This window comes from Pseudomonas sp. Irchel 3F3 (genome assembly GCF_900187545.1).
GTDB classification, from domain to species: Bacteria; Pseudomonadota; Gammaproteobacteria; order Pseudomonadales; family Pseudomonadaceae; genus Aquipseudomonas; species Aquipseudomonas fortuita.
In genome coordinates, this window is record NZ_FYDS01000012.1 from 3,214 (window position 1) to 168,978 (window position 165,765).

Here is a 165,765-nt window from a genome sequence, read left to right on the forward strand (position 1 = left end):
AAAGTTTGATCGTTCCCTTCCCCACGTTAACGTCGGCACTATCGGCCACGTTGACCACGGTAAGACCACTCTGACCGCAGCTCTGACTCGCGTCTGCTCCGAAGTTTTCGGTTCGGCAGTCGTTGAGTTCGACAAGATCGACTCGGCTCCGGAAGAAAAAGCGCGCGGTATCACCATCAACACCGCTCACGTCGAGTACAACTCGAACATTCGTCACTACGCTCACGTTGACTGCCCAGGTCACGCTGACTACGTGAAGAACATGATCACCGGTGCTGCCCAGATGGACGGCGCGATCCTGGTTTGCTCGGCCGCCGATGGTCCGATGCCACAAACCCGTGAGCACATCCTGCTGTCCCGTCAGGTTGGCGTTCCGTACATCGTGGTCTTCCTGAACAAGGCTGACCTGGTAGACGACGCTGAGCTGCTGGAACTGGTCGAGATGGAAGTTCGCGACCTGCTGTCCACCTATGACTTCCCAGGCGACGACACCCCGATCATCATCGGTTCGGCTCGTATGGCGCTGGAAGGCAAAGACGACAACGAGATGGGCACCTCCGCCGTCAAGAAGCTGGTTGAAACTCTGGACAGCTACATCCCAGAGCCAGAGCGTGCTATCGACAAGCCGTTCCTGATGCCAATCGAAGACGTATTCTCGATCTCGGGTCGTGGTACCGTTGTTACCGGTCGTATCGAGCGTGGTATCGTCCGCGTTCAGGATCCGCTGGAAATCGTTGGTCTGCGTGACACCACCACCACCACCTGCACCGGTGTTGAGATGTTCCGCAAGCTGCTGGACGAAGGTCGTGCTGGCGAGAACTGCGGCGTTCTGCTGCGTGGTACCAAGCGTGACGACGTTGAGCGTGGCCAGGTTCTGGTCAAGCCAGGTTCGGTCAAGCCGCACACCAAGTTCACCGCAGAAGTCTACGTCCTGTCGAAGGAAGAAGGCGGTCGTCACACTCCGTTCTTCAAAGGCTACCGTCCTCAGTTCTACTTCCGTACCACTGACGTGACCGGTAACTGCGAACTGCCGGAAGGCGTTGAAATGGTAATGCCAGGTGACAACATTCAGATGACTGTTACCCTGATCAAGACCATCGCAATGGAAGACGGTCTGCGCTTCGCTATCCGTGAAGGCGGTCGTACCGTCGGCGCCGGCGTCGTAGCAAAAATTATTGAATAAGTAGTTGATTTACTTGATCAGGCCGGTATAATGGCCGGCCTGATACAGCGTTACAGGTCAGTAGCTCAATTGGCAGAGCGACGGTCTCCAAAACCGTAGGTTGGGGGTTCGATTCCCTCCTGACCTGCCATTTCACTTCGGTGTGATGGCTTTCTTCTCACAGGATCCTCCTTGATGACTCCCAAAACTGAAGCCCAAGAATCGCGTTTTGATCTGTTCAAGTGGCTGGCTGTAGTTGCTTTGGTGGTTGTAGCTGTTGTGGGTAATCAATATTACTCCGCCTCTCCGATCCTGTATCGCGTTCTCGCACTTCTCGTCCTGGCTGCTGTCGCAGGCTTTGTAGCTCTGCAGACTGCGAAGGGCAAGTCGTTCTTTGCGTTGGCGAAGGAAGCTCGTACCGAAATCCGTAAAGTCGTGTGGCCGACCCGCCAGGAAACCACCCAGACCACGCTGATTGTCGTGGCTGTCGTGCTGGTTATGGCACTGCTGCTGTGGGGTCTTGATTCCCTGCTCGGCTGGGCGGTCTCCCTGATCGTTGGCTAAAGGTGTCCCGTGGCTAAGCGTTGGTATGTTGTGCATGCTTACTCGGGTTACGAGAAGCATGTAATGCGCTCCCTGATTGAGCGCGTCAAGCTGGCTGGCATGGAAGACGGTTTCGGCGAGATCTTGGTTCCGACCGAAGAAGTCGTCGAAATGCGCAACGGCCAGAAGCGCAAGAGTGAGCGTAAATTCTTCCCTGGCTATGTACTGGTCCAGATGGAGATGAACGAAGGGACTTGGCACTTGGTCAAGGACACCCCTCGTGTGATGGGCTTTATTGGCGGTACCGCAGACAAGCCTGCACCGATCACCGATAAAGAAGCTGAAGCTATCCTGCGTCGCGTTGCTGACGGTAGCGACAAGCCGAAGCCGAAGACACTGTTCGAGCCAGGTGAAGTGGTTCGTGTCATTGACGGTCCGTTCGCTGACTTCAATGGTAGTGTCGAAGAGGTTAACTACGAAAAGAGTCGCCTCCAGGTGGCGGTGCTCATTTTCGGTCGCTCTACTCCGGTGGAGCTCGAGTTCAGCCAGGTCGAAAAGGTCTAGGCGGACGAAGCATCCCAAACCCCGCAGCCCTGTGTGTTGCGGGGTTTTGTCGTCACTGGGATAAAACGCAAGTCATCCGGGGAGCCATCAGGCGTTCGTACCCGATTTTGGAGTAGCTCATGGCTAAGAAGATTCAGGCTTACATCAAGCTGCAAGTTAAGGCCGGCCAGGCCAACCCAAGCCCACCCGTTGGTCCAGCACTGGGCCAACACGGTGTGAACATCATGGAATTCTGCAAGGCCTTCAACGCCCGTACCCAGGGTCAAGAAGCCGGCCTGCCGACTCCTGTGATCATCACTGTCTACAGCGACCGTAGCTTCACCTTCGAGACCAAGAGCACCCCTGCCTCGGTTCTGCTGAAGAAAGCTGCTGGCCTGACCAGTGGTTCGGCTCGTCCGAACACCGTTAAAGTCGGTACCGTTACCCGTGCTCAGCTGGAAGATATCGCCAAGGCAAAACAGGCTGATCTGACCGCTGCTGACCTGGACGCTGCTGTACGCACCATCGCTGGCTCTGCCCGCAGCATGGGCCTGAACGTGGAGGGTGTGTAATGGCTAAGCTGACCAAACGCCAAAAGGCAATCGCCGAAAAAATCGAAGCAGGCAAGGCCTACAACTTCGAAGAAGCGGCAACTCTGCTGGCCTCGCTGCCTGCTGCCAAGTTCGTCGAGTCCTACGACATCGCCGTTAACCTCGGTGTTGACCCGCGTAAATCCGACCAGGTCGTTCGTAGCGCTACTGTGCTGCCACACGGCACTGGCAAGACCGTTCGCGTTGCTGTCTTCACCCAGGGTCCAGCTGCTGAAGCCGCTCTGGCTGCCGGCGCTGACCGCGTAGGTATGGACGATCTGGCTGCCGAAATGAAAGCCGGCGATCTGAACTATGACGTCGTCATCGCATCGCCTGATGCCATGCGCGTTGTAGGTCAGCTGGGTCAGGTTCTGGGTCCTCGCGGCCTGATGCCTAACCCGAAAGTTGGTACCGTTAGCCCAGACGTAGCCACTGCCGTGAAAAACGCCAAGGCTGGTCAGGTTCGCTACCGTACCGACAAAAACGGTATTATCCACACCTCCGTTGGCAAGGTCGGCTTTGAAGCTGGCAAGCTGAAGGAAAACGTTGAAGCCCTGATCGCTGATCTGAAGCGTATCAAACCAGCTTCGTCGAAAGGTATCTACGTCAAGCGCGTTACCCTGAGCACCACCATGGGCCCAGGTCTGGTCATCGATCAGAGCTCGCTGAACGTGTAAGAACATGGCGGTGCGATTCGTCTCGCCGCCAGCAAAAATTGGGGTCCCTGCCTGGCGGGGGCTATCCAAGACCGTAGGTGGCGCAAGCCTTAAAACACCAGCCCACGCAGATGGTGCTCCCGATTCGTTACCGAATCAGACACCAAAACGACATCCGGCTTCGGCCAGATGAAACGGTAAAAACCAGGAGTAAACCCGTGGCAATTAAACTCGAAGACAAGAAGGCCATCGTCGCTGAAGTCAACGAGGCTGCCAAAGTCGCTCTGTCCGCTGTTGTGGCTGATGCCCGTGGTGTGACTGTAAGCGCAATGACCGGACTCCGTAAAGAGGCCCGCGAGGCTGGCGTTTACGTACGTGTCGTACGTAACACCCTGCTCAAGCGCGCTGTTGAAGGCACCGAGTTTTCGGTCCTCAACGACGCGTTCAAAGGCCCGACCCTGATTGCTTTCTCCAACGAACACCCGGGCGCTGCTGCTCGTCTGTTCAAAGAGTTCGCCAAGGGTCAGGACAAGTTCGAGATCAAGGCAGCTGCGTTTGACGGCAATTTCATTGCAGCGAACCAGATCGACGTGTTGGCTACCCTGCCGACCCGCGACGAAGCTATTGCACGACTGATGAGCGTTATTCAAGGCGCCACCAGCAAGCTGGCTCGTACTCTGGCAGCCATTCGCGACCAGAAAGAAGCTACCGCTGCCTAAGGCACGCGAACTCTTTCAAAATCATTTGTTTAATTTGATGGCTGCGTAGGCCTTCACCCCAATACAGGATTTAAGTCATGTCCCTGACTAACGAGCAAATCATCGAAGCAATCGGCCAGAAAACCGTTCTGGAAGTTGTTGAGCTGATCAAAGCAATGGAAGAAACCTTCGGCGTGACCGCTGCTGTTGCCGCTGCTGGCCCAGCTGCTGCTGCCGCTGTTGTTGAAGAGCAGACCGAGTTCAACGTTGTTCTGGTTGAAGCCGGCGAGAAGAAAGTGAACGTGATTAAAGCCGTTCGCGAGCTGACCGGTCTGGGCCTGAAAGAAGCCAAAGAGAAAGTCGATGGCGCTCCTCAGGTTGTAGCTGAAGGCGTTTCGAAAGAAGCCGCTGAAGACGCTAAGAAGAAGCTGGAAGAAGCAGGCGCTAAAGTCGAGCTGAAGTAATTTCGACTTTGCGATGCCAGCCTGAGCGTTGAGCACAAGGCTGATGGCTGGTGGCTTATGCCACCGGCCTTTTTCCGTTATTGGCGGTCGGTCAAGCCGGCCCCGATAACAAGCTGCAAGACACCCACGTGGGTGGCGCAAACCAAGGGGTTTGCACGATTTTCTGGCTGCTCCCGCCGGGAGAAGCCAAACAAGCAGGTGACCAAGCTGGGGAACGCTGATGGCTTACTCATACACTGAGAAAAAACGTATCCGCAAGGACTTTAGCAAGTTGCCGGACGTCATGGATGTGCCTTACCTCCTGGCCATCCAGCTGGATTCGTATCGCGAATTCCTGCAAGCGGGAGCATCCAAGGATCAGTTCCGCGACGTCGGCCTGCACGCGGCCTTCAAATCGGTATTCCCGATCATCAGCTACTCCGGCAATGCTGCCCTGGAGTATGTAGGCTATCGCCTGGGCGAGCCTGCCTTCGATGTGAAGGAATGTGTCCTGCGTGGCGTGACCTTCGCGGTCCCACTGCGGGTCAAGGTGCGCCTGATCATCTTCGACAAGGAATCGTCGAACAAAGCGATCAAGGACATCAAAGAGCAAGAAGTCTACATGGGTGAAATCCCCCTGATGACTGAGAACGGTACCTTCGTTATCAACGGTACCGAGCGTGTGATCGTTTCCCAGCTGCACCGTTCGCCTGGTGTGTTCTTCGACCACGACCGTGGCAAGACTCACAGCTCCGGCAAGCTGCTGTACTCCGCTCGCATCATCCCTTACCGCGGTTCCTGGCTGGACTTCGAGTTCGACCCGAAAGACTGCGTGTTCGTACGTATCGACCGTCGCCGCAAACTGCCGGCGTCGGTGCTGTTGCGCGCCCTGGGTTACAGCACTGAAGAAGTGCTGAACACCTTCTACACCACCAACGTGTTCCACATTTCCGGCGAAAAACTCAGCCTGGAACTCGTGCCGCAGCGTCTGCGTGGTGAAGTTGCGGTCATGGACATCCATGACGAAACCGGCAAGGTCATTGTCGAGCAGGGCCGCCGTATTACTGCGCGCCACATCAACCAGCTCGAGAAGGCCGGCGTCAAGCAGCTGGACGTTCCAATGGAATACGTCCTGGGTCGCACCACTGCCAAGGCCATCGTGCACCCGGCTACTGGCGAGATCCTGGCTGAGTGCAATACCGAGCTGACCACTGATCTGCTGATCAAAGTCGCCAAGGCACAGGTCGTCCGTATCGAGACCCTGTACACCAACGACATTGATTGCGGTCCGTTCATCTCCGACACCCTGAAGATCGACACCACCAGCAACCAGCTGGAAGCCCTGGTCGAGATCTACCGCATGATGCGTCCAGGCGAGCCGCCGACCAAGGATGCCGCCGAGACCCTGTTCAACAACCTGTTCTTCAGCGCCGAGCGTTACGACCTGTCCGCTGTCGGTCGCATGAAGTTCAACCGTCGTATCGGTCGTACCGAGATCGAAGGTTCAGGCGTGCTGAGCAAGGAAGACATCGTCGAGGTCCTCAAGACCCTGGTCGATATCCGTAACGGCAAAGGCATCGTCGACGACATCGACCACCTGGGTAACCGTCGCGTACGTTGCGTCGGCGAGATGGCCGAGAACCAGTTCCGCGTTGGCCTGGTGCGTGTAGAGCGCGCGGTCAAGGAACGCCTGTCGATGGCGGAAAGCGAAGGCTTGATGCCGCAGGACCTGATCAACGCCAAGCCGGTTGCGGCGGCGGTGAAAGAGTTCTTCGGTTCCAGCCAGCTGTCCCAGTTCATGGACCAGAACAACCCGCTCTCCGAGATCACCCACAAGCGCCGCGTCTCTGCGCTCGGCCCGGGCGGTCTGACCCGTGAGCGTGCTGGCTTCGAAGTCCGTGACGTACACCCGACTCACTACGGCCGTGTGTGCCCGATCGAGACCCCTGAAGGTCCGAACATCGGTCTGATCAACTCCCTGGCGGCCTATGCCCGCACCAACCAGTACGGCTTCCTGGAAAGCCCGTACCGTGTGGTGAAGGAAGGCGTTGTCAGCGACGACATCGTGTTCCTGTCGGCAATCGAAGAAGCGGATCACGTCATCGCCCAGGCTTCGGCCGCGATGAACGACAAGAAGCAACTGATCGATGAGCTGGTAGCTGTTCGTCACCTGAACGAATTCACCGTCAAGGCGCCGGAAGACGTCACCCTGATGGACGTTTCGCCGAAGCAGGTAGTTTCCGTTGCTGCGTCGCTGATTCCGTTCCTCGAGCACGACGACGCCAACCGTGCGTTGATGGGTTCGAACATGCAGCGTCAGGCTGTACCGACCCTGCGTGCTGACAAGCCGCTGGTAGGTACCGGCATGGAGCGCAACGTTGCCCGTGACTCCGGTGTCTGCGTGGTTGCTCGCCGTGGTGGCGTGATCGACTCGGTCGACGCCAGCCGTATCGTTGTTCGCGTCAACGACGACGAGGTGGAAACCGGCGAAGCAGGTGTAGATATCTACAACCTGACCAAGTACACCCGCTCGAACCAGAACACCTGCATCAACCAGCGTCCGCTGGTCAGCAAGGGTGACAAGGTTCAGCGTAGCGACATCATGGCCGACGGCCCGTCCACCGACATGGGTGAGCTGGCACTGGGTCAGAACATGCGCATCGCGTTCATGGCGTGGAACGGCTTCAACTTCGAAGACTCCATCTGCCTGTCCGAGCGTGTGGTCCAGGAAGATCGCTTCACCACCATCCACATTCAGGAACTGACCTGTGTGGCGCGTGACACCAAGCTTGGCCCAGAGGAAATCACTGCGGACATCCCGAACGTGGGTGAAGCTGCACTGAACAAACTGGACGAAGCCGGTATTGTCTACGTGGGTGCTGAAGTCGGCGCTGGTGACATCCTGGTTGGCAAGGTCACGCCAAAAGGCGAAACCCAGCTGACTCCGGAAGAAAAACTGCTGCGCGCAATCTTCGGTGAGAAGGCGAGCGACGTTAAAGACACCTCCCTGCGCGTGCCAACTGGCACCAAGGGCACTGTCATTGACGTACAGGTCTTCACCCGTGATGGCGTCGAGCGCGATAGCCGCGCTCTGGCCATCGAGAAGATGCAGCTGGACGAGATTCGCAAGGACCTCAACGAAGAGTTCCGCATCGTCGAAGGTGCAACCTTCGAGCGTCTGCGTTCTGCCCTGAACGGCCAGGTGGTCGACGGTGGCGCGGGCCTGAAGAAAGGCACCGTGGTCACCGACGAAGTGCTGGACGGTCTGGAGCACGGCCAGTGGTTCAAACTGCGCATGGCTGAAGATGCACTGAATGAGCAGCTGGAAAAGGCTCAACAGTACATCGTCGACCGTCGCCGTCTGCTGGACGACAAGTTCGAAGACAAGAAGCGCAAGCTGCAGCAGGGCGATGACCTGGCTCCGGGCGTACTGAAGATCGTCAAGGTCTACCTGGCAATTCGCCGTCGCATCCAGCCGGGTGACAAGATGGCTGGTCGTCACGGTAACAAGGGTGTTGTCTCGGTCATCATGCCGGTTGAAGACATGCCGCACGATGCCAACGGTACTCCGGTCGACGTCGTACTGAACCCGCTGGGTGTACCTTCGCGTATGAACGTTGGTCAGATCCTTGAAACCCACCTGGGCCTCGCGGCCAAGGGCCTGGGCGAAAAGATCGACCGCATGATCGAAGAGCAACGCAAGGCTGCTGAGCTGCGCGTATTCCTGACCGAGGTCTACAACGAGATCGGCGGTCGTCAGGAAAACCTCGCCGAGTTCACCGACGAAGAGATCCTGGCCCTGGCACACAACCTGAAGAAGGGCGTGCCGATGGCTACTCCGGTCTTCGATGGTGCCAAGGAAAGCGAGATCAAGGCCATGCTGAAGCTGGCTGATCTGCCAGAGAGCGGCCAGATGGTGCTGTTCGATGGCCGCACCGGCAACAAGTTCGAGCGTCCGGTGACCGTTGGTTACATGTACATGCTCAAGCTGAACCACTTGGTGGACGACAAGATGCACGCGCGTTCCACTGGTTCCTACAGCCTGGTTACCCAGCAGCCGCTGGGTGGTAAGGCGCAGTTCGGTGGTCAGCGTTTCGGGGAGATGGAAGTGTGGGCGCTGGAAGCATATGGCGCGGCATACACCCTGCAAGAAATGCTCACAGTGAAGTCGGACGACGTGAACGGCCGTACCAAGATGTACAAGAACATCGTGGATGGCGATCACCGTATGGAGCCGGGCATGCCCGAGTCCTTCAACGTGTTGATCAAAGAGATCCGTTCGCTCGGTATCGATATCGATCTGGAAACCGAATAACACGTGACGCGAAGGGGGGTGGGGCAGGTAATGCCCGCTCCCTGCTCCGCCAGGAGGAAAGGCCTTGAAAGACCTACTGAATTTGCTGAAAAACCAGGGTCAAGTCGAAGAGTTCGACGCCATCCGTATCGGTCTGGCGTCGCCTGAAATGATCCGTTCGTGGTCGTTCGGTGAAGTTAAGAAGCCGGAAACCATCAACTACCGTACGTTCAAACCTGAGCGTGACGGCCTGTTCTGCGCCAAGATCTTTGGCCCAGTCAAGGACTACGAGTGCCTGTGCGGCAAGTACAAGCGCCTCAAGCACCGCGGCGTGATCTGCGAGAAGTGCGGCGTTGAAGTTGCCCTGGCCAAGGTTCGTCGTGAGCGCATGGCGCACATCGAACTGGCCTCGCCGGTCGCCCACATCTGGTTCCTGAAGTCGCTGCCGTCCCGTATCGGCCTGCTGATGGACATGACCCTGCGTGATATCGAACGCGTGCTCTACTTCGAGAGCTATGTCGTTATCGACCCAGGCATGACCACCCTGGAAAAGGGCCAGCTGCTGAACGACGAGCAGTACTTCGAAGCGCTGGAAGAGTTCGGTGACGATTTCGATGCCCGCATGGGTGCCGAAGCTGTCCGCGAACTGCTGCACGCTATCGACCTGGAGCACGAGATCGGTCGCCTGCGCGAAGAGATTCCGCAGACCAACTCGGAAACCAAGATCAAGAAGCTGTCCAAGCGCCTGAAGCTGATGGAAGCTTTCCAGGGCTCGGGCAACCTGCCTGAGTGGATGGTCCTGACCGTCCTGCCAGTACTGCCACCGGACCTGCGTCCGCTGGTCCCGCTGGATGGCGGCCGCTTCGCGACCTCCGACCTGAACGACCTGTATCGTCGGGTGATCAACCGTAACAACCGTCTGAAGCGCCTGCTGGATCTGTCGGCGCCAGACATCATCGTGCGCAACGAAAAGCGCATGCTGCAGGAGGCGGTCGACGCCCTGCTGGACAACGGCCGTCGCGGTCGCGCCATCACTGGCTCGAACAAGCGTCCGCTGAAGTCGCTGGCTGACATGATCAAAGGTAAGCAAGGTCGCTTCCGTCAGAACTTGCTCGGTAAGCGTGTGGACTACTCTGGCCGTTCGGTAATTACCGTAGGCCCGACCCTGCGTCTGCACCAGTGCGGTCTGCCGAAGAAGATGGCCCTCGAGCTGTTCAAACCGTTCATTTTCGGCAAGCTGGAAATGCGTGGTCTGGCGACCACCATCAAGGCTGCCAAGAAGATGGTCGAGCGCGAGCTGCCAGAGGTGTGGGACGTTCTCGCCGAAGTGATTCGCGAACACCCCGTACTGCTCAACCGTGCACCGACCCTGCACCGTCTGGGTATCCAGGCTTTTGAACCGGTTCTGATCGAAGGTAAGGCTATCCAGCTGCACCCGCTGGTCTGTGCCGCGTACAACGCCGACTTCGACGGTGACCAGATGGCCGTTCACGTGCCGCTGACGCTGGAAGCCCAGCTCGAAGCGCGCGCGCTGATGATGTCGACCAACAACATCCTGTCGCCAGCCAACGGTGAGCCAATCATCGTACCGTCGCAGGACGTGGTACTGGGTCTGTATTACATGACCCGTGAAGCCATCAACGCCAAGGGCGAAGGTCGCGTATTTGCCGACCTGCAGGAAGTCGACCGCGTATTCCGCGCCGGCGAAGCTGCGCTGCACGCGAAAATCAAGGTTCGTATCAACGAAACCGTGAAAGATCGCGACGGCAGCGTTACCAAGAACACCCGTATTGTCGACACCACGGTCGGCCGCGCGCTGCTGTTCCAGGTTGTACCGGCAGGCCTGCCGTACGACGTGGTCAACCAGCCGATGAAGAAGAAGGCGATCTCCAAGCTGATCAACCAGTGCTACCGCGTGGTTGGTCTGAAAGAGACCGTTATCTTCGCTGACCAGCTGATGTACACCGGTTTCGCTTACTCCACCATCTCTGGCGTGTCCATTGGTGTGAACGACTTTGTCATCCCTGATGAGAAAGCGCGCATCATCAACAGCGCTACCGATGAAGTGAAGGAAATCGAGAGCCAGTACGCCTCCGGCCTGGTAACCCAGGGCGAGAAGTACAACAAGGTCATCGACTTGTGGTCGAAGGCGAACGACGAAGTGTCCAAGGCGATGATGGCCAACCTCTCGAAAGAGAAGGTCATCGACCGCGAAGGCAAAGAAGTCGAGCAAGAGTCCTTCAACTCGATGTACATGATGGCTGACTCTGGTGCGCGGGGTTCCGCAGCCCAGATCCGTCAGCTGGCCGGTATGCGTGGCCTGATGGCCAAGCCGGACGGCTCGATCATCGAGACGCCGATCACTGCGAACTTCCGTGAAGGTCTGAGCGTACTCCAGTACTTCATCTCGACTCACGGTGCTCGTAAAGGTCTGGCGGATACCGCGTTGAAGACTGCGAACTCCGGTTACCTGACCCGTCGTCTGGTAGACGTTGCGCAAGACCTGGTTGTAACCGAGATCGATTGCGGTACCGACCATGGCTTGCTGATGACTCCGCACATTGAAGGCGGTGACGTTGTAGAGCCGCTGGGTGAGCGTGTACTGGGCCGTGTCATTGCCCGTGACGTGTTCAAGCCAGGCACCGAGGACGTCATCGTTCCGGCCGGTACGCTGGTAGACGAGCAGTGGGTCGAGTTCATCGAGCTGAACAGCATCGACGAAGTTATCGTGCGTTCGCCGATCAACTGCGAAACCCGCTACGGCATCTGCGCCAAGTGCTACGGTCGTGACCTGGCGCGTGGTCACCAGGTGAACATCGGTGAAGCTGTCGGCGTTATCGCTGCTCAGTCGATCGGTGAGCCGGGTACCCAGCTGACCATGCGTACGTTCCACATCGGTGGTGCTGCGAGCCGTACTTCGGCTGCCGACAGCGTCCAGGTGAAGAACGGCGGTATGGTACGTCTGCACAACCTGAAGCAGGTCGTGCGTGCCGATGGCAACCTGGTTGCTGTGTCGCGTTCTGGCGAGCTGGCCATTGCTGACGAATTCGGTCGTGAGCGTGAGCGTTACAAGCTGCCTTACGGTGCGGTAATTTCGGTCAAGGAAGGTGAGAAGGTCGAAGCTGGCGCCATCGTCGCCAAGTGGGACCCGCACACCCACCCGATCGTTACCGAGCTGAAAGGTACCGTGACCTTCGTGGGCATGGAAGAAAACATCACCATCAAGCGCCAGACCGACGAACTGACCGGCCTGACCAACATTGAAGTACTGGACGTCAAGGATCGCCCTGCCGCAGGCAAGGAAATCCGTCCGGCAATCAAGATGGTCGACGCCAATGGCAAGGACCTGTACCTGCCAGGTACCGATGTACCGGCGCAGTACTTCCTGCCAGCCAACGCCTTGGTTGGTGTTGCTGACGGTGCCCAGATTGGTGTTGGTGACGTTATCGCGCGTATCCCGCAAGAAACGTCGAAGACCCGTGACATCACCGGTGGTCTGCCACGCGTAGCTGACTTGTTCGAAGCGCGTCGTCCGAAAGAAGCCTCGATTCTGGCTGAAGTCAGCGGCACCATCGCGTTCGGTAAAGAGACCAAGGGCAAGCGTCGCCTGGTCATCACGCCGACCGACGGCAGCGATCCGTACGAAGAGCTGATTCCGAAGTGGCGCCACCTGAACGTCTTCGAAGGTGAACAGGTAAACCGCGGCGAAGTTATCTCCGACGGCCCGAGCGATCCGCACGACATCCTGCGTCTGCTGGGTGTGAGCGCGCTGGCGAAGTACATCGTCAACGAGATCCAGGACGTTTACCGTCTGCAAGGCGTGAAGATCAACGACAAGCACATCGAGACCATCCTGCGTCAGATGCTGCGCAAGGTCGAGATCTCCGAGTCGGGCGATTCCAGCTTCATCAAGGGCGACCAGATGGAACTGACTCACGTACTGGTCGAGAACGAGCGTCTCGCCAGCGAAGACAAGTTCATCTCGAAGTTCACCCGCGTGTTGTTGGGTATCACCAAGGCGTCGCTGTCGACCGAATCGTTCATCTCCGCGGCTTCCTTCCAGGAAACCACCCGCGTACTGACCGAAGCGGCGGTAACCGGCAAGCGCGATTACCTGCGCGGCCTGAAAGAGAACGTGGTCGTGGGTCGTCTGATCCCGGCCGGTACCGGTCTGGCCTACCACAGCGAGCGCAAGCGTCGCCGTGAAGCCGACAAACCGCTGCGTGTAAGCGCCAGTGAGGTGGAAGCCGCACTGACCGAAGCGCTGAATTCCAGCGGTAACTAAGTACAGGGCAGGGCCCCGGCAAGCTTCGATCGACCATCGGCGACATGAAATGTTGCCGATGATCGGGCGAGGAGGGCCGGGGCCTTGTCTTGACTGGGTGCAAGATCCTCCGTAGACTTTTGTACCCTTAAATTTGGTGAGGCTCCGTCTCGCCAATTTTTGGCTTTCTTGCAAGACAATAGAGTCGCAAGACAATCAGTGGAGCTAGTAGATGGCAACTATCAACCAGCTGGTACGTCAGCCGCGTAAGCGTTCGGTCGAGAAGTCCGACGTTCCTGCGCTGCAGAACTGCCCGCAACGTCGTGGCGTGTGCACCCGTGTGTACACCACCACGCCGAAAAAACCTAACTCGGCACTGCGTAAAGTATGCCGTGTGCGTCTGACCAACGGTTTCGAGGTTTCCTCGTACATCGGCGGTGAAGGCCACAACCTGCAAGAGCACAGCGTCGTCCTGATCCGTGGCGGCCGTGTAAAAGACTTGCCAGGTGTTCGTTACCACACCGTTCGCGGCTCTCTGGATACTTCGGGCGTCAAAGGCCGTAACCAGGGTCGTTCGAAGTACGGTACCAAGCGTCCGAAGTAATCGGCCGTTTGCACATATCCATTTTTTTGAGTCGATAAGAGTAAGGTCGGGCAGGGGTCGAAGACCCACGTCCCGGGCTAACCTGAAGACCGTTTGAGGGCTTATCATGCCAAGACGTCGTGTAGCAGCAAAACGTGAGATTCTGGACGATCCTAAATACGGATCCCAAATCCTCGCCAAGTTCATGAACCACGTGATGGAAAGCGGCAAGAAGGCTGTAGCCGAGCGCATCGTTTACGGTGCCCTGGATACCGTCAAAGCACGCAAGAACAGCGACCCCCTGGAAATCTTCGAGAAAGCTCTCGACGCCATCGCTCCGCTGGTCGAAGTAAAGTCCCGCCGTGTCGGCGGTGCCACTTACCAGGTCCCGGTTGAAGTTCGTCCATCCCGTCGTAATGCTCTGGCAATGCGCTGGCTCGTAGACTACGCCCGCAAGCGTGGCGAGAAGTCGATGGCTCTGCGCCTGGCTGGCGAGCTGCTGGATGCTGCTGAAGGCAAAGGTGCTGCAGTCAAGAAGCGTGAAGACGTTCACCGTATGGCTGAAGCCAACAAAGCGTTCTCGCACTACCGCTTCTAATTCAAGCATCAATCATTTTGCGAGGGCTTTATGGCTCGTACTACAGCAATTAACCGCTATCGTAACATTGGTATCTGTGCCCACGTTGACGCGGGCAAGACCACCACTACCGAGCGGATCCTGTTCTACACAGGTCTGAGCCACAAGATGGGCGAGGTGCATGATGGCGCCGCGACCACCGACTGGATGGTGCAGGAGCAGGAGCGGGGTATCACCATTACCTCCGCTGCCGTTACCACCTTCTGGAAAGGCTCTGTTGGTCAGTATGACAACTACCGTGTAAACGTCATCGATACCCCTGGCCACGTTGACTTCACTATTGAAGTAGAGCGTTCGCTGCGCGTACTCGACGGCGCTGTCGTTGTGTTCTGCGGTACCTCCGGCGTTGAGCCTCAGTCCGAAACCGTATGGCGTCAGGCCAACAAGTACGGCGTTCCACGTGTTGTCTACGTGAACAAGATGGACCGTGCCGGTGCAAACTTCCTGCGCGTCGTAGGTCAGATCAAGAACCGTCTGGGTCACACCCCGGTTCCTGTTCAGCTGGCCATCGGTTCGGAAGATAACTTCCAGGGTCAGGTTGACCTGATCAAGATGAAGGCTATCTACTGGAACGACGACGACAAAGGCACCACTTATCGCGAGGAAGAAATTCCTGCCGATATGCTGGAGCTGGCTCAAGAGTGGCGCTCCAACATGGTTGAAGCGGCTGCCGAGTCCAGCGAAGAGCTGATGAACAAGTACCTGGAAGGCGAAGAGCTGACCGTCGAAGAGATCAAAGCCGGTCTGCGCGCGCGCACCCTGGCCAGCGAAATCGTACCGGCTGTCTGCGGTTCGTCGTTCAAGAACAAGGGTGTTCCCCTGGTTCTCGACGCCGTCATCGACTACCTGCCAGCTCCGACCGAGATTCCTGCGATCCAGGGTATCAACCCGGATGACAAGGAACTGGACAAAGAAGATCCAGCTGTTCGTAAAGACGTGCGTCACGCTGACGACGACGAGCCGTTCTCGGCTCTGGCGTTCAAGATCGCGACTGACCCGTTCGTGGGTACTCTGACCTTCGTTCGCGTCTACTCGGGTGTTCTGACCTCCGGTGACTCCGTCATCAACTCGGTCAAGGGCAAGAAAGAGCGCGTTGGTCGTATGGTGCAGATGCACGCCAACCAGCGTGAAGAAATCAAGGAAGTGCGCGCTGGCGACATCGCTGCACTGATCGGCATGAAGGACGTGACCACGGGCGAAACCCTGTGCAACGCCGACAAGCCAATCATCCTTGAGCGTATGGACTTCCCTGAGCCGGTCATTTCGCTCTCCGTAGAGCCGAAAACCAAGGCTGACCAGGAGAAGATGGGTATTGCACTGGGCAAGCTGGCCCAGGAAGACCCGTCGTTCCGCGTCAAGACCGACGAAGAGACTGGCCAGACCATCATCTCGGGTATGGGTGAGCTGCACCTGGACATCCTCGTTGACCGCATGAAGCGCGAGTTCAACGTCGAAGCCAACATCGGCAAGCCGCAGGTTTCGTACCGCGAGAAGATCACCAAGTCCAACGTCGAGATCGAAGGCAAGTTCGTTCGTCAGTCGGGCGGTCGTGGTCAGTTCGGTCACTGCTGGATCCGTTTCTCGGAGCCGGATCAGGACGAAAAAGGCAACATCACCGAAGGTCTGGTGTTCTCCAACGAAGTCGTTGGTGGTGTGATTCCTAAGGAATTCATCGCCCCGATCCAGAAGGGTATCGAAGAGCAGATGAAGAACGGCGTTGTTGCCGGCTATCCTCTGATCGGCCTGAAGGCCGCGGTATTCGATGGTTCGTATCACGACGTCGACTCCAACGAAATGGCGTTCAAAATCGCCGCTTCGATGGCGACCAAGCAACTGGCCCAGAAGGGCGGTGGCGTGGTTCTCGAGCCGATCATGAAGGTTGAAGTTGTAACCCCGGAAGACTACCTGGGTGACGTGATGGGTGACCTGAACCGTCGTCGTGGTCTGGTCCAGGGTATGGATGAATCGGTCTCTGGCCGTGTCGTCCGCGCTGAAGTACCGCTCGGAGAGATGTTCGGTTACGCAACCGACGTTCGTTCCATGTCTCAGGGTCGCGCAAGCTACTCCATGGAATTCTCCAAATACGCCGAAGCTCCGTCGAACATCGTCGAAGCACTCGTTAAAAAACAAGGCTAATCCCCTTTAGGCAAGAGGTTCACTGTCGTGGCTAAAGAAAAATTTGATCGTTCCCTTCCCCACGTTAACGTCGGCACTATCGGCCACGTTGACCACGGTAAGACCACTCTGACCGCAGCTCTGACTCGCGTCTGCTCCGAAGTTTTCGGTTCGGCAGTCGTTGAGTTCGACAAGATCGACTCGGCTCCGGAAGAAAAAGCGCGCGGTATCACCATCAACACCGCTCACGTCGAGTACAACTCGAACATTCGTCACTACGCTCACGTTGACTGCCCAGGTCACGCTGACTACGTGAAGAACATGATCACCGGTGCTGCCCAGATGGACGGCGCGATCCTGGTTTGCTCGGCCGCCGATGGTCCGATGCCACAAACCCGTGAGCACATCCTGCTGTCCCGTCAGGTTGGCGTTCCGTACATCGTGGTCTTCCTGAACAAGGCTGACCTGGTAGACGACGCTGAGCTGCTGGAACTGGTCGAGATGGAAGTTCGCGACCTGCTGTCCACCTATGACTTCCCAGGCGACGACACCCCGATCATCATCGGTTCGGCTCGTATGGCGCTGGAAGGCAAAGACGACAACGAGATGGGCACCTCCGCCGTCAAGAAGCTGGTTGAAACTCTGGACAGCTACATCCCAGAGCCAGAGCGTGCTATCGACAAGCCGTTCCTGATGCCAATCGAAGACGTATTCTCGATCTCGGGTCGTGGTACCGTTGTTACCGGTCGTATCGAGCGTGGTATCGTCCGCGTTCAGGATCCGCTGGAAATCGTTGGTCTGCGTGACACCACCACCACCACCTGCACCGGTGTTGAGATGTTCCGCAAGCTGCTGGACGAAGGTCGTGCTGGCGAGAACTGCGGCGTTCTGCTGCGTGGTACCAAGCGTGACGACGTTGAGCGTGGCCAGGTTCTGGTCAAGCCAGGTTCGGTCAAGCCGCACACCAAGTTCACCGCAGAAGTCTACGTCCTGTCGAAGGAAGAAGGCGGTCGTCACACTCCGTTCTTCAAAGGCTACCGTCCTCAGTTCTACTTCCGTACCACTGACGTGACCGGTAACTGCGAACTGCCGGAAGGCGTTGAAATGGTAATGCCAGGTGACAACATTCAGATGACTGTTACCCTGATCAAGACCATCGCAATGGAAGACGGTCTGCGCTTCGCTATCCGTGAAGGCGGTCGTACCGTCGGCGCCGGCGTCGTAGCCAAAATCATCGAGTAATCACTCGACCGATTGAAAAAGGCCTCCGCTCAGCGGGGGCTTTTTTTATTGGGTTGACACTAAATTGGGGCGTCTATAGAATCACGCCTCCTTTTAGCGGGCGTAGTGCGTCCGTTGGGAACAGCCTGGAGTCTGAAATCCAATGCAAAATCAGCAAATCCGTATCAGGTTGAAGGCTTTCGACCATCGCCTGATCGACCAATCCACCCAGGAAATCGTGGAAACCGCGAAACGTACTGGTGCACAAGTGCGTGGTCCGATTCCACTGCCTACCCGCAAAGAGCGTTTCACCGTTCTGGTCTCCCCGCACGTCAACAAAGACGCGCGTGACCAGTACGAGATTCGCACTCATAAGCGTGTTCTGGACATCGTCCAGCCAACGGATAAAACCGTTGACGCGCTGATGAAGCTTGATCTGGCGGCAGGTGTGGAAGTTCAGATCAGCCTCGGCTAAGACTTCGGTCTAGTCGTGTAACGCTCTGAAATGGGCGGCCATAGCGGGTGAAAGCCCCGTACACTCATGAGGTTTACAACATGACTATTGGTGTAATCGGTCGCAAATGCGGTATGACCCGCATTTTCACCGAAGAAGGTGTCTCCATTCCGGTCACGGTCATTGAGATCGAGCCGAATCGCGTCACCCAGTTCAAAACTGAGGAAACCGATGGCTACCGTGCAGTGCAAGTCACTGTCGGCGAGCGTCGTGCTTCGCGTGTGACTGCCGCTCAGGCAGGCCACTTCGCCAAAGCTAACGTTGCCGCTGGTCGCGGTGTTTGGGAGTTCCGTCTTGAAGAAGGCGATTTCCAGGCTGGCGATCTGATCAAAGCTGAACTCTTCACTGCAGGCCAGCTGGTAGACGTTACTGGTCAGTCCAAAGGTAAAGGCTTCGCCGGTACCATCAAGCGCTGGAACTTCCGTGGTCAGGACAACACCCACGGTAACTCCGTGTCGCACCGTGTGCCTGGTTCCATCGGCCAGTGCCAGACTCCTGGTCGTGTGTTCAAGGGCAAGAAAATGTCCGGTCACATGGGCGCCGAGCGCGTGACTGTTCAGTCCCTGGAAGTAGTTCGCGTAGACGCTGAACGCAACCTGCTGCTCGTCAAGGGTGCCGTTCCTGGCGCTACTGGCGGCGACGTGGTTGTACGTCCAGCTGTCAAGGCTCGCGGTTAAGGGGAAACTGACATGCAACTCAATGTAAATGACGCTCAGGCGATCGAAGTTTCCGAACTGACTTTCGGTGGCGAATTCAACGAGACGCTGGTACACCAAGCAGTCGTGGCCTACATGGCCGGCGGCCGTCAGGGCACCAAGCAGCAAAAGACCCGTTCCGACGTGGCTGGTGGCGGTAAGCGCCCATGGCGTCAGAAGGGTACTGGCCGTGCTCGTGCTGGTACCACTCGTGGTCCGATCTGGCGTGGCGGTGGTGTAACCTTCGCAGCTCGCCCTCAAGATCACTCGCAAAAGCTCAACAAGAAGATGTATCGCGCAGCTCTGCGCTCCATCCTCGCTGAGCTGGTGCGTAGCGACCGTCTGGTCGTGGTTCAGGACTTCGCTGTTGAAGCACCGAAAACCAAAGATCTGCTGAACAAGCTGAACGGCATGGGTCTGAGCGACGTACTGATCGTTTCCGACGCTGTTGATCAGAACCTGTACCTGGCTGCTCGCAACCTGCCGCACGTCGACGTACGTGACGTACAAGGTTCCGACCCGGTCAGTCTGATCGCATACGAGAAAGTGTTGATCACTGTCTCGGCCGTGAAGAAATTCGAGGAGCTGCTGGGATGAACCAGGAACGCGTATTTAAAGTCCTCCTTGGCCCGCACGTTTCCGAGAAGGCTACCGTTCTGGCTGAGAAAAAAGGCCAGTTCGTATTCAAGGTTGCTACCGATGCAACCAAGCTGGAAATCAAGAAAGCTGTCGAAGGCCTGTTCAACGTAAAAGTTGAAAACGTGTCGACTGTTAACGTTCTGGGTAAAACCAAGCGTACCGCACGTGGTCTGGGCAAGCGTAATGACTGGAAGAAGGCGATCGTCTCCCTTCAGCCAGGCCAAGATCTCGATTTCAGCAGCAGTGCTGAGTAAGGAAGGGGTGCATCATGGCAATCGTTAAATGCAAACCGACTTCCCCTGGCCGCCGTTTCGTGGTCAAGGTGGTCAACAAGGAGCTGCACAAAGGCGCTCCTCACGCACCGCTGCTCGAGAAGAAATCGAAGTCTGGTGGTCGTAACAACAATGGCCGCATTACCACTCGTCACGTTGGTGGTGGTCATAAGCAGCATTACCGTCTGGTTGACTTCCGTCGCAACGACAAAGATGGCATTCCAGCCACTGTCGAGCGTATCGAATACGACCCGAACCGTACTGCTCACATCGCCCTGCTGTGCTACGCAGACGGTGAGCGTCGCTACATCATCGCCCCTAAAGGCGTGAGCGCTGGCGACCAGCTGATCGCAGGTGCCCTGGCCCCAATCAAGGCCGGTAACTCCCTGCAGCTGCGCAACATCCCAGTAGGTAGCACCATTCACGGCGTCGAACTGAAGCCGGGTAAAGGTGCTCAGATCGCTCGTTCCGCTGGTGCTTCGGCTCAGCTGATCGCTCGTGACGGCGTATACGTGACTCTGCGTCTGCGTTCCGGTGAAATGCGTAAAGTACTGGCTGAGTGCCGTGCGACCCTGGGCGAAGTCTCGAACTCCGAGCACAGCCTGCGTTCGCTGGGTAAAGCGGGTGCCAAACGCTGGCGCGGCGTTCGCCCAACCGTTCGTGGTGTTGCCATGAACCCGGTTGACCACCCACATGGTGGTGGTGAAGGTCGTACCTCCGGTGGTCGTCATCCGGTATCGCCATGGGGCTTCCCAACCAAGGGTGCTAAAACCCGTGGTAATAAGCGTACCGACAACATGATCGTCCGTCGTCGCAAGTAACTAGAGGGATACGACAGTGCCACGTTCTCTGAAAAAAGGTCCTTTTATCGATCTTCACCTGTTGAAGAAGGTCGAAGTGGCGGTGGAGAAGAACGATCGCAAGCCAGTTAAAACCTGGTCGCGTCGCTCGATGATCCTGCCACAAATGGTCGGTCTGACCATCGCGGTTCACAACGGTCGCCAGCATGTTCCAGTTCTCGTGAACGAAGACATGGTCGGCCACAAACTGGGCGAGTTCGCCGGTACCCGCACCTATCGCGGGCACGTGGCTGACAAGAAAGCCAAGCGTTAAGGGGTAAGGAAATGGAAGTAGCCGCTAAGTTGTCGGGCGCTCGCATCTCCGCCCAGAAAGCCCGCTTGGTCGCCGACCAGATCCGCGGGAAGAAGGTGGGCGAAGCGCTCAACCTGTTGGCCTTCAGCAGCAAAAAAGCCGCTGAAATCATGAAGAAAGTCCTCGAGTCGGCCGTAGCCAACGCCGAACACAACGAAGGCGCAGACGTTGATGACCTGAAGGTCTCCACCGTCTTCGTCAACGAAGGGCGTTCGCTGAAGCGTATCATGCCACGTGCCAAAGGCCGTGCTGATCGCATCGTCAAGCGGTCTTGCCATATCACTGTCAAGGTTGCGGACAAGTAACGGAGTCGATCAGATGGGTCAGAAAGTACATCCCACTGGCATTCGCCTGGGAATCGTCAAGGAGCACACCTCCGTCTGGTACGCAGACGGTGCTACTTACGCAGATTACCTGTTGAAGGATCTGAAAACGCGTGAGTACCTCCAAGACAAACTAAAAAGCGCGTCCGTAAGCCGTATCGATATTCATCGTCCGGCTCAAACTGCACGCATCACCATCCACACCGCTCGTCCCGGTATCGTTATCGGTAAGAAAGGTGAAGATGTTGAGAAGCTGCGTCAGGACCTGACCAAGCAGATGGGTGTGCCTGTGCACATCAACATCGAAGAGATCCGCAAGCCGGAACTCGACGCTATGCTGGTTGCGCAGAGCGTAGCTCAGCAGCTGGAACGCCGCGTAATGTTCCGTCGCGCCATGAAGCGCGCCGTACAGAACGCCATGCGTATTGGTGCCAAGGGCATCAAGATCCAGGTGAGCGGTCGTCTCGGCGGTGCCGAGATTGCTCGTACCGAGTGGTATCGCGAAGGTCGTGTGCCTCTGCACACCCTGCGTGCCGATATCGACTACAACACCTACGAAGCTCACACCACTTACGGTGTGATCGGTGTGAAGGTTTGGATCTTCAAAGGCGAAGTTATTGGTGGTCGCCAAGAAGAACTGAAACCACAAGCACCAGCGCCTCGTAAAAAAGCTGCTAAGTAAGGGGTACGCCAAATGTTGCAACCAAAGCGTACAAAATTCCGCAAGCAGATGACCGGCCACAACCGTGGTCTGGCACTGCGCGGTAGCAAGGTCAGCTTCGGCGAATTCGCCCTGAAAGCTGTTGCTCGCGGTCGCCTCACCGCTCGCCAGATCGAGTCCGCACGTCGTGCGCTGACCCGTCACGTTAAACGTGGCGGCAAGATCTGGATCCGTGTGTTCCCGGACAAGCCGATCTCCAAGAAGCCTCTCGAGGTTCGTATGGGTAAAGGTAAGGGCTCCGTGGAATACTGGGTTGCCCAGATCCAGCCAGGCAAAGTCCTGTACGAGATCGAGGGTGTTTCTGAAGAGCTGGCGCGCGAAGCTTTCGCCCTGGCTGCTGCAAAGCTGCCTCTCGCCACCTCCTTTGTTAAGCGGACGGTGATGTGATGAAAGCGAATGAACTTCGTGAAAAATCGGCACAGCAGCTGAACGAGCAACTGCTCGGCTTGCTGCGTGACCAGTTCAATCTGCGTATGCAGAAAGCAACTGGCCAGTTGGGGCAGTCGCACCTGCTCTCGCAAGTTAAGCGTGACATTGCTCGCGTGAAAACTGTGCTCAACCAGCAGGCAGGTAAGTGATCATGGCTGAAGCTGAAAAAACCGTCCGTACGCTGACTGGCCGTGTCGTCAGCGACAAAATGGACAAGACCATCACCGTTCTGATCGAGCGTCGCGTAAAGCACCCGATCTACGGTAAATACGTTAAGCGTTCGACTAAGCTGCACGCGCACGACGAAACCAACCAGTGCAAGATCGGCGACAAGGTTTCGATTACCGAAACCCGTCCGCTGGCCAAGACCAAGTCCTGGGCACTGGTTGAAGTCCTCGAACGCGCTGTTGAAGTCTAAGGGCTAGGGGTCGGAGAAATTTTATGATTCAGACTCAATCCATGCTCGATGTGGCCGATAACAGCGGCGCTCGTCGCGTCATGTGCATCAAGGTGCTCGGCGGCTCGCACCGTCGTTACGCCGGCATCGGTGACATCATCAAGGTTACTGTCAAGGAAGCAATTCCGCGCGGTAAGGTCAAAAAAGGCCAAGTGATGACCGCTGTTGTCGTGCGCACCCGTCACGGTGTTCGTCGCGCTGACGGTTCCATCATTCGTTTCGACGGCAACGCTGCTGTTCTGCTGAACAACAAGCAAGAGCCGATCGGCACTCGCATCTTCGGGCCAGTGACCCGTGAACTTCGTACTGAGAAGTTCATGAAGATCGTCTCGCTCGCCCCTGAAGTGCTGTAAGGAGATCCGACATGCAAAAGATTCGTCGTGACGACGAGATCATCGTGATCGCCGGCAAAGACAAAGGTAAGCGCGGTAAGGTGCTGAAGGTTCTGGCTGATGACCGTCTGGTCATCGGTGGCGTGAACCTGGTCAAGCGTCATACCAAGCCTAACCCGATGGCGGGCGTTCAGGGCGGTATCGTCGAGAAAGAAGCGCCTCTGCACGCTTCCAACGTTGCCATCTTCAACGGCGAAACCAACAAGGCTGACCGCGTTGGTTTCAAAGTAGAAGACGGTAAGAAAATTCGTGTCTTCAAGTCGACCCAAAAAGCGGTTGATGCTTGAACACTGCTAGGTAGAAGACCATGGCACGACTGAAAGAGATTTACCGGAACGAAATCGCTCCTAAGCTTAAGGAAGAACTTAAGCTGTCGAACGTGATGGAAGTTCCGCGCGTTACCAAAATCACCCTGAACATGGGTCTGGGCGAAGCGATCGGCGACAAGAAAGTCATCGAGCACGCAGTAGCTGACCTGGAAAAGATCACCGGTCAAAAGCCGGTCGTGACTTTCGCTCGTAAATCCATCGCTGGCTTCAAAGTCCGCGAAGGATGGCCGATCGGTGTCAAGGTGACCCTGCGTAGCGACAAGATGTACGAATTCCTGGACCGCCTGCTGGCGATCTCCCTGCCTCGGGTTCGCGACTTCCGCGGCCTGAATGCCAAGTCCTTCGATGGCCGTGGCAACTACAGCATGGGCGTGAAAGAGCAGATCATCTTCCCGGAAATCGATTACGACAAGATCGATGCTCTGCGCGGTTTGGACATCACCCTGACCACCACTGCTCGTTCGGACGACGAAGGCCGCGCTCTGCTGCGTGCTTTCAAGTTCCCGTTCCGCAACTGATTGGAGTAGGAAAATGGCCAAGAAGAGCATGAAAAACCGTGAGCTGAAGCGTCAGCTGACGGTAGCCAAGTTCGCTAAGAAGCGTGCTGAGCTGAAAGCGACCATCGTCAACGTTAACGCCTCTCCAGAAGAGCGTTTCGCTGCCGTTGTCGCTCTGCAGAAGCAGCCACGCGACGCTAGCGCCTCGCGCCTGCGCAACCGTTGCCGCCTGACCGGTCGTCCTCACGGTGTATACCGTAAGTTCGGCCTGGGCCGTAACATGCTGCGTCAAGCTGCAATGCGCGGCGACGTACCAGGTCTGGTCAAGGCCTCCTGGTAATCGCTGTCGGTGTGATGCCGGCGCAAGGGGAGCAATCTTCCGACCGCCGGTGATCTCGCCAAGAAACAAGCCCCTATATGGGGCTTGTTTCGTTTCTGCCTTGTGTCTAGAATGACCGGCTCACCCGAGCCTGGGTTTTTTACCCAATCCGCTCAGGTGGTTGTCATAGCCGCAAGGCTAATAATTCTTGTATCAGGAGCATCTAGCCCATGAGTATGCAGGACCCGTTAGCGGACATGCTAACTCGCATCCGTAATGCCCAGATGGCTGAAAAGTCCGTCGTAAGCATGCCTTCTTCTACCCTGAAGGTCGCGGTTGCCAAAGTTCTGAAGGACGAAGGTTACATCGCTGGCTACCAGGTAACTGGTGAAGCCAAGCCTTCCCTGTCGATCGAACTGAAGTACTTCGAAGGCCGTCCGGTCATCGAGGAACTGAAGCGCTCCAGCCGTCCAGGCCTGCGCCAGTACAAGGCCGTCACCGATCTGCCGAAAGTACGTGGCGGTCTGGGCGTGTCTATTGTCTCCACCAACAAAGGTGTGATGACTGATCGCGCTGCGCGCGCTGCCGGTGTCGGCGGCGAAGTTCTGTGCACAGTGTTCTAAGGGGGGATAGACATGTCTCGCGTCGCTAAGAACCCCGTTAAGCTGCCGTCCGGTGTCGAAGTCAAATTCGCAGGTCAGCAGCTTTCGGTGAAGGGTGCCAAGGGCACTCTCGAACTGAACGTTCACTCGTCTGTTGAAGTTACCGAAGAGTCTGGTGAGCTGCGTTTCGTTGCTCGCAATGGTGACCAGCAAGCTCGTGCCATGGCCGGTACCACCCGCGCTCTGGTGAACAACATGGTCCAGGGCGTAAGCCAAGGCTTCGAGCGTAAGCTCCAGCTGGTCGGTGTTGGTTACAAGGCACAGGCTAAAGGCACCGTCCTGAACCTGGCCCTGGGCTTCTCGCACCCAGTGGACTACGAACTGCCAGCCGGTATCACCGCTGAAACGCCTAGCCAGACCGACATCCTGATCAAGGGTATCGACAAGCAGCTGGTAGGTCAGGTGGCCGCTGAAATCCGCGACTTCCGTCCGCCAGAGCCTTACAAAGGCAAAGGTGTGCGTTACGCGGACGAAGTAGTCCGTCGTAAAGAAGCCAAGAAGAAGTAGGGCCTAGTAAATGACCGACAAAAAAGTTATTCGACTGCGTCGCGCTCGCAAAGCACGTCTCAAGATGCACGAACTCGAAGTCGTGCGCCTGTGCGTGTTCCGCTCCTCGCAGCACATCTACGCCCAGGTCATTTCGGCCGACGGCAGCAAGGTTCTGGCAAGCGCCTCGACCTTGGACAAAGACCTGCGTGATGGCGCCACTGGCAACATCGACGCGGCCACTAAGGTTGGCAAGCTGGTAGCTGAGCGTGCGAAAGCCGCCGGTGTATCTCAAGTTGCCTTTGACCGTTCCGGCTTCAAGTACCATGGCCGCGTCAAAGCGCTGGCTGATGCTGCTCGTGAAGGCGGGCTGGAGTTCTAAGTTATGGCAAATAACGATCAAAAGCGCGACGAAGGCTACATCGAGAAGCTGGTTCAGGTTAACCGCGTTGCCAAGACCGTAAAAGGCGGCCGTATCTTCACCTTCACCGCGTTGACCGTGGTAGGTGATGGTAAAGGTCGTGTCGGCTTCGGCCGTGGCAAATCGCGCGAAGTACCTGCTGCGATTCAGAAAGCCATGGAAGCTGCTCGCCGCAACATGATCCAGGTTGACCTGAAGGGCACCACCCTGCAGTACGCCACCAAGGCTGCCCACGGCGCCTCGAAGGTTTACATGCAGCCTGCCTCGGAAGGTACCGGTATCATCGCCGGTGGCGCAATGCGTGCTGTCCTGGAAGTTGCTGGCGTTCAGAACGTTCTGGCCAAGTGCTACGGTTCGACCAACCCAGTGAACGTGGTTTACGCCACTTTCAAGGGTCTGAAAGCCATGCAATCTCCTGAATCCATTGCTGCCAAGCGCGGCAAGAGCGTCGAGGAGATCTTCTAATCATGGCAACCGTAAAAGTAACGCTGATCAAGAGCGTCTCGGGCCGTCTGCCTAACCACAAACTGTGTGTTAAGGGCCTGGGTCTGCGTCGCATCGGTCACACTGTAGAAGTCCAGGATACTCCCGAGAATCGCGGGATGATCAACAAGGCTTACTACATGCTGCGCGTCGAGGGTTAATCGATGAAACTCAATGATCTGAGTCCAGCGCCGGGTTCCCGTCGCGAGAAGCATCGTCCGGGTCGTGGTATCGGTAGCGGTCTGGGTAAAACCGGCGGCCGTGGCCACAAAGGTCAGACCTCCCGTTCGGGTGGTTCGATCGCTCCGGGCTTCGAAGGCGGTCAACAGCCGCTGCACCGTCGTCTGCCGAAATTCGGCTTCGTTTCCCTGAAAGCCATGGATCGCGCCGAAGTGCGTCTGTCCGAGCTGGCCAAAGTGGAAGGCGACGTGATCTCCGTGCAATCCTTGAAGGATGCCAACGTGATCAACCAGCACATTCAGCGTGTGAAAATCATGCTGTCTGGCGAAGTTACTCGCGCAGTCACCATCAAGGGCATCGCAGCCACCAAGGGTGCGCGTGCGGCTATCGAAGCAGCTGGCGGCAAATTCGAGGAATAAATGGCTAAGCAAGGTGCTCTCTCTTCGCTCGGTAAGGGCGGGATGTCGGAACTCTGGGCTCGTCTGCGCTTTCTGTTCATGGCGATTATCGTCTATCGGATAGGTGCACATATCCCGGTTCCAGGCATCAATCCGGACCGTCTGGCGGATCTGTTTCGGCAGAATGAGGGGACCATTCTTAGCTTGTTCAACATGTTTTCCGGTGGCGCGCTTGAGCGCATGAGCATCTTTGCACTGGGGATCATGCCGTACATTTCGGCATCGATCATCATGCAGCTGATGACGGCGGTCAGCCCGCAACTGGAGCAGTTGAAGAAGGAAGGTGAAGCTGGCCGTCGCAAGATCAGCCAGTACACCCGCTACGGCACCGTTATCCTGGCACTGGTTCAAGCCATTGGCATGTCCATTGGCCTGGCCAACCAGGGCGTGGCGTTTTCTGTGGGCCTGGGCTTCCATGTCGTTGCCGTCTCCACGTTCGTGGCAGGCGCGATGTTCATGATGTGGCTGGGCGAGCAGATCACCGAGCGCGGTGTGGGCAACGGTATCTCGATGTTGATCTTCGCAGGTATCGTTGCCGGTCTTCCGAGAGCAATCGGGCAGTCTTTCGAGTCTGCACGCACAGGCGATATCAACATTTTCGCCCTGGTCGCTATCGGTTTGCTGGCAGTAGCGATTATCGGTTTTGTGGTGTTCATTGAGCGTGGTCAGCGTCGTATCGCTGTTCACTACGCCAAGCGTCAGCAGGGCCGCAAGGTCTTTGCTGCGCAGACCAGCCACTTGCCGTTGAAGGTGAACATGGCGGGGGTTATCCCGGCCATTTTCGCCAGCAGCATTTTGCTGTTCCCGGCTTCGCTGGGTGCCTGGTTCGGTCAGTCCGAAGGTATGGGCTGGCTGCAGGACATCTCGCAGTCGATCGCTCCTGGTCAGCCGTTGAACATTTTGCTGTTTAGTGCAGGGATCATTTTCTTCTGCTTCTTCTACACAGCGTTGATGTTCAACCCGAAAGACGTAGCGGAAAACCTGAAGAAGTCCGGTGCCTTTATTCCGGGTATCCGTCCTGGTGAGCAGTCTGCGCGCTACATTGATGGCGTTCTGACCCGTTTGACCATGTTCGGTGCTCTTTACATGATGGCCGTCTGCCTTCTGCCCCAGTTCCTGGTGGTGGCAGCAAATGTGCCGTTCTACCTTGGCGGGACCTCGTTGCTGATTGTGGTAGTGGTTGTGATGGACTTCATGTCCCAAGTACAATCGCACCTCGTTTCGCACCAGTACGAATCCCTGATGAAGAAAGCCAACCTGAAAGGCTACGGTGGCAGCGGTCTGCTGCGCTGATACGCCCCTAAGGTTCGAGGAGTCGGTAATGAAAGTTCGTGCATCGGTGAAAAAGCTGTGCCGCAACTGCAAGATCATCCGTCGCGAAGGCGTCGTTCGAGTGATCTGCAGCGCGGAACCGCGTCACAAACAGCGCCAAGGCTGAGTGTGATCTGCGCTTCAAACCCAGCAGCTAGTGTGCTGCTGGGTTGATTATTCGTTTCTACAGCGATATTATCTCGCGCCCTATTTCTTGGCTTCCGGGGCGTAGGTAGCTGTCAATTGGAGTCCCACTGAATGGCCCGTATTGCAGGCGTCAACATTCCAGATAACAAGCATACTGTTATCTCGCTGACCTACATCTATGGTGTCGGTCGCACAACTGCACAGAAGATCTGTGCAGACGCTGGTGTAAACCCAGCCGCTAAGATCAAGGATCTGAGCGACGAGCAAATCGAAACCCTGCGTGGCGAAGTTGCGAAGTTCACCACCGAAGGTGACCTGCGTCGTGACATCAACATGAAGATCAAGCGCTTGATGGACCTGGGTTGCTACCGCGGCCTGCGTCATCGTAAAGGTCTGCCGGTTCGCGGTCAGCGCACCAAGACCAACGCACGCACCCGTAAGGGCCCGCGTAAGCCGATCCGCAAGTAACCGCCCAGGAATATAGACATGGCAAAACCTGCTGCTCGTCCTCGTAAGAAAGTCAAAAAGACAGTGGTTGATGGCATCGCCCACATCCACGCTTCTTTCAACAACACCATCGTGACCATCACCGACCGTCAGGGCAATGCTTTGTCCTGGGCGACCTCCGGTGGTTCGGGTTTCCGTGGTTCGCGCAAATCCACCCCGTTCGCAGCCCAGATTGCTGCTGAACGTGCTGGTCAAGCTGCGCTGGAATACGGCCTGAAGAACCTCGACGTAAACGTCAAGGGTCCAGGTCCGGGTCGTGAATCCGCCGTTCGTGCACTGAACAGCTGCGGCTACAAGATCGCCAGCATCACCGACGTGACGCCAATCCCGCATAACGGGTGCCGTCCGCCGAAGAAGCGTCGCGTGTAATCAGGAGACAGAAGAATGGCACGTTACATTGGTCCAAAATGCAAACTGTCTCGTCGTGAAGGCACCGATCTGTTCCTGAAGAGCGGCGTTCGCGCTCTGGAATCGAAGTGCAACATCGAAGCAGCCCCAGGTATCCACGGCCAGCGCCGTGGCCGTCAGTCCGACTACGGTACCCAGCTGCGCGAGAAACAAAAAGTTCGTCGTATCTACGGTGTTCTGGAGCGTCAGTTCCGCGGTTACTACCAAGCTGCTGCCTCGAAAAAAGGCGCAACCGGTGAGAACCTGCTGCAACTGCTCGAGTGCCGTCTGGATAACGTCGTCTACCGTATGGGCTTCGGTTCGACTCGTTCCGAATCCCGTCAGCTGGTTTCGCACAAAGCGATCAGCGTCAACGGTAAGACTGTAAACATTCCATCCTACCAAGTTCGTCCGGGTGACGTGGTCGCGGTCCGCGAGAAGTCGCTGGCCCAGCTGCGCATTGTTCAAGCCCTTGAACTCTGCGCCCAGCGTGGCCGCGTTGAGTGGGTTGACGTGGATGCTGCTAAAAAGTCGGGCGTTTTCAAGAACGTTCCTGCTCGCAGCGACCTGTCTGCCGACATCAACGAAAACCTGATTGTCGAGCTCTACTCCAAGTAAGGGCTAGAAAATAGGTGCATCCATGCAGATTTCGGTAAATGAGTTCCTGACTCCCCGCCACATTGATGTGCAGGTAGTCAGTCCGACCCGCGCCAAGATTACGCTCGAGCCTCTCGAGCGTGGTTTCGGCCATACCCTGGGCAACGCGCTGCGCCGCATCCTGTTGTCCTCCATGCCTGGCTGTGCAGTAGTCGAGGCCGAGATCGATGGCGTACTCCACGAGTACTCCGCGATCGAAGGTGTACAGGAAGACGTAATTGAAATCCTGTTGAACCTGAAAGGCCTGGCTATCAAACTGCACGGTCGTGACGAAGTTACGCTGACCTTGTCGAAAAAGGGTTCGGGGGTGGTTACCGCTGCCGATATTCAGCTGGATCACGATGTCGAGATCGTCAACCCCGATCACGTAATCGCGAACCTGGCGTCGAACGGCGCCCTGAACATGAAGCTCACTGTAGCTCGTGGTCGCGGTTACGAGCCGGCCGACTCCCGTCAAACCGACGAAGACGAAAGCCGTAGCATTGGCCGTCTGCAGTTGGACGCTTCGTTCAGCCCGGTGCGTCGTATCGCCTATGTGGTCGAAAACGCCCGTGTTGAACAGCGTACCAACCTGGACAAGCTGGTCATTGATCTGGAAACCAACGGCACCCTGGATCCTGAAGAGGCTATCCGCCGCGCTGCGACCATCCTGCAACAGCAGCTGGCCGCGTTCGTCGACCTCAAAGGTGACAGTGAGCCTGTCGTAGTCGAGCAGGAAGACGAGATCGATCCGATCCTGCTGCGTCCGGTTGACGACCTGGAACTGACTGTACGTTCGGCCAACTGCCTCAAGGCGGAGAACATCTACTACATCGGCGACCTGATTCAGCGTACCGAAGTAGAGCTGTTGAAGACTCCTAACCTGGGCAAGAAGTCCCTGACTGAAATCAAGGACGTCCTGGCCTCTCGTGGTCTGTCTCTCGGCATGCGCCTCGACAACTGGCCGCCTGCAAGTCTTAAGAAAGACGACAAGGCGACCGCCTGATCGTCGTAATCACCGAACGTTGTGTTTGGTAAGGAATGAATCATGCGTCATCGTAAAAGTGGACGTCACCTGAGCCGTACCAGCTCTCACCGCAAGGCTATGTTCCAGAACATGGCAGTGTCGTTGATCGAGCACGAGCTGATCAAAACCACCCTGCCGAAAGCCAAGGAACTGCGCCGCGTTGCCGAGCCGCTGATCACCCTGGCCAAGGAAGACAGCGTTGCTAACCGCCGTCTGGCCTTCGACCGTACCCGTTCGAAGTCCGCTGTTGGCAAACTGTTCAACGACCTGGGCAAGCGTTACGCCACCCGTCAGGGCGGCTACCTGCGCATCCTGAAGTGCGGTTTCCGCGCTGGCGACAACGCGCCTATGGCGTACGTCGAGCTGGTTGATCGTCCGGTCGGCGGTGCTGTAGAAGCTGCTGAGTAAGACGTTCTGTCTGCTACAAAGAACCGGGCCTAGTGCCCGGTTTTTTGTGTCTGTTTGTATTGTTAATTTCTATTGATACAAGTCATGTAATGAATTTGTCCCTGTAACCTTGCTCGTCGATACTCTCTCCAAGCCGATTAGCCGGCGCTTGAAGACCGATAAGGAGAGCCCATGAGCAAGATTCTTACCACCGCCAGCGGTGCACCCGTAGCCGACAACCAGAACTCCCGTTCCGCCGGCCCGCGAGGCCCGTTGTTGCTCGACGACTTCCACCTGATCGAGAAGCTCGCCCATTTCAACCGCGAGAACATTCCTGAGCGCCGTGTGCACGCCAAAGGCTCGGGCGCCTACGGCACCTTTACCGTCAATCGCGACATCACCCGCTACACCTGCGCCAAGCTGTTTGAGCAGGTCGGCAAGCAAACAGAAACCTTTCTGCGCTTCTCCACTGTCGGTGGCGAACGTGGCTCTGCAGACACCGAACGCGACCCTCGTGGCTTTGCCGTCAAGTTCTACACCGAAGAAGGCAACTGGGACATTGTGGGTAATAACACGCCAGTGTTCTTTATTCGCGATCCGCTGAAATTCCCCGACTTTATCCACACCCAGAAGCGCCATCCGCAGTCCAACCTGAAGAACGCCCAGATGATGTGGGATTTTTGGTCGCACTCGCCCGAAGCGCTGCACCAGGTCACCATCCTGTTCTCGGACCGTGGTATTCCGGACGGCTATCGGCATATGCACGGCTTCGGCAGCCACACGTACAGTTTGATCAACGCCAAGGGCGAGCGTACCTGGGTCAAATGGCATTTCAAGACCCAGCAAGGCATCAAGAACCTCGCGCCGGCAGATGCTGCACGCCTGGCGGGTACTGACCCGGACTATGCCCAGCGCGACCTGTTCGAAGCCATTGAACGTGGCGACTACCCGCGTTGGACCGTATGCATTCAGGTGATGAGCGAAGCCGAGGCTGCCAGCCGAGACGAGAACCCCTTCGACGTCACCAAGACCTGGTCGCAGAAGGATTATCCGTTGATAGAGGTGGGCGTGCTGGAGCTCAACCGTAACCCGCTCAACTACTTCGCCGAAGTCGAGCAGGCTGCGTTCGGGCCGAGCAACATGGTGCCAGGGGTTGGCCTGTCGCCTGACCGCATGCTGCAGGGCCGTGTATTCGCCTACGCAGACGCGCACCGCTACCGTGTGGGCACCAACCACCAGCACTTGCCTGTGAATGCGCCACGCTGCGCAGTCAACAGCTACCAGCGCGATGGCTCCATGGCCACGGGAAGCTATGGGAGTGCCCCTAACTACGAGCCCAACAGCTACGCTGAGGCGCCGAAGCAGTCACCACGCCATGCCGAGCCACCCCTGGCTCTGAACGGTTCGGCAGACCGTTTCGATCACCGTGAGGACACCGACTACTTCAGCCATGCCGGCGCGCTGTTCCGCCTGATGAGCGAAGGGCAGAAGGCGTTGCTGATCAGCAATATCGCCGGGACCATGGCAGGTGTCAGCGAAGACGTGATCCAGCGCCAGTTGCAGTACTTCTTCAAGGCTGACCCGGCCTATGGCGAAGGCATTGCCAAGGCGTTGGGCATCAACCTGGCCTGACTCTAAGTGATAAGCAGAACCGCCCTCATTTGGGCGGTTTTTCAATGAATATCACTACTGTTTAACCGTTTTTTTGCGTCGGATTGCGCCTTTTTCAGTGACCGCAGGCAAAAGCTGGTTCACACTATGTGGCATAGACGTTTTCACATGGAGAACCATGGCGATGCAAGGCCACCCAGACGTAATCAACTATCTCGTCACGCTGCTGAAGGGCGAACTGGCGGCACGCGACCAGTATTTCATCCATTCGCGCATGTACGAAGACTGGGGCCTTTCCAAGCTCTACGAGCGCATCAATCACGAGATGGAAGAAGAGACGCAGCACGCCGATGCCCTGATGCGTCGCATCCTCATGCTCGAAGGCACCCCTGACATGCGCGCGGACGACCTGGAAGTCGGCAGCACCGTGCCGGAAATGATCGAGGCTGACCTCAAACTTGAATACAAGGTGCGTGGCGCCCTGTGCAAAGGCATTGAGCTGTGCGAGCTGCACAAGGACTACGTCAGCCGTGACATTCTTCGAGCGCAGTTGGCTGACACCGAGGAAGATCACACCTACTGGCTGGAAAAGCAGCAAGGGCTGATCAAGGCCATTGGTCTGGAGAACTACCTGCAATCGCAGATGTAATTAATCCACAGTTTCAACAAAAAAAAGCCCCTGGCACCGACGGTACCAGGGGCTTTTCATTGCATCGGGAACATTCAGGCCCGATCACGTGCCAGCAGCGGCTTCAGGTAATGCCCGGTATACGACTGTTTCATCTCACACAGCTCTTCGGGTGTACCGCAGGCAATGATCTGGCCACCTTTGGAACCACCCTCAGGCCCCAGGTCCACCAGCCAGTCGGCGGTCTTGATCACATCCAGGTTGTGCTCGATCACCACCACGGTGTTGCCGTGGTCGCGCAGGCGATGCAGTACGTCCAGCAACTGCTGGATATCAGCAAAGTGCAGGCCTGTGGTAGGTTCGTCGAGGATGTACAGGGTCTTGCCGGTATCGCGCTTGGACAGCTCGCGTGACAACTTCACCCGCTGCGCTTCACCGCCAGACAGCGTGGTGGCCGACTGGCCCAGTTTGATGTACGACAGGCCCACATCCATCAACGTTTGCAGCTTGCGCGCCAGCGCGGGTACTGCGTCGAAGAACTCGCGGGCATCCTCGATGGTCATTTCCAGCACCTCGTGGATGTTCTTGCCCTTGTACTTGATCTCCAGGGTTTCGCGGTTGTAGCGCTTGCTCTTGCACACGTCGCATGGCACGTAGATGTCCGGCAGGAAGTGCATCTCTACCTTGATCAGGCCGTCGCCCTGGCAAGCCTCGCAGCGGCCGCCCTTGACGTTGAACGAAAAGCGCCCCGGCCCGTAGCCGCGTGAGCGCGATTCCGGCACGCCGGAGAAAAGCTCGCGGATCGGCGTGAAGATGCCGGTGTAGGTCGCCGGGTTCGAGCGCGGGGTGCGGCCGATCGGGCTCTGGTCGATATCCACCACCTTGTCCAGGTGCTGCAAGCCGTCCATGCTGCCGTGCGGGGCCGCTTCCAGGGTGCTTGCACCATTGAGGGCAGTGGCTGCCAGCGGGAACAGGGTGTTGTTGATCAGCGTCGACTTGCCCGAGCCGGATACCCCGGTCACACAGGTCAGCAGGCCGATCGGGATTTCCAGATCGACGTTCTGCAGATTGTTGCCGCGCGCGCCCTTGAGCTTGAGCTGCAGTTTTTTGTTGCGGGGCGTGCGCTTGCCGGGTACGACGATCTTCTTGCGGCCGGACAGGTATTTACCGGTCAATGAGTCGGGGTGGTCCATGACCTGCTGCGGCGTGCCTTCGGCGACGATCTGCCCACCGTGCACACCGGCCCCAGGGCCAATGTCGACCACGTAGTCGGCCAGGCGAATGGCGTCCTCGTCATGCTCCACCACGATCACTGTATTACCCAGGTCTCGCAGATGGTTTAGGGTAGCCAACAGGCGGTCGTTATCGCGCTGATGGAGGCCGATAGACGGTTCATCGAGGATGTACATCACCCCGACCAGGCCGGCGCCGATCTGGCTGGCCAGGCGGATACGCTGCGCTTCGCCCCCGGAGAGGGTATCGGCGCTGCGGTCGAGGGTCAGGTAGTCGAGGCCGACGTTGACCAGGAACTGCAGGCGTTCGCAGATTTCCTTGAGAATCTTCGAAGCAATCTCACCGCGGCGCCCGGTCAGGGTCAGTTCGCCAAAGTAGCTACTGGCCTCACCGATGGGCAGGTTGGTCACTGCCGGCAGGGTTTTTTCGCCTACCCAGACATGGCGTGCCTCACGGCGCAGGCGGGTGCCCCGGCAATCCGGGCAGGGCTGGGTGCCGAGGAATTTGGCCAGTTCCTCGCGCACGGTGGCCGACTCGGTCTCGCGGTAGCGGCGCTCCAGGTTCGGCACGATGCCTTCGAACGGGTGCGAGCGCTTGACGATATCGCCACGGTCGTTGAGGTACTTGAAGTCGACAGTCTGTTTGCCACTGCCTTGCAGGATGACCTTCTGGTGTTCGGCCGACAGCTCGCCGAACGGTTCCTCCAGGCTGAAGCCGTAGTGCGCGGCCAGCGAACCCAGCATCTGGAAGTAGTACACGTTGCGCCGGTCCCAGCCGCGTATGGCGCCTTCGGCCAAGGTGAGTTCGGCATTGACCAGGCGCTTGGTGTCGAAGAACTGCTTGACCCCCAGGCCATCACAGGTCGGGCAGGCGCCAGCCGGGTTGTTGAAGGAGAACAGTTTCGGTTCCAGCTCACTGATGGCATGTCCGCAGACCGGGCAGGCGAAGCGGGCGGAGAAAATCATCTCTTCACCTTGCTCGTCGTCCATTGGCGCCACCAGGGCGATGCCGTCGGCCAGTTTGAGTGCGGTCTCGAACGATTCGGCCAGGCGCTGCTGCAGGTCGGCACGGACTTTGAAGCGGTCCACTACCACATCGATGCTGTGCTTCTTCTGCTTGTCCAGCTTGGGCAGTTCATCAAGTTCGTAGAGCTTGCCGTTTACCCGGGCCCGCACAAAGCCCTGGGCGCGCAGTTCGTCGAACACCGCCAGATGCTCACCTTTGCGCTCGCGCACGACCGGTGCCAGCAGCATCAGCTTGGTGCCTTCCGGGCGCTCCAGCACCAGGTCGACCATCTGGCTGATCGTTTGCGCCTCCAGCGGAATATCGTGATCTGGGCAACGTGGCGTGCCGACGCGGGCATATAGCAGGCGCAGGTAGTCGTAGATTTCGGTGATGGTGCCAACCGTGGAGCGAGGGTTGTGCGAGGTCGACTTCTGCTCGATGGAAATGGCCGGCGACAGGCCTTCGATGGTGTCGACGTCTGGCTTTTCCATCATCGACAGGAACTGCCGGGCATAGGCCGACAACGATTCCACGTAGCGGCGCTGGCCTTCGGCGTACAAGGTGTCGAACGCCAGGGACGACTTGCCGGAACCGGACAGGCCGGTGATCACGATCAGCTTGTCCCGGGGCAGGGTCAGGTCGATGTTCTTCAGGTTGTGGGTACGTGCCCCACGAATCAGGATCTTGTCCACTGCGGCCTCGCTCGGCGGGCATAAACAAAGAAGTATACGGCGCCCTGCCAGTACGCGGCAAAGCGTCGCGTAGATGCCGTCAAGCTGTCGGACTGATAGAATCGCCGCCGGTTCACATGAGGTTAATCCATGCACGACACCCACAACGAGCGCATGAGTGGCGGCGAAACCCGCGCCGCTGGCGGCCTTGCCCTGGTCTTTGCCTTTCGTATGCTGGGCATGTTCATGGTCTTGCCGGTACTGGCCACCTACGGCATGGACCTGGCCGGCGCCACGCCAGCGCTGATCGGCCTGGCCATCGGTGCCTATGGCTTGACCCAGGCGGTACTGCAGATCCCGTTCGGCATGATTTCCGACCGCATCGGCCGTCGGCCGGTGATTTACCTGGGGCTGGTGATCTTTGCCCTGGGCAGCGTGCTGGCGGCACAGGCCGACTCCATCTGGGGGGTGATCGCCGGGCGTATCCTGCAGGGCGCCGGGGCGATTTCTGCCGCAGTCATGGCGCTGCTGTCCGACCTCACCCGCGAGCAACACCGGACCAAGGCCATGGCCATGATCGGCATGAGCATCGGCCTGTCGTTCGCTGTCGCCATGGTCGTCGGCCCATTGCTGACAAGTGCCTTCGGTTTGTCAGGATTATTCCTGGCCACGGCCGGGCTTGCCCTGGTCGGCATCCTGCTGGTCGCTTTTGTCGTGCCCAACACGCACAGCATTTTGCAGCACCGTGAGTCGGGTGTGGCACGCCAGGCCATCGGCCCGACCCTGCGCCATCCGGACCTTCTGCGCCTGGACTTGGGCATCTTCGTGCTGCACGCCATCCTCATGGCCAGCTTCGTCGCATTGCCCCTGGCCTTCGTCGAGCGCGGGGGGCTGCCCAAGGAGGAGCACTGGTGGGTATACCTGACCGCGCTGTTCATCTCATTTTTTGCAATGGTCCCGTTCATCATCTACGGCGAAAAAAAGCGCAAGATGAAACGCGTGTTGGCTGGCGCGGTCAGTGTCCTGCTGCTGACAGAGATATACTTCTGGGAGTGGGCTGACGGTTTGCGCGGACTGGTGATTGGCACCGTGGTATTCTTTACCGCATTCAACCTGCTGGAGGCTTCGCTGCCTTCGCTGGTCAGCAAGGTGTCGCCTGCCGGTGGCAAGGGGACGGCAATGGGGGTTTATTCCACCAGCCAGTTCCTCGGCGCTGCCTTGGGAGGAATCCTCGGTGGCTGGTTATTCCAGCACGGCGGGCTGAACATGGTGTTCCTCGGTTGCGCGGTACTGTGTGCCATCTGGCTGGTCGTCGCGTTGCGCATGAACGAGCCGCCCTATGTGACCAGCCTGCGCATGCCGCTGACGCCAGAGGCAGTCCGGGAAGCCGGCCTGACCGAGCGCCTGATGGCCGTGCCGGGTGTAACCGACGCCGTTGTGGTGGAAGACGAAGCCGCCATCTATATCAAACTGGATACGAAAATTTTGGACCGTACGACCCTCGAGCGCCTGGTTAACCCGGCCTCTTCGGCGTGCGAAGCCTAGGAGAACGTTATGGCCCGTGGGGTTAACAAAGTCATTCTGGTCGGCACCTGTGGCCAGGATCCCGAAGTCCGCTACCTGCCCAACGGTAACGCCGTGACCAACCTGAGCCTGGCCACCAGCGAGCAGTGGACCGACAAGCAGTCGGGCCAGAAGGTCGAGCGTACCGAATGGCACCGTGTGTCGCTGTTCGGCAAGGTTGCCGAAATCGCCGGCGAGTACCTGCGCAAAGGTTCGCAGTGCTACATCGAAGGCAAGCTGCAGACCCGCGAGTGGGAAAAAGACGGCATCAAGCGCTACACCACCGAGATCATCGTCGACATCAACGGCACCATGCAGCTGCTTGGCGGCCGTCCACAGGGTCAGCAGCAGGGCGGCGACCCGTACAACCAGGGTGGCGGCAACTACAACCAGGGTGGCCAGCCCCAGCAATACAACCAGGCACCGCCTCGCCAACAGGCTCAGCGCCCGCAACAGGCCCCTCAGCGCCCGGCGCCGCAACAGCCCGCGCCTCAGCCGGCTGCGGACTTTGACAGCTTTGATGACGATATTCCGTTCTGACACGACCGGTAACGCGTCCGCTACATCGAAAACCCAGGGCATTTCCCTGGGTTTTTTTATGCGCGCCCCCTCCGATACTGAGGGAGCGCCGCGCCCCGCCGCGTAGCCAAGCTGCATGTTGAGGACTCGGCGTTGCGCCACTGATGCCAATGCCGCCGGCGTGTCAGCGGATTCGTGAGCACCCTCCAGCCTCGCTCATTGCTAGTAGAAAAGCCGTGGTTCGGATGAATCCAGCAAGCTGGCGAGTTTGGTCAAGGCAAAGCTGAGTTCGGCACGGCTTGGCGTCATCAGGGCGATACGCACGCCACAGCTGGCGGGTGTGCGCTCAGGCAGAAACTGGCTGCCGCTGACCACGGTGACGCCATTGTTGCGCGCCAGGTTGGCGAATTCATCGCTGGTCCATGGTTCAGGGAGTTCCAGCCAGATATGGAAACTGTTGGGCTGGCTGCGAATCTTGTACCTGCCCAGGAGTTCCTGTGCCATGTGCTGCCGTGCGGCGGCTTCTTCCTGCTGCTCCCGCACCAGCTGATCGGCCATACCGCTGTTGATCAGGTTGCTGGCCAACTGGGCCATCAGCGGGGAGGGCATCCAGACGCTGCTGCGCACCATGGACGACAACCGTGAAAGCGTTTGTGGCGGCGCGTAGAGGTAGCCGATACGCAGGGCCGGCAGCACGCTTTTGGACAGGCTGGTCAGGTACACCGAGCGCTCAGGTGCATAGGCGGCCAAGGGTTTGTAGTCAGGCGCCGGTTCGAGGAAACCGTAGATATCGTCATCCACGATGAACAGGTCGAACTCGCGGGCAATCTGCGCGATAGCCTCGCGACGCGCGTGCGGCATTACCGAATTGGTCGGGTTCTGGTGAGTGGTCACACATACCAGCAGCGACGGCCGGTGCTCCTGGCAGGCGGCCCGCAAGGCCTCCGGAATAAGGCCGTGCTCGTCCATGGCTACCCCGCGCAAACGGCGGCCCATGCTGTGGGCAAGGGAGATGATGCCGGGGTAGCAGAGCGACTCGCAGAGGATCACATCATCGCTTTTCGACAAGCTGCTGATGGCCACCAGCAGCCCATGTTGAGCGCCGGAGGTCAGCACCACCTGTTGCGCGCGAGCGTCGGGCAGCCAGCGCTGAATCCAGCTGGCGCCAGCCTGCTTGTGCGTCGCATGGCCACCGTCAGTAACGTAGTCGAGCACTTGGTCAAGGTCGGGGGATGAGGCCAGCTCGGTAATTGCTCTGCGCAGCCAGTCGGCCATGTGCGCGTCGTTGGGCTTGATGATCGAAAGGTCAATCTGGCCGCTTTCATGTTTGGGCGGTGCTGGCCGCAAAGATGCGGTGGGGGCAGGGGCACGCGCCGGCCGTTGCTGCAGGACGAAAGTCCCCCGACCAACCTCGCCAACCACCAAACCCCTTTTGGCGGCTTCGTCATAGGCGCGTCCGATAGTGCCAGGCGTCACCTGTAATGACTCGGCGAGATCTTTGAGTGTTGGCAGGCGGTCGCCTGGCGCCAGACGGCCATTGCCAATGTCCTGTTCAAGAGCATCGGCAATCATCAGGTAGACCGGCTGCGCCAGGTCGCTGTAGTGAGGAACCCACATGGAAATGGCACCAGAATCTGCAAGAACGCGGAAGCCTAGCACGAAAGCTCTTATCGGGGTAATCGCGTTTCCGATGTGTGAATTAACTCTATTGGTGCGAATCGGCGCGTATCACTGCGGGCTCGCCTTGGCCCGGTGTGCACGCGCGTGATCACGCGTTAAAAGCGCTGCTAAAAGAAATCTTTTGAAATCAATAAGTTGATTGAGTCGATTCAATGATGGTGGCAATCGGCCAATCAAAGTAATTGAATCGAGTTTATTTTTGTAATTACAATGATTGAGTCGATGCAATGTGGTGGTGCCTGGAGCGGCACCTCTCGCTCGTATCGCTCAAGTGTGAACGGTTTCAAAAACCGCCGCGTCTGCCCGGCATAGCAAGACACCGAATGGCCAATGGAATAGCACCTGAAATGGAAAGCGCACACCTGCAACAAGCAGCCGAGCCTCAAACCTCACTGGAAATCCGCCTGCCCTGGGTGGTCTCCAGCGCGTGGCAAACCTTGCTGAGCAATACGCCGCTCGATTTCGAAACCAGCAAAGAGCTTTACCCGCAACTGAAGGAGCAGGCGCAAGAGGTCCTGGGCAAAGCACTGTGCCAGCAAATCCGGGGTTTCGTTGAGGATCCGCAACTGACCAGCATGATTGTGCGTAATTGCCCACGCGATCGCGATGTGCCTCCGACCCCTTACTCTGGTGTGCTCAGCCCGCGCAGCACGCCGATTGCCTGTCTTGTCAGCCTGACCATGCAGCATCTGATGGGCATCAACCCGGTTGTCTACGAGGGTGAAAATGACGGGCGTCTGTTTCGCCATGTAATCCCTGCCCGTACTTCATCCAGCCAAAAGAGTTCACATGGCTCGCGGCTGCGCTTCTCCTATCACGTCGACAATCCGGACCTGCCATTGTCCTCCGAGCCGCTGGGTAGTGTTTCCTGCTGCCCGGAATACCTGTCGTTCTTCGGTATGCGCTGTGACCCGCGTATCAGTACCACCTTGGTCAACCTTGACGCAGTGATCGCGTCGCTGCCCTTGGCCACCGTGCGTGAACTGTGCGAAGCGCAGTTCGAAATCCGCCGCCCTGATTCGTTCACCGGTAACCGCCGTTGCACCGCTGAGTTGCCGGTACTGGTGCGCGGCCATTCAGGCGAGTGGCTGTGCCGCTTCGACAGCGAGAACACCCACGGGCTGAACCTGCGAGCCGAGCAGGCCCTGGCCACCCTGCGCGGTCTGTTGGAAACCCGGCGTTTCGATGAGCCTCACCTGCTGCTGCCAGGCGATTTCATGATCTTCAAGAACCAGCGCGTGCTGCATGCCCGTGATGGTTTCGAGCCGCAGAACGACGGTGCTGACCGTTGGCTGCTACGGGTGTTCGCGGTCAACGACCTGAACCGGGTGCGCTTTGCCCGGGCCGATCACCTTTACGAAGTGCTCTCCTGATTTCTCTTCATTTTTCGACGGAATTACTGCTATGGAACTGTTAGGCGCTTACTGGGCGGAACACTGGCTGCTGGCGATCCTGCTGCTGGGCGCCATTGCCTTTGTCGCGGGCTTTGTGGACAGCATTGCCGGGGGCGGCGGGTTGTTTCTGGTGCCAGGGTTTTTGCTGGTGGGCATGCCGCCTCAGGTAGCGCTGGGGCAGGAAAAACTGGTCAGTACGCTGGGTACGCTGGCCGCGATCCGCAACTTCCTGGCCAACAGCAAGATGGTCTGGCAGGTGGCACTGGTTGGCGTACCTTTCTCACTGCTCGGCGCCTACCTGGGAGCGCACCTGATTGTCTCGATCTCTCAGGAAACCGTGGGCAAGATCATCCTTGCATTGATCCCTTTCGGCATTCTGATTTTCCTCACCCCCAAGGACCGCCCGATAGAGGAGCGAGTGCTGTCGGCGCGGATGCTCTACACCGTCGTGCCTTTGACCTGTCTGGCCATCGGCTTTTACGACGGCTTCTTCGGCCCAGGTACCGGCAGCATGTTCATCATCGCGTTTCACTACCTGCTGCGCATGGACCTGGTTTCCAGCTCGGCCAACTCCAAGACCTTCAACTTCGCCTCCAATATCGGTGCGCTGGTCGCCTTCATCATGGCCGGCAAGGTTGTCTATCTGCTGGCGTTGCCGCTGGTGGCATGCAACATCCTCGGCAATCACATGGGCAGTGCATTAGCACTGCGCAAAGGGAATGACGTGGTACGCAAGGTGTTGGTGTTTTCCATGCTGTGCCTGTTCACCAGCCTGGGCGTGAAGTACCTGGTCTGACAATACCTCTGGGAGACAAACCTGATGAAAACTGCATTCGTGACCGGCGCCTCCTCAGGCTTTGGCCGAGCCATATGCCGCACCTTGGTTGCCAAGGGCTACCGTGTGATCGGTGGTGCCCGCCGCATGGACAAGCTGCAGGCACTGGAGCATGAGCTTGGCGACAACTTCATTCCACTGGCGCTGGATGTGACTGATGGGCAGTCGATCAGCGCAGCAGTGGCGCAGATCAACGAAGCTGCGTCGAGCATCAATGTGCTGGTCAACAACGCAGGCCTGGCGCTGGGTATCGAGCGGGCTCAGGCCTGCAGCGCCGAGAACTGGCAGCGCATGATCGACACAAACATAACCGGCCTGGCCATGGTCACCCATGCGGTGTTGCCACAGATGGTCGAAGCCGACAGTGGGATGATCATCAACATGGGTTCGATTGCCGGCACTTACCCCTACCCGGGTGGCAATGTTTATGGCGCAAGCAAGGCATTCGTGCGTCAGTTCAGCCTGAACCTGCGCGCCGATCTGGCAGGCACCCGCGTGCGGGTCAGCAACATCGAGCCTGGGCTGTGTTCCGGGACCGATTTCTCGGTGGTACGCCTGAACGGCGACCTGAATGCGGTGGATGCGTTGTACCGTGATGTGCAGGCAATCCTGCCCGAGGACATTGCCGCCATGGTTGCCTGGATCGCCGAACAGCCGTCACACGTAAACATCAATACGCTCGAAATCATGCCGGTGGCGCAGAGCAGTGCGGCCTTGAACGTGGCGCGCAATCTGCCGCGGTGCTGACCGGGATCAATCGCACTTTTGCCATTCTTGACTAGTCTTAACGGTTGGCGGCATCACTTTGCCGCCACCGTGATGACCCGAGGTGCCGGCAATGCCCCGAGCGCCCGAAACCTGATCAGGAGTGCACGATGGACCTCAACCGTCGGCAATTCTTCAAGGTCGCCGCAGTCGGCCTTGGAGGCTCGAGCCTGGCAGCGTTGGGCATGGCCCCGACGCCGGCCTTCGCCGAGCAGGTGCGCCACTTCAAGCTGGCGCATACCAAAGAAGCCCGTAACACTTGTCCTTACTGCTCGGTCGGCTGCGGCTTGATCCTGTACAGCCAGGGCGATGCGGGCAAAAACGTTAAACAGAGCATCATCCACATCGAAGGTGACGCCGACCATCCCGTCAACCGTGGCACGCTCTGCCCGAAAGGTGCCGGCCTGCTGGACTTTATCCACAGCCCAAGCCGCCTGCAGTACCCCGAGGTGCGCAAGCCTGGCAGCAAGGAGTGGGTGCGGGTGAGCTGGGATGAGGCGCTCGACCGCGTCGCCGGCCTGATGAAGCAGGACCGCGACGCCAACTTCATCGAGAAGAACGCCCAGGGGCAAACTGTAAACCGCTGGCTTACCACCGGTTTTCTTGCTGCCTCCGCCGCCTCTAGCGAGGCTGGCTACCTGACCCACAAGGTCGTCCGCGCAACAGGCATGCTGGGGTTCGATAACCAGGCACGTGTCTGACATGGCCCGACGGTGGCAAGTCTTGCCCCGACGTACGGCCGTGGCGCCATGACCAACCACTGGTCCGATATCGCCAACGCGAATCTGGTCCTGGTGATGGGTGGCAACGCAGCAGAAGCGCATCCGTGCGGCTTCAAATGGGTGACCGAGGCCAAGGCGCACAACAAGGCGCGGCTGATCGTGGTCGACCCACGCTTTACCCGTACCGCTTCGGTCGCGGATTACTACGCGCCGATCCGTACCGGTACCGACATCGCCTTCATGGGCGGGCTGATCAATTACCTGCTGAGTACTGACAAGATCCAGCACGAGTACGTGCGCAACTACACCGACGTGTCGTTCATCGTCAAAGAGAGCTATGGCTTCGAGGATGGGCTGTTCAGCGGCTACGACGAGACCAAGCGTGTGTATGCCGACAAGTCCGGCTGGGGTTACGAGCTGGGTGAGGACGGTTTTGCCAAAGTCGACCCGACCCTGCAGCACCCTCGCTGTGTGTTCCAGCTGATGAAGCAGCATTACAGCCGCTACACCCCGGAACTGGCCAGCATGATCTGTGGCATGCCGCAGGATGCCATGATGAAGGTCTGGGAAGAGATCGCCACATGCTCGGTACCGGGCAAGACCATGACGATTCTCTATGCGCTGGGCTGGACGCAACACTCGATCGGGGCGCAGATCATTCGCAGCGCGGCCATGGTCCAGCTTCTGTTGGGTAACGTCGGCATGCCGGGTGGCGGGGTCAACGCCTTGCGCGGGCACTCCAACATCCAGGGGCTGACCGACCTCGGCCTGCTGTCCAACTCGCTGCCGGGTTACCTGACCCTGGCTGGCGATGCCGAGCAGGACTACGCCAGCTACATCGACAAGCGCGCTTCCAAGCCATTGCGCCCTGGGCAGCTGTCGTACTGGCAGAACTATGGCAAGTTCCACGTCAGCCTGATGAAGGCCTGGTACGGCGCCAACGCCACGGCAGACAACAACTGGGGGTACGACTGGCTGCCCAAGCTCGACGTGCCTGCCTATGACGTGCTGCGCATGTTCGAGATGATGAGCCAAGGCAAGGTTAACGGCTACGTATGCCAGGGCTTCAACCCGATTGCTGCGCTGCCGGACAAGAACCGCGTGACTGCGGCGTTGGGCAAGCTCAAGTGGCTGGTGATCATGGACCCGCTGGCTACCGAGACCTCGGAGTTCTGGCGCAATGCCGGGCCGTTCAACGACGTCGACACGGCCAGTATCCAGACCGAAGTGATCCGCCTGCCCACCACCTGCTTCGCCGAGGAAGACGGCTCGCTGGTCAACAGCAGCCGTTGGCTGCAGTGGCACTGGAAGGGCGCCGACGGCCCTGGCGAGACCCGCACCGACGTGCAGATCATGAGCGAGCTGTTCCTGCGCCTGCGTCAACGCTACCAGACCGAGGGCGGCGCCTACCCCGACCCGCTGATGAACATCAGCTGGCCGTACAAGATCCCTGAAGAGCCCTCCCCGGAGGAGCTGGCCAAGGAGATGAACGGCTGGGCAGTCACCGACGTTACCGACGCCACCGGCGCCATGCTCAAAGCTGGCCAGCAGCTGTCGGGCTTCGGGCAACTGAAGGACGATGGCAGCACCGCGTCTGGCTGCTGGATCTTCGCCGGCAGCTGGACCGAGCAGGGCAACCAGATGGCCCGTCGCGACAACAGCGACCCCTACGGCATGCATCAGGTGCAGAACTGGGCCTGGGCCTGGCCGGCCAACCGCCGCATCCTCTACAACCGTGCCTCCAGCGACCCGCAAGGCAAGCCGTGGGACCCGGAGAAAAAGCGCCTGGTGTGGTGGAACGGCAAGGCCTGGACCGGCACCGACGTGCCGGACTTCAAGGTCGACTCGCCACCGGAAGCGGGGATGAACCCGTTCATCATGAACCCCGAGGGCGTGGCGCGTTTCTTCGCCATCGACAAAATGGCCGAAGGCCCGTTCCCCGAGCACTACGAGCCATTCGAAACACCGATTGGCATCAACCCGCTGCACCCGCAGAACAAGAAGGTGGTCAGCAACCCGGCCGGGCGCATTTTCGACTCGGTGTGGGACACCCTCGGCACGCACGACGAGTTCCCCTATGCGGCGACCACGTACCGGCTGACCGAGCACTTCCACTTCTGGAGCAAGCATTGCCGGCTCAACGCCATTGCCCAGCCCGAGCAGTTCGTCGAGATAGGCGAGGTGCTGGCCAATGAGAAAGGCATCAAGGCCGGCGACCGGGTGCGGGTGTCGAGCAAGCGCGGGCATATCGATGCGGTGGCGGTAGTGACCAAGCGGATTCGCCCGCTGCAGGTCAACAACCAGACCGTGCACCAGATCGGCATCCCGTTGCATTGGGGCTTCACCGGCGCAACGCGGCATGGCTACCTGACCAATACCCTGGTGCCATTCCTTGGTGACGGCAACACGCAGACGCCGGAGTCCAAGTCGTTCCTCGTCAAAGTGGAGAAACTCTGATGGCCAGCCAAGACATCATCGCCCGCTCGGCCACCACCACCGTACCGTCTTCGGTACGTCAGCAGCAGGAAGTCGCCAAGCTGATCGACACCACCAAGTGCATCGGCTGCAAGGCCTGCCAGGTGGCGTGCTCGGAGTGGAACGAACTGCGTGACGAGGTCGGCCACAACCACGGTACCTACGACAACCCCCAGGACCTCACCGCCGAGACCTGGACCCTGATGCGCTTCACCGAGCACGAGCGCGACGACGGCAACCTGGAGTGGCTCATCCGCAAGGATGGTTGCATGCACTGCGCCGACCCCGGTTGCCTGAAGGCCTGCCCCAGCCCGGGGGCGATCATCAAGCACGCCAACGGTATCGTCGACTTCAACCAGGACCACTGCATTGGTTGCGGTTACTGCATCACCGGCTGCCCGTTCAACATCCCGCGCATCTCGCAAAAGGACCACAAGGCGTACAAGTGCACCCTGTGTTCCGACCGCGTCAGCGTGGGCCTGGAGCCGGCCTGTGTGAAAACCTGCCCGACCGGTGCGATCGTGTTCGGCAGCAAGGACGAGATGAAGGTGCACGCTGCCGAGCGCATCGTCGACCTGAAGTCACGGGGCTACGACAAGGCGGGGTTGTACGACCCGGACGGCGTCGGTGGCACCCACGTGATGTACGTGCTGCATCATGCCGACACACCGAGGCTGTACGCCGGCCTGCCGGACCAGCCGGTGATCAGCCCGCTGGTGGGGCTTTGGAAAGGCTTCACCAAGCCGCTGGCGCTGCTGGCCATGGGCGCAGCGGTGCTGGCGGGGTTCTTCCACTACGTGCGGGTTGGCCCGCAGCGGGTAGAGGAAGACGAACACCCGACGCCGCCCGATGACAGCGTGCACCAAGTGGACCCCGCGGTGCATGTCTACGATCCGAAGCAGCCCGGTGGGCAAGGGGAGCAGCGGCCATGAACGACAACAAACCCATCCTGCGCTACACCGCCAACGAGCGGACCAACCACTGGATCGTCGCCATTCTGTTCTTCATGGCCGGGCTTTCCGGGCTGGCGCTGTTTCACCCGGCGCTGTTCTGGTTAAGCCATCTGTTCGGCGGCGGGCCGTGGACACGCATCCTGCACCCGTTCATGGGCGTGGCGATGTTCGTGTTTTTCCTCGGGTTGGTGGTGCGCTTCTGGCGCGCCAACTTCATCACCGCCAACGACCGCCTGTGGTTGCGCCGCATTGATCGGGTGATGGTCAACCGCGAGGACGGCGTACCCCCCATCGGCAAGTACAACGCAGGGCAGAAGCTGCTGTTCTGGACCCTGTTGTTGTGCATGCTGGTGTTGTTGGTTAGCGGCGTGGTGATCTGGCGGGCGTATTTCAGCCATTTCTTCGACATCGGCGCGATTCGCCTGGCGTCGCTGGCTCACGCGCTGGCGGGCTTCGTGCTGATTCTCAGCATCATCGTGCACATTTACGCCGGCATCTGGATCAAGGGCTCGATCGGCGCCATGCTGCACGGCTGGGTCAGCCGTGCCTGGGCGCGCAAGCACCATGCGTTGTGGTACCGCGAAGTCACCGGTGACAAGACACCGGGCAATCACGGACGAAAAGAAGGATAAGCGCTTGAGCACGATACTCGAACCCGGGCAGATTGAAGCGTCGGCAGTAGCGCCGCCTTTTTTGCACCTGCCCCCCGCCAATCTGTTCGAGCTGCGTGCTGCACGCCTTGAGCAACTGGCCGAAGGCAATGCCCTTGGTGACTACCTGCAGTTGATTGCACGGTTATGCCGCATCCAGCAGCAGCTTGTGGATAACCCCCCCGCCGGCATGCCGGTGGCCGAGGAGCGCCAGCGCCTGTGCATAAGCCATGGTTTGCCGCCGCTGGCGGCCGACAGCCTGGTGCGTGAAGGGCCGTGGCTTGTCTGGTTGCAAGCCCTGCTAGAGCACTTCAGCGGCGCAACAACCGGCCCGATGGGGGAGGCGTTGCAGGCGCTGCGCGGCAGTGATGACCACCAGCGCAAAGGCTGGGGCATTGCCTTGCTGGCTGGCCAGTACGATGCGGTGCCTGCAGCACTGGTGCCGTTCCTGGGGGCTGCGCTGCAGGCAGCCTGGTCCAGTTGGTTGCTGGCGCTGCCGGCGCCTGAACTCAAGCCCGCCGGTAGCCTGGCCCAGTGCCCGGCGTGCGGTTCGCCGGCTATGGCCGGGGTGGTGCGCAACCGTGGCAAGCACAATGGTTTGCGTTATCTGGCCTGTTCGCTGTGCGCCTGTGAGTGGCATGTGGTGCGGGTCAAATGCGTGTACTGCGAGTCGAGCAAGGACTTGCGCTACACCAGCCTGGAGGATGACCGCCACGCGCCGGGCAAGGCGCCGCTGCGCGCCGAATGCTGCCCGGGGTGCAACAGCTACCTGAAGCAGAACTACCTGGAGAACGACGCGGCGGCCGAACCGCTGGCCGATGACCTGGCCAGCCTGGCGCTGGATATGCGCCTGGACGAGGAGGGCTTTCATCGCCTGGCGCCCAACCTGATGCTCGCCCCGGGTGGTGGGTGAGTGTCTACACTGAAACACCGAGTCGCCTTCTTCGCGGGTAAACCCGCTCCCACAGGTACAGTACCTGCTTTGACATCGGTGCAATACCTGTGGGAGCGGGCTTGCCCCGCGAAGAGGCCAGAACAGACAACGGACCAGCTCAAGGTAGTACCTGATGTCTTCAAGCCTCGCCGATAACACCCCACGCCTGCCTTCCATCGACACCCTCCTGCGCCACCCGGCCTGCCTCCCGTTGATCGATCGGCACGGCCGCGAGGGCGTGCTGAATACGCTGCGCCAACTGCTAGACGGCCTGCGCGAACCCGCCCGGCAAGGCCAACTCACCCCCGCCGAACTGGCCCCCGAAATCCTCTTGGGTCGCACCGGCGAGCGCCTGGCCACCCAGCAACGAAGCCAGGTCCGCCGCGTGTTCAACCTCACCGGCACCGTGCTGCACACCAACCTGGGCCGCGCCTTGCTACCGGAAGAAGCCATTGAGGCCATGCAAACCGCCGCCCGCTATCCGCTCAACCTGGAGTTCGACCTGGCCACCGGCAAACGTGGCGACCGCGATGACTTGATCGAAGGCCTGATCCGCGAGCTGACCGGTGCCGAAGCCGTCACCGTGGTCAACAACAATGCTGCCGCTGTGTTGCTGGCGCTCAATAGCTTGGGTGCACGCAAAGAAGGCATCATTTCGCGGGGAGAACTGATCGAGATTGGCGGCGCATTCCGCATCCCCGACATCATGGCCCGTGCTGGCGTAAAGTTGCACGAGATCGGCACCACCAACCGCACCCACGCCCGCGACTACGAGGCTGCCATCGGCCCGCGCACCGGCTTGCTGATGCGCGTGCATTGCAGCAACTACAGCATCCAGGGCTTCACCACCCATGTACCCACGGCCGAGCTGGCGCGCATCGCCCACCAGCATGAACTGCCGCTGCTCGAAGACTTGGGCAGTGGCAGCCTGTTGGACCTCACCCGCTGGGGCTTGCCCGCCGAGCCCACGGTGCGCCAGGCGTTGGCCGACGGTGCCGACATCGTCACCTTCAGCGGCGACAAACTGCTGGGCGGGCCGCAAGCCGGGATTATCGTCGGTCGCAAGGACTTGATTGCCAGGATCAAGAAAAACCCACTCAAGCGTGCGCTGCGCGTCGACAAGATCACCCTCGCTGCACTCGAAGCGGTGCTGGCGCTGTACCGCAACCCTGACCGCCTGGCCGAGCGCCTGCCCAGCCTGCGTCTGTTGACCCGTAGCCAGGCCGATATACAGGCCCAGGCCGAACGCCTGGCCCCTGAGCTCAAGGCTCGCCTCGGTGAGCAATGGGCTGTCAGCGTGGAGCCGGCGCTGGGCATGATCGGCAGTGGCAGCCAGCCGGTGGCGCGCTTGCCCAGTGCAGCCCTGTGCCTGCGCCCGCAGGTATCGAAGAAGTTGCGAGGGCGCAGCCTGCATGTGCTGGAGCGGGCGCTGCGCGGCCTGCCGGTACCGGTGCTCGGCCGTATCGATGACGACGCTCTGTGGCTGGACCTGCGCCAACTGGATGACGAAGCCGAGTGGCTGGCGCAGTTACCCACCCTGCAACTGGGGCCGGTGCAGTGATCGTCGGCACCGCCGGCCATATCGACCATGGCAAGACCGCACTGCTGCAGGCGCTGACCGGGCAGGCCGGCGACCAGCGTCAGGAGGAGCGTGCACGCGGCATGACCATTGACCTGGGCTATCGCTACGCGGCGCTGGTTGAAGGTGCACCGCTGACCGGCTTCATCGATGTGCCGGGTCACGAGCGTTTTATCCACAACATGCTGGCTGGTGCCCAGGGTATCGACCTGGTGTTGCTGGTGGTGGCTGCCGACGACGGGGTCATGCCGCAGACCCGCGAGCATCTGGCGATCATCGAGCTGTTGGGCATTCCCCAGGCTTTGGTGGCGATCAGCAAATGCGACCGCGTCGAGCCCTTGCGCGTGGCCGAAGTTAAGCTGCAAGTCGAAGAGCTGCTGGCGCGCGGGCCCTATGCCGGGGCGCAGCAGTTTCCATTGTCGAGCCTCAGTGGGGAAGGCGTAGCTGCGCTGCGTCAGGCCTTGCTGGAGGCCGAAGCCACGGTGCGGCAGCGCAGCGATAGCGGCGGTTTTCGTCTTGCTGTGGACCGTGCTTTCGCGGTTACCGGTGCCGGCGTGGTGGTAACCGGCACGGCGCTGGCGGGGCGCGTCAGTGCCGGTGACACCTTGTTGCTGGGCAAGGCCGGCAAACCGGTGCGGGTACGAGGCCTGCATGCGCAGAACCAGGCCGCGCTGGTGGCTGAGGCGGGCCAACGGGTGGCGTTGAATATCACGGCCGAACGCCTGGCGCTGGAGCACGTGCATCGGGGTGACTGGCTGGTGCCTGAGTGGCTGCATGCGCCCAGCGCGCGGGTGGATATCGAGCTGAACCTGCTGCCGGGCGAGCCCCGCACGTTTGAGCATTTCAGCGCTGTACACGTGCACCTCGGCACCCAGGATGTAACCGCCCGCGTGGCCTTGCTCGAAGGCGAGTCCCTGGTGGCGGGCCAGCGCATGTTCGCCCAGCTGCTGCTCAACGCGCCGTTGCAGGCCGTGCACGGCGATCGCCTGGTGCTGCGTGACCAGCGTGCCCAGCGTACTTTGGGGGGCGGCAAAGTACTGGACCCGTTCGCGCCAAGCCGGCAGCGCCGCAGCGATGAGCGCCTGCGCCAGTTGCAGGTACTACGAGATACCGAGGACCTGGAGCAGGCCTTGCCAGCACTGCTCGCTACCGCGCCCGGTGGTATTGACCCCCAGCGGCTCGAGCGGCAGTTCAATCGCCCGCGTGCAACATGGCAGCTGCCGGAGGATGTAGGGGTGGTGGCCACGCGGCAGGGGCAACTGCTGTTTGCCAACCGCCAGTGGCTGGCGCTGAAGCAACAGGTGGTGGAGCAGTTGGCGCGGTTCCATGAGCAGGAGCCTGACCAGCTCGGGCCGGACCGAGACCGCCTGCGCCGCTTTGCGGCCTTGCCCCTTGAGCGGCCGGCATTCGTCAGCCTGCTGGATGAACTGCTCGATGACGGCGCCATCGCCAGCAGCGGGCCCTGGATGCACTTGCCCGATCACAAGGTGCAATTGAGCGAAGCCGACAGTGCTTTGTGGGCGCGTTTGCAGCCGAAGTTGCTGGCGGGGCAGTACGATCCGCCTTGGGTCAGGACCCTGGCAAATGAGGAGAACTGCGCCCAAGCCGAAGTGCGCCTGCTGCTGCGCAAGCTGGCTCGGCTCGGTGTGGTGCATCAGGTGGTGCGTGACCTGTTCTACCCTGAGGCAACATTACAGCGCATGGCAGAGCTGTTGCTGGGGCAGGCCAACGAAACGCCGATAGTGCAGGTGGCCGCGTTTCGCGATATGTTGGGCATCGGTCGCAAGCGCAGTGTGCAGATTCTGGAATATTTCGACCGCATCGGCCTGACCCGGAGGGTGGCCGACCAGCGTCACATCCGCGCCGACAGCGCCCTGGCCCAGCAACAGGCCAGGCACTGAGTTCAAGGAAGGCAATCGCGCCCGGTGGCGCGGCCGGGCTTCAAACCCGGTTGGGGACGGCAGCCGTTCCCGGGCAGGTTCGACTCCCGCTGCCTTCCGCCATTTTCATTCGCCTGTCGGGGCTCTACGGGGCGCTTCACAGCTCTTGGGACTTGCACGGTACCTGTGGGAGCGGGTTCACCCGCGAAGAGGCCCTGAAGGGTGAAGCCTAAGCCCGCTCCCCACACAGATCCAGGGCAAACCACTGTTCTGCAGTATCCACATCCAACCCCGCCCCCAGCAGCGCAACCATCTTGCCCAGCGCCGCTTCACGGGTCATGCCACCGCCACTGACCAGCCCGGCCCCACGCAAGCGGTTACCCGCCGCATAGGTATCGAATACCACCGAACCCTCAGGGCACTGGCTGATAGCCGCCAGCATCACGCCGTGCTGGCGTGCTGCGCTCAGCACACTCAGCAGCGCCTGGTCATCTGACGGCCCGGTACCGCTGCCGTAGCACTCCAGCAGCAAGCCCTGCACACCACTGTCGATCAAGGCTTGCAGGTGCGCGGCCTGCAGCCCGGGGAACACCGGCACGATCGCCAGGTTGACCGGCTGACGCGGATGCTTGTAGCCAAGTTCGGCAGGGATAACATGGGCCCGCTCGCCGTCACGATGGCGCGGCAGCGCAGCAAAGGCATCGAACGCCTCGCTGCGCAACTTTGATGCCCGGCAGCCATGCAGCAACTGGCCATGGAAGTACAGCTGCACGCCATCCTCCAGGCCGGATTCGAACTGGTGCAACGCGCCGCACAGGTTGGCCCAGGCATCGCTGTCTGTGGCACCTGCCGGCAGCATCGAGCCGGTCAGCAGCACCGGCACTGGCAAACCCAGCAGCAAGAACGATAACGCCGCAGCGCTGTAAGCCATGCTGTCGGTACCGTGCAGCACCAGCACGCCATCATGGCCTGCCACCTCCACGGCTTCGACGATGGCATCGCGCATCGCCAGCCAGTTGTGCTGGTGCATGTTGGCGCTGTCGAGCAGCGGGTTCAGTTCCTGCAAGGTCCATTGCAGCCGGGGCGCATCGGCCATGTGGGCGAAGTGTTCGCGCATCCGCGCTTCGAAGCCACCGGCCGGCGCCAGGCCTTCCGGGGTTTCGAGCATGCCGATGGTGCCACCGGTGTAGAGAACGAGAAGATTCTTGACTGCACGCATGGAAAACATCCGTAGCGGTGAGCGGAGAAAGAAAAGCCGCCCGCGGAAGGGGCGGCTGGGCAGGGGAGGATATCAGCGCTGCGGCTGAGCCTGGACGGCTGCTTTGTCAGCGGCTGTTTCCACCTGCGGATTGGCAGGCCAGGCATTGCGGTCCAGGTCCAGGTCGGCGAACTTGGACGAATCGAACACAGGCTGGCCGATGCCGGCTTTGCGCTGGTCGTCGTAGTCACGCATGACGCGCAGGCCGACCTTGAACAGCAGGGCCAGGGCCACCAGGTTGACGAAAGCCAGGCAGGTCATGGTGATGTCGGCGAAGGCGAACACGGTCGACAGGTCCTGCATCGAGCCCCACACCACCAGTGCCAGCACCAGGCCACGGAACACCATCAGCACCACACGGTTGCGGGTGAGGAACTGCAGGCTGTTTTCGCCCAGATAGTAGTTGTAGAGAATGCAGGTGAACACGAACAGCGACAGCGCCACGCTGACGAACACACGGCCCCAGTCACCGACCACGGCAGCCAGCGAGTTCTGGGTCAGGACAATGCCGTCACCCTCGAAGCCTGGGGTGTAGAAGCCCGACAGCAGGATCAGCAGCGCAGTGCAGGTGCAGATCACGAAGGTATCGAGGAACACACTGAAGGCCTGGACCACGCCCTGGGCGCCCGGGTGTTTGACGGCGGCCACGGCGGCCACGTTCGGTGCGCTGCCCAGGCCCGCTTCGTTGGCAAACACGCCACGCTTCACGCCCATGACGATGGCGCTGCCGAGCAGGCCGCCGAACGCCGGGTCGAGGCCGAAGGCGCTCTTGAAGATGGTTTCGAGCATGGCCGGCACGTGTTCGATCTGGGTGCCGATCACGTACAGGGTCACGCCGATGTAGGCCAGGGTCTTGATCGGGACCAGCAGGTCCGACACGGCGGCGATGCGCTTGATGCCGCCGATGAAGGTGATGGCCAGCAGCACTGCCAGGACGATGCCGGTCTGGCTTGGGGCAAAGTTGAAGGCGTTCTGCAGCGAATGGGTCACGGTGTACGACTGCAGGCCGATGAAGGCGAAGCCGTAGGTGACCAGCAGCAGGATCGAGAACACGATGGCCATGCTTTTGCGCTTCAGGCCGTGCTGGATGTAGTACGCCGGGCCGCCACGGTACAGGCCGTCGCCGTCTGCACGCTTGTAGACCTGTGCCAGGGTGCACTCGAAGAAGCTGCTGGACATGCCCACCAGTGCGGTGACCCACATCCAGAACACGGCGCCCGGGCCACCCAGGGTCACGGCAATACCGACACCGGCAATGTTACCGGCACCTACGCGGCCGGCCAGGCTGAGCATCAGAGCCTGGAAGGAGCTCAGCTGGCCTGCCTGGCCACGCAGCGATTCCTTGAAAACGGTGAACATGTGGCCGAAATGGCGGAACTGCACGAAACGCGAACGGATAGTGAAGTAGCTACCCAGCCCTACGATCAGCACGATGAGGAGTTTCCCCGAAAGGAAATCGTTGAGTACTTCGAGCATTGGAAAATGACCTCGATTCTTATTCTTCGTGTGGAAAGACCAGCGGACGGCAGGCGCACCGCTATGCGTTGGGGCGAATGGTTGGCCATGACAAGAGTGGTTACAATTTCGCGGGTTGCTCTGAGTTGATGCTACTTGATGCTACAATGGCGCCATTCGCGTCACCTGGGTTCCGCACATGAGTGAGCATTTCGCCACCAACCTCAAACTGGCCTGCAGCCACTACCGCTCTATCTCCGAAGTTTGCCGGCAGCTCTCGATCAACCGCGCTCAGTTCAACAAGTATCTGAGCGGGCAGAGCCGTCCGACGGCTTTCAACCTCAAGCGCATTGGCGATTTCTTCGGGGTCGAGGATTACGAGTTGAACCTGCCGGCCGAGCAGTTCGCCCGGCTGATCGGTGCGCGGGTGTCGACCCCTGCCGAGCAGCCCAGCGACCCGATCAGCGAACTGTTCCGCCCGCTGCATGACCATGCGGGCAACCTGTCGCGCTATTGCGGTTATTACTTCGAGTATTCCAACTGCATGTCGGTGCCGGGCACGATCCTGGTCTCGCTGGTGCACCTGTGGGAGGAGCGCGGCCGTTTCTTGTTCGAGCGCCAGGAGCGCCAGGAGCGTTCCAGTGCCACGGACCAGCATGCCGAGGTGCGCTGCCGCTACCTGGGCGCGGCGTTCCAGCTGCAGGACCGGGTGTTCCTCATCGACTACGAGTCGCTCACCTTCAACGAAATGAGCCAGACCATTCTCATCCCCAGCTTCAAAAGCCGCATCACCCGCCTGAACGGCCTCAAGGCCGGGGTTTCCAGCGGCGACCGGCGCAACCCGGCCTGCACCCGGGTGGTGTGGGAGTACCTGGGCGAGGAGATCAATCGCATCAATGCATATCGGCAGGTGAAACTGTACCGCCCGGATGATCCGCGAATAGATGATGATGTGCGTGAGCGGTTGAGTGTGGGGCCGTTGCGCAACAGCTTGTTTGAGATTGAATAGATTGAGTGCCTGTACGGGTCTTGTTGCCGGGGCCTCACCTGTTGGAAAGGGGCGGTGCTCCCGGCTCAATGACTGTTCAGAAAAGACTAAGTTGCCGCAACCACTCCCCAGCCGGACGCCCCTCATCGAGTAAAAGCTTCAAGGACATCAAGCAGCAAACAGTGATCAGCAGTGGCTTGATTAGCCGTGGTCCGAAGTAGATAGCGCAACGTGCGCCGAGTTGGGCGCCAACAATGGCACAAAGCGCCATTGCCAGGGCTAAAGGCCAGATGATTGCGCCGCTAAAGGCAAAGACTGAAAGGGCGCCTAGGTTGCAGGATGCATTGAGCAATTTGCTGTTGCAGATCGCCTGCATAAGATGCTGACCCAAGAGTAAGGTGAAAGCGACCATGAAAAACGAACCCGTGCCTGGTCCAAAGATCCCGTCGTAGAAACCAATGACTGGCGCAACTGCCAGCGTGAAGCCCAGATACGACATCCTCTGCCGACGATCCTTGGTACCAAGCTTGGGGCTGAACGTAAAATAGCCGGCTACTGTAATTAGCAAGATGGGGACAATTGACTCGAGGAGCGCTTTATCGAGCATGCTGATCGACAACGCGCCTGTAACGCCCCCCGCGAACGACAAAGCGGCCATCGGCCAGCCAGTCCGCCACTGGATCATTCTCTTTCGGGCGAACGCCCACACTGCTGAAACACTTGCTGAAGAGGCCTGAAATTTATTGGTAGCCATTGCAGCCAATGGGTCGACACCTGCAATGAAAAAAGCTGGTAACGTGAGTAATCCTCCGCCTCCTGCTATCGCATCAAAAAAACCGGCGAGCAAGGCGACAGAGGCCAGCGCCAAGAGTATTGAAACTTCAATCTCCACTTTTCTTTTCCCCGCCTTAGCCGCGTACGATCAATGGGTCTTGTTGTAAAATCACAGGCCGGGCATCAGGTGAGTACCCAAATAGTCGAACCAGCAGTCTGCGGTTGTCCTTGATGACGTCGCGGGCGTGAAGTGCCTGGCAATTATTGATCAATAGTGCAGAGTCGGGGCTTGGCAGGAAATCGTAGGGTTGCTCTTTGTCCAGCAAGTCTCGCAATGTTTGATAAGCCTGTCGTGTCGAATGGTTAGCTTCATCATGCAGTGAGTGCCTATAGCTGCTATATCGGAGGGTGAAATCGCCTCTAACATCGAACTGAAGAATCGAATTTGCGATCGTCGCCTGACTCTCATCCTTCACGAAGCAGTCGCTGCGGGTAAAGCAGAATGACTTGGAAGATAGCGCCAGTGCCTCAAGGCCGTTGAGATTTGAGATCGCATTGCGCACGGGTATGAGTTTGGTCGGTTCCTGTAATGGATTCCATCTTGCACTCAGGATCAATGCGCTTGGAGCAGGGGGATGCTCACCCTCGAACTGAACTGAGCAGTTGTAAGGAGGTTCAGTGTGTGGGCCCAGTTGAACGCCTGCATGGGAGCTCAGTTCGGCTTGATGCAGGTTGAGTTCATTCGGTAGCAATCGCACTCCGCCACCTTTGAAATTTCCAACAAGCCGTACTTGCATACCGCCATTGTCGATATCAAAAGCGAATGAGCGGTAGTCGACAAGGCTCAAAAGAATCTGGTTTCGTGAGGCCATATAGACGGTAACCGGATCGATCTTCAAAATATCAATGTCTGCCAGCTCGCTCGGTACAGGGCCCACGTTAGGAACTTTCATTGCAGCGAATTCAAGTGCTGCTGCTTTTCCGGAGGCAAATATTTCTAGCAAAGCAAGCTGTGCGTCATCCAGTGAATTCTTCAAGATTTTTGCCTGACAGGCAGATAGGGCAGCAGCTCCCGCGACATCTGGGCCGCCGACAGCGGCAGTTTGTCGTGAGCCGTGATCAAGTATGCTGGCTTGCATTTTACTAAATGTGAGATGAAGGATCTCGGTTCCGGCCTTAGCGTTTACCCCTTCCATTTTTATTCTCCTTGTATGTAGGTAAAGGTGACTCTTCTTGTTAGGGCGGAGACTATTTAGCCAGAGACCTTTTACCGATGATGTAAGGTGGAGCCCTTGCGAGCTGTAGGGAATGTCTATGGGTGTGGTAGGAATCGTCTTGGGTGGGTAGTGCTGTCAGCCTCAGGGTTGGACTTCCCCGCCCGGAAACCGCAAAATGACCCCTTTCCTTCATCAACCTCTCGGATCTGCTGACTCTATGCGTATGCGCCTAATGCTGTTGGGTGGTGGCAATGCCCTCGGGCAAGCGCTGATTCGTCTTGGGGCCGAGGAGGACATTGCTTTCCTGGCGCCGCGCCCTCCCGAGAATGGCTGGACGCCGGCCAACCTCACTCAGTTGCTCGACGATCACCGCCCCGACGCCTTGGTCAACCTGGCCTATTACTTCGACTGGTTCCAGGCCGAGTCGGTCAGCGAGCAACGCCTGGCTCAACAGGAGCGGGCAGTGGAGCGGCTGGCAGAGCTGTGCCAGCACCACCAGATCACCCTGGTGCAACCTTCCAGCTACCGGGTATTCGATGGTTCGCGGGCAACGGCCTACAGCGAAAAGGACGAGCCCGTGCCGCTGGGCCTGCGTGGCCAGGCCTTGTGGCGCATCGAGCAGAGTGTGCGCGCGACCTGTCCGCAGCACGTACTGCTGCGCTTCGGCTGGTTGCTCGACGAGAGCATCGACGGCTCGCTGGGCCGCTTCCTGACCCGTGCCGAGCAACCGCAGGAGCTGCTGCTGGCCGATGACCGGCGTGGCAACCCGACACCGGTCGACGATGCCGCACGGGTGATTCTGTCGGTGCTCAAGCAACTCGATTGCAGTGCGCCGCTGTGGGGCACTTACCATTACGCCGGCAACGAGGCGACCACGCCGCTGGCGCTGGGCCAGGCGATTCTTACCGAAGCAGGCCAACACCGCCAGCTGGCGGTGCAGGCGCCGACACCGCAGGCCCATGCCGCACGGCCGGATGCCAGCGAAGAGCCGCAGAACGCTGTACTGGCCTGCAAGAAAATCCTTCATACCTTCGGCATCAAGCCGCGCGCCTGGCGCGCCGGCCTGCCGCCTCTACTGGACCGGTTCTACCGCCATGGCTGACGCCCCCATCCTGATCACCGGCGGTGCCGGCTTCATTGGCTCCCACCTGTGCGATGCGTTGTTGGACAAAGGCTACGCCGTACGCATTCTCGACGACTTCTCCACCGGCCGGCGCAGCAACCTGCAGGTTGGCCACCCGCGTCTGGAACTGATCGAAGGCGATGTCGCCGACGCCGGGCTGGTCATGCAGGCCGCGGCAGGCTGCAGTGCCGTGGTGCACCTGGCGGCGGTGGCCTCGGTACAGGCCTCGGTCGAAGACCCGGTGCGTACCCACCAGAGCAACTTCATTGGCACCCTGAACGTGTGCGAAGCCATGCGCGTGCAGGGTCTGCGCCGGGTGTTGTTCGCCTCCAGTGCGGCGGTGTACGGCAACAATGGCGAAGGCGAGTCGATTGCCGAAGACACGCCCAAGGCGCCGCTGACCCCCTATGCCGTGGACAAGCTGGCCAGTGAGCAGTACCTGGACTTCTACCGCCGTCAGCATGGGCTGGAGCCGGTGGTGTTCCGCTTCTTCAACATTTTCGGGCCACGCCAGGACCCGTCCTCACCGTATTCCGGGGTAATCAGCATCTTCTGCGAGCGCGCAGTGCAGGGCTTGCCGATCACCATCTTCGGCGATGGCGAGCAGACCCGCGACTTCCTCTACGTGGGCGACCTGGTGCAGGTGATGGTGCAGGCGCTGGAGCAGCCGCAGGTCGAGGAGGGGGCGGTGAACATCGGCCTCAACCAGGCTACCTCGCTGAACCAGTTGCTGGTGGCGCTTGAGAAGGTGGTGGGCAGCTTGCCGGCGATTACGCATGTGGCGGCGCGTCCCGGTGACATTCGCCATTCGCGGGCGGATAACCAGCGGTTGCTGGCGCGGTTCGAGTTTCCGCAGGCGACGCCGATGGTCGAGGGCCTGGCCAAGCTTCTCGGTAAACACTGAGCCCCTGGGGGCGCTTTGCGCCCCTTTCGCGACGCAAGGCCGCTCCCACAGGGACAGCGTGCAGCCAATTGACTTGCGCTCAGTGTGGGAGCGGCCTTGTGTCGCGATGGGCTGCGCAGCAGCCCCAAAAATCACCCATGCCGCACAACCCTGCGCAGGCAATCCTCGGCCCCGAGTACTCGCCCATCCAAAGCCCGCACCTGCAAAGTCTCAAGCGCCCGCCCCGTAACACCCTCCACCAATTCAGAACGCGCTTCCCCCGCTTCAAATAGGTATCGCTCCCCCCACTGCCTCAAGCCAACCACCACCGGAAACACCGACAGCCCTTTTTCGGTCAGCACATATTCCTTGTAGGCACTGCCATCCGATGCCGGCTGTGTCATCAGCAACCCGCTTTCCACCAGCAGCTTGAGCCGTGAGGCGAGGATGTTCTTCGCCAGCCCCAGGTTCTTCTGAAACTCACTGAACCGCCGCAGGCCGTCAAAGGCATCGCGCAGGATCATCAGTGCCCAGCGATCACCAAGCACCTCCAGAGCACGGGCTACGGGGCACTGCGCATTGTTTTCATCGAGCATGGGTCAAACCTGTGTTGATTATCTGGTTGCAGATTAAAACCACATTTGCTAAATAGCCAGTATGTGGTTTCAAATCGAAACCAGATGGACGAGGCCGGCCTTATGACACCTTCGCTGACACGCTGGATATTCCTGTTGCTTGCCACCACCAGCGCCATGGCGGTGGCGACGATTTACTTCGCCCAGCCTCTGCTCGAGTCGATGGCTGCCGACCTGGGGGTGGCGCAGCAGCAGATTGGCTGGGCGGTCGGCGCGACCCAGGCAGGCTACGCCCTCGGGCTACTGCTGATCGTGCCTCTGGGGGACTTGGTCGATCGCAAGCGCCTGTTGCTCGGGCAGTTGTTGTTCTCGGCGCTGGCGCTGGTCGGCGTGGGCATGGCGCCGAACTGGGCGATGTTACTGCTGGCCTTGGCCATTACCGGGCTGATGGCCGTCATGGTCCAGGTAATGGTGGCGCATGCGGCCAGCCTCGCCTCGCCTGGCGAGCAAGGGCAGGCCGTGGGCACCGTCACCAGTGGCATTGTGCTGGGGATTCTGTTGGCACGGCTGGTGGCGGGCGGGCTAGCCGACCTGGCCGGTTGGCGAAGTGTTTATCTGGTTGCCGCAGGGCTGCTGATGTTACTGGCCGTGGTGCTGTGGCGCAGCCTGCCCAGCAGGCAGCCGTTGATGCACCGGCCTGGCTACCGGGCGATGCTCGTGTCCCAGTTCCGTTTGTATCGGGAAGACACGCTGCTGCGCCAGCGCGGGGTGTTTGGGGTATTGATCTTTGCCGCGTTCAGCGTGCTGTGGAGCGCCATGGTCATGCCCCTCAGTGCTGCGCCATTGGCTATGAGCCATACCGAAATTGGCCTGTTCGGCCTGGCAGGTGTTGCAGGTACTCTGGCGGCAGCGCGCGCCGGTCGCTTGGCCGACAGGGGGCTGGGAGAGCGCACCACCGGGTTGGCGCTGGCGCTGCTGACGCTGTCGTGGTTGCCCACCGCTTTTGTCGGGCAGTCCCTGATAGCCTTTGTGCTAGGCGTGCTGATGCTGGACTTTGCCGTGCAGGCGGTGCATGTCACCAACCAGAGCCTGTTACTGGCAGGGCGCGGCGCGATGGCCAGCCGCTTGATCGGTGCCTACATGTGCTGCTATTCGCTTGGCAGCGGGCTGGGGGCGGTGCTTGCGAGTTGGGTGCATGCCCATTGGGGGTGGGCTGCGGTGTGTGGGCTTGGCATGGCCTTCAGTGCGGCAGCGCTGGGCTACTGGCTCTGGTTGCAACGCGCGAGGGCGGCCGAAGCCGCCCTGCAGTGTTCAGGTCAGAACTTGTAGCCAAGGCCGACCATGTACACCCACGGGTCGACGTCGACGTCGACCTTGGTCTTGCTGTAACCCAGCGCGGTCGGGCCGTTGACGCTGGCCTTGGTGTCGATGTCGACATACCAGACCGAGGCGTTGACCAGCAGGTTGTCGGTCAGCATGTAATCCATACCCAGTTGGCCGGCGATACCTACCGAATCCTGCAGCTTGAGGTTGCTGAAGCCTTGTTGCTTGCGTGCGCTGCTCAGGTCTTCGTCAAAGAACAGGGTGTAGTTGATACCCACGCCGGCGTACGGCTGGAAGCGCGAATTCGGCTCCATTGGGTAGTACTGCAGCGACAGGGTCGGTGGCAGTTGCTTGATGTCGGCCAGTTTGCCGTCCAGCCCGCCGCCCAGGCCTTTTACGCCGACGGTGTGCTTGAACGGGGTGGCTGCCAGCAGTTCCAGGCCGATGTGGTCGGTGAGCATGTAGGCAAAGGTCAGGCCCAGCTGGGTGTCGCTGTCCAGGGTCGCTTTAGTGCCCGACACTTTGTTGCCGTCGAACTTCAGGTCGCCGCTGCTCTCGTTCGGGGCAGTGGTGATTGCGCCTGCGCGCAAGATCATGTCCCCCGCCTGATAGGCGTGGGCGGCAGGGGCGGCGAGCGCAAGGGCCACAAGCGAGGCGCCGAGCAAGGACTTGTTCATGGAAGCTCCCAAAGGACGTTATTAATCGAGTAGTCCAATGGTACGGAGGTGGTTAAACAGAAAGTTTGACCCAGCTCAAAGAAGCGTCTTCACGAATTCGAAACAGTTCTCATCTCAGCTCATAAACATAGATTTTCTCGGCTTCCATCTGATAGCCGGCGTCGGCCAGTTCGCTGCTGGAGGCTCTAACCTGGAGCTTTCCCTCGATCCAGTAGGGCTGGTAGAGGTCTTCGACACGCACGCCCATCTCGCTGAAAATGTGCACGATCTGATTCGACGGTGGCGGCGGCACATGGATGCACGCACCGTAATAAGGGACCAGCAGGAATTCGGTGGTGCGGCCTTCTTCGCTGACCTCCAGTGGCACGATGTAGCCAGGCAGCTTGACCTGTTGGCCGTCGAGGCTTTTCACCACCGGGGCGTCGGGGGCCTGCTGACGCGCGGGCGGGGCAGATTCGGCAGCCAGGGCGTTGCTGAGCTGTGACATGTCGTGCAGCGGCGCCAGTTGTGGCGGGATGACTGGGGCGCCTTCGGGGATCAGGGCGGGCCAGTCCAGCTCCTTGGGTTCGGCGGCCCAAAGAGGCATCGCCACCAGCAACAGCAGGGCCAGCAGCATGCGCATGGCCGGCCTCTTCGCGGGCATGCCTGCTCCCACAGGTCCTCTACAAGGCCTGAGGCTAGTGGAGAACCCTGTGGGAGCGGGCGTGCCCGCGAAGCAGGCGGTGAGGTGTCTGATCATTACGCGCACTCAGAGGTGTATGGACAGGCCATCGGCCAGCGACTGCCGATAAGCCCGCCACGCCGGCACGCTGCCCATCAGCAACGCCGCCCCCAGGATGATAGCCAGCAAGGTCCATTCATGTGCGCTCGGCAAGGCCAGTGGCAGATACAAACCATAGTTGGCCTGCACGTACCCCTGCGCCAGGGCAATCCCCGCATACAGCAAGCCAAGACCGGCCACGATCCCGACCGCTGCCAGTGACAGCGCTTCCAGTACCAGCAGCCCCGCGATATGCCACGGCCTGGCCCCGACCGACCGCAAGATCGCCATCTCCCGGCGGCGCTCGTTGAGGCTGGTGAGAATTGCCGTGAGCATGCCGATCAAGCCGGTCAGCACCACGAACAGCGAGACCACGAACAACGCTTGTTCCGCCGTGCCCATCAGGCTCCATAGCTCCTGTAGGGCCACGCCCGGGAGGATTGCCAGCAACGGCTCGCTGCGGTACTCGTTGATCTCGCGCTGCAGGCTGAAAGTCGCGATCTTGTTGTTAAGGCCCAGCATGAACGCGGTAATGGCTGCGGGTTGCAGGTCCATCGTGCGTGCCTGCTCGGCGCTGATGCGCCCAGCGCCACGGGCGGGTACGCCGTTGTGCCAGTCGATATGGATGGCCTGCATACCGCCCAGGCTGATATGCAGGGTGCGGTCGACCGGTGTGCCGGTGCGCTTGAGCACACCGACCACGGTGAATGGCTTGTCATCATGCTTGACCAGGCTGATGGCGGCCACGCCGTGGGCCAGCACCAGCTTGTCACCCAGCTTGTAGTGCAACGCCTCGGCCACTTCAGCGCCGAGCACCACCTCGAACGGGTCGCTGGCGAACTCACGCCCCTGGCTCAGTTCCAGATGCTGGCGGCGGCCGTACTGGTAATGGCTGAAGTAATCCGTCGTGGTGCCCATCACTCGGTAGCCGCGGTGCGAATCGCCCAGCGAGATCGGGATCGCCCATTTCACTCGCGGGTCCTGCGCATAGTGCTGGAAGCTTTCCCAGCGGATGTTGTTGGTCGCGTTGCCAATGCGAAACACCGAATACAGCAGCAGGTTCACCGAACCGGAACGGGCGCCGACGATCAGGTCGGTGCCGCTGATGGTGCTGGCGAAGCTGGCGCGAGCTTCGGTGCGAACGCGCTCCACGGCCAACAGCAGGCACACCGAAAGGGCGATGGCAAAGGCGGTGAGAAAGGCGGTGAAGCGGCGGTTGGCCAGGCTGGCCAGGGCAAGGCGGAGCAGGTACATCAGGCCTCCCGGGGCTTGGCGGCGCGGTTGAGGTCGGCCAGGGAAAGGTGACGGTCGAACAGGGGCGCCAGGCTCTGGTCGTGGCTGACGAACAGCAAGCTGGTGCCGGCAGCGCGACACTCATCGAACAGCAGGCGGATGAACGCTTCGCGTGTGTCAGCATCCAGCGCCGAGGTCGGTTCGTCGGCAATCACCAGCTCCGGCTGACCGATCAGGGCGCGGGCAGCGGCGACGCGCTGCTGCTGGCCGATCGACAGGCTGTCGGCGCGGCGGGCGAGCAGGGCCGGGTCGTCCAGGCCCAGGTGGGCGAGCAGCGTGCTTGCGGCCTGGTCGACACTGCCGTGGCGCTGCTCGGCGCGTGCCTTGCGGCTGCGCGAGAAGCGGCAGGGCAGCTCGACGTTCTCACGTACCGAGAGGAATGGCAGCAAGTTGAACTGCTGGAAAATGTAGCCCGTGTGATCGACCCGAAAGCGGTCACGGGCACCCTGGCCCAGCTTGCCGAGGTCCTGCCCGAGCAACTGGATGCTGCCCTGCGCCGGCACGTTCACCCCGCCCAACAGGCCCAGCAAAGTGGTTTTGCCACTGCCGCTGGGGCCCTTGAGAAACAGGGCTTCACCCGCGTCCAGGTGGAATGCCGGAATAGCCAGCAGCGGCGGCTGACCTGGCCAGGCGAACACCAGGTCATGCAGTTCGATCAGCGGCTGGTTCATTCAGAAGGCGACCACTGCCTTGGCAGGCGTGGTTTCCACGCCTTTCTGGCCGTTGGGGCCGATCAGTTGCACGTTGATTTTCTGGGTGGCCGGGAAGGCCTTGAACAGGGGCGTCAGGTCGAACTGTGTGAGTTTTTCGGGGTTGGCGCAGGTCAGTTGGTAATGGGCGCCGATGTCGCTGTGCGGGTGGCCATGCGCGTGTTCATCGTCATCGTCGTCAGCTTTCGCGGCGTCACCGAACAACGGGCTTTCCAGTTCCTGCTGTTCTTCCTTGCAGTGTGCTGCTGCAGAAAGGCCGAACAGCTTGAGGGGTTGTTCGAGTTGCTGGTGCACGGCAGCGACCTTGGCCTTGTCGGCATCACTGCTTGCGGCATGCTCGAAGCCCACCAGGTTCATCGCCGGGCTGTCCAGCTCCAGCTCAAGGGTGTTGCCATCGAGCACGACGTTGAGCTTGGCCACGCCATGCTCGTGGGCGCCGAGCGTACCATGGGCGTGATCATGATCATGATCATGGTCATCGTGGGCATGGGCCACGGCCAGTGGCAGCAAGGCGAAGGGCAGGGCGAGCAGCAGGCGACGCATGGACGACTCCGGAGCGGGCTGGAAGATTGAGTTATGTTATAACAACTTTTCTGCGCGCCGCCAGCCTGCGTGGCTAAGGTTTCATGTTGCGGTAGCATGGCTGCATTGACTTGGGCTCAAGGAACGCATCATGAGAATTCGTGGACAGATTGGTGACTGGCCGGTGGACCTGACCATCGAGCTGGCGCCTGAAGAGTGGGCGCAACTGGGTAAGCAAATCGAGGTGCCTGCAGTGGTTCAAGGTGCTGCGACGCCTACAGTGGCGGCACCGCGCCAGGATGACGGGCAATGGACCGCCGCGCGTGATGTGTTGCGCCTTGCCGGGCAGATGAGCGGGCCGGAGTTGCTGGACCGGCTGGAAGGGCTGGCGGGAAGCACGGCGGCAGGCAAACGGCTGCTGGTGCGCTTGCGGCACAGCAGTGAGGTGAAGGTGGAAAGTGGCGTGGATGCGCCGGTCTATCACTGGGTTGGGTGAATTGGTATTGCCTGTTCTGGCCTCTTCGCGGGCGCGCCCGCCCCCACAGGATTTCACCGCACTTGGGAGCTGTGCACACCTGTGGGAGCGGGCATGCCCGCGAACGAGGGCGAAGCCCTCGCAAATGCCATCAGGTCAGAACATCGCCGCCGACAGCTTGCGGCGATAAACGCCAACCAGCGGATGATCCCCCCCCAGCAGCTCGAACACCTGCAGCAACGCCTTCTGCGGCAGCCCGTTCTCGTAGCCACGGTTACGCTGGAACAGCTTCAGCAGCCCATCCAGCGCCGCTTCGTACTGCTGGCGCGCCAGCTGCTGAATGCTCAGCTGATAGGCCGCCTCGTCATCCTGCGGATTCTGCGCCAGGCGGCTTTTCAGGTCTGCCACTTCTGGCAGGCTGGCGGCCTGGCGCAGGAAGGTCAGCTGGGCCTTGGCCCCGGCCAGTGCAGCCTTGTGCTCGTCGGTCTTGACCGCATCCAGCACCACCTGGGCCTCGCCCAGCTCGCCACGTTCGGCCAGGCAGCGGGCGTACAGGATCAGCGCCTCGGCGTTGCTGTTGTCCTCACCCAGCAGTGCCTGCAGCAACGCTTCGGCTTCGGCAAAGCGGCTTTCGGCAAACAGCGCCTTGGCCTGCTCCAGTGGCGAAGCGACGGGTGCAGCGGGCATCTGCACGTGCGGCTCGAGCATGGCGCGAATCGCCGATTCCGGCTGAGCCCCGGCAAAACCGTCCACCGGCTGGCCGTCCTTGAACAGCACGACGGTCGGCAGGCTGCGAATGCCGAACTGGGCAACCACCTGTTGCTCCACGTCGCAGTTGATCTTGGCCAGCAGCAGCTCGCCCTGGTAACCCTCGGCGATCTTGGCCAGCAACGGCATCAGTGCCTTGCAGGGCGCGCACCACTCGGCCCAGAAGTCCACCAGCACCGGCTTGTGGAAGGAGTTCTCGATTACCAGTTGCTGGAAGGTGGCATCGGTAGCGTCGAAAATGTAAGGCGTGTCTTGGGTCATCGCGACTCTCGCAAACTCGTGAATGGCACCACTATAAGGCGTCGCGGCTGGCGTGGTACAGGCTGACCCTGCGGAATTCGTGTGGCTCGGCCAGGTCCGGCAGGGTCAGCGCTTCGAGCACGCCCAGCTGTTGGTACAGCGGGTGGCAGAAGTTGCGTACGCGCGAGTCGGCCACCAGCGCTTGGCGGCCGCGGCCGAGGAAGGCGTCCAGCAGCGGCAGGTTGGCGCGGTCGTACAGCACATCGGCGACCAGGATCAGGTCGAAGCGGTCGTCCTCGGCAAAAAAGTCACTGCTGTAATTAAGCTCGACCCCATTCAGCGCGGCATTGGCGCGGCAGGCATCGAGGGCCAGCGGGTCGAGGTCGCAGGCCACCACTTCCAATGCACCGGCGCGCGCGGCGGCAATACCGGCGATACCTGAGCCGGCACCAAAGTCCAGCACGCGCTTGCCGGCCACCCACTCCGGGCGCTCGGCCAGGTAGCGGGCCATGGCCAGGCCACTGGCCCAGCAAAAACTCCAGTAGGGCGGCTCTTCAAGGATGCGCCGGGTTTCTTCGCTGCTGAAGGCGCGGTCCATGTTCTGGTCGTCGATCAACCACAGCTTCAGGTCACAGCCGGGCAGCTCGCTGACGATCAGGCGCGCTTCGCCGATCAGGCCGCTGAGGGCCTGTTGCAGGGCCACGGGTGCCACTTACGGCGCCTTCTCGAAACGCAGCGGGCCGGTGGCTTGGGTTTGGGCCTGGCTGATACGCACCGGTGGCAGGTGCATGATCAACTGGCCGGAGCTGCTGGCGCGGCCACGCAGCTCGACCCGCGCGCCGGCCGGGAACGCTTCGGGGTTGAAGCGCAGGTGGTAGGGCAGGGCCTGGCCGGTGCCGGTCAGGTTGCTGCTGGCCAGCAGGCGTTGCGGGCGGTCGCGTTCGTCGATGACCAGCAAGGCCAGTTCCACGTCGGCACCTGCCGGGATTTCCAGCAAGGTGCCGCTCAGTTCGCGCTGGTAGGCCGGCAGCGGTCCCAGTACTTCGGCCGGTTTGGCCGAGCGGGTTGGCGTGGGCGCCGGGGGCGTATCGGTTTTCGGCCTGTCGCTGCCGCAGGCAGCGAGCAGGGCGGCGCAGCACAGCACAACGAGCGCTCGGTAGTGCATGGGGTCGTCCTTCACGGGCAGATTTCCCATGGATGTTAACCCCTTTGGCTTGTCTTGCCAGTGCAATGCGCTACCATGGCCCTCCCTTTTTTTGTTGCCTGCCACCATGCACTGTCCCTTTTGCGGTGCCAACGACACCAAGGTCATTGACTCTCGCCTCGTTGCCGAGGGCGAGCAGGTGCGCCGCCGCCGCGAATGCGTGGCCTGTGGCGAGCGCTTCACCACCTTCGAAACCGCCGAACTGGTGCTGCCCCGGCTGATCAAGCAGGACGGCACGCGCCAGCCTTTCGACGAAGAAAAGCTGCGCGCCGGCATGCAGCGGGCGCTGGAAAAGCGCCCGGTCAGCGTCGAGCGCCTGGAAGCGGCGCTGGCGCACATCAAAAGCCGCTTGCGTGCCACTGGCGAGCGCGAAGTCAAATCGCTGGTGGTGGGAGAAATGGTCATGGCCGAGCTGCGCAAGCTCGACGAGGTGGCCTATATCCGCTTTGCCTCGGTGTACCGACGCTTCCAGGACCTCGACGAGTTCCGCGAAGAAATCGACCGCCTGGCCCGTGAGCCGGCTAAAGAGTGAACATGCCCAGCCAAGCCGCCATCCTTGACGCCCACTACATGGCCCGCGCGCTGCAGCTGGCGCGTAAGGGCGTGTACACCACCCACCCCAACCCGCGCGTAGGTTGCGTGATCGTACGCGATGGCGAAGTGGTGGGCGAAGGCTGGCATGTGCGTGCTGGCGAGCCACATGCCGAGGTGCATGCCCTGCGCCAGGCCGGTGAGCGTGCCCGTGGCGCCTGTGCATACGTTACCCTCGAGCCGTGCAGCCACCATGGCCGCACGCCGCCGTGCGCCGAAGCACTGGTGAAGGCTGGCGTAGCGCGGGTGGTGGCAGCCATGCAGGACCCTAACCCGCAAGTGGCGGGGCAGGGCCTGCGGCGCCTGGCCGAGGCTGGCATCGAAGTGGCCAGTGGCGTGCTCGAAGCCGAGGCCCGCGCGCTCAACCCAGGCTTTCTCAAGCGCATGGAACACGGCCTGCCGTTCGTGCGCGCCAAGCTGGCCATGAGCCTGGATGGCCGCACCGCGATGGCCAGCGGCGAAAGCCAGTGGATCACCGGCCCCGCTGCCCGTTCGGCGGTGCAGCGCCTGCGTGCCCGTGCCAGCGTGGTGCTGACCAGCGCTGCCAGTGTGCTGGCCGACAATGCGCGCATGACCGTACGTGGCGCCGAGCTGGGCCTGGACGCCGAAACCACCGCCTTGGCACTCAGCCGCACCCCGCTGCGAGTGCTGGTCGATGGCCGCCTGCGCCTGCCACTGGCTGCGCCGTTCTTCCTGGCCGGCCCGGCACTGGTGGTGACCGCTGTCGCAGATGACCCGCGCTATGCCGCTGCCGGCCACGAACTGCTCAGCTTGCCGGGCGACAATGGCCAGGTCGACCTTGCGGCGCTGTTGCAGGCCCTGGCCGCCCGCGGCGTCAACGAAATCCTGCTGGAAGCCGGTGCCGGCCTGGTCGGCGCCTTTGCCCGCCAAGGCCTGGTCGACGAGTATCAGCTGTTCGTCGCTGGCACCTTCCTCGGCTCCGACGCCCGCCCATTGCTGGAGTGGCCGCTGGACAAGATGAGCGAAGCGCCGCGATTGAAAATTACCGAAATGCGCGCAGTGGGCGATGACTGGCGGGTCACGGCCATCCCCCTGCCGGCGCCCGGCGTATAATGCCGGGCTTGCCCCGTGCAAACCGTTTTTGAGGAAGACCCCATGTTCACCGGCATCATCGAATCCATCGGCACCATCCGCAGCCTCACCCCCAAGGGGGGGGATGTGCGCGTCCACGTCGACACCGGCAAGCTTGACCTGGGCGACGTCAAGCTCGGCGACAGCATCGCCGTCAACGGTGTGTGCCTGACCGCCGTCGAACTGCCGGGCAATGGCTTCTGGGCCGATGTCAGCGTCGAAACCCTCAAACGCACCGCATTCATCGACCTCAAGAGCGGCAGCAAGGTCAACCTGGAAAAGGCCCTGACCCCCACCACCCGTCTGGGCGGGCACCTGGTCAGCGGCCATGTCGACGGCGTCGGCGAAATCATCTCGCGCAGCGATAACGCCCGCGCCATCCAGTTCCGTGTGCGTGCACCCAAGGAGCTGGCCAAGTACATCGCCCACAAGGGTTCGATCACCGTCGACGGCACCAGCCTGACGGTCAATGAGGTCAATGGCGCCGAGTTCGAGCTGACCATTGTCCCGCACACCCTGTCCGAAACCATCATGGCCGACTACCGCGCAGGGCGTCGGGTAAACCTTGAGGTCGACCTGCTGGCCCGTTACCTGGAGCGCTTGCTGCTGGGTGACAAGGCTGCCGAACCGAGCAAGGGCAGTGGCATTACCGAAAGCTTCCTGGCCGCCAACGGCTTCTTGAAATCCTGATTGAGAAGGGGGTGCCGCGTGGCGCTCAACAGCATCGAAGAACTGGTCGAAGACATCCGCCAGGGCAAAATGGTCATCCTCATGGATGACGAAGACCGCGAGAACGAAGGCGATATCATCATGGCGGCCGAATGCTGCCTGCCCGAACATATCAACTTCATGGCCAAGCACGCCCGTGGCCTGATCTGCATGCCGATGACCCGCGAGCGTTGCGAAACGCTGAAGCTGCCGCTGATGGCGCCGCGCAACGGCTCGGGCTTCGGCACCAAGTTCACCGTATCGATCGAAGCCGCCGAAGGCGTCACCACCGGCATTTCCGCCGCCGACCGAGCACGCACCGTGCAGGCCGCCGCTGCCAAGGACGCCAAGGCCGAAGACATCGTCAGCCCTGGCCACATCTTCCCGCTGATGGCCCAGCCCGGCGGTACCCTGGCCCGTGCCGGCCACACCGAAGCCGCCTGCGACCTCGCACGCATGGCCGGTTTCGAGCCAAGCGGCGTGATCTGCGAAGTGATGAACGACGACGGCACCATGTCGCGTCGCGCCGAGCTGGAAGTGTTCGCCGCCGAGCACGGCTTGAAGATCGGCACCATCGCCGACCTGATCCACTACCGCATGATCCACGAGCGCACCGTGCAGCGTGTTTCCGAGCAGCCGGTGGAGAGCGAGCTGGGCGAGTTCAACCTGGTCACCTACCGCGACGCGGTCGAAGGCGACGTGCACATGGCCCTGACCCTGGGCAAGATCTGCGCCGAAGAGCCTACCCTGGTGCGTGTGCACAACATGGACCCGCTGCGCGACCTGTTGCTGGTCAAGCAGCCAGGCCGCTGGAGCCTGCGTGCTGCCATGGCTGCCGTGGCCGAGGCTGGCAGTGGCGTGGTGCTGCTGCTGGGTCACCCGCTGGACGGCGACGTGTTGCTGGCCCACATCCGCGAAAGCGCGGGCGATGCACCCGCCAAGGCACCGACTACCTACAGCACCGTGGGCGCCGGTTCGCAGATCCTGCGCGACCTCGGTGTGCGCAAGATGCGCCTGATGAGTTCGCCGATGAAGTTCAACGCGATATCCGGATTCGATCTGGAAGTTGTAGAATACGTGCCCTCCGAGTGACTTGAGGCGGCATTGACGCCCTCTGCTCGAGTCCAGACCCCTGTCGAGGCCGCTTGTATGCGGCCTCGCTCTTGAAGATGAGAATATCGGAATGACCCTGAAGACCATCGAAGGTACCTTCATCGCCCCCAAAGGTCGCTATGCTTTGGTGGTTGGCCGCTTCAACAGCTTCGTCGTTGAAAGCCTGGTAAGCGGTGCCGTTGATGCCCTGGTACGCCACGGTGTCAGCGAAAGCGACATCACCATCATCCGTGCCCCGGGCGCATTTGAAATCCCGCTGGTAGCACAGAAGGTCGCCCAGCAAGGCGCCTACGACGCGATCATCGCCCTGGGCGCCGTGATCCGTGGCGGTACCCCGCACTTTGAATACGTGGCGGGCGAATGCACCAAGGGCCTGGCCCAGGTGTCCATGGAGTTCGGTGTTCCAGTGGCCTTCGGCGTACTGACCGTCGACTCCATCGAGCAAGCCATCGAGCGTTCCGGCACCAAGGCCGGCAACAAAGGTGCTGAAGCTGCCCTGTCCGCACTGGAAATGGTCAGCCTGCTGGCGCAGTTGGAGGCCAAGTGATTAGCGACGAAAGCGATCGTTTCAACCCGCGCGATCCAAAACCTGCGGATGCCGGCAAGCCCTCGAAGAGCGCCAAGCGCCGCGAAGCCCGCAAGCTCGCGACCCAGGCACTGTACCAGTGGCACATGGCGCAGCATTCGCTGAACGAGATCGAAGCGCAGTTCCGGGTGGATAACGATTTCACCGATGTCGACGGTGCCTATTTCCGTGAAATCCTGCATGGGGTTCCGGCAAGCAAGGGCGAAATCGACAAGGCCCTGGCGCCTTGCATGACCATGACGCTGGAAGAGCTCGACCCGGTCGAGCTGGCCGTGCTGCGTCTGTCCACCTGGGAGTTCATCAAGCGCGTCGACGTACCGTACCGCGTAGTGATCAACGAAGGTGTCGAGCTGGCCAAGGTCTTTGGTGCCACCGACGGCCACAAGTTCGTCAACGGCGTGCTGGACAAGCTGGCACCGTCGCTGCGTGAAGCCGAAGTCAAGGCGAACAAGCGCTGATTCTGGCGCTGCCGAGCCATGGGTGAGTTCGAGCTGATCAACCATTACTTCGCCGCCGCGCCTTGTGCGCAGGGCGGCGAAGGCGTGGCCCTGGGTATCGGCGACGATTGCGCCCTGCTGGCCCTTCCCCCCGGTGAGCAACTGGCGGTGTCGACCGACACCCTGGTCGCCGGGGTGCATTTTCCCGCTGTTTGCGATCCGCTGCTGCTTGGCCAGCGTTCGCTGGCCGTGGCCGCCAGTGACCTGGCCGCCATGGGTGCAACTGCGATCGGCTTCACCCTCGCCCTGACCTTGCCTGATGTTGGCCCTGACTGGCTGGCAGCCTATGCTGACGGCCTCAGCCGCATGGCCCACCGTTGCCGCATGAGCCTGATCGGGGGTGACACTACCCGAGGCCCGCTGAGCATAACCGTTACCGTGTTTGGCCGTGTACCGACAGGCCAGGCGTTGCGCCGTAGCGGTGCACGGCCAGGCGACCTGCTGTGCGTTGGCGGGGTGCTGGGCAAGGCGGCCGGCGCGCTGCCGCTGGTGCTGGGCGAGCGCGAGGCGCCTGCTGAACAGGCCGAGCCGCTGCTGGCCCATTACTGGTCGCCAATGCCGCAGCTCACCCTCGGAACGCTGCTGCGTGGTCGGGCCACGGCGGCGCTGGACATCTCTGACGGCCTGCTCGCTGATTGCGGGCACATCGCCAAGGCGTCCGGCGTTGCGCTGGAGGTGAACCTGGCCCAGGTGCCAGTGTCTCCTGCTGTAGAGGCTTTCCTCGGCCGCGAAGCAGCAGTGCAGGCAGCCCTCGCCGGTGGCGATGATTACGTGCTGGCTTTTACGCTGCCGCCTGAGGCGCTGGCGCCCTTGGCTGATCTTGGCGTGGTCGAGGTGCATACCATTGGTCGTGTGCTCGAAGGGCAGGGCGTCACCTTGCGCGACGTGCAGGGCCGGGACATCACCCCCGTTCAGCGGGGCTATCAACACTTTAGGGAGACACCGTGACCGATCACCCCAATCAGGTGCCTGCGGAGTTTGTTCCGCCTTCGGTCTGGCGCAACCCGTGGCACTTCATCGCTTTTGGCTTCGGTTCGGGTACCTTGCCCAAGGCCCCGGGTACCTGGGGTTCGCTGGTGGCCATACCGTTCATCCCGTTGTGGCAGATGCTGCCTGACTGGGGCTATTGGCTGTTGCTGGGCGTAAGCATGCTGTTTGGCTTCTGGTTGTGCGGCAAAGTCGCCAATGACTTGCGCGTACACGACCATGAAGGCATTGTCTGGGATGAGATTGTCGGCATGTGGATCACCCTCTGGCTGGTGCCGGAGGGCTGGCAGTGGTTGCTGGCAGGGTTCCTGATGTTCCGCTTCTTCGACATCCTCAAGCCATGGCCGATCCGCTGGATCGACCGCCATGTGCACGGGGGTGTCGGCATCATGCTCGACGATATCCTGGCCGGCGTGTTTGCCTGGCTGGGCATGCAGGTTCTGGTGTGGGCGGTTGCCTGAACAGGGAGCGCGTGAATGGCCATAAGGACGTTGCTGTTGGCAGTGCTGCTGAGCGTTGCCCCATGGGTGGCAGCTGCTGAAGGCGTGCCCAAGCAGATCCACCTGGTCAGTGAAGAATGGCTCGATTACACCAACGCTGACGGTACCGGGGTGGCCTGGGACGTACTGCGCAAGGTGTTCGAGCCGGCAGGGGTCCAGGTGGTGACCCAGAGCGCGCCCTACAGCCGTGCAGTCGGGCTGGTCAAACGCGGCGAAGCCGATGCCTGGGTGGGCTCGTACAAGCAAGAGAACGACGACAACCTGTACCCACGCTGGCACTTCGACGTCGACCACATCTACGCATTGGGGCTTGCCAGCAAACCTGTGCCCACTGCGCAGGACGTGGGCAAGTATCGCCTGGCCTGGGTGCGTGGCTACGATTACGGCAGCTACCTGCCAGATGTGCATGAATTCCGTGAAATTCAGCGCCGCGAAGGCATTCTGCCGATGCTCGAGCATGACCGGGTGGACTTCTACATTGATGCGCTGACCGAAGTCAATTACGTCCTCAGCCAGTCATCCCACCCCGAGCGCTTCCGCCTTAACCATGTGGCCGAATTACCGCTGTACCTGGCGTTTGCCCACAATGGCCAGGCCAAGGCCCTGAGTGACCTGTTCGACAAGCGCATGGACGAACTGGTGCGCAGCGGCGAGCTGAAGCCGATTTTCGAGCACTGGAAACAGCCGTACCCGTTCACTGCAGACAGCAAACCCCATTGAAGCAGGGGCGCTTCGCACTCCATCGCCGGCAAGCCAGCGCCCACAGGATCACTGCGGCTTCGGATCCTGTGAAGTACCTGTGGGAGCCGGCTTGCCGGCGATAAGGCCGGGCCTGGTGAACCTAAGCATCGAACTTTTCGATCTTAACCCGCGGTATTCAGCCCGCCCACAGCCTGCAACCGGCTGATACAATCGGCCCACGAGAAATTTCCAACTTATTCCAGGAGCACAACGTGCCCGTCGTCTTTGTTGCCGCCTCTAAACTCCCGACGCCATTCGCGACCTTCACCATGCACGGCTTCCTCGACGAAGCCACTGGCCGCGAGCACGTAGTGCTCAGCCTGGGTGACATTGCGGATGGCCAGCCGGTGCTGGGGCGCCTGCACTCCGAGTGCCTGACCGGCGACGCCCTGTTCAGCCAGCGCTGTGACTGCGGTTCGCAGCTGGAAGCCGCGCTGCAGGCGATCGCCCGTGAAGGCCGTGGGGTACTGCTGTACCTGCGTCAGGAAGGCCGTGGCATCGGCCTGTTGAACAAGATTCGCGCCTACGAGCTGCAGGATGGTGGCGCCGATACCGTCGAAGCCAATGAACGCCTGGGCTTTGCCGCCGACCAGCGCGACTACGCCATCTGCTTGCCGATGCTGGAGCACTTGGGCGTGAAAGCCCTGCGCCTGATGACCAATAACCCGCGCAAGGTCAAAGCCCTGACCGACATGAATATCGTGGTTGCCGAACGTGTGCCGCTGCACACCGGCCACAACCCCCACAACCGTTACTACTTGGCGACCAAGGCCGGCAAACTCGGCCACATGCTGGGCAATGAACACCAGGGCGAGGTGCCCCAGGCGTGACCCGCGCCGAGGTCAAGCGGCGCCTGGCACTGGCCTGGTGGCAGTACCTGGCTGTGGGCCTGGTGCCGCTGCCGGTCATGGCCTGGGCCTTTGGTGGTGGTGACGCGCTGATCCCGGTGCTGGCCATGCCACTGTTCATCGCCGGCGCGGCGACCATGTTCCTCAGCCTGCCGCGCTTCGGCGCTTACAAGCGCGCACTGATCGCCACCTCCAAGGTGCTCGGCACGGGCGAAGAGCCCGCTGCCTGGATCGAACTGGCGCGGGTGCGGCGCATGGCCATGCTGTACGCCTGCTTGCCGGCCTGGGTCGCCGCACTGTCTGTACTGGTCGGCCTGGAGGCGGTGCCGCAGATCCTGCTGGCGTTGTCCACCGTGGTGGTGCTGTACCTCTATCGCATTCCGCGCCAACTGGGCTGATGCGCTTTCTACCTGGCCTGCTGGCGCTGTTCGCCTGTACCGCGCTGGCCGCTGACCCCTTGCGGGTGGTCAGCCTGGCGCCTTCGATGACTGAAATCATGCTTGAACTGCAGGCCGACGACCTGCTGGTCGGCGTGCTCGACGGTGGCGAACGGCCGGCAGCCCTGCGCGACCTGCCCTCGGTAGGGAGCCAAGGTCAACTGGACATGGAGCGCCTGCTCAGCCTGCGCCCTGACTTGCTGCTGCTCTGGCCGGGCAGCGTGCCACCTGCCCAGCGCGACCAGCTCAAGCGCCTGGGCATTGCCACCTTTAGTGCAGAGCCCCGTGACATCGACCAGTTGATCGCGCAGATCGAAGCCATCGCCGAGCGTATCGGCCGTGCCGGGCAAGGCCATCAATATGCCCAGGCCCTGCGGGAACGGCTGCGGCAGCTGCGCCAGCAGTACCGGCGTGACGAGCCCTTGCAGGTGTTCTATCAGGTGTGGGACCAGCCGTTGTACACCCTGGGTGGCCGGCAGGTGGTGAGCGATGCCCTGGCCGTGTGCGGGGCGCGCAATGTGTTCGCCGACCTCAGCCAACCAGCGCCGCAGGTGAATGTGGAGTCTGTGCTGCTGCGAAATCCACAGGTCATCCTGGCGGGTGATCAAGCGCAACTGGCAAGCTGGAAGGCCTGGCCGCAACTGCGTGCGGTTGCCGATGGCGGTTTGCTGGTGATACCCGACAAAGGCATTGAGCGGCCCAGTGGGCAGATGATCGAAGCCACCGCCCGTTTGTGCGCAGTGCTCGCGGCTAAAGCGCCGGCGTCCAGGTAACGCTGAACAGCAGCGTACGGCCTTCTTCACGGTAGGGGTGATAGGCCCCCTCATAACTGTACAGGGCGCGGCTGTAAGAGCGGTCCAGCAGGTTATCCAGCTTCGCTTCCAGTTTCAGTTCATCAGTGGCGGCCCAGCTACCGCGCAGACCGAGCACACCATAGCCGCCGATGCGGTTGCGGTTGGCCTCATCGTCGTAGCTGCCGCTGACCGCTTGCCAGCTTGCCCCCGCGGTGAAACGCCCGAGCTCACGGTCCAGATCCAGGCTTAACGTGCGGCGTGCACGGCGGGCGAGAGTGTGGCCGCTGTCACGGTCACGCGGGTCGATCAGTGCCAGGCCCAGCTGGCTGTGCCAGGCGCCCCACTGTTGCGCCAATGCCATTTCGAAACCGTTGATCTGTGCCGAGGCCACGTTGCGGGGTACCGAGTCCTGGCCAAACACGATCGCATCGCGCAGATCGGTGCGGTATAGCGAGGCTTCCAGGCGGCTGTGCGTCGTCAGTTGGCTGCGCCATTGCAGCTCGTAGCTTCTGGAGTGCTCGGGGTCCAGGTCCGGGTTGCTGAACTGGGGGTAATAGAGGTCGTTGAAGGTTGGCGCCCTAAAGCCCTCGCTGTAGGACAGCAGCACATCATTCTGTGCGTTCAACGGTACGCTCAGGCTGCCGCTCCAGGTGGTCTGGCCGCCGAACTGCTGGTTACGGTCATGGCGCACACCCACTTCGGTGGAAAAGTGCTCGCCCTGGTAGCGGTGCTGGACGAAAACGGCGCGGTTCCAGCGGCTGTCTTCGGTGAAGTCGGTGCTGGCGTGCACGCGGTCTTCGTACCAGTCGCCACCCAGCAGCAGGCTGTTCCGCTCGCCCAGGGCCAGGTCGTTCTGCCAGGTGACTTGATCACGGTAGGTGTTGAACACGAAGCGTTCGGCGCTGAGCTTGTCGCGCTTGTCGTCGCGGTTCTCGCTGTGGGCCAGTTCCAGCCGCGAATGCCAGGCGTCGGTGAGTTGGGCATCGAAGTAGCTGCCCAGGCTGCTGACGCTGAAATCGGTGTACGGCTGTTGGCCGTAGCTTTCGAAGGTGACCGGGTCGAAGCCGCCGAACGGGTTGTCGTATTCGCTGCGGCCACGGCTGTCGAGCAGGTTCAGGCCGGCCTCGAAGCGTTCGCCAAAGGTGTGGCTCAGGCTCAGGTTGAATGCCTTGTTGCGGTAGGCGTCGTGGTCGCCATCGCTGGCGAAGGACGGCCCGGTCGAGTCGATGCCGGCCGTTTCATCCAGGCTGGCGCCAAGGTTGAAGCGGGTCGCGTCGCTGCCGCCAGAAAGCCCCAGGCTGCGCTGGAATGTCTGGTTGCTGCCGGCGGCCGTGCGCAGGCGCGGCTGCAGGCCGGGGCCATTGCTGCGACGGGTGAAGATCTGGATTACCCCGCCAATGGCGTCGCTGCCGTACACCGCCGAGCGCGAGCCGCGCAGCACTTCCACCCGCTCAATCTGGTCGACGTTCAGAAACTGCAGGCCGCTGTCGCCAGAGGTAGCGTTGGCAATGCGCACCCCATCGACCAGCACCAGGCTTTGTGCCGCCTTGGTGCCGCGGATGAAGATGCCAGGCAGGCTGCCCCGGCCACCGGTTGGCGCCACTTGCACGCCGGGCACGCGGCTGAGCAGGTCGGTGACGCTGGCGGGTTGCAGGCGATCGATGTCAGTACGGGTGAAGACGGTGTTGGCAGCGCTGGTGGCGGTGCGCGACTCGACCTGGCGGCTGGCGCTGATCAGCACGTCGGGGAGCTTGAGGGCGTCGTCGCGCTCGGCGGCTAGCAGGAATGTGGGGGCACAGAGTAGTGCGGCACAGGCGGATGGTTTCATGGGCAGCCCCAAAGTATTCGCGGGACAAGCCCGCTCCCACAGGATTGTCAATGTTCTCGAAAAGCGTGATGGACCTGTGGGAGCGGGCTTGCCCCGCGAATGGGCCGCAAAGCGGCCCCAGGGATTACAGGCCGAGCCTGGCCATGCGGGCTTTTACCGAAGCTTCGATCCCGGCCGCATCCAGCCCGCACTCAGCCAGCATCTGCGCAGGCTTGGCATGCTCGACGTAGATGTCGGGCAAGCCCAGGTGCAGCAGCGGCTTGAGCACTGCCTGGCTGGCAAGGAACTCGCCCACCGCTGCACCCGCGCCACCCATGATGGCGTTCTCTTCAATGGTTACCAGCAGCCCGTGGCTGCCAGCCAGTTCAAGCACCAAGGCTTCGTCCAGCGGCTTGACGAAGCGCATGTCGACCACCGTGGCGTTGATCTGCTCGGCCACCTGCATGGCCTCGGTCAGCTGCACGCCGAACACCAGCAGGGCGACTTTCTCGCCTTGGCGGCGAACCACGCCTTTGCCGATTTCCAGTGGGTCCAGATCGCCACTGATCGGCGCATTCGGGCCGGTACCGCGCGGATAGCGCACGGCTGCCGGGCCGTTGTACAGGTGTCCGGTGCTGAGCATCTTGCGCAGCTCGTTCTCGTCGCTCGGGGTCATCACCAGCATGCCCGGGATGCAGCGCAGGTAAGACAGGTCGTAGCTGCCTGCGTGGGTCGGGCCGTCTTCGCCAACCAGGCCGGCGCGGTCGATGGCGAACAGCACGTCGAGGTTCTGCACCGCTACATCGTGGATCAGCTGGTCGTAGGCACGCTGCAGGAAGGTGGAGTAGATCGCCACCACCGGCTTGCTCCCTTCGCAGGCCATGCCGGCTGCCAAGGTCACGGCGTGTTGCTCGGCGATCGCCACGTCGAAGTAGCGCTCCGGGTAACGCTCGCTGAAGTCGACCAGGTCCGAGCCTTCCTTCATCGCCGGGGTAATACCCACAAGGCGGTTGTCGGCAGCGGCCATGTCGCACAGCCACTGGCCGAACACGGCGGAGTATTTCGGGCCGCTGACGGTCTTCGGCGCGGCAGGCTTGTCGGCCGGCTCCAGCTTGGTGATGGCGTGGTAGCCGATCGGATCGACCTCGGCCGGGGCGAAGCCCTTGCCCTTTTTGGTCACCACATGCAGGAACTGCGGGCCCTTCAGGTCACGCATGTTGCGCAGGGTGGCGATCATGGTCGGCAGGTCATGGCCGTCGATCGGGCCGATGTAGTTCCAGCCCAGCTCTTCGAACAGCGTACCCGGCACCAGCATGCCTTTGGCGTATTCCTCGGTGCGGCGGGCGATTTCCCAGGCGCCCGGCAGGCGCGACAGCACTTTCTTGCTGCCTTCGCGCATGCTCGCGTAGGTGCGGCTGGAGAGAATCTTGGCCAGGTAGTTGGACAGGCCGCCGACATTGCGCGAAATCGACATGTCGTTGTCGTTGAGGATCACCAGCATGTCGGCGTTGACTTCCTGGGCGTGGTTCAACGCCTCGAAGGCCATGCCGGCAGTCAGCGCACCGTCGCCGATCACCGCGATCGACTTGCGTGCGCTGTTCTGCAGACGGGCGGCAATGGCCATGCCCAATGCGGCGCTGATCGAGGTGCTGGAGTGGCCGACGCCAAAGGTGTCGTACTCGCTTTCGCTGCGGCGCGGGAAGGCGGCGATGCCGTCCTTCTGGCGCAGGCTGAGCATGCGGTTACGGCGCCCGGTGAGGATTTTGTGCGGGTAGGCCTGGTGGCCCACGTCCCACACCAGCCGGTCGTCCGGGGTGTCGAACACGTAGTGCAGGGCGATGGTCAGCTCGATCACGCCCAGACCGGCACCAAAATGCCCACCGGTCTGACCCACGGTGTAGAGCAGTTCCTGGCGCAGTTCGTCGGCCAGGGTCTCCAGGTCGGCTTCGGCCAACCGGCGCAGGCCGACAGGCGTGTCAGCGCGGTCGAGCAACGGCGTGACCGGGCGTTCGCGGGGGATCTCTTGAAACGTCGTGGGCATCAGGCGAGTCGTTATAGGTGTGTGAAGACGCGGCAGTTTACCCCATTGTAGGAAATACTGCCCATTCAGACGGGTGTCGCACGGGGCTGCTGTGCAGCCCATCGCCGGCAAGCCAGCTCCCACAGGAGCTTCACATATCACAGGCCGCTGAGGTACCTGTGGGAGCTGGCTTGCCGGCGATGGGGCGCGCAGCGGCCCCAATCAATCAGTTACGGCGTTCGACGATGTAGCGGGCCAAGGCCCGCAGCGGCTCGGCCGTTTCCCCGAACCCTTGTAGTGCGACCAGCGCCTGGTCGCGCAGTTCGGTTGCGTAGGCCTTGGCCGCTTCCAGGCCCAGCAGGGCCGGGTAGGTCGGTTTGTCACGTGCTATGTCGGCACCCTGGCGTTTGCCCAGGGTGGCGGTGTCGCTTTCCACATCGAGGATGTCGTCCTGCACCTGGAATGCCAGGCCAATGGCCTGTGCATACACCTGCAAGGCATCCAGCTGCGCCTGTTCGGCACGGGCACTGGCCAGGGCGCCGAGGCGTACGCTGGCCTCGATCAGTGCGCCGGTCTTGTGCCGGTGCATGAACTCCAGTGCCTGCTGGTCCAGCTTCAGGCCTACCGAACCGAGGTCGATGGCCTGGCCGCCGACCATGCCTGCCGGGCCGGCGGCCTTGGCCAGGGCCTGGACCATGGTCAGGCGTACGCTGTCGGCCTGCGGGCTGAGGCCCGGGTCGAGCAGGGCACTGAACGCCAGGCTCTGCAAACCGTCGCCCGCCAGGATGGCGCAGGCTTCGTCGAACGCTTTGTGGGTAGTGGGTTGGCCGCGACGCAGGTCGTCATCGTCCATGGCTGGCAGGTCGTCATGCACCAGCGAGTAGGCGTGGATCAGTTCGACCGCGCAGGCCGCGCCGTTGGCCTGTTCGGCCGGGGCGCCCAAGGCTTCGCAGGCCGCGTAGGCCAGCAGCGGGCGTACGCGCTTGCCGCCGTTCATCACGCTGTAGCGCATGGCGGCGTAAAGGCGTTCCAGCTCTTTGGACGGGGCAACGAACAGCCGTTCGAGGGCAGCGTCGACCCGCGCCTGGCAGCTGGCCTGGTAGGTGCCGATCATGCTTCCGGCTCCGCGTCGAAGGGCTGCGCGGCCAGTTCGCCGTCGCGTTCCAGCAGGATCTGCACCTTCTGTTCGGCCTGGGCCAGTGCACCCTGGCAATCACGGGTCAGGGCGATGCCTTGCTCGAAGGCGGCCAGCGACTCTTCCAGCGACAACTCGCCGTTCTCCAGGCGCTCGACCAGTGCTTGCAGGTCTGCGAGGGATTGCTCGAAATCGAGGGAGGCTTTTTTGCGGGCCATGGCGACTTTCTCGGTGGCATTCAGAACGGCGCGACACTAGCAGAGCGGGGCGGGGGGAGCAAACTTCCCGGGCAATGCGGTTGGATTTGCCGGCCTCTTCGCGGGTAAACCTCCACAGGTATTACACCGGTTCTAAACCCGGCGCGGACCCTGTGGGAGCGGGCAAACCCGCGAATAGCCTCAAGGCGGCCTATCAGGCCGGCTCTGCTTCCCGTTCCAGCATCGCCTCGCGGTACCGCGCCAGCTCCTCGATGGTCAGCACCGGCAAGTTGTACTGCCGCGCATAAACCGCCACCTGCTCGCCACGCGCCATGCTGCCATCGGGGTTCATCAGCTCGCACAGCACCGCCGCCGGGCGCAGGCCGGCCAGGCGCGCCAGGTCCACCGAGCCTTCGGTGTGCCCACGGCGGGTCAGCACCCCGCCATTGCGGGCGCGCAGCGGGAACACATGCCCCGGGCTGACGATATGGCGCTGTTCGGCGCTGGAGCGCAGTGCCGCGCCAATGGTGGTGATGCGGTCCTGGGCAGAAACCCCGGTGGTGATGCCTTCTGCCGCCTCGATGGTAACGGTGAAGCCGGTGCCGTGGCGGGCCTGGTTGTTCTGCACCATTGGCGCCAGTTGCAGTGCGTCGACGGTGGCTTCGTCCAGGCACAGGCAGACGATGCCGCTGCAGTCGCGAATCATCATGGCCATGGTCTGCAGCGTAATGTTTTCGGCAGCGGCAATGATGTCCGCTTCGTCCTCGCGGTCGTCATCGTCGAGCAACAATACAGGGCGCCCGGCCTGGAAGGCGGCGATGGCGGCGGAAACATTGGGGAACTTCGAGTGGTGCTGGGTGGACATGAAACGCTCCTCGTGAGTGATCGATGAACGTCTCGGGGCGAACAAAATGCGCGCGCAGGGGCGCCCGGATGGCCCCTGCCTGACGCCTTCTTTCATCCGGACTATGACCGTCGGCTCTGGAGTTGCACCAGATCTGCTGACCCCCGGCATGGCCGGGGCGCTCGCGGGCTCATCTTTCGATTTACCGCCGGTGGGGACTTGCACCCCGCCCTGAAGACCCGCCAAGCATACAGCACTGTGACGCCTGGCTGGCAACCCGGTGCACCTCGACTTTTGGCGCATGCATGTAGCCATTTACCACATCGTGCCAGTTTCCAGCCCATAGAGTGCAGGCTCTGTCTTACCTCACCCAGGAGCACCCATGACCACACTCTACCCCTACACTGCCGCCGATCTTGACAAGGTATTTGCTTCGCTTGAGCCGCTCTGGTTCGATAAAAAACGCTACGCCTCGGGCCTGGACAGCAACCCCAACCCCAGCATCTTGATCGTGGCCGGGGCCCAAGGCTCCGGCAAGACTTACCTGCTGGACAACCACTTGCTGCCAAGCGGGCGCTATGATGACTTTGTGCGACTGTACTTGCCCTCGTTTCGCGAACTGCATCCGCATTACGCGGCCATGCAGGAAAAGGGCGTGCTGCATGTCTACGAACACACCGAGCCATTCATCTGGGCCTTGTGTGAAAAGGTTTTCAACCATGCCTTTGATAATCGATACAACATCATCATGGAATGCGCGCTCGATGATCTTCGTTTCGCCGATTTCCCCGCGCAAGCCGTAGAGGCTGGTTATCGATTCGAAGTGCACCTGATTGCGTGCCAAAAGGAGTTCAGCCATTGGGCGACCCTCGACCGGGGCATCAAAAGCATCGGCGCAAACGAGCCCGAGCGGTTCATGCCACTGTCGGTGATTGAGGGTTCGCAAGCCAATGCCCGGGCTATCCTGGACGCCTTCGAAAATGCCTGCATAAAAGTGCAAGACTCTGAAATCACGTTGTATCAACGCGGAATCGAGACGGGGATGGACAGCCAGGTGCTATGCTCCAGCCGCTGCGAAGCCGTTGATAACCTGACGCCTCAGCCAGATTTCAAGGGGAAGCCGTTCTTTACCGCTGCGCAGTTGAACCCGTCATTCGAAATTCGCCGAACCCCTGCGGCCAACGCGCCATGTTCCTATCCGCAATATTCCCAGGTTGTGCATACCGGCATGCTTGAGGAGGACACGCGACAGCAGATGGTCCGCTTGTGTTGCAAGACGCTCGATCGGGCACAGACGGAAATGCCGCGCGTGCCCGCAGACGTGTTCCACCAGTTGAGTATGTATGTGCTCAAGTACATCTACCCTTGAGCGGGGCCTAATGCGTCATCTGCTCCAAGACCAGGCGCAGTGAGGCTGGCAGCATGGCGCCATGCCCCAGTCCATTGAACCGTTCAAAGTGCACCTCCATCCCTGGCACTTCGGCCAGGGATGCCGCCAGCTCCCGCGCCGGCCGTTCCACATCGCCTTTCATCGGCCCCCGAGGGCTCGACGGCTCTTCATCGCCGCGCATCAGCAGCAACTGTCGTCGCTTGTTACCCAATCGCTGCTGTAGCCCCTGCGCCTCGCGAACGATCGCGCCGTCATGCCACCACAATGAAGGGCTGGCCGCCGCGTAATCACTGAAGGCTTCAGGCCGAGTGAACAGCGCATGCAACACTGCCAGCCCCCCATATGAATGCCCCCATAGCGTCTGGCGCTGCAGGTTGATAGGTGCCACCTTGGCCACCATCGGCCGCATGTGGCGGGTCAACAGATCGAAAAACACATCCACGCCACCGCTGGGCTGGCCGGTCAGCGGATCGCGCTGTTCTGTCAGCCCAGCAATCGCCGGGGTGTAGTCGTAGGTGCGGCTGGCCCGCTCGATGCGCTGCTCGGATTGGTACCCCACCGCCACCAACAGCGGCGCCTGGCCCTTGGCGAGCTTATTCAGCAGGTCGCTGTCCAGGGCGCCCAGGGCGGCATTGCCGTCGAGCATCCACAGCACCGGGTAGCCTGCGGCAGGTGCCGGGCGGTTCGGCGTGCCGATCCACAAACGGTAATGACGCTGGCCATCGGCCGAGTCAAGGTCGAGCTGGCTGAAGCGGTAGGCCAGGTCTTGACGTTGCAGCAGCGAGGTGTCCATCTTCTGGTTTCGCTCGGGCTGCGCCAGGGCCACGGGGGTTGCAAGGGCCAGTGCCAAAGCCAGCGTCAGGATCATCTTGCTCATCAGGCTTCTCGTCAGGGCGTTGCGAGGACCGCAAGGCTGAAACGCCAAGATGATAATCAGTCCTGATTGAGCGTAAAGCGCATTAACTTTCTAAACAGTCCCGTGCCCTCGGCAACGTCATGTGAAGGCACAGGCCAGGGTGGCCATTGCGGGCCCACAAGCGGCCACCCTGCAGTTCGATGGCGCGGCGAGCGATGGCCAGGCCAAGGCCGAACCCGGCGCCGCTGTCGGCCAGGCGCTGGTAGGGCTTGAAGATACGCTCAAGGTCGGCGTCAGGTACGCCGGGGCCCTGGTCGCTCAGGCGCAAGTGCCAGCAATCACCCTCACGCCAGCCATCCAGGCATACCCGGCCTTGGGCTGGCGAGTGGCGAATGGCATTGCGCATCAGGTTTTCAAGGGCTTGAGCCAGGCTGTCCAGATGGGCGTGCACCACACACTCGGTACCGAGCGAACACGACAGGCGCGCACGGTCCCAGCCACTTTCGAAGCAGACGTCCTGGCACAGTGCTTCCCATACCGAAGCTATCAATACCGGCTCGGTTGGCAAGCTGGGTTGTTCGGTATCCATCCAGGCCAGGTCCAGCGTGTCCTCCAGCAGTTTCTGCATGTCGTTGACTTCGCGGTCCAGGCGCTCGCGCAACTGCGGCGGCGGCAAGTCGCTGTCGTGGGCGATGCGCAACCGCGCCAGGGGCGTGCGCAATTCGTGAGACAGTGTGCGCAACAGCAGGCGCTGTTGCTCAAGGCTCTGGCGCAGGCGCCCGGCCATATGCTCAAAGGCCTGTGCCAGTTCACCCAGCTCGTCGCGGCGTTCCAGCAGGGGCAAGGCGGGGTGGTCAAGGTCGTCGGCACGCAGGGCGTCGGCGCGGTCGCGCAGGCGGTTCAGCGGTACTACCAGATGCCGATACAACGCCAGCCCCAGCAGCAGGGCGAGCAGTGCTGGGGCAACGCCGTGGGTGATCGCATGGGTCCATGGCGTCAGGCCGGTGGGCAACATACGTTCGGGCAGTTGCAGCACCAGGCGGCCGTGCTCGGGGTGTTGCGGGAATTCAATGCTGACGTAGGGCAGTTCATCCTGCAGGCGCCGGCTCATTGGCCAGTCCAGTTTGCGCATGAAGGTCAGGTGGCTGGCTTCCTTGGCGCTCAGCGGCGTGGTGCCGAGGCTTTGCAGGTGCGGCCCGATCACCGCCACCCACGTATCCTCGGCCTGCTCCAGTTGCCTGCGCCAGGCCTCGGCGCCGATTGCGCCGCCTTGGTTCCAGGCGTCCTCAGCTTGTTGCGCATAGCGCGCCAGGTAATCCTGGTCGGCCCGGGACAGAAAATAGGTGCTGCGTTCCACGGACAGGCCCCAGGTCCAGATCAGCCAGGTCAGCAGCAGGCAGAAGCTGACCTGCAGTACGGCCAGTTTCCACAGCAACGGGTGGCGCCGCATCAGGGCTGTTCCGTGTCGACCAGGATGTACCCCTGCCCGCGCACGGCCTGGATCTGCAGGTGCTGGGCACTGATATCGGCCAGTTTGCGGCGCAGGTTGCACACATGTACATCCAGGCCCCGGTCCAGGCGGGTGTAGGCCCGATGCAGCACGGTCTGGTACAGGAACGGTTTGCTCAAGGCTTCATTGGGGTGCGCCCGCAGCGTGACCAGCAAGCGGAATTCGGAAGCGGTGAGGCCAGCGGCGTTGCCGTTGTGGATAACGTCCTGGCGGTCGTGGTCCAGCAGCACTTCGCCGACATCGGTACGCAGCACCATGCCGCGATCGAATGCCACGCGCCGCAGCAAGGCATCCACCCGTGCGTCCAGCTCCGCCAGGCTGAAGGGCTTGGGCAGGTAGTCGTCGGCACCACGGGTAAAGCCACTGATGCGGTCCTGCTCGGCCCCCAGCGCCGACATCAGCATGACCGGCACCGCCTGTTGTCGGCGCAGCTCACCGAGCAGGCTGAGGCCATCGATACCCGGCAGCATGATGTCCAGCAACACCAGGTCGAACGAAGATTGCCGGATTGCGTCCAGGGCCTGCGTGCCCGTGGTGCAGGCGTGCACCCGAAAACCGCGTTTGAGGAAATGGCATTCCAGGTCCTGACGCAGGCTTGCGTCGTCTTCGGCGAGGAGAAGTGAGGTGGGCACGGCGAGCCTTGAATGAGAACCTGTATCAGTTACGAATCATCCCATTGCCAGCAGGAGAGGGCAACGCCTGGGTGTGTTAAGAAGGTTAATCCTGCTGCGCCCCCGTTTACCCTCCGGTATCGTTCGCAAAAAGCAACTTGTTTCGTTTGCGAATTAATATCATTTGGGCGAAGGGTGTGTCATGAACGGTTTCAAAAGTGTGGGGGGCTCGCCATGGGCTCGGGGCTGGCTTGTACTGGGTTTGCTGGCGCCGTTTTCGCTGTCGGCACTGGCGGAAACGGTAGCGACCCAGGCAGCAGCCGAGGATAGCTCGCTCGACCTGCCGGCACTCACCATTGAAGGCAACCGCCTTTATGACATGCTGCCCTCCGAAGCGACCGGTGGCTACAGCGTCGATGCAGCGACCGTGGGCACCAAGACGCCAGCAGCGCTGAAGGACATCCCCCAGTCGATCACCGTGTACACCCAGGACTACGTCAAAGACCGCCAGTTCGTGCACCTGGATGACCTGGCCAAGTACACCGCCGGCCTGCGTACCTTGACCAACGACAGTGGCCGGTCGTCGATATACGCCCGCGGCTACGAGTACAGCGAGTTCAACATTGACGGCCTGCCGGCACCAATGGCCAGCATCTTTGGTACCGTGCCATCGCTGGCGGCGTTCGACCGTGTCGAAATCATGCGCGGCCCGGCCGGGCTGTTCAGCAGCACCAGTGAACTGGGTGGCATCGTCAACATGGTGCGCAAGCGCCCGACCGCCGAATTCCAGGGCCACGTCGAAGGCAGCTATGGCACGTGGGACACCAACCACGAAGAAATCGACCTGAGTGGGCCGCTGGATGACGCTGGCCGCGTGCGCGGGCGTTTCATCGCGTCCCGTGACGACACCAATGGTGAGGTCGACTACAACGCCAACACCAGCAACAGCTACTACGGTGCGCTGGATGTCGACCTTGACGACGCCACCACGCTATCGTTTGGCCTGATGCACGAAGTGAAAAACATCACGCCGCACAATGGCTACCCAGCAACGTTGTCCGGCGAGGTGCCCGACTTCAGCCATTCCCGTTTCCTGGGGGCTGACTGGAACTACTTCGATGGCAAGACCACCGACCTGGTGGCCGAGCTGACCCACCGCTTCGACAACGGCGGCTATGGCCGTGTCGCGGCGCGCGGCTCGCACCGTGACACCCACTACCTTTATGCCTTCACCGCGACCAATGCCAACACTGGTGCCAACTCCGAGCGCGCCAGCGCCCGCGACTTTACCCAGGACACCTACTCGCTGGACGCCAGCTACAGCCAGCCGTTCGAAACCCTCGGCCAGGTCAGCGAGTTTGTGGTCGGCACCGACTACAAGAACTACGACACCGAGTACCTCAACGGCACCACCAACCTGGGCGCCATCAACGTCAACACCTACTCGCCCAAGCAGTTCGCCAAACCGTCGCCCAACTACAGCACCGAGACCGGCATGCAGGAAGAGGAATACGGCCTGTATTCCAAGGTTACCTTCCGCCCGATCGAGCGCCTGGCGCTGATTGCCGGTGGCCGCTTCAGCTGGTACCGCGGTGATTTCTACACCACTACCCTGAGCAGCGGTGCCAGCACCAACGACAGCAAGCGCGTGGACGGCCACTTCACCCCGTATGGCGGCCTGGTCTACGACCTGACCGAGAACCATGCGCTGTACGCCAGTTACTCGCAGGTGTTCAAGCCGCAATCAGACACCGACAGCAACGGCCGGGTGTTGAAGCCACGTGAAGGCGAGCAGTACGAGCTCGGCCTCAAGAGCAGCTATTTTGGCGGCGACCTGAATACCCGTTTCTCGGTATTCCGGCTGACTGACAAGAACCGTGCCACCACCGAATATGACGAGGATGGTGTAGACACCAATTTCTCGATTGCCTCCGGCAAGACCCGCGTCAAAGGCGCGGAAGTGGAAGTGAGCGGCAAGCTGACGCCAAACTGGGAGTTGCTGGCCGGCTACACCTGGATGGAAACCGAAACCCTCAAGGGTGATGCCGAAACCACGTTCTTCATCATGCCGCGCAACCAGGCTTCGCTGTGGAGCAAGTACACCATCAGCCAAGGCCCGCTAACCGGCCTGGCCATTGGCGGCGGTGTATCGGCAATGAGCAGTTTCTACGCCGAGAATGGTGGCGTGCGTATCGATGCACCCGGCTATGCCACGGTGGACGCGATGCTGTCGTACCCGGTTACCTCGAAGCTGACGGCCACTTTCAACGTCAACAACCTGTTTGACCGGGACTACCTGTCGCGGGTGGGATCGACGTCGACGTTCAACTTCTATGGGCCCTCGCGCAGCATGATGGTTGGGGCGCGATACGATTTCTGATCGGCGTGTTTCAGCACGTCTGCGGTCCCTGTTGGAGCGGCCTTGTGCCGCGATGGGCCCAGCAAATGATGAGAAATTGTTGCTACACCACGTGTGCAATTTGTGAAGGCGCACTAGAGTGAACCCCAAGCGGAGCGCTTGCTGCGTAAGCAGAAGGTCTGCAAGGACGCTGGAACGTTGTTGAGATGGACGGCTGGTATTGAGGAGTAAGCCCCATGTAGACAATTCAATCGTTGGCGTCCTGGTATCCCTGTGAGGGGAATATGATTGAAGACCCTTATATTCTGTTTACCCGCATTCCTGTTGTAGTAAATGAGCAAGGTGATTTATTTACGGACCCGTTGTGGGTCAAAGATATAGAACTTCATTTGAGCTACATAGAGAATTTCGGAATGTGCTGCCCTGTTGAGAGAGGCCGTGATGTTGACGGGCTGCAGAGCATCGCTCATCTGGATATAAAATGGCTTTATGAGTTGCGCAAGGATCAGGGGTTCAGGTCGGTATTAAAGAACTTTATTCCGAACTTCCTAACTGTCATCAACGCCTGCAAGAAGGCCCAAATTGTTCATTCTGACGGGGCGGGCTGGGCGTTCCCTTTATCTTTCTACGTGTTGCCGCTCAAGCCGTTCTTCCGCTTTCAGTGGGTGGTTGTCATAGAATCTTCTTTCTGGATGCTGGCCCAAGGACAGCCGCGAACCCTCAGAGCAATCATCGAACACCATGTGCACACCCTTTTGCTGAAGCGCTGCGTAAAGCTGGCAAATGCCAGAATATTTACCCAGTCTTTTTACAAGGACTATTTCCTTGGGCGTGATAACAGCCGCACGTTGATCAACCCTGCCAGCTGGCTCGACAAAAAATTCATGGCAAGCCCCGAGGCAGTCAGAAAACGGTTCGAAGGCAGGCGCAACCGTACACTCAACGTGCTTTACCCCTCACGGCTTGTTCTTGATAAAGGTGTTCTGGTAGTCCTTGAAGCCATTAAGCAACTGCAAGTCGAGCACGTTGATCTCACCGTCACCATCATGGGTGAGGGTGATTTGAAAGCGCACTGTTTACGCGTTGCAGCTGAAAACCGTGGCAGCGTCGAGGTGCGGTTCCAGAGCGCCGTTGATTATGGCAGAGACTTTTTCAGCATCATTGCCCAGCATGACTGGCTTTTGGTGCCGACCTTGAAGCAGGAACAGCCCCGCATCATTTTTGACGCGTTCAGCCAGGGCGTTCCCGTCATCGGTTCTGACACAGCCGGGGTACTGGACATCACGAGCAAGCAAAACGCGCTGACGTTTGAAACCGGGAACCCGTCCAGCCTCGCAGCCTGTATTCGTCATGCTGCCCGGCATCCCGAACTGGCGTTGGAAATGGGGCTTGCGGGGCTGGAGTATGCGACCGGGAAAACACACTTGCAGATGCACCAGGTGCGCGAGGCATTCCTGAAGAGCAGTTTGACGCCCTCTGCAAGGCCGCGCGCCTGACATGGCCAATGATGGGCTATTCGTTCGGGCATTAAAAAGCCGGCTTGTGGCCGGCTTCTCGGGGACGCTTCCGACTAATTTATGGTAAGCCGCAATCGCCTTAACTGTGTGGCCATCAAGGGCCTGAAAGAGATGGCAGATGCCCGTGTGGGATATCGCCGAGCCCTCTGGACCGCGGCTTGCGCCGGTCGGGGCTTAATGTGCGGGGTAGCATACAAGGGCACGCGCAAGATGCCCAGCAAAAAATGGCACAGGTTGTTTCAGCCGGGCCGCTGCTGGCGGAAATGGGACCAGTGGAATACCCACCCGATAATCTCCAGGCCCTGCGCCTGGCGCTGGGCAGGGGTGTAGCGTTCGACGGCGTAATTGCGCCGGTCATGGCTGCGCAGGTACAGGGTGCCCTGTGGGCTGAGGCTGAGGTTGTTTACCCTCAGCGCGCCGTTATGCAGCAGCGCGTAGGTTTCGCCCTCAATGACCCGCGTCATGCCCAGGTCGACTGCCAAAGTGGCCCCCAGCGGCACCTGCGGAACCATGTTGTTTGCCGTCATGGCCAGGCAGATGGCGTTATCGGCGTGCACTCCCAATCTTTTCAGCGCTTTTGCGGGCAGGCGCAGGTGTTTGCTGGGCACCGGCGAAAGCAGGCCATTTTGCAGTTCGAAAAAGGGCACTTTTACCTGCCGGGCACGGTGTGCCGACAGTGGGCTGGGCGGGTTGGCCGGCGCCTGGCGTGGCGGGCAGTTGCGCTGGACCGGGTTTGGGTGTTTTGGCCCTTCGCCCGTGCGCAGCCAACGCCGATGCACACAGAACAGATCGGCCAGTTCGTCCAGGCGGGCCAGGGGCACGCCGCGTTTGAACCAGTTGTTGACGTGCTGCGGTGTGACGCTGCGCTGGGCGGCGAAAGCGGAAGCGGACAGGCCACATTCGTGGAGAAGGGCTTTAAGGCGGTCGCCGGAAGTGTTCATGGGGCGAGTGTAATGACGGGGCCCCCGCAAGGAAATGAACCAGTTGTTGACGAGGCTTGTAAGAAAAGTGCCTCGTTGTAGGGCGTTGGTGTAGGACTGCGTAGGACATTTTACCGATGAAGGCTTGTCGCCGATTCAGGCATAAAAAAACCCGCCGAAGCGGGTTTTTTTACAATCGGTATCAGCCCTTGTAGGCAGCAACCGATTTGGTAATCGCGGCACGGGCGGCGTCAGCGCCATCCCAGCCTTCGATCTTGACCCACTTGCCCTTCTCGAGATCTTTGTAGTTGGCAAAGAAGTGCTCGATCTGCTGAATCAGCAGGGCTGGCAGGTCAGTGTATTCCTTCACGTCGACGTACAGCTGCGACAGCTTGTCGTGAGGCACAGCGATGACCTTGGCGTCACCGCCGCCGTCGTCGGTCATGTTCAGCACGCCAACCGGACGAGCGCGGATAACCGAGCCTGGCGCTACCGGGTAAGGGGTAACCACCAGCACGTCCAGCGGATCACCGTCGTCAGCCAGGGTGTTCGGGATGAAACCGTAGTTGGCTGGGTAGAACATCGGGGTGGCCATGAAACGGTCGACGAACAGGGTGTCGCTGTCCTTGTCGATCTCGTATTTGATCGGCGCGTGGTTGGCCGGGATTTCGATGGCGACGTAGATGTCGTTCGGCAGGTCTTTGCCCGCCGGAATCTTGCTGTAGCTCATTGGGCAGTGCCCCCGTGTTTGACCAAAAAAGTGGCGGCGATTATAGGCACATTCTGCCGGGGCATGCCACGCCTGGCCTGATGTGCGGCCCCGTCAGGCGTGGCTTTCGCCGTATGCGGGGTGTTCGGCCTGCAGCCGGTGCAGCCGCGCCAGCGGGTCTTGCCGGTAGAACTGCGACAACTGGCGGTAGACCAGTGGATAAGCCTGATGCAGCAGGTCGGGGGCACTAAAGAAGTATTCGCTGGTGACGGCAAAGAATTCCGCCGGGTTTTCCGCGGCATACGGGTCGATAGCGGTTTCGGCGTCGGGGTTGTTGTCCAGCTGGCGGTTGAGGTCGTCGTAGGCCTGCTGCATGGCCGTTGCCCATTCATCCACCGGCATGCCGCTGTGCAGCGGGGGCAGGCCGTTGGCATCGCCATTGAGCATGTCGAGCTTGTGCGCCAGCTCATGGATGACCAGGTTGTAGGCCTCCCAGCCACCACCGGCCAGCACGCCGTTCCAGGCCAGAATGATCGGCCCCTGTTGCCAGGCTTCGCCGCTGTGCTCGCCGTCCCACACATGCTCCACGCCACTGGCATCGCGGTGGCGCTGGGGGCTCTTGAAATCGTCGGGGTACAGGATGATTTCGTGGAAGCCCTGGTACCAGTTCAGCTCACCCAGGTGCAGCAGCGGCAACTGTGCCTGGGCGGCCAGCAACAGGCGCTGCTCGTCGTCGGGTTCGACACCTGGCAAGCAGGTGAGGTGCTTGTCGAGCAGGAACAGGATGCAGGCTTCACGCAGCCAGTGGTCTTCCTCGTCGCTGATGCCGTCCAGTATGGGCAGGCGCTCGCGCACGGCCTGCCACTGTTCGGGCTCGATGGGGTAGCGCGCCAGCGCGCGCTTGCGCCGCCAGGCGCTGAACGACCACATGCCTGCTGTTCGCTAAAAGGTCAGTGAGCCTTGGCCGCACGGCCCAGGCGGCTGCGCAACAGGCCGAGGAGCATCGGCACCAGCGACAGGATGATGATGCCCACCACCATCAGCGACAGGTGCTGCTTGATGAATGGCACGTTGCCGAAGAAGTAGCCCAGGGTGACCAGGCCGCCGACCCACAGCAGCGACCCGGCAACGCTGAAGCCAAGGAAACGCGGGTAATGCATGTGGGCGATGCCGGCGACGAACGGTGCGAAGGTACGCAGGATAGGCAGGAAACGCGCCAGGGTCACAGTCTTGCCGCCATGGCGTTCATAGAACTCGTGGGTGCGCTGCAGGTAGTCGCGGCGGAAGATTTTCGAGTTGGGGTTGTTGAACAACCGCTCCCCGGCTGTTCGGCCGATGACGTAGTTGGTGCTGTCGCCCAGGATTGCGGCAGCCATCAACAGGCCAGCCAGCAGCACAGGGTCCATGCCACCACCTGCCGCTACGGCGCCGGCGATGAACAGCAGCGAGTCGCCCGGCAGGAATGGCATGACCACCAGCCCGGTTTCGCAGAAGATCACGGTGAATAGAATGGCGTAGATCCAGGGACCGTAATTGGTGACCAGCAGATCGAGGTAAGCATCGAGATGCAGGATAAGGTCCAACGGGTTGAAATCCATGTACAGCACCTGTGTTCTTGGGTGTAGGCAGGGTTACCTGAGGATGGGTAAATTTTCACACATGACAGGAGGGGCATTATACGGCGAAGTGAGGGGCATGCCCGGAGAGATTGTAGCGGGGGGTTACGGTGCAAGGCTTGGACAGTTGTATTGACTGTACCGGCCTCATCGCCGGCAAGCCAGCCCCCACAGGTCAACGACTGCCCTGAGGTAGTGGCCAACCTGTGGGCGCTGGCTTGCCGGCGATGAGGCCGGTACCGGCATGCGGGTCAATCCTGGCTGATTGGCAGGATGTAGCTTTTGAACTCGGTATCTTCACGAAACCCGATGGATTCGTAGGTCTTGTGCGCTACCTCATTGTCCGCACTGGTCGACACCCGCATGCGCACGGCGTTGGTTTCCTTGGCCATTTTCTTCGCTTCACGCATCAGGTGGTCGGCCACCAGCATGCGCCGCGAGTCTTCGGCCACGTAGATGTCGTTCAGAATCCATACCCGTTTCAACGACAGCGACGAGTAGCTGGGGTAGAGCTGGCAAAAACCCATCAGCTTGCTGTCGTCATCATCGGGAAGTGCCAGGTAGATCACCGATTCATCCCGCTTCAGGCGCTTTTCCAAAAAGCTGCGCGAGCTGTCGGGGTAGGGCAACTGCCCATAGAACTCCCGGTATTTGACGAACAATGGGGTGAGCAGGTCGAGGTGTTCCAGGGTTGCCTTGATGATGCGCATGTGCGGCCCTCAGAGTCCATTTGGGGAAACAGCGGAATGCCAGCAGCTTTCAAGGGCATCCTGCCCAATGCATGTCACAAGTGCAATCCGCCTTTCGTGACAGGTTTTTTACCCTTTACCCAGCAGGAAGTTGCCTTTCTGGCTGGCGCTGCCTTCACTCTCCAGGCTATGGACCTCGGCTTCGTCCTTCAGATTCACTCCTGAAAGCTGCCGCCGGCAGGCTTCACGCATCAAGTACAGCAGGCGGTGCGCCGCCATGCCATAGCTCAACCCCTCCAGGCGGATGTTGGAAATGCAGTTGCGGTAGGCATCGGTCAGGCCCACCTTCGGCGCGTAGGTGAAATACAGGCCAAGGCTGTCGGGTGAGCTCAGCCCCGGGCGCTCGCCGATCAGCATCACCGTCATCCGTGCGCCCAGCAGTTCACCGACCTCGTCGGCCACTGCCACGCGCCCCTGCTGGACCAGCACAACCGGGGCGCTGGTCCAGCCGTCGGCGGCGGCCTGTTCCTCGAAACGGTTCAGAAACGGCAGGGTGTGACGGTGCACGGCCAGCGCTGACAGGCCATCGGCGACCACAATGGCCAGATCGACGCCGCCGGGGTTGGCCTGGGTGTGCTGGCGCAGAGTGGCAATCGACGCATCGTTCAGTCGCCGGCCCAGGTCCGGGCGTTGCAGGTACTGATGGCGGTCACTGGCGGCGCTGTGCAGCACCAGGCTTTCGCGTCCGCGCTCACTCAGCTGGGTAGCCAGGCCGGCATGATCGAACGCCAGGTGCACGGCATCGCGGGCTTGGGCATGGGCGAACTGGAAGTCCAGCTGCGCCCCGGTCGGCAGGCTGGTGCCGGCGCGGCCCAGGGCGATGCGCGCCGGGGTCAGGTTGCGCAGGGCCAGCCAAGGGTTGTCGGGGGTAGGCGTGCGATGGTCCATGGTCATCCCTATGCAAGCTGTGCCAAGGCCTGGCGGAAAGCCAGGGGCAGGTTGTCACCGAAACGCACCCGGCCATCGGCCTGGGTGAAGATGCCGGTGCGGGCCAGCCATGCCTCGAACTCCGGCCCGGGCTTCAGGCCCAAGGTCTGGCGTGCGTACAGCGCGTCGTGGAACGAGGTGGTCTGGTAGTTGAGCATGATGTCGTCGGAGCCAGGGATGCCCATGATGAAGTTGATCCCGGCCACCCCCAGCAGGGTCAGCAGGGTGTCCATGTCGTCCTGGTCGGCTTCGGCGTGGTTGGTGTAGCAGATGTCGCAGCCCATCGGCACACCCAGCAGCTTGCCGCAGAAGTGGTCTTCAAGGCCGGCGCGGATGATCTGCTTGCCGTTGTACAGGTACTCCGGGCCGATGAAACCGACCACGGTGTTGACCAGAAACGGCTTGAAGTGGCGGGCCACGGCATAGGCACGGGTCTCGCAGGTTTGCTGGTCGACGCCATGGTGGGCGTTGGCCGACAGTGCGCTGCCCTGGCCGGTTTCGAAATACATCAGGTTTTGCCCAAGGGTGCCGCGTTTCAGCGACAGGCCCGCTTCGTACCCCTCCTGCAACACGTTCAGGTTGATGCCAAACCCGGCGTTGGCCGCCTCGGTGCCGGCAATGGACTGGAACACCAGGTCCAGCGGCACGCCGCGGTTGATCGCCTCGATCGAGGTGGTGACATGGGTGAGCACGCAGGCCTGGGTGGGGATGTCGTAGCGCTGGATGATGGCGTCGAGCATTTCCAGCAGGGCACAGATCGAGGCAATGCTGTCGGTGGCCGGGTTGATGCCGATCATCGCGTCGCCGTTACCGTACAGCAGCCCGTCGAGAATGCTGGCGGCGATACCGGCCGGCTCGTCGGTCGGGTGGTTGGGCTGCAGCCGGGTAGACAAGCGCCCGCGCAAGCCCATGGTGCCGCGGAACCGGGTGACTACGCGGATCTTCTGCGCCACCAGCACCAAGTCCTGCACGCGCATGATCTTCGACACCGCCGCCGCCATTTCCGGCGTCAGCCCTGGCGCCAGTGCGCGCAGGCTGTCTTCATCGGCCTCTTCGCTCAGCAGCCAGTCGCGCAGGCCGCCCACGGTCAGGTGGCTGACCGGGGCAAAGGCCTGGGCATCGTGGGTGTCGATGATCAGGCGGGTGACTTCATCCGCTTCGTAAGGAATCAGGGCTTCATTGAGAAAGTGGGTCAGCGGGATATTGGCCAGCGCCATCTGCGCAGCAACACGCTCGCCGTCGTTGCTGGCCGCCACGCCTGCCAGGTAGTCCCCCGAGCGTGCCGGGCTGGCCTTGGCCATCACGTCCTTGAGGCTGTCGAAGCGGTAGACCAGGTGGCCTACCGTGTGTACGAAACTTGCCATACAAATCTCCAGAGCCGCGGGCTGCCCCGCGGCGGGTGGCAGCAATCAGTGCAAGGCCTCTTCGGCCTGCTGGATGGCGGCGAATTCCTCTTCCGGCGTGCCAGCGACCAGATGGTGGCGGCTGTAGAAAGCAAAGTAGGCAATCAATACCGCATAGATCACTGCGGCGCCAATCACCACACGCGGGTCAACCAGGAAACCGGCAACCACGGCGAGGCAGGCCAGCACCAGTGCCACGCCTGACGTGAAGATGCCACCTGGGGTGCGGTACGGGCGCTCCATCTTCGGCCGGCGGATGCGCAGGGTGATGTGCGCGGCCATCATCAGCACATAGGACAGCGTAGCGCCGAATACCGCCACCAGGATCAGCAAGTCGCCCTGGCCGGTCAGCGACAGGGCAAAGCCGATGATGCCGGGGATGATCAGGGCCAGTACCGGGGCCTTGCTTTTGTTGGTTTCCGACAGTTTGCGCGGCAGGTAGCCAGCGCGGGACAGGGCGAAGATCTGCCGGGAATAGGCGTAGATGATCGAGAAGAAGCTGGCGATCAGCCCGGCCAGGCCCACCAGGTTGACGAAGCCACCCATCCAGGTGCTGCCGCCGTAAGCCTTGGACAGCGCTTCGACCAGCGGGTTGCCCGATGCTTTCAGCGCTTCGGAGCCTGCACCGCCAGGGCCGACCACCAGGATCAGCAGGGCGAAGGCCAGCAGTACCAGCATGGCGCCGATCAGGCCGCGCGGCAGGTCACGCTTGGGGTTCTTGGTTTCTTCGGCGGCCAGCGGCACGCCTTCGACGGCAAGGAAGAACCAGATGGCGTAAGGGATGGCCGCCCACACGCCGACATAGCCGAACGGCAGGAAGCTGCTGGCGCCTACTGCGTCCGTTTTGGCGATGTCAAACAGGTTGGCTGCATCAAAATGGGGCACCATGCTCACGAGGAACACCGCCAGGGCGATGGCGGCGATGGCGGTGATGATGAACATCAGCTTCAACGCCTCACCCACACCAAAGATGTGGATGCCGATGAACACGATGTAGAACGCCAGGTAGATCATCCAGCCGCCGATGCCGAACAGTGACTGGCAATAGGCGCCGATGAACACGGCGATGGCTGCGGGCGCAATGGCGTATTCGATGAGGATTGCCGTGCCGGTCAGGAAGCCGCCCCACGGGCCGAAGGCGCTGCGGGCAAAGCCGTAGCCGCCGCCTGCGGTGGGGATCATCGACGACAGTTCGGCCAGCGAAAAGCACATGCACAGGTACATGGTGGCCATCAGCAAGGTGGCGAGGAACATGCCGCCCCAGCCACCCTGGGCCAGGCCGAAGTTCCAGCCGGCATAGTCGCCGGAGATGACATAGGCCACGCCCAGGCCGACCAGCAGTACCCAGCCGGCGGCGCCTTTTTTCAGTTCACGTTGCTGGAAATAGTCCGACCCAACTTTTTCGAAGTCGACGGAAGAGCCTGCCGGCGAGCCGGCGGAATGATCGCTTGGCATAGATTCACCTGTTCTTTTTCTTGGTGGCCGGAAGGGTTCGGGCCGATGGTGATGTGTACTGCAGGAAGCGAGCCAGAGCGGTTGGTGCACGGTTGCCGCTCTGGGTTTTGTGTAGATCAGGTCCGGCCTCTTCGCGGGCTTGCCCGCTCCCACAGGTATTGCATCGGTTCTGGACGCAACGGTGAACCTGTGGGAGCGGGCGAGCCTGCGAAGGCCGCGACGCGGTTTAGAAGAAGCCCAGCGGGTTGATGTCGTAGCTCACCAGCAGGTTCTTGGTCTGCTGATAGTGGTCGAGCATCATCTTGTGGGTCTCACGGCCAACGCCGGACTTCTTGTACCCGCCAAACGCCGCATGCGCCGGGTACAGGTGGTAGCAGTTGGTCCACACGCGGCCGGCCTTGATTCCGCGGCCCATGCGGTAGGCACGGTTGATGTCGCGGGTCCACACGCCGGCACCCAGGCCGAACTCCGTGTCGTTGGCAATCGCCAGTGCTTCGGCTTCGTCCTTGAAGGTGGTGACGCTGACCACCGGTCCGAAGATTTCTTCCTGGAACACGCGCATCTTGTTGTTGCCCTTGAGCAGGGTCGGCTGGATGTAATAACCGGTGGCCAGCGAGCCTTCCAGCTTCTCGACCTTGCCACCGGTCAGCAGCTCGGCGCCTTCGTCCTGGGCGATCTGCAGATACGAAAGAATCTTCTCGAACTGCTGCTGCGAGGCCTGGGCGCCGACCATGGTGTCGGTGTCCAGCGGGTCGCCGCGCTTGATCTGCAGCACCTTTTTCATCACCACTTCCATGAACTGCGGGTAGATCGATTCTTGCACCAGGGCACGCGACGGGCAGGTGCAGACCTCGCCCTGGTTGAAGAATGCCAGCACCATGCCTTCGGCAGCCTTTTCGATGAAGCTCGGCTCCGCCTGCATGATGTCTTCGAAGTACACGTTCGGCGACTTGCCGCCCAGCTCGACGGTGGACGGAATGATGTTTTCGGCCGCGCATTTCATGATGTGCGAGCCAACCGGGGTAGAACCGGTGAAGGCGATCTTGGCGATGCGCTTGCTGGTCGCCAGCGCTTCACCCGCTTCGCGGCCATAGCCTTGCACCACGTTGAGCACGCCAGGTGGCAACAGGTCGCCGATCACTTCCAGCAGCACGGTGATGCCCAGTGGGGTCTGCTCGGCAGGCTTGAGCACCACGCAGTTACCGGCGGCCAGCGCAGGCGCCAGCTTCCAGGCCGCCATCAGGATCGGGAAGTTCCACGGAATGATCTGCCCGACGACGCCCAGCGGCTCGTGGATGTGATAGGCCACGGTGCCTTCGTTGATCTCGGCGGCGCCGCCTTCCTGGGCGCGGATGCAGCCTGCGAAGTAGCGGAAGTGGTCGACGGCCAGCGGAATGTCGGCGTTGAGGGTTTCGCGGATGGGCTTGCCGTTGTCCCAGGTTTCGGTAATGGCCAGCAGCTCAAGGTTCTGCTCGATGCGGTCGGCAATCTTCAGCAGCACGTTGGAACGGTCCTGCACCGACGTGCGACCCCAGGCATCGGCAGCGGCGTGGGCGGCGTCGAGCGCCTTGTCGATGTCTTCGGCAGTGGAGCGGGGGAATTCGGCGATCAGTTTGCCATTCACCGGGGACGTGTTCTCGAAATACTGTCCCTTGACCGGAGCTACGAACTCGCCACCGATGTAGTTGCCGTAGCGGCTCTTGAAGGAAACCTTCGCGCCGTCGGTACCGGGATGTGCGTAACGCATGGTGTGTCTCCTGGCTGTTATGTTTGTTGGGGAGTTGAGAAGCGTAGAGCAAAGGTTGGGCCAGCGTTTGGCACGCCAGGCAAATCAATGACTTGGGTCAGTTGCCTGGGCCAGGTTGACGGGCGCTGTACCAGCACCGGTACGCAGTGGGGTGACACTTTGTGCCATTTGCGACACGTTGCCGCAGGGTGCATTGCAAAGCCATCCCGGGTGGAGGATGCTGATCAGACTCTCTATCTGCGGAGAACTACAACAATGCAGAGCAATCCTTTCAGTCGCCATGCCCAGCAAGTCCATACCGTTGCCCACGGTGGGGCCGGGGAGGGGGGCAGTGACCCGTCCATCGCCCGCTCATGGCTGCGCTGCCTCGAGGACTACCACCTTGACCCTGCTGTGATCGAGGCCCCGCTGGTGCTTGAGCACGGGCGCCTGCTGGAAAGCCGCGAGCGCCTGCACCAGGTGCTGCAAATTGCCGACCATGAGATGAACAGCCTTCACCAGCAGCTTTCCGGGGCTGGCCACGCGGTATTGCTGACCGACGCCCGCGGGGTAATCCTCAATTGCGTCAGCGCGCCCGCCGAGCGGCGCAGCTTCGAGCGTGCCGGGCTGTGGCTGGGCGCCGACTGGAGCGAAGCGCGCGAGGGCACCAACGGCATCGGCACCTGCCTGGTCGAGCGCCAGGCCCTGACCATCCACCAGAATGAGCACTTTCGGGGCCGCCATACCGGGCTGACCTGCTCGGCCAGCCCGGTGTTCGACCCCCATGGCGAACTGCTGGCGGTGCTTGATGTGTCGTCGGCCCGGCCTGATGTTTCCCGCCAGAGTCAGTTTCACACCATGGCATTGGTCAACCTCTCGGCGAAGATGATTGAAAGCTGCTATTTCCTACGCCATTTCGAGCAGCAGTGGTTGCTGCGTTTCCACCTGCAGGCCGAATCGGTTGGCCTGTTCAGCGAAGGTTTGCTGGCGTTCGACGGTGACGGGCGCATCTGTGCGGCCAACCAGAGTGCGCTGAACCTCTTGGGGACCGTGCGCGGTGGCGTGCTGGGCAAGCCCATGCAGCGCTTCTTTGCCTGCAGCCACGACGAGTTGTTCAACCGCGCCATGCCCGCTGGCAGTACGGTATGGCCGCTACACACCCGGGACGGCCGCCAGGTGTTCGCCAGCCTGCGCGGCCAGGCACGTACGCCGGTATGGTCAGTGCCCACCGCTTATCGCCAGCCCGTGCGCGAAGTGGAGCCGGCCATCTGCCTGCTCGACCCGGCATTACAAAACGACTTTCGCCGCTGCGTACGGGTGTTTGAGCGTGATGTGCCGTTGTTGCTGCGTGGCGAGACCGGTTGTGGCAAGGAGGCGTTTGCCCAGGCCGTGCACCAGGCCAGTGAGCGGCGCGGCAAGCCGTTTGTCGCCATCAACTGCGCATCGATCCCGGAGAGCCTGATCGAGAGCGAGCTGTTTGGGTACCGAGGTGGCAGCTTTACCGGCGCACGCAAAGAAGGCATGCGCGGCAAGCTGCTGCAGGCTGACGGCGGGACCTTGCTGCTGGACGAGATCGGCGACATGCCGCTGGCCCTGCAAACCCGCCTGCTGCGGGTGCTGGAGGAGCGCCAGGTGGTGCCGATCGGGGGTGAACCGCAGGCGGTTGATGTGCGCATTGTCAGCGCTACCCACCGCGACCTGCTGGAGCGGGTGGCACAGGGCAGTTTCCGCGAGGACCTGTATTACCGCCTGAATGGCCTGGAGGTGGCGTTGCCGGCGGTGCGCGATCGCAGTGACAAGGCGCAGTTGCTGGACTTCCTGCTGCGTCAGGAGGCGCAGGGGCATCGGGTCGAGCTGGAGCCCAGTGCGCGCCAGGCGCTGCTGGACTTCACCTGGCCGGGGAACGTGCGGCAGATGCGCAATGTACTGCGTACATTGGTAGCGCTTTGCGATAGCACCTTCATTGAGCTCTGCGACCTGCCCGCGACCTTCCGCAGCAATGCGGCCTCTGTGGGAGCGGGCTTGCCCCGCGAAGCAGGCAACGCGGTGGATGGCACCGGCCTTGCCGGTGTTCGCGGGGCAAGCCCGCTCCCAAACGGGTTCAGCAATAGCCTTGGAGATCATGAGCAAAACAGTCTCTCCCACAAGAGCACGCCGGTGCGCCTTGAGACCGCTGAGTGCGAAGCTCTCCTGTCAGTACTAGAGGCAAAACACTGGCACCTGACTCGCGTCGCCGAGCACCTGGGCATCAGCCGCAATACCTTGTATCGAAAACTGCGCAAACACGGCATCACCCGGGTTGACTAAGCGAAACAGCGAGTGCGAATTGTCGCGCCCTGGGCTACCCTGCCTCGATGTTTTGCGAGGTCAACCATGCATATTCACATTCTCGGTATTTGCGGCACTTTCATGGGCTCGCTGGCGGTGCTGGCCAAGGAACTTGGCCATCGCGTCACCGGCTCCGACGCCAATGTCTATCCCCCGATGAGCACCCAGCTCGAAGCCCAGGGCATCGAGTTGACCCAAGGCTATGACCCCGCCCAGCTGGACCCGGCGCCAGACCTGGTGGTCATCGGCAATGCCATGTCCCGTGGCAACCCGGCGGTGGAGTACGTGCTGAACAAAGGCCTGCCCTATGTTTCCGGCCCGCAATGGCTGGCAGACCACGTGCTGCAGGGCCGCTGGGTACTGGCCGTTGCCGGCACCCACGGCAAGACCACCACCAGCAGCATGCTGGCCTGGGTGCTGGAACATGCCGGCATGAGCCCGGGCTTCCTGATTGGCGGTGTGCCGCAAAACTTCTCGGTGTCGGCGCGCCTGGGCGATACGCCGTTCTTCGTGGTCGAAGCGGACGAGTACGACAGCGCCTTCTTCGACAAACGCTCGAAATTTGTCCACTACCACCCACGTACCGCGATCCTCAACAACCTTGAGTTCGATCATGCGGATATTTTCCCGGACCTGGCCTCGATCGAGCGGCAGTTCCACCACCTGGTGCGCACCATCCCGGGCGAAGGCCTGATCATTCACCCTACCACCGAGCAAGCGCTGGAGCGGGTGATCGGCATGGGTTGCTGGACCCCGGTGCAGACTACGGGCGAAGGCGGCCAGTGGCAGGCGCGCCTGCTCAGCGCCGACGGCTCGCGTTTCGAGGTACTGTTCGAGGGTGAGGTGCAGGGCGTGGTGGATTGGGCGCTGACTGGCCAGCACAACGTTGCCAACGCCCTGGCTACCTTGGCGGCGGCCCGCCATGTCGGCGTGGTCCCGGCCATGGGCATCGAGGGCCTGAGCGCCTTCAAGAGCGTCAAGCGGCGCATGGAAAAGGTTGCCGAAGTGCAGGGCGTGACCATCTACGATGACTTCGCCCACCACCCGACCGCCATCGCCACCACCCTCGACGGCCTGCGCAAGCGTGTTGGCGAGTCGCCTGTGATTGCCGTGATCGAGCCACGCTCCAACTCGATGAAGCTCGGCGCCCACCGTGACGGATTACCGGAAAGCGTCAACGACGCCGACCAGGTGATCTGGTACGCCCCGGCCAACCTCGGCTGGGACTTGGCGGCCACCGCTGCGAAGTGCAAGGTACCGAGCGTGGTGGCCGACAGCCTCGACGCGATCATCGAGCGGGTCAAAGGCCAGGCACGCCCCGGCACCCACGTGGTGATCATGAGCAACGGCGGCTTCGGTGGCCTGCACGGCAAGCTGGCCGAGGCCCTGAAGTGAGCGGGCCGGAACGCATCACCCTGGCCATGACGGGCGCCTCGGGCGCCCAGTATGGCCTGCGGCTGCTCGATTGCCTGGTGCGCGAGGACCGCGAGGTGCACTTTCTGATCTCCAAGGCCGCGCAGCTGGTGATGGCCACCGAGACCGACGTGGTGCTACCGGCCAAGCCTCAGGCGATGCAGGCATTTCTTACCGAATATACCGGCGCCGCCGACGGGCAGATCCGTGTGTACGGCAAGGAAGACTGGATGTCGCCGGTGGCCTCAGGCTCCGGCGCCCCGGCGGCGATGGTGGTGGTACCTTGCTCTACGGGTACCCTGTCCTCGATCGCCACAGGTGCCTGCAACAATCTGATCGAACGTGCGGCAGACGTTACCCTCAAAGAGCGTCGCCAGCTGATTCTGGTACCCCGCGAAGCACCGTTTTCCACCATCCACCTGGAAAACATGCTCAAGCTGTCGCAAATGGGGGCGGTGATCCTGCCGGCGGCGCCGGGCTTCTATCACCAGCCGCAAACCATCGATGACCTGGTCGACTTTGTCGTGGCGCGCATCCTCAACCTGCTGGCCATTCCCCAGGACATGTTGCCGCGTTGGGGCGAGCATCATTTCGGGGTGGATGATTGAAGCGTGCGTTGCTAGGTGTGGCGGCGCTGGTGATGCTGGGCGGCTGCGCCACTGCGCGCACCCTGGATGCCGCCAAGCCAGGGGCACCGGTGGTGTATGCCGGTACCCGGCTGGATTTGTACGTCATCAATGGCGGGTGCTGCCCGCGGGACCACTACGGGGCTGATGCACCGGCCTATCCAGGCCTGGACCTGCCCGGCAGCATGCTGCTCGATACGCTGTTGTTGCCGTTGTCATTGCTGACTGCGGCCGGGGTGGGCTTTCAGGCAACCGGCGGGCTCTAGCCAGCGCCGTCCACCCTTGTGGGAGCGGCCTTGCGGCCCTATCGCGACACAAGGCCGCTCCTGCAACGGTCCAGTGCAGCTTTCAGGGGGTTTTGCCCAATTTGCGAAGCTCATCCGACTCCACAATCCGCACCCCGTCCTCTTCCTCCAGCGCCAGCCGCCACAAGGCTCGGGCCAGGGTACAAGCCTCGATCCCTCTGTACTTGCCGGGGATCAACCGGGAAAACGGCGAAGCCAGTTGTTCCGCGAGCCGTGGCTCAATCCGCTCGCCCAATAGCAAAGACGGCCGCACGATGGTCAGCTGCGGCCAGTCCTGGGCTTTGAGCGCTTCTTCCATCTCGCCCTTCACCCGGTTGTAGAAAATAGACGATTTCGGGTCGGCGCCCAGCGCACTGACCACCAGCAAATGCCGTGCGCCCATCTCCCGGGCACGCTTGCTGAACGCCACTACCATGTCCAGGTCCACTGCGCGGAAAGCCGATTCGGAGCCGGCCTGCTTCAGCGTGGTGCCCAGGCAGCAGTAGGCGATATCAACACGCCCGGCCAGCTGTGGAAGAAATACCGCCGGGTCGCCGACCGGGTTTTCCAGGTGCGGATGCCCGGCCAGCGGCCGGCGGGTAGGCGCCAGTACGCGGGTGATGGTGGGCTCGTTGAGCAGGCGGTCAAGCAGGTGCTCACCGGTCAGGCCGGTGGCACCGGCAAGCAGGACATGCTGAGGCGTCAAATACATGATGTCTCTCCCTTGTTACACACAAGTCTAGTGGCTGCCAGGCATTTTTGCCTGTCCTCCCACGTTGGCCTGTGCGGCGTTACGCAATGCTTCTTCGGCCTGTTGCCGGCGCAAGTGCTGCCAGTGTTCAAGTACTGCTGGCGGCGCCCACAGCTGGGGCTCCGAAGCCTCGAAGCCTTCCCTTTGTTCTCTTTCGGCAACGCTGGCGCGTGCCAGTTCAAACGCCTGTTTCAGGTCGTCGGTCTGGTTCAGTGCTTCTGCGAACAGGGCGTCACCAAAGTAGGTGAAATCGGCTTCTTCCGAGCATCCGAAGGACACGCGGTCGGCCCGAGCGGCGGTCATTATCACCGTGCGATCATCCTTGAGCGGGGCAATGTAGCCGCCTGAATAGCACGCCGAGATGACGATTACCTTGTCGCGGTTTTTCAGCGGCGCCAGGGCGGTGGCCAGCTCGTCGGCAGTAAGGTCGGCCAGTTGCAGGCGCGGCTGGTCGAGCACCAACTGGTGGTCCTGGCTGCCGTGGCTGGTGAGGTAGATGAACACCAGGTCTTCGGGGCCGCTGCGTTCGGCCAGCGTGATGGCGGCACGGGTGAGGGTCTCGCGGGTGGCCATAGGTCGGGTGGCCATGTGGTCGCGGTGATTGACCAAGGTCACTTGGCCACGGGCGCCAAAGCGCACTTTGAGCATGTTGCTGACATAGTCGGCTTCTCGCAGAAACACGCTTTGCTGGCCATCGCCGGCCACTACCAGGCTGTAAAGCTGAATGGGCGGTGCCGAGCGCGGTACGCGCGCAAGCGCCTCTTCCAGCAGCCGGCCCTGGTTGAGCAGGGCCAGGTCGAGAGGGTCGGGCAGCAGCTTGCCTTTCTGGTCGCGTACGCGAACGCCGTTGGCCCAGGTGCCACTTTCGACCTGGCCACTGGCAAGGGTCAGCCGCCCATGGCCATGGTAGGCATCGTTCAGGAAGCCGCCGACATACGTGCTGCCGTCGGCCAGCTGCAGGCTGCCCTGGCCCGACAGGCGCCAGTCGATGAACTCGCCCTTGTAGTGGCTGCCGTCGCTGCCCAGCAGTTCGCCTTCGCCCACCAGCGAGCCATCCTTGAACTCGCCGATCCACACATCGCCATCGGCGCTTTCATAGCGGCCACGGCCTTCCAGGCGGTTGTCCTTGAACTCACCGATGTACTGCTCGCCGTCGACGCTGTCGTAAGTACCGCTGCCTTGCAGCTGGCCGTTGACGAAGCGCCCGCTGAACTGGTTGCCGCTGGCATCGCTGCGTACGCCGGCGCCGTTGGGCTTGCCCTTGGCGAACAGGCCTTGATAGCGGCTGCCGTCGGCCAGCTCCAGCTCGCCCGCGCCTTCGTACAGGTCGTCCTTGAACTGGCCGCGGTAGGTCTGGTCGGCTTGCTTGAGCGTGCCTTCGCCGTCGCGGCGGCCGTGCTTGAAGGTGCCACTGTAGTGGCTGCCCGGGGTGGTCAGGTCGCCCAGCCCCTCGAACAGCCCCTCGGCAAACTGGCCACGGTAAACCTCGCCGTTCTGGCCATGCCACTCGCCCTGGCCATGCCACTGCCCGTCCTTGAAGCCGCCGGCGTACCAACTGCCGTTGGGGTAGTCGATACGGCCCTCGCCCTGCAACAGGCCGTCGACCACTTGCCCCCGGTAACGCCCCCCGTCAGGCAGGCGTGCGTCCGGCGCAAGCAGCGATTCGCCATCGCCACAGGCGGCGAGCAGCAGGACCAAGGTAATGGGGAGCAGTGGACGCATGGCGAGGACCGGGCAATAGGTTTGCCGAGTATGACGCAGAATAAGGGGCCGAGACAGATAGGGCACAAGTAGATGAGGCAACGGACCGGCGCGGCGAGATGGCTGTGGGGTGAATGTCGGGGGATCGAGGGTGGGCAGACAAGTGCATGCCTTGAGTTGTTCATCGCCTGTGAGATCGAGCGCCGCCCGCGCGGCGCTTCGCGGGGCAAGCCCGCTCCCACATTTGTTTCGGGCCAGTCACTCCTGCACCCTAGGCGCGCGCCCCCTGGATGTATGACATGACATTGATGAAGAGCAGCTGCTTACCCTTCGATATCGAATGGAACAAACAAGGGGCCGCGCGGAAAAGGTTCAGGTAGTACTGGCCCGAAACAGATGTGGGAGCGGGCTTGCCCCGCGAAGCGCCGCGCGGGCGGCGCTCGATCTCACAGGCGATGCACAACTCAAGTCATACCCTTCAATGCCCCCGCAAAAAATCCACCATCCTGCGGTTCACTTCTTCAGCCGCCTCCATCTGCACCATGTGGCCGGCGTCGGCTAGCACCAGCACCTCGGCCTCCAGGCCTTCGGCATGGCTGGCCGGGATGATCGCGTCCTTCCCGCCCCACACCACCAGCGCCGGATGCTGCCCCAGCACCCCACGCAGGTCGTGGCGCTGCCGGTTGCCGTCGGCGATGGCCGATGCCAGCTGGGCCAATGCGGTATCAACACCTTCCAGGCGCTTGAACTTGAGCATGTCCTCCAGCATTTGCCGGGTCACCAGCGCCGGGTCGGCAAACAATTGCACCATCTGCGGTTTAAGGGCGTTGCGGTTGGCGGCGGCGACAAAGCCTTGCAGGTACTGCCCGTTAATCGCTTCGCCCAGGCCGGCGCTGGCCACCAGGCTCAGGCTTGCCACCCGCTGCGGCGCCAGGCGCGCCACGTTGAGGCTTACCGCGCCGCCCATGGAGTGCCCGGCCAGGTGGGCCTTGGCGATGCCCAGGTGGTCGAGCAGCGCCAGCACGGTTTCGCTCAGCTCATCCAGGTCGCCACGTTGCAGTGCTTTGGCGGACTCGCCGTGCCCTGGCAGGTCCAGGGCGATCACGCGGCGTTCGGCGGCCAGCGCCGGATGGTTGAACAGCCAGTTGTTGAGGTCGCCACCAAAACCGTGCACCAGCACCAGCGGCGTGCCGCCTTCCCCCAGCTCGAACCAGCGCACCAGGCGGCCGCCTATTTCAGCCTTTTGTGGGGCCGGCCCCTGTGCCTGATCGCCCCCCCCTTCGGCGACGAACCCGGCCTGAAAGCGCTGCACCACCGCATCGATTTCCGCTTCTTCGGCTTCGCCTTCCACCACCACTGCCAGCAGCGCGCCGACCGGCAGGGTTTCATCCGGCCTGGCCACCTGGCGGCGCAGTACGCCACTGAACGGGGCTTCGACGCTGCTGCTGATTTTGTCAGTCTCGACGTCCAGCACCTCGTCGCCCTTGTTGATTGCGTCACCTTCCTGCTTGAGCCAGGTGTCCACCCGGCCTTCGGTCATCGACAGGCCCCACTTGGGCATGGTCAGGGTATGGATCTGGCTCATGCGGCACTCCTTGCGGCTTCTATCACCTTGCGCACGGCTGCTTCGATCTTCGCCGCGTCAGGGATGTACAGGTCTTCCAAGGCATCGGAGAACGGCACCGGGGTGTGCGGTGCGGTGACCATTTCGATCGGGCCCTTGAGTGCGCCGAAGGCCTTTTGCGCCACCAGCGCGCTGATGTCGGTGGCCATCGAGCAGCGCGGGTTAGCTTCGTCGATCACCACCAGGCGGCCGGTTTTTTCCACGCTTTCAAGAATGCTGTCCTCGTCCAGCGGGCTGGTGGTGCGCAGGTCCAGCACTTCGCAGTCGATGCCCTGGCGGGCCAGGTTGTTGGCTGCTTCAAGTGCCACGTGGACCATGCGGCCATAGGTGACCAGGGTCACGTCGTCACCATCGCGCAGGAAGTTGGCCTCGCCGAACGGCACGGTGTACACCTCTTCCGGCACCTCGCCCTGCATGCTGTACAACAACTTGTGCTCGCAGAAGATCACCGGGTCGTTGTCGCGGATAGCCTGGATCAACAGGCCCTTGGCATCGTAAGGCGAGGACGGGCACACCACTTTCAGGCCGGGGATGTGCGTCCACAGCGAGGTGAGCATCTGCGAGTGCTGGGCGGCCGCACGCAGGCCTGCGCCGTACATGGTGCGCATCACCAGCGGGGTGACCGCCTTGCCGCCGAACATATAGCGGAATTTGGCGGCCTGGTTGAGGATCTGGTCCAGGCAGCAGCCGGCAAAGTCCACGAACATCAGTTCGCACACCGGGCGCAGGCCTTGCGTGGCGGCACCGACGGCAGCGCCGACGTAGCCGATTTCCGACAGCGGTGCGTCCAGCACGCGGCCGGGGAACTGGTGGTACAAGCCCTTGGTCACGCCCAGCACGCCACCCCAGGCGTCATCTTCGCCGGGTGCACCGGCACCGCCGGCAACGTCTTCGCCAATGATGAACACGGTGTTGTCGCGGCGCATTTCCTGGGCCAGGGCTTCGTTGATGGCCTGCTGGTAGCTGATCTTTCTTGCCATGGTGGTTCTCCTGTTGTTCTTGTAATCCGCGGCTCAGGGGTAGCTGACGTAGACGTCGGTGAGCAGGTCGGCGGGCTGTGGCTTGGGATCGGACTTGGCGCGGCGCACGGCGTCTTCGATCAGGTCCTCGATGCGCCCGTCGATGGCGTCCAGTTGCCCGGCAGTGAGCAGGCCAGCGCGGGTGGTCTTGTTACGGAACTGCATCAGGCAGTCGCGGGATTCGCGCAGGTTCTTCACTTCATCCGGGGCGCGGTAGGTTTGCGCATCGCCTTCGAAGTGGCCGTAGTAGCGGCTGAGCTTGACCTCGATCAGTGACGGCCCTTGCCCCGCACGGGCGCGCTCTATGGCGGCCCCGGCGGCCTCGTACACGGCAAAGAAGTCGAAGCCGTCGATGGTGACACCCGGCATGCCGAAGCCGGCGGCGCGGTCGGCAATGTGGTCGCAGGCGACGGACCAATTGGAGGCGGTGGCCTCGGCGTAGCCGTTGTTCTCGGCCACGAAGATGCACGGCAGGTTCATGATCGACGCCATGTTCATGGCTTCGAACACAGCACCCTCGTTGGAAGCGCCATCGCCGAAGAAGGCCACCGACACGTCATCACGGCCCTTGAGTTTGGCCGCCAATGCCGCCCCGGCCACCAGCGGTGCACCGGCGCCGACGATGCCGTTGGCACCGAGCATGCCCTTTTCCAGGTCGGCAATGTGCATCGAGCCGCCCTTGCCGCCGCACACGCCGGTTTTCTTGCCATAGATTTCGGCCATCATGCCGTACACATCCACGCCCTTGGCGATGCAATGGCCATGGCCGCGGTGGGTCGAGGCAATGCAGTCGCTGTCGCGCAGGTGGGCCATGACCCCGGCGGCGGAGGCTTCTTCGCCGGCATACAGGTGGACGAAGCCGGGGATCTCGCCCGTGGCAAACTCCACGTGCAGGCGTTCCTCGAAGGCGCGAATGGTGCGCATCACTTCATAGGCATGCAGCAGTTGTTCGGTACTGAGTTGATTGGACATCTTGTTGTTCTCCAGGGTTGTCTCAACGCGGGGTTGCAGGGTGCAGCCGATGGCCACGCGGCACGGTCAGCAGGTGATGGCGGGCGGCATGCGCCAGGACCGCCTCGACGTCCACGCTCAGCGGCCCTTGGTGGTCGAGCGTGATGGTGGGTGTATCGTGTTCGGCGAATTCGATTTCGCGCTCGCCGTCCAGGGCCAAGGTGCCGCTGGAAAGGCTCAGGCGATGGGCGACGCCAGGCATAAGCGTGCCGCTGGCGGTGATGCCGCAACCTTGCAGCAGGCCGGGCGCCAGGGGCGCGAGCAGCGCCTGTTCGGCACCGGGGTTCAAGCGCACCCAGACGCCATGGGGGGCCTGGCGCGATACCGGGCACCACAGCCCGCACAGGGCTGACAGGCCAATGGCATGGGGCTCGGCGAAGCAGGCAAAAACCTCGCACAGGTCTTCGCTGCGGCTGAGCGCACGGGCGCCGATGAAGCGCTGGGGCGAGACTGCCACCTCCACCAGTGCCCACTCGGCAAGCTGTTGTTCGGGCACTTTGACCAGCAGGCGCTTGTTGCGGCGCAGGCCGACATCGGTCGGTACCCGCCCGCAGGCGAGCAAGCCGCCGGCCAGACCGGCGCTGGTGGCTTCACGCAGTTCGGGGAAAGCATTGTTGGTGCCGGTGGACAAGGTCAGCAGCGGTACGTCACCCGCCTGGGCAGCGACCGCCTTGTGGGTGCCGTCGCCGCCGAGCACGGCGATCATCGCCACACCACGCTCGACCATGCGGCGGGTAGCCAGATGCGTGTCGGCAACGGTCTGGGTCAACGGCAGGTCGAGTATTTCGATGGTTGGCCAATGCTGGTCACGGGCGACCGGACCCTGGCTGGCCTTGAGCACGGCGGCGGCGATGCCCGTCATGTCGCTGGGCAGCAGCACCTGGCCGACGCCGGTAGCACCGAAGGCAGCCAGCAGCCGCTGGATCGCCGAGGCCTTGTCGGTGCTCGAATAGAGCCCGGCATTGGCGGTCAGGCGGCGCAGGTCGCGGCCAGAGGCAGGGTTGGCAATGATCCCGACGATCGGGGCGGGTAGCGGCATGGCGCACCTCGTATTTTTGTTTGCAAGGGCAGGAGCAAGCCCGGTGCCAGCTTTTCATGGCTTGGCTGAAGCGCCCGTGCCAGAGCGGTTTGCTTGCACGGCAGTACGTGCCCCTGGTGGCGTCCACGAGACGCTGGGTGCCAACGGGGGGCGTTGGTTGACGAGACGCTGAGACGCAGCGTCTCAAGCCAGCCGGTAATCACACAGTGCTTGTCGGGGCATGCGTGGAAGCGCTTAATGGCCGGACAACGATAAAAACAGCAACGAGAACCGGAGGGCCTGAATGCTTGCCGCGAACTCCCGAGCCCATGTCGACTGCGTCAGCCGGGTGCTGAAGAATGCCGACCGCCTGCCCCAGGCACCGGTGCCAGCGCTGATCCTCGATTCATGGCGCCGTTCCATGGAGCTGTACCGCCTCGACCCCGGGTCCCAACAGGGGCCGCGCATCCTGTCCCAAAGCCTGCTGAACGAATGCCGCGAACGCGCCGAACTGTTTCTGCGCATCGCTGGCGATGCCGTGGCACGCCTGCACGAGCGGGTGCGCGGCGCCGACTACTGCGTGCTGCTGACCGATGCCCAGGGGCGCACCATTGATTACCGGGTCGAATCGGCCATCCGCAATGACTGCCGCAAGGCCGGGCTGTACCTGGGCACTTGCTGGTCGGAAGGTGAGGAGGGCACCTGCGGTGTGGCGGCGGTGCTGACCAGCAAGGCGCCGGTCACGGTGCACAAGCGCGATCACTTCCGCGCAGCCTTCATCGGCCTGACCTGCACCGCAGCGCCGGTGTTCGACCCGCAGGGCGAGTTGCTGGGCGTGGTGGATGTTTCGGCCCTGCAGTCACCGGATGATCGCCGCAGCCAACACTTGATCCGCCAGTTGGTCGAGCAGACTGCCCGTGAAATCGAAAACGCCTTCTTCATGCACAGTGCACAGGGCCACTGGGTGATGCGTGCCCATGGCACACCGGGTTATGTGGAAAGCCAGCCCGACTACCTGCTGGCCTGGGATGCCGACGGCCGCTTGCAAGCCATCAACAGCCTGGCGCGCAAGCGGCTGGTACAGCACTTGGGGCGCTTGCCTGAGCACATTGGCGAACTGTTCGACATGGGGCAGCTACGGCGCGTCAACACCTCGTCCGCCCAGCGCCTGCCGGGCCTGGGCGGGCTGTATGGCCGTGTCAGCGCCCCGCAGCAGCGCCCGCGCGTGCAGCCCTTGCGTCAGGCTCAGGACCCCCGCATCGAGCAGCACTTGCGGCTGGCCACGCGGGTCAAGGACTGCAACCTGGCGGTGCTGGTACAAGGCGAGACGGGGGTCGGCAAAGAAGTTTTCGCCCGTCAGTTGCACCAGCAGAGCCAGCGCCGCGACGGCCCGTTTGTCACGCTGAACTGCGCCGCCATCCCGGAAAACCTGATTGAGAGCGAGCTGTTTGGCTACGTGGCCGGGGCCTTCACCGGGGCTTCCAGCAAAGGCATGCAGGGGCTGTTGCAGCAGGCTGATGGCGGCACCCTGTTCCTTGACGAAATCGGCGACATGCCGCTGAACCTGCAAACCCGCCTGCTGCGCGTGCTGGCCGAAGGCGAAGTGGCGCCGCTGGGTGCTGCACGGCGCGAACGCGTGGACATTCAGGTGATCTGCGCCACCCACCGTGACCTGGCAACGATGGTGGCGGACGGGCGTTTTCGTGAAGACCTGTACTACCGCCTGGCCAATGCCCGCTTCGAGCTGCCGCCCTTGCGTGAGCGCGAGGACCGCCTGGGGCTGATCCACCAGTTGCTGGCCGAAGAAGCCGAAGCCTGTGGGGTCGACGTGGTGCTGGCCGATGATGCGCTACAGGCGTTGCTGGTTTATCGCTGGCCGGGCAACCTGCGCCAGCTGCGGCAGGTCTTGCGCTATGCCTGCGCGGTGAGTGAAGTCGGGCAGGTTCGCTTGCTGGATTTGCCACAAGCGGTGCGGGGCGAGGCAGTCGTTTCGAGTGACAGCGGTGTATCGTGCCCGGCCCGGCAGTTGCTGCTGGACGCGCTGATCCGCCATCGCTGGAAACCGGCCGATGCGGCGCGGGCGTTGGGGATATCGCGGGCTACCTTGTATCGGCGTGTGCATGAGCACTGCATCGAGATGCCGCGGATGAAGGGGTAGGGCCCCGGCAGGCAATAAAAAACCCCGGAACCAGTCCGGGGTTTTGCGACATCGCACTGCTCGATCAGTCCTGGTTAGCCAGTTTGTGCTCGAGGTAGTGAATGTTCACGCCGCCTTTGCAGAAACCTTCATCACGTACCAGGTCACGGTGCAGCGGGATGTTGGTCTTGATGCCGTCGACGACGATCTCGTCCAGGGCATTGCGCATGCGCGCCATGGCTTCTTCGCGGTCCTTGCCGTAGGTGATCAGCTTGCCGATCAGCGAGTCATAGTTCGGCGGAACCGAATAGCCGCTGTACAGGTGCGAATCGACGCGTACGCCATTGCCGCCCGGGGCGTGGAAGTGTTTTACCTTGCCTGGGCTCGGGATGAACTTCTTCGGGTCTTCGGCGTTGATCCGGCACTCCAGCGAGTGGCCACGGATCACAACGTCTTCCTGGCGGAACGACAGCTTGTTGCCAGCGGCGATGCTCAGCATCTCCTTGACGATGTCGATACCGGTAACCATCTCCGACACCGGGTGCTCAACCTGCACACGGGTGTTCATCTCGATGAAGTAGAAGCTGCCGTTCTCGTACAGGAACTCGAAAGTACCGGCACCACGGTAGCCGATCTCGATGCACGCATCGACGCAACGTTTGAACACTTCCTGACGGGCTTTCTCGTCGATGCCCGGGGCTGGTGCTTCTTCCAGAACCTTCTGGTGACGGCGCTGCAGCGAGCAGTCACGGTCGCCCAGGTGGATGGCGTTGCCTTGGCCGTCGGACAGAACCTGTACTTCCACGTGGCGTGGGTTGGTCAGGAACTTCTCCAGGTAGACCATCGGGTTGCCGAAGGCAGCACCGGCTTCGGTACGGGTGAGCTTGGCCGAGGAAATCAGGTCCTCTTCCTTGTGCACCACGCGCATGCCGCGACCACCACCGCCACCGGCGGCCTTGATGATCACCGGGTAGCCGACGTCACGGGCAATCGCCAGGGCGACTTCTTCGTCTTCTGGCAGCGGGCCATCAGAGCCCGGTACGGTCGGCACGCCCGACTTGATCATCGCGTCCTTGGCCGAAACCTTGTCGCCCATCAGGCGAATGGTATCGGCTTTCGGGCCGATGAAGGCGAAACCGGATTTTTCAACCTGTTCGGCGAAGTCGGCGTTTTCTGCCAGGAAACCGTAGCCCGGGTGAATCGCGGTGGCGCCGGTGACTTCGGCGGCAGCGATGATTGCCGGGATATGCAGGTAGGAATCCTTGGACGATGCAGGACCGATGCAGACCGACTCGTCTGCCAGGCCCAGGTGCATCAGTTCACGGTCGGCGGTGGAGTGCACAGCGACGGTTTTGATGCCCAGCTCTTTGCAGGCACGCAGGATCCGCAGGGCAATTTCCCCACGGTTGGCGATCAGGACTTTTTCGAGCTTCCCAGACATCGTTGGCTCTCCGCGATTCAAACGACGGTGAACAGCGGCTGGTCGAACTCAACCGGCTGGCCGTCTTCTACCAGGATGGCGTCGATGACACCGCCAACATCGGCTTCGATGTGGTTCATCATCTTCATGGCTTCGACGATGCACAGGGTGTCGCCTTTCTTCACGGTCTGGCCAACTTCAGCAAAGTTCGGCGAGGTCGGCGAAGGCTTGCGGTAGAAGGTACCTACCATTGGCGAGCGGATCACGGTGCCTTTCAGGGCCGGGGCTGCGGCAGCGGCTTCGGCGACTGGAGCAGCAGCGGCAACCGGGGCAGCAGCAGGTGCAGCGGCCATCGGTGCTGGTGCGTAGAACTGTTGGGCAGCTGGGGTCTTGCTGTGACGGCTGATACGGACCGACTCTTCGCCTTCCTTGATCTCCAGTTCGTCGATGCCAGACTCTTCCAGCAGCTCGATCAGTTTCTTGACTTTACGGATATCCATTAATCATCAACTCCCAAAGGTTCGGTCAGGGGGCGAAATTTAAAAAACGTATCGATACGTTTCTATCGAACCCTGGCCCACTGAGGCCAGGGTTTTCATCATTTGGGCTGTGCGTTGGCAGCCAGTTGTTCCAGCGCGGACTCCAGGGCCAGGCGATAACCGCTGGCGCCCAGACCGCAGATCACCCCTACGGCAACATCGGAAAAGTAGGAGTGGTGACGGAACGGTTCGCGTTTGTGCACGTTGGACAGGTGCACTTCGATGAATGGGATGCTCACTGCAAGCAATGCGTCACGTAATGCGACGCTTGTGTGGGTGAAAGCAGCCGGATTGATCAGGATGAAGTCCACACCCTCGTTGCGTGCGGCGTGAATGCGGTCGATCAGTTCGTATTCGGCATTGCTCTGCAGGTACTGCAGATGGTGGCCTGCCGCGCGGGCACGTTGCTCCAGGTCCTGGTTGATCTGGGCCAGGGTCACGGCGCCGTAATGGCCTGGCTCGCGAGTACCGAGCAGGTTGAGGTTGGGGCCGTGGAGCACCAGTAGCGTTGCCATCTGCGGATTCCTTGGATTTGTAGGGCAATTCGACACAGCGCGGCGAGTGTGCCGTAAAGCGACGGCAAGTGTCCAGTTCCCGGCAATAGCCAGCACGATGTCCGAGATTCGCGCGAAGTATGTGACCAAATAATTAAATCTGGTCATCTATTTCAGGATTTTTCCCGGCACGCGGGAAGTTATAGACCTACTTTGCCGCGCACGCGGGCCAGAATTTGCGCGAATTCACCGGCGTTTATCTCGCCAATCACCCGATCAGCGGTAATTTCGCTGCCGTTCGCGGCAAAGAACAGCAGGGCAGGTGGGCCGAACAGCTGGTAGCGATCGAGCAGTTTGCGTTGCTCGGCATTGCTCTCGGTGATGTCGAAACGCAACAGCTTGAAGCCGGCCAGCTGCGCCTGCACCTGCGGCGCGTTGAGCACTTCATGCTCGATCACCTTGCAGCTGATGCACCAGTCGGCATACCAGTCCAGCAGCACCGGCTGGCCGGCCGCTTTGGCCTGGGCCAGTGCGGCGTCCAGTGCGGTGGGGGTGGTGATGGTCTGCCAGGCATCCGTCTTTGCCGCCTGGCTGCTGCCGGTGGCCGCAAGTGCTGCAACGGGCAGCGGGCGAAGCGGGTCGCCTTGGCCACTGAGGGCGCCGTACCAGCAGGCCAGGGCGTATACCAGCAAAGCCAGGCCTAGCAGTTGGGCCAGGCGCTGGCGTGCGGTCTTGACGACGAACTCCAGGGCGCCCAGGAAAAGTGCCACGCCGGCTGCGAGGAACCCCACCAGCAGCAAGGTCACAGGGCCCGGCAGCACGCGGCTGAGCAAGCCAATGGACAGCCCCAGCAGCAGCACCCCGATGGCGTTTTTCACCGTGTTCATCCACGGGCCGCTTTTTGGCAGCCAGGCCGCGCCACCGGTGGCCACCAGCAACAAGGGTGCACCCATGCCCAGGCCCAGGGCGAACAGCTTGAGTGCGCCACCCAGGGCATCGCCGCTGGCACTGATATACAGCAGGGCGCCAGCCAGGGGGGCTGATACGCAAGGCGAAACCAGCAGGCTGGAGAGCACGCCCAGCACTGCCGCACCCAGCAGCGAGCCACCCCGGGTGTGATTGGCGACGTTGTTCAGGCGGTTGCTCAGGGCCTGGGGCAGCTTCAGCTCGAACAGGCCGAACATGGCCAAGGCAAATACCACGAAGAACAGGGCGAAGGGCACCAGCACCCAGGCCGACTGCAGGCGCGCCTGCAGGTTCAGGCCCGCGCCGAACAGGCCCATGAGCGCGCCGAGCGCTGCGAAACTGGCCGCCATCGGCAGCACGTACGCCAGCGATAGCGCCAGCCCGCGCAGCCCACCCACCTGGCCGCGCAGCACTACGCCCGACAGGATCGGCAGCATCGGCAGTACACACGGGGTAAAGGTCAGGCCCACCCCGGCGAGAAAGAACAACAGCAGCGATTTCCAGTTCCAGCCGTGTTCGGCCGTTGCGGGGGCGTTGGCACCGCCTTCGCCATCAATACTCAGGCGTGCGGTTTCCGGTGGGTAGCACAGGCCTTTGTCGGCACAGCCTTGGTAGCCCACCAGCAGGGTGAAGGCACGCGGGTCGGTGCGCGGCAGTTCGATGTCGAGCACGCCGTGGTACACCTCGACGTCGCCGAAGAATTCATCGTGCTTGGCCTCGCCCTTGGGGATGTTCGGCGCGCCCAGGGTGATGTCTGCCGGCTCGGTGTGGAACTGGAAGCGGTGGCGGTAGAGGTAGTAGCCCTCGGTGGCGACGAAGCGCAGCTTGAGGGTGTGCGCGTCGGCCTGGACCAGGCTGAGCTTGAAGGCATCGTGAACCGGCAGGAAGTCGGCGTTGTTGGCCAGCGAAGCGGCGCCGAGGGTAGCGCTGGGGCGGTTGTCGAGCAGGCCCGTGGCGAAGGCAGGGCTGGCCAGCAGCAGGAACAGCAGGAAAAACAGGCGGCGCATGGCGGACTCGCGAGGTGGAACGTGCTGGGCATGATAGCGGAGTTGGTGCGGGTTAGGGCCATGCAGGCGGCGGGGGCGACACATGGCCGCTGGATCATGTGTCGCCTGTGCCGGCCTTTAGCGATCACTGTGGGAGCGGGCAAGCCCGCGAAGCAGGCGGCGCGATGGATGGCACCGGCTGCGCCGGTGTTCGAGGGCATGCCCGCTCCCACAGTTATCACGCATGCTTCCTTAAACCCTGAATGCTCGCACCGCCCGGTTCAGCTCACCGCCCAGGCTGAGCAACTGCTCGCCTTGCACGCGCCCTTCACCAATGCGCTGCAGGTTGTCTTCGCCCAGCTCGTGAATCCGCTCGCTGTGGTCACGAATGTCACTCACCGCACCACTCTGCTGCGCCGTGACATCGGCAATGCGCACCGCTGTGTCGGAAATGGTGCGGATGGCACAGACAATCTCGTCCAGCGCGCCATCCGCCGCCTGAGCCTGGCTGGCCGTAGCCTCGGCATGCTCAAGCTGCGCGCGCATCCCTGCCACCGAACCTTTCGCCGCTTGCTGCAGGCGGTCGATCAGTGCCTGAATCTCGCCGGTCGCCCCCGTGGTGCGCTGCGCCAGCGAACGCACTTCATCGGCTACCACAGCAAAGCCACGGCCCATTTCCCCCGCTCGTGCCGCTTCGATCGCAGCGTTCAGCGCCAGCAAATTGGTCTGTTCGGCAATCGAGCGGATCACTGTCAGCACCCCGCCGATGGTCGCCGACTCTTCCGCCAATTGCTCGATCATGCGGGCGTTGCCTTGCACTTCATCAACCAGCTCGCGCAAGCCGGACAGGCTCTGGCCAATGACCGCCTGGCCCTGCTCCACCGCGCGCCCGGCATCGCGGCTGGCATCGGCGGCGGCGCTGGCATCCCCCGCCACTTGCTGGATGGTCGCCTCCAGTTCACCCAAGGCGTCGCGGATCTGCCCGGTATCGCCCGCCTGGCGCTCGGCGCCGTCGTGCAGGGCAGCGCTCATGCCGGCCAGGGCGTGGCTGCTGCCAGCCACCTGCTCGGCGTTGTGGCGGATGGTACCGACCAGCTCCACCAGGTACTGGCGCAGGCGGTTGAGCGACTCCTGGATATCGTGCAGTTCGCGGTTGGTCTTGCCCAGGGAGATGGCTTGGGCAAAGTCGCCCTCGGCCCAACATGACAAGGCTGGGGCAAGGCTGGTGAGGGTGCGGGTCAGGCGCCGCTGCAAGGTGTCGATCAGCAAGGCGATGAGCAGTATCAGGCCGATCATCAGGCCCTGGATGATGCGCACCTCGGCGGCGATCTTTGCATGCTCGCCGCGTACTTCGGGTTCCAGCGCGGCAATGGCTTGCTGCACCGCCTCCAGGCGCTGACTGGTGCTGGCGGCCAGGGCGGCGCGGCGTTCGATCTGTTCGCGGGTGCGTTGCAGTTCGGCCGGGTAGCGGCTTAGCAGGCTTTGCAGTTCACGCTTCAGGCCCACCGCAATGTCTTCCTGCTGGGCGCTGGCCTGGGTTTCCAGGCCCATCATGGCGGCGAAGTCGTCGGCAACGGATTCGGCTGCGCGGGTCACGCCCAACAACGGCAAGCTGTCGATGGCTTGCGCCTGGGTGCGGATCAGTTGCAGTTCACGCTCTACTTCGTCGGCCAGCTCCGGGCGGCCGCTGCTGACCAGCTTGTCCCTTGCCAGCGACAGGCGACCGAGGTGCACGGTGGCGTCGAGCACTGGCAACAGGTAGCGGTTGGCATCGGCGCTGCCGCTGTCGCGGGCGTAGCCGGCCAGTTGTTCGAGGTTGGCCCCCAGCTCCCGCTCGGCCTGCAACAGCAGGGCTTGCGGGTCACCAGCCAGTTTACCGGCGGCCAGCAGCTCGTTGGCGGTGAAGGCCTGCAGGCTGTCGAGGCTGGGGCGCAGTTTGCCAGCCAGCTCAGTGGGCCACTCGGTCAGGGTGGCCTGAAGCTGCTGGTTGGCCTCCATGGCGGCGGCATGGCGCAGGGCATCGCCGCTGCCAAGGTAGACCTGGATATTACGTGCTGCCTGGTTCTGGAACTGCTGAGACAGGCCCAGGTAGCGCTCCATCATCTGGTAGGGGCGCTCCAGGGCACGCTGCGACCACCACAGGGTGGCGCCCAGGGCGAGACACACCGTTACCAGCAACAGGGTGTTGAAATTGGTCAGCCACTTCAGGCGCATCGCCGCGAACTTCCTGCGCAGGGGAGAGGTAGGCGCCTGAAGTTATTGCGATTTTGTGACGGGGTGATGACGACAGGGGCTTGGTGCCAGAAAAAAGTGGCACAGTGCCTTCATTTGTTTCACCTGCTCCGGCCTCTTCGCGGGTAAATCTGTTTCAAGGCTCCACTCGCACTACGCAATTACGCCCCGCATGCTTGGCCCGGTAAAGCGCTTCGTCCGCTGCACTGGCCATGGTCAGCGCGTCCAGCACCTCATCCAGCTGCACCACCCCGGCACTGAAGGTGCACTGCAAATCCCGCGGCTGCGCCGGGTAGATGATCTCTGCAAAGCGCCGGCGAATCTCGTCCAGCACCTTGTGCGCCGCGTCCAGCGCGGTATTGGGCATGACAATGGCGAACTCTTCACCGCCATAGCGGCCAATGAAATCGGTCTTGCGCAAGCGTTGCTTGAGGAACAGCGCCAGGCTCTTGATTACCCGGTCGCCCATGGGGTGGCCGTGGCGATCGTTGATCTTCTTGAAGTGGTCGATGTCGAGCATGGCAAAGCTCAACGGCTGCTGCTCACGGCGGGCGCGGAAGCTGCAGTCTTCCAGCAGTTGCAGGATGTGGGTGTGGTTGTACAGCCCGGTCAGGCTGTCGCGCACCATGCGCGCCTTCAGGTGCCGGGCGCGGGCGGCACGGTTGCGCACGGTGGTGATCAGGTGGCGTGAGCGAAACGGCTTGGTCAAGAAATCATCACCGCCCTCGCTCATGGCATCCAGCTGCTTGTCCAGGTCGTCCTCGGCAGACAGGTAGATGATCGGCACGCTCACATAGCGGTCGCTGTGGCGGATCACCTTGGCCAGTTCCGGGCCGGTGCAGGCTGGCATGTACAGGTCGAGGATGATCAGGTCGGGCTGGAAATCGGCAAGCTCTGCCATGGTGCGGATCGGGTCGGTCAGGCTACGGGTGACCATGCCGGCGCTGGCCAGCACGCGCTCGGTATGCAGGGCCTGGGTGCGCGAATCGTCGATGATCAGCACACGCAGGGGGTCGTGCGGGGCGGCGTTGGTCAGCAACTCGACCTTTTCCAGCAGGCTGGAAGCCTCCAGGCTGCCGGTGAGAAAGTCCTGGCCGCCGGCGCGCACGGCCGCCAGGCGGGTCGGGGTGTCGGCTTCATGGTGGCTGAAGAACAGCAGCGGAACAGGTTGCGCCACGCCCTTCTGCAGCTGGGTGGCCAGCAGCAGGCCTTGGCCGGCACCGGTGAAGTCGACATCCATGATCACGGCCGAGGGCGGGTATTCGCTGATCGAGGCGAGAAACGCCGCAGCGCTGGGCAGCGCTTGCACTAGCAGACCAAAAAATTCCAGTTGTTGAGCCAGGCGCTGGGCACGCTCGTGGTCCTGCAGCAGGATGTACACCGGTTTGCGCAGGGGCGGCTTGAGCACCTGATCGAGTGGGTCATCCTTGCGCAGGCCGCTACGCGTCAGCTGCTGGGCGGGGCACAGCGGGCTCGGCTCGACTGCTTGGCTCATGTCCTGGCTACTTATAGGTTGGGGTGTGCAGGGGCGATGATGGCTCTATGCTAGCAGCTCTTTTCAAAGACGTGACTGCCCTGTATCAACAAAGCGGCCAGAACGAATATTCAGTTGCTGACTGACAGGTCGCTTATGCGTACGGTGGTGTCTGCTTTATAGTGCTGCCATGCGGGCTTGCCGTGGCACCCTGGCGCAGGCCTGTGGTCCAAGCCCTAGAACCGTCGTGACTGATTAAGGACAAAGCCATGCTGGACTGGAAAAACCGCGAGGCCAAAGCCGAGCCCCGTGAGCGTGTCGACGGCCGCGGCGCTGCCGCCCGTAGCTACCTGGGCGGCCTTTGGAGCCGTGCCCTGGGGACCCTGATCGGGTTGTACCTGCTGGTGTGCATCGGCCTGGGCTGGTACTGGAGCCAGGAGCCGGACCTGTTCCCGGTTCAGCAGAATGCCCAGTCTGCCGCTGAGCGCGGTGGCCAGCAGATGGTGGTGGGCTACACCACCATCGAAACCCTCAAGACCGTGGCCGGTACCTTGCTGAACAAGCCTGGTGGCTACATCTCCAACGACCGCTTCCCGCCAGGGCTGTGGATGGACAACATGCCGAGCTGGGAATATGGCGTGCTGGTCCAGGTACGCGACTTGTCCCGCGCCCTGCGCAAGGACTTTGCCCGCTCGCAGTCGCAGTCCACCGAAGATGCCGACCTGGCCAAGGCCGAGCCGCGCTTCAACTTCGACAACAAGAGCTGGATCCTGCCATCGAGCGAGTCGGAGTTCGAAGAGGGCATCAAGTCGCTGTCCCGTTACCAGACGCGTCTGGCTTCTGGCGACAAGGGTGCGATCTTCTACACCCGCGCCGACAACCTGAACAACTGGCTGGGTGACGTGGCCACTCGCCTTGGCTCGCTGTCGCAGCGCCTGTCGGCCAGCGTTGGCCGGGTCAAGCTCAACACCACGTTGAAGACCGAGTCGGTCGTTGCCGGCCAGGCACCGCAGGTGGACGAGGAGGTGGTGGAAACCCCATGGCTGCAGATCGACAACGTGTTCTACGAAGCCCGCGGCCAAGCCTGGGCGCTGTCGCACCTGCTGCGCGCCATTGAGGTGGACTTCGCCGACGTGCTGGCGAAGAAGAATGCCACGGTCAGCGTGCGTCAGATCATCCGTGAACTGGAAGCCTCGCAAGAGCCGCTGTGGAGCCCGATGGTGCTCAATGGCAGTGGCTTTGGCATGTGGGCCAACCACTCGCTGGTCATGGCCAACTACATTTCCCGGGCCAACGCTGCGGTCATCGACCTGCGTCAGTTGCTGTCGCAGGGTTGAGAATGGCCATCAGCCCAAGCGAGGCCGCCCACCGGGCGGCCTCCGACCGCGAGCTGGTTGCCTGGGTGGACGAAGCCGACCAGGTGCTGGGGGCCTTGCCCCGCGCCGAACTGCGTGAGCGACGGCTGATCGGGCGTTGCACGTTCATCCTGCTGTTCAACAGTGCCGGTGAGCTGTGCGTGCATCGGCGTACCCTGAGCAAGGCGCTATACCCCGGTTACTGGGATGTGGCGGCCGGCGGCATGGTGTCGGCAGGGGAGGCTTATGCCGACTCGGCTGCCCGTGAGCTGGCCGAAGAGCTGGGAATCGAAGGTGTCGAGTTGCGTTTTCACGAGCGGTTCTACTTTGACCAGCCCGACAACCGCCTGTGGTGTGCTGTGTATTCGGCGGTGTCGGATGCGCCTTTGCGTTTGCAGCCAGAAGAAGTAATCGAGGCGCGCTTCATCGGGTTGGAGCAGGCAGAGTCAGAAAGCCAGACCCAATCCTACTGTCCGGACTCTTTAGTGGCATTGCAGCGCTACAAGGCCAGTCAGTCGTAGGCAAACTGGTCGACTAGCCCAAGGCGCGGCACGCGGGTACCTGGCAGAAGCAACGCACCCGGCGCGATGACTGCATTCGCGCCAATTTTGCAGCCATCGCCTATCAACGCACCGAACTTGTTTGCGCCAGTGTCGATGACCGCCTGGCCATGGCGAATCCTGATCATTGCCCCGTCCAGTTCATTGCGGTAGTTGGCGATGATTGCCCCGGCTTCGATATTGACGTTTTCGCCGATCAGCGAGTCGCCGACGAAGTTGAAGTGTGCCAACTTGCTTGAGCTGAGCATGAAGCTGCTTTTCACCTCACAGCCTGGTCCGACAATGCAGTTGCTAGCGATGTATACCCCGCCGCGCAGGTAGGCGCCCGCAGCCACGAAAGCCTGCGGGCCAATGATAATCGGCCCTTTCAGTACTGCACCGGGTTCGACGATGGCCGTTTCGTGAATGGCGCAATCGCCTTCGCGCCGATAGCCCCTTTCGAGCTGCTCAATCAGTGACAGGACGTTGCTTTCACATGTCAGGGTTACCTGCCATGGTGTCGCGTGCGCTACGCCCAGCTTGGGCCACTTGGCAATGAATACGCCGATTTCAGGTATCGTCACGGGCCTGTCTCCTGAGGAAGGCGCCCCAGTTTGCACCCGCGCGGGCGACGACAGGCGCTGAAGTCGCAAAACATTCGCAAAATGGCGCATTCCAGTACTTAGCAACAGCCGGATTTATCGTTACACTGCGCGCCCTTTTCGGGCTGTCGCAAGTCTTGCGGCAGTAGCGCCGCCCCTGCCAGAGTGGGGCTTCGCGGTCGGCCTCAACCCCAGGGCACGACCAGTTTTTGTCCTCAGCACAGAGGAACAAAAGTGGCCAAGAAAGCTTCTTCCTTTTCCGCCCTTGGCGGTCTCGTTTACTCCACCGATGCCGGTCGGCACTGCCCCGACTGTGGCCAGCCGGTGGATGCATGCATCTGCAAGCAGCAAATCATCCCCGAAGGTGACGGCATTGCCCGTGTGCGCCGTGAGAGCAAAGGCCGTGGCGGCAAAACCGTGACCACTGTCACCGGCGTGCCGCTGCCGCCCGACCAGCTCAAAGAGCTGGCGACCACGCTCAAGCGCCGCTGCGGTACCGGCGGCGCCCTGAAGGACGGGGTTATCGAGATCCAGGGCGACCATGTCGAGCTGTTGATCGGCGAGCTGACCAAACAGGGTTTCAAGGCGAAAAAGTCCGGCGGCTGAGGCCATCGCGCGATTTTTTGCCCAGCGCTTTCTAAACTCGTTCCCGTGGTCAGGGTCTATGCCTGAGCACGGATGAATCGTCATTTTCAGCTTTTACACTCGCTCCGCTGCCTGCGGGGCAGTGTCTTCGACTTATCTATAGGGGACTTGAATGTCCGTACGACGCACACGCAAAGACGATGGTAGCCAGTGGACCGTGGCCGACAGCCGCAGTGTTTATGGCATCCGCCATTGGGGCGCTGGTTATTTCGCCATCAATGAAGCGGGGCGCGTCGAAGTGCGCCCCAACGGCCCCGACAGCGCGCCGATCGACCTGTACGAGCAGGTTGACGAATTGCGCCAAAGCGGCCTGTCGCTCCCCTTGCTGGTGCGCTTCCCCGACATTCTGCAGGACCGCGTACGCCAGCTGACCGGTGCGTTCGATGCCAATATCGCGCGCCTGGAGTACCAGAGCCAGTACACCGCGCTGTACCCGATCAAGGTCAACCAGCAGGAAGCGGTGGTGGAAAACATCATCGCCACGCAAAACGTCTCCATCGGCCTGGAAGCTGGCTCCAAACCCGAGCTGCTGGCAGTGCTGGCGCTGGCACCGAAGGGCGGTACCATCGTCTGCAACGGCTACAAGGACCGTGAGTTCATCCGCCTGGCGTTGATGGGCCAGAAGCTTGGCCACAACGTGTTCATCGTCATCGAGAAAGAGTCGGAAGTGGCCCTGGTGATCGACGAGGCCGCCGAGCTCAAGGTGAAACCCCAGGTCGGCCTGCGCGTGCGCCTGTCGTCGCTGGCCTCCAGCAAATGGGCCGACACCGGTGGCGAGAAGTCCAAGTTCGGGTTGTCGGCTGCCCAGTTGATCTCGGTTGTGCAGCGCTTCCGCGATGCCGGCCTGGACCAGGGCATCCGCCTGCTGCACTTCCACATGGGCTCGCAGATCGCCAACCTGGCCGACTACCAGCACGGTTTCAAGGAAGCCATCCGTTACTACGGCGAGCTGCGTGCGCTGGGCCTGCCGGTCGACCACATCGACGTTGGCGGTGGCCTGGGCGTGGACTATGACGGTACCCACTCGCGCAATGCCAGCTCCATCAACTACGACATGGACGACTATGCTGGCGTGGTGGTGGGCATGCTCAAGGAGTTCTGCGACGCGCAGGGCCTGCCGCACCCGCACATCTTCTCCGAGAGTGGCCGCTCGCTGACCGCGCACCATGCCATGCTGGTGATCCAGGTCACCGACGTCGAGAAACACAACGACGACGTACCCACCATCGAGAACAAAGAAGCCCTGCCCGAGACCGTGCAGTGGCTGGCCGACCTGCTTGGCCCGACTGACATCGAGATGGTGACCGAGACTTACTGGCGCGCCACCCACTACATGGGTGACGTGGCGGCACAGTACGCCGATGGCAAGATCAGCCTGAGCGAGAAAGCCTTGGCCGAGCAGTGCTACTTTGCCGTGTGCCGCCGCCTGCATAATTCGCTCAAAGCCCGCCAGCGCTCGCACCGCCAGGTGCTCGACGAGCTGAACGACAAGCTGGCCGACAAGTACATCTGCAACTTCTCGGTGTTCCAGAGCCTGCCGGACACCTGGGCCATTGGCCAGGTGCTGCCGATCATCCCGCTGCACCGCCTGGACGAAGAGCCGCTGCGCCGCGCCGTACTGCAGGACCTGACCTGCGACTCGGACGGCAAGATCAACCAGTACGTCGACGAGCAGAGCATCGAGACCAGCATGCCGGTGCATGCGTTGAAGGAGGGCGAGGACTACCTGCTGGGCGTGTTCCTGGTCGGTGCCTACCAGGAAATCCTGGGCGACATGCACAACCTGTTCGGTGACACCGACTCGGTGAACATCTACCAGAACGCTGACGGCAGCGTGTACCACGCCGGTATCGAGACCCACGACACCATCGAAGACATGCTGCGCTACGTGCACCTGTCGCCGGAGGAGTTGATGACTCACTACCGCGACAAGGTGGCCAGCGCCAAAATCACTGCGCGCGAGCGCACGCAGTACCTGGATGCCTTGCGCCTTGGGCTGACCCGGTCTTCGTACCTGTCGTCGTAATTGCTGGGGCCGCTCCTGCAAAAGCCTGTGCTGCCTTTTGTGGGAGCGGCCTTGCGTCGCGATATGAGGGCGAAGCCCTCACCAGCGTCACAACCGGTAAATATCCGGCCCTGGTCCATCGCACCAATGCCGCTACCTTTGAATGCAATGTTCAAAGGAGGACGACATGCAACGTCCAGGCTCCCATCGTTTACGTGGCGGTCGAGTGTCTGAATCCGGGCGCCTTTATCTGCTCACCACAACCACTCGTAACCGAACGCCGTTGTTCAAGAATTTTCGATTCGCCAGGACCGTGGTCCAGCAATTGCGGTTCAGTGAAGAGAGCAAGGCTTGTCGATCTCTGGCCTGGGTCTTGATGCCTGATCATCTTCACTGGCTTATCGAGCTTGGCCCGACGAACCTGGGGACGCTGATGTGTGGGTTCAAGTCCAGAAGCAGTTGTGCTTTGTACAAGGTGGGCGCTGACAGGCGACATATCTGGCAGACCAGCTTTCATGACCGGGCTCTGAGACGTGAGGAGGATGTCCGGGCGGTTGCCCGCTACATCATCGCCAATCCCATTCGGGCTGGCCTGGTCCGGCGAGCGGGCGAGTATCCGCATTGGGATTGTGTGTGGCTGTGAAACCGCAGGTGAGGGCTTCGCCCTCATTTCGCGACACAAGGCCGCTCCCACATTGACCGGCGTATGCAGGCCTTTTGTGGGAGCGGCCTTGTGTCGCGATGGGCCGCAAAGCGGCCCCAACATCACCGAATCCACTCACCCTTCTGCTGCAACCGCCACCCCACCCAGCCCAACGTCACCGCCCGCAACCCCATGAACCCGAGAAACGCCAACCACAACCCATGGTTGCCGAACCCGCTCATGGCCACCGCCACCGGCAGTGCAATCAGCACCGACACCAACATCGCATTGCGCATCTCCCGTGCCCGGGTCGCGCCGATGAACAGGCCGTCCAGCAAGTAACTCCACACCGCAATCAGCGGCAGCAACGCCAGGTACGGCAGGTACGGATAAGCCGCCGCCCTTACACTGTCGATGTCGGTCTGCAAGTCGATGAACAGGTGCCCACCCAGCAGGAACAACCCGGCAAACCCCAGACTGGTGATCAGCGACCAGCCGCAGGCCACCACCAGCGAACGGCGCAGGGTGTCGCGGTCGCGGGCGCCAATGGCATGGCCGCACAGCGCTTCCACAGCATGCGCCAAGCCGTCGAGTGCGTAGGCCGTCAGCAACAGGCCGTTGAGCAGCAGGGCGTTAGCCGCTACCGTGGCTTCACCCAGGCGCGCACCCTGCACGGTAATCAGCAGAAACACCAGTTGTAACGCCAGGCTACGCAGGAAAATATCGCGGTTTACCGCCAGCAGCGGGCGCCAGGCCTGCCAGCGTTTGAGCGCCGCCCATACGACTTGCCCCGGGTAGGCCCGCAGGGCCGGGCGGGTCAGGGCCAGGCCCAGCAGGGCTGCACTCCACTCGGCGATCACCGATGCCCGCGCCGAACCCAGTACACCCCAATCCAGCCCCAGGACGAACCACAGGTTCAAGACAATGTTCAGCAGGTTGGTCGTCAGCAGGATGGCCAGCGGTGCCCGGGCGTTCTGGGTCCCCAGAAACCAGCCAACCAGCGCGTAACTGGCCAACGCTGCAGGCAGCCCAAGCAGGCGCGTGTGGAAGAAGTCTTCGGTGGATTGCTGCAAGGCTGCGCTGGGTTGCATCGCATGAAGTGCAAGCTGGCTGAACGGCAGGGCCAGCAGGCCGATCACAACGGCAAAACCGACCGCCAGCAGCAACCCTTGCACCAGCACCTGGCGCAACGCTGCACCGTCACCACGGCCAGCGGCCTGAGCGGCGAAGCCGGTGGAGCCCATGCGCAGGAAGCCCATCAGGCCGACCATGAAGGTGAACAGCGTGGCGCCCACCGCCACGGCACCCAGCTGGTGGGCGTGGGGCAGGTGGCCGATGACCGTGCTGTCGACCAGCGCCACCAGCGGCACAGAGATGTTGGACAGGATCATCGGCGCAGCCAGCGCCCAGACCTTGTGATGGGTGGGGCGGTGGCGCCAGTCGGCAGCGAGTTGGGGCATTTGCATTCCATGAGACCTGGGGCCGTTGTGCGCCCCTCCGCGGGCTTGCCCGCTCCCACAGGAAAGTGTTGCTCTTGCGGCCGGCGCCAAACCTGTGGGAGCGGGCAGGCCCGCGAAGGGGCGCACAGCGGCCCCCTTTAACGAATGCCACAGTTTAACGACCGGCAACCATTTAGCGCGACCATGGTCTCACTTGCCGCGCAACGCCCGGGTGCTACACCTGACGTTGAGCTATAGTTGCTGCCCTCACGTACACGCTGCCTAAGAGTTCCTACTCCATGTTCAACAAAGGATTGTTGCTGGCCTGCGCGCTGGCTTTGCTCAGTGCCTGTGACTCTTCGACGCCGGACAAACCGGCGCCGGTCGAGAAACCCGTAGCTACAGCGCCCGTCGAAACCCAAGCGCCCAAGCGCGAAGACCCTGCTGTGCTCGCCAAGCGCTACGAGGGCCGCGAGCTTGCGGTGCTGGATGTTTCTGAAGTGCAGCTCGATGGCGCGGCAACGCTGTCGATCAGCTTCTCCGCACCGCTGGATGCCAAGCAGGACTTCGCCACCAAGGTGCACCTGGTCGACACCGTCAAGGGTAAGCTCGACGGCGCCTGGGAACTCTCCGACAACCAGATGGAGCTGCGCCTGCGCCACCTGGAGCCGCAGCGCAAGCTGGTGCTGACCGTCGACAAGGGCTTGCTCGCGGTCAACGGCAAGCAACTGGATAGCGAGTCGGTCACCCGCCTGGAAACCCGCGACATGCAGCCGACCATCGGCTTTGCCAGCCGCGGTTCGCTGCTGCCCACGCGCCTGGCCGAAGGCCTGCCGGTGATTGCCCTGAACGTCGACAAAGTCGATGTCGAGTTCTTCCGCGTCAAGCCGCAGATGCTCTCGACCTTCCTCGCCAGTTGGGGGCGCAACAGCAGCCTGTACTACTACCAGTCCAAGGAAACCCTGGACATGGCCGAGCTGGTCTATAGCGGCCGCTTCGACCTCAACCCCGCCCGTAACACCCGCGAAACCGTGCTGCTGCCCATCGCCGGCATCAAGCCGCTGCAGGACCCGGGCGTGTACCTGGCGGTGATGCGTGCCTCGGGCACCTATGACTACTCGCAGCCAGCGACCCTGTTCACCCTCAGCGACATCGGTGTGTCGGCGCACCGTTACCGCGACCGCCTCGACGTGTTCGCCCAGGCGCTGGAAGGCGGCAAGGCGCTGAACGGCGTCAACCTCGAAATCCATGACGAGAAGGGCAAGTTGCTGGCCCAGGCAAGCACTGACGGCAAAGGCCACGCTCAGCTGCCGATCACGCCCAAAGCCGATACCCTGATCGCCACCCAAGGTGTGCACACCACGCTGTTGCGCCTGAACACCGCCGCCCTGGACCTGGCCGAGTTCGACATCACTGGGCCCCAGGCCAACCCGCTGCAGTTTTTCATCTTCGGCCCGCGTGACCTGTACCGCCCAGGCGAAACAGTACTGCTCAACGGCCTGCTGCGTGACCAGGACGGCAAGCCTGTCAAAGCCCAGCCGGTGAGCGTGGAAGTGCGTCGCCCGGATGAGCAGGTAAGCCGCAAATTTGTCTGGGAAGCCGACAGCAATGGCTTGTACCAATACCAGTTGCAACTGGCCACCGAGGCACCCACTGGCCGTTGGCAACTGCTGCTGGACCTGGGGGGCGGGCGCAAGCAGGTGTATGAGTTTCTTGTCGAAGACTTCCTGCCCGAGCGCCTGGCGCTGGAACTGAAGGGCAGCAGCACGCCGCTATCGCCCGAGGAGGATGCGCGCATCCAGGTCAATGGCCGTTACCTCTATGGCGCCCCGGCTGCCGGTAATCGCCTGAGTGGCCAGGCCTATGTGCGCCCCCTTCGCGAGGCGGTGCCGGCGCTGCCTGGCTACCAGTTTGGCTCGGTCACCGAAACCGAGCTGAACCAGGACCTTGAGCTGGACGAAGTAACGCTCGATCAGGCCGGCAAGGCGGTGATCGACATCGAAAGCCGCTGGGCCGAAGCCCGCTCGCCGCTGCAACTGACCGTGCAGGCCAGCCTGCAGGAGTCGGGTGGCCGGCCAATCACCCGGCGTCTGGAGCAACCTGTCTGGCCAGCCGAGCGCCTGCCGGGCCTGCGTGGCCTGTTCGATGGCGAGGAAACCAATAGCGACGGGCCGGTGGAATTCGAGTTCCTGGTGGCCGACCGCGATGGCAACAAACTGGCGGCCAACGACCTCAAGGTGCGGCTGATCCGCGAGCGCCGTGACTACTACTGGAACTACTCGCAGAGCGACGGCTGGAGCTACGCCTACAACGAGAAGTTCCTGACCCAGAACGAAGAGACAGTCAGCGTCAAGGCGGGCTCCACGGCCAAGCTGAGCTTCCAGGTTGAATGGGGGCCGTACCGCGTCGAAGTGGAAGACCCGCAGACCGGCCTTGTGTCCAGCGAGCGGTTCTGGGCCGGCTATCGCGCCCAGGACAACGCTGAAGGCGGCGCCGTGCGCCCGGATCAGGTCAAGCTGGCCCTGGATAAGCCGTCATACGCCGACGGTGCCACGGCCAAGGTCACCGTCACCCCACCCGCCGCTGGCAGCGGCTACCTGATGATCGAGTCCAGCGATGGCCCGTTGTGGTGGCAGGAAATCGAAGTGCCCGCCGAGGGTAAGGCTTTTGATGTGCAACTGGACAAAGCCTGGGCACGCCACGACCTGTACATCAGCGCGCTGGTGATCCGCCCGGGTGAGCGCAAGGCCAACGCCACCCCCAAACGTTCAGTAGGCGTGCTGCACCTGCCACTGGACCGCGCCGAGCGCAAGCTGGCGGTGAGCCTGCAGGCACCGGAGAAAATGCGTCCGAAACAGCCGCTGACCGTGAAGGTCAAGGCCGCGAATGCTGATGGCAGCGTACCCAAGCAGGTGCATGTGCTGTTGTCGGCGGTGGATGTGGGCATCCTCAACATCACCGATTTCAAAACCCCCGACCCGTTTGCCAGCCTGTTCGGGCGCAAGGCGTACGGTGCCGACCAACTGGACATCTACGGCCAGCTGATCGAAGCCGGGCAGGGCCGCCTTGCCAGCCTGGCGTTTGGTGGTGATGCGGCGATGGCCAAGGGCGGCAAGCGGCCTAACACCACGGTCACCATCGTCGCCCAGCAGAGCCTGCCGGTGACGCTGGACGACAAGGGTGAGGGCCAGGCCACGGTCGATATCCCTGACTTCAACGGCGAGCTGCGCTTGATGGCCCAGGCTTGGACCGAAGAGCACTTCGGCATGGCCGAAGGCAAGACCGTGGTCGCTGCGCCGCTGATTGCCGAGCTTTCGGCCCCTCGCTTCCTGGCCGGTGGCGACCGCACCAGCCTGGCACTGGACCTGGCCAACCTGTCGGGCCGTGCCCAGCAACTGAACGTCGAAATCACCACCGAAGGGCAACTGAGCCTGGCCACCAATGCCGTGCAGACCGTCGCCCTGGCCGAGGGGCAGCGTTCGACCCTGATGATTCCGGTGCAGGCCCAGGGTGGTCTGGGGCAGGGCAAGGTGCATGTGCGGGTCACTGGCCTGCAACTGCCGAACGAGCCGACCACCGCGTTCGAACGTGAGTGGACGCTGGGCGTGCGCCCGGCCTACCCGGCAATGCTCAAGCACTACCGCGTGGCCTTGAAGGATCAGCCATGGACACTGCCCGAAGCAGACCTGGCTGCGTTCGAGCCCGCTGGCCTGGAGGCCAGCCTGGCCTTGTCGAGCCGGCCGCCGTTGAACCTGGCCGAGCAGATCCGTGCGCTGGAGGCGTACCCTTACGGTTGCCTGGAGCAAACCACCAGCGGCTTGTATCCGTCGCTGTACGCGGACGCCGACAGCCTCAAGCGCCTGGGTATCAAGGGCGAGCCGGCGGATGTGCGCAAGCGCAAGATTGAAATGGGTATCGAGCACCTGCTGGGCATGCAGCGCTACAACGGCAGCTTTGGCCTGTGGAGTTCGGACAGCGAAGAGGAGTACTGGCTGACCGCCTACGTTACCGACTTCCTCTTGCGTGCACGTGACCAGGGTTATGGCGTGCCGGCCGAAGCGCTGAAGAAAGCCAGCGAGCGCCTGTTGCGCTACCTGCAGGAGCGCAACCTGATCGAAGTCGACTACAGCGAAAACGCCGACCATACCCGCTTTGCCGTGCAGGCCTACGCGGCGCTGGTGCTGTCGCGCAGCCAGCAAGCGCCGTTGGGTGCGCTGCGTGGCCTGTTCGAGCGCCGTGCCGATGCCCGCTCGGGCTTGCCGCTGGTGCAACTGGCGGTGGCGCTGGACAAGATGGGCGACAAACCGCGCGCCGAGCAAGCTTTGCAGGCGGGCCTGGGCATCAGCCGTGGCAAAGGCTGGATGGCCGATTACGGCAGCGCCCTGCGTGACCAGGCGCTGATATTGGCATTGCTGCAGGAGAGCAACCTGGCCAGCAGCCAGGTCGACCAGCGCCTGTTCGCCTTGTCGGATGAACTGGCGGCCAACCGCTGGCTGTCGACCCAGGAGCGCAATGCACTGTTCCTGGCCGGCCGTGGCCTGCTGGGCAAGCCGGAAGGCAAGTGGCAGGCACGCCTGGACAGTGCGGGCGAGGTCCGCGCGCTCAACAACGCCGAGGCCGGCATGAAGCTGGAAGGCCCGTTGCTGGCCTCGCCACTGAGCGTACAGAACGAAGGCAGCGGGACGCTGTACCAGCAACTGACCTTGTCCGGTTACCCACGCCAGGCACCTGCGGCCGGCGGCAATGGTATGCAGATTCGTCGTGAGTACCTGGGCATGAACGGCCAGGCGCTGGACCTGCACAACCTGCGCAGTGGCGACCTGGTGTTGGTACACCTGGCGCTCAAGGCCGAAGACCGAGTGCCAGATGCACTGGTGGTCGACCTGCTGCCGGCCGGCCTGGAGCTGGAAAACCAGAACCTGGCGCAAAGCGCCGCCAGCCTGGACAATGCCAGCAGCGCTGTGAAGGAATGGCGCGAGTCGATGCAGAACGCCAGCGTGGTGCATCAGGAGTACCGTGATGACCGTTATGTTGCAGCGCTCAAGCTCGATCGCTACGGCACCACCCACCTGCTGTACCTGGCGCGGGCAGTAACCCCGGGCACTTACCGTGTGCCGCCGCCGCAGGTCGAGTCGATGTACCGGCCGAACCTGCAGGCCGTGGGGGATGGGCAGGGTGAAATGACCGTAAAAGCCCGCTAGAGACCCGCTCTACACGGACCATGTGGGAGCGGCCTTGCGTCGCGAAAGGGCCGCAAAGCGGCCCCGGCAATTCAAGCGGCGAAGCTGAAAGCCTGGGGCTGCTGTGCAGCCCTTTCGCGACGCAAGGCCGCTCCCACAAACACCGCGCAGATCAGCTGAGTCATTCAGTGAATCACCCAGCTCATCACCCACAGCCCCAGCACCAGCCAGATAATCCCGAGGATGATCGAGGCGCGCATGAACGCGCGGATTGCCGAGTACAGCAGCATCAGGCCGATGATCAGGGCCAGGATGCTGACCAGCGAGGTATCCATGCCCAGCGTGCGCGCCAGGCCGTCAATGAAATTGCCACCGGCATTGGCCAGCAGGTTGAACAGCCCGCTCAATGCGTCGACGATGACGCGGATCAACGACCCCAGTGCCTGGCCCAGCCACTCGAAAAAACCTTCTACATGCATAGTTGCTTCCTGATGAACGAATTGGCGAGGTTGCCGTTCCCAAGCCTTTGGCCATTACCTGGCCAGGTCGGTTCCCGATGCCAAGCTTAGCGCGTGCGGGCAGGCTGTTGCGCGCCACGCTGTTTGGCCTGTTGGTGTTGTGCGGCCTGTTGTGGCTGGCTGACCGCCTTTGGCCGCTGCCGTTGCCGGGCGACGATCTGGCCCGGGTAGTGCTGGCCGAAGACGGCACGCCCTTGTGGCGGTTTGCCGATGCCGAGGGGGTGTGGCGCTACCCGGTCAGCCCCGACCAGGTATCGCCGTTGTACCTGCAGGCCTTGCTGACTTACGAAGACCGCTGGTTCTACCGTCACCCTGGGGTCAACCCGTTGGCCTTGGCACGTGCGGCCTGGCTGAACCTGCGGGGTGGGCGTGTGGTGTCGGGTGGCAGTACGCTGTCGATGCAGGTGGCACGGCTGCTTGATCCGCATGACCGTACCCTGGCCGGCAAACTGCGCCAGCTGTGGCGTACGCTGCAACTGGAGTGGCACCTGTCCAAGCGCGAGATCCTGCAGATTTACCTGGACCGCGCGCCTTTCGGCGGCACCTTGCAGGGTGTGGCCGCAGCCAGCTGGGCGTACCTGGGCAAGTCACCCATGCACTTGACCCCGGCCGAGGCGGCGCTGCTGGCGGTGCTGCCCCAGGCACCCAGCCGGCTGCGCCCGGATCGCCACCCCGAGCGTGCCCAGCGTGCCCGGGACAAGGTGCTGCAGCGCCTGGCCGAATACCAGGTGTGGCCTGCGCAGCAAATCCGCGAGGCAGCCGAAGAGCCGCTGGTGCTGGCGCCACGCCAGGAGCCAGCCCTGGCACCCTTGCTTGCCCGGCGCCTGAACAGCGCCGACAGCCCGCCGCTGATCCGCACCACGCTCGATGCAGCGTTACAGCGGCGCCTGGAAGACTTGCTGCTGGGCTGGCGCGCGCGGCTGCCGGAGCGCACCTCTGCCGCCATCCTGGTGGTCGAGGCGCAGACCATGGCGGTGCGTGCCTACCTGGGTTCGATCGAGCTGGCCGACGAGCGCCGTTTCGGGCACGTCGACATGGTGCGCTCGCTACGCTCGCCCGGTTCCACGCTCAAACCGTTTCTTTACGGTATGGCGCTGGACGATGGCCTGATCCATTCCGAATCGTTGTTGCAGGATGTGCCACGCCGTTATGGCGACTATCGCCCCGGCAACTTCTCGATGGGCTTTAGCGGGCCCGTGTCGGCCAGCTCGGCGCTGGCCCTGTCCCTCAACCTGCCGGCAGTGCAATTGCTGGAGGCCTATGGCCCGAAACGCTTTGCCGCGCAGCTGCGCATGGCGGGCATGCCACTGGCATTGCCGCCCTTGGCCGAGCCTAACCTGTCGCTGATCCTGGGCGGTGCGGGCAGCCGCCTGGAGGACCTGGTGGGTGGCTACGCGGCGCTGGCGCGGGGTGGCAACAGTGCACGGGTGCGCTTGCAGCCACAGGAGCCACTGGTGGAACGCCGGCTGCTGTCCCCGGGGGCGGCGTGGATCATCCGGCGCATCCTCAGTGGCCAGGCGCGCCCCGACCGCGACCCGCATGCCGAGCTGGTACAGCGCCCGCAACTGGCCTGGAAAACGGGCACCAGCTATGGCTTTCGCGATGCCTGGTCGATTGGCGTGGGCCCGCGCTATCTGATCGGCGTGTGGATCGGCCGCCCCGATGGCACGCCGGTACCCGGCCAGTTCGGCCTGGCGTCGGCGGCGCCGTTGATGCTGCAGGTGCATGACCTGCTGAGCAACCGCGACAGCCAGCGCGGCATCAGCACACCGGTGGAGCGGGTGCCGGCGAATGTCGGTGTGGCGGCGATCTGCTGGCCGCTGGGCCAGCCGATGAGCAAACAGGACCCCAACTGCCGGCGTCAGCGTTTTGCCTGGACCCTGGACGGCACCACGCCCCCGACGCTGCAAGCCGCCGACCAGCCGCTTGGCCTGGGCTTGCGTGAAAGCGTGTGGGTCAACGAACAGGGGTTGCGCGTCGATGGCGGCTGCCCAGGCGCCAAGGCTCGCGACATCGCCTTGTGGCCGGCACCGCTGGAACCTTGGCTGCCCCGCATCGAGCGGCGCGCGGCGCGGCTGCCGGCCATCGACCCGACCTGCCCACCGCAGGTGCCGGCCAGCGCGCCGCCGCTGTCGATCGTCGGCGTGCGCCCGGGTGACAACCTGCGCCAACCGGTTACCAGTAGCGAGCCGTTGCAACTGCATGTGTCGGCCTTGGGCGGTGGCGGCCGACGCTGGTGGTTCCTCAATGGTCAGCCACTGGGCGAGACCCAGGGGCAGGACAGCCTGCTGGTGCGCTTGCCGCAGGCCGGGCAGGCCGAGCTCAGTGCGCTGGATGAAAGCGGCGAGACGGCGAGGGTGGCGTTCCAGGTCAGCGAGTAGGCGTTCGACGGCAGCCGGGCCAGCACCTACGCTTGCAAATGACGGGTGTGACCGGCTGGTGCCCCGCAACCCGTGGGAACGTGGAGCGCCCTATGCGTCCTCTGGCCGTGCCCTTGTTGTTGCTGCCTTGGGCGCTTGCGGCCCAAGCCGGGTCGTTGCCGGGTTTTCTCGACAGCCATGAGTACGAACGGCGCCTGCCCGACACTGATCTGCCGGTGGACACCTACTGGCCCGTCAGCCCCAACCTGCGATTGCCTGGGCCCAGTGCCGATAGCCTGGCCTGGGCGCCTGCGGATACGCGCGTGATGCTGCACAAGGTGCGTTTCGAAGGCGGTACGGTGTTCCCCCTGAGCGACTTGCGCGAGCACTACCAGCCGCTGATCGGGCACCTCATCACGCTTGGTGAGTTGCAGCAGTACACCGAGCGCCTGACCGAGCGCTATCGGCAGGAGGGGTACCTGCTTTCCTACGCCTACCTGCCCCCTCAGGACTTGGCCGATGGCCGGGTCAATGTCGTGTTGGTCGAAGGTTACATTCGGGACTATCACGTGGCCGGCGATATCGGCCCGGCCAGTGACTATTTGCAGCAGCTGCTGGCGCGGCTGAAAGCCGAGCGCCCGCTGACCCAGGAAACGCTGGAGCGCTACCTGGGGCTCGCCGAACGCCTGCCAGGTGTCTCCATAGAGGCTGAGCTGGCCGTGGCGCAAACCGCTGACGGTGCAGCCCGCCTGAACGTGCAGGCGCGGCGCAAGGCGTTCAACGCCGCCGTTATCGTGACCGACACCAGTCGCGACGATCCGCAGGCGCTGCTGACGGCAAGCAGCAATGCCCAGACCCGCTTGGCCGAACAGTTCAAGGCCAGCCTGTTGCTGCCGCCGGGGGATGACCAGGTCCATTACCAGCGGCTGGACTACAGCCAGTACCTTGACGCTGCCGGTAGCCAACTGCTGCTGTCGGCTTCGCGCTACCGCAGTGATCCGGGCACGCGTATTCGCCTGGACGATGGCCGTGACATTACCCGCAAGCGCGACAGTGAACGCTATGCGGTGGGCCTGCGCCAGCCAGTGATTGTCAGGGCGGATGAATGGATGGCCGTGCAGGGGCACTTGTATGCGGTCAGTGAGCACGTCGAAGACGCACTGGGTGGGCAGCCTTCGGTACGGGACTACGACACCGGTGTGCGCGCCGTTTCCTTTGAGGGTGACTGGCGCACAGTGGACGGCAGGCGCCTGCGTATTGTCAGTGCCGGGGTCTATCAGGGGCTGGATTACCTGGGCGCGCGCAGCGACGCCGGCTACGACATGGACTTTCTGCGGCTCAGGTTGTCGGGGCTGCAAAGTGACCCGCTGTCGCCGCGTTGGCAGGGCGTAGTGTCGGGGGCGTTGTACTGGAGTGACGACCGGCTGCCCGACAGCGAACGGGCTGGCTTTGGTGGGCAGCATTTCGGCCGTGGCTACCCGCGTGACCAGGCAGAGGGCGACAAGGGTTGGGGCGTATCTTACGAGCTGAACTACAGCCTGCGAGATCACGGGCTGGGGTTGGTTCAGCCCTATGCGGCAGTGGATATGGCGCAGGCCTGGCATAACCGGGGCGCGGTGGAGGATGCGCACTTGGCTTCGGCGGCACTTGGCGCACGGTTGGGGGATGGACGCTACTTCAACGTTGCGCTGGAGGTGGCGAAGCCTTTGGCGGATGTGGCGTTGGACAGCCTGGACCGCGGCCCCCGGCTGACCCTGAGTTTGGCTTTTCAAATGTAGGGGGGCGCTTTGCGCCCCTTTCGCGACACAAGGCCGCTCCCACAGGTCCACCGCTATCCTGAGGGTTGCGCGGTGCCTGTGGGAGCGGCCTTGTGTCGCGATGGGCTGCAAAGCAGCCCCGGCAATCTCCAAGCAAACCCCTCAATGGGTAGTAAACCTCAGATGTACCGGCGATGAGCTGGGCGTCAGCGCCAATGCCAGCTGGGTACGGTTGTGCATGTGGGTCAGGCGCAAGACCTGCGACACATACAGCTTGACGGTGTTTTCGGTAATGCCCAGTTCGCAGGCGATCTGGTAATTGGTCTTGCCCTTGCTTACCAGGCGCGCAACCTCCAGCTGGCGTGGTGACAGTTTCTCGAACGCCGCTGGCAGCTCACTTTCGCTTTCTTCAGCATCAGTGGCACGCCGGTGCGTCCCTTGACCACGGGCTTTTTCCAGGTCCTGATACAGCTCGTCTACCGACTCGGCCAGCTCCTGCAAACGCTGGTTCAATCCCCCAAGGTCACGGAGGTTGCGCTGGCGCTCCAGCAAGGCCTCTTCCTGCCGGCGTACGCCTTCCAGCAGTTCATCAAGGTCCATCGGTTTCTGGTAGTAGTCGGCAAAGCCTTCGCGTAGCGCCCGGATCACGTCCTGTTTATCGGCACGACCCGTCAACATGATGGCCTCGAACATGCGCTGGCTGCCGTTGAGCTCCTTCAAGGCGCGCACCAGCTCGATGCCATCGCGATCCGGCATGTGCAGGTCACAGATGAGCAGGCCTATAGCCGGGTCTGACACATAGTGCTCGATGGCTTCGTCGGTTGAGTGGGCTGCTACGCAGACATAGCCCTTGGTTTCGAGGAATTCACTCAGCTGTTCGACAATGACCGGTTGGTCATCAACCACCAATACCTTCACTTCACTCACTGGTCTGGACACAATCAACTCCCTGTTCTTATACGGCCCTGCTCCCGTGCCAGACACGCTGGCAGTTTAAAAATAGTCGCACTTTGCGTTTATGTACAAGTTATGTACAAGGCATGGGACCACGGGAGGGATTATTGGATCCACACAGCCGTTAGAAGAAAACCTGCTAACACATAGGGTACAAATGCCTGTTTGTCGCCCATTTCTTCGGTCAGGGCCTGTAATCGCTTTTTCACCTTAGGGTTGAGCAGCGTCCACAGGCGCCGACGGGTGAGCAGCCAGACCAGCACGCTGACACCGGCACCGATGAAGGTACCGAGCACGTATTGCGGGCTGGTGGCCAGCGCCAGGGCGCCCATCAGCTTGACGTCGTCGGCACCGAACCGGCCGAGCATGTAGCCGGGCAAGGTCAGCAGCATGACGATGGCCAGCGCCCAGCCGGCATCGCTGGGCTCGGCACCGATCCAGCTGTGGCCGGTGGCGAACAGCCAGACCAGGGCGCCGGCAGCCACGCCCAGGGTCAGCAGGTTGGATATCTGGCGTTGACGCACATCCTGTTCGGAGCACAAGGCAAGCCACAGCAGGAGAACAATGCTTTGCATTGGCAGGTCGCCTTTCCCAAATGTTGAACACATCTACCCGGTCAGTCAGGTTTCCTTATGTGAAGATAGACAAGAACCTGCGCACGAGTGGCGTTGGAAAGGCAAAAAAGGCGGGGTCAAAATGGATTTTGTCGCTCATGACACCGTTCCGGTGGGTGCTACTGCCTTGTTCGACATTCAAAAGCTGGCGCGGTCACAGTGGGAGCGGGCGCGCCCGCGAAAACGGGCGAAGCCCGTGCCATGCACCGCGGTGTCTGCTTCGCGGGCATGCCCGCTCCCACAGGCGTTGCGGTGCATGCTAAAGCCGCGTTTGAATGTTACTTCTTGCTACCCGGCGGGTAGTTGGCCAGCACCTTGCTCACAGTGTTTTGAATGGCGCTGTTGCGTTCTTCCGGGCTTGGCGGGTAGTTGTTCATGATTTGCTCGGCACTGCCCCGCCACACCAGCTTGCCGTCACGCCCGTCGAACATGTCGACCTGAATGGTGGCGACCTTGTAGTCGACACTGCGGGTTTCGTTGTACATCGGGCCGCCCCAGTAGCCGCCCCAGTAGCCCCCCCAGCCACCGCCGTAGTTGGTGGTGATCTGTTGCTGGCGCTGCTCCACGATCAGGTATGTGCGTACGGTCAGGTCAGGCCGTGCTCCCCCTTGTACCGGGCGCAGGCCGCGCTGGTCGAGCTGGCCAGCCACCGCCTGGCGGATGCGCTGTTCGGTGAGGTCGCTTTTTATGCGTGGGTCGTCCGGGCGGTACTGCAGGCCCGGCTCCTGCCATGCCCAGCTGCGGTAGGCGGCAAAATCGCGGCTGGCATCGAAGTCCTGCTGGACATTATTGCTGGAGCAGGCGGCAAGCAATAACGCGAATGACAGTAGAAGGAGACGGCGCAACATGATGGTTCTCCGTTAGCGATTAACTGGGAGGATAGCCGCTGAGCGCCTTGTGCACAGAATCGCGCAAGGCGCTTTCGCGTTCACGGGGCGAGTCCTTGTCGCTGCTGCTTTCGGCACTGGCGCTCCACACCGGCTGGCCGCTGCGGGCGTCGTACAGGTCGATGCGCACCACCATCACCTCGACCTCATAGGTGCGCACGATGGGCACGCTGGCATAGCCGCCGTAGCCATGGCGATAGCCGCCATAGCCGACACCACCGTAGGGGTAGGGGCCGTAGTAGGGGTCGTAGGTGTCGTAGTCACGCACCTGGCGCAAGCGTTTTTCCAGGCGCATGTTGGCGCTGACCAGCAAATCGCCGGAGGCCCCTCGGGCAGGGCGCAGGCCATGCTGGTCGAGTGCGCCACTGACGGCATCGGCCAGTTGCGCCGGGTCGGCATTGGCCGAGCCGCTGGGCAGCTGGCCGTTGCGCCAGCTCCAGCTGCGGTAGTGCCCGTAATCCCGGGCGGGCGCCGGGTAGGCGCTGGCGTCGAAGGTGGTCGCCGCCTGGGCGGGGGCGGGGGGCAACGGGCGGCTGCTGGCCACATAGGGGTTGCTGCCCTGGCAGGCAGCCAAGGCAAGCGGCAGCAGGGCCAGGCACAGCAGACGGTACGGCATGTATCCTCCCGGCGGGCGGGTCAACGGGGGCGGCAGACCCAGTGCAGGTAACGGCCAAGCCCGGCGAAGCCGGGGTGGCGGCGGTAAGCCAGTTCCATTTCCAGCAGGTCGAGCAGCTCGGCCTTGCCCTGGAAGTCTTTGGGCATGTAATCGTGGAACACCCGCACGCCGCTCTCACTTTCAACCTGCCACATAGAATCAAGTTGCGCCTTGAGCTCGCGTGGATCAAGGGGTTTTTGCGGGGTCAGGCTCTGCTTTTCACCTTCCAGCCGGTTGCTGCGCAATTTGCGGAAATGGCCCTTGAGCAGGTTGCGATAAACCAGCGCGTCGCGGTTGTAGAAGGCCAGTGACAGCCACCCCGAAGGGGCCGTGAGCTGGTGCAGCACGGGCAGGATGCTTTCGGGCTCTGCCAGCCATTCGAGCACAGCATGGCACAGCACCAGGTCGTAGGGCTCGGTCAGTTGGCCGAGCAGGTCTTGCCAAGGGGCCTGGATGAACGTGGCGCTTTGGCCGGCCTCGGCAAAGCGCGCCCGGGCGCTGTCGAGCATAGGGGCGGCGGGTTCGGCCAGGGTCAGGTGGTGGCCGCGCTGGGCAAGCCACAAGGCCATGTGGCCCAGCCCTGCGCCGATATCGAGGATGCGCAGCGGGCGATCGGGCAGCGCCTCGGCCAGGTCGGCCTGCAGCACGGCCAGACGAATCGCGCCCTTGGCGCCGCCGTAGATCTTCTCGGCAAAGCGGGTGGCCAGCTCATCGAAGTGACGGTCGTTCATCGGGCGAAGCGCCTCTCGCTGTCGGCCAGCTTGGCCCGCACCACCTGGTCCATGTCCAGGCCCAGCTCGCTGCACAGCAGCAACAGGTAGAGCACAACATCACCGACTTCCTGGCCGGCGTGGGCGAGTTTGTCGGCAGGCAGCTGGCGCGATTGGTCTTCGCTCAGCCACTGGAAGATTTCCACCAGCTCGGCCATTTCGACGCTGGCCGCCATGGCCAGGTTCTTTGGGCTGTGGAAGCCGCGCCAGTCATTCTCGTCGCGGATCTTGTGCAGGCGTTGGGTGAGTTCTTGCAGGTTCATCGGGGGTCTCCTAATGCTGCATAGCTTCGGCCCAGGCCCGATGCAAAGCAAGCGCAGACCGCTTCTAGAGGGGAGCCCAGCGCCCGACCATATGCAGCACCCCGGCATGCCCATCCAGCCGCAACGCCCCCACAGGCCCTGCCTCACTGGCACTGAGCACCACCTCCGAAGGCAGCCTCACCGGTTTGCGAAAATCCACTTCAAAGGCATAGCCGCTGTGCGGCAGGTGCCCGCGCAGTGCCGCCAGGGCCATGGCCTTGCTCCACATGCCATGGGCAATGGCCGTAGGAAAGCCGAACAGTCGCGCACTGGCGGCACTGAGGTGGATAGGGTTGTAGTCCCCGCACACCTTGGCATAACGCCGGCCTATGTCACTGTCGGCGTACCAGCGGGTGGCCTCGGGCAATGGCTCAGGTTCAACGTCGGCAGGCTCGCCTGCTTCGCCCTCCAGCTTCAAGCCGCGCACCAGCATGCGGCTGGTCTCGCGCCAGAGCAGGCCAATGCCGTCGTTTGCCTCGGTAACCAGGTCGAAGGTGCCGCCCTTGGCATGTGCCTGCAGGTTGTGTGCATACACGGCAAAGCGCAGCCCTTCGATACCACCAAGCGGGCGCAGCACCTCTATGCGGTTGTGCAGATGCACCAGGCCGAGCAGCGGGAAAGGGAAGCCTGGGGCGGTCATCAACTGCAGCTGGAGCGTGAATGCCATGATATGGGGATACGTGCCCGGCAAGCGGCCATCGTCGGTAAAGTGGCAAAGCCGTCGATAAGCTGCCAGGTTGCCCGGCTGAACCGGAATGAAACAGCGCAGGCCATCGTCCGGCAAGCGGTCACCGCTGATGCCGCGCTTGCTGGCTGCACGCAGGTACAGGCTGGCGCGGGTAGCCGGGCTTTGCAGGTCGTGCCAGCTTGTGCTCATGTTCACGCCCCCATCAAGGCTTGGCCGCATACGCGCAGCACTTGGCCGTTGACCGCCCCGGAGCCTGGCTGGCTAAGCCAGGCAATGGCCTCGGCGACGTCCTGCGCCCGCCCGCCCTGGCCCAGCGAGCTCAAGCGCCGCCCGGCCTCGCGCAGGCCCATGGGCATGGCCGCAGTCATGTGGGTTTCGATGAAACCGGGGGCGACCGCGTTGATGCTGCCGCCGTGCGCGGCTAGCAGTGGCGCCCAGGCTTGGGCCAGGCCGATCAGCCCGGCCTTGCTTGCGGCATAGTTGGCCTGCCCACGGTTGCCAGCGATGCCACTGACCGAGGCCAGCAGGGTGATGCGCGCGTTTTCCCCCAGTGCGCCGTTGTCGTACAGCGCCTGGGTCAGTATTTGCGGTGCCTTGAGGTTGACGGCCATGACCGCGTCCCAGTATTCCGGGGTCATGTTGGCCAAGGTCTTGTCGCGGGTGATGCCGGCGTTGTGCACCACGATGTCGATGCCGTCCGGCAGGGCCGCGAGCAGTTGCGTTGCCGCATCGCTGGCGCAGATGTCCAGTGACAACGCCTTGCCACCGAGGCGTGCTGCGAGGGCGTCGAGGTCCTGGCTGGCCTGCGGCACATCGAGCAGCAGCACATCGGCGCCGTCCCGCGCCAGGGTTTCGGCAATGGCCGCGCCGATGCCGCGCGCTGCACCCGTGACTAGGGCGCGACGGCCACCCAGCGGGCGGGTCCAGTCGCCTACCTGGCGGGTACAGGCTTCCAGGCGCAGTACCTGGCCTGAAACAAAGGCACTCTTGGGCGAGAGGAAGAAGCGCAAGGCGCCTTCCAGCTGGTCTTCGGCACCGGGCCCGACATACAGCAGCTGGGCGGTCGCACCGTTGAGCAGTTCCTTGGCCAGCGAGCGGCTGAAGCCTTCGAGGGCCCGTTGGGCCACGCTGGCCAACGGGTTGGCGAGGCTTTCCGGAGCGCGCCCCAGCACCACGATATGGGCGGATGGGGCCAGGCTGCGTAGCAGTGGCTGGAAAAACTCGCGCAACTGCTTCAGCGCATCGCTGTCGGACAGATGACTGGCATCGAACACCACGGCTTTGATTTTCGGCCCCAGGCCGGCTACCCAGGGTTCGGCCTGCAGGTGCTCGGCGTTAAAGCTGTAAAGCGCGTCGGTCAGGCGCGGGGCAATGGCTTCGACCTGGCCGGCCAACGGCCCGCCACCCAGTACCAGGGCCCCTTCAACCGGGCGCAGGCGGCCGGCCTGCCAGCGCTCCAGCGGCGCCGGGCGTGGCAGGCCAAGGGCATCCACGAGGCGGCGGCCGAGGTTGGAGTTGGCAAAACCGAGGTAGCGATCGCTCATGACTGGGTCTCCGCAAAGGCAAGCATGAAAGTGTGGACCAACTTTGTGGCAAGGTCGTTCGAATGCGGTAAAAACACCTAGGCTGTACGGATCAAATTGTTACAGGAGGAACATGTACATGCGTTCACCTCGCCGGGTCGCGATCCTGGGCGGCAATCGAATTCCCTTTGCCCGCTCCAATGGCATCTATGCCACCGCCAGCAACCAGGCAATGCTCACTGTCGCCCTCGAAGGGCTGATCGAGCGTTATCGCCTGCATGGGCTGCGGCTGGGCGAGGTGGTGGCTGGCGCGGTGCTCAAGCATTCCCGTGACATGAACCTGACCCGGGAATGTGTGCTGGGTTCGCGCCTGTCGCCGCAGACCCCGGCCTATGACATCCAGCAAGCCTGCGGCACCGGGCTTGAGGCTGCGCTGCTGGTGGCCAACAAGATTGCCCTGGGGCAGATCGACTGCGGTATTGCCGGCGGCGTAGACAGCACCTCTGATGCACCGATTGCCGTCAACGAAGGCCTGCGCCACATCCTGCTGCAGGCCAATCGTGGCAAAAGCCTGGGCGAGCGACTCAAGCCTTTCCTCAAGCTGCGGCCTCACCATCTGAAACCCGAGTTACCACGCAATGGCGAACCGCGCACAGGGTTATCCATGGGCGAGCATTGCGAGCGCATGGCGCAGGCCTGGCGCATTGGCCGTGCAGAGCAGGACGAGCTTGCATTGCTCAGCCACCAGCAGCTGGCCGCCGCATATGCCGAGGGTTGGCAGGATGACTTGCTGACGCCGTTTCTGTCGCTGACACGGGACAACAACTTGCGTCCCGACTTGACCCTTGAACAGTTGGCCAGGCTCAAGCCCGCCTTCGATCGCAGTGGCCAAGGCACGCTGACGGCGGGTAATTCCACGCCGCTGACCGACGGCGCCTCGGTGGTGTTGCTGGGCACGGAGCAATGGGCTGCGCAGCAAGGGCTTGAGGTGTTGGCTTACCTGGTCGATGGTGAAACTGCGGCAGTGGATTTCGTCACGGGTCGAGAAGGGCTGTTGATGGCGCCGGTGTATGCCGTGCCACGCTTGCTGGCGCGTAATGGCCTGACCCTGCAGGACTTCGATTACTACGAGATCCATGAAGCCTTTGCCGCCCAGGTGCTGTGCACGCTCAAGGCCTGGGAGGATGCCGACTACTGCCGCGAGCGGTTGGGGCTGGATGCGCCGCTTGGGGCGATTGACCGCAGCAAGCTCAACGTCAAGGGCAGCTCGCTGGCGGCTGGGCACCCGTTCGCCGCGACCGGTGGGCGGATATTGGCCAACCTGGCCAAGGTGCTGGCGACGGCGGGGAAGGGGCGCGGGCTGATTTCGATTTGTGCGGCAGGTGGGCAGGGGGTGACTGTTATCGTAGAGCGGTGAGTACCAGAGAAATTGCATTGACCGCTTCGCGGGCAAGCCCGCGAAGAAGGCAGCGCAGGTGCCACAGTCATATCCCCGAGCTGTTAGGCTTGTCTGCTCAGAACGATAAGAAACCGCCATGCCGATCATCGGACGCCCCCGCGCTCTCCCGGCGCTGGACCACTTGCCCAGGCCTCTTTACGCCCGTGCCGAAAGCCTCGGCGCCGGCTCCTGGACCACCCGCCACCAGCACGACTGGGTACAGTTTTCCTACGCCATCAGCGGCGTACTCGGCGTGTACACGCGCGACGGCAGCTACTTTGCGCCGCCCCAGTGGGGGGTGTGGATCCCTGCCGATGCCGAGCACGAGGTGGTCACCTCGATGCAGGCGGAGATGCGCAGCCTGTATGTGCGCCGCGATGCCTGCCCATGGGCACCGGAGCAATGCCGGGTGCTGGAGGTGACACCACTGGCGCGCGAGCTGATCAAGCAGTTCTGCCTGTTCCCGGCTGACTACCCGGAGGGCGATAGCGCCGAGGCGCGTCTGGTGGCAGTGCTGCTGGACCAGCTGCGTACCTTGCCGGAAGTCGGGTTTTCGCTGCCGTTGCCACGCCACCCGGGCTTGCTGGCGCTGTGCAATGGCTTGATCGCCGCACCGGACCAATCGCAGACCTTGCAGCAATGGGCGCGGGAGCTGGCGTGTTCGGAGAAGACGCTGATGCGGCTTTTCCAGCGGGAGACGGGGTTGAGCTTTCGCAACTGGCGGCAGCGCATGCGGCTGTTGTCGTCGCTGGCGTTGCTGGAGGCGGGGGAGAATGTGACCGAGGCGGCGTTGGGGTGTGGGTATGACTCCACCTCGGCTTACATTGCGGCGTTCAAGCAGCTGTTTGGGGCTACCCCTGGCGAGTTGAAACTCTAGGCATGGTCTGCCTGTACCGGCCCTCTCGCCGGCAAGCCAGCTGCCACTGGGATTGCAAAGCCCCTGAGGGCAGCGGGGTCCAGTGGGCGCTGGCTTGCCGGCGACAGGGCCGGTACAGGCAATGCATCAATCAGGTGCGGAACCTGCGCACCAGCGAGTCCAGTTCATTGGACAGCCCAGCCAGGCTCTCGGAGTCCTGTCGCGCCGCCTGGGCCAGTTCGGCCACCAGTTGCGCATCCCCGTGGATCTGGCTGATGTGCCGGTTGATGTCTTCGGCCACCTGGTGTTGTTCCTCGGCCGCCGTGGCGATCTGCGTGTTCATGTCACGAATCACATCCACCGACTCACGGATTTGCCCGAAGCTGTCGCGGGCCAGGCCGATACGGCTCACCGACTGCTGCGACACTTCCAGGCTGGCATGCATCTGCTCGGCCACTTCGGCCGTGCGGCTGGCCAGGTTGCCCAACAGGCCGTCGATTTCGGCAGTGGAGTCGGCAGTGCGCTTGGCCAGGGCCCGCACTTCGTCGGCCACCACGGCAAAGCCACGGCCCTGTTCACCGGCACGGGCGGCTTCGATGGCAGCATTGAGGGCCAGCAGGTTGGTCTGTTCGGCAATCGAGCGGATGGTACCGAGGATCGACTGGATGGCGTTGCTGTCACGCTCCAGTTGCTGGATCGACTGCGCAGATTGTTCGATTTCCTGGCTCAGGCGGTCGACGCTTTGCACCGCGGCATCGATCTGCTGCTGGCCTTCGCGGGCTTGCTGCTGACCGCTGTCGGCCGACTGCGCCGCCTGGCTGCAGGAGCGCGCCACTTCGTTGGCGGTGGCGACCATTTCGTGAAAGGCGGTTGACACCATGTCCACGGCTTCGCGCTGGCGGCCTGCGGCTTCGGCCATGTCGCTGGAAACACGGGTGGAGCTGCTGGAGGTGCTGAGGATCTTGCCGGCAGCAGCGCCGATGTGCTGGATCAGGCTGCGAATGGCGCCGAGGAACTGGTTGAACCAGCTGGCCAGTTGCGCGGTTTCGTCGCGGCCACGGATTTCCAGGTTGCGGGTCAGGTCGCCTTCACCTTGGGCAATGTCTTCCAGGCCATTGGTGACGCTGTTGATCGGGCGCACGATCAGTTTGGCGAAAGCCGCACCGACCACGGCGAACAGCACGGCCAGCACCAAGGCGATGACGCCGATCAGCCAGGTCAGCCGGGTGGTGTTCTGCATCACTTCGCTTTGTTCGATCAGGCCGATGAAGGTCCAGCCCAGTTGTTCGTCGGGGTAGACGTTAGCCATGTAGCGCACGCCATTGAGCTCTACCTCCACCAGGCCTTTGCCGGCCTTGGCCAGTGCGGCATAACCGTCGCCGAAGCTGGCCAGCTGCTTGAAATTGTGAGCGGCGTCGCGAGGGTCGACCATGACGTTGCCGTTGCTTTCAACCAGCATCAGGTAGCCGCTTTCACCCAGCTTGATCTGTTTGACGATCTCGGTCAGGCCCTTGAGCGATACGTCGATGTTGACCACGCCGCCGGGGTTGCCCAGCTGGTTCGCCACGGCCCGCACGGTGCTGACCAGCACCGCGTCGTCGGCGGCCCAGTAGTAGGCACCGGTACGCACGGTCTTGCCCGGGTTGGCCATGGCCAATTGGTACCAAGGGCGGGTGCGTGGGTCGTAATTGACGAACTTTTGCCCGGCTGGCCAGCCGGTGTAGCCGCCATCGTTCACCCCGTAAGAGAGGTAGGCATAGGAGGGGTGTGCGTTGGCCAGACGGGTCATGAAATCAAGGAGCTTGCTGGCTTGCTCGCCCAGTTCGTAGGACGGGGCGGCGCTCATGTACTTGTTCAGCTCGCTGCCGGTGGCGGCGACCATTGGCTGGGAAGCCATGTACTCGACGTTCTGGTTGATGCCCTGGAAGAAGATGTTCATCGCGTTGCTGACCTGGCGGATTTCCCGGCTGCTACCGTCGAGGAATCCGTCGCGGGCTTCACCACGCAGGTTGAGGACCACCAGCGTGGCCACGAGGACAATGGGCAAGCCGGCGATGACCGCGAATGCCCAGGTCAATTTCTGTTTGATGCTCATCGACGCTCCCGGAATTTTTATTGTCGACCCACGAGGCAGGTAGCCAATACATCGGCAGCATCCCGGTTTTATGAAGCAAAACCCCCGTATTTATTGGATAAAGTCGCAGTTGGTGACTATTCGGTCGTGTTTGGACACTTTTGGCATACCAAACGCGGGTGAACGATCAGCGACAGCAGCTTTCAGCAGCTCCATTGGCCAAGTCTTTGAGGATAGGGCAGTCCGGGCGGTCGTCCCCCTGGCAATGCGAAACCAGCTCGCCGAGGGTATCGCGCAGGCTCACCAGCTCTTCGATGCGCCGGTTCAGCTCATTGATGTGCTGCATGGCCAGCGCTTTCACATCGGCGCTGGCACGTTGGCGGTCCTGCCACAGGGTCAGCAGCTTGCCGACCTCTTCCAGGGAAAAGCCCAAGTCGCGTGACCGCTTGATGAAGGCCAGGCTGTGCAAGTCTTCTGCCTGGTACAGGCGGTAGCCGCTGTCGCTGCGCGTGGCAGGCTTGAGCAGGCCGATGGATTCGTAATAACGGATCATCTTGGTGCTAAGCCCGCTGCGGCGGGCGGCCTGGCCGATGTTCATGGCGCCTCCTCGGTGGTGCTGGTGGGTTTCCATGCCTTGAGCCACAGCGCGTTGCTGACCACGCTGACGCTGGACAAGGCCATGGCGGCGCCGGCCAGTACCGGGTTGAGGTAACCCAGCGCCGCCAGCGGGATGCCGACCAGGTTATAGATGAACGCCCAGAACAGGTTCTGGCGGATCTTGGCGTAGGTCTTGCGGCTGATTTCCAGGGCTGCAGGCACCAGGCGCGGGTCACCTCGCATCAGGGTGATGCCGGCGGCCTGCATGGCCACGTCGGTACCGCCACCCATGGCAATGCCGATATCGGCGGCGGCCAGGGCCGGGGCGTCGTTGATGCCATCGCCGACCATGGCGACCACGCCATTTTGCTTGAGCGCAGCCACGGTGGCGGCCTTGTCTGCGGGCAGCACTTCGGCATGGACATCATCGATGCCCAGGGCGTCAGCCACCACGTTGGCGCTGCCGCGGTTGTCGCCGGTCAGCAGGTGGCTGCTGATGTGCTGTGCGCGCAGGGTGTCGATAGCCTGCGCGGCGCCGGGCTTGAGGCTGTCACCAAAGGCGAACAGGCCCAGCACACGAGGTTGAGTGCCGCGTTCAATCAACCACGACAGGGTGCGCCCTTCTGCTTCCCAGGCCTGGGCCTTGGCGGCCAGGTCACCGGGCTGCAGAGCGCTTTCGTCGAGCAGGCGGCGGTTGCCCAGGGCGAGCTCGCGGTCCTCTACACGCCCGGCGATGCCGCGACCGGTCAGCGACTGGCTGCCGGTGACAATTGGCACCTCCAACCCCTGATCGGCGCAGGCATCCAGCACCGCCTTGGCCAGTGGATGCTCGCTGCCGCGCTGCAGGGCACCGGCCAGACGGTGCAGGTTGGCACTGCTGCCTACTTGCGCCTGGCTGTGGACCACCCGTGGGCTGCCGGAGGTAAGCGTGCCGGTCTTGTCGAAGACCACGCAGTTGACCGCATGGGCACGCTCCAGGGCTTCGGCGTCCTTGATCAGGATGCCATGGCGGGCGGCAACCCCGGTGCCGGCCATGATTGCTGCAGGCGTGGCCAGGCCAAGGGCGCAGGGGCAGGCGATGACCAGCACCGCTACGGCGTTGATCAGCGCGGTTTCCAGCGGTGCGCCGGCCAGCCACCAGCCGATCAGGGTGATCAGTGCCAGCACCAGCACAGCCGGGACGAACACTTGGCTGACCCGGTCGACCAGCTTCTGGATCGGCGCCTTGGCGGCCTGGGCGTCTTCGACCAGGCGGATGATACGGGCCAGCACGGTTTCGGTGCCCAGCGCCTGGGTGCGCACGAGCAACCGGCCTTCGCCATTGATGGCACCACCGGTGACACTGTCGCCGGGTTGCTTGGGCACCGGCAGGCTCTCGCCGCTGATCAGGGCTTCATCGGCATGGCTGCTGCCGTCCTCGACCACACCATCGACCGGGAACCGCTCGCCGGGCTTGACCAGTACCAGGTCGCCCAGGCGCAGCTGGGCGATGGCCACATCTTGCTCCTGGCCGTCGACGATACGCACGGCGCGTTCCGGTCGCAGCGCTTCAAGAGCGCGGATGGCACTCGCGGTCTGGCGTTTGGCACGGCTCTCCAGGTACTTGCCCAGCAGCACCAGGGCAATCACCACGGCCGAGGCCTCAAAGTACAGGTGTGGGACCATGCCGGCAGGCGCCTGCGCCCACTGGTACAGGCTCAAGCCGTAGCCTGCGCTGGTGCCCAGGGCCACCAGCAGGTCCATGTTGCCGGCACCGGCGCGCACGGCCTTCCAGGCCGCTACGTAGAAGCGTGCGCCGAGTATGAACTGCACGGGTGTGGCCAGCAGGAACTGCGCCCACGCGGGCAACATCCAGTGCAGGCCGAACGGCTGCACCAGCATTGGCAGTACCAGTGGCAGGGCCAACAGCAAGGCTGCGCCGACCGCCAGGCGCTCATTGCGCAATTTGCGCTGGGCAGCGTTTTGTTCGTCTTTGACCGTTTGCGGCAGGCTGGCGCTATAGCCGGCCTTTTGCACCGCGTCGATCAGCAGGCTGTCGTCGAGGGCCTCGAGCACCTTGAGGTGCGCGCGTTCGCTGGCGAGGTTGACGCTGACCTGCTCGACCCCGGGCAGCTTGCCCAGGGCGCGCTCCACGCGGCCGACGCAGCTGGCGCAGGTCATGCCGCCAATTTGCAATTCGACAGTACGGCTGGGCACGCTGTAGCCGGCTTCGCGCACGGCGTCGACCAGGGCGGGCAGGCTGTTGGCCGGGGCCTGGACCCGGGCCTGTTCGGTGGCGAGGTTGACGCTGACCTGTTCAGCGCCGGTGACCTTGCGCAGGGCGCGCTCGACCCGGCCGGCACAGCTGGCGCAGGTCATGCCGGCGATCGGCAGGTCATACGTGGTGGATGCGGGCATGGCTCTCCTCCTTGGACAGGCCTCCAGCATCAACCTTGCCATGCAGGTAAGGTCAATAGCCCAGGCCGGCTCGCTTCAACTCCAACCCATATTGCCCCATGGCGATGCGGTATTTGTTGATCTGGCCCGACTGCAAGTTCAAACGTGTGCTGCGTTGATCTTCGATACCCTGTGCACAGCCTGGCACCTGCCCTGGTAGCAGGCGCAGGCGCACATCCACCGGGCCGGGCGGCAGGTTGAAGGAGGTGGACTGCTCCTGGAACACGCGCCCGGAAAGCTGATCGTTGAGGTAGACGCCGATTTCGCAGTTGGTGGCCACTTCCAGGCGTTCCCGGGAGATGATCAGTACGCTGTAGTCCGAGTTGCCCTCGGCGCTGGCCGGTGGCACCACAGCCAGAGTGCTCAATAGCCCGACCACGCCCAATGCTGCCCTGAACATGAAGAATCTCCTGCTTGCCTGATCGTCAAACGCGAAGCTTGGCCGACGCGGGCGCGGATTTCCAGCCCAGGTGTTGCTGGCAGGGCTTGACCTTGCCCCGATGGCAAGCTTGAGACTCGTTGAAAACCTGAAGGAGGCAACCCCCATGCAAGTGTTCAATGTACAAGGCATGACCTGTGGCCATTGCGTGAAAGCCGTGACCCGCGCGGTGCAGGAGCAGGATGCAGCGGCCAAGGTCGAGATCGACCTGGCAGCCAAGCAGGTACGAGTGCAGAGTGAACTGGGGCAGGAGCAGATCCTTACCGCCATTCGTGATGAAGGTTATCAGGCCGAACTCGCCTGAAGACTTGCCAGTGGGAGACTCACCTGTGGGAGCGGGCGTGCCCGCGAACACCGGCGTAGCCGGTGCCATCCACCGCGTTGCCTGATTCGCAGGCACGCCCGGTCCCACAGGGACTACGGCAGTTTTCAGGTTCCGAGCGAGGCAGTTGTCCTCGCAACGCGCAGGTTTGTTGCAAATGTTTTCAGCCTGGTAGGCCCCACAGCAGGTAGAATTGTGCACTTGCTTAGCCTGCTATGGATTCCTGATGAACCTGCGAATGGTGCTCATCCTGGGTGCACTCAGTGCGTTCGGGCCCTTGGCGATCGACTTTTACCTGCCCGCCTTCCCGGCCATGGCGCAGGCGTTCGCCACCGATGAAAAACACATCCAGGCCACTTTGGCCGCCTACTTCCTCGGCCTGTCTATCGGCCAGTTGGCCTATGGCCCGGTAGCCGACCGCTTTGGCCGGCGCATACCGCTGATGTTCGGGGTAACCCTGTTCACCCTGGCGTCGCTGGCCTGTGCCTATGCCCCCAACCTCGACACCCTGGTGCTGGCACGCTTCGTCCAGGCTTTGGGTGGTTGTGCCGGCATGGTGCTGTCGCGGGCCATCGTCAGCGACAAGTGCGACCCGGTGGCCTCGGCCAAGGTGTTTTCGCAACTGATGCTGGTCATGGGGCTGGCGCCGATCCTGGCACCGATGCTGGGCGGGGTGCTGGTGAACCTCGCGGGCTGGCAGTCGATTTTCCTGGCCTTGAGCCTGTTCAGTGCCGGCTGCCTGCTGGCGGTCAGCCTGGGCCTGCCGGAAAGCCTGCCTGCGCACATGCCGCGTCAGCCGCTGTCTGGCGCTTTGCGCCAATACCTGCGGTTGCTGGCTGACCGGTTGTTCCTTGGCCATGCGTTGACCGGCGGCATCGCCATTGCCGGCATGTTTGCCTACATCGCTGGTTCGCCTTTCGTGTTCATCAAGCTGTATGACGTGCCGGCCGAGCACTACGGCTGGCTGTTCGGCACCAACGCTGCCGGCTTTATCCTGGTGGCGCAGGTGAATGCACGTTTGTTGGCCAAGCGTGGGCCGGCGTTTCTGTTGGCGCGCGGGGTGTGGGTGTACCTGGCGGCAGGCTTGGCGCTGTTGGGTGTGGCTGCCTTGCAGCCGACACAGTTGTGGCCGCTGCTGGTACCGCTATTCATCTGCATCGCCAGCCTGGGCTGCATCATCCCTAACGCCTCTGCATGCGCGATGAGCGGGCAGGGTGCGCGGGCTGGCAGCGCCTCGGCACTGATGGGCTGCTTGCAGTTCAGCGTCGCCGCAGGCGCGGCGGCACTGGTCGGTGTGCTGCATGATGGCAGTGCGGTACCGATGGCGATGGTGATCAGCGTGTGCGGTGCACTGGCGGTCAGTGTCTCGCTGCTGACCCGGCGCTTGCAGGCCAGGCGTCCCGCATAAGCGGGTGAGGTGCCTGCAGGCGGGTTTCCAGCGTGGCGACAAAGGCCCGCGCCTCAGCCTCGCTGCGGAAACTGACCACGTGTTGATCGAGCTGGACCTGCCAGGGGCAGGCAGGGTTTCGGCTCGATGCGCTGACGACAATTTTCATCGCGGCATACCTCCAGAAGGGGGGAGCCGCTCAAGTGTAGCGCTGCCCCTCTAGCCTGCCACGAGCTGTATCCGTGTCCTGACTGACGGTCGACAGGCGCATTTTCCACACCACGTTTCCTGCTTTGGGCGTAATGCCCGCAAATCTGCAGAACCTTCGCTTCGTTTCGCGCTATTTGTGGAACATCGCTGTAGGCCGTATCTGAAATTGCAGGGCGTCTGTTTTTATCAAGATATTTCAGCCCCACTGCGAGCGTATGTGAGAGCGTTGACTGACCGGGCTTCGGGCAGTTTTGCAAGGCCGTTTCACTGGTTGCCATGGGTAGGCATACCCAGTGGCTTTACGCCGTAGGTGCGTCGGTACCTGGTCGCCTGAACGGCGTTTTCTGCGGCCTATACTGGCGACCCGGGCCAGTGACAGCGAGAGGCGCTGCCCTGCCAGAGTTGGCCATCGCATCCACACAGTGAACTTGCAGGGAGTTACAGGGATATGAACGCAGCCAGCAGTATCAGCCAGATTGCCAGCCTGATGGCCGACCCCAAGCGTAGTGCCATGTTGTGGGCACTGATCGATGGTACGCCGCGGCTGGCCAATGAGCTCGCCATAATGACCGGCCTGACCTCGTCATCGGCGTGCGCGCACCTTTCGTTACTGTCGTCGGCCGGTTTGCTCAGGCATGAAGCGCGGGGCCGCAAGCGATATTTTCGCCTGGCGACACCGCAGGTGGGGGCAGCCGTGGAGGCCCTGGCCAGCGTTCAGTTGGAGAGCGCCAGAGGGGCGCGTGCCAAGGCGCCGGTCTCACCGCTGCCCATGTCGATGCGCCGGGCGCGCCGTTGTGGCGATCACCTTGGCGGGGAACTGGCCAGCGAGCTGTACCATCGACTGGTGGTGGCCGGCTGGCTGGAAGGTAGCGGTCGACAGTTGATGGTCAGTGACGAGGGGCGTTTACAGTTGGCCTCGGTCGGGGTCTACATCGATGCCTTGGCGCCCCACCAGCAACGTGGTTGCGTGATTTGCCGTTGCACCGAGTGGGACGACCAGGCCCCGCACTTGGGCGGTGTGCTGGGCCAGGCACTGTTCAGGCTATTCCTGCAATCGGGCTGGATGCGTGAGGCCGAGGACACGCGGGCATTGCATATCTCGGCGCTGGGCATCCAGCAGATCAATCGCATAGCCCGCGTGGCAACGTTGCAGGTTGGGTAAGCGCAACGCCGTCGTGCAATCAGACCAGCCGGGCATCCAGGCTGTTCTGCGCCAGGCGACGGGCCTGGTCTTCAGTCATGCCCAGATGGGTGTGCAGGGCGTGGAAGTTTTCCGTCACGTAGCCGCCGAAGTAGGCCGGGTCGTCCGAGTTCACCGTGACCTTCACGCCGCGCTCCAGCATGTCCAGGATGTTGTGCTGGCTCATATGGTCGAACACGCAAAGCTTGGTGTTGGACAGCGGGCACACTGTGAGCGGGATCTGCTCATCGATGATGCGTTGCATCAGGCGCTCGTCTTCGATGGCGCGTACGCCGTGGTCGATACGCTTGATTTGCAGCAGGTCCAGCGCTTCCCAGATGTACTCGGGCGGGCCTTCTTCGCCGGCATGGGCAACGGCAACAAAGCCTTCGTTGCGGGCACGGTCGAAAACGCGCTGGAATTTGCTCGGCGGGTGGCCCATTTCCGAGCTGTCCAGGCCAACGGCAATGAACGCTTCGCGGAACGGCAGGGCCTGGTCGAGGGTTTTTTGCGCTTCCTCTTCACTGAGGTGGCGCAGGAAACTGAGGATCAGGCCACTGCTGATGCCCAGCTGCTTGCGGCCATCCTTCAGCGCCTGGTTGATGCCATTGAGCACCACCTCGAAGGGGATGCCGCGGTCGGTGTGTGTTTGCGGGTCGAAGAACGGTTCGGTGTGGATCACGTTCTGGGCTTTGCAGCGTTGCAGGTAGGCCCAGGTCAGGTCGTAAAAGTCCTGCTCGGTACGCAGCACATCTGCGCCCTGGTAATACAGGTCGAGGAACTCCTGCAGGTTGTTGAAGGCATAGGCACCGCGCAAGGTCTCCACATCGGCCCAGGGCAGGGCAATCTTGTTGCGCTCGGCCAGGGCGAACAGCAACTCAGGCTCCAGCGAGCCCTCCAGGTGCAGGTGCAGTTCGGCCTTGGGCAGGGCGTTCAACCAGTCATACATAGTGGATCATCTCAATCAGGTACGGTTGCCGCCATTCTACAGGGCCTGGCCGGGCATTGCGCCCGGCCAGGCTGCGACCCGGTGAATCACCAGACCAAGGGTTCGCCCTTGTAGTTGATGAAGCGCAGGCCGCCGGTGCCGCTTTGTGCATTGATCTGGTCGAGCATGCCGCGGGTGCTGGTGAACACGTCAATTTCGGCGTTTTCGCCACCCATGTCGGTTTTCACCCAGCCCGGATGCATGGCCAGTACGCACAGGTCGGGGCGCTGTTGCTCGACCACGAAGCTGTTGATCATTGAGTTCAGCGCTGCCTTGCTGGCCTTGTACAGGCAGATTTCACCACCGTCGGGGATGGTCACGCTGCCCAGGATCGAACTCATGAAGGCCAGCACGCCGCTGCCTTCGCGTAACTGGCCCACCAGGCGACGGGCCACGCGGATCGGGGCCACGGCATTGGTCATGAACAAGTCGCCGATGTCGCTGCGCTGTACCGTTTCCAGGTTTTGCGGCAGGGGCCCCATGACGCCCGCGTTAACGAACACCAGATCGAACACTTGGCCATGCAGGCGTTGTTGCAAGCCATCGAGCTGGGCGGTGTCGTTCATTTCCAGCTGTTCGATGCGCACGCCAGGCACGTCTGCCAGGGCGCGGGGTTGCTGCGGGTTGCGCACGGTGGCGGTGATGTTCCAGCCGTCTTCGTTCAGGCGCTGCACCAGGCCAAGGCCAAGCCCGCGCGAAGCGCCAATGATAAGTGCGGTTTTTGCGTTAGCCATGTGAACGCGCTCCATGGTCGGTGGTAGGGAAAGGTATTGAGGATAATGCACAGCGGCAGTCACTGCCTTGCCAATGGCTGTATAAAAAGTGATCAGCTGCCCCCGGGCCTTGCCTGGCCGGGCGTTGCGCCTGTTGGCGCACGGGTTATCCACAAGCTGGTCCACAGTTATTGTGTGCAAGCTCAGGGCGGTGCAGGCCCGCCCGTCGGGTTGCGTACTGGGGATAACTCTTGGGCTTTCAGCACTTTGCGGCTGTCATCAAACGGTGATCAAAATATGATCAAAGCTCTGCAGGCTGTGAAAACTGAAGCCTGCAAGCGATTGCCCCAAGCTTATCCACAGGCGGGCCCACAGTTGTTGTGGGCAATGTTCAGCGTGCTTCGAGCAGGATGCGCCCGCGGCTCAGGTCAGCCAGTTGCTGCTGCAGCGGCGCCAGGTGGGCGTCACCGAGTGCAATCAGCAGGTCGACGCCATTGGCAGTGAACTGTTCATCCAGTACCAGGCCGTCGACCTCCGCCAGCCGAAGTTTTACCAGCGCAAGTTCGCTGAAACTGCAGCTGCAGGTGAATTCGCTGCGCTGCACCAGCAGCCGCTTGGGCGCCTGTTGCAGGCACTTGTTGGCGCCGCCGCCATAGGCCCTGGCCAGGCCACCAGTGCCCAGCTGGATGCCGCCGTACCAGCGGATCACCAGCACCACGACCTGGTCGCAGTCCTGCGCTTCGATAGCGGCCAGGATCGGCCTGCCTGCGGTCCCGCCGGGTTCGCCGTCATCGCTGCTGCGGTACTGCGCGCCGAGCTTCCAGGCCCAGCAGTTGTGAGTGGCAGCCAGGTCGCTGTGGCGTTCGATGAAACTCATCGCATCGGCAGCACTGCTGATCGGCCCGGCAAGGGTGATGAAGCGGCTTTTGCGTATTTCCTCGCGGTATTCGCAGAGGTCGAGCAGGGTAGAAGGCATAAATGATGGTTACACAGCCGGCTTGATGCCGCAGCCCTTCAGAATGATGTGGATAAGGTTGTTGCTCGCCTCTTCCATGTCCTGCTTGGTCAGGCGGCTGCGGCCGGTGACCTGGCAGATCTGGGTGGCGAAGTCGGCGTAGTGCTGGGTACTGCCCCACAGCAGGAAGATCAGGTGCACCGGATCGACCGGGTCCATCTTGCCCGCATCGATCCACGCCTGGAACACGGCAGCCCGGCCACGGAACCACTCGCGGTAGTCGGCACTGAAGTATTCGGTCAGGCAGGTGCCGCCGCTGATCACTTCCATGGCGAAAATCCGCGAAGCCTGTGGGTTGCGCCGGGAGAACTCCATCTTGGTGCGGATGTACTGGCTCAGGGCTTCCCCCGGGTCGTCATCGACGCTCAAGGCGTTGAAGGTGCTGTCCCACAATTCGATGATGTTGCTGAGCACGGCAATGTACAGGCCCAGCTTGTTGGTGAAGTAGTAGTGCAGGTTGGCCTTGGGCAGTTCCGCCTTGAGGGCGATGGTGTTCATGCTGGTGCCCTTGAACCCATGGCGAGCGAACTCGTCTTCGGCTGCCTGGATAATGGCCTGTTCGTTTTTCTGGCGGATTCGGCCCGCGGGCTTGCCCGAGGCGGAGAGGCGGTGCGCAGGGACTTCTAGGGTCATGGACGATTCCGTACGGGTCAGTGGCTGCGGCTGTCGGACAAGATTACCTGCCTGCGCCGAAGTGACAAGCGTTTGCGGCAGAGACTGGCATCAACGTGTCGCAGCCAGGCTCTCCAGGAAGCTTTCCAGGACCAGGTTCGGCCGCCGGCCCTTGCGGGTTACCCAGCTCAGGCTCAGGTCATAGAAGCGCTGTTGGGGTTTGAGGGCACGCAAGCGGCCTTGCTGCACCCAGAACGTGGCGTAGTGGTCGGGCAGGTAGCCGATGTAGCGCCCGGTGAGGATCAGAAACGCCATGCCTTCGCGGTCCGAAGCACTGGCCGTGCAGTTCAACGCCTGGTAATGGGCCTGGATGTCGGCTGGCAGGCGGAAGGTGGGGGTAATGGCTTCCTGGCTGTTGAGGCGGTCGTCGTCGACCTGCTGGTCATCGGCATAGAACAGCGGGTGCCCAACGGCGCAGTACAACAGCGAGCGTTCGCTGTACAACGGTTGGTACTCAAGGCCCGACAGCGGGCTGGTCTGGGGTACCACACCGACATGCAGGCTGCCGTCGAGCACGCCATGTTCGACCTGGCTGGGGGCGATCATGCGGATCTGGATACGCACCTCGGGCCCACGGTCCTTGAGTTCGGCCAGGGCATGAGTGATGCGCATGTGCGGCAGGGTGACCAGGTTATCGGTAAGGCCAATGTTCAATTCGCCACGCAAGTGCTGGTGCAGGCCGTTTACCTCGGTGCGAAAGCTTTCCAGGGCGCTTAGCAGTTGCAGTGCCGAATGGTAGACCTCGCGGCCTTCCTCGGTCAGCGAGAAACCGGCGCGGCCGCGCTGGCACAGGCGCAACCCCAGGCGTTGCTCAAGGTCGTTCATTTGCTGGCTGATGGCCGAGCGGCCAATGCCCAGCACGTTTTCGGCGGCCGAGAAGCCGCCGCATTCGACCACGCTGCGGTAGATCTTCAGCAGGCGGATGTCGAAATCGCTGACTTGGGCGAGTGGATCGGGGCGTCGGCTCATCAGTTTAGTCACGGCCTGTCTGAAGATTAGAAATGTTGGCTTTTTCGGACTTTATCGCCGTGCCAATTTAGCTGCAACAACATCCATCGTTGCCTAATCGTCTTTCGAGGAACCGCCGATGAACATGCCCGAAACCGCTACCGTCGGTATCGCCAGCCAGCTCAAGCTGGATGCCCACTGGATGCCCTACACCGCCAACCGCAACTTCCACCGTGACCCACGGTTGATCGTGGCGGCCGAAGGCAACTATTTGGTCGATGACCAAGGGCGCAAGATCTTTGATGCCCTGTCGGGTCTGTGGACTTGCGGCGCCGGGCACACCCGCAAGGAAATCACCGACGCGGTGACCCGCCAGCTGAGTACTCTGGATTACTCTCCGGCGTTTCAGTTTGGCCACCCGCTGTCGTTCCAGCTGGCCGAGAAGATCACCCAGCTGACCCCTGGTGAACTGAATCACGTCTTTTATACCAACTCCGGTTCCGAGTGCGCCGATACCGCGCTGAAGATGGTCCGTGCCTACTGGCGCCTGAAAGGCCAGGCGACCAAGACCAAGATCATTGGCCGTGCCCGTGGCTATCACGGCGTGAACATCGCTGGTACCAGCCTGGGTGGCGTCAACGGTAACCGCAAGATGTTCGGCCAGTTGCTTGATGTCGACCACCTGCCTCACACCGTACTGCCGGTGAACGCCTTCTCCAAGGGGCTGCCAGAAGAGGGCGGTATTGCCCTGGCGGACGAAATGCTCAAGCTGATCGAGCTGCACGATGCCTCCAACATCGCTGCGGTGATCGTTGAGCCGCTGGCCGGCTCGGCCGGTGTACTGCCGCCGCCGAAGGGTTACCTGAAGCGCCTGCGTGAAATCTGCACCCAGCACAACATCCTGCTGATCTTCGACGAAGTGATCACCGGCTTCGGCCGCATGGGGGCGATGACCGGCGCCGAAGCGTTCGGCGTGACCCCGGACCTGATGTGCATCGCCAAGCAGGTAACCAACGGCGCCATCCCGATGGGCGCGGTGATTGCCAGCAGCGAGATCTATCAGACTTTCATGAACCAGCCGACCCCTGAATACGCCGTAGAATTCCCGCACGGCTACACCTATTCGGCTCACCCGGTAGCCTGCGCCGCCGGTATCGCCGCGCTGGACCTGTTGCAGAAGGAAAACCTGGTGCAGTCCGCCGCCGAGCTGGCGCCGCACTTCGAGAAGCTGCTGCACGGCGTGAAAGGCACCAAAAACGTCGTTGATATCCGTAACTACGGCTTGGCCGGCGCCATTCAGATCGCCGCCCGTGACGGTGATGCCATTGTCCGCCCTTACGAAGTGGCGATGAAGTTGTGGAAGGCAGGCTTCTATGTACGCTTCGGTGGCGACACCCTGCAGTTCGGCCCAACATTCAACACCACGCCGCAGCAACTGGATCGCCTGTTCGACGCCGTTGGCGAAAACCTGAACCTGATCGACTGATCTTTCCGATTTTGATGCCAGGCGCGTGCACGTGTCCCGCGCCTGCATTTACCTTCTTTATCTGGAGTTTTGCATGAGCATTGTTCAGCACCTGATCCATGGCGAGCTGGTTTCCAAGGGTGAGCGCACCGCCGATGTCTTCAACCCGTCCACCGGCCAGGCTGTGCGCAAGGTCGAATTGGCCAGCCGCGCGACCGTGCAAGAAGCGATCGACTCCGCCAAAGCGGCCTTCCCGGCCTGGCGCAACACCCCGCCGGCCAAGCGCGCCCAGGTGATGTTCCGCTTCAAGCAATTGCTGGAGCAGAACGAAGCCAAGATTTCGCAGATGATCAGCGAAGAGCATGGCAAGACCCTGGAAGACGCAGCCGGCGAACTGAAGCGCGGTATCGAGAACGTTGAGTTCGCCTGCGCAGCACCAGAAGTGTTGAAGGGCGAGTACAGCCGCAACGTCGGCCCGAACATCGATGCCTGGTCCGACTTCCAGCCGTTGGGCGTGGTCGCTGGCATCACCCCGTTCAACTTCCCGGCCATGGTGCCGCTGTGGATGTACCCCCTGGCTATCGCCTGCGGCAACGCTTTCATCCTCAAGCCTTCCGAGCGTGACCCGAGCTCGACCCTGTACATCGCCCAGCTGCTGCTGGAAGCCGGCCTGCCGAAGGGCATCCTGAACGTGGTGCACGGCGACAAGGAAGCGGTGGATGCGCTGATCGAAGCGCCTGAAGTAAAAGCACTGAGCTTCGTCGGTTCAACGCCGATCGCCGAATACATCTATGCCGAAGGCACCAAGCGCGGCAAGCGCGTACAAGCCTTGGGTGGCGCGAAGAACCACGCAGTACTGATGCCGGATGCCGACCTGGACAACGCCGTCAGCGCACTGATGGGTGCCGCCTACGGTTCGTGCGGCGAGCGTTGCATGGCTATTTCGGTGGCGGTCTGCGTGGGCGATCAGGTGGCCGATGCCCTGATTGCCAAACTGGAGCCGCAGATCAAGGCACTGAAGATTGGTGCCGGCACTTCGTGTGGCCTGGACATGGGCCCTCTGGTGACTGCTGCTGCCCGTGACAAGGTAGTGGGTTATATCGATGACGGTGTTGCTGCTGGTGCCAAGCTGGTGGTAGATGGCCGTGGTTTGCGTGTGGCCGGCAATGAAGATGGCTACTTCGTGGGTGGCACCCTGTTCGACAAGGTGACCCCGCAGATGCGCATCTATAAAGAAGAGATCTTTGGCCCGGTGCTGTGTGTAGTGCGTGTGAACAGCCTGGAGCAGGCCATGCAGCTGATCAATGATCACGAGTATGGCAACGGTACCTGCATCTTTACCCGTGACGGTGAAGCGGCGCGCCTGTTCTGCGACGAGATCGAAGTGGGCATGGTCGGTGTAAACGTGCCGCTGCCGGTCCCGGTGGCCTATCACAGCTTTGGCGGCTGGAAGCGTTCGCTGTTCGGTGATCTGCATGCTTATGGGCCGGATGGGGTGCGCTTCTATACCCGTCGCAAAGCGATTACCCAGCGCTGGCCGCAGCGTTCCAGCCATGAAGCGTCGCAGTTTGCATTCCCTAGCCTTTAAGGTAGGTCAATAACGCGGGGAGGCCGAAAGGCCTCCCCGCTTTGTTTTTCAGCAATATCAGGGTTTCTTGAAATTAAAGGTTGACGCCCTTCTGAATCCCCTTATAATGCGCCCCACTTCCAGCGACATCGGAACGACAAACTCCTTGAGATTCAATGAGTTAAGTAGTTAAGGTGGCGTTGAAAGGGCTACGATCGAAAGATCGCAAGCGGTTGAAATGGTGGTTGACAGCGCTTCTAAACGCTGTATGATTCACCTCCCGCTACGAGAGATCGCAGCGAGTTAAGTGTTTGAAGCTAAACGAGTTTCTCGCAAAAAACTTCAAAATAAACGCTTGACAGGCTCTGAGGAAAGCGTAGAATGCGCGCCTCGGTTGAGACGAAAAGCTCTTAACCAAACGCTCTTTAACAA

159 protein-coding genes, 2 tRNA genes, 1 pseudogene and 1 riboswitch are annotated in these 165,765 nt (G+C 61.9%); of the genes and pseudogenes, 96 read left to right on the plus strand and 66 right to left on the minus strand.

The genetic code is table 11. From position 1 onward, the window contains the following. From tuf (CKW35_RS22950) to bfr, 44 genes are all read left to right on the plus strand, one after another. On the plus strand, nucleotides 1-1,183 hold a 1,183-nt coding region (gene tuf, locus CKW35_RS22950; RefSeq protein WP_095117017.1), incomplete at its 5' end, for an elongation factor Tu. Between the two features lie 54 nt (nucleotides 1,184-1,237). Beyond that, nucleotides 1,238-1,313: transfer RNA gene (locus tag CKW35_RS22955), tRNA-Trp, on the plus strand. Nucleotides 1,314-1,357: 44 nt separating this feature from the next. Beyond that, a complete protein-coding gene (gene secE / locus CKW35_RS22960; protein WP_016484648.1) occupies nucleotides 1,358-1,726 on the plus strand; it encodes a preprotein translocase subunit SecE in 369 nt (122 codons plus the stop codon). Between the two features lie 9 nt (nucleotides 1,727-1,735). Next, nucleotides 1,736-2,269: a transcription termination/antitermination protein NusG gene (nusG, locus tag CKW35_RS22965; protein WP_003255501.1), complete on the plus strand. Its 534-nt coding sequence runs from the start codon at nucleotides 1,736-1,738 to the stop codon at nucleotides 2,267-2,269. A gap of 119 nt (nucleotides 2,270-2,388) precedes the next feature. After that, nucleotides 2,389-2,820 carry a 50S ribosomal protein L11 gene (rplK, locus tag CKW35_RS22970; protein WP_003255500.1) on the plus strand — a complete coding sequence of 144 codons (432 nt, stop codon included), beginning with the start codon at nucleotides 2,389-2,391 and terminating at the stop codon, nucleotides 2,818-2,820. After that, on the plus strand, nucleotides 2,820-3,515 hold the full coding sequence (gene rplA / locus CKW35_RS22975) for a 50S ribosomal protein L1 (RefSeq protein ID WP_016392127.1): 696 nt from the start codon (nucleotides 2,820-2,822) through the stop codon (nucleotides 3,513-3,515). Before rplK ends, rplA begins: the two co-directional genes overlap by 1 nt. Before the next feature lie 197 nt (nucleotides 3,516-3,712). Then, complete coding sequence (gene rplJ / locus CKW35_RS22980) at nucleotides 3,713-4,213, plus strand: 50S ribosomal protein L10 (RefSeq protein WP_016484649.1); 501 nt, start codon at nucleotides 3,713-3,715, stop codon at nucleotides 4,211-4,213. Between the two features lie 77 nt (nucleotides 4,214-4,290). Then, on the plus strand, nucleotides 4,291-4,656 hold the full coding sequence (rplL, locus tag CKW35_RS22985; protein ID WP_007957596.1) for a 50S ribosomal protein L7/L12: 366 nt from the start codon (nucleotides 4,291-4,293) through the stop codon (nucleotides 4,654-4,656). 220 nt (nucleotides 4,657-4,876) lie between these two features. Beyond that, nucleotides 4,877-8,950 carry a DNA-directed RNA polymerase subunit beta gene (gene rpoB, locus CKW35_RS22990; protein ID WP_016484650.1) on the plus strand — a complete coding sequence of 1,358 codons (4,074 nt, stop codon included), beginning with the start codon at nucleotides 4,877-4,879 and terminating at the stop codon, nucleotides 8,948-8,950. Between the two features lie 64 nt (nucleotides 8,951-9,014). Further along, nucleotides 9,015-13,214, plus strand: coding sequence for a DNA-directed RNA polymerase subunit beta' (gene rpoC, locus CKW35_RS22995; protein ID WP_016484651.1), 4,200 nt, complete (start codon nucleotides 9,015-9,017; stop codon nucleotides 13,212-13,214). Nucleotides 13,215-13,425: 211 nt separating this feature from the next. Further along, complete coding sequence (gene rpsL, locus CKW35_RS23000) at nucleotides 13,426-13,797, plus strand: 30S ribosomal protein S12 (protein WP_003255492.1); 372 nt, start codon at nucleotides 13,426-13,428, stop codon at nucleotides 13,795-13,797. 106 nt (nucleotides 13,798-13,903) lie between these two features. Beyond that, nucleotides 13,904-14,374 carry a 30S ribosomal protein S7 gene (gene rpsG, locus CKW35_RS23005; RefSeq protein ID WP_003246741.1) on the plus strand — a complete coding sequence of 157 codons (471 nt, stop codon included), beginning with the start codon at nucleotides 13,904-13,906 and terminating at the stop codon, nucleotides 14,372-14,374. Nucleotides 14,375-14,404: 30 nt separating this feature from the next. Then, nucleotides 14,405-16,549 carry an elongation factor G gene (gene fusA, locus CKW35_RS23010; RefSeq protein WP_016484652.1) on the plus strand — a complete coding sequence of 715 codons (2,145 nt, stop codon included), beginning with the start codon at nucleotides 14,405-14,407 and terminating at the stop codon, nucleotides 16,547-16,549. 27 nt (nucleotides 16,550-16,576) lie between these two features. Next, on the plus strand, nucleotides 16,577-17,770 hold the full coding sequence (tuf, locus tag CKW35_RS23015) for an elongation factor Tu (protein ID WP_016484647.1): 1,194 nt from the start codon (nucleotides 16,577-16,579) through the stop codon (nucleotides 17,768-17,770). Between the two features lie 142 nt (nucleotides 17,771-17,912). Continuing rightward, nucleotides 17,913-18,224, plus strand: coding sequence for a 30S ribosomal protein S10 (gene rpsJ / locus CKW35_RS23020; protein ID WP_003186070.1), 312 nt, complete (start codon nucleotides 17,913-17,915; stop codon nucleotides 18,222-18,224). An 80-nt stretch (nucleotides 18,225-18,304) separates the two neighbouring features. Further along, entirely contained in the window at nucleotides 18,305-18,940 is a 636-nt protein-coding gene (gene rplC, locus CKW35_RS23025; protein WP_003257089.1) for a 50S ribosomal protein L3, read from the plus strand. Nucleotides 18,941-18,952: 12 nt separating this feature from the next. Beyond that, on the plus strand, nucleotides 18,953-19,555 hold the full coding sequence (rplD, locus tag CKW35_RS23030; RefSeq protein ID WP_003255485.1) for a 50S ribosomal protein L4: 603 nt from the start codon (nucleotides 18,953-18,955) through the stop codon (nucleotides 19,553-19,555). Then, complete coding sequence (gene rplW, locus CKW35_RS23035; RefSeq protein ID WP_003255484.1) at nucleotides 19,552-19,851, plus strand: 50S ribosomal protein L23; 300 nt, start codon at nucleotides 19,552-19,554, stop codon at nucleotides 19,849-19,851. Before rplD ends, rplW begins: the two co-directional genes overlap by 4 nt. 14 nt (nucleotides 19,852-19,865) lie before the next feature. Beyond that, nucleotides 19,866-20,690: a 50S ribosomal protein L2 gene (rplB, locus tag CKW35_RS23040; RefSeq protein WP_008089816.1), complete on the plus strand. Its 825-nt coding sequence runs from the start codon at nucleotides 19,866-19,868 to the stop codon at nucleotides 20,688-20,690. A gap of 16 nt (nucleotides 20,691-20,706) precedes the next feature. Continuing rightward, nucleotides 20,707-20,982: a 30S ribosomal protein S19 gene (gene rpsS, locus CKW35_RS23045; protein ID WP_003255482.1), complete on the plus strand. Its 276-nt coding sequence runs from the start codon at nucleotides 20,707-20,709 to the stop codon at nucleotides 20,980-20,982. Between the two features lie 11 nt (nucleotides 20,983-20,993). Continuing rightward, nucleotides 20,994-21,326 (plus strand): 50S ribosomal protein L22, encoded by a 333-nt coding sequence (gene rplV / locus CKW35_RS23050; protein ID WP_003103908.1) that lies wholly within the window; start codon nucleotides 20,994-20,996, stop codon nucleotides 21,324-21,326. 13 nt (nucleotides 21,327-21,339) lie between these two features. After that, on the plus strand, nucleotides 21,340-22,026 hold the full coding sequence (rpsC, locus tag CKW35_RS23055) for a 30S ribosomal protein S3 (protein ID WP_003255481.1): 687 nt from the start codon (nucleotides 21,340-21,342) through the stop codon (nucleotides 22,024-22,026). A gap of 12 nt (nucleotides 22,027-22,038) precedes the next feature. Further along, a complete protein-coding gene (gene rplP / locus CKW35_RS23060; protein WP_003255479.1) occupies nucleotides 22,039-22,452 on the plus strand; it encodes a 50S ribosomal protein L16 in 414 nt (137 codons plus the stop codon). Continuing rightward, nucleotides 22,452-22,643 carry a 50S ribosomal protein L29 gene (gene rpmC, locus CKW35_RS23065; protein ID WP_002555481.1) on the plus strand — a complete coding sequence of 64 codons (192 nt, stop codon included), beginning with the start codon at nucleotides 22,452-22,454 and terminating at the stop codon, nucleotides 22,641-22,643. The genes rplP and rpmC overlap by 1 nt, the downstream gene beginning before the upstream one ends. A 2-nt stretch (nucleotides 22,644-22,645) precedes the next feature. Next, the gene (gene rpsQ, locus CKW35_RS23070; protein ID WP_023534981.1) at nucleotides 22,646-22,912 is read left to right on the plus strand and encodes a 30S ribosomal protein S17; all 267 of its coding nucleotides are present in this window, start codon (nucleotides 22,646-22,648) and stop codon (nucleotides 22,910-22,912) included. Nucleotides 22,913-22,935: 23 nt separating this feature from the next. Continuing rightward, the gene (gene rplN, locus CKW35_RS23075) at nucleotides 22,936-23,304 is read left to right on the plus strand and encodes a 50S ribosomal protein L14 (protein ID WP_002555479.1); all 369 of its coding nucleotides are present in this window, start codon (nucleotides 22,936-22,938) and stop codon (nucleotides 23,302-23,304) included. 11 nt (nucleotides 23,305-23,315) lie between these two features. Continuing rightward, nucleotides 23,316-23,630, plus strand: a complete 315-nt coding sequence (rplX, locus tag CKW35_RS23080; RefSeq protein ID WP_003255476.1) for a 50S ribosomal protein L24 — start codon at nucleotides 23,316-23,318, stop codon at nucleotides 23,628-23,630. 20 nt (nucleotides 23,631-23,650) lie between these two features. Beyond that, nucleotides 23,651-24,190 carry a 50S ribosomal protein L5 gene (rplE, locus tag CKW35_RS23085; protein WP_003255474.1) on the plus strand — a complete coding sequence of 180 codons (540 nt, stop codon included), beginning with the start codon at nucleotides 23,651-23,653 and terminating at the stop codon, nucleotides 24,188-24,190. 13 nt (nucleotides 24,191-24,203) lie between these two features. Then, the gene (gene rpsN / locus CKW35_RS23090) at nucleotides 24,204-24,509 is read left to right on the plus strand and encodes a 30S ribosomal protein S14 (protein ID WP_009681970.1); all 306 of its coding nucleotides are present in this window, start codon (nucleotides 24,204-24,206) and stop codon (nucleotides 24,507-24,509) included. Between the two features lie 209 nt (nucleotides 24,510-24,718). After that, entirely contained in the window at nucleotides 24,719-25,111 is a 393-nt protein-coding gene (gene rpsH / locus CKW35_RS23095) for a 30S ribosomal protein S8 (protein WP_003255471.1), read from the plus strand. Nucleotides 25,112-25,123: 12 nt separating this feature from the next. Next, entirely contained in the window at nucleotides 25,124-25,657 is a 534-nt protein-coding gene (gene rplF / locus CKW35_RS23100; RefSeq protein WP_003255469.1) for a 50S ribosomal protein L6, read from the plus strand. Between the two features lie 10 nt (nucleotides 25,658-25,667). Next, the gene (gene rplR, locus CKW35_RS23105) at nucleotides 25,668-26,018 is read left to right on the plus strand and encodes a 50S ribosomal protein L18 (RefSeq protein ID WP_003255467.1); all 351 of its coding nucleotides are present in this window, start codon (nucleotides 25,668-25,670) and stop codon (nucleotides 26,016-26,018) included. Between the two features lie 3 nt (nucleotides 26,019-26,021). Next, complete coding sequence (gene rpsE / locus CKW35_RS23110) at nucleotides 26,022-26,522, plus strand: 30S ribosomal protein S5 (protein ID WP_003255465.1); 501 nt, start codon at nucleotides 26,022-26,024, stop codon at nucleotides 26,520-26,522. Between the two features lie 2 nt (nucleotides 26,523-26,524). Further along, nucleotides 26,525-26,701 (plus strand): 50S ribosomal protein L30, encoded by a 177-nt coding sequence (gene rpmD, locus CKW35_RS23115; RefSeq protein WP_016393393.1) that lies wholly within the window; start codon nucleotides 26,525-26,527, stop codon nucleotides 26,699-26,701. A 3-nt stretch (nucleotides 26,702-26,704) separates the two neighbouring features. Then, entirely contained in the window at nucleotides 26,705-27,139 is a 435-nt protein-coding gene (gene rplO, locus CKW35_RS23120) for a 50S ribosomal protein L15 (protein WP_003255461.1), read from the plus strand. Beyond that, the gene (gene secY, locus CKW35_RS23125) at nucleotides 27,140-28,471 is read left to right on the plus strand and encodes a preprotein translocase subunit SecY (protein WP_003257108.1); all 1,332 of its coding nucleotides are present in this window, start codon (nucleotides 27,140-27,142) and stop codon (nucleotides 28,469-28,471) included. Nucleotides 28,472-28,499: 28 nt separating this feature from the next. After that, nucleotides 28,500-28,616, plus strand: a complete 117-nt coding sequence (gene rpmJ / locus CKW35_RS23130; RefSeq protein ID WP_002555468.1) for a 50S ribosomal protein L36 — start codon at nucleotides 28,500-28,502, stop codon at nucleotides 28,614-28,616. A 131-nt stretch (nucleotides 28,617-28,747) separates the two neighbouring features. Next, nucleotides 28,748-29,104 (plus strand): 30S ribosomal protein S13, encoded by a 357-nt coding sequence (rpsM, locus tag CKW35_RS23135; RefSeq protein WP_003255457.1) that lies wholly within the window; start codon nucleotides 28,748-28,750, stop codon nucleotides 29,102-29,104. 18 nt (nucleotides 29,105-29,122) lie between these two features. Then, nucleotides 29,123-29,512: a 30S ribosomal protein S11 gene (rpsK, locus tag CKW35_RS23140; protein ID WP_003255454.1), complete on the plus strand. Its 390-nt coding sequence runs from the start codon at nucleotides 29,123-29,125 to the stop codon at nucleotides 29,510-29,512. A 15-nt stretch (nucleotides 29,513-29,527) separates the two neighbouring features. Continuing rightward, entirely contained in the window at nucleotides 29,528-30,148 is a 621-nt protein-coding gene (rpsD, locus tag CKW35_RS23145) for a 30S ribosomal protein S4 (protein ID WP_012270238.1), read from the plus strand. A 22-nt stretch (nucleotides 30,149-30,170) separates the two neighbouring features. Beyond that, on the plus strand, nucleotides 30,171-31,172 hold the full coding sequence (gene rpoA, locus CKW35_RS23150; protein WP_003255452.1) for a DNA-directed RNA polymerase subunit alpha: 1,002 nt from the start codon (nucleotides 30,171-30,173) through the stop codon (nucleotides 31,170-31,172). Between the two features lie 42 nt (nucleotides 31,173-31,214). Next, nucleotides 31,215-31,601 (plus strand): 50S ribosomal protein L17, encoded by a 387-nt coding sequence (gene rplQ, locus CKW35_RS23155; protein WP_003255451.1) that lies wholly within the window; start codon nucleotides 31,215-31,217, stop codon nucleotides 31,599-31,601. Nucleotides 31,602-31,772: 171 nt separating this feature from the next. Then, nucleotides 31,773-33,212 carry a catalase gene (locus CKW35_RS23160; protein WP_095116969.1) on the plus strand — a complete coding sequence of 480 codons (1,440 nt, stop codon included), beginning with the start codon at nucleotides 31,773-31,775 and terminating at the stop codon, nucleotides 33,210-33,212. Between the two features lie 163 nt (nucleotides 33,213-33,375). Beyond that, nucleotides 33,376-33,840, plus strand: coding sequence for a bacterioferritin (bfr, locus tag CKW35_RS23165; RefSeq protein ID WP_003255449.1), 465 nt, complete (start codon nucleotides 33,376-33,378; stop codon nucleotides 33,838-33,840). Between the two features lie 74 nt (nucleotides 33,841-33,914). Here the strand turns inward: bfr and uvrA are convergent, their stop codons facing one another. Further along, a complete protein-coding gene (uvrA, locus tag CKW35_RS23170; protein ID WP_023048326.1) occupies nucleotides 33,915-36,749 on the minus strand; it encodes an excinuclease ABC subunit UvrA in 2,835 nt (944 codons plus the stop codon). Nucleotides 36,750-36,878: 129 nt separating this feature from the next. Here uvrA and CKW35_RS23175 point away from each other — a divergent pair, with 129 nt between their 5' ends. Both CKW35_RS23175 and CKW35_RS23180 read left to right on the plus strand, forming a co-directional pair. Next, nucleotides 36,879-38,273 (plus strand): MFS transporter, encoded by a 1,395-nt coding sequence (locus CKW35_RS23175; RefSeq protein WP_016484655.1) that lies wholly within the window; start codon nucleotides 36,879-36,881, stop codon nucleotides 38,271-38,273. A 9-nt stretch (nucleotides 38,274-38,282) separates the two neighbouring features. Beyond that, entirely contained in the window at nucleotides 38,283-38,831 is a 549-nt protein-coding gene (locus CKW35_RS23180) for a single-stranded DNA-binding protein (protein ID WP_016484656.1), read from the plus strand. Nucleotides 38,832-39,032: 201 nt separating this feature from the next. On the opposite strand, the gene CKW35_RS23185 is transcribed toward CKW35_RS23180, so the two are convergent. After that, on the minus strand, nucleotides 39,033-40,427 hold the full coding sequence (locus tag CKW35_RS23185) for a PLP-dependent aminotransferase family protein (RefSeq protein WP_095116971.1): 1,395 nt from the start codon (nucleotides 40,425-40,427) through the stop codon (nucleotides 39,033-39,035). A 410-nt stretch (nucleotides 40,428-40,837) separates the two neighbouring features. On the opposite strand from CKW35_RS23185, the gene CKW35_RS23190 reads away from it, so the two are divergent. From CKW35_RS23190 to CKW35_RS23240, 10 genes are all read left to right on the plus strand, one after another. Next, nucleotides 40,838-41,863 carry a TauD/TfdA family dioxygenase gene (locus CKW35_RS23190; protein ID WP_060519291.1) on the plus strand — a complete coding sequence of 342 codons (1,026 nt, stop codon included), beginning with the start codon at nucleotides 40,838-40,840 and terminating at the stop codon, nucleotides 41,861-41,863. Between the two features lie 31 nt (nucleotides 41,864-41,894). Next, nucleotides 41,895-42,680 carry a TSUP family transporter gene (locus CKW35_RS23195; RefSeq protein WP_016484669.1) on the plus strand — a complete coding sequence of 262 codons (786 nt, stop codon included), beginning with the start codon at nucleotides 41,895-41,897 and terminating at the stop codon, nucleotides 42,678-42,680. Nucleotides 42,681-42,704: 24 nt separating this feature from the next. Next, the gene (locus CKW35_RS23200; protein WP_095116973.1) at nucleotides 42,705-43,466 is read left to right on the plus strand and encodes an SDR family NAD(P)-dependent oxidoreductase; all 762 of its coding nucleotides are present in this window, start codon (nucleotides 42,705-42,707) and stop codon (nucleotides 43,464-43,466) included. Between the two features lie 128 nt (nucleotides 43,467-43,594). Further along, the gene (fdnG, locus tag CKW35_RS23210; RefSeq protein ID WP_139138803.1) at nucleotides 43,595-46,663 is read left to right on the plus strand and encodes a formate dehydrogenase-N subunit alpha; all 3,069 of its coding nucleotides are present in this window, start codon (nucleotides 43,595-43,597) and stop codon (nucleotides 46,661-46,663) included. Continuing rightward, entirely contained in the window at nucleotides 46,663-47,613 is a 951-nt protein-coding gene (gene fdxH, locus CKW35_RS23215; protein ID WP_016484673.1) for a formate dehydrogenase subunit beta, read from the plus strand. Before fdnG ends, fdxH begins: the two co-directional genes overlap by 1 nt. Continuing rightward, nucleotides 47,610-48,266: a formate dehydrogenase subunit gamma gene (locus tag CKW35_RS23220; RefSeq protein WP_016484674.1), complete on the plus strand. Its 657-nt coding sequence runs from the start codon at nucleotides 47,610-47,612 to the stop codon at nucleotides 48,264-48,266. The genes fdxH and CKW35_RS23220 overlap by 4 nt, the downstream gene beginning before the upstream one ends. A 4-nt stretch (nucleotides 48,267-48,270) precedes the next feature. Further along, entirely contained in the window at nucleotides 48,271-49,197 is a 927-nt protein-coding gene (gene fdhE, locus CKW35_RS23225) for a formate dehydrogenase accessory protein FdhE (RefSeq protein ID WP_023048323.1), read from the plus strand. Between the two features lie 154 nt (nucleotides 49,198-49,351). After that, nucleotides 49,352-50,779, plus strand: coding sequence for an L-seryl-tRNA(Sec) selenium transferase (gene selA, locus CKW35_RS23230; RefSeq protein WP_095116975.1), 1,428 nt, complete (start codon nucleotides 49,352-49,354; stop codon nucleotides 50,777-50,779). Continuing rightward, nucleotides 50,776-52,698, plus strand: a complete 1,923-nt coding sequence (gene selB, locus CKW35_RS23235; protein ID WP_095116977.1) for a selenocysteine-specific translation elongation factor — start codon at nucleotides 50,776-50,778, stop codon at nucleotides 52,696-52,698. The genes selA and selB overlap by 4 nt, the downstream gene beginning before the upstream one ends. 6 nt (nucleotides 52,699-52,704) lie before the next feature. Continuing rightward, nucleotides 52,705-52,800, plus strand: a tRNA-Sec gene (locus tag CKW35_RS23240). Nucleotides 52,801-52,906: 106 nt separating this feature from the next. On the opposite strand, the gene CKW35_RS23245 is transcribed toward CKW35_RS23240, so the two are convergent. Together CKW35_RS23245 and CKW35_RS23250 are read right to left on the minus strand one after the other, a co-directional pair. Further along, nucleotides 52,907-53,905, minus strand: coding sequence for an asparaginase (locus CKW35_RS23245; protein ID WP_016484678.1), 999 nt, complete (start codon nucleotides 53,903-53,905; stop codon nucleotides 52,907-52,909). A 63-nt stretch (nucleotides 53,906-53,968) separates the two neighbouring features. Further along, nucleotides 53,969-55,411 carry a sodium:alanine symporter family protein gene (locus CKW35_RS23250; protein WP_060519285.1) on the minus strand — a complete coding sequence of 481 codons (1,443 nt, stop codon included), beginning with the start codon at nucleotides 55,409-55,411 and terminating at the stop codon, nucleotides 53,969-53,971. A 178-nt stretch (nucleotides 55,412-55,589) separates the two neighbouring features. On the opposite strand from CKW35_RS23250, the gene CKW35_RS23255 reads away from it, so the two are divergent. Continuing rightward, nucleotides 55,590-56,399 carry a helix-turn-helix transcriptional regulator gene (locus CKW35_RS23255; RefSeq protein WP_016484680.1) on the plus strand — a complete coding sequence of 270 codons (810 nt, stop codon included), beginning with the start codon at nucleotides 55,590-55,592 and terminating at the stop codon, nucleotides 56,397-56,399. Nucleotides 56,400-56,475: 76 nt separating this feature from the next. Here the strand turns inward: CKW35_RS23255 and CKW35_RS23260 are convergent, their stop codons facing one another. After that, complete coding sequence (locus CKW35_RS23260; protein WP_024717609.1) at nucleotides 56,476-57,270, minus strand: TSUP family transporter; 795 nt, start codon at nucleotides 57,268-57,270, stop codon at nucleotides 56,476-56,478. 16 nt (nucleotides 57,271-57,286) lie between these two features. Next, entirely contained in the window at nucleotides 57,287-58,348 is a 1,062-nt protein-coding gene (locus tag CKW35_RS23265) for a hypothetical protein (protein WP_095116979.1), read from the minus strand. 238 nt (nucleotides 58,349-58,586) lie between these two features. On the opposite strand from CKW35_RS23265, the gene CKW35_RS23270 reads away from it, so the two are divergent. Both CKW35_RS23270 and CKW35_RS23275 read left to right on the plus strand, forming a co-directional pair. Next, on the plus strand, nucleotides 58,587-59,471 hold the full coding sequence (locus tag CKW35_RS23270; RefSeq protein WP_024717608.1) for a sugar nucleotide-binding protein: 885 nt from the start codon (nucleotides 58,587-58,589) through the stop codon (nucleotides 59,469-59,471). Continuing rightward, nucleotides 59,464-60,396: an NAD-dependent epimerase/dehydratase family protein gene (locus CKW35_RS23275; RefSeq protein ID WP_060519281.1), complete on the plus strand. Its 933-nt coding sequence runs from the start codon at nucleotides 59,464-59,466 to the stop codon at nucleotides 60,394-60,396. Before CKW35_RS23270 ends, CKW35_RS23275 begins: the two co-directional genes overlap by 8 nt. A gap of 131 nt (nucleotides 60,397-60,527) precedes the next feature. On the opposite strand, the gene CKW35_RS23280 is transcribed toward CKW35_RS23275, so the two are convergent. Further along, nucleotides 60,528-60,971 carry a helix-turn-helix domain-containing protein gene (locus CKW35_RS23280; RefSeq protein ID WP_060519279.1) on the minus strand — a complete coding sequence of 148 codons (444 nt, stop codon included), beginning with the start codon at nucleotides 60,969-60,971 and terminating at the stop codon, nucleotides 60,528-60,530. Between the two features lie 102 nt (nucleotides 60,972-61,073). Between CKW35_RS23280 and CKW35_RS23285 the strand changes: the two genes are divergently transcribed. Continuing rightward, nucleotides 61,074-62,279, plus strand: coding sequence for an MFS transporter (locus CKW35_RS23285; RefSeq protein WP_095117021.1), 1,206 nt, complete (start codon nucleotides 61,074-61,076; stop codon nucleotides 62,277-62,279). On the opposite strand, the gene CKW35_RS23290 is transcribed toward CKW35_RS23285, so the two are convergent. From CKW35_RS23290 to CKW35_RS23310, 5 genes are all read right to left on the minus strand, one after another. Beyond that, entirely contained in the window at nucleotides 62,267-62,950 is a 684-nt protein-coding gene (locus CKW35_RS23290; RefSeq protein ID WP_014589498.1) for an OmpW family protein, read from the minus strand. The two genes, CKW35_RS23285 and CKW35_RS23290, sit on opposite strands and share 13 nt — an antisense overlap. Before the next feature lie 109 nt (nucleotides 62,951-63,059). Further along, a complete protein-coding gene (locus CKW35_RS23295) occupies nucleotides 63,060-63,572 on the minus strand; it encodes a DUF3299 domain-containing protein (protein ID WP_095116981.1) in 513 nt (170 codons plus the stop codon). Between the two features lie 126 nt (nucleotides 63,573-63,698). Beyond that, nucleotides 63,699-64,964, minus strand: a complete 1,266-nt coding sequence (locus CKW35_RS23300) for an ABC transporter permease (protein ID WP_023047570.1) — start codon at nucleotides 64,962-64,964, stop codon at nucleotides 63,699-63,701. Further along, on the minus strand, nucleotides 64,964-65,674 hold the full coding sequence (locus CKW35_RS23305; RefSeq protein WP_016484689.1) for an ABC transporter ATP-binding protein: 711 nt from the start codon (nucleotides 65,672-65,674) through the stop codon (nucleotides 64,964-64,966). Before CKW35_RS23305 ends, CKW35_RS23300 begins: the two co-directional genes overlap by 1 nt. Continuing rightward, nucleotides 65,675-66,256 carry a DUF2796 domain-containing protein gene (locus tag CKW35_RS23310; RefSeq protein ID WP_016484690.1) on the minus strand — a complete coding sequence of 194 codons (582 nt, stop codon included), beginning with the start codon at nucleotides 66,254-66,256 and terminating at the stop codon, nucleotides 65,675-65,677. 130 nt (nucleotides 66,257-66,386) lie between these two features. Here CKW35_RS23310 and CKW35_RS23315 point away from each other — a divergent pair, with 130 nt between their 5' ends. Next, complete coding sequence (locus CKW35_RS23315; protein ID WP_016484691.1) at nucleotides 66,387-66,731, plus strand: hypothetical protein; 345 nt, start codon at nucleotides 66,387-66,389, stop codon at nucleotides 66,729-66,731. 135 nt (nucleotides 66,732-66,866) lie between these two features. Here CKW35_RS23315 and trxA read toward each other — a convergent pair whose 3' ends face one another. Genes trxA through CKW35_RS23330 form a run of 3 tightly spaced genes read right to left on the minus strand, consistent with a single transcriptional unit; the run spans nucleotide 66,867 to nucleotide 68,883 of the window. Continuing rightward, a complete protein-coding gene (gene trxA, locus CKW35_RS23320) occupies nucleotides 66,867-67,739 on the minus strand; it encodes a thioredoxin (protein WP_016484692.1) in 873 nt (290 codons plus the stop codon). A 31-nt stretch (nucleotides 67,740-67,770) separates the two neighbouring features. Further along, nucleotides 67,771-68,430, minus strand: a complete 660-nt coding sequence (locus tag CKW35_RS23325) for a methyltransferase (RefSeq protein WP_016484693.1) — start codon at nucleotides 68,428-68,430, stop codon at nucleotides 67,771-67,773. Next, nucleotides 68,431-68,883, minus strand: coding sequence for a YbaY family lipoprotein (locus tag CKW35_RS23330; RefSeq protein WP_016484694.1), 453 nt, complete (start codon nucleotides 68,881-68,883; stop codon nucleotides 68,431-68,433). It abuts the gene before it with no gap. 106 nt (nucleotides 68,884-68,989) lie between these two features. Between CKW35_RS23330 and nrdR the strand changes: the two genes are divergently transcribed. The 12 genes from nrdR (at nucleotide 68,990) to CKW35_RS23390 (ending at nucleotide 77,795) form a co-directional block, all read left to right on the plus strand. Beyond that, a complete protein-coding gene (nrdR, locus tag CKW35_RS23335; RefSeq protein ID WP_003255402.1) occupies nucleotides 68,990-69,454 on the plus strand; it encodes a transcriptional regulator NrdR in 465 nt (154 codons plus the stop codon). A gap of 2 nt (nucleotides 69,455-69,456) precedes the next feature. After that, nucleotides 69,457-70,587 (plus strand): bifunctional diaminohydroxyphosphoribosylaminopyrimidine deaminase/5-amino-6-(5-phosphoribosylamino)uracil reductase RibD, encoded by a 1,131-nt coding sequence (gene ribD / locus CKW35_RS23340; protein ID WP_016484695.1) that lies wholly within the window; start codon nucleotides 69,457-69,459, stop codon nucleotides 70,585-70,587. A gap of 42 nt (nucleotides 70,588-70,629) precedes the next feature. Then, nucleotides 70,630-71,295 carry a riboflavin synthase gene (locus CKW35_RS23345; protein WP_016484696.1) on the plus strand — a complete coding sequence of 222 codons (666 nt, stop codon included), beginning with the start codon at nucleotides 70,630-70,632 and terminating at the stop codon, nucleotides 71,293-71,295. A gap of 18 nt (nucleotides 71,296-71,313) precedes the next feature. Further along, the gene (gene ribBA / locus CKW35_RS23350) at nucleotides 71,314-72,405 is read left to right on the plus strand and encodes a bifunctional 3,4-dihydroxy-2-butanone-4-phosphate synthase/GTP cyclohydrolase II (protein WP_016484697.1); all 1,092 of its coding nucleotides are present in this window, start codon (nucleotides 71,314-71,316) and stop codon (nucleotides 72,403-72,405) included. Nucleotides 72,406-72,496: 91 nt separating this feature from the next. Continuing rightward, nucleotides 72,497-72,973 carry a 6,7-dimethyl-8-ribityllumazine synthase gene (gene ribE / locus CKW35_RS23355; RefSeq protein ID WP_003255395.1) on the plus strand — a complete coding sequence of 159 codons (477 nt, stop codon included), beginning with the start codon at nucleotides 72,497-72,499 and terminating at the stop codon, nucleotides 72,971-72,973. After that, nucleotides 72,970-73,470: a transcription antitermination factor NusB gene (nusB, locus tag CKW35_RS23360; protein WP_016484698.1), complete on the plus strand. Its 501-nt coding sequence runs from the start codon at nucleotides 72,970-72,972 to the stop codon at nucleotides 73,468-73,470. The genes ribE and nusB overlap by 4 nt, the downstream gene beginning before the upstream one ends. Before the next feature lie 18 nt (nucleotides 73,471-73,488). Then, complete coding sequence (gene thiL, locus CKW35_RS23365; protein ID WP_016484699.1) at nucleotides 73,489-74,457, plus strand: thiamine-phosphate kinase; 969 nt, start codon at nucleotides 73,489-73,491, stop codon at nucleotides 74,455-74,457. Continuing rightward, nucleotides 74,454-74,957: a phosphatidylglycerophosphatase A gene (locus CKW35_RS23370; protein ID WP_003255391.1), complete on the plus strand. Its 504-nt coding sequence runs from the start codon at nucleotides 74,454-74,456 to the stop codon at nucleotides 74,955-74,957. Before thiL ends, CKW35_RS23370 begins: the two co-directional genes overlap by 4 nt. 15 nt (nucleotides 74,958-74,972) lie before the next feature. After that, the gene (locus CKW35_RS23375) at nucleotides 74,973-75,716 is read left to right on the plus strand and encodes an ABC transporter substrate-binding protein (RefSeq protein WP_016484700.1); all 744 of its coding nucleotides are present in this window, start codon (nucleotides 74,973-74,975) and stop codon (nucleotides 75,714-75,716) included. A 233-nt stretch (nucleotides 75,717-75,949) separates the two neighbouring features. Next, the gene (gene ribA, locus CKW35_RS23380; protein WP_016484701.1) at nucleotides 75,950-76,567 is read left to right on the plus strand and encodes a GTP cyclohydrolase II; all 618 of its coding nucleotides are present in this window, start codon (nucleotides 75,950-75,952) and stop codon (nucleotides 76,565-76,567) included. Beyond that, nucleotides 76,564-76,983, plus strand: a complete 420-nt coding sequence (locus CKW35_RS23385) for a hypothetical protein (RefSeq protein ID WP_016484702.1) — start codon at nucleotides 76,564-76,566, stop codon at nucleotides 76,981-76,983. The genes ribA and CKW35_RS23385 overlap by 4 nt, the downstream gene beginning before the upstream one ends. Continuing rightward, nucleotides 76,983-77,795: a cobalamin-binding protein gene (locus CKW35_RS23390; RefSeq protein WP_095116983.1), complete on the plus strand. Its 813-nt coding sequence runs from the start codon at nucleotides 76,983-76,985 to the stop codon at nucleotides 77,793-77,795. The genes CKW35_RS23385 and CKW35_RS23390 overlap by 1 nt, the downstream gene beginning before the upstream one ends. On the opposite strand, the gene CKW35_RS23395 is transcribed toward CKW35_RS23390, so the two are convergent. The 5 genes from CKW35_RS23395 to ribB all read right to left on the minus strand — a co-directional run bounded on the left by CKW35_RS23395 (nucleotide 77,773) and on the right by ribB (nucleotide 83,840). Next, nucleotides 77,773-79,644, minus strand: coding sequence for a TonB-dependent receptor domain-containing protein (locus tag CKW35_RS23395; protein WP_095116985.1), 1,872 nt, complete (start codon nucleotides 79,642-79,644; stop codon nucleotides 77,773-77,775). The genes CKW35_RS23390 and CKW35_RS23395 overlap by 23 nt on opposite strands. A gap of 124 nt (nucleotides 79,645-79,768) precedes the next feature. Next, a complete protein-coding gene (gene dxs / locus CKW35_RS23400; RefSeq protein ID WP_016484705.1) occupies nucleotides 79,769-81,664 on the minus strand; it encodes a 1-deoxy-D-xylulose-5-phosphate synthase in 1,896 nt (631 codons plus the stop codon). A 205-nt stretch (nucleotides 81,665-81,869) separates the two neighbouring features. Beyond that, nucleotides 81,870-82,757, minus strand: a complete 888-nt coding sequence (ispA, locus tag CKW35_RS23405) for a (2E,6E)-farnesyl diphosphate synthase (RefSeq protein ID WP_016484706.1) — start codon at nucleotides 82,755-82,757, stop codon at nucleotides 81,870-81,872. Continuing rightward, nucleotides 82,754-82,996, minus strand: coding sequence for an exodeoxyribonuclease VII small subunit (locus CKW35_RS23410; RefSeq protein ID WP_003255380.1), 243 nt, complete (start codon nucleotides 82,994-82,996; stop codon nucleotides 82,754-82,756). The genes ispA and CKW35_RS23410 overlap by 4 nt, the downstream gene beginning before the upstream one ends. Nucleotides 82,997-83,189: 193 nt before the next feature. Next, nucleotides 83,190-83,840: a 3,4-dihydroxy-2-butanone-4-phosphate synthase gene (gene ribB / locus CKW35_RS23415; RefSeq protein WP_016484707.1), complete on the minus strand. Its 651-nt coding sequence runs from the start codon at nucleotides 83,838-83,840 to the stop codon at nucleotides 83,190-83,192. An 80-nt stretch (nucleotides 83,841-83,920) separates the two neighbouring features. Further along, a riboswitch (FMN riboswitch) is annotated at nucleotides 83,921-84,062 on the minus strand. Between the two features lie 139 nt (nucleotides 84,063-84,201). Between ribB and CKW35_RS23420 the strand changes: the two genes are divergently transcribed. Then, nucleotides 84,202-85,188: a zeta toxin family protein gene (locus CKW35_RS23420; RefSeq protein WP_016484708.1), complete on the plus strand. Its 987-nt coding sequence runs from the start codon at nucleotides 84,202-84,204 to the stop codon at nucleotides 85,186-85,188. 7 nt (nucleotides 85,189-85,195) lie between these two features. On the opposite strand, the gene CKW35_RS23425 is transcribed toward CKW35_RS23420, so the two are convergent. The 3 genes from CKW35_RS23425 to CKW35_RS23435 all read right to left on the minus strand — a co-directional run bounded on the left by CKW35_RS23425 (nucleotide 85,196) and on the right by CKW35_RS23435 (nucleotide 88,207). Continuing rightward, entirely contained in the window at nucleotides 85,196-86,086 is an 891-nt protein-coding gene (locus tag CKW35_RS23425; RefSeq protein ID WP_070086742.1) for an alpha/beta hydrolase, read from the minus strand. 82 nt (nucleotides 86,087-86,168) lie between these two features. Then, nucleotides 86,169-87,515 carry a sensor histidine kinase gene (locus CKW35_RS23430; protein ID WP_095116987.1) on the minus strand — a complete coding sequence of 449 codons (1,347 nt, stop codon included), beginning with the start codon at nucleotides 87,513-87,515 and terminating at the stop codon, nucleotides 86,169-86,171. Then, nucleotides 87,515-88,207 (minus strand): response regulator transcription factor, encoded by a 693-nt coding sequence (locus tag CKW35_RS23435; RefSeq protein ID WP_060519257.1) that lies wholly within the window; start codon nucleotides 88,205-88,207, stop codon nucleotides 87,515-87,517. Before CKW35_RS23435 ends, CKW35_RS23430 begins: the two co-directional genes overlap by 1 nt. A 181-nt stretch (nucleotides 88,208-88,388) precedes the next feature. On the opposite strand from CKW35_RS23435, the gene CKW35_RS23440 reads away from it, so the two are divergent. Further along, complete coding sequence (locus tag CKW35_RS23440) at nucleotides 88,389-90,566, plus strand: TonB-dependent siderophore receptor (protein ID WP_016484712.1); 2,178 nt, start codon at nucleotides 88,389-88,391, stop codon at nucleotides 90,564-90,566. Between the two features lie 263 nt (nucleotides 90,567-90,829). Beyond that, the gene (locus CKW35_RS23445; RefSeq protein ID WP_095116989.1) at nucleotides 90,830-92,041 is read left to right on the plus strand and encodes a glycosyltransferase family 4 protein; all 1,212 of its coding nucleotides are present in this window, start codon (nucleotides 90,830-90,832) and stop codon (nucleotides 92,039-92,041) included. A 260-nt stretch (nucleotides 92,042-92,301) separates the two neighbouring features. On the opposite strand, the gene CKW35_RS23450 is transcribed toward CKW35_RS23445, so the two are convergent. The 9 genes from CKW35_RS23450 to CKW35_RS23490 all read right to left on the minus strand — a co-directional run bounded on the left by CKW35_RS23450 (nucleotide 92,302) and on the right by CKW35_RS23490 (nucleotide 101,588). Then, a complete protein-coding gene (locus CKW35_RS23450; RefSeq protein ID WP_016484714.1) occupies nucleotides 92,302-93,003 on the minus strand; it encodes an XRE family transcriptional regulator in 702 nt (233 codons plus the stop codon). Between the two features lie 181 nt (nucleotides 93,004-93,184). Continuing rightward, nucleotides 93,185-93,712, minus strand: coding sequence for an inorganic diphosphatase (gene ppa / locus CKW35_RS23455; protein ID WP_016484715.1), 528 nt, complete (start codon nucleotides 93,710-93,712; stop codon nucleotides 93,185-93,187). A gap of 93 nt (nucleotides 93,713-93,805) precedes the next feature. After that, nucleotides 93,806-94,621, minus strand: a complete 816-nt coding sequence (locus tag CKW35_RS23460) for a zinc-dependent peptidase (RefSeq protein WP_023048657.1) — start codon at nucleotides 94,619-94,621, stop codon at nucleotides 93,806-93,808. A gap of 20 nt (nucleotides 94,622-94,641) precedes the next feature. After that, on the minus strand, nucleotides 94,642-95,289 hold the full coding sequence (locus tag CKW35_RS23465; protein ID WP_016484717.1) for a DedA family protein: 648 nt from the start codon (nucleotides 95,287-95,289) through the stop codon (nucleotides 94,642-94,644). 269 nt (nucleotides 95,290-95,558) lie between these two features. Continuing rightward, entirely contained in the window at nucleotides 95,559-96,017 is a 459-nt protein-coding gene (locus CKW35_RS23470) for a GNAT family N-acetyltransferase (RefSeq protein WP_016484718.1), read from the minus strand. A gap of 108 nt (nucleotides 96,018-96,125) precedes the next feature. After that, nucleotides 96,126-96,944, minus strand: coding sequence for an ethanolamine ammonia-lyase subunit EutC (gene eutC / locus CKW35_RS23475; RefSeq protein ID WP_095117023.1), 819 nt, complete (start codon nucleotides 96,942-96,944; stop codon nucleotides 96,126-96,128). An 8-nt stretch (nucleotides 96,945-96,952) separates the two neighbouring features. Next, nucleotides 96,953-98,347 carry an ethanolamine ammonia-lyase subunit EutB gene (locus tag CKW35_RS23480; RefSeq protein ID WP_016484720.1) on the minus strand — a complete coding sequence of 465 codons (1,395 nt, stop codon included), beginning with the start codon at nucleotides 98,345-98,347 and terminating at the stop codon, nucleotides 96,953-96,955. Nucleotides 98,348-98,392: 45 nt separating this feature from the next. Continuing rightward, nucleotides 98,393-99,841 (minus strand): ethanolamine permease, encoded by a 1,449-nt coding sequence (gene eat, locus CKW35_RS23485; RefSeq protein ID WP_023047371.1) that lies wholly within the window; start codon nucleotides 99,839-99,841, stop codon nucleotides 98,393-98,395. 226 nt (nucleotides 99,842-100,067) lie between these two features. Continuing rightward, nucleotides 100,068-101,588: an aldehyde dehydrogenase family protein gene (locus CKW35_RS23490; RefSeq protein ID WP_016484722.1), complete on the minus strand. Its 1,521-nt coding sequence runs from the start codon at nucleotides 101,586-101,588 to the stop codon at nucleotides 100,068-100,070. A gap of 255 nt (nucleotides 101,589-101,843) precedes the next feature. Here CKW35_RS23490 and CKW35_RS23495 point away from each other — a divergent pair, with 255 nt between their 5' ends. The 4 genes from CKW35_RS23495 (at nucleotide 101,844) to CKW35_RS23510 (ending at nucleotide 106,200) form a co-directional block, all read left to right on the plus strand. Continuing rightward, nucleotides 101,844-103,874: a sigma-54-dependent Fis family transcriptional regulator gene (locus CKW35_RS23495; RefSeq protein WP_016484723.1), complete on the plus strand. Its 2,031-nt coding sequence runs from the start codon at nucleotides 101,844-101,846 to the stop codon at nucleotides 103,872-103,874. Between the two features lie 66 nt (nucleotides 103,875-103,940). Continuing rightward, nucleotides 103,941-105,290 carry a UDP-N-acetylmuramate:L-alanyl-gamma-D-glutamyl-meso-diaminopimelate ligase gene (gene mpl / locus CKW35_RS23500; protein WP_095116991.1) on the plus strand — a complete coding sequence of 450 codons (1,350 nt, stop codon included), beginning with the start codon at nucleotides 103,941-103,943 and terminating at the stop codon, nucleotides 105,288-105,290. Then, nucleotides 105,287-105,916, plus strand: coding sequence for a flavin prenyltransferase UbiX (ubiX, locus tag CKW35_RS23505; RefSeq protein WP_016484725.1), 630 nt, complete (start codon nucleotides 105,287-105,289; stop codon nucleotides 105,914-105,916). Before mpl ends, ubiX begins: the two co-directional genes overlap by 4 nt. Further along, on the plus strand, nucleotides 105,913-106,200 hold the full coding sequence (locus tag CKW35_RS23510; protein ID WP_016484726.1) for a YceK/YidQ family lipoprotein: 288 nt from the start codon (nucleotides 105,913-105,915) through the stop codon (nucleotides 106,198-106,200). Before ubiX ends, CKW35_RS23510 begins: the two co-directional genes overlap by 4 nt. Before the next feature lie 82 nt (nucleotides 106,201-106,282). Here CKW35_RS23510 and CKW35_RS23515 read toward each other — a convergent pair whose 3' ends face one another. The 6 genes from CKW35_RS23515 to CKW35_RS23540 form a co-directional block, all read right to left on the minus strand. Beyond that, on the minus strand, nucleotides 106,283-106,930 hold the full coding sequence (locus CKW35_RS23515) for an oxidoreductase (protein WP_016484727.1): 648 nt from the start codon (nucleotides 106,928-106,930) through the stop codon (nucleotides 106,283-106,285). A gap of 27 nt (nucleotides 106,931-106,957) precedes the next feature. Then, nucleotides 106,958-108,691, minus strand: coding sequence for a C13 family peptidase (locus CKW35_RS23520; protein ID WP_095116993.1), 1,734 nt, complete (start codon nucleotides 108,689-108,691; stop codon nucleotides 106,958-106,960). 457 nt (nucleotides 108,692-109,148) lie between these two features. After that, nucleotides 109,149-110,255: an acetoin dehydrogenase dihydrolipoyllysine-residue acetyltransferase subunit gene (locus CKW35_RS23525; protein ID WP_095116995.1), complete on the minus strand. Its 1,107-nt coding sequence runs from the start codon at nucleotides 110,253-110,255 to the stop codon at nucleotides 109,149-109,151. Then, entirely contained in the window at nucleotides 110,252-111,274 is a 1,023-nt protein-coding gene (locus CKW35_RS23530; RefSeq protein WP_013970705.1) for an alpha-ketoacid dehydrogenase subunit beta, read from the minus strand. The genes CKW35_RS23525 and CKW35_RS23530 overlap by 4 nt, the downstream gene beginning before the upstream one ends. Before the next feature lie 33 nt (nucleotides 111,275-111,307). After that, the gene (locus tag CKW35_RS23535; RefSeq protein ID WP_060519248.1) at nucleotides 111,308-112,285 is read right to left on the minus strand and encodes a thiamine pyrophosphate-dependent dehydrogenase E1 component subunit alpha; all 978 of its coding nucleotides are present in this window, start codon (nucleotides 112,283-112,285) and stop codon (nucleotides 111,308-111,310) included. Between the two features lie 22 nt (nucleotides 112,286-112,307). Next, entirely contained in the window at nucleotides 112,308-113,363 is a 1,056-nt protein-coding gene (locus CKW35_RS23540) for an ATP-NAD kinase family protein (RefSeq protein WP_023049488.1), read from the minus strand. Between the two features lie 283 nt (nucleotides 113,364-113,646). Between CKW35_RS23540 and CKW35_RS23545 the strand changes: the two genes are divergently transcribed. After that, nucleotides 113,647-115,500, plus strand: a complete 1,854-nt coding sequence (locus CKW35_RS23545) for a sigma-54-dependent Fis family transcriptional regulator (RefSeq protein WP_016484733.1) — start codon at nucleotides 113,647-113,649, stop codon at nucleotides 115,498-115,500. A 64-nt stretch (nucleotides 115,501-115,564) separates the two neighbouring features. Here CKW35_RS23545 and accC read toward each other — a convergent pair whose 3' ends face one another. From accC to CKW35_RS23575, 6 genes are all read right to left on the minus strand, one after another. Beyond that, nucleotides 115,565-116,920 (minus strand): acetyl-CoA carboxylase biotin carboxylase subunit, encoded by a 1,356-nt coding sequence (accC, locus tag CKW35_RS23550; RefSeq protein ID WP_016484734.1) that lies wholly within the window; start codon nucleotides 116,918-116,920, stop codon nucleotides 115,565-115,567. Nucleotides 116,921-116,937: 17 nt separating this feature from the next. Further along, nucleotides 116,938-117,399: an acetyl-CoA carboxylase biotin carboxyl carrier protein gene (gene accB / locus CKW35_RS23555; protein WP_016484735.1), complete on the minus strand. Its 462-nt coding sequence runs from the start codon at nucleotides 117,397-117,399 to the stop codon at nucleotides 116,938-116,940. Between the two features lie 98 nt (nucleotides 117,400-117,497). Next, on the minus strand, nucleotides 117,498-117,953 hold the full coding sequence (aroQ, locus tag CKW35_RS23560) for a type II 3-dehydroquinate dehydratase (protein WP_003255330.1): 456 nt from the start codon (nucleotides 117,951-117,953) through the stop codon (nucleotides 117,498-117,500). 179 nt (nucleotides 117,954-118,132) lie between these two features. Further along, nucleotides 118,133-119,905 carry a protein-disulfide reductase DsbD gene (locus CKW35_RS23565; protein WP_023048388.1) on the minus strand — a complete coding sequence of 591 codons (1,773 nt, stop codon included), beginning with the start codon at nucleotides 119,903-119,905 and terminating at the stop codon, nucleotides 118,133-118,135. Between the two features lie 231 nt (nucleotides 119,906-120,136). Beyond that, nucleotides 120,137-122,098 (minus strand): methyl-accepting chemotaxis protein, encoded by a 1,962-nt coding sequence (locus tag CKW35_RS23570; RefSeq protein WP_095116997.1) that lies wholly within the window; start codon nucleotides 122,096-122,098, stop codon nucleotides 120,137-120,139. 154 nt (nucleotides 122,099-122,252) lie between these two features. After that, complete coding sequence (locus CKW35_RS23575) at nucleotides 122,253-123,611, minus strand: diguanylate cyclase (RefSeq protein ID WP_016484738.1); 1,359 nt, start codon at nucleotides 123,609-123,611, stop codon at nucleotides 122,253-122,255. A gap of 248 nt (nucleotides 123,612-123,859) precedes the next feature. Here CKW35_RS23575 and CKW35_RS23580 point away from each other — a divergent pair, with 248 nt between their 5' ends. Both CKW35_RS23580 and CKW35_RS23585 read left to right on the plus strand, forming a co-directional pair. Beyond that, a complete protein-coding gene (locus tag CKW35_RS23580) occupies nucleotides 123,860-124,927 on the plus strand; it encodes a DUF2333 family protein (RefSeq protein ID WP_016484739.1) in 1,068 nt (355 codons plus the stop codon). Nucleotides 124,928-124,929: 2 nt separating this feature from the next. After that, entirely contained in the window at nucleotides 124,930-125,466 is a 537-nt protein-coding gene (locus tag CKW35_RS23585) for an NUDIX hydrolase (RefSeq protein ID WP_016484740.1), read from the plus strand. Here the strand turns inward: CKW35_RS23585 and CKW35_RS23590 are convergent. Further along, on the minus strand, nucleotides 125,457-126,068 hold the full coding sequence (locus CKW35_RS23590) for a transferase (RefSeq protein WP_095116999.1): 612 nt from the start codon (nucleotides 126,066-126,068) through the stop codon (nucleotides 125,457-125,459). The two genes, CKW35_RS23585 and CKW35_RS23590, sit on opposite strands and share 10 nt — an antisense overlap. A gap of 252 nt (nucleotides 126,069-126,320) precedes the next feature. Between CKW35_RS23590 and CKW35_RS23595 the strand changes: the two genes are divergently transcribed. From CKW35_RS23595 to CKW35_RS23605, 3 genes are all read left to right on the plus strand, one after another. Beyond that, a complete protein-coding gene (locus CKW35_RS23595) occupies nucleotides 126,321-126,692 on the plus strand; it encodes a translation initiation factor Sui1 (protein ID WP_012270332.1) in 372 nt (123 codons plus the stop codon). Between the two features lie 151 nt (nucleotides 126,693-126,843). Then, on the plus strand, nucleotides 126,844-128,757 hold the full coding sequence (gene speA / locus CKW35_RS23600; RefSeq protein WP_016484742.1) for an arginine decarboxylase: 1,914 nt from the start codon (nucleotides 126,844-126,846) through the stop codon (nucleotides 128,755-128,757). 166 nt (nucleotides 128,758-128,923) lie between these two features. Next, the gene (locus CKW35_RS23605; RefSeq protein ID WP_023047815.1) at nucleotides 128,924-129,379 is read left to right on the plus strand and encodes a transposase; all 456 of its coding nucleotides are present in this window, start codon (nucleotides 128,924-128,926) and stop codon (nucleotides 129,377-129,379) included. A 122-nt stretch (nucleotides 129,380-129,501) separates the two neighbouring features. On the opposite strand, the gene CKW35_RS23610 is transcribed toward CKW35_RS23605, so the two are convergent. Next, entirely contained in the window at nucleotides 129,502-130,839 is a 1,338-nt protein-coding gene (locus CKW35_RS23610; RefSeq protein ID WP_095117001.1) for an MATE family efflux transporter, read from the minus strand. A 278-nt stretch (nucleotides 130,840-131,117) separates the two neighbouring features. Between CKW35_RS23610 and CKW35_RS23615 the strand changes: the two genes are divergently transcribed. Next, a complete protein-coding gene (locus tag CKW35_RS23615) occupies nucleotides 131,118-136,019 on the plus strand; it encodes an alpha-2-macroglobulin (protein ID WP_095117003.1) in 4,902 nt (1,633 codons plus the stop codon). A 164-nt stretch (nucleotides 136,020-136,183) separates the two neighbouring features. Here the strand turns inward: CKW35_RS23615 and CKW35_RS23625 are convergent, their stop codons facing one another. Continuing rightward, nucleotides 136,184-136,477, minus strand: a complete 294-nt coding sequence (locus CKW35_RS23625) for a hypothetical protein (protein ID WP_016484746.1) — start codon at nucleotides 136,475-136,477, stop codon at nucleotides 136,184-136,186. Nucleotides 136,478-136,554: 77 nt separating this feature from the next. Between CKW35_RS23625 and pbpC the strand changes: the two genes are divergently transcribed. Next, complete coding sequence (gene pbpC / locus CKW35_RS23630; RefSeq protein ID WP_095117005.1) at nucleotides 136,555-138,897, plus strand: peptidoglycan glycosyltransferase PbpC; 2,343 nt, start codon at nucleotides 136,555-136,557, stop codon at nucleotides 138,895-138,897. A 92-nt stretch (nucleotides 138,898-138,989) separates the two neighbouring features. Continuing rightward, nucleotides 138,990-140,654: a ShlB/FhaC/HecB family hemolysin secretion/activation protein gene (locus tag CKW35_RS23635; RefSeq protein WP_060519224.1), complete on the plus strand. Its 1,665-nt coding sequence runs from the start codon at nucleotides 138,990-138,992 to the stop codon at nucleotides 140,652-140,654. A 141-nt stretch (nucleotides 140,655-140,795) separates the two neighbouring features. On the opposite strand, the gene CKW35_RS23640 is transcribed toward CKW35_RS23635, so the two are convergent. The 8 genes from CKW35_RS23640 to CKW35_RS23675 form a co-directional block, all read right to left on the minus strand. After that, nucleotides 140,796-141,572, minus strand: a complete 777-nt coding sequence (locus tag CKW35_RS23640) for a response regulator transcription factor (protein WP_031312056.1) — start codon at nucleotides 141,570-141,572, stop codon at nucleotides 140,796-140,798. Nucleotides 141,573-141,691: 119 nt separating this feature from the next. Beyond that, entirely contained in the window at nucleotides 141,692-142,162 is a 471-nt protein-coding gene (locus tag CKW35_RS23645) for a prepilin peptidase (protein ID WP_016484750.1), read from the minus strand. A 317-nt stretch (nucleotides 142,163-142,479) separates the two neighbouring features. Then, nucleotides 142,480-143,049 (minus strand): DUF4136 domain-containing protein, encoded by a 570-nt coding sequence (locus tag CKW35_RS23650; protein ID WP_023048318.1) that lies wholly within the window; start codon nucleotides 143,047-143,049, stop codon nucleotides 142,480-142,482. Between the two features lie 19 nt (nucleotides 143,050-143,068). Next, nucleotides 143,069-143,704: a DUF4136 domain-containing protein gene (locus tag CKW35_RS23655; protein WP_070086865.1), complete on the minus strand. Its 636-nt coding sequence runs from the start codon at nucleotides 143,702-143,704 to the stop codon at nucleotides 143,069-143,071. A 20-nt stretch (nucleotides 143,705-143,724) separates the two neighbouring features. Continuing rightward, complete coding sequence (locus tag CKW35_RS23660; protein WP_016484753.1) at nucleotides 143,725-144,474, minus strand: methyltransferase; 750 nt, start codon at nucleotides 144,472-144,474, stop codon at nucleotides 143,725-143,727. Next, the gene (locus CKW35_RS23665) at nucleotides 144,471-144,776 is read right to left on the minus strand and encodes a MazG-like family protein (RefSeq protein WP_016484754.1); all 306 of its coding nucleotides are present in this window, start codon (nucleotides 144,774-144,776) and stop codon (nucleotides 144,471-144,473) included. The genes CKW35_RS23660 and CKW35_RS23665 overlap by 4 nt, the downstream gene beginning before the upstream one ends. Before the next feature lie 64 nt (nucleotides 144,777-144,840). Then, the gene (locus tag CKW35_RS23670; RefSeq protein WP_095117007.1) at nucleotides 144,841-145,692 is read right to left on the minus strand and encodes a MaoC/PaaZ C-terminal domain-containing protein; all 852 of its coding nucleotides are present in this window, start codon (nucleotides 145,690-145,692) and stop codon (nucleotides 144,841-144,843) included. A gap of 2 nt (nucleotides 145,693-145,694) precedes the next feature. Further along, nucleotides 145,695-147,047, minus strand: coding sequence for a 3-oxoacyl-ACP reductase (locus CKW35_RS23675; protein ID WP_095117009.1), 1,353 nt, complete (start codon nucleotides 147,045-147,047; stop codon nucleotides 145,695-145,697). A gap of 118 nt (nucleotides 147,048-147,165) precedes the next feature. On the opposite strand from CKW35_RS23675, the gene CKW35_RS23680 reads away from it, so the two are divergent. Continuing rightward, on the plus strand, nucleotides 147,166-148,443 hold the full coding sequence (locus tag CKW35_RS23680; protein WP_060519246.1) for an acetyl-CoA C-acetyltransferase: 1,278 nt from the start codon (nucleotides 147,166-147,168) through the stop codon (nucleotides 148,441-148,443). 118 nt (nucleotides 148,444-148,561) lie between these two features. Beyond that, a complete protein-coding gene (locus CKW35_RS23685) occupies nucleotides 148,562-149,341 on the plus strand; it encodes a helix-turn-helix transcriptional regulator (protein ID WP_016484758.1) in 780 nt (259 codons plus the stop codon). A 130-nt stretch (nucleotides 149,342-149,471) separates the two neighbouring features. On the opposite strand, the gene CKW35_RS28950 is transcribed toward CKW35_RS23685, so the two are convergent. The 5 genes and pseudogenes from CKW35_RS28950 to CKW35_RS23705 form a co-directional block, all read right to left on the minus strand. Continuing rightward, a complete protein-coding gene (locus tag CKW35_RS28950; RefSeq protein WP_371855233.1) occupies nucleotides 149,472-150,239 on the minus strand; it encodes a methyl-accepting chemotaxis protein in 768 nt (255 codons plus the stop codon). 90 nt (nucleotides 150,240-150,329) lie between these two features. Further along, nucleotides 150,330-151,415 (minus strand): annotated as a pseudogene (locus CKW35_RS28955) (sensor histidine kinase); the annotation flags it as partial. 166 nt (nucleotides 151,416-151,581) lie between these two features. After that, the gene (gene cueR / locus CKW35_RS23695; protein WP_016484760.1) at nucleotides 151,582-151,992 is read right to left on the minus strand and encodes a Cu(I)-responsive transcriptional regulator; all 411 of its coding nucleotides are present in this window, start codon (nucleotides 151,990-151,992) and stop codon (nucleotides 151,582-151,584) included. Then, entirely contained in the window at nucleotides 151,989-154,388 is a 2,400-nt protein-coding gene (locus CKW35_RS23700; protein ID WP_095117011.1) for a heavy metal translocating P-type ATPase, read from the minus strand. Before CKW35_RS23700 ends, cueR begins: the two co-directional genes overlap by 4 nt. Nucleotides 154,389-154,440: 52 nt before the next feature. Then, nucleotides 154,441-154,827, minus strand: coding sequence for a hypothetical protein (locus tag CKW35_RS23705; RefSeq protein ID WP_016484762.1), 387 nt, complete (start codon nucleotides 154,825-154,827; stop codon nucleotides 154,441-154,443). Between the two features lie 145 nt (nucleotides 154,828-154,972). On the opposite strand from CKW35_RS23705, the gene CKW35_RS23710 reads away from it, so the two are divergent. Together CKW35_RS23710 and CKW35_RS23715 are read left to right on the plus strand one after the other, a co-directional pair. After that, a complete protein-coding gene (locus CKW35_RS23710) occupies nucleotides 154,973-155,170 on the plus strand; it encodes a heavy-metal-associated domain-containing protein (protein WP_016484763.1) in 198 nt (65 codons plus the stop codon). Nucleotides 155,171-155,414: 244 nt separating this feature from the next. After that, complete coding sequence (locus CKW35_RS23715; protein ID WP_095117013.1) at nucleotides 155,415-156,596, plus strand: multidrug effflux MFS transporter; 1,182 nt, start codon at nucleotides 155,415-155,417, stop codon at nucleotides 156,594-156,596. Here the strand turns inward: CKW35_RS23715 and CKW35_RS28695 are convergent. After that, nucleotides 156,547-156,744 carry a hypothetical protein gene (locus CKW35_RS28695; RefSeq protein WP_080640992.1) on the minus strand — a complete coding sequence of 66 codons (198 nt, stop codon included), beginning with the start codon at nucleotides 156,742-156,744 and terminating at the stop codon, nucleotides 156,547-156,549. The genes CKW35_RS23715 and CKW35_RS28695 overlap by 50 nt on opposite strands. 489 nt (nucleotides 156,745-157,233) lie before the next feature. Between CKW35_RS28695 and CKW35_RS23725 the strand changes: the two genes are divergently transcribed. Continuing rightward, the gene (locus CKW35_RS23725; protein ID WP_016484765.1) at nucleotides 157,234-157,947 is read left to right on the plus strand and encodes a helix-turn-helix transcriptional regulator; all 714 of its coding nucleotides are present in this window, start codon (nucleotides 157,234-157,236) and stop codon (nucleotides 157,945-157,947) included. 19 nt (nucleotides 157,948-157,966) lie between these two features. Here the strand turns inward: CKW35_RS23725 and CKW35_RS23730 are convergent, their stop codons facing one another. From CKW35_RS23730 to CKW35_RS23750, 5 genes are all read right to left on the minus strand, one after another. After that, complete coding sequence (locus CKW35_RS23730; RefSeq protein WP_016484766.1) at nucleotides 157,967-158,914, minus strand: adenosine deaminase; 948 nt, start codon at nucleotides 158,912-158,914, stop codon at nucleotides 157,967-157,969. 86 nt (nucleotides 158,915-159,000) lie between these two features. After that, nucleotides 159,001-159,687: an SDR family oxidoreductase gene (locus CKW35_RS23735; protein WP_095117015.1), complete on the minus strand. Its 687-nt coding sequence runs from the start codon at nucleotides 159,685-159,687 to the stop codon at nucleotides 159,001-159,003. Nucleotides 159,688-160,057: 370 nt separating this feature from the next. After that, nucleotides 160,058-160,642 (minus strand): YigZ family protein, encoded by a 585-nt coding sequence (locus tag CKW35_RS23740; protein WP_016484768.1) that lies wholly within the window; start codon nucleotides 160,640-160,642, stop codon nucleotides 160,058-160,060. 9 nt (nucleotides 160,643-160,651) lie between these two features. Then, the gene (locus CKW35_RS23745) at nucleotides 160,652-161,314 is read right to left on the minus strand and encodes a TetR/AcrR family transcriptional regulator (protein WP_016484769.1); all 663 of its coding nucleotides are present in this window, start codon (nucleotides 161,312-161,314) and stop codon (nucleotides 160,652-160,654) included. A gap of 90 nt (nucleotides 161,315-161,404) precedes the next feature. Further along, the gene (locus CKW35_RS23750; protein ID WP_024717596.1) at nucleotides 161,405-162,325 is read right to left on the minus strand and encodes a LysR family transcriptional regulator; all 921 of its coding nucleotides are present in this window, start codon (nucleotides 162,323-162,325) and stop codon (nucleotides 161,405-161,407) included. 115 nt (nucleotides 162,326-162,440) lie between these two features. On the opposite strand from CKW35_RS23750, the gene CKW35_RS23755 reads away from it, so the two are divergent. Next, complete coding sequence (locus CKW35_RS23755; protein ID WP_016484771.1) at nucleotides 162,441-163,787, plus strand: aspartate aminotransferase family protein; 1,347 nt, start codon at nucleotides 162,441-162,443, stop codon at nucleotides 163,785-163,787. A gap of 73 nt (nucleotides 163,788-163,860) precedes the next feature. Further along, entirely contained in the window at nucleotides 163,861-165,354 is a 1,494-nt protein-coding gene (locus CKW35_RS23760; protein ID WP_016484772.1) for a CoA-acylating methylmalonate-semialdehyde dehydrogenase, read from the plus strand. Nucleotides 165,355-165,765 lie beyond the last annotated feature (411 nt).

Coding starts and splice junctions, on each gene's coding strand:
- rpoB (WP_016484650.1), top strand. CDS start 4,877: ATGGCTTACTCATACACTGAGAAAAAACGTATCCGCAAGGACTTTAGC.
- CKW35_RS23275 (WP_060519281.1), top strand. CDS start 59,464: ATGGCTGACGCCCCCATCCTGATCACCGGCGGTGCCGGCTTCATTGGC.
- CKW35_RS23180 (WP_016484656.1), top strand. CDS start 38,283: ATGGCCCGTGGGGTTAACAAAGTCATTCTGGTCGGCACCTGTGGCCAG.
- CKW35_RS23250 (WP_060519285.1), bottom strand. CDS start 55,411: ATGCTCGAAGTACTCAACGATTTCCTTTCGGGGAAACTCCTCATCGTG.
- CKW35_RS23580 (WP_016484739.1), top strand. CDS start 123,860: ATGCTGGACTGGAAAAACCGCGAGGCCAAAGCCGAGCCCCGTGAGCGT.
- CKW35_RS23270 (WP_024717608.1), top strand. CDS start 58,587: ATGCGTATGCGCCTAATGCTGTTGGGTGGTGGCAATGCCCTCGGGCAA.
- CKW35_RS23650 (WP_023048318.1), bottom strand. CDS start 143,049: ATGTTGCGCCGTCTCCTTCTACTGTCATTCGCGTTATTGCTTGCCGCC.
- secE (WP_016484648.1), top strand. CDS start 1,358: ATGACTCCCAAAACTGAAGCCCAAGAATCGCGTTTTGATCTGTTCAAG.
- mpl (WP_095116991.1), top strand. CDS start 103,941: ATGCATATTCACATTCTCGGTATTTGCGGCACTTTCATGGGCTCGCTG.
- CKW35_RS23675 (WP_095117009.1), bottom strand. CDS start 147,047: ATGAGCGATCGCTACCTCGGTTTTGCCAACTCCAACCTCGGCCGCCGC.
- CKW35_RS23670 (WP_095117007.1), bottom strand. CDS start 145,692: ATGAGCACAAGCTGGCACGACCTGCAAAGCCCGGCTACCCGCGCCAGC.
- rplQ (WP_003255451.1), top strand. CDS start 31,215: ATGCGTCATCGTAAAAGTGGACGTCACCTGAGCCGTACCAGCTCTCAC.
- CKW35_RS23725 (WP_016484765.1), top strand. CDS start 157,234: ATGAACGCAGCCAGCAGTATCAGCCAGATTGCCAGCCTGATGGCCGAC.
- CKW35_RS23315 (WP_016484691.1), top strand. CDS start 66,387: ATGAGAATTCGTGGACAGATTGGTGACTGGCCGGTGGACCTGACCATC.
- CKW35_RS23245 (WP_016484678.1), bottom strand. CDS start 53,905: ATGTTTTCCATGCGTGCAGTCAAGAATCTTCTCGTTCTCTACACCGGT.
- rpmD (WP_016393393.1), top strand. CDS start 26,525: ATGGCAACCGTAAAAGTAACGCTGATCAAGAGCGTCTCGGGCCGTCTG.
- CKW35_RS23470 (WP_016484718.1), bottom strand. CDS start 96,017: ATGCGCATCATCAAGGCAACCCTGGAACACCTCGACCTGCTCACCCCA.
- CKW35_RS23635 (WP_060519224.1), top strand. CDS start 138,990: ATGCGTCCTCTGGCCGTGCCCTTGTTGTTGCTGCCTTGGGCGCTTGCG.
- rpmC (WP_002555481.1), top strand. CDS start 22,452: ATGAAAGCGAATGAACTTCGTGAAAAATCGGCACAGCAGCTGAACGAG.
- CKW35_RS23285 (WP_095117021.1), top strand. CDS start 61,074: ATGACACCTTCGCTGACACGCTGGATATTCCTGTTGCTTGCCACCACC.
- CKW35_RS23445 (WP_095116989.1), top strand. CDS start 90,830: ATGATTGAAGACCCTTATATTCTGTTTACCCGCATTCCTGTTGTAGTA.
- rpsM (WP_003255457.1), top strand. CDS start 28,748: ATGGCCCGTATTGCAGGCGTCAACATTCCAGATAACAAGCATACTGTT.
- rplK (WP_003255500.1), top strand. CDS start 2,389: ATGGCTAAGAAGATTCAGGCTTACATCAAGCTGCAAGTTAAGGCCGGC.
- CKW35_RS23480 (WP_016484720.1), bottom strand. CDS start 98,347: ATGGCAAGTTTCGTACACACGGTAGGCCACCTGGTCTACCGCTTCGAC.
- rplB (WP_008089816.1), top strand. CDS start 19,866: ATGGCAATCGTTAAATGCAAACCGACTTCCCCTGGCCGCCGTTTCGTG.
- CKW35_RS23755 (WP_016484771.1), top strand. CDS start 162,441: ATGAACATGCCCGAAACCGCTACCGTCGGTATCGCCAGCCAGCTCAAG.
- CKW35_RS23605 (WP_023047815.1), top strand. CDS start 128,924: ATGCAACGTCCAGGCTCCCATCGTTTACGTGGCGGTCGAGTGTCTGAA.
- ribE (WP_003255395.1), top strand. CDS start 72,497: ATGACCCTGAAGACCATCGAAGGTACCTTCATCGCCCCCAAAGGTCGC.
- fusA (WP_016484652.1), top strand. CDS start 14,405: ATGGCTCGTACTACAGCAATTAACCGCTATCGTAACATTGGTATCTGT.
- rpsJ (WP_003186070.1), top strand. CDS start 17,913: ATGCAAAATCAGCAAATCCGTATCAGGTTGAAGGCTTTCGACCATCGC.
- CKW35_RS23705 (WP_016484762.1), bottom strand. CDS start 154,827: ATGTTCAGGGCAGCATTGGGCGTGGTCGGGCTATTGAGCACTCTGGCT.
- ppa (WP_016484715.1), bottom strand. CDS start 93,712: ATGAGCTACAGCAAGATTCCGGCGGGCAAAGACCTGCCGAACGACATC.
- rpsL (WP_003255492.1), top strand. CDS start 13,426: ATGGCAACTATCAACCAGCTGGTACGTCAGCCGCGTAAGCGTTCGGTC.
- CKW35_RS23200 (WP_095116973.1), top strand. CDS start 42,705: ATGAAAACTGCATTCGTGACCGGCGCCTCCTCAGGCTTTGGCCGAGCC.
- CKW35_RS23420 (WP_016484708.1), top strand. CDS start 84,202: ATGACCACACTCTACCCCTACACTGCCGCCGATCTTGACAAGGTATTT.
- CKW35_RS23300 (WP_023047570.1), bottom strand. CDS start 64,964: ATGTACCTGCTCCGCCTTGCCCTGGCCAGCCTGGCCAACCGCCGCTTC.
- rplV (WP_003103908.1), top strand. CDS start 20,994: ATGGAAGTAGCCGCTAAGTTGTCGGGCGCTCGCATCTCCGCCCAGAAA.
- pbpC (WP_095117005.1), top strand. CDS start 136,555: ATGCCAAGCTTAGCGCGTGCGGGCAGGCTGTTGCGCGCCACGCTGTTT.
- thiL (WP_016484699.1), top strand. CDS start 73,489: ATGGGTGAGTTCGAGCTGATCAACCATTACTTCGCCGCCGCGCCTTGT.
- CKW35_RS23585 (WP_016484740.1), top strand. CDS start 124,930: ATGGCCATCAGCCCAAGCGAGGCCGCCCACCGGGCGGCCTCCGACCGC.
- rpsH (WP_003255471.1), top strand. CDS start 24,719: ATGAGTATGCAGGACCCGTTAGCGGACATGCTAACTCGCATCCGTAAT.
- CKW35_RS23530 (WP_013970705.1), bottom strand. CDS start 111,274: ATGGCAAGAAAGATCAGCTACCAGCAGGCCATCAACGAAGCCCTGGCC.
- CKW35_RS23220 (WP_016484674.1), top strand. CDS start 47,610: ATGAACGACAACAAACCCATCCTGCGCTACACCGCCAACGAGCGGACC.
- rplR (WP_003255467.1), top strand. CDS start 25,668: ATGACCGACAAAAAAGTTATTCGACTGCGTCGCGCTCGCAAAGCACGT.
- CKW35_RS23710 (WP_016484763.1), top strand. CDS start 154,973: ATGCAAGTGTTCAATGTACAAGGCATGACCTGTGGCCATTGCGTGAAA.
- CKW35_RS23730 (WP_016484766.1), bottom strand. CDS start 158,914: ATGTATGACTGGTTGAACGCCCTGCCCAAGGCCGAACTGCACCTGCAC.
- CKW35_RS23195 (WP_016484669.1), top strand. CDS start 41,895: ATGGAACTGTTAGGCGCTTACTGGGCGGAACACTGGCTGCTGGCGATC.
- nrdR (WP_003255402.1), top strand. CDS start 68,990: ATGCACTGTCCCTTTTGCGGTGCCAACGACACCAAGGTCATTGACTCT.
- rpsD (WP_012270238.1), top strand. CDS start 29,528: ATGGCACGTTACATTGGTCCAAAATGCAAACTGTCTCGTCGTGAAGGC.
- CKW35_RS23760 (WP_016484772.1), top strand. CDS start 163,861: ATGAGCATTGTTCAGCACCTGATCCATGGCGAGCTGGTTTCCAAGGGT.
- CKW35_RS23735 (WP_095117015.1), bottom strand. CDS start 159,687: ATGGCTAACGCAAAAACCGCACTTATCATTGGCGCTTCGCGCGGGCTT.
- CKW35_RS23255 (WP_016484680.1), top strand. CDS start 55,590: ATGAGTGAGCATTTCGCCACCAACCTCAAACTGGCCTGCAGCCACTAC.
- CKW35_RS23185 (WP_095116971.1), bottom strand. CDS start 40,427: ATGTGGGTTCCTCACTACAGCGACCTGGCGCAGCCGGTCTACCTGATG.
- CKW35_RS23645 (WP_016484750.1), bottom strand. CDS start 142,162: ATGCAAAGCATTGTTCTCCTGCTGTGGCTTGCCTTGTGCTCCGAACAG.
- aroQ (WP_003255330.1), bottom strand. CDS start 117,953: ATGGCAACGCTACTGGTGCTCCACGGCCCCAACCTCAACCTGCTCGGT.
- rpsQ (WP_023534981.1), top strand. CDS start 22,646: ATGGCTGAAGCTGAAAAAACCGTCCGTACGCTGACTGGCCGTGTCGTC.
- rpoA (WP_003255452.1), top strand. CDS start 30,171: ATGCAGATTTCGGTAAATGAGTTCCTGACTCCCCGCCACATTGATGTG.
- CKW35_RS23190 (WP_060519291.1), top strand. CDS start 40,838: ATGGAAAGCGCACACCTGCAACAAGCAGCCGAGCCTCAAACCTCACTG.
- rplP (WP_003255479.1), top strand. CDS start 22,039: ATGTTGCAACCAAAGCGTACAAAATTCCGCAAGCAGATGACCGGCCAC.
- CKW35_RS23345 (WP_016484696.1), top strand. CDS start 70,630: ATGTTCACCGGCATCATCGAATCCATCGGCACCATCCGCAGCCTCACC.
- accB (WP_016484735.1), bottom strand. CDS start 117,399: ATGGATATCCGTAAAGTCAAGAAACTGATCGAGCTGCTGGAAGAGTCT.
- CKW35_RS23330 (WP_016484694.1), bottom strand. CDS start 68,883: ATGCACTACCGAGCGCTCGTTGTGCTGTGCTGCGCCGCCCTGCTCGCT.
- CKW35_RS28695 (WP_080640992.1), bottom strand. CDS start 156,744: ATGAAAATTGTCGTCAGCGCATCGAGCCGAAACCCTGCCTGCCCCTGG.
- CKW35_RS23535 (WP_060519248.1), bottom strand. CDS start 112,285: ATGTCCAATCAACTCAGTACCGAACAACTGCTGCATGCCTATGAAGTG.
- CKW35_RS23460 (WP_023048657.1), bottom strand. CDS start 94,621: ATGTGGTCGTTCAGCGCCTGGCGGCGCAAGCGCGCGCTGGCGCGCTAC.
- CKW35_RS23280 (WP_060519279.1), bottom strand. CDS start 60,971: ATGCTCGATGAAAACAATGCGCAGTGCCCCGTAGCCCGTGCTCTGGAG.
- CKW35_RS23290 (WP_014589498.1), bottom strand. CDS start 62,950: ATGAACAAGTCCTTGCTCGGCGCCTCGCTTGTGGCCCTTGCGCTCGCC.
- rplC (WP_003257089.1), top strand. CDS start 18,305: ATGACTATTGGTGTAATCGGTCGCAAATGCGGTATGACCCGCATTTTC.
- bfr (WP_003255449.1), top strand. CDS start 33,376: ATGCAAGGCCACCCAGACGTAATCAACTATCTCGTCACGCTGCTGAAG.
- CKW35_RS23610 (WP_095117001.1), bottom strand. CDS start 130,839: ATGCCCCAACTCGCTGCCGACTGGCGCCACCGCCCCACCCATCACAAG.
- CKW35_RS23465 (WP_016484717.1), bottom strand. CDS start 95,289: ATGGATTTCAACCCGTTGGACCTTATCCTGCATCTCGATGCTTACCTC.
- CKW35_RS23495 (WP_016484723.1), top strand. CDS start 101,844: ATGCAGAGCAATCCTTTCAGTCGCCATGCCCAGCAAGTCCATACCGTT.
- ribB (WP_016484707.1), bottom strand. CDS start 83,840: ATGTCCACCCAGCACCACTCGAAGTTCCCCAATGTTTCCGCCGCCATC.
- eat (WP_023047371.1), bottom strand. CDS start 99,841: ATGCCAAGCGATCATTCCGCCGGCTCGCCGGCAGGCTCTTCCGTCGAC.
- CKW35_RS23515 (WP_016484727.1), bottom strand. CDS start 106,930: ATGTATTTGACGCCTCAGCATGTCCTGCTTGCCGGTGCCACCGGCCTG.
- rplA (WP_016392127.1), top strand. CDS start 2,820: ATGGCTAAGCTGACCAAACGCCAAAAGGCAATCGCCGAAAAAATCGAA.
- CKW35_RS23540 (WP_023049488.1), bottom strand. CDS start 113,363: ATGCCGCTACCCGCCCCGATCGTCGGGATCATTGCCAACCCTGCCTCT.
- rpsE (WP_003255465.1), top strand. CDS start 26,022: ATGGCAAATAACGATCAAAAGCGCGACGAAGGCTACATCGAGAAGCTG.
- CKW35_RS23295 (WP_095116981.1), bottom strand. CDS start 63,572: ATGCGCATGCTGCTGGCCCTGCTGTTGCTGGTGGCGATGCCTCTTTGG.
- CKW35_RS23310 (WP_016484690.1), bottom strand. CDS start 66,256: ATGCGTCGCCTGCTGCTCGCCCTGCCCTTCGCCTTGCTGCCACTGGCC.
- ispA (WP_016484706.1), bottom strand. CDS start 82,757: ATGATCGGCACCTACCAGGCCAGCTGCCAGGCGCGGGTCGACGCTGCC.
- CKW35_RS23410 (WP_003255380.1), bottom strand. CDS start 82,996: ATGGCCCGCAAAAAAGCCTCCCTCGATTTCGAGCAATCCCTCGCAGAC.
- CKW35_RS23665 (WP_016484754.1), bottom strand. CDS start 144,776: ATGAACCTGCAAGAACTCACCCAACGCCTGCACAAGATCCGCGACGAG.
- rplL (WP_007957596.1), top strand. CDS start 4,291: ATGTCCCTGACTAACGAGCAAATCATCGAAGCAATCGGCCAGAAAACC.
- CKW35_RS23740 (WP_016484768.1), bottom strand. CDS start 160,642: ATGCCTTCTACCCTGCTCGACCTCTGCGAATACCGCGAGGAAATACGC.
- rplD (WP_003255485.1), top strand. CDS start 18,953: ATGCAACTCAATGTAAATGACGCTCAGGCGATCGAAGTTTCCGAACTG.
- CKW35_RS23305 (WP_016484689.1), bottom strand. CDS start 65,674: ATGAACCAGCCGCTGATCGAACTGCATGACCTGGTGTTCGCCTGGCCA.
- CKW35_RS23615 (WP_095117003.1), top strand. CDS start 131,118: ATGTTCAACAAAGGATTGTTGCTGGCCTGCGCGCTGGCTTTGCTCAGT.
- CKW35_RS23655 (WP_070086865.1), bottom strand. CDS start 143,704: ATGCCGTACCGTCTGCTGTGCCTGGCCCTGCTGCCGCTTGCCTTGGCT.
- speA (WP_016484742.1), top strand. CDS start 126,844: ATGTCCGTACGACGCACACGCAAAGACGATGGTAGCCAGTGGACCGTG.
- eutC (WP_095117023.1), bottom strand. CDS start 96,944: ATGGACCATCGCACGCCTACCCCCGACAACCCTTGGCTGGCCCTGCGC.
- CKW35_RS23160 (WP_095116969.1), top strand. CDS start 31,773: ATGAGCAAGATTCTTACCACCGCCAGCGGTGCACCCGTAGCCGACAAC.
- CKW35_RS23565 (WP_023048388.1), bottom strand. CDS start 119,905: ATGCGCCGCCTGTTTTTCCTGCTGTTCCTGCTGCTGGCCAGCCCTGCC.
- trxA (WP_016484692.1), bottom strand. CDS start 67,739: ATGACCCAAGACACGCCTTACATTTTCGACGCTACCGATGCCACCTTC.
- CKW35_RS28950 (WP_371855233.1), bottom strand. CDS start 150,239: ATGGCCGAAGCCGCAGGCCGCCAGCGCGAAGCCGTGGACATGGTGTCA.
- rplX (WP_003255476.1), top strand. CDS start 23,316: ATGCAAAAGATTCGTCGTGACGACGAGATCATCGTGATCGCCGGCAAA.
- rpmJ (WP_002555468.1), top strand. CDS start 28,500: ATGAAAGTTCGTGCATCGGTGAAAAAGCTGTGCCGCAACTGCAAGATC.
- CKW35_RS23545 (WP_016484733.1), top strand. CDS start 113,647: ATGCTTGCCGCGAACTCCCGAGCCCATGTCGACTGCGTCAGCCGGGTG.
- dxs (WP_016484705.1), bottom strand. CDS start 81,664: ATGCCCACGACGTTTCAAGAGATCCCCCGCGAACGCCCGGTCACGCCG.
- CKW35_RS23700 (WP_095117011.1), bottom strand. CDS start 154,388: ATGCCCGCATCCACCACGTATGACCTGCCGATCGCCGGCATGACCTGC.
- CKW35_RS23660 (WP_016484753.1), bottom strand. CDS start 144,474: ATGAACGACCGTCACTTCGATGAGCTGGCCACCCGCTTTGCCGAGAAG.
- rpsG (WP_003246741.1), top strand. CDS start 13,904: ATGCCAAGACGTCGTGTAGCAGCAAAACGTGAGATTCTGGACGATCCT.
- rpsN (WP_009681970.1), top strand. CDS start 24,204: ATGGCCAAGAAGAGCATGAAAAACCGTGAGCTGAAGCGTCAGCTGACG.
- CKW35_RS23745 (WP_016484769.1), bottom strand. CDS start 161,314: ATGACCCTAGAAGTCCCTGCGCACCGCCTCTCCGCCTCGGGCAAGCCC.
- CKW35_RS23450 (WP_016484714.1), bottom strand. CDS start 93,003: ATGAACACTTCCGGCGACCGCCTTAAAGCCCTTCTCCACGAATGTGGC.
- CKW35_RS23395 (WP_095116985.1), bottom strand. CDS start 79,644: ATGAAACCATCCGCCTGTGCCGCACTACTCTGTGCCCCCACATTCCTG.
- CKW35_RS23440 (WP_016484712.1), top strand. CDS start 88,389: ATGAACGGTTTCAAAAGTGTGGGGGGCTCGCCATGGGCTCGGGGCTGG.
- CKW35_RS23570 (WP_095116997.1), bottom strand. CDS start 122,098: ATGCGCCTGAAGTGGCTGACCAATTTCAACACCCTGTTGCTGGTAACG.
- rpsK (WP_003255454.1), top strand. CDS start 29,123: ATGGCAAAACCTGCTGCTCGTCCTCGTAAGAAAGTCAAAAAGACAGTG.
- rplE (WP_003255474.1), top strand. CDS start 23,651: ATGGCACGACTGAAAGAGATTTACCGGAACGAAATCGCTCCTAAGCTT.
- ribD (WP_016484695.1), top strand. CDS start 69,457: ATGCCCAGCCAAGCCGCCATCCTTGACGCCCACTACATGGCCCGCGCG.
- CKW35_RS23575 (WP_016484738.1), bottom strand. CDS start 123,611: ATGAGCCAAGCAGTCGAGCCGAGCCCGCTGTGCCCCGCCCAGCAGCTG.
- rpsC (WP_003255481.1), top strand. CDS start 21,340: ATGGGTCAGAAAGTACATCCCACTGGCATTCGCCTGGGAATCGTCAAG.
- CKW35_RS23375 (WP_016484700.1), top strand. CDS start 74,973: ATGGCCATAAGGACGTTGCTGTTGGCAGTGCTGCTGAGCGTTGCCCCA.
- CKW35_RS23265 (WP_095116979.1), bottom strand. CDS start 58,348: ATGGAAGGGGTAAACGCTAAGGCCGGAACCGAGATCCTTCATCTCACA.
- rplF (WP_003255469.1), top strand. CDS start 25,124: ATGTCTCGCGTCGCTAAGAACCCCGTTAAGCTGCCGTCCGGTGTCGAA.
- CKW35_RS23685 (WP_016484758.1), top strand. CDS start 148,562: ATGCCGATCATCGGACGCCCCCGCGCTCTCCCGGCGCTGGACCACTTG.
- CKW35_RS23425 (WP_070086742.1), bottom strand. CDS start 86,086: ATGAGCAAGATGATCCTGACGCTGGCTTTGGCACTGGCCCTTGCAACC.
- fdxH (WP_016484673.1), top strand. CDS start 46,663: ATGGCCAGCCAAGACATCATCGCCCGCTCGGCCACCACCACCGTACCG.
- cueR (WP_016484760.1), bottom strand. CDS start 151,992: ATGAACATCGGCCAGGCCGCCCGCCGCAGCGGGCTTAGCACCAAGATG.
- CKW35_RS23715 (WP_095117013.1), top strand. CDS start 155,415: ATGAACCTGCGAATGGTGCTCATCCTGGGTGCACTCAGTGCGTTCGGG.
- rplO (WP_003255461.1), top strand. CDS start 26,705: ATGAAACTCAATGATCTGAGTCCAGCGCCGGGTTCCCGTCGCGAGAAG.
- selA (WP_095116975.1), top strand. CDS start 49,352: ATGTCTTCAAGCCTCGCCGATAACACCCCACGCCTGCCTTCCATCGAC.
- CKW35_RS23525 (WP_095116995.1), bottom strand. CDS start 110,255: ATGAGCCAGATCCATACCCTGACCATGCCCAAGTGGGGCCTGTCGATG.
- CKW35_RS23520 (WP_095116993.1), bottom strand. CDS start 108,691: ATGCGTCCACTGCTCCCCATTACCTTGGTCCTGCTGCTCGCCGCCTGT.
- CKW35_RS23430 (WP_095116987.1), bottom strand. CDS start 87,515: ATGCGGCGCCACCCGTTGCTGTGGAAACTGGCCGTACTGCAGGTCAGC.
- secY (WP_003257108.1), top strand. CDS start 27,140: ATGGCTAAGCAAGGTGCTCTCTCTTCGCTCGGTAAGGGCGGGATGTCG.
- CKW35_RS23175 (WP_016484655.1), top strand. CDS start 36,879: ATGCACGACACCCACAACGAGCGCATGAGTGGCGGCGAAACCCGCGCC.
- rplW (WP_003255484.1), top strand. CDS start 19,552: ATGAACCAGGAACGCGTATTTAAAGTCCTCCTTGGCCCGCACGTTTCC.
- CKW35_RS23490 (WP_016484722.1), bottom strand. CDS start 101,588: ATGCGTTACGCACATCCCGGTACCGACGGCGCGAAGGTTTCCTTCAAG.
- rplN (WP_002555479.1), top strand. CDS start 22,936: ATGATTCAGACTCAATCCATGCTCGATGTGGCCGATAACAGCGGCGCT.
- accC (WP_016484734.1), bottom strand. CDS start 116,920: ATGTCTGGGAAGCTCGAAAAAGTCCTGATCGCCAACCGTGGGGAAATT.
- CKW35_RS23390 (WP_095116983.1), top strand. CDS start 76,983: ATGCGCTTTCTACCTGGCCTGCTGGCGCTGTTCGCCTGTACCGCGCTG.
- CKW35_RS23625 (WP_016484746.1), bottom strand. CDS start 136,477: ATGCATGTAGAAGGTTTTTTCGAGTGGCTGGGCCAGGCACTGGGGTCG.
- CKW35_RS23680 (WP_060519246.1), top strand. CDS start 147,166: ATGCGTTCACCTCGCCGGGTCGCGATCCTGGGCGGCAATCGAATTCCC.